166 protein-coding genes and 1 pseudogene are annotated in these 179,468 nt (G+C 71.1%); 80 read left to right on the forward strand and 87 right to left on the reverse strand.

Annotated features, from left to right (window positions below; translation table 11 throughout):
• The first annotated feature begins 201 nt into the window (after positions 1–201).
• A complete protein-coding gene (gene htpG / locus ACIG5F_RS21125; RefSeq protein ID WP_396519842.1) occupies positions 202–2,088 on the forward strand; it encodes a molecular chaperone HtpG in 1,887 nt (628 codons plus the stop codon).
• 134 nt (positions 2,089–2,222) lie between these two features.
• The gene (locus ACIG5F_RS21130; RefSeq protein WP_396519844.1) at positions 2,223–3,269 is read left to right on the forward strand and encodes an esterase/lipase family protein; all 1,047 of its coding nucleotides are present in this window, start codon (positions 2,223–2,225) and stop codon (positions 3,267–3,269) included.
• A gap of 66 nt (positions 3,270–3,335) precedes the next feature.
• Here the strand turns inward: ACIG5F_RS21130 and ACIG5F_RS21135 are convergent, their stop codons facing one another.
• The 5 genes from ACIG5F_RS21135 to ACIG5F_RS21155 all read right to left on the reverse strand — a co-directional run bounded on the left by ACIG5F_RS21135 (position 3,336) and on the right by ACIG5F_RS21155 (position 7,013).
• Positions 3,336–3,731, reverse strand: coding sequence for a hypothetical protein (locus tag ACIG5F_RS21135; protein ID WP_396519846.1), 396 nt, complete (start codon positions 3,729–3,731; stop codon positions 3,336–3,338).
• A gap of 374 nt (positions 3,732–4,105) precedes the next feature.
• Positions 4,106–4,822: an NAD-dependent epimerase/dehydratase family protein gene (locus tag ACIG5F_RS21140; RefSeq protein WP_396519848.1), complete on the reverse strand. Its 717-nt coding sequence runs from the start codon at positions 4,820–4,822 to the stop codon at positions 4,106–4,108.
• Positions 4,823–4,830: 8 nt separating this feature from the next.
• The gene (locus tag ACIG5F_RS21145; RefSeq protein ID WP_396519850.1) at positions 4,831–6,006 is read right to left on the reverse strand and encodes a cytochrome P450; all 1,176 of its coding nucleotides are present in this window, start codon (positions 6,004–6,006) and stop codon (positions 4,831–4,833) included.
• The gene (locus tag ACIG5F_RS21150) at positions 6,003–6,602 is read right to left on the reverse strand and encodes a TetR/AcrR family transcriptional regulator (protein WP_396519852.1); all 600 of its coding nucleotides are present in this window, start codon (positions 6,600–6,602) and stop codon (positions 6,003–6,005) included. Before ACIG5F_RS21150 ends, ACIG5F_RS21145 begins: the two co-directional genes overlap by 4 nt.
• Before the next feature lie 45 nt (positions 6,603–6,647).
• Positions 6,648–7,013, reverse strand: a complete 366-nt coding sequence (locus ACIG5F_RS21155) for a YdcF family protein (RefSeq protein ID WP_396519853.1) — start codon at positions 7,011–7,013, stop codon at positions 6,648–6,650.
• Positions 7,014–7,042: 29 nt separating this feature from the next.
• Between ACIG5F_RS21155 and ACIG5F_RS21160 the strand changes: the two genes are divergently transcribed.
• Positions 7,043–7,198 (forward strand): hypothetical protein, encoded by a 156-nt coding sequence (locus ACIG5F_RS21160; RefSeq protein ID WP_396519855.1) that lies wholly within the window; start codon positions 7,043–7,045, stop codon positions 7,196–7,198.
• 475 nt (positions 7,199–7,673) lie between these two features.
• Here ACIG5F_RS21160 and ACIG5F_RS21165 read toward each other — a convergent pair whose 3' ends face one another.
• The 5 genes from ACIG5F_RS21165 to ACIG5F_RS21185 form a co-directional block, all read right to left on the reverse strand.
• Positions 7,674–9,515, reverse strand: coding sequence for a cellulase family glycosylhydrolase (locus ACIG5F_RS21165; RefSeq protein ID WP_396519857.1), 1,842 nt, complete (start codon positions 9,513–9,515; stop codon positions 7,674–7,676).
• An 85-nt stretch (positions 9,516–9,600) separates the two neighbouring features.
• The gene (locus tag ACIG5F_RS21170) at positions 9,601–11,178 is read right to left on the reverse strand and encodes a dipeptide ABC transporter ATP-binding protein (RefSeq protein ID WP_396519859.1); all 1,578 of its coding nucleotides are present in this window, start codon (positions 11,176–11,178) and stop codon (positions 9,601–9,603) included.
• Positions 11,175–12,023, reverse strand: coding sequence for an ABC transporter permease (locus ACIG5F_RS21175; protein ID WP_396519861.1), 849 nt, complete (start codon positions 12,021–12,023; stop codon positions 11,175–11,177). The genes ACIG5F_RS21170 and ACIG5F_RS21175 overlap by 4 nt, the downstream gene beginning before the upstream one ends.
• The gene (locus tag ACIG5F_RS21180; RefSeq protein WP_396519863.1) at positions 12,020–12,979 is read right to left on the reverse strand and encodes an ABC transporter permease; all 960 of its coding nucleotides are present in this window, start codon (positions 12,977–12,979) and stop codon (positions 12,020–12,022) included. The genes ACIG5F_RS21175 and ACIG5F_RS21180 overlap by 4 nt, the downstream gene beginning before the upstream one ends.
• Positions 12,980–12,986: 7 nt before the next feature.
• The gene (locus ACIG5F_RS21185) at positions 12,987–14,720 is read right to left on the reverse strand and encodes an ABC transporter substrate-binding protein (RefSeq protein ID WP_396519865.1); all 1,734 of its coding nucleotides are present in this window, start codon (positions 14,718–14,720) and stop codon (positions 12,987–12,989) included.
• 133 nt (positions 14,721–14,853) lie between these two features.
• On the opposite strand from ACIG5F_RS21185, the gene ACIG5F_RS21190 reads away from it, so the two are divergent.
• From ACIG5F_RS21190 to ACIG5F_RS21200, 3 genes are read left to right on the forward strand one after another with little or no spacing between them, the layout of a single operon-like run.
• A complete protein-coding gene (locus ACIG5F_RS21190) occupies positions 14,854–15,990 on the forward strand; it encodes an ROK family protein (protein ID WP_396519866.1) in 1,137 nt (378 codons plus the stop codon).
• Positions 15,987–17,423, forward strand: coding sequence for a M81 family metallopeptidase (locus ACIG5F_RS21195; RefSeq protein ID WP_396519868.1), 1,437 nt, complete (start codon positions 15,987–15,989; stop codon positions 17,421–17,423). Before ACIG5F_RS21190 ends, ACIG5F_RS21195 begins: the two co-directional genes overlap by 4 nt.
• A 40-nt stretch (positions 17,424–17,463) precedes the next feature.
• On the forward strand, positions 17,464–18,246 hold the full coding sequence (locus ACIG5F_RS21200) for a DUF1684 domain-containing protein (protein ID WP_396519870.1): 783 nt from the start codon (positions 17,464–17,466) through the stop codon (positions 18,244–18,246).
• Here ACIG5F_RS21200 and ACIG5F_RS21205 read toward each other — a convergent pair.
• Positions 18,231–18,662 (reverse strand): cupin domain-containing protein, encoded by a 432-nt coding sequence (locus ACIG5F_RS21205; protein ID WP_396519872.1) that lies wholly within the window; start codon positions 18,660–18,662, stop codon positions 18,231–18,233. The genes ACIG5F_RS21200 and ACIG5F_RS21205 overlap by 16 nt on opposite strands.
• A 425-nt stretch (positions 18,663–19,087) precedes the next feature.
• Here ACIG5F_RS21205 and ACIG5F_RS21210 point away from each other — a divergent pair, with 425 nt between their 5' ends.
• Positions 19,088–20,542: an MFS transporter gene (locus ACIG5F_RS21210; RefSeq protein WP_396519874.1), complete on the forward strand. Its 1,455-nt coding sequence runs from the start codon at positions 19,088–19,090 to the stop codon at positions 20,540–20,542.
• 31 nt (positions 20,543–20,573) lie between these two features.
• Complete coding sequence (locus ACIG5F_RS21215; RefSeq protein WP_396519875.1) at positions 20,574–21,062, forward strand: MarR family winged helix-turn-helix transcriptional regulator; 489 nt, start codon at positions 20,574–20,576, stop codon at positions 21,060–21,062.
• A 21-nt stretch (positions 21,063–21,083) separates the two neighbouring features.
• On the opposite strand, the gene ACIG5F_RS21220 is transcribed toward ACIG5F_RS21215, so the two are convergent.
• Positions 21,084–21,770 carry a TetR/AcrR family transcriptional regulator gene (locus ACIG5F_RS21220; protein WP_396519877.1) on the reverse strand — a complete coding sequence of 229 codons (687 nt, stop codon included), beginning with the start codon at positions 21,768–21,770 and terminating at the stop codon, positions 21,084–21,086.
• Positions 21,771–21,853: 83 nt separating this feature from the next.
• On the opposite strand from ACIG5F_RS21220, the gene ACIG5F_RS21225 reads away from it, so the two are divergent.
• The 4 genes from ACIG5F_RS21225 (at position 21,854) to ACIG5F_RS21240 (ending at position 26,171) form a co-directional block, all read left to right on the forward strand.
• Positions 21,854–23,380: an MFS transporter gene (locus tag ACIG5F_RS21225; RefSeq protein WP_396519879.1), complete on the forward strand. Its 1,527-nt coding sequence runs from the start codon at positions 21,854–21,856 to the stop codon at positions 23,378–23,380.
• Between the two features lie 9 nt (positions 23,381–23,389).
• A complete protein-coding gene (locus tag ACIG5F_RS21230; RefSeq protein WP_396519881.1) occupies positions 23,390–24,256 on the forward strand; it encodes an AAA family ATPase in 867 nt (288 codons plus the stop codon).
• A complete protein-coding gene (locus ACIG5F_RS21235; protein WP_396519883.1) occupies positions 24,253–25,602 on the forward strand; it encodes a VWA domain-containing protein in 1,350 nt (449 codons plus the stop codon). Before ACIG5F_RS21230 ends, ACIG5F_RS21235 begins: the two co-directional genes overlap by 4 nt.
• A gap of 65 nt (positions 25,603–25,667) precedes the next feature.
• Positions 25,668–26,171, forward strand: a complete 504-nt coding sequence (locus ACIG5F_RS21240) for a hypothetical protein (RefSeq protein ID WP_396519885.1) — start codon at positions 25,668–25,670, stop codon at positions 26,169–26,171.
• Here the strand turns inward: ACIG5F_RS21240 and ACIG5F_RS21245 are convergent.
• A complete protein-coding gene (locus ACIG5F_RS21245; protein WP_396519887.1) occupies positions 26,168–27,166 on the reverse strand; it encodes a PHP domain-containing protein in 999 nt (332 codons plus the stop codon). The two genes, ACIG5F_RS21240 and ACIG5F_RS21245, sit on opposite strands and share 4 nt — an antisense overlap.
• Before the next feature lie 20 nt (positions 27,167–27,186).
• A complete protein-coding gene (locus ACIG5F_RS21250; protein ID WP_396519889.1) occupies positions 27,187–27,579 on the reverse strand; it encodes a PPOX class F420-dependent oxidoreductase in 393 nt (130 codons plus the stop codon).
• Between the two features lie 159 nt (positions 27,580–27,738).
• On the opposite strand from ACIG5F_RS21250, the gene ACIG5F_RS21255 reads away from it, so the two are divergent.
• Genes ACIG5F_RS21255 through ACIG5F_RS21265 form a run of 3 tightly spaced genes read left to right on the forward strand, consistent with a single transcriptional unit; the run spans position 27,739 to position 30,601 of the window.
• Positions 27,739–29,016, forward strand: coding sequence for an FAD-binding oxidoreductase (locus ACIG5F_RS21255; protein ID WP_396519891.1), 1,278 nt, complete (start codon positions 27,739–27,741; stop codon positions 29,014–29,016).
• Between the two features lie 44 nt (positions 29,017–29,060).
• A complete protein-coding gene (locus tag ACIG5F_RS21260) occupies positions 29,061–29,471 on the forward strand; it encodes an acyl-CoA thioesterase (RefSeq protein ID WP_396519893.1) in 411 nt (136 codons plus the stop codon).
• Positions 29,468–30,601 (forward strand): zinc-binding dehydrogenase, encoded by a 1,134-nt coding sequence (locus tag ACIG5F_RS21265; protein ID WP_396519895.1) that lies wholly within the window; start codon positions 29,468–29,470, stop codon positions 30,599–30,601. Before ACIG5F_RS21260 ends, ACIG5F_RS21265 begins: the two co-directional genes overlap by 4 nt.
• On the opposite strand, the gene ACIG5F_RS21270 is transcribed toward ACIG5F_RS21265, so the two are convergent.
• Positions 30,579–31,124, reverse strand: coding sequence for a TetR family transcriptional regulator (locus ACIG5F_RS21270; protein ID WP_396519897.1), 546 nt, complete (start codon positions 31,122–31,124; stop codon positions 30,579–30,581). The genes ACIG5F_RS21265 and ACIG5F_RS21270 overlap by 23 nt on opposite strands.
• A gap of 81 nt (positions 31,125–31,205) precedes the next feature.
• Between ACIG5F_RS21270 and ACIG5F_RS21275 the strand changes: the two genes are divergently transcribed.
• Complete coding sequence (locus ACIG5F_RS21275; RefSeq protein WP_396519899.1) at positions 31,206–32,423, forward strand: MFS transporter; 1,218 nt, start codon at positions 31,206–31,208, stop codon at positions 32,421–32,423.
• Here ACIG5F_RS21275 and ACIG5F_RS21280 read toward each other — a convergent pair.
• The 5 genes from ACIG5F_RS21280 to ACIG5F_RS21300 form a co-directional block, all read right to left on the reverse strand.
• Positions 32,359–32,745, reverse strand: coding sequence for an MmcQ/YjbR family DNA-binding protein (locus tag ACIG5F_RS21280; protein WP_396519901.1), 387 nt, complete (start codon positions 32,743–32,745; stop codon positions 32,359–32,361). The two genes, ACIG5F_RS21275 and ACIG5F_RS21280, sit on opposite strands and share 65 nt — an antisense overlap.
• Positions 32,746–32,755: 10 nt before the next feature.
• Positions 32,756–33,250 carry a GNAT family N-acetyltransferase gene (locus tag ACIG5F_RS21285; RefSeq protein ID WP_396519903.1) on the reverse strand — a complete coding sequence of 165 codons (495 nt, stop codon included), beginning with the start codon at positions 33,248–33,250 and terminating at the stop codon, positions 32,756–32,758.
• Between the two features lie 25 nt (positions 33,251–33,275).
• Complete coding sequence (locus ACIG5F_RS21290; RefSeq protein ID WP_396519905.1) at positions 33,276–33,974, reverse strand: type 1 glutamine amidotransferase domain-containing protein; 699 nt, start codon at positions 33,972–33,974, stop codon at positions 33,276–33,278.
• Between the two features lie 83 nt (positions 33,975–34,057).
• Positions 34,058–34,633 (reverse strand): TetR/AcrR family transcriptional regulator, encoded by a 576-nt coding sequence (locus ACIG5F_RS21295; RefSeq protein ID WP_396519906.1) that lies wholly within the window; start codon positions 34,631–34,633, stop codon positions 34,058–34,060.
• A gap of 93 nt (positions 34,634–34,726) precedes the next feature.
• The gene (locus ACIG5F_RS21300; protein WP_396519908.1) at positions 34,727–35,767 is read right to left on the reverse strand and encodes an NlpC/P60 family protein; all 1,041 of its coding nucleotides are present in this window, start codon (positions 35,765–35,767) and stop codon (positions 34,727–34,729) included.
• A 120-nt stretch (positions 35,768–35,887) separates the two neighbouring features.
• Between ACIG5F_RS21300 and ACIG5F_RS21305 the strand changes: the two genes are divergently transcribed.
• Together ACIG5F_RS21305 and ACIG5F_RS21310 are read left to right on the forward strand one after the other, a co-directional pair.
• On the forward strand, positions 35,888–36,655 hold the full coding sequence (locus ACIG5F_RS21305) for a hypothetical protein (RefSeq protein ID WP_396519910.1): 768 nt from the start codon (positions 35,888–35,890) through the stop codon (positions 36,653–36,655).
• A gap of 71 nt (positions 36,656–36,726) precedes the next feature.
• Entirely contained in the window at positions 36,727–39,879 is a 3,153-nt protein-coding gene (locus ACIG5F_RS21310) for a glucodextranase DOMON-like domain-containing protein (RefSeq protein WP_396519912.1), read from the forward strand.
• Between the two features lie 100 nt (positions 39,880–39,979).
• On the opposite strand, the gene ACIG5F_RS21315 is transcribed toward ACIG5F_RS21310, so the two are convergent.
• Positions 39,980–40,717: a PP2C family protein-serine/threonine phosphatase gene (locus tag ACIG5F_RS21315; protein WP_396519914.1), complete on the reverse strand. Its 738-nt coding sequence runs from the start codon at positions 40,715–40,717 to the stop codon at positions 39,980–39,982.
• A 205-nt stretch (positions 40,718–40,922) separates the two neighbouring features.
• Complete coding sequence (locus ACIG5F_RS21320; RefSeq protein ID WP_396519916.1) at positions 40,923–41,651, reverse strand: cobalt-precorrin-6A reductase; 729 nt, start codon at positions 41,649–41,651, stop codon at positions 40,923–40,925.
• Between the two features lie 22 nt (positions 41,652–41,673).
• On the opposite strand from ACIG5F_RS21320, the gene ACIG5F_RS21325 reads away from it, so the two are divergent.
• Complete coding sequence (locus tag ACIG5F_RS21325) at positions 41,674–42,450, forward strand: helical backbone metal receptor (RefSeq protein ID WP_396519918.1); 777 nt, start codon at positions 41,674–41,676, stop codon at positions 42,448–42,450.
• Between the two features lie 12 nt (positions 42,451–42,462).
• On the opposite strand, the gene ACIG5F_RS21330 is transcribed toward ACIG5F_RS21325, so the two are convergent.
• Entirely contained in the window at positions 42,463–43,071 is a 609-nt protein-coding gene (locus ACIG5F_RS21330) for a GNAT family N-acetyltransferase (protein WP_396519920.1), read from the reverse strand.
• Positions 43,072–43,126: 55 nt separating this feature from the next.
• Positions 43,127–44,218: a cobalt-precorrin-5B (C(1))-methyltransferase gene (locus ACIG5F_RS21335; RefSeq protein WP_396519922.1), complete on the reverse strand. Its 1,092-nt coding sequence runs from the start codon at positions 44,216–44,218 to the stop codon at positions 43,127–43,129.
• 103 nt (positions 44,219–44,321) lie between these two features.
• On the opposite strand from ACIG5F_RS21335, the gene ACIG5F_RS21340 reads away from it, so the two are divergent.
• A complete protein-coding gene (locus tag ACIG5F_RS21340) occupies positions 44,322–45,056 on the forward strand; it encodes a hypothetical protein (RefSeq protein WP_396519924.1) in 735 nt (244 codons plus the stop codon).
• Between the two features lie 223 nt (positions 45,057–45,279).
• On the opposite strand, the gene ACIG5F_RS21345 is transcribed toward ACIG5F_RS21340, so the two are convergent.
• From ACIG5F_RS21345 to ACIG5F_RS21360, 4 genes are all read right to left on the reverse strand, one after another.
• Entirely contained in the window at positions 45,280–46,308 is a 1,029-nt protein-coding gene (locus ACIG5F_RS21345; protein WP_396519926.1) for a zinc-dependent alcohol dehydrogenase family protein, read from the reverse strand.
• Between the two features lie 35 nt (positions 46,309–46,343).
• Complete coding sequence (locus ACIG5F_RS21350; RefSeq protein WP_396519927.1) at positions 46,344–47,108, reverse strand: glycoside hydrolase; 765 nt, start codon at positions 47,106–47,108, stop codon at positions 46,344–46,346.
• A gap of 78 nt (positions 47,109–47,186) precedes the next feature.
• The gene (locus ACIG5F_RS21355) at positions 47,187–49,250 is read right to left on the reverse strand and encodes a caspase family protein (RefSeq protein ID WP_396519929.1); all 2,064 of its coding nucleotides are present in this window, start codon (positions 49,248–49,250) and stop codon (positions 47,187–47,189) included.
• Between the two features lie 84 nt (positions 49,251–49,334).
• Entirely contained in the window at positions 49,335–50,429 is a 1,095-nt protein-coding gene (locus ACIG5F_RS21360; RefSeq protein WP_396519931.1) for a glycoside hydrolase family 88 protein, read from the reverse strand.
• A gap of 138 nt (positions 50,430–50,567) precedes the next feature.
• Between ACIG5F_RS21360 and ACIG5F_RS21365 the strand changes: the two genes are divergently transcribed.
• The 4 genes from ACIG5F_RS21365 to ACIG5F_RS21380 all read left to right on the forward strand — a co-directional run bounded on the left by ACIG5F_RS21365 (position 50,568) and on the right by ACIG5F_RS21380 (position 54,955).
• Positions 50,568–51,137 carry a (2Fe-2S)-binding protein gene (locus ACIG5F_RS21365; RefSeq protein ID WP_396519933.1) on the forward strand — a complete coding sequence of 190 codons (570 nt, stop codon included), beginning with the start codon at positions 50,568–50,570 and terminating at the stop codon, positions 51,135–51,137.
• Complete coding sequence (locus tag ACIG5F_RS21370) at positions 51,138–52,100, forward strand: FAD binding domain-containing protein (protein ID WP_396519935.1); 963 nt, start codon at positions 51,138–51,140, stop codon at positions 52,098–52,100.
• Between the two features lie 17 nt (positions 52,101–52,117).
• A complete protein-coding gene (locus ACIG5F_RS21375) occupies positions 52,118–54,253 on the forward strand; it encodes a xanthine dehydrogenase family protein molybdopterin-binding subunit (protein ID WP_396519937.1) in 2,136 nt (711 codons plus the stop codon).
• A 69-nt stretch (positions 54,254–54,322) separates the two neighbouring features.
• Positions 54,323–54,955: a nitroreductase family protein gene (locus tag ACIG5F_RS21380; protein ID WP_396520165.1), complete on the forward strand. Its 633-nt coding sequence runs from the start codon at positions 54,323–54,325 to the stop codon at positions 54,953–54,955.
• A gap of 28 nt (positions 54,956–54,983) precedes the next feature.
• On the opposite strand, the gene ACIG5F_RS21385 is transcribed toward ACIG5F_RS21380, so the two are convergent.
• Positions 54,984–56,273, reverse strand: coding sequence for an FAD-dependent oxidoreductase (locus tag ACIG5F_RS21385; RefSeq protein WP_396519939.1), 1,290 nt, complete (start codon positions 56,271–56,273; stop codon positions 54,984–54,986).
• 99 nt (positions 56,274–56,372) lie between these two features.
• Here ACIG5F_RS21385 and ACIG5F_RS21390 point away from each other — a divergent pair, with 99 nt between their 5' ends.
• Positions 56,373–56,843: a MarR family winged helix-turn-helix transcriptional regulator gene (locus ACIG5F_RS21390; protein WP_396519941.1), complete on the forward strand. Its 471-nt coding sequence runs from the start codon at positions 56,373–56,375 to the stop codon at positions 56,841–56,843.
• Position 56,844: 1 nt separating this feature from the next.
• Here the strand turns inward: ACIG5F_RS21390 and ACIG5F_RS21395 are convergent, their stop codons facing one another.
• The 6 genes from ACIG5F_RS21395 to ACIG5F_RS21420 all read right to left on the reverse strand — a co-directional run bounded on the left by ACIG5F_RS21395 (position 56,845) and on the right by ACIG5F_RS21420 (position 62,411).
• Positions 56,845–57,666 (reverse strand): PIG-L family deacetylase, encoded by an 822-nt coding sequence (locus ACIG5F_RS21395; RefSeq protein WP_396519943.1) that lies wholly within the window; start codon positions 57,664–57,666, stop codon positions 56,845–56,847.
• A gap of 12 nt (positions 57,667–57,678) precedes the next feature.
• Positions 57,679–58,149, reverse strand: coding sequence for a hypothetical protein (locus ACIG5F_RS21400; protein ID WP_396519945.1), 471 nt, complete (start codon positions 58,147–58,149; stop codon positions 57,679–57,681).
• Complete coding sequence (locus tag ACIG5F_RS21405) at positions 58,146–59,297, reverse strand: MAB_1171c family putative transporter (RefSeq protein ID WP_396519947.1); 1,152 nt, start codon at positions 59,295–59,297, stop codon at positions 58,146–58,148. Before ACIG5F_RS21405 ends, ACIG5F_RS21400 begins: the two co-directional genes overlap by 4 nt.
• Before the next feature lie 76 nt (positions 59,298–59,373).
• A complete protein-coding gene (locus ACIG5F_RS21410; RefSeq protein ID WP_396519949.1) occupies positions 59,374–59,889 on the reverse strand; it encodes a hypothetical protein in 516 nt (171 codons plus the stop codon).
• Between the two features lie 39 nt (positions 59,890–59,928).
• The gene (locus tag ACIG5F_RS21415) at positions 59,929–60,384 is read right to left on the reverse strand and encodes a helix-turn-helix domain-containing protein (RefSeq protein WP_396519951.1); all 456 of its coding nucleotides are present in this window, start codon (positions 60,382–60,384) and stop codon (positions 59,929–59,931) included.
• A 575-nt stretch (positions 60,385–60,959) separates the two neighbouring features.
• Positions 60,960–62,411: a flavin-containing monooxygenase gene (locus ACIG5F_RS21420; protein WP_396519953.1), complete on the reverse strand. Its 1,452-nt coding sequence runs from the start codon at positions 62,409–62,411 to the stop codon at positions 60,960–60,962.
• A 157-nt stretch (positions 62,412–62,568) separates the two neighbouring features.
• Between ACIG5F_RS21420 and ACIG5F_RS21425 the strand changes: the two genes are divergently transcribed.
• The 4 genes from ACIG5F_RS21425 to ACIG5F_RS21440 all read left to right on the forward strand — a co-directional run bounded on the left by ACIG5F_RS21425 (position 62,569) and on the right by ACIG5F_RS21440 (position 67,148).
• Positions 62,569–63,675 (forward strand): acyl-CoA dehydrogenase family protein, encoded by a 1,107-nt coding sequence (locus ACIG5F_RS21425; RefSeq protein ID WP_396519956.1) that lies wholly within the window; start codon positions 62,569–62,571, stop codon positions 63,673–63,675.
• Positions 63,672–64,637 (forward strand): LLM class F420-dependent oxidoreductase, encoded by a 966-nt coding sequence (locus ACIG5F_RS21430; RefSeq protein WP_396519958.1) that lies wholly within the window; start codon positions 63,672–63,674, stop codon positions 64,635–64,637. The genes ACIG5F_RS21425 and ACIG5F_RS21430 overlap by 4 nt, the downstream gene beginning before the upstream one ends.
• Positions 64,638–64,689: 52 nt before the next feature.
• A complete protein-coding gene (locus ACIG5F_RS21435) occupies positions 64,690–65,181 on the forward strand; it encodes a winged helix-turn-helix transcriptional regulator (protein WP_396519961.1) in 492 nt (163 codons plus the stop codon).
• 248 nt (positions 65,182–65,429) lie between these two features.
• Entirely contained in the window at positions 65,430–67,148 is a 1,719-nt protein-coding gene (locus ACIG5F_RS21440) for an MFS transporter (RefSeq protein ID WP_396519963.1), read from the forward strand.
• A gap of 312 nt (positions 67,149–67,460) precedes the next feature.
• Here the strand turns inward: ACIG5F_RS21440 and ACIG5F_RS21445 are convergent, their stop codons facing one another.
• The gene (locus ACIG5F_RS21445) at positions 67,461–68,216 is read right to left on the reverse strand and encodes a VOC family protein (RefSeq protein ID WP_396519965.1); all 756 of its coding nucleotides are present in this window, start codon (positions 68,214–68,216) and stop codon (positions 67,461–67,463) included.
• Positions 68,217–68,328: 112 nt separating this feature from the next.
• Between ACIG5F_RS21445 and ACIG5F_RS21450 the strand changes: the two genes are divergently transcribed.
• The gene (locus ACIG5F_RS21450; protein WP_396519967.1) at positions 68,329–69,189 is read left to right on the forward strand and encodes a 1-aminocyclopropane-1-carboxylate deaminase/D-cysteine desulfhydrase; all 861 of its coding nucleotides are present in this window, start codon (positions 68,329–68,331) and stop codon (positions 69,187–69,189) included.
• A 32-nt stretch (positions 69,190–69,221) separates the two neighbouring features.
• Positions 69,222–69,950 (forward strand): SAM-dependent methyltransferase, encoded by a 729-nt coding sequence (locus tag ACIG5F_RS21455; RefSeq protein ID WP_396519969.1) that lies wholly within the window; start codon positions 69,222–69,224, stop codon positions 69,948–69,950.
• 423 nt (positions 69,951–70,373) lie between these two features.
• Here the strand turns inward: ACIG5F_RS21455 and ACIG5F_RS21460 are convergent, their stop codons facing one another.
• On the reverse strand, positions 70,374–71,312 hold the full coding sequence (locus ACIG5F_RS21460; RefSeq protein ID WP_396519971.1) for a DNA polymerase domain-containing protein: 939 nt from the start codon (positions 71,310–71,312) through the stop codon (positions 70,374–70,376).
• Positions 71,313–71,395: 83 nt separating this feature from the next.
• Here ACIG5F_RS21460 and trpM point away from each other — a divergent pair, with 83 nt between their 5' ends.
• Genes trpM through trpA form a run of 3 tightly spaced genes read left to right on the forward strand, consistent with a single transcriptional unit; the run spans position 71,396 to position 73,548 of the window.
• On the forward strand, positions 71,396–71,530 hold the full coding sequence (trpM, locus tag ACIG5F_RS21465) for a tryptophan biosynthesis modulator TrpM (RefSeq protein ID WP_396519973.1): 135 nt from the start codon (positions 71,396–71,398) through the stop codon (positions 71,528–71,530).
• 45 nt (positions 71,531–71,575) lie between these two features.
• The gene (gene trpB / locus ACIG5F_RS21470; protein ID WP_396519975.1) at positions 71,576–72,769 is read left to right on the forward strand and encodes a tryptophan synthase subunit beta; all 1,194 of its coding nucleotides are present in this window, start codon (positions 71,576–71,578) and stop codon (positions 72,767–72,769) included.
• 2 nt (positions 72,770–72,771) lie between these two features.
• Positions 72,772–73,548 (forward strand): tryptophan synthase subunit alpha, encoded by a 777-nt coding sequence (gene trpA, locus ACIG5F_RS21475; RefSeq protein WP_396519977.1) that lies wholly within the window; start codon positions 72,772–72,774, stop codon positions 73,546–73,548.
• On the opposite strand, the gene ACIG5F_RS21480 is transcribed toward trpA, so the two are convergent.
• From ACIG5F_RS21480 to ACIG5F_RS21520, 9 genes are all read right to left on the reverse strand, one after another.
• The gene (locus ACIG5F_RS21480; RefSeq protein WP_396519979.1) at positions 73,531–74,103 is read right to left on the reverse strand and encodes a cupredoxin family copper-binding protein; all 573 of its coding nucleotides are present in this window, start codon (positions 74,101–74,103) and stop codon (positions 73,531–73,533) included. The two genes, trpA and ACIG5F_RS21480, sit on opposite strands and share 18 nt — an antisense overlap.
• Positions 74,100–74,483: a hypothetical protein gene (locus ACIG5F_RS21485; protein ID WP_396519981.1), complete on the reverse strand. Its 384-nt coding sequence runs from the start codon at positions 74,481–74,483 to the stop codon at positions 74,100–74,102. Before ACIG5F_RS21485 ends, ACIG5F_RS21480 begins: the two co-directional genes overlap by 4 nt.
• Before the next feature lie 81 nt (positions 74,484–74,564).
• Positions 74,565–75,479, reverse strand: a complete 915-nt coding sequence (locus ACIG5F_RS21490) for a plastocyanin/azurin family copper-binding protein (RefSeq protein WP_396519983.1) — start codon at positions 75,477–75,479, stop codon at positions 74,565–74,567.
• A gap of 26 nt (positions 75,480–75,505) precedes the next feature.
• Entirely contained in the window at positions 75,506–76,441 is a 936-nt protein-coding gene (locus ACIG5F_RS21495) for a CopD family protein (protein WP_396519985.1), read from the reverse strand.
• Positions 76,402–76,908, reverse strand: coding sequence for a hypothetical protein (locus ACIG5F_RS21500; RefSeq protein ID WP_396519986.1), 507 nt, complete (start codon positions 76,906–76,908; stop codon positions 76,402–76,404). Before ACIG5F_RS21500 ends, ACIG5F_RS21495 begins: the two co-directional genes overlap by 40 nt.
• A gap of 109 nt (positions 76,909–77,017) precedes the next feature.
• Positions 77,018–77,275 (reverse strand): PLDc N-terminal domain-containing protein, encoded by a 258-nt coding sequence (locus ACIG5F_RS21505; protein ID WP_396519988.1) that lies wholly within the window; start codon positions 77,273–77,275, stop codon positions 77,018–77,020.
• Between the two features lie 2 nt (positions 77,276–77,277).
• Positions 77,278–79,635 (reverse strand): glycoside hydrolase family 65 protein, encoded by a 2,358-nt coding sequence (locus tag ACIG5F_RS21510; protein WP_396519989.1) that lies wholly within the window; start codon positions 79,633–79,635, stop codon positions 77,278–77,280.
• Positions 79,632–80,327 (reverse strand): beta-phosphoglucomutase family hydrolase, encoded by a 696-nt coding sequence (locus tag ACIG5F_RS21515; protein WP_396519991.1) that lies wholly within the window; start codon positions 80,325–80,327, stop codon positions 79,632–79,634. Before ACIG5F_RS21515 ends, ACIG5F_RS21510 begins: the two co-directional genes overlap by 4 nt.
• Positions 80,328–80,331: 4 nt before the next feature.
• Entirely contained in the window at positions 80,332–80,595 is a 264-nt protein-coding gene (locus tag ACIG5F_RS21520) for a DUF3040 domain-containing protein (RefSeq protein ID WP_396519993.1), read from the reverse strand.
• A 144-nt stretch (positions 80,596–80,739) separates the two neighbouring features.
• Between ACIG5F_RS21520 and ACIG5F_RS21525 the strand changes: the two genes are divergently transcribed.
• Positions 80,740–81,306: an SRPBCC family protein gene (locus tag ACIG5F_RS21525; RefSeq protein WP_396519995.1), complete on the forward strand. Its 567-nt coding sequence runs from the start codon at positions 80,740–80,742 to the stop codon at positions 81,304–81,306.
• Positions 81,303–81,470 carry a hypothetical protein gene (locus ACIG5F_RS21530; protein ID WP_396519997.1) on the forward strand — a complete coding sequence of 56 codons (168 nt, stop codon included), beginning with the start codon at positions 81,303–81,305 and terminating at the stop codon, positions 81,468–81,470. Before ACIG5F_RS21525 ends, ACIG5F_RS21530 begins: the two co-directional genes overlap by 4 nt.
• 137 nt (positions 81,471–81,607) lie before the next feature.
• Here ACIG5F_RS21530 and ACIG5F_RS21535 read toward each other — a convergent pair whose 3' ends face one another.
• Entirely contained in the window at positions 81,608–82,816 is a 1,209-nt protein-coding gene (locus ACIG5F_RS21535; RefSeq protein ID WP_396519999.1) for a sensor histidine kinase, read from the reverse strand.
• Between the two features lie 57 nt (positions 82,817–82,873).
• Here ACIG5F_RS21535 and ACIG5F_RS21540 point away from each other — a divergent pair, with 57 nt between their 5' ends.
• Positions 82,874–83,902 carry an acyltransferase family protein gene (locus ACIG5F_RS21540; RefSeq protein ID WP_396520001.1) on the forward strand — a complete coding sequence of 343 codons (1,029 nt, stop codon included), beginning with the start codon at positions 82,874–82,876 and terminating at the stop codon, positions 83,900–83,902.
• On the opposite strand, the gene ACIG5F_RS21545 is transcribed toward ACIG5F_RS21540, so the two are convergent.
• The 3 genes from ACIG5F_RS21545 to ACIG5F_RS21555 all read right to left on the reverse strand — a co-directional run bounded on the left by ACIG5F_RS21545 (position 83,874) and on the right by ACIG5F_RS21555 (position 86,674).
• Positions 83,874–84,680 carry a helix-turn-helix domain-containing protein gene (locus tag ACIG5F_RS21545; protein WP_396520003.1) on the reverse strand — a complete coding sequence of 269 codons (807 nt, stop codon included), beginning with the start codon at positions 84,678–84,680 and terminating at the stop codon, positions 83,874–83,876. The two genes, ACIG5F_RS21540 and ACIG5F_RS21545, sit on opposite strands and share 29 nt — an antisense overlap.
• A gap of 20 nt (positions 84,681–84,700) precedes the next feature.
• Positions 84,701–85,837, reverse strand: a complete 1,137-nt coding sequence (locus tag ACIG5F_RS21550) for a hypothetical protein (RefSeq protein WP_396520005.1) — start codon at positions 85,835–85,837, stop codon at positions 84,701–84,703.
• A 78-nt stretch (positions 85,838–85,915) separates the two neighbouring features.
• Positions 85,916–86,674: an STAS domain-containing protein gene (locus ACIG5F_RS21555; protein ID WP_396520007.1), complete on the reverse strand. Its 759-nt coding sequence runs from the start codon at positions 86,672–86,674 to the stop codon at positions 85,916–85,918.
• A 121-nt stretch (positions 86,675–86,795) separates the two neighbouring features.
• On the opposite strand from ACIG5F_RS21555, the gene ACIG5F_RS21560 reads away from it, so the two are divergent.
• The 5 genes from ACIG5F_RS21560 to ACIG5F_RS21580 all read left to right on the forward strand — a co-directional run bounded on the left by ACIG5F_RS21560 (position 86,796) and on the right by ACIG5F_RS21580 (position 90,682).
• Positions 86,796–87,806, forward strand: a complete 1,011-nt coding sequence (locus ACIG5F_RS21560) for a glycosyltransferase (RefSeq protein WP_396520009.1) — start codon at positions 86,796–86,798, stop codon at positions 87,804–87,806.
• 68 nt (positions 87,807–87,874) lie between these two features.
• Positions 87,875–88,741, forward strand: coding sequence for an NAD(P)-dependent oxidoreductase (locus tag ACIG5F_RS21565; RefSeq protein WP_396520011.1), 867 nt, complete (start codon positions 87,875–87,877; stop codon positions 88,739–88,741).
• A complete protein-coding gene (locus ACIG5F_RS21570; RefSeq protein WP_396520013.1) occupies positions 88,738–89,241 on the forward strand; it encodes a DUF664 domain-containing protein in 504 nt (167 codons plus the stop codon). Before ACIG5F_RS21565 ends, ACIG5F_RS21570 begins: the two co-directional genes overlap by 4 nt.
• A gap of 84 nt (positions 89,242–89,325) precedes the next feature.
• On the forward strand, positions 89,326–89,865 hold the full coding sequence (locus tag ACIG5F_RS21575; RefSeq protein ID WP_396520015.1) for a dihydrofolate reductase family protein: 540 nt from the start codon (positions 89,326–89,328) through the stop codon (positions 89,863–89,865).
• 28 nt (positions 89,866–89,893) lie between these two features.
• Complete coding sequence (locus tag ACIG5F_RS21580) at positions 89,894–90,682, forward strand: DUF1206 domain-containing protein (protein ID WP_396520017.1); 789 nt, start codon at positions 89,894–89,896, stop codon at positions 90,680–90,682.
• A 3-nt stretch (positions 90,683–90,685) separates the two neighbouring features.
• Here ACIG5F_RS21580 and ACIG5F_RS21585 read toward each other — a convergent pair whose 3' ends face one another.
• On the reverse strand, positions 90,686–90,895 hold the full coding sequence (locus ACIG5F_RS21585; RefSeq protein WP_396520019.1) for a hypothetical protein: 210 nt from the start codon (positions 90,893–90,895) through the stop codon (positions 90,686–90,688).
• 652 nt (positions 90,896–91,547) lie between these two features.
• The gene (locus tag ACIG5F_RS21590) at positions 91,548–92,435 is read right to left on the reverse strand and encodes a Ku protein (RefSeq protein ID WP_396520167.1); all 888 of its coding nucleotides are present in this window, start codon (positions 92,433–92,435) and stop codon (positions 91,548–91,550) included.
• A gap of 116 nt (positions 92,436–92,551) precedes the next feature.
• On the opposite strand from ACIG5F_RS21590, the gene ACIG5F_RS21595 reads away from it, so the two are divergent.
• Positions 92,552–93,925, forward strand: coding sequence for an NADP-dependent succinic semialdehyde dehydrogenase (locus ACIG5F_RS21595; protein ID WP_396520021.1), 1,374 nt, complete (start codon positions 92,552–92,554; stop codon positions 93,923–93,925).
• Positions 93,926–93,991: 66 nt separating this feature from the next.
• Here the strand turns inward: ACIG5F_RS21595 and ACIG5F_RS21600 are convergent, their stop codons facing one another.
• Positions 93,992–95,932, reverse strand: coding sequence for a Bbp16 family capsid cement protein (locus tag ACIG5F_RS21600; protein WP_396520022.1), 1,941 nt, complete (start codon positions 95,930–95,932; stop codon positions 93,992–93,994).
• A 144-nt stretch (positions 95,933–96,076) separates the two neighbouring features.
• On the opposite strand from ACIG5F_RS21600, the gene ACIG5F_RS21605 reads away from it, so the two are divergent.
• Positions 96,077–96,475: an NUDIX domain-containing protein gene (locus tag ACIG5F_RS21605; protein ID WP_396520023.1), complete on the forward strand. Its 399-nt coding sequence runs from the start codon at positions 96,077–96,079 to the stop codon at positions 96,473–96,475.
• 52 nt (positions 96,476–96,527) lie between these two features.
• On the opposite strand, the gene ACIG5F_RS21610 is transcribed toward ACIG5F_RS21605, so the two are convergent.
• Positions 96,528–97,328 (reverse strand): family 1 encapsulin nanocompartment shell protein, encoded by an 801-nt coding sequence (locus ACIG5F_RS21610; protein WP_396520024.1) that lies wholly within the window; start codon positions 97,326–97,328, stop codon positions 96,528–96,530.
• Entirely contained in the window at positions 97,325–98,326 is a 1,002-nt protein-coding gene (locus ACIG5F_RS21615; protein WP_396520026.1) for a Dyp-type peroxidase, read from the reverse strand. The genes ACIG5F_RS21610 and ACIG5F_RS21615 overlap by 4 nt, the downstream gene beginning before the upstream one ends.
• Before the next feature lie 261 nt (positions 98,327–98,587).
• Between ACIG5F_RS21615 and ACIG5F_RS21620 the strand changes: the two genes are divergently transcribed.
• The gene (locus tag ACIG5F_RS21620) at positions 98,588–99,628 is read left to right on the forward strand and encodes a polyprenyl synthetase family protein (protein ID WP_396520028.1); all 1,041 of its coding nucleotides are present in this window, start codon (positions 98,588–98,590) and stop codon (positions 99,626–99,628) included.
• Positions 99,629–99,690: 62 nt separating this feature from the next.
• Here the strand turns inward: ACIG5F_RS21620 and ACIG5F_RS21625 are convergent, their stop codons facing one another.
• From ACIG5F_RS21625 to ACIG5F_RS21635, 3 genes are read right to left on the reverse strand one after another with little or no spacing between them, the layout of a single operon-like run.
• Positions 99,691–100,635, reverse strand: a complete 945-nt coding sequence (locus ACIG5F_RS21625) for a hypothetical protein (RefSeq protein ID WP_396520030.1) — start codon at positions 100,633–100,635, stop codon at positions 99,691–99,693.
• A complete protein-coding gene (locus tag ACIG5F_RS21630) occupies positions 100,632–101,864 on the reverse strand; it encodes an MFS transporter (protein WP_396520032.1) in 1,233 nt (410 codons plus the stop codon). The genes ACIG5F_RS21625 and ACIG5F_RS21630 overlap by 4 nt, the downstream gene beginning before the upstream one ends.
• An 8-nt stretch (positions 101,865–101,872) precedes the next feature.
• Positions 101,873–103,477: a discoidin domain-containing protein gene (locus ACIG5F_RS21635; RefSeq protein WP_396520034.1), complete on the reverse strand. Its 1,605-nt coding sequence runs from the start codon at positions 103,475–103,477 to the stop codon at positions 101,873–101,875.
• Between the two features lie 332 nt (positions 103,478–103,809).
• On the opposite strand from ACIG5F_RS21635, the gene ACIG5F_RS21640 reads away from it, so the two are divergent.
• A complete protein-coding gene (locus ACIG5F_RS21640; protein ID WP_396520036.1) occupies positions 103,810–107,214 on the forward strand; it encodes a glycoside hydrolase family 3 C-terminal domain-containing protein in 3,405 nt (1,134 codons plus the stop codon).
• Positions 107,215–107,251: 37 nt separating this feature from the next.
• Here the strand turns inward: ACIG5F_RS21640 and ACIG5F_RS21645 are convergent, their stop codons facing one another.
• A complete protein-coding gene (locus ACIG5F_RS21645) occupies positions 107,252–110,230 on the reverse strand; it encodes an ATP-binding protein (RefSeq protein ID WP_396520038.1) in 2,979 nt (992 codons plus the stop codon).
• Positions 110,231–110,305: 75 nt separating this feature from the next.
• On the opposite strand from ACIG5F_RS21645, the gene ACIG5F_RS21650 reads away from it, so the two are divergent.
• A complete protein-coding gene (locus ACIG5F_RS21650; protein ID WP_396520040.1) occupies positions 110,306–110,935 on the forward strand; it encodes a response regulator transcription factor in 630 nt (209 codons plus the stop codon).
• A 116-nt stretch (positions 110,936–111,051) separates the two neighbouring features.
• Positions 111,052–113,277, forward strand: coding sequence for an RCC1 domain-containing protein (locus ACIG5F_RS21655; protein WP_396520042.1), 2,226 nt, complete (start codon positions 111,052–111,054; stop codon positions 113,275–113,277).
• Positions 113,278–113,360: 83 nt separating this feature from the next.
• Here the strand turns inward: ACIG5F_RS21655 and ACIG5F_RS21660 are convergent, their stop codons facing one another.
• The 5 genes from ACIG5F_RS21660 to ACIG5F_RS21680 all read right to left on the reverse strand — a co-directional run bounded on the left by ACIG5F_RS21660 (position 113,361) and on the right by ACIG5F_RS21680 (position 119,442).
• Positions 113,361–115,370 carry a HelD family protein gene (locus ACIG5F_RS21660; protein WP_396520043.1) on the reverse strand — a complete coding sequence of 670 codons (2,010 nt, stop codon included), beginning with the start codon at positions 115,368–115,370 and terminating at the stop codon, positions 113,361–113,363.
• A 561-nt stretch (positions 115,371–115,931) separates the two neighbouring features.
• On the reverse strand, positions 115,932–116,450 hold the full coding sequence (locus ACIG5F_RS21665) for an RICIN domain-containing protein (RefSeq protein ID WP_396520045.1): 519 nt from the start codon (positions 116,448–116,450) through the stop codon (positions 115,932–115,934).
• 92 nt (positions 116,451–116,542) lie between these two features.
• Positions 116,543–117,322, reverse strand: a complete 780-nt coding sequence (locus tag ACIG5F_RS21670; RefSeq protein ID WP_396520047.1) for a class I SAM-dependent methyltransferase — start codon at positions 117,320–117,322, stop codon at positions 116,543–116,545.
• 31 nt (positions 117,323–117,353) lie between these two features.
• On the reverse strand, positions 117,354–118,769 hold the full coding sequence (locus ACIG5F_RS21675; RefSeq protein WP_396520049.1) for a serine hydrolase: 1,416 nt from the start codon (positions 118,767–118,769) through the stop codon (positions 117,354–117,356).
• Between the two features lie 100 nt (positions 118,770–118,869).
• Positions 118,870–119,442 (reverse strand): TetR family transcriptional regulator C-terminal domain-containing protein, encoded by a 573-nt coding sequence (locus tag ACIG5F_RS21680; protein ID WP_396520051.1) that lies wholly within the window; start codon positions 119,440–119,442, stop codon positions 118,870–118,872.
• Positions 119,443–119,451: 9 nt separating this feature from the next.
• Between ACIG5F_RS21680 and ACIG5F_RS21685 the strand changes: the two genes are divergently transcribed.
• The 4 genes from ACIG5F_RS21685 (at position 119,452) to ACIG5F_RS21700 (ending at position 122,902) form a co-directional block, all read left to right on the forward strand.
• The gene (locus ACIG5F_RS21685; protein WP_396520053.1) at positions 119,452–119,700 is read left to right on the forward strand and encodes a hypothetical protein; all 249 of its coding nucleotides are present in this window, start codon (positions 119,452–119,454) and stop codon (positions 119,698–119,700) included.
• Positions 119,690–120,595 carry an RNA polymerase sigma factor gene (locus tag ACIG5F_RS21690; RefSeq protein WP_396520055.1) on the forward strand — a complete coding sequence of 302 codons (906 nt, stop codon included), beginning with the start codon at positions 119,690–119,692 and terminating at the stop codon, positions 120,593–120,595. The genes ACIG5F_RS21685 and ACIG5F_RS21690 overlap by 11 nt, the downstream gene beginning before the upstream one ends.
• 54 nt (positions 120,596–120,649) lie before the next feature.
• On the forward strand, positions 120,650–121,450 hold the full coding sequence (locus tag ACIG5F_RS21695; protein ID WP_396520057.1) for an alpha/beta fold hydrolase: 801 nt from the start codon (positions 120,650–120,652) through the stop codon (positions 121,448–121,450).
• 72 nt (positions 121,451–121,522) lie between these two features.
• Positions 121,523–122,902 (forward strand): hypothetical protein, encoded by a 1,380-nt coding sequence (locus ACIG5F_RS21700; protein ID WP_396520059.1) that lies wholly within the window; start codon positions 121,523–121,525, stop codon positions 122,900–122,902.
• A gap of 7 nt (positions 122,903–122,909) precedes the next feature.
• On the opposite strand, the gene ligD is transcribed toward ACIG5F_RS21700, so the two are convergent.
• Genes ligD through ACIG5F_RS21715 form a run of 3 tightly spaced genes read right to left on the reverse strand, consistent with a single transcriptional unit; the run spans position 122,910 to position 126,567 of the window.
• Positions 122,910–123,890, reverse strand: a complete 981-nt coding sequence (gene ligD, locus ACIG5F_RS21705) for a non-homologous end-joining DNA ligase (RefSeq protein ID WP_396520060.1) — start codon at positions 123,888–123,890, stop codon at positions 122,910–122,912.
• Positions 123,887–124,954, reverse strand: a complete 1,068-nt coding sequence (locus tag ACIG5F_RS21710) for an ATP-dependent DNA ligase (RefSeq protein ID WP_396520062.1) — start codon at positions 124,952–124,954, stop codon at positions 123,887–123,889. The genes ligD and ACIG5F_RS21710 overlap by 4 nt, the downstream gene beginning before the upstream one ends.
• A gap of 50 nt (positions 124,955–125,004) precedes the next feature.
• Complete coding sequence (locus ACIG5F_RS21715; RefSeq protein ID WP_396520064.1) at positions 125,005–126,567, reverse strand: glycoside hydrolase family 28 protein; 1,563 nt, start codon at positions 126,565–126,567, stop codon at positions 125,005–125,007.
• 154 nt (positions 126,568–126,721) lie between these two features.
• On the opposite strand from ACIG5F_RS21715, the gene ACIG5F_RS21720 reads away from it, so the two are divergent.
• Complete coding sequence (locus tag ACIG5F_RS21720; protein ID WP_396520066.1) at positions 126,722–127,486, forward strand: polysaccharide lyase family 7 protein; 765 nt, start codon at positions 126,722–126,724, stop codon at positions 127,484–127,486.
• 78 nt (positions 127,487–127,564) lie between these two features.
• Here ACIG5F_RS21720 and ACIG5F_RS21725 read toward each other — a convergent pair whose 3' ends face one another.
• Complete coding sequence (locus ACIG5F_RS21725) at positions 127,565–128,830, reverse strand: M48 family metallopeptidase (protein WP_396520068.1); 1,266 nt, start codon at positions 128,828–128,830, stop codon at positions 127,565–127,567.
• Between the two features lie 272 nt (positions 128,831–129,102).
• On the opposite strand from ACIG5F_RS21725, the gene ACIG5F_RS21730 reads away from it, so the two are divergent.
• Positions 129,103–131,253, forward strand: a complete 2,151-nt coding sequence (locus ACIG5F_RS21730; protein WP_396520070.1) for an FUSC family protein — start codon at positions 129,103–129,105, stop codon at positions 131,251–131,253.
• On the opposite strand, the gene ACIG5F_RS21735 is transcribed toward ACIG5F_RS21730, so the two are convergent.
• The 3 genes from ACIG5F_RS21735 to ACIG5F_RS21745 form a co-directional block, all read right to left on the reverse strand.
• Positions 131,250–133,049: a transglycosylase domain-containing protein gene (locus ACIG5F_RS21735; protein ID WP_396520072.1), complete on the reverse strand. Its 1,800-nt coding sequence runs from the start codon at positions 133,047–133,049 to the stop codon at positions 131,250–131,252. The two genes, ACIG5F_RS21730 and ACIG5F_RS21735, sit on opposite strands and share 4 nt — an antisense overlap.
• A 241-nt stretch (positions 133,050–133,290) precedes the next feature.
• Positions 133,291–134,034, reverse strand: a complete 744-nt coding sequence (locus ACIG5F_RS21740) for a S1 family peptidase (protein WP_396520074.1) — start codon at positions 134,032–134,034, stop codon at positions 133,291–133,293.
• Between the two features lie 163 nt (positions 134,035–134,197).
• Entirely contained in the window at positions 134,198–134,653 is a 456-nt protein-coding gene (locus ACIG5F_RS21745; RefSeq protein ID WP_396520076.1) for an oxidoreductase, read from the reverse strand.
• 170 nt (positions 134,654–134,823) lie between these two features.
• On the opposite strand from ACIG5F_RS21745, the gene ACIG5F_RS21750 reads away from it, so the two are divergent.
• From ACIG5F_RS21750 to ACIG5F_RS21760, 3 genes and pseudogenes are all read left to right on the forward strand, one after another.
• Positions 134,824–135,444: a TetR/AcrR family transcriptional regulator gene (locus tag ACIG5F_RS21750; RefSeq protein ID WP_396520078.1), complete on the forward strand. Its 621-nt coding sequence runs from the start codon at positions 134,824–134,826 to the stop codon at positions 135,442–135,444.
• Positions 135,445–135,477: 33 nt separating this feature from the next.
• Positions 135,478–136,191: an acyl-ACP--UDP-N-acetylglucosamine O-acyltransferase gene (lpxA, locus tag ACIG5F_RS21755; protein ID WP_396520079.1), complete on the forward strand. Its 714-nt coding sequence runs from the start codon at positions 135,478–135,480 to the stop codon at positions 136,189–136,191.
• A gap of 108 nt (positions 136,192–136,299) precedes the next feature.
• Positions 136,300–136,377: pseudogene (locus tag ACIG5F_RS21760) on the forward strand (hypothetical protein); the annotation flags it as partial.
• Here the strand turns inward: ACIG5F_RS21760 and ACIG5F_RS21765 are convergent.
• The 3 genes from ACIG5F_RS21765 to ACIG5F_RS21775 all read right to left on the reverse strand — a co-directional run bounded on the left by ACIG5F_RS21765 (position 136,361) and on the right by ACIG5F_RS21775 (position 139,222).
• The gene (locus tag ACIG5F_RS21765; RefSeq protein WP_396520081.1) at positions 136,361–137,932 is read right to left on the reverse strand and encodes a flavin-containing monooxygenase; all 1,572 of its coding nucleotides are present in this window, start codon (positions 137,930–137,932) and stop codon (positions 136,361–136,363) included. The pseudogene ACIG5F_RS21760 and the gene ACIG5F_RS21765 overlap by 17 nt on opposite strands.
• A 2-nt stretch (positions 137,933–137,934) precedes the next feature.
• A complete protein-coding gene (locus tag ACIG5F_RS21770; protein WP_396520083.1) occupies positions 137,935–138,396 on the reverse strand; it encodes a cupin domain-containing protein in 462 nt (153 codons plus the stop codon).
• A gap of 70 nt (positions 138,397–138,466) precedes the next feature.
• Positions 138,467–139,222 (reverse strand): IclR family transcriptional regulator, encoded by a 756-nt coding sequence (locus ACIG5F_RS21775; protein WP_396520085.1) that lies wholly within the window; start codon positions 139,220–139,222, stop codon positions 138,467–138,469.
• Between the two features lie 178 nt (positions 139,223–139,400).
• On the opposite strand from ACIG5F_RS21775, the gene ACIG5F_RS21780 reads away from it, so the two are divergent.
• From ACIG5F_RS21780 to ACIG5F_RS21800, 5 genes are all read left to right on the forward strand, one after another.
• Positions 139,401–139,598, forward strand: a complete 198-nt coding sequence (locus tag ACIG5F_RS21780; protein WP_396520087.1) for an SDR family oxidoreductase — start codon at positions 139,401–139,403, stop codon at positions 139,596–139,598.
• A complete protein-coding gene (locus ACIG5F_RS21785) occupies positions 139,598–140,101 on the forward strand; it encodes a cupin domain-containing protein (protein ID WP_396520089.1) in 504 nt (167 codons plus the stop codon). The genes ACIG5F_RS21780 and ACIG5F_RS21785 overlap by 1 nt, the downstream gene beginning before the upstream one ends.
• Entirely contained in the window at positions 140,098–140,970 is an 873-nt protein-coding gene (locus ACIG5F_RS21790; protein WP_396520091.1) for an alpha/beta fold hydrolase, read from the forward strand. Before ACIG5F_RS21785 ends, ACIG5F_RS21790 begins: the two co-directional genes overlap by 4 nt.
• Positions 140,967–141,896: a 2,3-dihydroxyphenylpropionate 1,2-dioxygenase gene (locus ACIG5F_RS21795; RefSeq protein WP_396520093.1), complete on the forward strand. Its 930-nt coding sequence runs from the start codon at positions 140,967–140,969 to the stop codon at positions 141,894–141,896. The genes ACIG5F_RS21790 and ACIG5F_RS21795 overlap by 4 nt, the downstream gene beginning before the upstream one ends.
• 349 nt (positions 141,897–142,245) lie before the next feature.
• Positions 142,246–143,367 carry an MFS transporter gene (locus tag ACIG5F_RS21800; RefSeq protein ID WP_396520095.1) on the forward strand — a complete coding sequence of 374 codons (1,122 nt, stop codon included), beginning with the start codon at positions 142,246–142,248 and terminating at the stop codon, positions 143,365–143,367.
• Here the strand turns inward: ACIG5F_RS21800 and ACIG5F_RS21805 are convergent.
• A complete protein-coding gene (locus tag ACIG5F_RS21805; RefSeq protein WP_396520097.1) occupies positions 143,364–145,241 on the reverse strand; it encodes a Na+/H+ antiporter in 1,878 nt (625 codons plus the stop codon). The two genes, ACIG5F_RS21800 and ACIG5F_RS21805, sit on opposite strands and share 4 nt — an antisense overlap.
• A gap of 270 nt (positions 145,242–145,511) precedes the next feature.
• Between ACIG5F_RS21805 and ACIG5F_RS21810 the strand changes: the two genes are divergently transcribed.
• Positions 145,512–146,279 (forward strand): alpha/beta fold hydrolase, encoded by a 768-nt coding sequence (locus ACIG5F_RS21810; protein WP_396520099.1) that lies wholly within the window; start codon positions 145,512–145,514, stop codon positions 146,277–146,279.
• A gap of 38 nt (positions 146,280–146,317) precedes the next feature.
• Here the strand turns inward: ACIG5F_RS21810 and ACIG5F_RS21815 are convergent, their stop codons facing one another.
• Positions 146,318–146,776 carry a cupin domain-containing protein gene (locus ACIG5F_RS21815; protein WP_396520101.1) on the reverse strand — a complete coding sequence of 153 codons (459 nt, stop codon included), beginning with the start codon at positions 146,774–146,776 and terminating at the stop codon, positions 146,318–146,320.
• A gap of 85 nt (positions 146,777–146,861) precedes the next feature.
• Between ACIG5F_RS21815 and ACIG5F_RS21820 the strand changes: the two genes are divergently transcribed.
• Both ACIG5F_RS21820 and ACIG5F_RS21825 read left to right on the forward strand, forming a co-directional pair.
• Positions 146,862–147,458 (forward strand): TetR/AcrR family transcriptional regulator, encoded by a 597-nt coding sequence (locus ACIG5F_RS21820; protein ID WP_396520103.1) that lies wholly within the window; start codon positions 146,862–146,864, stop codon positions 147,456–147,458.
• Positions 147,459–147,745: 287 nt separating this feature from the next.
• Positions 147,746–149,299 (forward strand): GMC oxidoreductase, encoded by a 1,554-nt coding sequence (locus ACIG5F_RS21825; RefSeq protein ID WP_396520104.1) that lies wholly within the window; start codon positions 147,746–147,748, stop codon positions 149,297–149,299.
• A 20-nt stretch (positions 149,300–149,319) separates the two neighbouring features.
• Here the strand turns inward: ACIG5F_RS21825 and ACIG5F_RS21830 are convergent, their stop codons facing one another.
• The 4 genes from ACIG5F_RS21830 to ACIG5F_RS21845 all read right to left on the reverse strand — a co-directional run bounded on the left by ACIG5F_RS21830 (position 149,320) and on the right by ACIG5F_RS21845 (position 153,065).
• Positions 149,320–149,802 (reverse strand): carboxymuconolactone decarboxylase family protein, encoded by a 483-nt coding sequence (locus ACIG5F_RS21830; protein WP_396520106.1) that lies wholly within the window; start codon positions 149,800–149,802, stop codon positions 149,320–149,322.
• Positions 149,803–149,824: 22 nt separating this feature from the next.
• A complete protein-coding gene (locus ACIG5F_RS21835; protein ID WP_396520108.1) occupies positions 149,825–150,898 on the reverse strand; it encodes a dihydrodipicolinate reductase in 1,074 nt (357 codons plus the stop codon).
• A gap of 188 nt (positions 150,899–151,086) precedes the next feature.
• Positions 151,087–152,676: a cation acetate symporter gene (locus ACIG5F_RS21840; RefSeq protein WP_396520110.1), complete on the reverse strand. Its 1,590-nt coding sequence runs from the start codon at positions 152,674–152,676 to the stop codon at positions 151,087–151,089.
• Complete coding sequence (locus ACIG5F_RS21845; protein ID WP_396520112.1) at positions 152,673–153,065, reverse strand: DUF485 domain-containing protein; 393 nt, start codon at positions 153,063–153,065, stop codon at positions 152,673–152,675. Before ACIG5F_RS21845 ends, ACIG5F_RS21840 begins: the two co-directional genes overlap by 4 nt.
• A 312-nt stretch (positions 153,066–153,377) precedes the next feature.
• Here ACIG5F_RS21845 and ACIG5F_RS21850 point away from each other — a divergent pair, with 312 nt between their 5' ends.
• From ACIG5F_RS21850 to ACIG5F_RS21860, 3 genes are read left to right on the forward strand one after another with little or no spacing between them, the layout of a single operon-like run.
• On the forward strand, positions 153,378–156,296 hold the full coding sequence (locus tag ACIG5F_RS21850; RefSeq protein WP_396520114.1) for a nitrate- and nitrite sensing domain-containing protein: 2,919 nt from the start codon (positions 153,378–153,380) through the stop codon (positions 156,294–156,296).
• Positions 156,293–156,736 carry a roadblock/LC7 domain-containing protein gene (locus ACIG5F_RS21855; RefSeq protein ID WP_396520116.1) on the forward strand — a complete coding sequence of 148 codons (444 nt, stop codon included), beginning with the start codon at positions 156,293–156,295 and terminating at the stop codon, positions 156,734–156,736. Before ACIG5F_RS21850 ends, ACIG5F_RS21855 begins: the two co-directional genes overlap by 4 nt.
• A gap of 8 nt (positions 156,737–156,744) precedes the next feature.
• Positions 156,745–157,278 carry a DUF742 domain-containing protein gene (locus ACIG5F_RS21860; protein WP_396520118.1) on the forward strand — a complete coding sequence of 178 codons (534 nt, stop codon included), beginning with the start codon at positions 156,745–156,747 and terminating at the stop codon, positions 157,276–157,278.
• Here the strand turns inward: ACIG5F_RS21860 and ACIG5F_RS21865 are convergent.
• Entirely contained in the window at positions 157,256–157,984 is a 729-nt protein-coding gene (locus ACIG5F_RS21865) for a siderophore-interacting protein (protein WP_396520120.1), read from the reverse strand. The two genes, ACIG5F_RS21860 and ACIG5F_RS21865, sit on opposite strands and share 23 nt — an antisense overlap.
• Positions 157,985–158,055: 71 nt before the next feature.
• Between ACIG5F_RS21865 and ACIG5F_RS21870 the strand changes: the two genes are divergently transcribed.
• Both ACIG5F_RS21870 and ACIG5F_RS21875 read left to right on the forward strand, forming a co-directional pair.
• Complete coding sequence (locus ACIG5F_RS21870; protein WP_396520122.1) at positions 158,056–158,553, forward strand: phosphoribosyltransferase; 498 nt, start codon at positions 158,056–158,058, stop codon at positions 158,551–158,553.
• Between the two features lie 2 nt (positions 158,554–158,555).
• Complete coding sequence (locus ACIG5F_RS21875) at positions 158,556–159,071, forward strand: O-acetyl-ADP-ribose deacetylase (RefSeq protein ID WP_396520124.1); 516 nt, start codon at positions 158,556–158,558, stop codon at positions 159,069–159,071.
• Positions 159,072–159,271: 200 nt separating this feature from the next.
• Here ACIG5F_RS21875 and ACIG5F_RS21880 read toward each other — a convergent pair whose 3' ends face one another.
• Positions 159,272–160,852, reverse strand: a complete 1,581-nt coding sequence (locus ACIG5F_RS21880) for a helix-turn-helix domain-containing protein (RefSeq protein ID WP_396520126.1) — start codon at positions 160,850–160,852, stop codon at positions 159,272–159,274.
• Positions 160,853–160,945: 93 nt separating this feature from the next.
• Here ACIG5F_RS21880 and pruA point away from each other — a divergent pair, with 93 nt between their 5' ends.
• Positions 160,946–162,571, forward strand: coding sequence for an L-glutamate gamma-semialdehyde dehydrogenase (pruA, locus tag ACIG5F_RS21885; protein ID WP_396520128.1), 1,626 nt, complete (start codon positions 160,946–160,948; stop codon positions 162,569–162,571).
• An 88-nt stretch (positions 162,572–162,659) separates the two neighbouring features.
• Positions 162,660–163,589, forward strand: a complete 930-nt coding sequence (locus ACIG5F_RS21890; protein WP_396520130.1) for a proline dehydrogenase family protein — start codon at positions 162,660–162,662, stop codon at positions 163,587–163,589.
• Between the two features lie 150 nt (positions 163,590–163,739).
• Here the strand turns inward: ACIG5F_RS21890 and ACIG5F_RS21895 are convergent, their stop codons facing one another.
• Positions 163,740–164,558 carry a hypothetical protein gene (locus ACIG5F_RS21895; protein ID WP_396520132.1) on the reverse strand — a complete coding sequence of 273 codons (819 nt, stop codon included), beginning with the start codon at positions 164,556–164,558 and terminating at the stop codon, positions 163,740–163,742.
• A gap of 103 nt (positions 164,559–164,661) precedes the next feature.
• Entirely contained in the window at positions 164,662–165,114 is a 453-nt protein-coding gene (locus ACIG5F_RS21900; RefSeq protein WP_396520134.1) for an Lrp/AsnC family transcriptional regulator, read from the reverse strand.
• Positions 165,115–165,225: 111 nt separating this feature from the next.
• Here ACIG5F_RS21900 and ACIG5F_RS21905 point away from each other — a divergent pair, with 111 nt between their 5' ends.
• From ACIG5F_RS21905 to ACIG5F_RS21915, 3 genes are read left to right on the forward strand one after another with little or no spacing between them, the layout of a single operon-like run.
• Positions 165,226–166,038, forward strand: a complete 813-nt coding sequence (locus ACIG5F_RS21905) for a tryptophan 2,3-dioxygenase (protein ID WP_396520136.1) — start codon at positions 165,226–165,228, stop codon at positions 166,036–166,038.
• On the forward strand, positions 166,031–167,206 hold the full coding sequence (gene kynU, locus ACIG5F_RS21910) for a kynureninase (RefSeq protein WP_396520138.1): 1,176 nt from the start codon (positions 166,031–166,033) through the stop codon (positions 167,204–167,206). The genes ACIG5F_RS21905 and kynU overlap by 8 nt, the downstream gene beginning before the upstream one ends.
• Positions 167,203–167,874 carry an alpha/beta hydrolase family protein gene (locus ACIG5F_RS21915; RefSeq protein ID WP_396520140.1) on the forward strand — a complete coding sequence of 224 codons (672 nt, stop codon included), beginning with the start codon at positions 167,203–167,205 and terminating at the stop codon, positions 167,872–167,874. The genes kynU and ACIG5F_RS21915 overlap by 4 nt, the downstream gene beginning before the upstream one ends.
• Here ACIG5F_RS21915 and ACIG5F_RS21920 read toward each other — a convergent pair.
• Positions 167,862–168,728, reverse strand: coding sequence for a hypothetical protein (locus tag ACIG5F_RS21920; RefSeq protein ID WP_396520142.1), 867 nt, complete (start codon positions 168,726–168,728; stop codon positions 167,862–167,864). The genes ACIG5F_RS21915 and ACIG5F_RS21920 overlap by 13 nt on opposite strands.
• A 327-nt stretch (positions 168,729–169,055) precedes the next feature.
• On the opposite strand from ACIG5F_RS21920, the gene ACIG5F_RS21925 reads away from it, so the two are divergent.
• From ACIG5F_RS21925 to ACIG5F_RS21945, 5 genes are all read left to right on the forward strand, one after another.
• Positions 169,056–171,887 carry a BTAD domain-containing putative transcriptional regulator gene (locus ACIG5F_RS21925; RefSeq protein WP_396520144.1) on the forward strand — a complete coding sequence of 944 codons (2,832 nt, stop codon included), beginning with the start codon at positions 169,056–169,058 and terminating at the stop codon, positions 171,885–171,887.
• 340 nt (positions 171,888–172,227) lie between these two features.
• On the forward strand, positions 172,228–173,268 hold the full coding sequence (locus tag ACIG5F_RS21930; protein WP_396520146.1) for a UDP-glucuronic acid decarboxylase family protein: 1,041 nt from the start codon (positions 172,228–172,230) through the stop codon (positions 173,266–173,268).
• Complete coding sequence (locus ACIG5F_RS21935) at positions 173,265–175,088, forward strand: glycosyltransferase family 2 protein (protein ID WP_396520148.1); 1,824 nt, start codon at positions 173,265–173,267, stop codon at positions 175,086–175,088. The genes ACIG5F_RS21930 and ACIG5F_RS21935 overlap by 4 nt, the downstream gene beginning before the upstream one ends.
• Positions 175,089–175,116: 28 nt before the next feature.
• Complete coding sequence (gene galE, locus ACIG5F_RS21940) at positions 175,117–176,169, forward strand: UDP-glucose 4-epimerase GalE (protein ID WP_396520150.1); 1,053 nt, start codon at positions 175,117–175,119, stop codon at positions 176,167–176,169.
• 1 nt (position 176,170) lies between these two features.
• The gene (locus tag ACIG5F_RS21945; protein WP_396520152.1) at positions 176,171–177,496 is read left to right on the forward strand and encodes a UDP-glucose dehydrogenase family protein; all 1,326 of its coding nucleotides are present in this window, start codon (positions 176,171–176,173) and stop codon (positions 177,494–177,496) included.
• Between the two features lie 83 nt (positions 177,497–177,579).
• Here the strand turns inward: ACIG5F_RS21945 and ACIG5F_RS21950 are convergent, their stop codons facing one another.
• On the reverse strand, positions 177,580–178,788 hold the full coding sequence (locus tag ACIG5F_RS21950) for a right-handed parallel beta-helix repeat-containing protein (RefSeq protein WP_396520154.1): 1,209 nt from the start codon (positions 178,786–178,788) through the stop codon (positions 177,580–177,582).
• 113 nt (positions 178,789–178,901) lie between these two features.
• On the reverse strand, positions 178,902–179,468 hold a 567-nt coding region (locus ACIG5F_RS21955; RefSeq protein WP_396520156.1), incomplete at its 5' end, for a vitamin B12 dependent-methionine synthase activation domain-containing protein.

Consider the following 179,468-nt stretch of genomic DNA (forward strand, 5'->3'; position numbering starts at 1 on the left):
GCCCCCCCCCCCCCCCCCCCCCCCCCCCCCCCCCCCCCCCCCTCCCCGGGCCCCGGGGGGGGCCGGGGGGTTCCCCCCCCCCCGCTTTCAACAACCCCCCCCTCCCACACCTCTGGGCGGGGCGGGCCCGGTATTCTGCGTTGTTCGGTGGCCCGGTGCTCGACGCCGGGACGCCGGAGCTGAACTGCGAAAGGATTCCCGGTGACTACGCCAGTCGAGACGCTCGAGTTCCAGGCCGAGGCGCGCCAGCTGCTCCAGCTCATGGTGCACTCGATCTACTCGAACAAGGACACGTTCCTGCGCGAGCTGATCTCCAACGCCTCCGACGCGCTGGACAAGCTGCGCCTGGAGAGCTACCGCGACAAGGACCTCGCGGTGGACACCTCCGACCTGCACATCGAGCTGGAGACCGACCGTGTCGAGCGCACGCTCACGGTGCGGGACAACGGCATCGGCATGTCGCGGGACGAGGTGGTCGCGCTCATCGGCACCATCGCCAAGTCCGGCACGGCCGAGTTCCTGCGCAAGCTGAAGGAGTCCAAGGACTCCGCCGCCTCCCAGGACCTGATCGGCCAGTTCGGGGTGGGCTTCTACGCCAGCTTCATGGTCGCCGACCACGTCACGCTGCTGACCCGCAAGGCCGGCGAGGACACCGGCACCCGCTGGGAGTCGGCCGGCGAGGGCACGTACACCATCGAGACCGTCGAGGACGCCCCGCAGGGCACCTCGGTGATCCTCAAGCTCAAGCCCGAGGACACCGAGGACCACCTCTACGACTACACCGCCGAGTGGAAGCTGCGGGAGATCGTCACCCGCTACTCGGACTTCATCACCTGGCCGGTGCGGCTGGAGGTGGAGCGCAAGGTCGAGGACAAGACCACGCGCGAGTTCGAGACGATCAACTCGGGCAAGGCGCTGTGGGCCCGGTCCAAGGACGAGGTGCCGGCCGAGGAGTACACCGAGTTCTACAAGCACATCAGCCGGGACTGGAACGACCCGCTGGAGACGATCCACGTCAAGGCCGAGGGCACCTTCGAGTACCAGGCGCTGCTGTTCCTGCCGTCCAAGGCGCCGTACGACCTGTTCATGCGGGAGCGCAAGCGCGGCGTGCAGCTGTACGTCAAGCGGGTGTTCATCATGGACGACTGCGAGGCGCTCATGCCCGAGTACCTGCGCTTCGTCAAGGGGGTCGTGGACGCGCAGGACCTGTCGCTCAACGTGTCCCGCGAGATCCTCCAGCAGGACCGGCAGATCCAGCTGATGCGCCGCCGGCTGGTCAAGCGCGTGCTGTCCACCGTGAAGACCATGCAGGCCGACGCGCCCGAGAAGTACGCCACGTTCTGGAGCGAGTTCGGCCCCGCGGTCAAGGAGGGCCTGCTCTCCGACGCCGAGAACCGGGAGACCATTCTCGACATCTGCTCCTTCGCCTCCACCCACGACCCGGAGAAGCCGACCACGCTGGCCGACTACGTGGAGCGGCTGCCCGAGGGGCAGGAGCACATCTACTACATGACCGGCGTCTCCCGGTCCATCGTGGAGAGCTCCCCGCACCTGGAAGCCTTCCGCGCCAAGGGGCTCGAGGTGCTCATCCTCACCGACGGCATCGACGAGATGTGGGTTGACGCCGGCGAGGGCTACCGGGGCAAGACCTTCCAGTCCGTGGCCAAGGGCGAGGTCGACCTGGACGAGGAGAAGGACAAGGAGGAGAACGAGGAGTTCGCCCCGCTGCTGAGCTGGCTGTCCACCACCCTGGCCGACAGCGTCAAGCAGGTCCGCCTGTCCACCCGCCTCACCACCTCGCCCGCCTGCCTGGTCGGCGACTCCGGCGACCTCACGCCCACCCTGGAGAAGATGTACCGGGCCATGGGCCAGCCGGTGCCGGCGGTCAAGCGGGTGCTGGAGCTCAACCCCGACCACCCCCTGGTCACCGGCATGCGCACCGCGTTCGCCGACGGCGGGCACGAGACCGAGCTGGGGGAGACCGCCGAGCTGCTCTACGGCATGGCCCTGCTGGCCGAGGGCGGCGAACTGCCCGACCCGGCCAAGTTCACCAAGGTCCTCGCCGACCGCCTGGCCCGCTCCCTCTGACCGCCTGATGTGCTGCGGGGAAGGACGGCCGTAAGGCCTCCTTCCCCGCGCGAAGGCCGTACCGTGGGCGGCGGAGGTGACCGGGTATCGCCGACGACGAGCAGGCCGATGAGCTGACGTCCGCCGCGCGGCTGGTGTTCGACGCGGCCGGCGGCGTGGTCGGCGTGGTCGCCGGGACCCATCGGGCCATCGCCGGCGCGGGGCCGCTGTCCGGCTTCGTCTACGCCTGCGTCAACGCGGGCCTGACGATCGGCGGCGCGGTGGCGGATCTGGCGATCACCAGCACCGGCATCGGGCGGCACTACCGGCCGTTGCAGAGCACAGTCACGGGACGGCGTCTCGGCGCTGCCCTCAACGGGGCGGTCGGGGATCGGCTCACCGGTCGGTACGCCGCCTTGGCCACACCGATGCGCCTGCGCGACAACGGCGTCGACGTGCCGGTGGCCGCGCTGCGCGCACACCATCCCGATGCCTCGTCGCACGTGGTCGTGCTGGTCCACGGCCTGGTGGAGAACGAGGAGTGGTGGCAGGCGGGGGACGGGGTCGACTTCGGCCGCGGCCTGGCCGAGGACCTCGGCGTGAGCGTGCTGCGGGTGCGTTACAACAGCGGCCGCCGGGTCGCTGACAACGGTCGTGAGCTGGCGGTCCTGCTCGCCGACGTAGCCGACAACTGGCCGGTTCCGATCGAACGCCTCTCGCTAATCGGCCACTCGATGGGCGGTCTGGTCGCGCGCGCCGCGGTCCACCACGCGTCGGCTGACGGCCTGGCCTGGGCGGCTGTGCTCGGCGATGTCGTCTGTCTCGGCACCCCGCACCAGGGCTCCGACGTCGAACGCGCCGCCGAGGCGGTCGGCCGGGCGTTGGGCCTGTTCCGCGAGTCCGCCCCGTTGGCCACGCTGTTCACCCTCCGCAGCTCGGGCATCAAGGACCTGCGCCACGGTCACGCCTTCGAGCCGGCGCCCTCGGGGCGGCAGTTGTTCGTGGCCGCCACCCTCGCCGTCGATCCCGCCAGCTGGCCGGGCCGGCTGTTCGGCGACCTGCTCGTCCGACCGAACAGCGCCGCCGACCCGACCCAGCCCGCCGACCGCCGCACCCTCGGCGGCCTCAGCCATACCGCCCTGCTGCGCCATCCCCGCGTGTACGCCGAGATCCGCCGCTGGCTGTCCACCCCCTGGCAGTGATCAGACACGGGGAGTCCAAGGCAGCGGCCGGAGTTCCGCCACCGAGGACTCCCCGGTGAGATCGGCTCAGTACTGCCAGCAGTAGAACAACACGCTGTCGATGCCTTCGCACGCGTAGCCCGGGGCGGTGTGCACGTTGAAGCCGCGCGTGTCGTGGGACGGAATGGTGAACGACTCGGAGTACTCGTAGCCGTTCACCGTGAACCACAGCGTCTCGTACTCGGAGACGCTGTATCCGTTGTAGGCCGACAGGCCGAAGTTGCCCGTGGTGTAGTCGTACGCGAGGCATTCGGTCCAGCTGTGATAGACGCTGCAGTGCGTGGTGATCGCGTCGGCGGACGCCGGCGACGCCGCCAGGAGAACACCGGTGCCGGCCATGGCCGCGACGCACGCCGCGCTCGCGAGCCACCGCCGGCCGGTTCTCGGCTTTCTGTTTTCCGTGTCGGTGATGTTTTCATTCATGTGGGCACACCCGTTTCATCGCGCGCGGCCCTGTCGGGTCGCGCGGGCATGTGATTGCTCATGACAACGGCGAATTCGAGTTTGCTGTCACGCCTGTGTGACTCACGACCGGCGCGGACGCTGCGTCCCAGGCCGCCGCGCTGACCAGCGCCGATCCGCCGGTCAGGCCGCGCGCGTGTGCCGAGAGTCCGTCATGCCGGGTGGTGACCGAAAATGGTCGGACCGCCCCTCCCCGTGCGGTTTGGCATTGTCCGTTTCACGCGGAGCCTGCCGGGAAACAAGGTAACACCGGCTTGTCGGGGCGGCCGGCAACTTGTGTGTCGGACCACTCGAACGGAGCACTTTCGGCGTGCTCGTTTCGGGCGAATTCGGACCTATCCCAACAATTCCCGGGTGGCGGTCATGTCCAGCCGGCCGCCGACCTGGTCGCTGATGGCGTTGACCACGGCGAACCGCACCCCCCGGACCTCGATGGCGCGCACGATGATCCGGTACAGATCGGTCTCGGCCAGATGCAGGAAGTCGTTGTACGGCTGGGGATCCGGCTGCGTGCCCTCGGTGTGGAAGGCGCCGATGCGCAGGGCGATCACCGACAGGCCCCGCTGCTCGGCGTAGTAGCGGCCCAGGGCCTCGCCGAAGGCCTTGGTCACGCCGTAGAGGTTGCCCGGGTTGACGTGGTCGTCGGCGGAAATCTGTTTGCCGGCGGGATATCCGGACACGGCGTGCACGGAGGAGGCGAACACGACCCGCCGGCAGCCGGCCTCGGCCGCGGCGGCGAAGAGGTTCCGGGAGCCGATGATGTTGTTGGGCAGCAAGGAATCCCAGTCGGCATCGAGCCGGGGATCGGCCCCGAGGTGCACGACGGTGTCCACGTCCTCGCAGGCCCGGGCCAGGGCCTCGCCGTCGACCAGGTCCGCCGGCACGAAGTCGTCGGCCTCGACCGCCCGGGACGGCAGGTCGCTGGCCCGCAGCAGGTACCGGTCGGCGGCGTGCCGCAGGAAGCCCGACCCGATCCGCCCGGCGGCCCCGGTGACCAGCACCCGCCCCACGGCGGGGTCCCCGGGCAGCGGCGTGCTCAGCGTGAAGACCATGCGCCCTATTAAAGCCGCACCGGCAGTTCGCTCATGCCCCGCAGGATGACGTTGTCGTTGTACGTGGGCTCGCCGGCCGGCTCCAGCACGTCCAGCCGGGCCAGTGCCTGGAAGACGATCCGACCCTCCAGCCGGGCCAGCGGCGCGCCGAGGCAGAAGTGCGGGCCGTGCCCGAAGGCCAGGTGCCGCGACGGTTCGCGCCCGATGTCCAGGATTTCCGGGTCCTCGCACAGCTCGGGGTCCCGGTTGGCCGCGCCCAGCAGCAGCACGGCGTTGGTGCCGGCCGGCGCCTCGACCTCGCCGACCTTGGTGTCCTGCAAGGCGATCCGTGCGGTGAACTGCACCGGCGGGTCGTAGCGCAGGAACTCCTCGACGGCTCGTTCGGCCAGCTCGGGCTCGGCCCGCAGCCGGGCCAGCTGCGAGGAATTACGCAGCAGCGCCAGGGTTCCGTTGCCGATCAGGTTGACGGTGGTCTCGTGGCCGGCGATGAGCAGCAGGATGCAGGTGGTCAGCAGCTCCGACTCGGACAGCACGTCGCCGCCGTCGTGCACCTGCACCAGCCCGGACAGCAGGTCCTCGCCCGGGTTGTCCCGGCGCTTGTCGGCCAGCCGCAGCATGTACGCCCGGAACTCGGCGCGGGCCTGGAACTGCCGCTCCCGCACGCCTTCGGGAATGAGGAAGTCGGGGTCGAGGCCGCGGGCCATGGCGTGGGACCAGGTGACGATCAGGTCCCGGTCCTCGACCGGCACGTCGAACAGCTCGCTGATCACGGCGACCGGCAGCGGGCGGGCGATCGCGTCCATCAGGTTGACGGCGCCGCCGCCGCGCACGGCGTCGATCAGCTCGTCGGTGGTGCGCGTGATCATCGGCGTCAGCCGCTCGACCACCTTGCGGGTGAACGCCTTGGACACCAGGCCGCGCAGCCGGGTGTGGTCCGGCGGGTTCATGCCGAGGAAGCTGCGCTGCTCCGGGGGAGTGCTGTTGAGCTGGCCGGCCTGCTCCGCTTCGAGATGCCCGAACCGCACGTCCCGCAGCACGTCCGAGCAGTCCCGCTGCCGGGTCACCATCAGCGGCTGCCCGCCGCCGCCGGACAGCGGGGCGGTCTCCCGCCAGCGCCGATAGGTCGGGTACGGGTCCTGGCGCAGGACCGGGTCGAGCAGCGCGAGTAACGAGGGTTCGGTCATGTCCGCTCCTCATCGGCCTCGGCGCCGAGGAACAGCCACTGCAGCGCCTGCCCGAACAGCTCTTCCGGCACGCTGTCCGGGTCGATGCGGCGCTGCCGCACCAGGCCCTGGAACAGCGCCATGACGACGGTGGCCAGCTGGTCGGCCCGCTCGGCGTCGGGCACCTCCCGGCCGACCAGCTCGGTGAGCAGGTCCCGGGGCTCGCGCATCCGCTCGGCCAGGGTCTCCATCAGCGCCGGGTTGCGCACCGCGTACAGCCAGAACTCGGCCTGTAGCGGCGCGAAGTCGACGTCCTTGTCGGCGACCTCGATCAGCAGCCGGCTCATCGCCCGGTTGGCCTGCGCCGGCTCGGTGTCGGCCAGGATCTCGGCGGCCTGGGTGACCCGGTCGTTGGCCCGCTCCTTGAGCAGCTCGACGAACAGCTGCTCCTTGCCGCCGAAGTTGGAGTACACCGCGCCGATCGAGTAGCCGGCCGCCTCGGCGATCTCGTCCACCGACGCGCCGGCGAAGCCCTTCTGCGCGAACACCCGGGCCGCCGCGTCCAGCAGCAGCTCGCGGGTGCGGGCCTTGGCCTCGGCCCTGCTCAACCTAGCCACATAGCGGACGTTACTCGCATAGTGAACGTTACGTCAACGTTCGGGTCACGCGACAAGGCCGATCAGCCCGACCGCGCCGAACATCAGGCACAGCACGATGTTCTTCACCCGGTGCTCGACCAGGATGGCCACGAACTCGCGCAGGAAGGCGTTGGGCCAGAAGTAGCGGGCGGTCGGCGCGCCCAGCACCTGGCCGTTCACCTTGGCCCGCCGGGCGAACAGCGCCGCCCGCAGCACGTGGTAGTTGCTGGTGACGATGGCGCAGCGGTAGTCGGGCTTGCGCGCCAGCATGATCCGGCGGCTGAAGGTCAGGTTCTCCAGCGTGGTGGTGGACTTGTCCTCCAGCAGGATCGCGTCCGCCGGCACGCCGGAGTCGATCAGGTAGTCGGCCATCGCCCGCGCCTCCGACACCGGGCTCGTCCGGGCCCTGGCCGCCGGAGGTGATCATCATCGGCGCCTCGCCGCGCAGCCGCTCCCACACCTGCCGGCCGCGGTCCAGCCGGCTGCCCAGCAGCCGGGTCACCTTGCCGTCGATCAGCCCGGCCCCCAGCACCACCACGAAGTCCACCTCCCGGCGCTGCCGCATCCGGCCGTAGAACACCGAGTAGGCCAGGAAGCAGCAGAACACGAACGAGATGTAGAACAGGACGCCGCCGAGGCCGAGCATCGCCGAGAGCAGGATCCGGTCGCGGGTGCCCACGGCCGACAGCGCCAGCGCGAGGTAGCCGACGATCACCAGGCCGGCCAGCGTGGTCAGCACCGAGGACAGCTTCAGCCCCTCGCGCCGGATCATGGTGACACCGTTGACGAACAGGAACACGGTCAGCGCGACCATGGCCAGCGGCGCGGCCAGCACGATCAGGACCAACGGGATGGCGGCGGCCAGCGGGGCCTGCGAGCCGATCGCGCCCAGCGCGCCGAAGCCGAGGGAGAACACGGCCAGCACCAGGAACACGCCGTTGCGCAGGCGACGCCGGTCGATCAGCAGACTGATCAGGAACACCGCGGTCCAGCCGAGACCGAACACCAGCCACACCAACGCGTTCATGCCGCCAGAGCGTAGCGGACCGGTCACCGCACGCGAAGCGGAGAGACCTCCACCGAGCCGTCGTGCTGGCTGACCAGCACCTGGAACCGGCGGCCGTCCTCGTGCACCAGCACGTCGGCGAACACCAGCGGATCGTCCACAGTGGCCTCCCGCCGCACCCCGGCGGCCACCGCGAGCGCCTGGTACAGCCGGTAAGTGGCCTCGGGATTGACGTCGGCCCGCGTGGAGGCCATGTACTCCAACGGATACGTGCACAACACGGCCCAGCCCGCGCCGAACCGGTTGCGCAGCAGGGCGGGGCGTCCGTAGTCGTCGACGGCCAGCACCTCGGCGGTGGTCGGCGTGACCGGCAGGTACGCGCGGCCGTGCTCGTTGCCGCCGGCGTCGAACCGCAGCACCTGGTCGGCCCGCAGGTAGCCGAAGTCCTGCACGAACCGCAGCGACACGATGTCCTCGAGCACCGGCGCGACCAGCCCGTAGCGCAGTTCCGCGCGTACGCCGAAGAACTCGTTCAGGCCGGGGAACCACGGCCCGCGATTGCCGCCGTGCGTGCCCGAGCAGTACGACAGGTACACGGTCGCCCCGGCCCGGGCCAGTTCCCCCAGCCGCCGGAAGGTCGGGGCCATCAGCTGCCGGGTCGACGGCAGCAGGTACAGCCGCGCGTCGTCGGCCAGGCCGTCCTCCTCCCGGGTGAAACCCGGGGCCAGATCGGCTTCCCTGGCCGCGACATAGGCCTGCCGCAGCGACTGGAACACCAGCTGCCGGTCGTCCTCGACCACGGTCACCGGGTAGCCACGCTCCAAATAGGACGACACCACCAGCGCCACGTCGGTGTCGGCCCGGCTGATCCGGTCGAAGTCCAGTTCGGACAGTGTCCGGCCGAAACTCTCCAGCTCCCGCAACGCCGCCTTGGGCCGGCCGGCCGAGTCGGTCACGCCGAAGTGCATCTCGAACGGATGGTGCCGGTAGGGGTCCTGGTCGGCCAGGTCGTCGAAGTCGGTGTTGTTCCAGGCCAGCCAGCCGGTCGCGCCGGCCAGCAGCGTGGTGTGCAGGACCTGCCGGTAGTACGCGGCGACGTGCTCATCGCCGGCCCAGTCCCCGGACAGCCCGAACTCCTCCAGCACCACCGGTTTCCCGCCGACCGCGGCCAGCTCGCACAGGAACGCGGCGTTGAGGTTCTGCCGCACCGGGTCGTTGTCGGTGGGATAGACGTGCGGGCCGGTGAAGTCGGTGAACCGGGCCAGATCCCGCACCGAGAAGCCGTTGTCCCGCCCGGTCACCTCGATGCCCCAGGCCCCGTCGCCGATCGACACCGGCTGGGTCGCGCCGCCGGCCCGCACCGCGTGCACCATCAGCCGCGCCCACGCCGTCACGTGCTCGCGCGGCGCCGGCGGCTCGCCCCGCCAGCGGCCGTAGATGGGCATCTCGTTGCTGATCAGCCAGGCGGCGACGGCCGGATGGTCGTGGAACCGCCGGGTGATCCGCTCGATGAACCAGGCCTGCCGGCTGACCATCTCCACATCGGCGTACAGGTCGCGGCCGTGTCGCCAGGGCGGATCCCAGTTCTGCCCGGACATGTGGCCGACCAGGAAGGTCGGCACGGTGGACAGCCCGAGTTCCGTGTGGGCGTCGAGGAAATCGGCCATCCGGTCGACCAGGGTCTCGTCGATCCGGTCCGGTTCCGGGTGGAAGTCGGGCCAGTAGCAGAACGACCGGGTCACGGTGAGCCGGTGCCGGGCCAGCGTGGCCAGCTCCGCGCGCACCAGCGCCGGGTCGTAGCTCCGCCACATCAGCGGACCGCCGTTGCGTGACCAGAAGTTCACGCCGAGCCAGGTCGCGTCCAGGCGCGGGGACGGCCGCCTCACACCCGTGTCTCCCCTCTAGGCGCCCCCTGCTGCGAGCATGCCGGGCGGATCGCCGTGAGGTCAACGGGTAGCGGCAACAGTCGCGTCAGGCGCTAGTCAATCGACGGCGATCCCGCTGCGCCACCGGATCCGGAACCGGCGAGGCCAGCAACAGCGCCTGGGTATAGGGATGCGAAGGCGTGTGCAGCACGGTCGCGCACGGCCCCTGCTCGACCAGTTGGCCGGCCCGCAGCACCGCCACCCGTTCGCAGACCCGGTCCACCACCGCGAGATCGTGGCTGATGAACAGGCAGCCGAAGCCGAATTCCCGGTGCAGCCGGGCCAGCACGTCCAGCACCGCCGCCTGCACGGACACGTCCAACGCGCTGGTCGGCTCGTCGGCGATCAGCAGATCCGGGCCCAGCACCACGGCCCGGGCCAGGCTGACCCGCTGCCGCTGCCCGCCGGACAGCTCGTGGCCGCGCCGGTCGAGCAGGGACTGCGGCAGCTCGACCGCGTCCATCAGCTCCGACACCTTGCGCCGCCGCTCGGCCCGGCCGGCGCGGGTGTGGATCAGCAGCGGCTCGGCGATCGTCTGCTCCACGGTCATCGTCGGGTCCAGCGACGAGGCCGGATCCTGGAACACCGCGCCCAGCCGGCGACGAGCCCCGCGGTCCACCTTGCCGCCGAAAACTGTCATGGCGCCAGACTTCGGCGTCACCAGCCCGAGCGCGCACTGGGCCAGGGTGGTCTTGCCGGAACCGGATTCGCCGACCAGGCCGACGAATTCGCCCGGCCCGACATGCAGCGAGACGCCGTCCACGACAGTGCGGCCGTGGTAGGAGACAACGATGTCCTCCAGCTTGAGGATGGGTTGCTCGGCCTCGGGCTGCTCCTCGTGCGCGGTGTCGCCCAGCCTGGGCACGGCGGCGAGCAGTTGCCGGGTGTAGGCCGCCTGGGGGCTGGCGAACAGCGTCTCGGTGTCGGCCTCCTCGACGACCTTTCCGTTGCGCAGCACCAGGACCCGGTCGGCGATGTCGGCCACCACGCCCAGGTTGTGGGTGATCAGCAGCGTGCCGGCGCCCTCGGTGTCGCGAATATCCCGTAGCAGGTCCAGAATCTGCTGCTGCACGGTCACGTCCAGCGCGGTGGTCGGCTCGTCGGCCAGGATCAGCCCGGGGCCGGCCGCGATGGCGATGGCGATCAGCACCCGCTGCCGCAGGCCCCCGGACAGCTGGTGCGGGTACTGCCCGAGCCGGCTGTGCGCGTCCGGCACGCCGACCCGTTCCAGCAGCTGCACGCAGCGTTCGTAGTAGTGCTTGTGCCGGCGAGGCTTGGCATCGTGGTTGCGGATCGACTCGGCGACCTGGAAACCGATGGTGCGCACCGGGTTCAGCGCCGTCATCGGCTCCTGGAACACCATGCCCGCGCCCCGGCCCCGCAGCTGCCGCAGCTCCTCGGGGTTCGCGGCGAGAACGTCCTTGCCGGCCAACGTGATCGCGCCCTCGACCCGGGCCGAGCGGGGGAGCAGGCCGAGCGCGGCGAGAGCGACGGTGCTCTTGCCGGAGCCGGATTCACCGACCAGGGCGACGATCTCGCCCTTGGCCACCGACACCGACAGGCCGTCCACGGCGACGGCGGAGCCGTAGCTGACCCGAAGATCGGTGATCACAAGCTCGCTCATACCCGCCCCCTCGCCGCCAACGCGTCGCGCAGCCCGTCCCCGACGAAGTTGATCGCGCACACGACCAGCACGATCGCGATGCCGGGCGGCAGGATCAGCCACCACGCGCCGTCATAGGTGTACGTGATGCCCTTGCTGAGCATCGCGCCCCAGTCCGTGGCCGGCGGCGGCACGCCGAGCCCGAGAAAACTCACGTACGCCACCAGCAGGATCGCGTCGGCGATCTGGAAGGTGCCGGCCACCACCAGCGTGCCGACCGCGTTGGGCAGCAGGTGCCGGAACACCACCCGCCACCGGCCGGCGCCCATGACCGTGATCGCCCTGACGAAGTCCCGCTCCCGCAGGGTCGCCGCCTCGGCCCGCATCAGCCGCGCCGGCACCAGCCACGACACGCCGCCGATCACCAGCGCCAGCACCGGAATCGACGGCGTCACCAGCGTGGCCGCCACCAACAGCAGGAACAGCGCGGGAATGGCCACGCCGGTGTCGACGATCCGCATCAGCACCGCGTCCAGCCAGCCCCCGGCGTAGCCGGCCAGCGCGCCCCAGACCGCGCCGATGGCCGTGGCCAGCAGGCCGGCCAGCACGCCGATGGCCAGCGAGGTCCGGCCGGCCACCATGAGCCGGCCCAGCACGTCGTAGCCGAGTTCGTCGGTGCCGAGCGGATGTCCTTGCTGCCCAGGGGAGAGCCGGGACGCGTCCAGTGCGGTGTGCACCTGGTCGGTCGGGTACAGCAGCGGCCCGACCAGGCAGAAGGCCAGCACCAGCACCAGGATCACGGCGCCGGTGAGAGCCAATCCGTTACTGTGCAGTCTTGATCGGGCGGGCAGTGCGATCGTGGTCATGGCTTCGCTCCCGGCACCCTGACCCGCGGGTCGATCAGCAGTTGGACGACGTCGGCCAGCAGCGAGCCGAGCACGGTGGTCACCGCGATGACCAGCACCACGCCCAGCAGCACCGGGAAGTCGGCGTTGCGGGCCGAGTTCCAGAACAGCAGGCCGACGCCGGGATAGTTGAACATCGTCTCCACCACCAGCGAGCCGCTGAACACCACCGGCACCGAGTAGCCGATCATCGACACCACCGAGGTCAGCGAGTTCGGCCAGACGTGCCGCCACAGGATGGTGCGCTCCGGCGTGCCCTTGGCCCGGGCCGTGCGCACGTAGTCCTCGGCCAGGTTGTCCACTGTGGACGACCGCATGTACCGGCTGTAGGCCACCGCGGTGGCCCCGGCGCCGGCCAGCACCGGCAGCACCAGCGAGGCCGGCTGGGACAGCAGCGCCGCCACGGTGTCGCCCTGCGCCGCCTGCGCCGGGAAGATCGGCAGCACCTGGGCGAACACGATGATCAGCACCAGCGACAGGAAGAACACCGGTGTCGCGTACAGCACGAAGGCCAGCCCGGTGGTCACCACGTCGAAGGCCCGGCCGCGCCGGGTGGCCTGCCACACTCCCAGCGGCAGCGCCACGATGATGCCCAGCACGGTCGAAGTCGCGGTCAGCACCAGGGTTTTCGGCAGCCGCTCGGCCAGCAGCGTGCTGACGTCGGTGTTCTGTGTGTACGAGGCGCCGAGGTCGCCGTGCAGCAGCCGGAGCAGATAGTCCCAGTACTGCACGGGAATCGGCTGGTCGAAGCCCTGGGAGGCGTTGAACGCGTCGATCTGCGCCTGCGTCGCCTTCACGCCGAGCACGCCGCGGGCCGGGCCGCCCGGCAGCAGGTGCAGGATCACGAAGGTCACCACCGTCACCAGGAAGACGACGATCAGCGCCAACAGCAGGCGGCGGGCCAGGAATCGGGTCATCGTGGCCTCACTTCGTCCGGTACCAGCGCTGGATCTGCAGCCCGGCCATCGGATCCTGGGTCACGCCGCCGAGCGCGCTGTCGATGGCCGACACCTGGTAGGGCGGGTTCGGCATCCAGATCACCGGCAGCTGCTCGGCCAGCCGGGCGCTGTAGTCCACCATGGACTGCGACGAGGTGGACAGCGTGGCGGCGTTGATCAGGTCATCGGTCGGCTTGTCCTGGTAGTTGCCGAAGTTCACGCTGGCCCCGGAGGCGAACAGCTGCTCGCCGCTGGGATAGGCCGGGAAGTACCAGCTGCCCTGGGTGCCGAAGTAGGACAGCTGCCAGACACAGGCCGGGCTGCTCGGCTCGCAGGTGGTTCCGTTGGCCAGCACGGTGTTCAGCGGCTGGGCGTTGATCCTCATCTCGATGCCGACCTTGGACAGCTCGGACTTGAGCTCCTGCATGGTGCCGTCGGTCTCGTCCGACCCGGACTCGGTCAGCAGCGTCATCGACAGCCGGGTGCCCTTGACCACTCCTGCGCCGCAAGCGTTTTCGTCCTGGCACACCAGCACGCCGTCCGGGCCTGGCCGCCAGCCGTGGTCGGCCAGCAGCTTCTTCGACGCGTCGAGGTCGAACGGGTACGGGTTGGTCTTCTGGATGTCGGACAGGAAGGTCGGGTCGTTGTCCTGCGGCACCGGGCCGTAGCCGGGCGTGGCGGCGCCGCGCCAGATCACCTGCGAGATGGCCTTCTGGTCCACCGCGTGCTGGATCGCCTGGCGCAGGTAGAGCTGCTGGAAGGCCTTGCCCAGCGTGGGATTGTTGAAGTTGTACGGGATGTAGGTGATGGACCAGCCGTTCCACGGCTCGACCCGGTAGCCCAGCGACTCCAGTTTCGGCTTCTGGCCCAGGTTCGTGGTCGGCACGTAGCCGTAGTCGACGCCGCCGGCCAGCAGCACGTTGTACTCCGCGGCCGAACTCGTGAAGGTGAGGAACGTGACCTTGTCCAGGTGCGCGGCGTCCGGCCCGGTGTAGCGCGGGTTCTTGGCCAGGGTGATCTGGCTGCTGGAGAAGGACTCCAGGGCGAACGGGCCGTCCACGACCTTCCACAGTGGATTGGTGGGGTACGCCCCGAGCTGCTTGGACTGCGCCACCAGGTAGTCGAACGCCTTGCGGGGATCGGGATCCTTGGCCCAGGCGTGCTGCGGCAGCGGCGTGATCATGGCCAGCTGGTTGGCGGTGAACCAGCCCGGGTTGTAGGTCTTGTCCATCGTCAGCGTGAAGGTGTGGTCGTCGACGATGTGGAAGCCGGTGACATTGTCGGGCATCAGGCCCTTGGAGTAGGCGCCCCAGTCGTCCTTGGCCGCACGCACCATGTCCAGCCAGAACTGGACGTCCTTGGTGGTCATCGGCACGCCGTCGGACCAGGTCAGCGGTTTGAGCGTGATGGTGACCGACTTGCCGTCAGGCGCGTACACCGGCGGCTCGGCCGCGCTGGCCGGCTGGTCCATGCCGACCTCGCCGGAGGAGCCGTCATAGGCGTACAGCGGCACGAAAAGTGCCGACTGGATTACGCCGTTGTAACTGGCGGTGTACCCGGGAATGGCCAGCGGCAGGATCCAGTTCGGCGTGGCCGACGGCGGCAGCGCGAAGCTCACGGTGTTCGGGCCGCTGCCCCCGTGCCGGACCTGGCCCCCGGCGCAGGCCGTGAGCGCAAGACAGCACAGCACTGCGGCCAACCGGCCGAGCTTTGGTCGCATCCCGCCTCACTTCCAACAAATCTGTTGTAAGTCCACTTGCTGGGATTTTTCGGCTGACTATACTCACGTCGGCCATCAGGTGAACCGCCGGAGATCGAGGTTTCTCGACACTTGCGCCAGAAATGTGTCAACGATGCACGGGCTTGAGGCCAGCGCCGCCCGCGTGGTGGAGCTGGTCGCCGCCGGCCGCGCCGCCTCCCGCAACGAGCTGGCGGTCGGGCTCGGCCTGCCACCGTCCACAGTGAACCTTCGGGTGCAGGCCCTGCTGTCCGCCGGAGTTCTGGTGGAGCAAGGGGAAGGGCGTTCGCAGGGCGGCCGCCGGCCCCGGCTGCTGACCGTGAACCCGGACTTCGGGCACGTCTGGACCATCGACATCGGCTCCCGGCACGTGCGCCTCGGGCCGATGGACATGACCGGCTCGTTGATCAGCACCCACGAGCTGCCGATCAGCATCGACACCGATCCCGCTTTGCTGCTCGGTGAAATATCCGCCGCCGTGCACGAGCTGGCCTCGGCCGCGCCGCCGCCGGGCCGGTGGCTCGGGGTCGGCGTCGGGCTGCCCGGGCCGGTCGACGTGGTCGCCGGCACCGTGACCCTGCCGTCCCGAATGCCCGGCTGGCGCGGGTTTCCGGCCTACGAGACGCTGGCCGGCCTGTTCCCCGTGCCGGTGGTCATCGACAACGACGCCAATCTGATGGCGCTGGGCCAGGCCCGCCGGGGCGCGCCGGGTGAGACGCTGGTGGTGGTCAAGGCCGGCACCGGCATCGGCTCGGGGCTGGTGGTCGAGGGCCGCTTGCACCGTGGCCGCGACGGGGCCTCGGGCGATATCAGCCACGTGCGCATTCCGGCCGGCGGTGACCGGCCTTGCAGCTGTGGCAACCACGGCTGCCTGGAAACCGTGGCCAGCGGCGCGGCCCTGGTGGCGCAGCTGGGCGTGACCAGCACGGCCGATGTCTTGGCGGCCACCGAGGACGCGAACGCCACCGTGATCACCGCTGTGCGCCGGGCCGGCGGGCTGCTGGGGTCGGTGCTGGCCACGCTGGTCAACTTCGCCAATCCCGACGCCGTGTTGCTCGGCGGCGCTTTGGCCGGCTCTGAGGCCTTCGTCGCCGCCGCTCGCGGCGCTTTGTACGAGCGGTGCCTGCCGCTGGCCACCCGCCGGCTCCGGATCGACACCGTGCTCGGCGGGGCCGACGCGGGACTGCTGGGGGCCGGCTCGCTGGCCCTGGAATCCGTCCTGGACGAGGCAATCAGAGGGGAATCCCGTTGACGCGCATCGGAATCGCCGGCATCGCCATCGAGTCCAGCACCTTCTCGCCGCACCGGACCACTGTGGACGATTTCCGCATCACCCGCGGGGATTCGCTGCTGGCCCGCTATTCCTTTTTGGACATTCCCGACGTCGAATGGGTTCCCTTGCTGCACGCGGTGTCGCTGCCTGGCGGGGCCGTGACCGAGGAGACCTACGCCGCCCTCTCGGAGGAGATCTACGCGCGCCTGCGTTCGTGCGGCCCGCTGGACGGGCTGTTCTTCGACATCCACGGCGCGATGAGCGTGCTGGGGCGGGTCGACGTCGAGGCCGATCTGATCGAGGGCATCCGCGCGGTCATCGGCCCGGACGTTCTCGTGTCGTCCTCGATGGACCTGCACGGCAACGTCTCCCGCCGGCTGGCCCGCGCGCTGGACCTGATCACCTGCTACCGCAAGGCCCCGCACACCGACGCGTGGGACACCCGCGAGCGGGCCGTCCGCAACCTGGTGAAACGTTTGCGGCACGGGGGAAAGCCGTTGAAGGCGTGGGTGCAGGTGCCGGTGCTGCTGCCGGGGGAGAAGACCAGCACCCGCATCGAACCGGCCCGCAGCGTCTACGCCATGGTCGACGAAGTCGAGGCCCTGCCCGGGGTTCTCGACGCCGCGATCTGGGTCGGCTACGCCTGGGCCGACGAACCCCGTTGCCAGGCGGCGGTTGTCGTCACCGGCGACGACCTCGACGTGATCACCACCCAGGCCGCTCGCCTCGCTCAGGCCTACTGGGACGCCCGCAACGACTTCGCCTTCGTCGCCCCGACCGGAACCCTGCACGAGTGTGTGGCGCAAGCGATTGCGAGCCCGGCTCGGCCGTTTTTCCTCAGCGACTCCGGCGACAACCCGACCGCCGGCGGCGCGGGCGACACCTCGTGGAGCCTCGACCAACTGCTCCAGATGCCGGAAGTCCTGGAGCGCACCACGATCTACGCCCAGATCGTCGACCCCGCCGCCACCGCCGCGGCCGTGCGGGCCGGCGTGGGGCAGAAGGTGTCGGTGTCCGTCGGCGGGCACATCGACTCCGGGCCGTGCGGTCCGGTGTTGCTGGACGCCGTCGTCGAGGCCGTCGACGCCGAGGACCCGGTGGCCGGGACAGCGGTGGTGTTCGGCGTCCAAGGCCTGAAGGTGATCGTCACCGAGCGGCGCAAGCCGTACCACCTCGAATCCGACTTCCTGGCCCTCGGGCTGTCGCCGCGCGCCGCCGACCTGGTGATCGTGAAGATCGGCTACCTGGAGCCGGAGCTGTACGCGATGGCCGCCGACTGGCTGCTGGCCCTGACGCCCGGCGGCGTCGACCAGGACCTGCTGCGGCTCGGGCACCGCGGCATCGAGCGCCCGATGTTCCCTTTCGACCCGGACATGCCCGCCCCCGATCTCACCCCGGTGTCCACCTGGTGAGACCGGAAATGGCCGCGGCTCGTCCGGCGTTGAGGCAGGTATGACTTTCGCTGGCGAATGGCAGGCATGGCACACCGACCGTGAGCAGGCGCTGGCCGACCCGTACGGGTGGCTGGCGCTGGTCTCCCTGGACTGGCTGGAGGACAGCCCCCGCGACTATCCGGGGCTGCCCGGGCTGTGGTGGCAGGACTCCGAGGCCGCCTACTTCGACCCCAAGGGCGCCTCGGCGACCTACGAGGGCAAGCCGGTGACCGAGGTGCTCCGGCTGGAGCTGATCAACAGCGGGCCGGGCGTGCGGGTGGTCGCCGGCGACCTGGAGGTCGAGGTCGCCCGGCGGTCCGGATACCTCATCCGGGTGCACGACCCCAAGGCCCCGGTGCTTCGGGAGTTCCACGGCGTGCCGGCCTACGAGCCCGACGAGACGTTCGTGTTCGACGGCGTCTACGAGCCGTTCGACGAGCCCCGGCCGACCACCGTCGGCGCCGTCGTCGAGGGCCTCAGCCACGTCTACAACGCCCCCGGCGTCGTGAAGTTCCAGCGTGACGGCGTCGAGCACAGCCTCACCGTCTTCAACGGCAAGGGCAGCAACGCGCTGAGCATCCTGTTCACCGATGCCACCAGCGGCGTCACCACCTACGCCGCCAACCGGTCGCTCGCCGTGGACGCGCCGGCCGGGGGCGGGGCCGTGCGGCTCGACTTCAACCGGGCCCTCAACCTGCCGTGCGCCTTCACCGACTTCGCCACCTGCCCGCTGCCGCCGGCCGGCAACAACCTGGCCTTCGCCGTCGAGGCGGGGGAGAAGACCCCTTACGAGCGCTCCTGACCCTGGTCCGGCCAGAGGCTGGGCAGGTTGACCACGATGCCCTCCTGACTGCTGCGCGCGATGATCACCACCGCCGGCTCCTCGCCGGGGTTCTCCTCGCGGTGCGGCACGAAGGGCGGCACGAACACGTAGTCGCCCGGCCCCGTCTCCAGCCGGATCTCCTCGTCGCCGTCGGCGAAGACGAACACCGGGTGGCCCGACTTCACGTAGATGGCCGTCTCCGCCTCCCCGTGATGGTGGTCCCCGGAGTTCGTCGCCGGCGCGACGTGGGTCTCGCCCATCCACACCTTGCTCGAGCCCACCGTCTTGCCCGAGATCGCCTCCAGCCGCCTCATCCCGCTGGTCTGGCCGGTGTCGCCGCTCAGGCTCCCGCCCTTGATGTGCCGCAACGGCGCGTGCCAGTGATCGTCCGTCATGCCGCCAGTATCACGTTGCCCGCCACCTCCCCGCCGCGCAGCAGCCCGCCGCGTAACCGCCGCCCGCCCCGAACCACCTCGGCCACCGGATGGGCGGGGACCTCCTGCCGGAACCTCCCGCGGCCCGGTCCAGGCCGCGGCGGGAGGTCCAGGCCGCGGCGGGAGGTCCAGGTCTTGACGGTCCCTCCCCTCGCCGGCCTCGACCAGCACGTTGATCGAGCCGTAGCGGGGGACCGTCGCCGGATGAACGTGTCCACGTCCTGGTCGCGTACGTCGAGCCCCGCCACTCCCGATGCCGACCCAATATAGGTTGTGCGCAAGATGGTTTTGATTCAAGAACATCTTGACATGGACTCAATCTGGCGGCACATTCGCCTCAGCGGCGCACGGGTCGCGCCGCAGCACGCCGGACAGGGAAGGTCGCGATGACCGAAGCGGCTCCGAAGGTTGATGACGTCAACGGCAGCGGGCGCCGCCCACTGCCGGACTGGGTGACACTGCTGGCGCTGTGCCTGGGGCAGGGTATGGTCGTGCTCGACGTGTCGATCGTCAACGTCGCCCTGCCGGCTGTCCGGGACAGTCTGGGATTCAGCGCGACCGGCCTCCAGTGGGTGGTCACCGTCTATGCCGTGATCTACGCCGGGTTCCTGCTGCTGGGCGGTCGGGTGGCGGACCTGTTCGGGCGAAGGCGGGTGTTCCTGACCGGACTGGCGGTGTTCACCGCGGCCAGTGTGGTCGCCGGCGACGCACAGGACCCTGGCACGCTCATCGCCGCTCGCGCCGCGCAGGGCCTTGGCGGCGCGGTCCTGTCGCCGGCGACGCTGACCCTGCTGACCACGACCTTCTCCGAGGGGGCGCGCCGAGCCAAGGCGATGGCCGTTTGGAGTGCCGTGTCGGCTGGCGGCACCGCGGTCGGCTCGGTTCTCGGCGGCGTGCTCACCTCGCTGTTGGACTGGCGCTGGGTGTTCTTCGTCAACCTGCCAATCGGCGTGGCCGCGTTCGCGTTGGCGCTGCGGGCGATCGCCACGGGACAGCGCGACAACAAGCCCCAGCGGCTCGACATGACCGGCGCGGTGCTGGTGACGGTCGGCCTGCTTGCGGTGGTGTACGGGACGATCGCGAGCCAGCAGTACGGCTGGGGGTCGGCGAACACACTGGCGCCGCTGGTCGGCGGGGTGATCCTGTTGGTGTGGTTCGTGCTGCACGAGGCCAGGGTCGCCGCCCAGCCGCTGCTGGTGTTCCGGGTGCTGCGGCTGCCCTCGGTCGCCGGCGCGAACGTGGTGATGCTCTGGCTGTGCTGCGCGGTGATCGCGCACTTCTTCTTCCTGACGCTCTACATGCAGAACGTGCTCGGGTACACCGCGCTGGAGGCCGGCCTGGCCTTCCTGCCCGGCGCGATCGTGATGAGCGCGGCCGCCTACGCCGGCCCGCCGCTGGTGCGCCGCGCCGGCGCGAGGGCGCCGCTGGTCGCCGGGCCGTTGATCGCGGCGATCGGCTTGCTGTGGCTGGGTTTCCTTCCCGTCCAGGGCAGCTACGTGCGAGACCTGTTGGTGCCGATGGTGTTGGTGACGCTGGGCACCGGGCTGGCCATGACCGGCCTCGCCCTGTCGGCGACCTCGGGAGTGCCTCGCGAGGAGGCCGGCTTGGCGTCAGGACTGTTCAGCACGACGCGTCAGGTCGGTGGCGCGATCGGCTTGGCCGTGCTGGCCGTCGTCGCCGCGTGGACCACCGGCGGCGCGGGGCGGCCCGATCCCGGAGCCGAGGCGCTCACCGCCGGCTACGACGCCGCGTTCCTCGCCGGAGCGGTCTTCGCCTCGCTGGCTGTGGTGAGCGCGGTGGTGTTGGCCCGACTGACCGCGAAGGCAGTGGTTGAACACTAAGAAGATCTGGTGTCCGATGTACCATCGCGGCATGTCTGCTCCGAGCACCACGGCCTCGCCCTCCCGGCCGGTGCGGGACGATCTGCACTGGCTGGCCATGCGGCTGTTCCGTGGACTGGGCGCCATCGAGCTGGCGGCGCTGCGGCAGCACTCGCTCTCGTTGTCCGGCTACGACGTGCTGACCGAGATCAAGGACGAGCCGGCCCGCAGCCAGCTCATCCTGTGCCGCCAGCTCGGACTGGACAAGTCCAAGATGGTCAACATCCTCGACCAGCTCCAGGACAGCGGGTTCATCTCCCGGATCGCCGACCCGGACGACCGTCGGGCCCGGATCATCAAGATCACGCCAGCCGGTCGCCTGGTGCACCGCAAGGTGGCCGCGGAGCTGGCGGAGATCGAGGAAACGCTGCTGGCCGAGCTCGGGGCCAAGCGTGCGGGCGTGCTCCGCCAGGGACTGTCCGACCTGGTGAACGGCGCGCTGGAGCGGTTGCGCGAGGGCCAGCTGCAGCCCGACTGCTGAGCTCATCGTCGCGAGTCGTCGTCAGGGGATGTCGGGCCAGCGTTGGGCGGCGAGGACGGCCAGGTGGAGGGCGACGAGGGTGTCCTCCAGGTCGGGGAGCTCGGCGGCTCGGTTGTGGCGGACGCGGACGCTGACGAGCTCGGTGGTGGCGCCGGCGAGGGCGAGGTAGGCGTCGTACGGCACGGCGGGCCAGTCGGGGTGGCGGCTGAGGGCGTGGCGGTGCCAGCTGCGGTTGAGCTCGGCGAAGCGGTGCTGGGCGGCGTCCATCCGGTTCACGGCGCCGGATCCGGCCGCGGGCATGTCGACGTAGAACACGCGGGCGAAGGCGGGCTCGTCGGCCAGGAAGCGCAGGAACGCCCGGCAGGCGGCGCGGAGGATGTCGGCGGCGGAGGCGTCGGCCGGCTGGGAGCGGGTGGCGGCGAGGACGGCGTCCACCAGCAGGTTGCCGCCGTAGGCGGTGGCGGCGAGGAAGCAGTCCTCCTTGTCCCGGAAGTGGACGTAGAAGGCGGCTTTGGAGACCCGCGCCCCGCGCACGATGTCGGCGACGGTGATGGCGTGGTAGCCCTCGGCGGCCACCGCGGCGACGGTGGCGGTGAGCAGCCGCTGCCGCTGCGCCGCCCGCACCTCGTCGGCCGGCAGGCTGGAGCGTCCCCGAGGCAGACCTGGCGCGTCGTCGTGCCTTCTGGCCAGGGAGCCCTCTTGTCGCACCGTCCGGCACCCCCTAAAGTACCGCCGCGTACCTGTGACTTGTGGCACAGGCTATCGGACACCGTAGTCCGAAGGAGGCGTTCATGAGCGTCCTGTGGCAGCGCCGGTTGGACCACTATCCCGAGACCCGCCAACGCCTCTGGTACCTGGCGATCGTGGTCGTGGCGACCGTGGTGCTCTACTACGAGTTGTACGTGCCGGGGGCGGTCGCCACCGAGATCATCGCCGAGTACCACATGTCCTTCACCTACTACGTCTACATCTCCGTGGTGGGCAACGCGGTCGGCGCCTTCGCCTCGCTGCTGGCCGGCCTGGCCGACCGCTGGGGCCGGGCCAATCTGGTGGCCTACGGCCTAGGCGTGACCGGCCTGCTGACCCTGGTCGGCGTGCCCAATGCCCGCGACCAGCTCACCTTCGCCATCCTGTTCACGGTGATCAGCTTCGTCGAGGGCATCATCCTGGTGGCCACGCCGGCGCTGGTCCGGGACTTCTCGCCGCAGCTGGGCCGGGCCTCGGCGATGGGCTTCTGGACGCTGGGGCCGGTGGTCGGCAGCCTGGTGCTGTCCGAAGTCTCCAGCAACACCATCGAGTCGCTGCCCGACTGGCGCGCCCAGTTCGTCATCTGCGGCGTCGTCGGCCTGGTGGTCTTCGTGATCGCCCTGTTCGGCCTGCGGGAGCTCTCGCCCAACCTGCGCGACCAGCTCATGGTCAGCCTGCACGACCGGGCCCTGGTCGAGGCCCGGGCCGCCGGCATCGACGTGGACAAGGCGGTCGAGCGGCCGTGGCGGCAGATGATGCGGCTGCCGGTGATCGGCTCGGCCTTCGCCATCTCGGTGTTCCTGATCGTCTACTACACCGCGGTCGGCTTCTTCACCATCTACTTCACCACCATCTACGGCTTCAGCCTGGCCGACGCCAACGGCATCGGGAACTGGTTCTGGGGCGTGGACGCGCTCGGGCTGATCGTGGTCGGCCTTGTCTCCGACCGGCTGCGCGTGCGCAAGCCGTTCATGCTGGTCGGGGCGCTCGGCGCGATCGTCATGACGATCGTGTTCCTCAGCCGCGCCACCCAACCGCAGACCGACTACTACACCTTCGTCTGGATCATCAGCGCGCTGGCGCTGTTCATGGCCGTGGCCTACGCGCCGTGGATGGCCAGTTTCACCGAGACCGTCGAGCGCATCAACCCGGCCCTGACCGCCACCGGCCTGGCCGTGTGGGGCTGGATCGTGCGGGCCTGCGTGGCGTTGTCGGTGTTCGCCCTGCCGTTCGTGGTCACGTCCATGACGCCGCTCGTGCAGTACGGCGGCGAGGTCGCGACCATCGCCGCCAAGGCCCAGACCAACCCGTCGGCCCTGACCACGGAGGAGGCGGCCTTCCTCAAGGAGCACGGCGCCGAGGTGAAGGCGGCCGCCGAGCAGACGCCCGGGCAGTGGCAGAACTGGTGGTGGGTGTGCGTCGGCGGCGAGGCCGTGTTCCTGCCGCTGATCTTCGTGATGGTCGGCCGGTGGCGGCCCAGCCGGGCCCGGGCCGACCTCGCCGAGCACGACGCTCGTGTCGAACAGGAGCTGGAGCAGCTAAGTTCATCTAGCGGAGGGACTACTGCGTAAGGGGACAGGGTGACCGGGTTCTTCACGTCCGTCGACGAGGTGGCCGCGCGGCTGGCCGACGCCGGCTACCTCGCCTCGAACGCGGTCGCCACGACCGTGTTCCTGGCCGACCGGCTGGGCAAGCCGCTGCTGGTCGAGGGGCCGGCCGGCGTCGGCAAGACCGAGCTGGCCAAGGCCGTCGCCCAGGTCACCGGCTCGCGGCTGGTGCGGTTGCAGTGCTACGAGGGCGTCGACGAGTCGCGGGCGCTGTACGAGTGGAACCACGCCAAGCAGCTGCTGCGCATCACCGCCGGCCGCGACGAGACGTGGGACCAGACCCGCAACGACATCTTCAGCGAGGAGTTCCTGCTGCCGCGGCCGCTGCTCACCGCCATCCGCGGCGACGAGCCGACCGTGCTGCTGATCGACGAGACCGACAAGGCCGACGTCGAGGTGGAGGGACTGCTGCTGGAGGTGCTCGGCGACTTCCAGGTCACCGTGCCCGAGCTCGGCACCATCACCGCCACCCAGCGGCCGTTCGCCGTGCTCACCTCCAACGCCACCCGCGAGCTGTCCGAGGCCCTGCGGCGGCGCTGTCTGTTCCTGCACATCGACTTCCCCGACGAGGACCTGGAGAAGCGGATCGTGCTGGCCCGGGTGCCCGGCATCGACTCGGTGCTGGCGACCTCGATCGTGCGGGTCGTCAATGCCTTGCGGGCCATGGAACTGCGCAAGTCGCCGTCGGTGGCCGAGACCATCGACTGGGCCCGGACGCTGTTGGCGCTGGGCGCCGAGTCGCTGAACGAGGAGCTGGTGCGGGACAGCCTCGGCGTGATCCTCAAGCATCAGGAGGACATGGTGAAGGCCGGGCAGCGGCTGGAGCTGGACAAGCTGTGACCGTCTCGGATCGTCTCACCGAGTTCGTGCAGGCCTTGCGGGCCAAGGGAATCCAGGCCGGGCCGGGTGAGACCGTCGACGCCGCCGAGGCTTTGGCGGTGCTCGGCTTCGACGACCGCGAGCGCACCCGGGAGGGCCTGGCCGCCTGCCTGATCCGGCGCGACGGTCAGCGGGCCGTCTTCGACTCCACCTTCGACCTGTTTTTTCCTTTGGGCGTAGGGGTTCCCGAGCAAGCCCGGCACGAGCAGGTCACCCTCGACGAGCTCAACGACCGTCTCGTCGCCGCCCTCGCCTTCGACGACGAGGAGCAGCTGCTGCAACTGGCCGGGCTCGCCGTCGACGCGTTCGGGCAGTACGGGCAAGGGGGTTCCGGCACCGGCGGCTATTCCGCGCACCAGACCTTGGACCGGGTGCAGCCGCAGACCCTGCTCGTGCGGATCCTCGCCGCCATGCAGGCCCAGGCCGGGTTCACCGAGCGGCTCGACCGGGACGAGGTTCGCCGCCGTATCGAACGCTTCCGTGAGCTGGTGCGGGGCGAGGCCCTTCGCCGCGTCGCCGAGCTCCGGGGCCGGGAACGCCTTGCCCGCACGGCGGTTCCGCCCACGCCCGACCAGCTCGACTTCCTTCAGGCCGGCCGGGCCCAGGTCGCCGAGATGCGCCGCATGGTCCAGCCCCTGGCCCGCAAGCTCGCCACCCGCCTGGCCGCCCGCCGCCGACGCGCCGCTCGGGGCCAGATCGACCTTCGCCGCACCCTTCGCCGTTCCCTGTCCACCGGTGGCGTGCCCATGACGCCGGTGTTCCGGCGGCACCGTCCCGGGCGGCCCGAGATCGTGCTGCTGTGCGACATGTCCGGCTCCGTCGCGTCCTTCGCCAACTTCACCATGCTGTTGGTGCAGGCGCTGCGGGACCAGTTCTCCAAGGTCCGTGTGTTCGCCTTCGTCGACGGCATGGACGAGGTCACCCATCTCGTCACCAACGGCGTCGCCGACCCCGCCGCCCTCGGCGCTCGGATCCTCAGCGAGGCCTCCATCATCCGGTGGGACGGGCATTCCGACTACGGCCGCTCCATCGACGAGTTCGCCGACCGCTACGCCGACGCCATCGGCCCCAAGACCTCCGTGCTCATCCTCGGCGACGCCCGCAACAACAACGGCGATCCCCGCCTCGCCGTGCTCGCCCAGATCCTGCGCCCCGCCCGCCGGGCCTTCTGGCTCAACCCGGAACGCCGCGACCTGTGGAACACCGGCGACTCCGCCGCCCACGACTACGCCACCGTGATCGAGATGCACGAGTGCCGCAACGCCCGCCAGCTCGGCGCCCTGGTGTCTCGCCTCATCCCCGTCTGACCTGTTGCCGCCTCTGTCCGTTTCGGGTTAGAATTCCCTTTCGTTTCAACGATTTGGGGGGCGTCATGGGGCGAGGTCTGCTCATCACCGCGATTCTGGCCCTGGGACTCGGCTTCGTGTCCTCCGCGCCCGCCTCGGCCGGCACCCCGGAGATCTTCTCCCACTTCTACGACCCCGGCACCGAGATCGTCCCGTCGCCCATCACCTGCGACCCCGGCGGCTCGGCCATTCACGGCGAGGCCACCTTCGGCACCGAGGCCGGCGACGACTGGGTCGGCGTCACCACCTACGACTACTGCGTCTACCCCCAGGCCGAGGCCGGCTGGTTCTCCTTCACCGGCACCGAAACCCTCGCCGGCACGGTCCGCCAGTGCGGCCCCCGTCCCGGCACCATGACCTGGTCCCAGACCGGCACCTTCCACGCCGGCACCACCGACGGCGGCGGCAACTGGCGCGTCATCTCCGCCACCGACGGCCTCGGCCCCGCCCGCGGCGCCGGCACCTCCACCACCTTCGTCACCGACACCCTGGAGAACTACGGCTACTTCTCCGGCTGGTTCCACTGCTAGGCGCGGGTTTTCCACGCCAGTAGCTCGTCTGCCGACCACGTGTTGACGACCCGTTCCGCCGGCACGCCGCACTCCTCGGCACGGGCGCACCCCAACGGCTGCCAGGTGAGCTGACCGGGGGCGTGGGCGTCGGTGTCGATGGCGAACACGCATCCCAGGGAGACGGCGAGGCGCAGCAGGCGGCGGGGTGGGTCGAGCCGCTCGGGCCGGGAGTTGATCTCGACGGCGACGTTGTTCGCGCGGCAGGCGGCGAAGACGGCGGAGGCGTCGAATTCGGACTCGGGACGGCCGCGGCCGGTGACGAGGCGGCCGGTGCAGTGGCCGAGCACGGTGACCCGGGGATGGGCGACGGCGGCCAGCAGGCGAGGGGTCATCTCGGACGAGGGCATGCGGAGTTTGGAGTGGACGCTGGCGACGACGACGTCCAGGCGGTCCAAGAGCTCGGGGGACTGGTCGAGGGAGCCGTCGAGGTTGATGTCGACCTCGATGCCGGTGAGGATCCGGAACGGGGCCAGCTCGGCGTTGAGCGCCGCGACGAGGTCCAGCTGCTGATGCAGCCGAGCGGCGGACAGGCCGTTGGCGACGGTCAGGCGCGGCGAGTGGTCAGTGAGGGCGATCCAGTCGTGCCCGAGGTCCCGGGCGGCCCTGGCCATCACGTCGGGCGGGCTGCCGCCGTCGGACCAGTCGGAATGGGTGTGGCAGTCGCCGCGCAGCAGGGCCCGCAGCCCCGCGCCGCCGGAGAGGTCGGGCTGGTGGATCTTGTCGAGGTATTCGACGGGACGGTCCCGCAGGGCGTCCTCGATGACCGCGGCGGTGGACTTGCCGATGCCGGGCAGCTTGGTCAGGGTGCCCATCCGCACCATGTTCGCGAGTTTCTCCGCGGGCACGGCGGCGACGACCTCGGCGGCCTTGCGGAAGGCCCGCACCCGGTAGCCGGGCTCGCCGGCGCGCTCCAGCTCGAACGCGACCTGCTCCAGCGCCCGCACGGGATCCACGACGTCCTGCCTACCAGACCTCAGCCCATGCCGCTGACGTGCTCGGCCTCGATGGTGACGATGAGCCGCACCTGGTCCCGCCCGCCGTACCAGGCGTACGGGGCGCCGGTGTAGCGCTTGGCCAGCACGTCGATGTGCTCGGCGCCGCCGTCGGGGCTGATGTCGAGGACCCGACCGCGGATCCGGAAGTAGCGGGTCACCTGCTCGGGGTCGGCGACGTTGAGCGACACCCGCGGGTCCCGCCGCATGTTCCGGACCTTCCGGAAGCCCTCGACGGTGTTCACCAGCACGTGCTCGCCGTCGGTGTCCACCCAGGTCTGGGTCAGCTGCGGCGAGCCGTCCGGGTTGACGGTGGCCACGAAGCACGGGCTGGGCTTGCGCAGCAGGTCGAGCAGCGCCTCGGGAAGTGCCATGCGGGGGATCCTAACCACCGCGGGATGGTCAACTGGCCTGACATGGATCACGAGAAGCTGCTCGTCGAGACGGGGGAAGACCCGTACCTGCGGGTGTTCATCGAGGTGTGCCTGCGAAAGGACTTGGGTGTGTCGTTGCGCCGCAAGTAGCGTGGCCGGATGGACGACTTGGCTCGCGCGCTGGCCGGCCGGCTGTTGCGCCCGACGGACCCCGACTACGCGCGGGCCAAGCTCGCCTTCCTCACCCGGTACGACGATCGCCGCCCGGCGGCCGTCGCCCGGTGCGAATCCGTCGCCGATGTCCAGCGCTGCGTTGAATTCGCCGCCACACAAGGGATTCCGGTCGCCGCGCGCAGTGGCGGCCACAGCTACGCCGGCTATTCCACTCCGGACGACGGCCTGATCATCGACGTCTCGGGTGTCAACACCGTCGAGGTGCGCCCGGACGGCGCCGCAGTGGTCGGCGGCGGCGCGCAGCTGGCCGCCGTGTTCGACGCGGTCGGCCGCGCCGGTCGGATGATGTCGGCCGGCACCTGCCCGACGGTCGGCGTCGCGGGACTGACCCTCGGCGGCGGCATCGGGGCCCTGGGCCGCAAATGCGGCCTGGCCAGCGACCAACTCGTCGAGGCGACCATCGTCACCGCCGACGGCGTTGTCCGCACGGTTTCCGGCGACGACGAGCTGTTCTGGGCCCTGCGGGGCGGTGGCGGCGGCAACTTCGGTGTCGTCACCTCGCTCACGTTCCGCACGATCCCGGCCGAGCCGCTCACCGTGTGGTGGCTGGAGTACGCCACCGACGCCCAGCCGGCGATCCTCGACGGCTGGCAGGCCTGGCAGGCCGATGTGCCCGAGGAGATGTGGTCCCAGTGCCGCCTGGGGATGCCCGAGGGCATCGCCGAGGTCGGCGGCTGCCTCGTCGGCACGGACACGGGTCTCATCGACGACCTGGCCCGCCGCATCGGGGCCACCGTGCGGGCACGGGTCGAGCACGAGCTCGATTTCCTCGCCACCATGCGGTTGTTCGCCACCGGCAACGAGGAAAGAGCCGACTTCGCCTCGATTTCCCGCATGCTCACCGGCCCCATGGATCCCCAGGCGATGGCCGAGCTGGTCACCAGCGGCCCGCGGATGTGGTGCCTGGTCGACAGTTTCGGCGGCGCGATCGCCCGCGGCGAAGGCGCGTTCCCGCACCGGGACGCGATCGCCAGCATCCAGGTGACCAACCGGGCCGCCACCGTCGGCCAGGCCCGCCGGGAGCTCGCCCCGGTCCGCGACCGCCTCGGAGAGTGGTTCGGCGCCAACGGTTTCGTCAACTACATCGACCCCGACCTGCCGGACTGGCGCCCCGCCTACTACGGCGACAGCCTGCCCCGCCTCGAAGCCGTCGCCCGGACCTATGACCCCGAAAAGGTCTTCGCCTTCCCCCAAGGCCTCTAGGTCTCGCCCCGCGGCGCCGGGTCGCCATCCGGTTAGATGGGGGCATGACCGAGTACGGGTACTGGCAGGACGTGCCGACCAGGTGGAAGGACAACGACCACTACGGGCACGTGAACAACGCGGTGCACTACTCGGTGATGGACACCGTGATCAACACCTGGCTGATCGAGCGGGCCGGCCTCGACCTGGACGGCGACGGCCCGATCGGCCTGTGCGTGGAGTCGCACTGCGTGTACAAGGCCTCGGTCTCGTTCCCTGACGTCATCTCGGTCGGCCTGCGCGTGGCCCACCTGGGCACCAGCAGCGTCCGCTACGAGACCGGCCTGTTCCGCTCCGACCGCACCCTGGTCGCCGAGGGGACCTTCACGCACGTGTTCGTGGACCGGGAGACCCGCCGGCCGGTGCCCATCGCCGAGCCCATGCGGTCGGAGCTGGAGAAGCTGGTGAGCGCATGAAGGTGAACGCGGCGGTGCTGGTGGCCTCCGGGGTCGAGCGGCCGTACGCCGACTCGCGGCCGTTGCGGGTGACCGAGCTGGAGCTGGATCCGCCGGGCCGCGGGGAGATCCTGGTCCGGATCGGGGCGGCCGGGCTCTGCCACTCGGACCTGTCGGTGATCAACGGCTCCCGGCCGCGGCCGTTGCCGATGGTGCTGGGGCACGAGGCGGCGGGCGAGGTCGTCGAGGTCGGCCCGACAGATGACATCAGTGGGGCCGAGTTCGCGGTCGGCGACCACGTGGTGCTGGCGTTCGTGCCGGCCTGCGGCTCGTGCCGGATGTGCCTGGCCGGGCGGCCGGCGCTGTGTGAGCCGGGGGCGGTGGCCAACCGCGCCGGCACGCTGCTGTCGGGGGAGCGGCGCTGGCGCGGCGGGGAGCACCACCACCTGGGGGTGTCGGCGTTCGCCGAATACGCGGTCGTGTCCAGCAAGTCCGCGGTCCGGGTGGACCCGTCGCTGCCGCTGGAGCTGGCGGCGCTGTTCGGCTGCGCGGTGCTGACCGGCGCCGGCGCGGCGTTCCACAGCGCCGAGGTGAAGCCGGGGGAGACGGTCGCGGTGTTCGGCCTCGGCGGGGTCGGCCTGGCGGCGCTGCTGGCGGCCCGGGCGGCGGGCGCGAGCCAGATCGTGGCGGTCGACATCGTGCAAGGAAAACTGGACTTGGCTGCACGGTTGGGAGCAAGTCACGCCCTCGTAGGCGGCGAGGACGTCGTCGCGGCGGTCAAGGACCTCACGCACGGCGGCGCGGACAAGGTCATCGACACCACCGGCAGCGAGCACGTGCTGGCGCAGGCCTACCACGCGACCCGTGTCGGCGGCACGACCGTGACGGTCGGCCTGCCGCACCCGGACCGCCAGCTGGTGCTGCCGGCGCTGAGCCTGGTCGCCGAGGAGCGCACGCTGAAGGGCAGCTACCTGGGGTCGAGCGTGCCGCGCCGGGACATCCCGCGCTTCGTGCAGCTCTACCAGGCCGGCCTGCTGCCGGTGCCGGAGCTGGTGTCCGGCCGGCTGCGCCTGGACCAGGTCAACGAGGGCTTCGACCAGCTGGCCAGCGGCGAGGCCGTGCGCCAGGTCATCGTTGCGTCAACGTCCTGACCGCCGCCACCGTCGCCTCGATCAGCTGGTCCTGCGGGAAGTCCGCGCCGAGCACCATCCGGCGTAGCTGCGGCATGGCCCGACCCCAGTTGACCAGGCCCAACGTGAAGAAGTAGACCATCGCGGCGTCGGGCACCCGGCCGTCGATCGACGCGACCCGCTTCTGGTACTCGGTGGTGCGCGTCTGCTCGGCCGGCACCTCGCGGCCGCCCATCTCCAGCGCCTCCCACATCAGCAGGCGCAGCGCCTCGGGGTTGGCCGCGTGGTAGTCGAACAGCTTGCGGGCGTAGGCGGCCAGGTCGGGCTCGACCGGCACGGCGTCGGCGCAGCGGGACAGCATGCGCTCCAGCACGGCCGCGAACAGGGCCTTCTTGTCGCCGAAGTAGTCGTAGATGGCCCGCTTGTTGGCCTCGGCCGCCGCCGCGATCCGATCGACCCGGGCGCCGGCCACGCCGTGCTCGGCGAACTCCGTGGTCGCGGCGGCCAGGATCCGCTCCTTGGTCGCCTTCGAGTCGTAACCCACGTGTCCAGGGTAACGAACCAGTTTGTTCGAGCGGTGGCGTAGGCTAGGTTCGAACCAGTTAGTTCGTTCGGAAGGGGAGCCGTGCAGAACCGCTGGATGATCCCGCTGCTGGCGCTGGCCTGCGCGGTCTGCGTCGCCACCATCTACTTCCCGCAGGCCGTCACCGCGCTCATCGCCGCCGACCTGCGGGTCGCGCCCAGCTCCGCCGCCCTGGTCGCCACCGGCGCCCAGTTCGGCTACGCCGCCGGCATCTTCCTGCTGGTCCCGCTGGGAGACCGGCTGCGCCACCGGCCGCTGATCGTGGTGCTGATGGCCCTGACCGGAGCGTGCCTGCTGGCCGCCGCCTTCGCGCCCAACCTCACGGTGCTGATCATCGCCGGCACGCTGGTCGGGGTGTTCACGGTGGTGCCGCAGGTGATCATGCCCATGGTCGCCGGCCTGGTCCCCGAGAACCGCCGCGGCGCGGTCATGGGCACCATGCTCGGCGGCCTGCTGGCCGGCATCCTGCTGGCCCGGACCTTCGGCGGCACCTTGGGAGAGTGGCTCGGCTGGCGGGCCCCGTACATCGTCGCCGCCGTGCTGATCCTGGCGCTCGGCGCCGTGCTGGCCGTGACCGTCCCGCACACCGAGCCCCCGGTCCGGCACAACTACCCGGCCCTGCTGGCCCAGTCGGTGCGGATGTTCCGCGAGGAGCCCGAACTGCGCCGCTCCGGGCTCTACCAGGCCCTGACCTTCGGCGGCTTCAGCGCGGCCTGGACCTGCCTGGCCCTGCTGATCAGCAGCCCCCGCTACGGCCTCGGCGCGGAGACCGTCGGCCTGATCGGCCTGGCCGGCGCGGTCAGCGTCTTCGTCACGCCGGTCGCCGGCCGTCTGATCGACCGCAGGGGCTCGGACCCGGTCAGCCTGCTCTCGATCATCGGCGTGATCCTGGCCGCCGCCGTGCTGGCCTTCGGCGTCCTGGGCGGGATCGCCGGGCTGGTGCTGCTCATCGCCGGCCTCGTGGTGCTCGACGTCGCCGTGCAGTCCGGCCAGGTGGCCAACCAGTCGCGGATCTTCGCGCTACGGCCCGAGGCCCGCAGCCGGCTCAACACCGCGTACATGACGTGCACCTTCGTCGGCGGCACCCTCGGCTCGTGGCTGGGCGTGCAGGCCTACGACCTGTTCGGCTGGCCCGCGGTCGCCACGTTTGTCGCCTTCGTTGCACTGGTGGCACTAATCCGGCACTTCGCACACCTCAGCGGCCGTCGAGGAACGCCTGCGCCAGCTTCCGAGGAGCCTTCAGCAGCCACGCTTCGGTGATCACCTCGGTCAGCTCCGGCAGCCCGATCCGGTCCAGGCGCACCAGCACCGCCGGATAGCCGTCGAAGTGCGGGATGGTGAAGAAGACCGCCGGGTCGTCGGCGACCAGGGCCTGCTTGACGCCCTCGTCGGCGACCCGGGCGCCCAGCACCGGGCCCTCCTGGGCCGCCAGGCCCAGCGCCGCCAGGTCCGACTTGCGCAGCGGCCGGTCCCAGACGAAGCCCTTGCCCTTCACATGCCACTGCGGCGTGCCCCAGGACAGCTTCTCGCCCGTCTCCGGCAACGCCAGCGCGATCCGGCGCACGTCCTCCCATGTGGCCATGGCGGCCAGACTAGCGGTAGCGCTCGTACAGACTCGTCGGCCAGCGGGCCTCTTCCGGGTCGCTGACGTGCAGGAATCCGGCCTTCTCGTAGTACCGGCGCAGCCCCGGGTTGTCCCTGGAGGTCGCCAGCCGCACGTACCGCCAGCCCTTGGCGAACGCCGCCGCCTGCACCCAGTCCAGGATCCGGTAGCCCAGCCGCCGGCCGGCCGCCGCCCGCGTCACCGCTAATCGGGAGATGTAGTACGCCGGCACCGCGTTCTCGCCCCACAGCTCCGGGTCGCTGTCGGTGACCACCACCGTCGCCACCGCCGGGTCGCCGACCAGCAGCGCCTGGCCCCGGGTGATCTGCTCGGCCACCGACTCCGCCGGGAAGCGCTCCGGCCACTGCTCGATGCCCCGCTCCCGCAGCCACGCCGCCGCGTCGGCCAGCACGTCGAGCACGAGGTCCTCGTCCCCGGGCTCCGCCGTGCGGATCGGGGCGTCGTTGAACAGCAGGATCGCCACGTGTCGAGGCTACTGGGCGACCGCCTCACCCCAGGGCCGCGACCACCTGTCGGGCCAGTTTCTCGGAGGACTGCGGGTTCTGGCCGGTGTGCAGGCCGCGGTCGACGACGGTGAAGGGCCGCAGCGGCAGCAGCGCCTTGCTGTAGTCCACGCCGACCTCCTTCAGCCGGTCCTCCAGCAACCAGGGAGCCTTCTTCGCGAACCGGTTGAGCAGTTCCTCCCGGTTGGACAGCCCGGTCATCTTGTAGCCGGCGAACGGAGAGGAGCCGTCGGGCGCGGTCGCGGCCAGGATGGCCGCCGGCGCGTGGCAGAGCAGGGCGAGCGGCCGGCCGGAGGCGAGCCGCTCGGACAGCAGCTTGCCGGAGATCCGGTCCTGGGCGAGGTCCTCCATGGGGCCGTGACCGCCGGGGTAGAACACCAGGTCGAAGGCGTCGAAGTCGGCGTGGTGCAGGTCGGCCGGCGTGGCCAGCGACGGGGTGAGCTCGTCGAGCCTGGCCTTGATCCGGCGGGTCTTGGTCGGAAAGCCGCCGGAGATGCCGAGGCTGAGCTGATCCACAGTCGGCGCCTGCCCGCCGGGTGTGGCCACCGTGATGTCCCAGCCGGCCTCGGCGAACACGTCGTGGGGGACGACGAACTCCTCGGCCCAGAAGCCGGTGGGGTGTTTCGTGCCGTCGGTGAGAGTCCAGTGGTCGGCGGCGGACAGGACCATCAGGACGGAGGTCATGGCGGAGTTCCCTTCGGGCGGCCCCGTATGTTTACGGCGCTTACATCCAGCCTAGCCGGGGATGTGAGCACCGTCAACATTGGTTACCGGCCGGCCGAGAAGATCGCCGCGTATGCGGCCCGCACGCGCGCGGCGACCTCGGCCGGGCTGTTGGCGCTGAGCTTGCCGTCCAGGTGCAGGAAGGCCAGGCCATGGGCGACGGCCCAGCCGGCGTCGGCCAGCGCGGCGGTGTCGTCGCCGGGAAAGACGGCGGCCATGGCCTGGGCGAGCAGCTCGCGCAGGTCGTCGGCGGCCCGCACCCGCTGGTCGTCGGAGTCGTCGCACTCGTTGCCGAACATGAGCCGGAACAACGCGGGCCGCCGCAGGGCGAAATCGACGTACACGACGCCCAGCTCGGCGAGCTCGGCGGCCGAGGAGGGCAGCGCGCCTCGGACGGTCAGGTCCGTCCGCAGATCGCGGAAACCCTCGGTGGCGAGGGCGGACTCCAGGGCGTCGCGGTCCTCGAAGTGCCGATACGGCGCGGTGGGGGAGACCCCTGAGCGGCGCGCGAGGGCCCGCAGCGAGAACGGCTCACCCTGTTCGAGCATCTCCATCGCGGCGGTCAGCAGCGCCGCCCGCAGGTCGCCGTGGTGATAGCTGTCCTTCGCCGAAGCCGGCACGGCCCTCCCGCCCTCGTGTGAGCGCCGTAAACATACGACAACGGCCGGTGCGCGCGCCGCGCGGTACGCGCACACCGGCCGGGCTCGGGGGGATCAGCCGACGATGCGCCGGGACGTGTAGTAGTCGCTGCCGCCGCCGCTGATCGGCACCACCTTGACGACCTGGCCCACGTCGGGGGCGTGCACGATGTTGCCGTTGCCGATGTACATGGCCACGTGGTGCACGTTGCCGGCGGTGCCGAAGAACAGCAGGTCGCCGGGGATGAGGTCGGCCTTGGCCACGGTGCGGCCGACCAGCACCTGCTCGGTGGTGACGCGGGGCAGGCTCACCCCGGCCTGCCGGTACGCGTACTGCACCAGCGAGGAGCAGTCCAGGCCCTGGCCCGGGGTGTTGCCGCCGTAGACGTAGGGCGTGCCGACCTGGCCGAGGGCGGCCTTCACGGCGACGCCGGCCGCGCCGGCCGGCACGTTGCTGGTGTCGAACGGCAGGCCCTTGTCCGACTTGAGCTGGGACTTCTGGGTCCCGGTCAGCTTGTCGTACGCCGCCTGCGCGGCCGCCTGGGCCTGCACCGCGGCGGTCTTCTGCGCCTGTAAGCCGTCGGCGACCTGCTTGGCCTGCGCCGCCGCGTCGGTGGCCTTCTGCTGGGCCTGCTGCGCCTGCTTGCTGGCGGCGTTGGCCTTGTCCAGCGCTCGGGTCAGCCCGTCCATGGCGTCGCCGTTGAACTTGCTGACCTCCTGGAGCAGCCAGGCGCGGTCCAGGAAGTCGCTCGGCGACTGCCCGGTCAGCAGCGCCGACATGCTGCTCAGGTCCGCCCCCTCGGTGGTGGCCGAGACCCAGCGGTCCACGTCCCCGCGGTACCGGCCCTCCTCGTCCTGCGCCTGCTTGACCGCCTGCTGGTCGGTGGCCAGATCGGCCGCGGCCTTCTGGGCGTCGGCCTGCCGTGCCTGGTAGGTCAGCTGGGCCGCGTTGTACTGCTCGCCCAGCGACTCCTGCTTCTGGCTGGCGTCGTGCAGCTGCGCCAGCGCGTCGGCGGCGGTCGTCGGCGGGTCTGCCAGCGCCGAGGCCGGAGTGAGGCTGACGACCGCCAACGTCACGCCGAGCGCGCCGAGCACGTGCTTGTAGGGGTTCTTCACTGGCCGGTGTCTCCTTAGCAGGGGCGTCAGGAGTCGATACGCGGCGACCCCGCCGGCGGTTCAGATCTCGATTCGGCCGGCGAAGGCAACCCCGGGCCCTGATCGGACACCTTCTTGAGTATGAGGCTGGGGAGTCGTGGGGCGCTGCCGCTGTGGATGGCGGTCGTGGCGGCGCTGGTCTGCGTGTTCGTGTTGATCCGAGGACTGATCGGGGACGTGGCGACCGCGGCCCAGCAGGCCGCGCCGCAGGCGACGCTGGGCATCGAGGTGTACGACCGGGTCGCCGGCACGGCGTTGCTCACCTCGGGCCAGGATCGGCCGTTCCCGGCGGAGTCCGTGGTGAAGCTGCTGATCGCGGTGGACGCCCTGAGCCATCGCCGGACCACGGCGGCCAAGGTCACGGAGATGCTGGCCCGCAGCGACGACGCCGTGGCCAACACGCTGTGGTCGGCCGGCGGCGGCCCGAAGATCGTGACCAGCCTGGCCGCGCAGCTCCAGCTGCGGCACACCAGTCCGCCGCAGGATCCCGGCCGCTGGGGCGACACCACGACCACCGCCGACGACGTGGTGCGGATCTACCAGTACCTCGAGTCCAGCGGCCAGCAGACGATCATCAAGGCGCTCTACCACGCGCCGGCCACCGCGGCCGACGGCTTCGACCAGTCCTTCGGCATCCCCTCGGCCGGCGCGGCCGAATGGTGGGTGAAGCAGGGCTGGGGCTGCTGCCGTCCTGATCGAGTTCTGCACACCACGGGACTCGTCGGCAGCGGCCAACGATATGTGGTAGTCGTCCTCAGCAGCGCCCCGAGCAGCGGAAACCCGGCCGACGCGACGGCCGCCATCACCGCAGCGACCCGGGCCCTCGCTCCTCTTCTCAAGGCACGATAACTTCAGTGCCAATTGAAGCGTGACCCTCGCTAAGGTCGGTTCGATGTCCGACTCGAAGGCGAGGACTAGACATGCTGCGAGTGCTGACGCCGGTGATCCTGGCGTCCCTGCTGGCAACCTCACTGGTTCCGGCGGCCAACGCCGATCCGGCCCCGCCGGGCGCGCCGGGGGCGACGGCGTATTTCGACCTGGCCCGCAAGGACTGCCTGGGCACGGCCCGCACCACGAAGTCGAAGGTCTGGTACACGGTCGCCAACGGCGTGCTCTCCGACGTCTATGAGCCGACGATCGACAACACCGACGTCGGCACCCTCCAGTACATCGTGACCGACGGCCGCACGTTCACCGATCTCCAGACCCGGGACACCACCTACACCGTCCGCGCGGACGACACCGGCATGGTCTGCACCGTCACGTCGACCAGCGCCAAGCACCGATATCGGCTGACCACCACCTACATCACCGATCCCGCCCGCGATTCGGTGGTCATGCACACCAGCGTGGACGGCCCGCCCGACCTGCGCGTGTACGCCCGCCTGGACGGGCACGTGAACGGCAACAGCGGGGACAACGCCGCGGTGGTCGACGGCGTGCCGGTGCTGTCCGACACCGACACGGTCAGCCAGGCCGTCAACCGTGACTACGCCGTGCCCACCTTCATGGCGCTCGTCGGCACATCGGCGAAATCCTCGACCGTCGGCTACGCCGGCACCGCGAGCGACGGCCTGACCCAGCTCGACGCCACCCACGGCATCACCCGCTACACCTCCGCGCCCAACGGCCACGTGACCGCCACCGAGGACGTGACCGCCCGGGACTTCACGCTCGCGCTGGGCTTCGGCCGCGACCAGAACCAGGCCGTCGCCACCGCGCGCAGCTCCGCCCGCGCCTCGTTCGGGCGGCTGCGCGACGACTACACCGAAGGCTGGCGGGACTACGACCACAGCCTCGTGCGCGGCACCCTCCCGCTCGACGCGAACGTGCTGAAAGCCAGCGAGGACAAGACCTTCCCCGGCGCGGTCGTCGCCTCCCTGGCCAGCCCGTGGGGCCAGGCGGTCAAAGCCGACAAGCCCGCCTACTTCGGCTCCTACCGCGAGGTGTTCGCCCGCGACGCCTACGAGGCGTTCACCGGTTTCCTGGCCGCCGGCGACAAGTCCACCGCCCGGGCCATCGCCACCTTCCTGCTGACCAAGCAGCAGCTGCCCACCGGCGAACTGCCCCGCAACTCGCTGGTCAACGGCAAGGTCGCGCCCGACACCGGCGGGGACCAGCTCGACGAGACCGCGTACCCGATCCTGATGGCCCAGCTGACCGGGCTGGCCGACAGTTCCCTTTGGACCCAACACATCAAGCCGGCGGCCGACTACCTGCTCGCGCACGGCCCGTCGTTCGGCGTCGAACGGTGGGAGGAGCAGTCCGGCTACTCGCCGTCCACCATCGCCGCCGAGATCGCCGGCCTGGTCGCCGCCGGGGCCATCGCCGACCAGCGCGGCGACCACGCCGACGCCGCGATCTACCGCGCCGCCGCCGACGACTTCCAGCGCAACGTGAAGTCCTGGACCGTCACCACCACCGGGCCCTACGGGCCCTCGTACTTCGTGCGGCTGACCAAGAACGGCGACCCGAACTCGGCCGTCAGCTACAACCTCGGCAACGGCGGCCCGACCGCCGACCAGCGGGCCGTGGTCGACGGCGGCTTCCAGGAACTGGTCCGGCTGGGCGAGCTTTCCCCGCAGGACAAGGACTTCGTCGCCTCGCTGGCCGTGCTGGACAAGCAGATCGCCGTGCGGACCGCCACCGGCGTCGGCTACTACCGTTACGGCACAACGGCTTCGGCTGGCAGCGCCGACGGCTACGGCGACTGCTACCAGCCCAGCCAGAGCACCTGCACCGGCCAGGGGCAGCCGTGGCCGACCACCGACACCGGCACCGGGCACCTGTGGCCCGTGCTGTCCGGCGAACGCGCCGAGTCGGCCCTCACCCTGGGCGACAGCAGGGCCGCGAAGTCGTTGCTGGACAGCATGTTCGGCTCGGCCTCCGGCGTCGGGCTGGTGCCCGAGCAGGCCTGGGAGAGCCCGGACCTGCCGGCCTCCCCGTACGGCACGGACCCGACCACCGCGTCCATCGGCTTCGCCAACGGCCACGCCGCCGGCTCGGCCTCGCCGCTGACCTGGGCCCAGGCCCAGCGCCTCCGGCTGGCCGCCGACCTGCGGGCCGGCCACGTGCTCGACCGGCCGTCGGTCACCACCGACCGCTACGTTTCCCAGGCCGCGCCCGGCAAACTTGACGTGACGGTCGCCGCCACGGCCAGCGGCGGCACCGCGTCGGTCACCGGCAAGACCCTGCCGGGCGCGTCGGTCAGCGTCCAGGCGCTGGCCACCGACACCGCCGGCAAGGCCGGCACCGTCAGCACCACCGCCGTTCCCGACGGGGCCTACGCCGTCACCGTGCCGGTCGGCTTCGGCTCCAACTCCATCACCGTCGGGGTTTCCGCCGCCGGCAACCGGACCGGCTACGCCCACACCACCGTCACCGGCGATCTCGTCGGCGGCACCAGCGTGCTGGACGCCACCGACCCGGCCGGCGACGACAACGGCCCCGGCACCTACCAGTACCCGACCGCCGCCGACTTCGCGCCCGGCTCCTTCGACCTGACCCGGTTCCAGGTCGTCACCCTCGACGACACCGTCTATCTCCGCACCACCCTGCGCAACCTCGTGCCGACCTTCGGCAGCACCATGGGCGCGCAACTGCTCGACATCTACGTCGGCGCCCCGGGGCAGCCGACCTCGACCGCCGCGCCGTTCCCATCCCGCAACTACCAGGTTTCCCCGTGGTCGCAACGGATCGAGCTCCAGGGCTTCGCCGCGCCGTCCTGGCTCGACGCCGCCGGCCACCAGGTCGGCACGCCCAGCGCCGCCGTGGCCTCGGCCGACACCAAGACCATCACCGTGGCCTTACCCAAGGCGGCGTTCGGCACCCCGGGCCCCGGCTGGACGTTCTCCGTGGTGCTGACCGGGCAGGACGGCTTCAACGCCGACCAGGCCCGTTCCTTCGCCGCCACGCCCCAGGGCTACCAGTTCGGCGTCTGCGCGCCGGGCGGCACGGATCCCATCTGCGTCATCGATCCGGCGACGGCGCCCAAGGCGGTCGACACCGTGCCTGCCTCCCAGCTCGACCCGACCAAGGGCCAGGTTCTGGTGGGTGCGGTGACCGTCCAGTAAGCGCCTTCAGGGAGATGTGCTTGCCGGGTCAGGGATCCCGGCCCGGCAAGCACAGCAATCCCCAGCGGCACAACGACTTCGAAAGGGAGGTGGGAATCGGCTACTGGTGCACCAGCGGCGCGGCGCCCTGCCGGGGGACCGGCGGCGGCTCCCGGCGAGCCGCGGACCAGTCGATCACCACGGCGCTGGCGTTGTCCCGGCCGCCCAGCGCGGTGGCCGCGTCGATGAGGGCCTGCGCCGGCCGGGCGGCGGTGGTGAGCTCCCGGTGCATGGCGATGGCCGGCACCACCTTGTGCACGCCGTCGGTGGCCAGCAGCAGCCCGGAACCGTTGGTGCGGACCTGGGTCCAGCCGATCTGGTCGGTGGAGGTGGTGCGCACGGTGTTGGTGACGATGTGCTCCATGCGCGGCGTCGTGGGCCGCAGCTGCGACCGCAGGTACGCGGCGACGGTCTGGTCCGAGGTCAGCTGGTGCAGCGTCTGGTCGTCCCACAGGTAGGCGCGGCAGTCGCCGACCCAGGCGATGCGGTAGCCGCTGCTGACCCGGTCGGTGAACGGCATGGCCACGACCAGCACGCAGTCGTGCTCGTCGAACAGCAGGGCCTGCTGGGCGGCGAGCATCGCCTGGATGGCGCCCTGCTCGACGGGCGTGGCGACGGCGGCGGCGACGGCCTTGCGCGCGGCCTCGGCCGAGCGGGACGTGTCGCCGATGCCGTCGGCGACCGCGAACACCAGCTTGCCGGTCGCCGGATCGCGCCGGGTGGCCACGGCGTCGGCATTGACCGCGCGCAGGTTGCGCTCGCTGGCGGTGTCCCAGCGGATGTCGAGATCGTGCTGCACGGCGATCTCCTCCCCGAACTCGGCGGCAAGGAGGCACCCCACCGCACACGACCAGGTTCGCGGACTCGCCTGTGAGGACGCTGAGACGGTCGTAGTCAGTTGCTGAGGGAATTCGGAGTCGCCCTGCTTACTGCGTTCGCCGCGCGAGCCCGAAGCGTAGGGCATGAGTAGCCGCCGCGCCGACTGTTTCCACCGTCGCGTGCCCCTAGATCACCCAGTTGGCGGCTTGATCCACTGTGGACACCACGGTAACCGCTGGTGGCGGGGGTCGGCGCACCACGATCACCGGCACGCCGAGCCGGCGCGCCGCGACCAGTTTCGCGTCGTCGCCGCCGCTGTCCTTGGTCACCAGCACGTCGATGGCGTGCTCCCGGAGCAACCTCAGCTCCGCCTCGACGCTGAAGGGTCCCCGACCGAGGACTGCCCTGACCGGCACGGTTGGTTGCTCGATCGACCGGGCCAGCAGCCACACCCCGTCGAGCTGCGCGAACGGCTCCAGCTCCTGCCGGCCGACCGTGATCAACGCCCTCGTGCCCACCGACGGCACCATCGCCGCCGCCTCGGCCACCGAGTCCACCCACCGCCAGTCGTCGCCCTCGACCTCCCGCCACCCCGGCCGCCGCAACACCAGCAACCGCAGCCCCAGCCTCTCGGTCGCCGCGACCGCCGACTCCGTGATCCTGGCCGCGAACGGATGCGTGGCATCCACCACCGCGTCCACGCCCTCGGCCCGCAACCACTCGGCCAGCCCCTCCACCCCGTCGAAGCCCCCGATCCGGACCTCGCCCGGCGGGTGGTGAGGGCTGCTCACCCGCCCCGCCAGCGACGTCACCACGCGCAACCCCGGCCGCCCCGCCAGCACCTCAGCCAACCGCCGCGCCTCGCCCGTGCCCCCCAGCACCAGCACCGTCCTGACCAGCCCCGACCTGCCCACCGCCGCACGATAGCCTGGCCCGATGGCTCGCACGGAACGCGATGATCTCGGCCGGGAGGTGACGCTGCCGGACGAGGTGCGCCGCGTCGTGTCGCTGGTGCCTTCGCTCACCGAGGCCATTGCCGCCACCGATCGGGAACTGCTCGTCGCCGCCACCGACTGGTGCACCCATCCCGCCGACCTCGACGTGGAACGCGTGCGGGGCACCAAGAACCCCGACACCCGCCGCATCGCCGGCCTGCGGCCCGACCTCGTTGTCGTCAACAAGGAGGAGAACCGCGAGCTGGACGTCCGCCGCCTCACTCAGGCCGGCGTGCCCGTCTGGGTGACCGTCATCGAGGACGTCGACACGGCCCTGACCTCCCTGGACCGCCTGATCACCGTCGCGCTCCGCCGCCCGATTCCCCCGTGGCTGACCGAGGCCCACCGCCAACTCGATGGTTCTTCCCCCGCGCCGGAGGCATCTGCCCTGGTCTGCATCTGGCGGGACCCCTGGATGGTCGTCGGCAGCCGCACCTTCACCACCGACCTGCTCGCCCGCGTCGGCGTGGCCAACGTGTACGCCGACCATGCCGACCGGTACCCCAAGCAGGACCTCGACCAGCTGCTGGCCGCCGGCGCCGATTTGATCGTGCTGCCGGACGAGCCCTACGTCTTCACCCCGGATGACGGCCCCGAGTGCTTTCCGGCCAAGCAGGTCCGCCTGGTCAGCGGCCGCGTGCTCACCTGGTACGGACCGTCCCTGGCCACGGCTGTCCCCGTCCTCCGTGACCAGTTGGGCCTCCCGCCGGCGACCTGACGGCCGAGCCGGTCAGGCAGTCTCTTCCAACGTCTCCTGCGAGGCCGCCTCGGGGTTGCCGCGGTGCTCGGCCCATTCCGGCGCGAGGATGGACATGACGTGGGCGTCGAAGCGCTCGCCCTCCCAGAGCAGGGCGTCGCGGAGCACGCCCTCGTGGCGGAAGCCGACCTTCTCGTACACGCGCCGGGCGCGGGGATTGAAGGCGTAGACCTCGAGGCTGATCCGGTGCAGCCCGACGCGTTCGAAGGCATAGCGCAGCACGAGGCGGGTGGCCTCGGTGCCGAAGCCGCGGTCCTGCCCCTGCGCCCCCAGCGCGATGCGGAACGAGCAGGAGTTGTTGTTGGGGTCCAGCTCGTTGAGCACGACCTCGCCCACGTAGCGGCCGGTGGCACGGTCGACCACGGCCAGGTCGAGGCGGTCGTGGTGCTCGGCGCGGCTGCCGTACCACTCGCGCATCGGCTCCAGGTCGTCCGGCGACAGGGTGCCGTGCGACCCGGTCAGCCGCAGCACGTCCCCATCGGCGACCAGCACCTCCAGCATGTCGGCCGCGTCGTCGGCGATGACCGGGCGCAGCACCACGGATTCGCCGGACAGCACGGGTTTCTCACGAAAATCAGGCATGGGACGGATCATGCCAGCTCTCCGCCGACCGGTCAGCGGGCCCCGGACCACGACCTCAGGACGGGCCCTGGCTGCGGCCGACGATCGTGCCGGCGCGGTCGATGACGACGATGTCGACGGCGATGTCCGCGCCGCGGAGGATGTCGTCGGCGGTGGCTCGGCAGCGGTCGGCGATGAGGTCGGCCAGGGGGAGGCCGTCCTGTTGGCACAGCTGGAGAGCGCCGAGGGCGGTGTTGGCGGTGCGAACGGCCTCGACGAGCTCGGGGGAGCCGCCGGCGGCGGCGGCGAGGTCGGCCAGCAGGGCGTGGTTGACCTGGGAGCGGCCGGAGTGCAGGTCGAGGTGCCCGTCGGCGAACTTGGCGAGCTTGCCGATGCCGCCGGCGATGGTGAGGCGGGGCACGGGGTGGCGGCGCAGGTGCTTGAGCATGGCGCCGACGAAGTCGCCCATGTCGAGCAGGGCGTCCTCGGGCAGCGCGTACATCTCGGTGACGACCCGTTCGGAGGTGCTGCCGGTGCAGCCGGCGACGTGCCGGCGCCCGGCGGCGCGGGCGACGTCGATGCCGCGCCGGATGCTGTCGATCCACGCCGAGCAGGAGTACGGCACGACAACGCCGGTGGTGCCGAGGATGGACAGCCCGCCGAGGATGCCCAGCCGCGGGTTCCAGGTGTGCCGGGCGATCTCCTCGCCGTTGTCGACGGAGATCTCCACCTCCACGTCGCCGGCGTCGCCGTGGGCGGCGGCGACCTCGGCGACCACGCCCCGCATCAGTTGGCGTGGCACGGGATTGATGGCCGGTTCGCCCACGGCCAGCGGCAGCCCGGGCTTGGTGACGGTGCCGACGCCGGGCCCGGCCCGGAACACCACGCCGGAGCCGGCCGCGCCGGGCCGCACGGTGGCGCGGATCAGGGCCCCGTGGGTGACGTCGGGGTCGTCGCCGGCGTCCTTGACGATGCCGGCGGTGGCCCAGCCGTCGCCGAGGGACTCCACCGCGAGGGCGAACGCCGGCCGCTGGCCCTTGGGCAGGGTGATCTCCACCGGATCGGGGAACGAGCCGGTGAGCAGCGCCGTGAAGGCGGCCTTGGTGGCGGCCGTCGCGCACGCGCCGGTTGTCCATCCCCGGCGCAGCCCGGTCGCGTCCCTGCTCACGGGCACCAGCATCGCATCGGCCAGCTTCCCCCGAACGGGCGGCCAAGTCGCGCCCCACGACGCGGCGATGTCCGGCAAGATCGCATCGAGGTGAGGAGGAGCCGTGGGTGAAAGCGATCCGGGCCGGGCGATCGAGCAGTTGCAGGCGCAGATCGGTGAGCTCAGGGAACAGCTCGCGGCCATGGTCAAGCGGGGCGGCCGGGCCCGGCCGGGGCTGGACGAGGTGACCGAGGACCTGGCCGACGCGGTCAAGACGCTGGCCCAGGCCCATGAGGCCGAGCGCCGGCAGCTCACCCTGGAGCAGGCCAACGCGCTGCGCAAGCGGGTCGGCGAGGTGAAGACCCAGCTGTCCAAGTCGCAGAGCCGGCGGTTCGGCGGCACCGGCTTCATCAACATGACGCCCACTCAGGTGAAGCCCAAATGGGCGAGCGTGGAGGCGGCCCAGCGCTCGGTCGAGGCCGACGTGCAGAAGCTGGAGGCGGTCAGCCTCGGCGGCGGGCCCGACAAGGACCAGATCACCGCGGCCCGGGCCCGGATCAGCGTGGTGGCCAAGCAGCGCCTCAACGAGGCCATGGCCGCCGGCGACGCCCTGCCGGTGTGGCTGGCCAGCGCCGTCGGCTCCGTGCCCAAGCCCAACCCCGAGCCCTGGATCAAGGCCGCCCACAACGTGCTGGTCTACCGCCTGGAGCACGGCGTCAGCGACCCGATCCTGGCCCTGGGCGCCAAGCCCGGCGGCGACGACGCCTACGCCGCCCGCCAGGCCGGGGAATGGAAGAAGATCGCCGAGGAGCTCAACAAGCTGCACGCCCTCGGCGGCGCCAGCGAATACAAGCTCTGACCGCCCCGCTCACGCCAGGACGCCCCGACACCGCCGCTGGCCACAGTTGAACGGCCCCTTCCCTGCCGTCTCTCTCTCCCCCCCGGCGAAGGGACCTTTCCTCACGTTGAACGTCAGGAAGGGCCCCTTCATGACGTCGAGTGTTGTGAAGGGGTCCTTCCTGACGTTGGGCGAGAGGATCGGTCCCTTGATCTTGGGGGGATGGGCCGGGGGATCGGCCGGGTCAGGGCTCGATCATGGTCATGCCGGCGGCGGTGGAGTGCTCCAGCTCGGCGAGGGCGGTGGCGGCTTCGGCCAGGCCGATGGTGCGGGCGACCAGCAGGTCCGGGCGCAGGGCGCCGGAGGCGACGAGGTCGAGCATGGGGCCGTAGGCGTGGGCGGCCATGCCGTGGCTGCCGAGGAGTTCCAGCTCCCAGCCGATGACGCGGTCCATGGGCAGCGGGGTGGGGCCGCCGGGCAGCAGGCCGACCTGGACGTGCCGGCCGCGACGGCGCAGGGAGAGGACCGAGTTGGCGGCGGTGGCGGGGTGGCCGAGGGCGTCCAGGGACAGGTGGGCGCCGCCGCCGGTGGCGTCGACGATGCGGGAGACGACGTCTGGAACCGCTTCCAGACAGCGGGTGGCGCCGAACTGCTTGGCCAGGTCGAGGGCCCGGGGGTTGACGTCGACGGCGACGACCTGGGCCCCGCAGGCGGCGGCGATCATGACGGCGGACAGGCCGACGCCGCCGCAGCCGTGCACGGCGACCCACTCGCCGGCGCGCACCCGGCCTTGCGCCACAACGGATCGGAACGCGGTGGCGAAGCGGCAGCCCAGCGCGGCGGCGGTGGCGTAGGTCATCTCCGACGGCAGCGCGACCAGATTGACGTCGGCGTTGTCGAGGGCGACGTACTCGGCGAACGACCCCCAGTGGGTGAAGCCGGGCTGGGTCTGCCGCGAGCAGACCTGCTGGTCCCCGGCCGCACACGAGGCGCACCGCCCGCAGGCGCTGATGAACGGCACGGTGACGCGGTCGCCGACGCGCCAGCGGGTGACGTCGGCGCCGACCGCGTGCACCTCCCCGGCCAGCTCGTGCCCCGGAACATGGGGCAGTTCGGTGATGTCGGAGTCGTGCCCCTGCCAGCCGTGCCAGTCGCTGCGGCACAACCCGGTGGCCCGGACCCGGACCACCACCCCGCCCCGCTTGGGCAGTGGATCGGGCACGTCCCGGACCTCGGGCCGGCCACCGAACGACTCGTACACGACAGCTCGCATCCGGTCACCGTAACTTCAGCGGCCGAAGTCCGGCCCTACCGGGATCGCGCGCTGAACGAGAAGCCGGTGGTGGCCAGACCCTGGCCGCCCTTCCAGATCTCGAAGCCGGCCTCGGCGTCGAGCAGGTAGTGGTTGGCGTTGGTGGTGCCGCGTGCCACCGAGTCGTTGATCAGGGCGAGCACATTGAGATTGGTGACCGAGGTCGAGCCGCCCCGCAGCACGTAGGAGACGATGTTCCACGAGGTCTGCCGGCCGGTCCACACGTCCCAGTTGAGGCCGGCGATGCTCAGCGTGGCGACCTTGGAGCCGAACGGGGAGACGCCGCCCCGGCTGTTGAGCCAGATCATGATCTCGCTGCCGTTGGGCTGCCCGCCGGTGGTGGGCGCCGAGTTGGTCCACAGGTCGTAGGCCACGTCGTAGGCGCCGGTCGCGGGCTGAACCGTGCTCCACGAGGACGTGGCGCCGGCCAGCTTGCTGACCTGGATCGGAAGTCCGCTGCCGGCGGTGCACGCGCCCCAGTGGCAGCCCTTGTAGATGGACGGATACGTGGCGGGCGCGCCGCCGGAGAGGGTGAAGTTGGCGGTGCTCACCGACCACGCGGTGCCGCTGGTGTAGGTGATGCACTGGAGGGCGGTGGAGTTCCACTCGTTGGCCTGGATGGTGTATTCGCCGCCGGCCGCGCTGATCGTGCCCTGGGTCGCGCAGGTGGTGGTGGCGGCGTGGGCGGTCGCCGTGGGCAGCAGCACGGAGGCCGCGACCAGGGCGGCCACCGCGAGGCTTCGCAGGCGTGCTCCGGACATGAGGGTGCCTTTCGCAGGGGACGAGGGTGGCGGCCCGGGGACTCTGGAAGCGCTTCCAGAGTCTGACCGTAACCTGCGTCACACCTGCCTGTAAACCCTCGCGATGGTGGAGCCGGCCAGCGCGGCGGTGACCACGGCGTGCAGCAGCGCGAACCACGGGGCGATGCCGTGGGCGCCCCACACCGAGTCGCCGACGTAGGTGAAGTGGGTGCCGAGCAGCAGCGACCCGAGCATGAAGAACACCTCGGGCCCGGCATAGGCGACCACCGCGGCGGTCACGAACAGCCGCTGCGGCGCGGTCAACGTCCGCGTCAGCACGGCCAGCACGCACAGCCCGGCCCACGGCACGACCGCGACCAGGCCGGCGACCAGCCCGATCCAGCCGCCGATGGTGAACGTGCCCGTGACGTCGCCGTCGTCGTACGGCACGGCCGCGACCAGCAGGATCAGCTCGGCTACGGTCGCGCCGATCGTCACCCAGGCCAGCGGCCGCTGCGTCGGCGGCACCAGCGTCAGCCGGCGCGGCACCTGCTCGAACGGCCACAGCCGAATCCCCAGCACCACCAGCAGCGCCACGGCCAGCGCCAGCCCGAGCCAGGCCAGCAGGGTGCCGTCGGTGTGCACGTTGGTCAGCCCGACGGCCAGCGCGAACACCGCGTTGGCGAACACCAGGGCGTGCCCGACGACCTGGCGAGGGCCGTCGCGGTCCAGCAACCGGATGCCGACGAACAGCGGCACGAACCGCAGCGCGTCGTACACGACGCCGAGCAGCGTCGAAGCGCCGAGGAACTCGCCGCCGGTGAGCAGCTCGATCACCAGCTGCGCCACGGCGATGCCGGCCAGCACCCGCCAGTCCCGGAACCACGCCAGGTCCGGCACCGGAATCGACGCCCGCGCCCACAACCGACCGGCCGGCCGACACACCACCGGCACCACCACCGGCCCGAGTCGCGTGGTCACGGTGAACTCCCCACGCAGCTCGCCGTAGCCCTCGGGGTAGGCCGCCGGATCGGCCCGCACCAGCACTGCCGCGCCCTCGCGTGACACCCGCAGCCACTGGGTTTCGGTGGTCACGTGGAAGATCCGCGCCAGCGGCGCACCGGACAGCGCCACCAGCTGCTCGGTCTGCTCGCCGAGCTCGACAACCGACGGCGAGGCCCGCAGTTGCGCCACCGCCAGCGCCTCCACCGCGGCCGTCCGCACCTTCTCGCTGTCGTCGCTGGTCAAGGGCCGCAACACCGCCAGCGCCCCGGCCGCCGCCGACACGTCATCGCCGACCAGCAGCGCCCGCAGTTCGCCGACCGCCCCCAGCCTGGTCGAGGCGTTGAGATCCTTCGCCCGCGCGGCAAGGGATTCGGTCACGTCGACCGGCAAGATCCGGCGGGCCATCGGCGTGTGCGCGACCAGCAGCGACGCCCCGTGCCCACCGCCGGACAGGTGCGGCGTCTGGTGCGCGGTCGCGGCCACAACCCTTGCGTAGACGTACTTGTAGAGCTCGTCGAGGTCGACCGAGCCGTCGCCGTTGAGGTCGGCGTCGCCCGTGCGCAGGCCCTGCACCACGGCCCCGGTGAACACCGACGGCCGCAACCGGCCCGATTCGGCCAGCTCCTCGCCCTCGAAGGCGTATTCGGTGGCGCTGGACGCCGTGATCACGACCCGGCTGCGCCCCGGCCGCAACGGAAACGACTGCTCCACGTCGACCTCGTCCACCGCGCGGGACACGGTGCCCTTGGCGAACGCCCCGCCGAAGCAGCAGTCCAGCAGCAGCGCCACATGCGCGGCCCGGCACTCCGCCAGCTCGTCGTTCACGAAGCGAGCGGCCACGGCCGTCGCCGACAGGCGGTTGGGCACGGTGTCGGCGCCGGCCAGGAACAGCTCGCCGGCGGCGTTCTTCAGCCCGTGGCACGAGAAGTGCAGCAACAGCACGTCGTCCCGGCCGGCCCCGGCCAGGAAGTCGGCGACCCGGCGCTGGATCTGGTGCGACGGCAGGTCCCGGGCCACCTGCACGTCGAACCCGCCGAGCTCCGGATCGGCCAGCACGGCCCGCAGCGCGTCGGCGTCGTGCCCGGGGGCGGCCAGCCGGCGCAGGCCGGGGTGCTCGTAGCCGCCGGTGGCCACGATCAGTGCCCGGCGCGTGCCCATCAGCCGAGCGTGCCCGGCGGGAGAACCCCGCCGGGCACGGAGGAAACGGCGAACGCGGTCATACCGCGCAGACTAGCGCCAAGATCAGCAGCCAGGAGTCAGCTTCGCCACCTGCTGTCCGGCCATCAGATAGGCCCCTACGCCGTAGGCCGCGGTGTCGGTGGCCTCGACCGGCTGCGCGTCGCGCGGGCCGGTGGCGTCGCCCTGCACGTAGCCGAACAGGCCGCTGGGCTGCAATGCCTTGGTGGTCAGGGCGTTCCACGCCTTGGTCACGGTCGGCGTGAACTTCTTGGCGTCCAGGATGCCGTTGTTGACGCCCCAGCCCATGGCGTAGGCGAAGAACGCGGTGCCGCTGCTCTCCGGGCCCGGGTGGTCGAAGGGGTTGACCAGATCGGCGTTCCAGAAGCCGTCGTGTCGCTGGACCAGCCGAAGGGTGGTGGCCATCTTCTGGAACACCCGCACGTACTCCGGACGGTTGGGGTCGTCCTTGGGCAGCCACTGCAACACGGTGGCCAGCGCGGCCATGGCCTCGCCGTTGCCGCGCGACCAGAACTCCAGCGAGCCGACCTTGCTCGCGTCGTGGTACCAGAGGCCGGTCAGCTCGTTGAACAGCCCGAAGCCGCCGGCCCGCTTCTCGGTGTAGTGGAACAGCCGCTGCGCGGCCTGGATGTCCTCGGGCTTGTTGTCCAGCACGCCCAGCCGCACGAACTGCGGCCACGCCTGGTTGAGCGCGTCGACCGTGTTCCAGTACCTGGTGTTGCCCTGCTGGACGCTGGCCACCTCGTCGGCGACCCGCTGCCGCAGCGCGGCCAGGATCGGCGGGTCGGGGTGGAAGTAGGTGTAGAGGTCGAAGTAGGCCTCCCCGGCGGCCTCGTTCGCCGGGTTGAACTCGTTGGCCGGGTCGGTGTCCAGCTGGTAGTTCAGGGCCTGGGCCCACGGCAGGGTCTTGTGGTTGGACTGGCCGCTGGTCAGCACCATGGCCAGGTTCCCGACGTGGAAGACGGCGTTCTTCCAGCTGGCCGAGGCCAGGTCGGTGCCGTTGGCCAGCCAGTAGCCGGCGGCGGTGTACATCGGCGCGACGACCGGACAGGTCGCGGGCACGGTGTCGGCGGCGGCGGAGCCGGCCAGCACGGTCGTGCTCAAGGTCAGACTGGCGACCAACGTCGCAGCGACCCTCATGTCGTCCTCCTCGATCACGGGGACGCGGCGGTGCAGTCATCTCACTACGCACGTCGGTGACTGTCAATCGCGCGTGCTGCTAGCCTCACCGACAGTGACGTCGACTCCGCCGCGTCGACCACCTTCCTGGGAGGTCGCATGGCTGGAAGTGTGTCCCGGCGCGGATTTCTGGGCGGCGCGGCGGCCGCGTCGGTGGCCGGCACGGTGGCGCTGGCCCCCGGTCGGGCCTGGGCCGAGGGGGTGACTCCGGGCCGGATCCGGTTGAGTGTCAACGGCAAGGCGTACGAGATCGACGCCGATCCGACGGTCACGCTGCTGGACGCGTTGCGTGAGCGCATCGGCCTGACCGGCACCAAGAAGGGCTGCGACCGCGGTCAGTGCGGGGCCTGCACGGTCCATGTGGACGGCCGGCGGGTGGTGTCGTGCCTGACGCTGGCGATCGCCTGTGCGGGCAAGCAGATCACCACGATCGAGGGCATCGCCGACGGCGCGACGTTGCATCCCGTGCAACAGGCCTTCGTGGACTGTGACGGATTCCAGTGCGGTTTCTGCACGTCCGGACAGATCATGTCGGCCGTCGAGGTGGTCGCGGACGACACGGTCGGCACTGACGAGGACATCAGGGAGGCCATGTCCGGCAACATCTGCCGGTGCGGGGCCTACTCCAACATCGTGGACGCCATCAAGCAGTGCCGGGGTGAGCACTAGATGAAGACCTACGACTTCGCCGCGGCCACCAGCCTGCGGCAAGCGCTTTCCGTCGGCGGCGACGGCGTCTCCTACCTGGCCGGCGGCACCACGCTGGTCGACCTGATGAAGCTGGAGGTGATGACGCCGGCCCACGTCGTCGACATCAACTCCCTGCCGCTGCGCGGGATCCGGCGCACGCCGGCGGGCCTGCGGATCGGCGCGCTGGAGCGGATGGCCGACGTCGCCGTGCACCACGAGGTGGCCTCGCGCTGGTCCATGGTGGCCACCGCGCTGCGGCTGAGTGCTTCGCCGCAGTTGCGCAACATGGCCAGCATCGGCGGCAACCTGTTGCAGCGCACCCGGTGCGACTACTTCCGCGACACGTCGATGCCGTGCAACAAGCGTAAACCGGGCAGCGGCTGTCCGGCGGTCAACGGGGACAACCGGACGCACGCCATCCTCGGCACGAGCTCGTCCTGCGTGGCCACCCACCCCAGCGACCTGGCGGTGGCGCTGACGGCGCTGGACGCCTTGATCCGGTTGCGGGACCGGCACGGCGAGCGGGTCGTGCGGCTCGCCGACTTCTACCGGCTGCCCGGGGACACGCCGTCGGTGGAGAACCAGTTGCGGCCGGGCGAGCTGATCACCGAGGTGATCGTGCCGGCCTGCGACTGGCCGCAGACCTACGTCAAGGTCCGGGACCGGACGTCCTACGAGTTCGCGCTGGCCTCGGCCGCGGTGGCGGTGGACGTGCACCGGGGAGTGGTGCGGGACGCGCGGATCGCCGTCGGCGGCGTGGGCACCCGGCCGTGGCGGCTGGAGGCGGTGGAGAAGGCCCTGCGGGGCCGGCCGGCGACCGAGGACAGCTACCTGGAGGCGGCGAAGTTGGCGGTGGTGGGGGCAAAGCCATTGTCTGACAACGGGTTCAAGGTGTCACTGGTGCAACGCACCATCGCGCGGGCGCTGGCGGGTGCGCGATGACCGTCTCACTCTCGCGTGTGGAGTCTCATCTCAAGGTCACCGGCGGCGCGGTGTACGCGGCCGACAACACCGCCACCGCCTATGGATACCTGCTGACCAGCACCATCGCGCTCGGCGTCGTGACCACAATGGACACTGCCGCCGCGCTGGCCGCGCCGGGTGTGCTCGCGGTGTACACGCCGTTCAATCCGCTGAAGCTCTTCGGCTACGGCGACGGCTCCACCGACGAGACCGCGCCGGTGTTGCAGGACAACAACGTTCGCTACCACGGCCAGGTGATCGGCATGACCGTCGCCGACACCTTCGAGCACGCCCGCGACGCCGCTTCGCTGGTCTCGCCGGTGTATTCGGCCCAGCCGGCCACCGTGGACTTCGCCGCCGGCGTCGCGACCGCGACCCCGCTGGGCGCGCCGGTCGACGTCCTGGCGCCGGGCGTGACGTCCATCGACGCCGCGATCGCGGCCAGCGATGTGACCGTGAGCGCGGTCTACACGACGCCGCACCAGCACCACAATCCGATGGAACCGCACGCGGCCGTCGCGGTGTGGACCGACGACCGGCTCACCCTGTACACGGCCACCCAGGGCGTGATGAACGTGCTCAGCCATGTGGCGCGGGCGCTCGGGATCGACCAGTCCAAAGTGCACGTCGTGAATCCCTATGTGGGCGGCGCTTTCGGCGGCAAGATCGGCAACTGGGCCCATGTCCCGCTGGCCGCCGCGGCCGCGCGGGCGCTGGGCCGGCCGGTCAAGGTGGCGCTGACCCGCGAGCAGACGTTCGCCGTGTCGGGGCATAGGCCGCCTTCGCACCAGACCGTCACGCTGGGCGCGGCCCACGACGGCACGCTGGTGGCGGTCAAGCACGACGGCATCTCCGGCAAGTCCCAGTCCGGGCCGTCCTCCGAGAACCTGGCCAACCACTCGCTGACCGCCTACGCCTCACAGAACCTGCACGTGTCAAGGGCGATCGTGCCGCTGGACGTGTCGGCCATGACGCCGATGCGCGCGCCGGGGGAGTCGCACGGGGCGTTCGCGCTGGAGAGCGCCATGGACGAGCTGGCGTTCAAGCTCGGCATGGATCCGTTGGCGCTGCGGCAGAAGAACTACGCGACCAAGGTGCCCAGCAACGGCTATCCCTGGTCCAGCAAGCATCTTGACGAGTGCTATGAGGTGGGCGCAAACGCTTTCGGCTGGGACAAGCGCAATCCGGTGCCGGGCTCGGTCCGTGACGGCGACTGGCTCGTCGGCCTGGGCCTGGCCACCGCCACCTACCCGGCGTCCCGGTCGAAGTCGACGATGAAGGTCCGGTTGCAGGCCGACGGCGCCGCCGTCATCTCCGGCACCGGCGCCGACCTCGGCACCGGCCAGTTCACCGTGTTCGCCATCCTCGGCGCGCAGGCCCTGGGCATCCCCGTCGCCTCGATCGTCCCCGAGCTGGGCGATTCCTCGCTGCCGCCGGCAACTCCGGCCGGCGGCTCCCTGTCCACCGCCAGCAACGGCCCCGCCGTGCTGGCCGCCGCCGACGCCGCGAAGGCGGCCTTGCTCGCGCAAGCCACGGAGAATCCGCAGTCGCCCTTCTACGGCAAGACGCCGGTGTACGACGCCGGCAAGGTCAGCGCCGACGGCGTCTCGATGACGTTCGGCAGCCTGCTGACCACTATGGACAGTCCGGCCGTCGAGGGCGCCGCCACGCTGCCCAGCGGCGCCACCAAGGGCTACGGCTACCTGTCCTTCGGGGCCCACTTCTGCGAGGTCCGGGTCAACCGCTGGACCGGGGAGCCCCGGGTTTCCCGCTGGCTGACCGTGGTCGACGGCGGGACCATCGTCAACGAGAAGACCGCCCGCAGCCAGATCCTCGGCGCGGTGGTGATGGGCATCGGCGACGCGCTGCTGGAGGAGAGCCGGGTCGAGCCCGGCACCGGGCGTTACGCCGGGGCCAACATGGCCGCCTACCTGGTGCCGGTCAACGCCGACATTCCGCCCGTCGACGTGCGGTTCCTCGACCATCCCGACACCGTCTTCAGCCCGCTCGGGGCCCGTGGCATCGGCGAGCTCGGCATCGTCGGCGTGGCCGGGGCGATCGCCAACGCCGTGCACAACGCCACCGGCAAACGCGTGCGCGACCTGCCCATCACCCTCGACAAGCTGCTGTGAAGGCGGCCTTCAGATCACGTGAAGCAGCAGTGCCTGGACGCCGCTGGTAGTCATGGGGACATGAGCGAAATGTCGGCGGAGACCGTCCTCACCACGACCAGGGCCGTGCGCAAGCGGCTGGACCTGTCCCGGCCCGTGGACCTGGCCGTGGTGAAGGAATGCCTCACCATCGCGCTACAGGCCCCCAGCGGCTCCAACCGCCAGGAATGGCAGTGGGTCGTCGTCACCGACGCCGAGCAGCGCGCCGCCATCGGCGACGTCTACCGGCGGGCCTGCAACGCCTACCTGGAGTCCGAACGCGCCGCCGGCAAGCTCTTCGCCGACGACCCCGAGCGCTCGGCCGTGCAGCAGCGCGTGCACTCCTCCGTGGCCGCCCTGGCCGACACCATGGGGCAGGTTCCCGTGTTGCTGATCCCGTGCATCCAGACCGGCGCCGACCTCCCCGAGGGCAACCAGGCCGGCGTGTGGGCCTCCCTGCTGCCCGCCGCCTGGAGCTTCATGCTCGCCGCCCGCACCCGCGGCCTCGGCACCGCGTGGACCACCCTGCACCTGGCCTACGAGTCCGAGGTCGCCGACATCCTGGGCCTGCCCGCCGGCGTGCACCAGGCCGCCCTGATCCCCACCGCCTACTACACCGGCGCCGACTTCAAGCCGGCCCCGCGCCAGCCTCTGGACGAGGTCCTGCACGTCGACCGCTGGTGACCCCGTCCGGTCAAAGCCCTTCCCTCGTTCACAGCGTCTCCGAGGCGGCCTCGAGGACCTCGTCGGTGCCGCGGTAGGCGTACAGGCCGTCGAGGAACTTCTTGCGCAGCGCGGGAACCTTGCTGGTGACGCTGAAGAACGACCGCGCCGCGAACAGGGTCAGCCGGCCGGTCACCGGCTTGTAGAGCGGGTCCTTGCCGCTGGTTCCGTTGTTGTCCAACGACTCGGCGACCCGGGCGGCGCCGTACGGCAGCATCTCGGCCTCGTAGTCGCCGATGGCCTTGAGCAGCGGCTTCTCGCCACGGGCGGCGGCGGCCAGCTGGTGGCGGAGCAGGGCGGCGTCGCGCAGCGCGGTGTTCGCGCCCACGCCCTGGCCGGGCGTCATGGTGTGGATGGCGTCGCCGAGCAGGGTGATGGCGGTGGTCGGCCACGGGTCGACCGGGGTGGACGTGGCGATGCGCAGCGCGAACGCGGCGTCCGGATCGGACAGTTCGATCAGCTTGCGCAGCTTGGGATGCCAGTTGGCGGTGGCCCGCAGCGCGGTGTCGATCAGCTCGGCGCCGCGCTGCTTGTCCGTGCCTGCCGGGAAATGCTCGTGCGAGCTCCAGACGGACAGGTTGATGAAGTCGCGGGCGTTGTACGCGTCGGAGCGGAACTCCATCACGTGCAGCATGCCGATCATGCCCTTGGTGCCGAAGATCAGCGACAGGCCGTTGCGGACGTGGTCGTCGAGCAGGGCCCGGGTCTGCGCGGTGAGGGCGGTCTTGGTGGCGATCGCGGTCACGCCGGTGTCGGCGATCTCGGCGTGCGGCAGGAACTGGCGGCGCACCGCCGAGCGGGTGCCGTCCGCGGCGACCAGCACGTCGCCGGTGGCCGAGGTGCCGTCGGCGAAGAAGGCGGTGACGGTGCCGTCGGGGTTCTGCTCGTAGCGGGTGAAGACCTTGCCGAACTGAACGACGTCGTCCATGTCGGTGAACAGCACCTGGCGCAGGGTCGAGCGGGACACCGAGCGCTCGCTGTCCACGTCGTCGGTGTCGTTGCGCATCTCGAAGCTGGCGGTGGTGTGCAGGCGCTGGGTCAGGATGTTGAAGTGCCGCGGCGTCCGGGCGCAGGTGGCGACGAAGGTCTCGAACAGCTCCGGCGGCAGGCACTCCTTGAGCGCACGGTTGCCGGTGGGGTCGATGCCGACCCGGTAGCCGTAGAGGCCGTCGCTGCGGGAGCCGTAGCGCTCGTACACCGCGACCGAGACCCCGGACCGCTTGAGGCCGTGGGCCAGGGCCATGCCGCCGGTGCCGCCGCCGATGATCATCACATGCATGTGGACCACTTCTCTTGACTGCCATGTATCTTGGTTATCGAGATACTTAGCATGCATGCGAGATGGCTTGATTGTCAAGCGAGTGGGTAGGGTGATCACATGTCGGATCCGGTGCTCGCCGAGTTGGGCCAGGCCACGCAGGACTATCAGGCCGCGGTCGAGGACTACGACCGCGAGACGGCGCGGCTGCTCGGCGTCAACGGCACCGACCAGCGGTGCCTGGAACTGCTGCTCGGCTCGGGCGAGCTCACCCCGCGCGAGCTCGCCGAGCGGCTCAACCTGACCACCGGGAGCGTCACGGTGATGCTCGACCGGCTGGAGAGACTGGCCCTGCTGGCCCGCGCGCCGCACCCCTCGGACCGGCGGAAGGTGACCGTGCGCATCACCGAGGACGGCGCGCGGCGCTGCCTGGATCTGCGCATGCCGCTGATCGAGGAGGGTGGCCGCGAGGTGGCCGCGAAGTACGATGCCGCGCAGCTGGCGCTGGTGATCGACTTCCTGCGCACCGTCACCGACATCCAGCGGCGGCACGTGGACCGGCTACGCGACCAGCCCTCCCCGGGGCGGTGATTCAGCGCAGCCCGGCGAACAGGTCGTCCTCGGGGATGGGCGCGCCGGTGGTGTCGTGGGCGCGGATGTAGGTCTCCGTGGTGAAGACCCGCGCGTAGACCTCGGCCGGCAGCTTGCTGGTCATCGCGCTGGCCAGCTGGCTGACGTGGGAGTGCAACGCGAGCCGCTTCTGCTCGACGAACTCGCTGACGTCGACGGTTGTCGTGGTGCGCGCGTCGATGTCGGCCCAGCGCTGCAACGTCTCCTGGCCGAACGGGGGCCTGGGCATGCCGAGCTGCGCGAGTTCGTCGAAGATGCGGTTCCACTGCGCGGCGCCGTTGGCCTTGTAGTACAGCTTCGCCGGAATCCCGGTGGACTCGGTGGCCATCGTCGCGATGCGCGCCGCGTGCACGTGATCCGGGTGCTGGTAAGGACTTTCCGGGTCGTAGGTGACGACCACCTGCGGCCGGTAGCGCTCGATGAGGGCGGCCACCCGCGCGGCGGCCGTCTCGGCCGGCACGTTGCAGAACACGTCAGGGCGGTGCTTGTCCTCCCAGTTCACCATGCCCGAATCGTGGTAGCCGAGCAGTTCGAGGTCGGTGACCTCCAGGTGCTTGACGGCGTTGCGGAGCTCGCCGATCCGCGTCGCGGCGACCTCCTGCGGATCATGGCCCTCGGCGCCCGGCTTCGCGCCGTTCAACGCGTCGCCCAGCTCGCCGTTCGTGCAGGTCACGACGACGGTGCGGACTCCTTCCCGCGCGTAGCGGGCCAGGATGCCGCCGGTGCTGGTCGACTCGTCGTCCGGATGGGCGTGCACCGCCACCAGCGTGAGGTCGTACGACACGGGAACTCCCTGCTAGACGAGACGGAAGACGGCCACCTGGTCGAGGTGGTCGCGGATCTCCTCGGCCGGGGCGTCCTTGGGGAAGGGCCACATGTTGGGCCCGCCGGCGCCGCGCAGACGAACGACGTTGCCCAGATAGGTGTGCAGCGCGGTGACGGCCTCGTCGCCGTCGACCTGAGTGGCGGTGTAGTCGGCCGGGTCGTCGCCCTCGACGGTGCAGCGGCCGGCGGCGGCCAGGTTGGCGGCCCAGTCGCGGCTCCGGCTCGGCGAACACAGGTAGCGCCGGTCGCCGAGCTTCGTGATGGCGATGGGCACCGGCCGGGGTTCGCCGCTGACGCGGCCGGGGATGGTGACGACCCGCAGCACGTGGCTGCCGTCGACGTACGGCTGCGGGTCCATCTCCCGGAATCGGGCGACCATCCCGGCGTTCACCTCGCGCTGGCTCTTGTCCTCGGTCGAAGCCGTCGGTCGAGGTCGCGTCACTGGGAAGCCCCTTCTGTGCTGAGTTGGTCTGGTCCGAGTTTGCCAACCGCGGTCGACAGCGCCACCAGCTGGCGGACGTCGTCGTTGAGGTCCTCGGTCTCCGGCCGGGCCACGGCCAGCGCCGAGGTGCCGACCGGCCGCCCCGCCGCGTGCGCGTCCAGGGCCAGCTGAAGCTGGGCGGCCAGGACGCTCGGGGCGGCGAGATCGAGGGTGGGATCGGCCTCCCGCGACTGCGCCAGATACGGGCTGATGCGCACCAGGCCGTCCCGGCACTCGATCACGCGGCGGTAGTAGCGGCCGTGCACCGCGCGGGGATCGACGAGATCCCAGCGGCGGCGCGGAATCCGTTCGAGGGCGTATTCGGGATAGGCCAGGTGCAGCTTGGTCCACAATGGACCGAGGCGGTGGTAGTCGGCCATGTGCCGCAGCCACAGGCGGGCGGCGACCAGTCGCGTCGCGGTTCCCGGATAGCAGACGCCGACGAGGAAGATGATGATTCCCACCGCGACCATCAGCACCAGCACCAAGGAGAGCGGCGCCGGGGCCTTGCCGCCGGCCCAGTTGAGCACGGTGGTCACCGCGCGGCCCGCGCTGCCCGCCGCGGTCAGGCCGAGGCCGACCGCCATCACGATCAGCCCGTGCCGCAACCGGGTGTGCGCGATCCGGGCGTAGCGCACCGCCCACCGGGACGAGACGGCCAGCGCGTACACCAGATACAGCCCGGCCAGCAGGAAGAACCCCGCGCTCCAGCTGTCCCGCGGGTTGCCCATCCCGAACCCGTCGCCGTTCACGTTCGGGATGACCACCAGCAGCGTCATCGCGACCAGAACCGCCGCCAGGGCAACGCCTTCCCGCCTGATCCGCCGCGTCCCGCCGGTCGCCGCCGACAACAGGAAGAAGCACATCAGGCTGTAGCAGCCCCCGGTCGTGAACAGATTCTCCACCAGCACCAGATAGCCGGGCGGCAGCGAACGGCTCATCAGCGCCACCACGGGCTGCGAACCCAGCACGAACTCCATCACGAAGCACGCGACGGTCGCGACCACCGCCCGCAGCGGCAGATCCCGCGGATGGCCGATCAGCTGATAGACGTTCCACAGCAAGGCGAACGTGATGATCGCCGCGCCGACCCAGACCAAAACAGTCACAGTCCCACCTCGCTGGCGCTCGGCGAGTCTGCGACCAAAAGCGCCGCTGCGCTGAATGGTGCCCTCGCAAGCTCGGTCACAGCCACCCCTGTCGGTCGCCCAGCGCGTGCCGCATGTGCCGGTCGGCGCCGGTCCGCGAGCTGGGCGGCACGCTGTAGTTGATCACCGCGGCCCACTCCAGGATGATCGAGGCGACCAGTTCGGCCTCGCGCTCGTGGGTGTCGTCGTAGGAGGTCCGGCGCAGCGCCCGGCGCACCGCCTCCGGCGAGAGGTCCGGGTAGAGGTCCCGCAGCAGGTCGTCGTCCTGCTCGTCACTGGCGTGATCGGCCAGCATGTGCCCGAGCTCGTGCAGGATGATGTGGTCCTGGTGGCTCTTGGTGGTCTCGCTCTGGTACAGGATGTAGTCCACCGTGTTGGTGGCGATCCACACGCCGAACGGCCCGGGCACGGGAATGGGATGGGCCAGCAGGCGAATCTCCCGGCCGCGCTCCGCGCCGAACTGCCGGCACAGCTCGGCCACGTCCAGCGGCGGGCGGACATCCAGCTGCCGCAACAGTTTCCGGCAACGACGGCGTAGATCGTGCTTGCGCATCAACACTCCCGCGCGACAGGGGGCAACGGCGGGCGCACGTCAGCCCTCCGTGCGTTTCTGCTCGGCCTGCTGCTCGCGCCACACCACGTCGAGCAGGTTCTCCACCAGTTGGCGGCGGTCCGGGGTGAGCTCGCCGGCCCGCATCGCGATCGCCCGTCCCCTGCTGGCGTCGGCCAGCTCGGTCAGCCGCCGCTGCTCGGCCCGCAACGCCGCCAGCTGCTGGTTGACGCGGTCGGCCACCTCGTTGTCGAAGAAGTAGGCCGGCGGCACACCGAAGAAGTCGGCAAGGGCCTGGAGGTGCTTGAACGTCGGGTTGTCCCGTTTTCCCTTGCGGAGCTGCCAGATGTAGCTCTGGGAGATGACGACCCCTCGCGAGGAGATGGTGGCCGCGACCTCCTCGTAGCTGAACTCCTGGCCGGTGCGCCTGCGCACCGTGTCGAACAGGTGGTCCAGCTTGTCGGCCAGGCTCTGCGGCTGCTTGCCCCGCGTGGTCATGACGGCCTCCCACATCGCCCATCCGGCGCGCACCGGATGTGGCCCACGAGCCGCGCGGTGTCACGCCGGCACCGTGATCGAGCCCCCATGGGGTCGACGGTAACAGTCCGTGTCACGGCGGATCAACTCATGCGAAGGACGCGGACGGTCGGGATCTACGGCTGGGTCCATGCCACTCGGCGGCCGATCCGGACCTGGGCGAGGCCGGGAAATCCGCCTGGTCACGGGATTCGGCCAGCTCACCCGCTGTCGGTCCGCCGCGCTCCATAGGCTGAGAAAAATGGCAGACCGAGGCTTGAGCTTCGCTTCCGTCTATGCCATAGTCGCGCCATGACCGGTTTCGCCCGGTCAGTCGGAAACCGGTCGGCGAGTTCGCGGATCGACCTGGGGGAATGGTGCGGCAGCCGTCTGGGGGGATGGGCTTGTCACGGCAGATCTTTCGATGTGGTCATCCGCGTGGGCGCCGGTCCGTCCGGTGACCGGGCGGCCCCGGCTGGCCGCCGCCACGAGTCGCGGAGTCGGATTCCCGAGGTTAGAGGGGTGCCTCGGGCATCCGGCTCCGCGGCGCGGCCGGGTCAGGCCCGGCCGAAGCGCATGGCGCGGTCGGCCACCGGGGTCAGGCTCAGGTCGAGGTAGTCGAGGATGTAGTTCTGCCGGGTCCGCCACGGGCGGCGGGATCCCTGTTTGGGCAACACGTTCTCGGCCCGCTTGATGTAGCCGGAGGTCAGGTCCAGGATCGGCCGGCCGCCGCCGGCGTCGCCGGCGGTCAGGGTCGGCGTGCAGACGGTGTAGCGGCCGCGGTCCATGTGGTTGAGCAGCCGGCAGACGTAGCGGGAGGTCAGGTCGGCGCGCAACGTCCAGGAGTTGTTGGTGTAGCCGATACACCAGGCCAGATTGGGCACGCCGCCGAACATCATTCCCTTGTAGACGGTGGCATCGCCCGGCTCGATCCGGCGGCCGTCCACGGTGATCGCCAGCCCACCCATGGCCACCATCTTCAGGCCGGTGGCGGTGACGATGATGTCGGCCGGCAGCTCGCGGCCGGACCGCAGGCGCAGGCCGTCCGGGGTGAAAGTGTCGATGTGGTCGGTGACGATGCTGGCCTGCTTGTGCCGCAACGCCTTGAACAGGTCGCCGTCCGGCACCAGGCACAGCCGCTGGTCCCAGACGTTGTAGCTGGGCGCGAAATGCGGGTCGACCGGCACGGCGTCGCCCAGCGCGGTTGCGGCCGCCTCGCGCAGCTTTGTGGCCGCCCGCTTGGGGAAACGGCGCACCAGTTGGTAGAAGTACGCGCCCAGCACCACGTTCTTGGCCCGGGCGACGCGGTGGGCCAGGTGCTCGGGCAGCACCTCGCGGATCTTGTTGGCCAGCTCGTCCCGCTCCGGCCGGGCCACCAGGTAGCTGGGCGAGCGCTGCACCATGGTGACGTGCGCGGCCTTGTCGGTCATCGCCGGCACCAGCGTCACGGCGGTCGCGCCGCTGCCGATCACGACCACGTTCTTGCCGGTGTAGTCCAGGTCCTGCGGCCAGAACTGGGGGTGCACGACCGTGCCGCGGAAGCTGTCCTGGCCCGGGAACTCGACGACGTGCCCCCGGTCGTAGCTGTAGTAGCCGCTGCACAGATAAAGGAAGTTGCAGGTGAGGGTGACGGGCTGGCCGTCGTGCACGGCCGTCACGATCCAGCGAGCGTCCTTTGTGGACCATGAGGCGGCGGTGACCTTGTGCCCGAACCGGATCTTCCGGTCGATGCCGTTGACCGCCGCGGTGTCGCGCACGTACCGCAGGATCGACGGGCCGTCGGCGATGGCCTGCGGGTTGGGCCAGGGCCGAAAGGGGTAGCCGAGGGTGAACATGTCCGAATCGGAGCGAATGCCCGGATAGCGGAACAGGTCCCAGGTGCCGCCGATCGTGTCGCGCGCCTCGAGGATCGTGTACGTCCGGCGCGGCGCCCGGGTGTGCAGCCGATAGGCCGCGTTCACCCCGGACAGGCCGGCGCCGACGATCAGGACGTCGACATGTGCGGTCATCGGCCACTCCCTCGCCCGCCGTGGTCTCCCGTCACGCACGGTACCGCCATTTCGCCGGCCGGCGCGGGCCGCTGTTCGGGGGCGTCCGCCGGTTGACACGACCGGCCGGCGGTAAGAATATTGAACCGGTAAGGGAACTGAACCGCCGGGAGGGCGCATGCTGTCGACTGCCCGGAAGGTCGCCGCCCTCGCGCGGGACCTGGCCGAGGAGACCGAGCGCGGCCGGCAGCTGGCCCCCGCCCTCGTCGCCGAGCTGCGGGCCCGGAACCTGCTGCGCATCGGGCTGACCGCCGACCTCGGCGGGGCCGAGCCGACCGCCCACGAGATCCTGAAGACGGCCGAGACCATCGCCGAGGGCGACGCGTCGGCCGGCTGGTGCGTGTCCATCGCCGCCACCAGCAGCCTGCTCGGCGCGTACCTGCCGGCCGAGGGCGGGCGCGAGGTGTTCGGCGACCCCGGCTCGGTGGCCGCCGGCGTGTGGGCGCCGCGGGCCAAGGGCGAGACGGTCGCCGGCGGCGTGCGGGTCAGCGGCCGGTGGTCGTTCTGCAGCGGCGTCCGGCACTCCGACTGGATCTTCCTTGGCTTCCTCCAGGACGGTCGTGTGCGCACCGCCGCGTTCCCCGTGTCCGAGCTGGACGTCCTCGACACGTGGAAGACGTCCGGGCTGCGCGGCACCGGCAGCACCGACTGCGTCGCCCACGACGTCTTCGTGCCCGATCGCCGCGTGTTCTCCGTTGTCGACGGGCCGCCGGCCGGATCCCGCACGCTGCAACGGTTCCCGCTGTTCGGCTTCTTCGCCGCCTCCATCGCCGCCGCCGCGCTCGGCAACGCCCGCGGCGCGATGACCGAGTTCGTCGAGCTGGCCACCGTGCGCAAGCCGTCCGGCTCCAGCCGCAGCACCGCCGAACGGGCCGCCACCCAGAGCGCCTTCGCCGCCGCCGAGGCGTCGCTGCGTGCCGCGCGAGGCCTTTACTACCAGGCCATCGACGACGCCTGGGCCGCCGCCGAGTCCGATGAGCCCGTCTCCGTCGAGCTGCGAACGTCGCTGCGGCTGGCCTGCACGCATGCCGTGCGCACCGCCGCCGAGGTCGTCGGTGTGGTCTACGACCTGGGCGGCGGCTCCGCGATCTACGAGGATTCCCCTTTGCAGCGCCGTTTCCGGGACGCGCACACCGCCACCGCGCACTTCCAGGTCAACCCGGCCACGTTCGAGCTGACCGGCCGGCTGCTGCTCGGCCAGCCGACCGAGACGACCCAGCTGTGAGCGAGATCGGCGTCGTCGCGCCGTACTGGCTGGACCGGCCGGACACCGAGGTCGTCGGCATCGCGCTCGAGGCCGAGCGGAACGGCTTCGGCAGCATGTGGCTGGGCGAGATGGCCACCTACGACGCCTTTTCCCTTGCCACCGCGGTGGGTCTGCGCACCGAGCGCATCGGCCTTCGCATCGGTCCGCTGCCGATCTCCGTTCGCACGCCCGTGTCCGTCGCCCTCGGCGTCTCCTCCGTTGTCGACCTGTCGCGGCCCGTCGCCGGCATCGGGCTCGGCGGCTCCAGTCCGTTCATCGTCAGCGGCTGGCACGACCGCCCGTGGCGGCACGCCGCCGGCCGCATGCGCGAGGCCGTCGGCGTCCTTCGGTCCATTCTGGACGGTGGACGCGCCGACTTCGCCGGGGAACACATCCGCAGCAAGGGATTCCGCCTCCGTCGGCCCCTGTCCGGTCTGCCCATCACCGTCGCCGCCTTCGGTCCGGCCATGACCCGCGTCGCCGCCGAGGTGGCCGACGAGGTCGTGCTCAACCTCGTGTCACCCGAGCACGTCGCCTCCGTTCGCCGCACCGTGGACGCCCATGCCGCCGCCGTCGGCCGCACCCCGCCCCGACTCGCCGTCTGGATTCCCGTGGTCCTGGACCCCGGTCCCGCCACCCTGCGCCAGGCCGCCGCCCAGACCGCCGTGTACCTCAGTCCGCCCGGCTACGGCGAGATGTTCAGCGCGCTGGGCTACTCTTCCCTCGTGGAGCGTGCCCGGGCCGGCGAGCCCCGCAAGACCCTCGCCGACGCCATCCCCGCTTCCCTCATCGCCGCCGTCGGAGCCGTCGGATCCCGGGCGGACGTCCTGTCCCGCATCGCCGAGTTCCATGCCGCCGGCGCCGACCATGTCGGCATCGTCCCGCCCACCGCCGAAGACCCCTGCGGTGGGCGGCTGCTGGCCGAACTGGGCCGCCGATGACCGCCGCCGGGGGACTGCCGCCCGCGCGCCCGCTGTCGTCGAGGGGGCGCCGATGACCGCCGAGCAGGAGTTCCGGCACCGGTTCACCGCCGAGTCCGTCGGCCGGGCCCTCGAACTCGTCGGCGAGCGCTGGACCCTGCTCATCCTGCGCGAGGCGTTCTTCGGCGTGCGGCGGTACGGGCAGCTCGCCCGCAACCTCGGCATCCCCCGGCCGACCCTGTCCACCCGGCTCAAGCGGCTCGTCGAGGCCGGGCTGCTGGAGAAGGTCGCCTACGAGCCGGACAAGCACGAGTACCGCCTCACCGACGCCGGCAAGGGCCTGTTCCCGGCCGTCGTCGCCCTGATGAACTGGGGCGACACCTACCTGCCCGGCCCCGACGGCCCGCCCATCGTGCTGCGCCACCACGACTGCGGCCACCACGCCGACCCGTTCCTGGCCTGCCGCCACTGCGGCGGCGAGATCACCACCACCGCCGTCACCCCCGAACCCGGCCCCGGCTACCGCACCCCCGCCGCCCCTCACCCCGGACCACCCCGCACGTAGCCCCCTCCGAACGTCACATGCGCGTCGTACTTGCCTCCCCACGCCACATGCGGTCCGCATGTGCCACACGTGGACCACATTCGACCTCCGGCGCCACGTGCGGGCGGCGGTGGGGTGGGGCTCACCCGGTCGGGTGGTGGGGTGGGGAGGGGTGGCGGTCGAGCGGGGAGCGAGGCCCGGGATGCGTCCGCAAAGGGGTGGCGACCAAGTAGGTTGGTGGGCCCGACCGCAGGCGAAATGAGCCGACCTTGGCCGCACCGAGCAGCCCTCCGCCGGACAGCACCCCGCCGGACAACACTCCATCGGGTAGCACCCTGCCTGGCAGCACCCTGCCTGACAGCTCTCCGACGAGCAGCACCCCGTCTGGCAGTGCCACGCCATCGGGCAGCACGGGGTCCGCCTGGGCGCCGTTGGCCGCCCGGGCGTTCCGAGCGCTGTGGCTGGCGCAGTTCGCGTCGAACCTGGGCACATGGGTGCAGTCGGTGGGCGCGCAGTGGCTGCTGCTGGACCACGGCCCGACGGTGGTGGCGCTGGTGCAGACGGCGGGCACGCTGCCGGTGTTCCTGTTCGCGCTGCCGGCGGGGGTGCTGGCGGACCTGGCGGACCGCAAGCGGCTGCTGGTGTGGGCGCAGCTGGGTATGACGGTGGTGGCGGCGCTGCTGGCGGTGGCGACGTTCACCGGTGGTATGACGCCGGGCCTGCTGCTGACGTTGACGTTCCTGTTGGGCTGCGGCAGTGCGTTGGTGGGCCCGGCCTGGCAGGCGATCCAGCCGGAGCTGGTGCCCCGCGAGCAGCTGAAGCAGGCGTCGGCGCTCGGCGCGGTGAACATGAACATCGCCCGCGCGGTCGGCCCGGCGCTGGGCGGCCTGTTGGTGTCGCTGGCCGGCGTGGGCTGGACGTTCGCGTTGAACGCGGCGTCGTTCGTGGTGATCCTGGTGGCGTTGCAGCTGTGGCGGCGGCCGCCGCAGGCTCGCCCGAACGAGACGGAGCGCGAGCACGCGGTGGCGGCGGTGCGGGCGGGTGTCCGCTACCTGCGGCACGCCCCGGGCATTCGGCGGATTCTGTTTCGCTCCATGCTGTTCGTGCCGGCGGCGTCGGCGTTGTGGGCGCTGTTGCCGACGATCTCGGCCCAGGTCCTGCACCTCGACTCCAGCGGCTACGGCCTGATGCTGGGCGCCCTCGGCATCGGCGCGGTGGCCGGCGCGCTGGGACTGCCGGCGGCGGCGCAACGGGTCAGCGGCACGGCGATGCTGATGATCTCCGGTGCGGTGTTCGCCGCGGTCACGGCGGTGCTGCCGCTGTGCCCGAACGGCCTGGTCGCGGCGTTCCCGCTGGTGCTGGCGGGGGCGGCGTGGATCGGCGTGCTGTCGACGTTGAACGCGGCGATGCAGCTGACCCTGGCCGGCTGGGTCCGTGCCCGCGGCCTGGCCTTCTACCTGGTGGTGTTCATGGGCGGCCAGGCCTTCGGCGCGGCGATCTGGGGTGTGGTCGCCGGCTACGCGGGCCTGACGATCACCATGTTCGTGGCGGCCGGACTCCTGGTGCTCGGCGCGATGACCGGCTGGTGGTGGCCGCTCTACGACGGCGGCAACCTGGACCGGTCGGTGGCCAGCGGCTGGGCCGACCCGTCGCTGGTTTTAGAACTCCGGCCGACCGACGGGCCGGTGCTGGTGCAGATCGAGTACCGGGTGCCCGACGACAGGGTGGACGACTTCACGCAGGCGATGACCGTGGTGGAGCGCTCCCGCCGGCGCACCGGCGCGACCAGCTGGGGCCTGCACCGGGACATCGCCGACCCGGAGCTGTTCCTGGAGACCTTCCAGGTGCCGTCCTGGTCGGAGCACCTGGCCCAGCACCACTCCCGCTACACGGGTGCCGACCACGACGTGCTGGATCGGGCCCGGCGGCTGGCCGAGGGCGAGCCGACCGTGCGGCACGCGCTGGCCGCGCCGTCCCCGCCGGGCTAAGCGAAAGGTGTAGTCCCGGGCCCACCACGGTCCGATGCCCGCGCACAAGCTCCGCCCCCAGCGTCGAAACGGTCCGACGCTAGGAGGATTCCCTAGCTACTGCTGGGCTTCCTGGCCGGCGCGTTCCTCGGCGGCCGGCAGGGCCGCCTGCGCGCGCACCGTGGCCGGTTGCTTCGCGACGTCACGCTTATTGAGTTGGGATTGGCGCTGGTGGCCTTCCTCCTCTCCTTGCTGACCGCCGCGACCAGTCCGATCAGGACGGTCACGGCGGTCAGCGCCGTGCGTGCCGGGGTGACGCCCCCTGACACACCCTCACATCTTGATCACCTGGAAGGACGCGCCGTGCGGGTCGGTGAGCACCGCGTACCGGCCCTGCGGGATGTCCGTGGCCGGCGTGATGACCGAGCCGCCCAGCTCCACGCACCGGGCCACGGTGGCGTCGGTGTCCGCCACGGCGAAGCAGACCGCCCAGAAGGGCGGCATCTCGGGCGGAAGGTGGTGCCCCTCCATCGGCATCATGCCGGCGATGCGGTCGTTGCCCAGCAGCCACACCGTGTACGTGACATCCTCGAACGGGCTGTCCTCGTCACCCCAGCCGAACACGGCCCCGTAGAAGGACTTCGCGCCGGCCGTGTCGCGGGTCAGCAGCTCGTTCCAGCACAGCGCGCCCGGCGTGTTGAACACCTCGCCGCCCGGCATGGTTCCCGGCTGCCACACCGAGAAGGCCGCGCCGCCCGGGTCCATGAACACCGCCATGCGGCCGTTCTCGCCGACGTCGCCCGGGGCCATCAACACCTTGCCGCCGTTGGCCTCGACCTTGGCCGCCGTCTCGTCCGCGCTCTCGGTGATGACGTACGTGGTCCACGCGGTCGGCTGGTCCGGGCTGAACAGCGGGCCCGCGCCGGCGACCGCCTTGCCGTCCAGGTTGAAGATCGTGTAACCGCCGAACTCCTCGCCGCCGGTGTGCGCGGTCCAGCCGAACAGTCCCGTGTAGAAGGCTCTGGTCGCGTCCAGGTCGGGCGATCCCAGGTCGATCCAGCCGGGCACGCCCGGCGCGGCAGCGGACATGGTGGTGCTCCTCGTGTTCGATGGGACGGGTTCGTCCCGACATGAGGGCATCGTCGCAGCGGGGTCTGACATTTCGCCTGTCGGCGACCCGAACGGGCCGTAGAGTCGACGGGTGCAGGCCGTGACCTCCCCGCTGACCGAGTTGCGCGACGACCGGCTGCGCGCTCGGGACGTTCGCCTCTACCTCAAGCGGGACGACCTCATCAGCCCCGAGATCCCCGGCAACAAGTGGCGCAAGCTCAAGTACAACCTCATCGCCGCGCGTGAACGGGGACACGACACGCTGCTCACGTTCGGCGGCGCGTACTCCAACCACATCCGGGCCACCGCCGCGGCCGGCGCGCGATTCGGGTTCGACACCGTCGGCGTCATTCGCGGCGAGGAGCACCTGCCGCTCAACGATTCGCTGTCCCAGGCCGTTTCCCACGGCATGCGACTGGCCTATATGGACCGTGCCACCTATCGCCGCAAGGCCGAGGCCGATGTGCTCGACACGCTAGCCGCCGAGTTCGGCGACTTCTACCTGCTGCCCGAGGGCGGCACGAACACGTTGGCATTACGCGGTTGCATGGAGCTGCCGGCCGAGATCGCCCCCGATTTCGACGTGCTGTGCTGCGCCTGCGGCACCGGCGGCACCCTGGCCGGCCTCGCCGCCGGCCTGCGGTCCGGCCAGCGTGCGCTCGGCTTCTCGGCATTGAAGGGCGGCGAATTCCTGGCCAGCGACGTCCGGCGGTTGCAGGTCGAGGCGTTCGGCGCGGCGACCGGCAACTGGTCCATCGCCTTCGACTCCCATTTCGGCGGCTACGCGAAACGCACCCCCGAGCTGGACGCGTTCGTCGCCGATTTCCGTGCACGACACGACGTCACGCTGGATTGGGTGTATGTGGCGAAGATGCTGCACGGTGTGTTCAGCCGGGTCCACGCCGGTGAATTCCCCGCCGGCACCGCCATCGTCGCCGTCGTGACCGGCTGAAATCCGATTGCGCCCGTCTGGACCCTGATGGGGTGACGTTGCCTCCATTGCACGAGGACCTGGTCTTCCACGGCCCGATGTCCTCCTACCGCGCCGACCTGCTCGTCCGCTCCCTGGCCCCGCTCGACGGCGCGCACGTCGTCGACCTCGGGTGCGGCTGGGCCGAGCTGCTGCTGCGCACCGTCGCCGCCGGCGCTACCGGCCATGGCATCGACCTGGACGCCGATGCCATCGCCCACGGCCGGAAACTGGCCTCCGAGCGGGGGCTCTCCGACCGCGTGACCCTGGAGGCCGGCGACGCCAGCACGTGGTCCGGCTCCGCCGATGTGCTGATCGTCAACGGCTCCACCGGGCTCTGGGGCGGCGATCCCGTGACCCACACCGTCAACGCCCTCGAAGCCGGCCGCCGCTTCCTCCGCCCCGGTGGCCGGCTCCTGCTCGGCGAAGGCTTCTGGGAACGCGAGCCCACCCCCGAGCAGCTGGCCGCCATGCCCGTGCCGCGCGAGCAGTACGGCACCGTCGCCGACCTCGTCGACCTCGCCATGGCCCACGGCTACCGCCTGCTGTGGCTCTCCCAGGCCAACCAGGACGAGTGGGACGAGTTCGAGTCCGGCCACGCCATCGCCCGCGAACGCCGGCTGCTCACCCACCCGTCGGACGACGAGGTCCGGGCCCGCGCCGACCGGCAGCGCGAATGGCGCCTCAAGGGCTGGCGGGGCGTGCTGGGCATGGTCTACCTGACCCTGGTCGTGCCGTCCTGAGCAGCCCCCGAATCAACGCTACTCGGCGAACCTGGCAGTCGGGCCGTGGCGACGGGACGGCTGCTTCCGCCGGTGCGGGCATGGTGTGGACGGGTGATTGAGCAGCCCCCGAATCAAGCCTACGTGTCGAACCTGGCAGGCCGGCTCTGGCGAGAGGACGGCCGATTCGGCAAGGGCGGGTGTGGTTCGAGGCCTGGCTGAGCAGCCCCCAAATCAAGCCTAGTCGGCGAACCTGGGAGCCGGGCTATGGCGAGAGGACCGGTCATTTTCGCAAGTGTGGGCGTGGTTGGGAGGGGTAGCTGAGCAGCCCCCGAATCAAGCCTAGTGGGCGACGCTGGCAGGAGCGGTTGACCAGCGTGAACGGTCATTGCCAGGTTGATCTGGTTGGCTGGATTTGGGAGCTGCGTTTTCAGGGGGGCGGGATCAGGTGCGGCGGGCGCGGGCGCGGCGTTTGCCTTCGTGCATGGCTTGGACGCGGGCGACGGGGATGGTGTGGCCCTCGGCGACGAGGTCGGCGGGGAGGGGGTGGGGCGGGGGCATGGCGGAGGCCCAGGGGTCGGAGGAGCCGAGGAGGCCGGGGGCGGTGCGGATGGTGAAGTCGGAGGGGGAGACCTGGTCGAGGGACTCCCAGGAGAGGGGGAAGGAGACGGGAACGCCAGGTCGCAGGCGGGGGCTGTAGGCGGCGGCGACGGTGGCGCCGCCGGCGCGGGTGGAGTCGAGGAAGACCTTGCCGTGGCGGTCTTCGACGATGAAGGCGGTGGTGGCCAGCGCGGGGTCGAGGCGTTCGGCGCGGGCGGCGATGGCGCGGGTGGCGGCGGCGACGTCCTCGACGCCGGAGGCGGGGTCGACGGGGACGAAGATGTGCACGCCCTTGGAGCCGCTGGTCTTCACGGCGCCGGTGAGCCCGCAGACGGCGAGGGCCTGGCGGATGAGGTGCGCGGCCTGGACGACGAGGCCGAAGGAGTCGCCGGCGGGAGGGTCGAGGTCGAGGACCATGTGGGTGGGGTGGGCCCACTGGTCCAGCTGGAACAGCGTGGGGTGGTACTCGACGGCCCGCTGGTTGGCGAACCAGAGCAGGGTCCGGCGGTCGTTGCAGAGGGCGTAAGAGATCTCACGCTTGGAGGCCTCGGCCCAGATCGGCTGCCGCCGCACCCACTCGGGCGTGTACTTCGGCAGGTTCTTCTGCATGAACGACGGCTGGTCGCGCAGCGCCCGGATCACTGACAGCGGCCGGTCGGCCAGCACGGGCACCAGGCGCGTGTGCACGGCGTCGAGGTAGTCGACCAGGTCGCCCTTGGTGGCGTCGGCCCCGTCGAACAGCGGTTGGTCGAGATTGGTCAGCGCGACACCGTCCCGTTCCATGGCACCACCATCCCCGGGTGCGCGCGCCCCGGCAACCCGTGACCGGTTGTGTCGGCGACGGTCGCGGTACTAGTCTCCGGCTCATGACGAACGACGCGCGCTTCGGCGGGGCCCCGCGGGGCTCGCGCTCGCCCGCGCGTCGGATCAAGGGCCGCCGGGTGCGGTACCACATCGGCTGCGAGCCGGGCCAGGTCCGCGGGATGCGATGGCACGGCTGAGTTCACTCAGCCCACCTTTCGTTTTCCCGTAAGGACAACTCCACCATGTTCTTCCATCCCGCCGTCGGCGACGGGACGGGCGTGTTCGGCCGCTTCGGCGGCCAGTACGTGCCCGAGGCCCTGGTCGCCGCCATCGACGAGCTCGCCGCCGCCTACGACAAGGCCCGCACCGACGAGGACTTCGCCGCGGACCTGGACAGCCTGCTGGCCGACTACGCCGGCCGGCCGACGCCGCTGACCGAGGTCCCGCGCTTCGCCGAGGCCGTGGGCGCACGGGTCTTCCTCAAGCGCGAGGACCTCAACCACACCGGCTCGCACAAGCTGAACAACGCGCTCGGGCAGGCGTTGTTGGCTCAGCGCATGGGAAAGCCGCGGATCATCGCGGAGACCGGGGCCGGCCAGCACGGCGTGGCCACCGCGACCGCGTGCGCCCTGCTCGGCATCGACTGCACCGTCTACATGGGAACGTTCGACACCGAACGACAGGCGTTGAACGTGGCCCGCATGCGCATGCTCGGGGCTGAGGTCGTGGCCGTGCCGACCGGCGCGGGCACCCTCAAGGACGCCACCAACGAGGCGTTCCGCGACTGGGTGGCCAATGTGGACAGCACGCACTACCTGTTCGGCACGGCCGCCGGGCCGCACCCGTTCCCGACGATTGTCCGCGACCTGCAACGGGTTGTCGGCGTCGAGGCGCGGGAGCAGATCCTGCGCCGCACCGGCCGGCTGCCCGACGCCGTGCTGGCCTGCGTCGGCGGCGGCTCCAACGCCATCGGCGCCTTCCACCCGTTCCTGGACGATCCGACGCGGTTGATCGGCTGTGAGGCCGGCGGCGACGGTGTCGCGACCGGTCGTCACGCCGCCGCCCTCGCCGGCGGCCGGGTCGGCGTGCTGCACGGCTCCCGCTCGTACTTCCTCCAGGACGCCGACGGCCAGACCGCCGAAACCCATTCGATCTCCGCCGGACTCGACTATCCCGGCGTCGGCCCTGAGCACTCGCATCTGCGGGACAGCGGCCGCGCCGAGTACGTGCCGGTCACCGATGCCGAGGCCATGGACGCCATGCGGCTGTTGGCCCGCACCGAAGGCATCATCCCGGCGATCGAGTCCAGCCATGCCCTGGCCGGCGCCATCAAGCTGGGCGCCGAGTTGGGAGAAGTGGTGCTGATCAACCTGTCCGGCCGCGGGGACAAGGACATGGACACGGCGGCGAGCTACTTCGAGCTGGTGGGGGAGTGACCATGTTCTCTCGTGACGAGAAGGCCCTGGTCGGCTATCTGACCGCCGGCTGTCCGACCATCGACGACAGTGTGCGGGCGTTGGTCGCGATGGCGGAAAGTGGTTGCGACGCCTTGGAGATCGGGCTGCCCTACACCGATCCGGTGATGGACGGGCCGGCCATCCAGGCGGCCAGCACGGCGGCGCTGCGCAACGGCACGCGGACCGAGGACGTGCTGCGCGTCGTCGAGCGGGTGGCGAGCCGGACCGGGGTGCCGGTGCTGGTGATGACGTACTGGAATCCCGTTGAGCAGCACGGGATCGAGCGGTTCGCGGACCGGCTCCGGGACGCGGGCGGGGCCGGGTGTGTGCTGCCGGACCTGCCGGTGCAGCACTCCGAGCCGTGGCGGCAGGTGGCGGCGGAGCGGGGCCTCGACAGTGTGTTCATCGCCGCCCCGAGTTCGACCGACCGGCGAGTGGCCGAGATCGCCGAGGCCAGCACCGGATTCGTGTATGCGGCCTCCACCCTGGGGGTGACCGGAATGCGGTCGGGCGTGGGCGGATCCGAGCTGGTGGCGAGGATCCGCGCGGTGACCGAGCTGCCGGTGCTGGTGGGCCTGGGCGTCTCGAACGGCGCGCAGGCGGCCGAGGTGGCCGGCTTCGCCGACGGGGTGATCGTGGGGTCGGCCATCGTGCGACGGATGCTCGACGCGCCGGACGCCGCGACCGGCATCGAAGGGGTGCGGGAGTTGTGTCGGGAGCTCGCCGACGGGACGCATCGGCTACTCAGCCGGGCGTGACGCGATCAGCAGCAGGCACAGCGTCGCCACCGCCGCCACGAGTCCGGCGACCAGCAGCATCGGGTCCAGTGTGGACTGTTCGACCGGGGCCATGGCCTGCATTGCCGGAGGGGCCTCGGAAGTAGTGGTCGGCGGCGCGACCGTCGTGGTTGGACGGGCGACCTCGACGGGCGCGCCGCCGGTGGCCGGCCGCCGGGCCACGGTGGTGGTGCGCATGGTCATCGCGGTGGTCGTCGGGGCGGCCAGGACGGTGATCTGCGCCTTCATGTCCGGGTGGATGGAGCAGATGTAGGCGTAGACGCCGGCTTGGGTGAAGGTGTAGGTCCATGACTGCCCGGTGGACAGCGTCGGCGAGCGCAGGGCGACCGGGCCGCCGGTGGTGGTGACGTCGTGCGGGGCCTGATCCTGGTTGGTCCAGGTGATGGCGTCGCCGACGTGCACCGTCAGCGACGCCGGTGCGAAGGCGTACTGCGCCATGGTGACGGCCTGCGTCGCGGCGAAGGCCGGGGCGGGAATGAGCAGCAGCAACAACAAGACCGCCAGGATTCGCTTCATCGGAGGAACTCCATCGCGGCTTCGATCCGAAGTGGACGGTGGCCGGTGGCCGCCGCGACGCCGGAGGCGGCGAAGACCAGGCTGGTGTCGTCGATGTGCACGACGCGAGCGGTGAGGCGCAGACCGTGCCGGCGACCGCGCAGATCGAGCCGGCCGGTGATCAGCAGCTGCCGGCGGCGCTGGGCGAACACGGTCGCGGTGATCAGGCCGGGCAGGGTCAGCGTGGCCCCGTCGTCGATGGTCAGGGAGCCGCCGTCGGTGGGGATTCGCCGGTGCAGGAAGGGAAAAGGGGTTCGTTCGAGAACGCAGCCGGCCAGGGAGTAGGCGCCGGGCGGGGGCAGGGGCAAGACCGCGGCGGGCAGGACGGCGGTGTCAGACATGGGCGGGGTCCTTCGAGAGGGGCCGGGTGACAGGCCCGCAGCGGGCGGCGTTGGCCGCTGCGGGCCGAGAGGTGCGCCAGGTCAGCAGGTCAGCTGGTTGAAGACCGGTTCGAGCATGTTCTCCACCAGCACGGTGTGGGTCTTGACGTACTGGTTGACGTCGAGGATGTCGGCGACCTGCTGGCCGAGGGACTCGTCGAGGTGGGCGGCCTTGAGGTGGGCCAGGAAGGGCGCGAGCACGTCCTTGACCGCCTGGTCGGCGTCACCGTTGAGAATGGGGGTGAGCATGTTCTCGATCAGCACGGTGTGGGTCTTGATGTACTGGTCGAGGTTGAGGATGTCGGTGACCTGCTGGCCGAGGGACTCCTCCAGGTGGGCGGCCTTGAGGTGGGCGATGAAGGGCGCCAACGCCTCCTTGACGGCGCAGCCGCTGCCCGGGGTGGAGGTGGGCATGGTCATGGTGGGCGATGTGGTGGTGGGCGGGGGAGCGGTGGTGGTGCTGGTGGGCGGCGGGGGAGTGGCGCCCTGCACGGTGACGGTGGCCTTCATGTCGGGATGCACGGCGCAGTAGTACGAGTAGGTGCCGGCCTGGGTGAAGGTGTAGCTGAACGTCTGACCCTGTTGCAGGGTCGGCGAGGCGAACTTCACGGGCCCGCTGGTGACGGTGACGGTGTGGGGAGCGGTGTCCTCGTTGGTCCAGGTCACGGTGTCGCCGGGCGAGACGGTGATGCTGGCGGGGGTGAAGGCGTAGTTCTTGATGTCCACGGCGATGGCGGCGGACTCGGCGGCCGGCGAGTACTGGGCGACGGCGGCCTTCTGGGCGTCCACCACGGACGCGGGCAGGGTGGCGGTCTGGGCGACGGTCTCGGGGCTGGTGGTGCGCTGGTCGTCGGCGCGTAGCGAGGTGAGCGCGAAGACGGAGCCGGCGACGGCCAGCAGGGCGAGCGCGGGCAGCAGCAGGCCGCGCCGGCGCGCGGGCAGGGGTGGTTGGTCCACTTCGGATTTCCTTTCCCAGAAGGACGTCAGCGACCGGGGCTGGCCGTGACGAGAACGCTCGCGGCGACGAGCACGAACACCACGAGCACGGTCTCCGCGGTGACGGAGTAGATGAACGGCCGGACGGTGCGCACGTCGCCGCGCAGCACGACGGCGAAGTCCAGCCGCCGGCCCACCCAGGCCTTGCTGGCCTGGGCGGCGGCCAGCACGAGGGCGAGCACGCCGACCTTGACCAGCAGGATCCGGCCGTAGTCGGTGCCCAGCAGGGCATCCACCGAGCCGAGCGAGTGCCAGGCCAGCACCACGCCGGCGGCCACGACCGCGGCCACGCTGACCATGGCCAGCCGCGAGTAGCGCGGGATCACCCGGGCCAGCTCGTCCGGCCGCCGCCGCGGCAGCACGCCGAACAGCAGCACCACGAGGCCGCCGATCCACAGCGCCATGCCGAGCAGGTGCACGAGATCGGCCAGTTCCACCAGCACGGCGCCGGCGTCGGAGGTGTGCCCGGTCAGGCCGACCGCCCGCAGCAGGCCGAGCCCGACAGCCAGCGCGCCGATCCGCCACGCCGTCGATCGGGCGGCGTTCTCCTTACGCTGCAACAGATCGGCCAGCACGACGCCGCCGAGCAGCCACAGCAGCGCGATGGACAGCCACACCCGGCCGAAGTCGGTGGCCAGCACGGTCGCCACCAGCGGCCACCCGATCGGACCGCCGCCGGCCCACACGCCCTCCAGCACGACGGTCGCGATCGCGCCGGCCACACCGAGCAGCCATCCGGTGGTGATCACCCGCCGGGCGGCCCGCACCCCGCCGCCGGCCGGCCACAACAGGGCGACAAAACCGCTGCCGCCGAGGAAAAGGGCGATGCCGAGATAGTCGACGAGCCTGGCCAGCACGTACCAGGACCGTGCCGCGTCGACGCTCACCGCGTCGTGGTGGTCGTGGTGGTGACGGTCGGGCACGAGCCCAGCAGCGTGTCCACCAGCGGCGGCAGGCCGACGCCGGACACCACCGGACCGAGCAGCGGAAGTCCTTGCACGCCGGTGATGAGCGGGTTGATCACCTGGGGGACCAGGCCGGGCGTGCACGTCGGTCCGGTGGTGCTCGTGGTGGTGGCGCCGGGAGTCGTGGTCGTGGTGGGCGTCGCCGTCACCGTCACGACCGGGGTCGGAGCGGTCGTTGTTGTTGCCACGGAAGGGTTGTCGGCCGGAGCCGGGTAGTCGGCGGGCTGATACCCGCCACCGCCGCCGGCCTGGTCGCCGCCGCCGGCCGCGGTGGCCGGCGGCGGGGCGGCGCCGGTCGGGGCCGGCGCCGCCGCCACGCCGGTGGTGGTGTGGTGCAGGCCGAGGCCGGAGGCGAAGCCCAGGACCACGACCACCGAGCCGACCAGGCTCGCCGCCACCACATGCTCGCGCCGTAAGGAGATCATGTGACTGCTCCCCGCTGCCGCCCGGCGGACGGAGCGGACTGCTCCGTTCGCTCGCCGTTGTGCGCGTCACAGTGGAGCAGGGACGGCATGACAGGTAGTGACCAGCCAGTCACCGGTCGGTAAAGCCGACCTCACCGCCGGGAAGATCGGGTTGTGCGGTGCGCCGACGGCCCCAGCCGAAGTAGGCCATGGGGCCGAAGAAGTTGACGCCGATCGCCAGCGCCCACGCCCACTTGGGGCCCCGGACCCTGGCCGCCGGGCGGATCGCGAGATCCAGCCAGGCGGCCAGGGCCAGCACGATCTGGACGAACCCGATGGCGACGATCTGCCGCCGCCGGTGCGGGCTCAGCTCGTTCCAGCGGGCCATGGTCAGTCCTCGTCCGACGACGGCGGCTGGTCGCGGCGGCGCGGGGCCCGGCCGGGCGGTTGCACGCTGGGCCGGACGCGGGGCGCGGGCGGAATGGGCAGCTCCTGCGGTGCACCCAGGCGCACCGTCCGTCCATGGTGGACGATCGTCAGCTCGTCGGGGCCGGCCACCTCGTACCGGGCCGAGCCGGGCGTGATGGTCACCCGCAGCCGCGATTCCCGTTGCCGCACGGTGAAACGCAGCCGGGACAGGCCCGGCGGCAGCCGTGGCGCGAAGGACAGGTCGCCGCCGTCCTGGCGCAGGCCGCCCAGGCCCATCACCAACGCGACCCACGCCCCGGCCAGGGACGCGATGTGCAGGCCGTCGGCGGTGTTGTGCTCCAGGTCGGCGATGTCCATCAGGGCGGCCTCGGCCAGGTAGTCGTGGGCCAGCTGCAACTGGCCGACCTCGGCGGCCACCACGGCCTGCACGCACGCCGACAGGGAGGAGTCCCGGACGGTGATGCGCTCGTAGTAGTCGAAGTCGCGCGCCTTCTGCTCGGGCGTGAACTCCTCCGGGCACTGCATGATCGCCAGCACCAGGTCGGCCTGCTTGACCACCTGCTTGCGGTAGATGTCGAAGTACGGGTGGTGCAGCAGCAGCGGATAGGTCGAGTGCTCGAAGTCCCACACCTGGTGCCGGGTGAAGCCGTCGGACTGCGGGTGCACGCCCAGCGCCGAGTCGTACGGGATCATCACCGCCTTCGCGGCGTCGTGCCAGGCTGCGGCCTCCTCCTCGTCGACGCCGAGTTCGCGGGCCCGGTCCGGGAACCGGTGCACGTACTCGTAGGCGGCGAGCAGGTTCCGCTTGGCCATCAGGTTGGTATAGACGTTGTTGTCGGCGATCGCGCTGTACTCGTCGGGCCCGGTCACGCCGTCGACGCAGAACCGGCCCTCGCTGTTGTGGTGCCCCAGCGACCGCCACAGCCGCGCGGTCTGCACCAGCAGCTCGATGCCGGCGGTGGCGGCGAAGTCCTCGTCCCCGGTCGCGCTCACGTACCGGGTGACGGCGGCGGCGATGGCCGCGTTGAGGTGGAACGCGGCGGTGCCGGCCGGCCAGTAGCCGGAGCACTCCGCGCCGGTGATGGTCCGCCACGGGAACGCCGAGCCCTCGAAACCCAGCTGCTGGGCCCGTTCCTGGGCCAGCGGCAGCGTGTCCTGCCGCCACCGCAACGCATGCGCGACCGATTCCGGGTACGTGTAGGTGAGCACCGGCAGCACCAGCATCTCGGTGTCCCAGAAGGCGTGCCCGTCGTAGCCGGGCCCGGTCAGGCCCTTGGCCGCGATGGCCCGCCGCTCGCCCCGGGCCCCGGCCTGCAACACGTGGAACAGGGCGAACCGGACCGCCTGCTGCACCTCGGCGTCGCCGTCCAGCTCCACGTCGGCGTCCCGCCAGAAGGCGTCCAGGAACTCCTTCTGCTCGGCCACCAGGCCGTCCCAGCCGGTCTGCTTGGCCGCCGACAGCGCGGCCTCCACCTGGTCCCGCAGCGCCGGCACGGACCGGGTGCTGGACCAGCCGTAGGCGACGTACTTGGCGAAGCCGAGCTTCTGGCCCGGGGCCAGCAGCGTGCCGACGGTGAACCGGCCCAGGTCCGGCTCGACCTCGGTCAGGCAGGGCGGGGCGTCGTCGCCGAACATGATGTGGTCCATCGCCGCCGCCACGCCCAAGCCGCTGTGCTCGACCCGGTGCACCAGCACCGCCTTGGAGTCGCCGGCCGCATGCATGACGGCGTTCATCGGCCGCTCCAGCACGGCCGAGGCCCGCGGGTCGTCGTCCTTGGGCGCTGGCATCTCCTCGTTGGCGATCAGCTCCGACTGGATCACCACCCGCACCGGCTGGCCGACCGCCTCCACCTCGTAGCCGATGGCGGCCACGGCCCGCTGGGTGAACGAGACGAGGCGGGTGGAGCGGACCTTCACCGCCTTGCCGGCCGGGGACACCCAGTGCAGCTCGCGGGTCAGCAGGCCGGTGCGGAAGTCCAGCGTGCGCTCGTGGCTGACCAGGGTGCCGTAGCGGACGTCCAGCGGCTCGTCGTCGACCAGCAGCCGAATGGCCTTGCCGTTGGTCACGTTGATGACGGTCTGACTGGATTCCGGATTGCCGTAGCCGCGTTCGGCGTAGGGCAGCGGCCGGACCTCGTGCACGCCGTTGAGGTAGCTGCCAGGAAGCGAGTGCGGCTCGCCTTCGTCGAGATTGCCGCGCCAGCCGATGTGGCCGTTGGACAGCGCGAACAGGGACTCGCTCTGCGCCAGCAGATCCAGGTTCAGCGTGCACTCACGCAGCCGCCAGGGCTCGACCAGGAAGTCGGGATTCGGGATCACAGCAGGTCCGCCAGATCCTTGACGACGATGTCGGCCCCGTGCTCGCGCAGCGCGTCGGCCTGGCCGACCCGGTCCACGCCGACCACGAAGCCGAAGTTGCCGGCGCGGCCGGCTTCCACGCCGGCCAGGGCGTCCTCGAACACCACGGCCTGCGAAGGCTCCACACCCAGTTCCTTGGCCGCGGCCAGGAACGTGTCCGGCGCGGGCTTGCCCTTGAGCCGCCGCACGGCGGCCACGATGCCGTCCACCTGGGCCTGGAAGTAGCCGTCCAGGCCCGAGGCGGCCAACACCTCGCTCGTGTTGGCGCTGGAGGACACGACCGCGCGGGGGATGCCGGCGGCGATGGCCGCGTCGAGGTAGCGCACGGTGCCCTGGTAGGCCTCGACGCCGTCCTTGTGGATCAGCTCCTGCACGAGGTCGTTCTTGTGGTCGCCGATGCGGCGGACCAGGTCCTCGTCGTACTCGATGCCCCGGGCGGCCAGGAAGGAGCGCACGCCGTCGGCCCGGGGCTTGCCGTCCACGTACTCGTCGTAGTCCACGACCGGGTCGAACGGCTCGTAGGGATCGCCCCGTGAGGCCAGGAACTCGTCGAAGGCCTGCTGCCACGCCTTCGCGTGCACCACCGCTGTCTTGGTCAACACGCCGTCCATGTCGAACAACAGAGCCCTGGTGGACTCCGGGACACCGAGCATGGGGTCACTCCCGTCGGCTACGCCTGTGGTACCGGTACAGCAGCCCGGTGCACGCCGCGGCCATCACGAACCCCCAGATGGCCAGCGTGCCGCTCGCGCAGACACAGCCCAGCACGAACAGGGCGAGGCCGAGAATACCCGTGGACAGCACGAGCCACCGGTGTCGAGCCACCCAGCCCTGGGCCAGTTTCTGTGCTAACAGGGGATCGTCTCTGGTCAGCCGCTGCTCGATCTGCTCCAGCGCACGGCGTTCGTCGTTGCTCAGCATCGACCGCTCCACTCCAACCCGCCGGTCCGGGCCGCCCGGACCACCCTGTCGGGGATACCGCGTTCCCGACCGGGGGAAACGCCCGACGGTTGAGCGTCGGCGACCCGTGGTACCCCGACTGTACGACGAGAGGAGCTCGCAGCGATGACCAGCATCGAGCGCACCATCGACGTCCAGGTGCCGGTGCGCACGGCGTACAACCAGTGGACCCAGTTCGAGTCGTTCCCGTTCTTCATGGAGGGCGTGGACCGCGTCATCCAGCTCGACGACCGGACCACCCACTGGGAGACCACCGTCGCCGGCGCGCACCGCGAGTTCGACGCCGAGATCACCGAGCAGCACCCGGACGAGCGGGTCGCCTGGCACACCATCGACGGCCCGTCGCACGGCGGCGTGGTCACCTTCCACCGGCTCGACGAGCACTCCACCCGGGTCAGCCTCCAGATGGAGTTCGAGCCCGAGGGCCTGGCCGAGGCGGCCGGCGCGGCGCTGGGCATCGTCGGCGGCCGGGTCAGCGGCGACCTGCGGCGGTTCAAGGACTACATCGAGGAGCAGGGCCACGAGACCGGCGCCTGGCGGGGCAACATCGACGCGCCCCCGCAGACGCCGATGCCGCACCCGCCGCCGCCGGAGCACGACCCGGCCGTCGACGACGCGCAGCCGTTCTATCCCGCCCTGCCCGGCCCCGTGACGCCCTGGATGCGGCCGTGACGATCCCGCAGCCCATGGACCCCGAGCCCCAGCCGGACGAGAACCGACCCATCGGCGACCCCCGGCCGGGGCACGGTTCAGGCCCCGTCGCCCCCGACGACCCCGACGCCCCGGAGGAACTGGAGGACCCCGTCCCCCTCGACGACCCGGACGACTACCCCTGATTCCTACCGCCGACTGACGCCATGGCGCCTTGATCTTGGTGGGGACGCTTGGAAGGGGGCTTTCCTTCACTCGGAGTGAAGGAAAGCCCCCTTCCAAGCGCGAGAGGGGGTGTGAGAGGGGTGCGCGAGAGGGGGTGTTAGGTGGGGAGGGTGAGGCGGATTTGGGTGGGGCCGCCGGCGGGGCTGGTGATCTCCAGGCGGCCGTCGAACACGGCCAGCCGGCGGCGCAGCCCGGCCAGCCCGCCGCCGGCGGATTCGGCGGCCCCGCCCCGGCCGTCGTCGGCCACGTCGACCACCATCCGGCCGTCCTGCCGCGAGAGGGAGATCCGCACCCGTGAGGCGTGGGCGTGCTTGGCGGCGTTGGTCATGAGCTCGGCGACCCCGAAGTAGAGGGCGGCCTCGATCGGGGGATCCAGCCGCGGCTGGAGATCGGTCGACACGGTGGCGTCGAGCGGGCTGTCCAGGGCCAGCGCCCGCAGGGCGTCGACGAGGCCGCGTTCGTTGAGCACGGGCGGGCTGATCCCCCGCACCAGGTCACGGAGTTCGGTCAGTGACGCGGCGGCGCCGGCCCTGGCCTCCCGCACCAGCTCGACCGCCTGCACGGGATTGGTCTGCATCAGCTTCTCGGCGGTGGCCAGGGCCATGCCCAGCGCCACCAGCCGGGCCTGGGCCCCGTCGTGCAGGTCCCGCTCGATCCGCCGGATCTCCGAGGCCTGGTTGACGGTGAGATCGGCACGCTGGGCCGTCAGCTCGTCGACCCGGTCGGCGAGGGTGGGCCTGGGGGCGGAGCGCAGGAACCGGACGGCCAGCGGCACGGCGAGCCGCCACATGTACGGGGAACTGCCGACCGTGACGATCACCCCCAACACCGGGTTGACCAGGAACGCCAGCGCGACGCCGCCCAGCGGCACGGCGGTGATCAGCCCGACCGTGAACGGCGCGATGGCCAGGAATCGCACGTCACGCCAGCCGGCGGGATCGTTGAACCGCTTGCGCCACCACAACTCCCGCCGGGCGTCCCGCTCGGTTTTCGAGTACGAGTAGCCGTTCCACCAGTAGCCGGTGGCCAGTTGCGTCACGGCGCCGAGCGCCCGGTAGCCCTCGGGCAGCTCGGCCCCCGTCCAGTCGCCGATCAGCTGCCGGACCGTGCGGCCGACCGGGCGGGCCAGCAGGAACGCGCCGATGACCGCCCACACGAACAGCGCCGTCCACGACCACGGGCTGCCGCCGATCCAGAGCCACAGCCCGACCGATCCGCCCCAGAGCACCGGCACGACCATGCTCAGCCCGCACAGGACGCACGCCCGCACGAACCCGACGCCGGCGGACACCACCCACTTCCCCATGGCGTTCACTCTGCATCACCCGATCGGTCCGCGACGGCCGATCGCTAGTGTGCCCCGGTGAACAGCCACCGGGGCAATGCCTTCGACCTGCTGCGCCTGGGCGCGGCCCTGCTGGTGGTGGTCGGCCACTCCTGGGTCCTGACCGGCCACGAGGATCCGCTGACGTTCCTGTCCGGCACCAACGCCGGCGACCTCGGCGTCGGGGTGTTCTTCCTGCTCAGCGGCTATCTGGTGTCGTCGAGCTGGCTGAGCGACCCGTCGCTGAAGCGGTTCGCCGCGCGGCGGGCGCTGCGCATCTACCCGGCGTACGCGCTGGTGGTGCTGGTGCTGACGTTCCTGTTGGGGCCGCTGGTGACGACGTTGCCGGTGGGGGAGTACCTGCTCAGCGGCGGCGCCTGGCGCTTCCTGCTCGGCAATCTGTCGATCTTCCACGTCCAGTTCGACCTGCCCGGGGTGTTCGCCGGCAACCCGTATCCGGTCGCGGTCGACGGCTCGCTGTGGACGATCCGGGTCGAGGTGCTCTGTTACGTCGGCGTCGCGGCGCTGGGCCTGCTGGGCTTCCTGCGCTGCCGCTGGATCCTGGCCACGGTCGCGGCCGCGCTGATGCTGGTGGCCGCGGGTGTCGAGGTGTCCGGCTATCACGGCGTGCTGCTGCCGGGGCTGCTCGACTACCAGGCGGCGGTGCCGATCGCGTTCTTCGGCGTGGGCATGGCGTACCGGGAGTTCGTCGGCGCCCAGCCGCCGCCCTGGTGGACGCTGCCGGTGACGGCCCTGGTCTGGGCGGCGCTGTGGGTCACGCCGGCGGCCCCGGTCGGGGCGATTCTGTTCATCGCCGCGCTCACGTACACGATCGCCTTCCGCGCCCCGGCGGCGATTCAGCGCCCGACCGGCGGCTACGACCTGTCGTACGGCACGTATCTGCTGGCGTTCCCCGTGCAGCAGCTGCTGTCCGGGCTGCCGTCCGCGGCGAATGCGGCCCTGACGGCGGTGATCGTGCTGGCGCTGGCCGCTGTGAGCTGGCGGTTCGTGGAGCGGCCGGCCCTGCGGCACAAGCCGGCTAGGCCTGTGCCGGCAACGACTGGGTGAGCCTGGCCAGCGCCTCGGCGCTGGGTGAGCCGGCCTCGGCGTGGAACACCACCAGGGTCAGCGCGGTGCCGCCGATCGGCAGCTTCTCGCTGTGCAGCTCCAACGGGCCGGCGACCGGGTGCGCGAACCGGATCGTGTGGCCGGCGCGGGACTTGACGTCGTGCCGGGCCCACAGCTGCCGGAACCGCTCGCTGCGCTCTGACAGGCAGGCCACCAGTTCCACCAGGTCCGGGTGGTCCAGATCGGCCCCGAACTCGCCCCGGAGGATGGCCACGCCCTCGGCCACGGTGTCGTCCCAGTCCGGCCGCAGCTCCCGCTCGACCGGGTCCAGGAAAACGCTCCGCAGCAGGTTCACGCCGACCGTGTAGGCCGGAGACAGCACGGCGACGGCCCGGTTGGCGGCGACCACGGTGGTCAGCCGGTCGACCACGTAGGCCGGGGTCGCCGGCCAGCTGTCGACCAGCTGGAGGATGCTCGCCGGCACCTGCTCGGTCCGTCTCGGGGCCACCGGCCGGGCCAGTTCGTGCAGGTAGGCGGTGGCCTCGGCGTCCAGCCGCAGCACCGTGGCCAGTGCGTCCAGGACCTGCCCGGACGGGCGCTGGTCGCGGCCCTGCTCCAGCCGCATGTAGTAGTCGCTGCTGATGCCGGCCAGCAGGGCCAGCTCCTCCCGGCGCAGCCCCTGCACCCGCCGCCGGCCGCCGCCCGCGGGCAGGCCGACGTCGGCCGGGCGGATCTGCTCCCGCCGGGCTCGCAGGTAGTCGCCGAGACGGTTGGGCACGGTCACGACTATACGAAGCCTCAGAAACCGGCGTCGCGATAGGCGCTGAAGTCCAGCGGCGGGGCCACGTCGACCTGGTCGCACTGCGGGGCGTTGGCCCGGGTCTTGGGCCACTGGGTCAGGTAGAGGATGCGGCGGCCGCTGTCCTTGCTGCCCCGGGCGAAGCCGCCGGCGGCGGCCGGGTCGTTGTAGTACGACTCGCCGATGATCACCGGCTGGGCGCCGTAGCCCTGCCGGCGCAGCTGCTGGTCGTCGCCGACGAACTGGTTGTACTCGTCGCCGTAGATGTGGATGTCGAACACCGGCGGCGGATTGTCGCCGTAGACCTTGGCGACGTTGGGGATCTGGCCGGGATCGTTGCTGTTGACCGAGAATCCCACGGTGTCGTCGCGGCCGTACTTGGCGGTGTAGGCCTGCCACAGCTGCTGGTCGTAGCGCACCACCAGGCTCTGGCCGGTGGACGGGGTCAGCTCGTTGCCCAGGTCGATACGGTACGGCAGGTTGGCCGCCGTCACGACGTCGTGCACTTTCTGCACGAGTTGCCAGTTCTCCTCGTACAGGCTCTGCTGCCAGCTGCGCCACCCGCTGGGGCTGTTGGCGAAGATGGGGTTGAAGGCCACCGTCACCTCGGCGAAGCCGGCCGCCTTCACCGCTTTGAGCAGGCCGCCGAGGTTGGTCAGGTCGGACTCGGACAGCGTGCCGCCGGTGGAGTCCATCACCGCGCCGGAGGGGGCCGCGCCGTGGGCGTGGAACACGCCGATGGTCAGCCGGTCCTGGCCGGCCGACCGCATCCGGCCCAGCTGGTAGGAGATCAGGTCCGGCGCCTTGGAGAAGCCGCTGATGACGTTGTACGGCTCGCGATAGCAGCCGTTGAGGTAGTAGAAGTCGTAGTTGGAGCCGCCGGCGACCGGGGCCGGCGGGCCGGGACTCACCGTGGGCGACGGGGTTGCGGTCGGCTCGGGCGCGGGGCCCGGGGAGGCCGTCGTCGGCGGCGCGGGGTCGGTCGGCGCCGGGGCGGTGGTGGCGGTCGTGGTGGGGTCCGCCGGCAGCGGCGCGGCGACACTGGGCGGGACCTGGTCGGCGCCGGCCCGGACGACTGGGACCGCCACCGTCACCACCAGCAGCGTGGCCAGGGACAGGATGCGGCCGATTCGCATGGGCGACCTCCTCCGCGGGGATCACCAGCGTCGCACCACCGTCCGAATTGGACCGGGGAGCGCCGGTCCATTCCACCCTTACGGGTGATTGTCGACGCAAGCAGTGGTGGCCAGCATCGCCCAGACCACCTTGCCGCCGCTCCAGGTCGGCGCATAACCCCAGGCCCGGGCGATGGCGTCCACCATGAACACGCCGCGGCCGCCGGTAGGCGCCGTCCCGACGGTGAGGTGCCGCGGCCGCCCGGGATCGTCGTCACGGACGGCGATGGTGAGTACTCCGCGGCGCAGCTCCAGGCGTAGTTGCGCGCGAGAACGCCCGTGCAGCACGGCGTTCTCCACCAGTTCGGAGGCGATGATGCACGCGTCATCGGCCGAATCGCCCACGCCCCAGTCGATGCACGTGTCGGTGACGAAGTGGCGGGCCAGCGCGGCGCTGCCGGCGTCGTCGGGCAGATCCACCGAGGCGTGTTGACGTGGCGGCAACACCCCCAGCGATCGCACGGCCTCGGCCACCGAAGCGAAGGTCGGCACCACGCGGTCCAAAGCGGTGCGGCGCAACAGTTCCCGTATCGCGGTGTCGGAGACCGCCAGCACCACCAGCACTCCTGGCCACTCGGCCGCGCGGCGGGCCAGCGCGCCGAACACCCCCAGGGCGAGCGGCGAGGCCACCGTGGTCCGATCCAATTCGACCACCACTCCCGAGGGCTCGTCGGCCAGGCACTTCATCACGGCGGACCGCAGCCGGGCGACCGTGCGCAGCCCGATTTCACCGGTGAGGCCGACGATGGCGGCACGTTCGCGGCGCGCCACGTCGACCGTGAGTTTCGGGCTAGTCATGATTGTTCCCTGTCGCCTCCCTGCTTTTCCGGCGGGAGACTACCCCGGCCGAACCCGTTCACACCCGTCCCGAAAGGACGAGTCAGGTTTTGGGCGGGACCGTAACGGAAAGCCTGGTCAGGTGAGAGTGGCTATGGTCGGCCAGCCGTCACCGCCGCTCGCCGCGTTGACGGGTGCACTGGCCGCATTGGGGCATGAGGTCGTCGTGCACGGTCACGACGAGGTCGACGCCGACCTCGTCGACCGGCTCCGGGAGGCCTGGCGGGATGACCCGCCCGAAGTCGTGCACGCGCACTCGTGGCTGTCGGGCATGGCGACGGCGCTGGCTGTCGGCGAGCAGCCGATCGCCACGGTGCTGTCCGTGCCGACGACCGCGAACGTCGATCCCGATGTGCAGCGGCTGGAACGGCTGGTGTGGCGGCGGATCGACCGGGTGCTGGCGGCCAGCGGCGGCCAGGTCCGGCGGATCACCGCGCTGGGGGTGCCGCGCAGCCAGATCACCGTCGTGCCGCATGGCGTGGACCACCAGCTGTTCACGCCGGAGGGCCCTCGCGCGAGCAAAGGGGCCCGGTATCGGCTGCTGGGCGTCGGCGATCTTGTCACGCACCACCGGTTCGACCTGCCGATCAGCGTGCTGGCCGCGCTCGGGGACACCGAGCTCGTCATCGCCGGCGGGCCCGTCGACGACAATCCCGAGGCCGACCGGCTGATCCGCTGCGCCCGCCACTACGGCGTGGCCGATCGGCTGCACCTGCTCGGGCCGGTCGACGACATGCCGGCCCTGTACCGCTCCGCCGACATCGTCGTGTGCACGCCGGCCCGCAGCACCTTCGGCACCGTCGCGCTGGAGGCCATGGCCTGCGGCGTGCCGGTGGTCGCCGCCGCGGTCGGCGGGCTGTCCGACACCGTCGTCAGCGAGGTGACCGGGCTGCTCGTGCCGCCGCTGCGGCCGGCCGAGCTGGCCCGTGCGGTTCGTCACCTGTTGGCCGATTCCGCACTGCGTGAGGCTTTCGGCGCGGCAGGGCGGGATCGGGCCTGTGCCCGGTATTCCTGGGAACGGGTGGCCGCCGACACCTGCCGGGCCTACGCTCGCGCCGCGTACGGCGCCGCCCCGGCCCTGCAACGGTCTTGAGTGATCTTGCCGGTGACGCTGACGCTGCGGTAGAGCTGTACCGCTCACCTGGAGAAGGAGTCGTGGTCGTGACGAAGGCAGTGACCCTGCTCGGCACCGGGCTGATGGGGGCCGGCATGGCCCGCAGCCTGCTGCGGGCCGGCTTGGCCGTGACGGTGTGGAACCGCAGCGCGGACAAGGCCCGGCCGCTGGCCGACGACGGCGCGACCGTCGCCGCCGATCCGGTGGCCGCCGTGGCCGGCGCCGACGTCGTCGTGACGATGCTGTTCGACGCCGAATCGGTCGAGGCGGTGATGTCCGAGGCGATCGGATCCCTCAAGCCCGGGGCGGTGTGGGTGCAGTGCGCCACCGTCGGCCTTGACGGCGTGGAAGCGCTTGCCTCGTTGGCGGCCAAGCACAATGTGCCGTTCGTGGACGCGCCCGTGCTCGGCACCCGGCAGCCGGCCGAGGAGGGCAAGCTGATCGTGCTCGTCGGCGGGGACCCGGCGCTGCGGCCGGCCATCGACCCCGTCCTCGACGCCATCGGCGCCCGCACGCTGTGGGTGGGGCCGCGCATCGGCGACGGGCACCGGCTCAAGCTGGCCGCCAACTCGTGGGTGCTGTCGCTGACCGCCGGCACCGCGCAGGCCCTGGCCCTGACCCGCAACCAGGGGCTCGATCCGCAGCTGTTCCTCGACCTGATCTCCGGCGGCGGGCTGGACAACCCGTACGCGCAGCTCAAGGGCCGGGCCATGATCGCCGGCGAGTTCCCGGCCTCGTTCAGCCTCGACGGCGCGGTCAAGGACGCCGGGCTCATCGCCGCTGCCCTGCGCGCCGCCGGCGCCGACGACCGGCTCATGACCGCCCTGCGCCAGCAGTACGGCGCCGCCGCCGAGGCCGGGCACGGCTCCAGCGACATGGCCGCCGTCTACACGGCTCATGGGGAGGCGCAGTGAACGTCGCCGAGCTGCTCACCGACGGCTTCGGCCGGGTGCACGGCGTCGTGCACGAGACCATCGACGGCCTCACCGTCGAACAGCTGGCCTGGCGGGCCGCCCCCGAGGCCAACTCCATCGGCTGGCTCGTCTGGCACCTCACCCGCGTGCAGGACGACCACGTGTCCGAGGTCGCCGGCGTCCCCCAGACGTGGACCGAGGACGGCTGGGCCGGCCGCTTCGCCCTGCCCTTCAGCGACGACGCCATCGGCTACGGCCAGAACTCCGACGAGGTCGCCCAGGTCCGCCCCGACGGCGACCTGCTCGCCGGCTACTTCGACGCCGTCTACGCCCGCACCATCGCCTACCTCGCCACCCTCACCGACCCCGACCTGGACCGCGTCGTCGACCGCCGCTGGGATCCGCCGGTCACGCTGGGCGTCCGCCTGGTCAGCGTCCTCGACGACGACATCCAGCACGCCGGCCAGGCCGCCTTCGTCCGAGGCATCCTGCCGGGGTGACCGGGGTCACATCCTTGGTGTGTCGATCGGCCCGCGGGCCGATCGACACGTAGGCAGGGACAGGCCGAACGAGGAGGAACCGAGATGGCCCGCAGGATCGTGGCGACCGAGTACGTCAGCCTGGACGGCTTCATGGACGAGCCGGGCCACTGGTCTATGCCGTACTTCTCGGACGAGGCCGGGGCGTTCAAGTGGCGGGAGCTCCAGGAGTCGGAGGCGATGCTGCTGGGCCGGCGCACGTACGAGGGCTTCGCCGCGGCGTGGCCGACCATGACCGACACCGGCGAGTTCGGCGAGCGCATGAACTCCATGCCCAAGCACGTGCTGTCGCGGACCCTGACCTCGCTGACCTGGAACGCCGCGCTGGTCGACGGCGTGGACGGCATCCGCAAGCTGGTCGACGGCGAGGGTGGCGATCTGTTGCTGGCCGGCAGCGGCGAGGTGTTCAACCTGCTGGCTCAGCACGACCTGATCGACGAGTACCGGTTCATGCTCTTCCCCGTCATCCTCGGCGACGGGCAGCTCCCGCTGTTCCGCTCCGTGCCGCGGCGGCCGCTCAAGCTCGTCGACACCCTCATGCTGCCCGAAGGTGTTGTCGTGCACAGCTATCAGCGCGCCGAATAAGCCGACGCCGCCGCGGGAATCCCGGGGCATGACCAGAGCGGCGGCGGAAGCCGAGACGAGCCGGCCGGTGCAGATCATCGGCCGGCTCGGCATGAGTGGGTACGGAGTGGTGCACCTGATGGTCGCCTGGCTCGCGGCGCAGGCCGCGTTCGGCGGCGGGGGAGAGGCCGACCAGAAGGGCGCGGTGTCCGCCATCGCGGCGCAGCCGTTCGGGGCCGTGCTGCTGTGGATCCTGGCCGTGCTGCTGGCCGGGTTCGGCGTGTGGCAACTGCTGGCCGCCTTCGTCGGCTACCGCTGGATGTCGGACGAGAAGCAGCGGTTACGCCGCCGCCTCGGCGTGGCCGGCCGCGGCGTCGTGGTGCTGGGGCTCGCGGCGTACGCCATCGGGCTCGTGGTCGGCGGCGGCGGCAGCTCCGGTGACCAGCAGGAGCAGGACGCCACCGCAACCCTGCTCGGGCTGCCGGCCGGGCCGGCCCTGGTGCTCGCCGTGGCCGCCGTCATCCTCGTCGCCGCCGGCGTCCTGGCCTATCGCGGGGTATCCCGGAAGTTCCTGGAGGACCTCGTGTCGGCCGGCCCCGTCGTCCAGTTCCTCGGCGTCGTCGGCTACGTCGCCAAAGGCGTCGCCTACGGCGTGATCGGCGTGCTCACCGCCATCGCCGCCGTCACCGCCGACCCGCAGCGCACCGGCGGGCTCGACACCGCACTGCACACCCTCGCCGGCCAGCCCTTCGGCGTCGTGCTGCTCACCGCCGTCGCCGCCGGCTTCGCCGCCTTCGGCCTCTACTGCTTCGGCGACGCCCGCTACCGCCGGATGTGACCCCTAGGCCACGTTGTCGTGCACGACCTGCTCGTCCAGCACCGACACGCAGTCGCAGCCGCCGTCCACCGCGCTGCAGTCCACGATCGCCAGATGGCGGACCTCGTCCAGGTCCTCGCACATCGGCTCGGTGCACTCGGTGAACTCGGTGGTGTGCACGATCAGCGTGCCGTGGCAGTGGTCCAGACCCCGAGTGCAGTTGCCGCACTCCATCGTTACATCCTCCGTGCGATTGACTCCCGGTGACTCTTGCTACCACCGCGAGGCCGGAGAGTCTCGCACAACCGCCCGGCGTGTCGCGCCAGGGGGAGGCCGGCGGGCGTCGGACGGCTGGGTGTATGGAGGCCGGCCGAAGTGAGCAGCCCCCGAATCAATCCAACCAGCCGAACCTGGCAGCGCCAGGCTGTGCGGCCGGTGGACGCTGGTCGGTTGGGCCATTGGTGATCCCGGCCGTATCGGCATGCCCGGCCCCCGGCCCCCGGCCCCCGGCCGAGCTCGCCCGGGACTGCGCTCTCCCAGGACCGAGCCCGCCCGGGGCTGCGCTTGCCGGGGGCTGCCCTCGCCCGCGACGGAGCCCGCCCGCGACGGAGCCCGCCCGGGACCGAGCCCGCGCAGGACTGCACTCGGCCGGGCTGCGCTCGCCCGGGCTGCGCTCGCCCGGGGATTGCGCTCGCCCGGGACTGCCAGGTTCGCGGACTAGCCTCGATTCGGGGGCAGCTCAGCGCCGATGATCTTCCTCGGCCCGCTCGGCCCGCTCGGCCCGCTCGGCCCGCTCGGCCCGCCTCGACATGCTCGACCTGCTCGACCTGCTTGGCCTGCCTCGACCTGCTCGATCCGCTCGATCCGTTCGACCCGCTCGGCGCGGTCAGGCGCTGCGGGGTGAGCGGCGCTTCGCGGGTGCCTTCTTCTCCGCCGGCTTCTTCTCCTCCGCGGCCGCCGGCTTGCGGGTGCTTCTGGCCTTGGGGGCGGCGGTCTTGGGCTTGCCGGCCGCCTTGACGCTGGCCTGGAGGGCGCTGATCAGGTCCACGACCTCGGCGGTGGGCTCGGCGCCGGGCGGGGTGGCGACCTCGTCGCCCTCGATCTTGGCGTCGATCAGGTTCTCCAGGGCCTGGCGGTAGCTGTCCTGGTAGCGGTCGGGCTCGAACACCGGCTCGGACAGGGAGTCGATGAGCTGGCCGGCCATGGTGAGCTCCTGCTCCCGCACCTGGGGCGCATCCTGTTGCAGGAAGGCGAAGTCCGGGGTGCGGACCTCGTCCGGCCACAGCATGGTGGACATGGTGAGCACGTCCGCGTGCACCCGCAGCACCGCCAGCACCTCCCGTTGCCGCAGCGCCACCTTGGCGATGGCCACGTGCCCGGACTTGTGCAGGGCGTCGCGGAGCAGCACGTAGGGCTTGACGGCGGACTTCTGCGGCTCCAGGTAGTAGGCCTTGTCGAAGAGGAGGGGGTCGATCGCGGCCAGCGGCACGAATTCGAGCACGTCGATGGTCTTCTGGGTGGGCAGCGGCAGGCTGGACAGCTCGGCGTCGGTGAGCACCACCATGCGCCCGTCGTCGAGCTCGTAGCCCTTGGCGATCTCGGCGTAGGGCACCTCGGCGTCCTCGACCGAGCAGAAGCGCTTGTACTGGATGCGGCCGCCGTCGCTCTCGTGCACCTGCCGCAGCGTGACCCCCTTGTTCTCGGTCGCCGCGTACAGGTTGATCGGGATGGCGACCAGCCCGAAGGCCACCGTGCCCTTCCACATCGCCCGCATGGCGCTCACCCCTTCCGGCCCCTGACCAGGGCCGACGATCTGTTCCATGGTGAGCGAGATCGCCGGGATGCGCCAGGTGTGGCGTTTGACGGCCGGCCGCCCGGGCATCCGCAGGCATGGCCATCGCTACGGTGAACCCCACGACGGGACAGACGCAACGCTCCTTCGAGCCGCACACCGACGCCGAGGTCGAGCGCCGGATCGCGAACGCCCGTGCGGGCTTCGCGGAGCTCGCCGGGACGACGTTCCCCCAGCGGGCCGCCTGGCTGTGGGCCGCCGCCGATGTGCTGGACGCCGAGGCCGCCGACATCGCCCGCACCATGACCACGGAGATGGGCAAGACCCTGGCCGCGGCCAAGGCCGAGGCGGCCAAGTGCGCCGCCGCGATGCGCTTCTACGCCGAGCACGCCGAGGAGTTCCTCCAGGACGTGCCGGCCGACGCCGAGGCCATGGGGGCCACCGACGCGTACGTCAGGTACCAGCCGCTGGGCGTCGTGCTGGCCGTGATGCCGTGGAACTTCCCGCTGTGGCAGGTTGTGCGGTTCGCCGCCCCGGCGCTGATGGCCGGCAACGTCGGCCTGCTCAAGCACGCCTCCAACGTCCCGCAGACGGCGCTCTACCTGGGGGATCTGTTCGCCCGCGCCGGCTTCCCCGCCGGCGCTTTCCAGACCCTGCTGGTGGGCTCCGACCGGGTGGCCCGGATCGTCGCCGACGACCGTGTGCAGGCCGCCACCCTCACCGGCAGCGAGGCCGCCGGCCGTTCCCTGGCCGCCGAGGCCGGCCGCCAGCTCAAGAAGGTCGTCCTGGAGCTGGGCGGCTCCGATCCGTTCATCGTGATGCCCAGCGCCGACCTGGCCCGCGCCGCCGAGGTCGCCGCCACCGCCCGCTGCCAGAACAACGGCCAGAGCTGCATCGCCGCCAAGCGCTTCATCGTGCACACCGAGGTCTTCGACGAGTTCGCCGACCATTTCGTGAAGGCCATGTCCCAGCTCACCGTCGGCGATCCGCTGCGCGATTCCACCGACGTCGGCCCTCTCGCCACCGAGCAGGGCCGTCAGGACGTGGTCGCTCTGGTCGACGACGCCGTCGCCCAGGGCGCCCATCTCCTGACCGGCGGCCACGCCCCCGACCGCCCCGGCTGGTGGTATCCGCCCACCGTGATCACCGGCGTCACCGACGCCATGCGCCTCTTCCACGAGGAGGTCTTCGGCCCGGTGGCCGCCCTGTACCGAGTGGACAGTGCCGACGACGCCGTCACCTTGGCCAACGCCACCAGCTTCGGCCTGGGCGCCAGCGCCTGGACCTCCGAGCCCGCCGAACGCGAGCGTCTGGTCCGCGACCTCGACGCCGGCATGGTCTTCGTCAACGGCATGGTCGCCTCCCACCCCCATCTTCCCTTCGGCGGCGTCAAGAACTCCGGCCACGGCCGCGAGCTCTCCGCCGTAGGCATCAAGGAGTTCTGCAACGCCAAGTCCGTCTGGCTCGCCTAGCGAAACCCCGGCCTGCCGTCCACCAGCCCCACCGACAACGGCTGGTGGACGGCTGACCGCGGACTTCTAGGCGTACACCTGGAACTCCGACACCTGCCCCGCCGGCCACCCCGTGTTCGCGGTGAACGTCAACCGCAGATACCGCCGACTTCCCGCCGGCACCGGAATGGTCACGGTGTTGCCCGTGGCCGGATCGAACCGATAACCGGCGGAACCGACCACAGTGGAGAACGTGCTCCCGTCGACCGATCCGGACACGTTCAAGGTCTGCGTGCGAGCACCCCAAGCGGTCAGCGGCGGCAAGGTGAGCACGATCCGGCTCACCGGGGTCGAGGCGCCGAGGTCGACCTGGAGCCACTGGGGGAAGGCGTTGTTGGCGCTCTCCCAGTACGTGCCGCTGTTGCCGTCGACGGCGTTGCCGGAGCCGTAGGACTGGGTGTGGCTGGATTCCGCAGTGGCACGCCCCAACGCCAGGTTGGTGTTCCCGCCGGCGTCGGTGGTGACGGAGGCGGCGGTCGACGCCGGGGAGGTGTTGCCGGCGGCGTCCTGAGCGGTGACGGTGAAGCTGTAGGTGGTGGACGGTGTGAGACCGTTGGCAGTGAACGAAGTCCCGGCCGAAGTCCCCACCTGGCTCCCGTTGGCGAACACCCGATAGCCGGTGACGCCGACGTTGTCGGTGGCGGCGGTCCAGGCCAGGCTGACGGAAGTGGCGGTGTGGGCGGTGGCGTGGAGTCCGCTGGGGACGGACGGCGCCTGGGTGTCGCCGCCGCCGACCACCGGCGGGGTCGGACGTGTTGCCGTCAAAGCGATCTGGCCCTTGAGCATGCGGCCGCCGTCGGCGGTCAGGCGCAGGTAGTAGTCCGACGAGCACGGCGTGCCGTCCTCGTCCAGCGCGAGCATGCCGGAGTTGGCGGGCGTCGTCGCCGAGGACTCCGCGGACTTGGCGATGTGGTTGCCCTCGGTGAACTCGTCGAACATGGAGATGTAGATGCCTTGTGCCCCAACGCGAACCATGTTGTAGAACTGCCGCCACATGAAGTCGCCGTGGGCCCGTTGCCGGCCGGAGACGTCGCCGGGCAGCACGCAGGGCTGGTAGTCGATGCCGTTGGCGTTGCAGTCGGCCTGGTCGCCGACGTTGATGGTGGTGTAGATGTTGTCGGACTCGGCGGCGGTGCCGATGGCGCCGACCATCCACGGGGAGATCATGTTGAAGGCGTGGTAGGTGTCGATGAAGCCGGTGCGGGTGCCGGCCCCGCCGACGCGCCATTCCCTGGGCACGCCGCCCATGACGTAGCAGCCCTGGCCCTTGAACCAGTTGATCACGTCGAGGCAGGTGCCGGCGTCCCAGGGGTGGTTGCCGTCGCTGAAGCCGAAGCCCCAGATGCCGACCACCGGCTTGCCGTTCTGGCGCGCGTACATCGGCGAGGCGGTGTAGGCCGACATCTTGCTGGTCCAGTCGGCTTTCATCTCCGACTGCATGGACGTCCAGCCGGTGGCGTCGTACATGATGTAGAACTTCACGCCGTGGGCCTCGGCCGAGGTGCGGACCTTGGCGGTGACGGCGTCGCGGGTCGGGCCCTCGCTGCCGTTGGGGTTGAAGCGTTGCAGGGCCGCCGTGTCGCAGCCGTGCTGGCTCATCCACAGGAAATGGGTGTCCACGGTCTGCGAGTCGTATTCGGAGAACAGGGTGGCCGGCTGGCCGTTGCCGAGGTTCGGGTAGGCCGTCGGGTAGCCTTTGGTGAACTCGCGCATGTCCGGCCAGGCCTTGATGTTGTTGTTGTTCGTGGTCGACGGCGGCTGGCTGGCGTCCTGGCTCCAGTGCCACCAGGTGTTGATCGGGGCGCCGTCGCCGATGCAGGCGTACCAGCCCTGGTAGCCGACGGTGATCTTGCCGACGACGTCGCCGACCGGGCTGGCGGCACTGGCCTGGCTGGTGCTGATGGGCAGGGCGGCCAGTGCGGTGACCGCGGCGGTGGAGCCTAGGAACGTCCGGCGGGAGATGGTCACGGGTGGTCCTCTCGTCCGTCATTGCACGAGATGGGCAGGGACCTCGAACTGTAGGCAGGACGACAGGCGAGAGCAATATCTCCATAGGAATACGCAAGCTTGCAACGATCAAGCGAAACTTCGGCACCAGGTAGCCTGCCGGCTGTGATCAGGACCGTGGCGCTGGTGCATGTCCGCGACGAGCGGGTGCTGCTGGTCCGCTCCCACGGCCGCAAGGCCTTCTACCTGCCCGGCGGCAAGTACGAGCCGGGGGAGACGGACCTGGCCGCGCTGACCCGCGAGGTGGCCGAGGAGATCGGCTGCGCCCTGCGGCCGGACACCGTGCGCCGGCACGGCGTCTTCGAGGGCGACGCGCACGACCAGCCGCCCGGGGCCCAGGTGCGGATCACCTGCTACCGGGGCGAGTTCGACGGCGAGCCGGCGGCCTGCTCGGAGATCGAGGAGTGCGGCTACTTCACCTACGCCGAGTACACGGCGATGCCCGAGACGGCCCCGGTCGTCCACGCCATCGTGGACGACCTGCACCGCACCGGCCGCCTCTGAGCGCCCCTCCACCGCCAGGCGCTGGGCGCAGTGAAAGGGTCGTTCCTGGCGTTTAGACCGTCAGAGCGATCCCGGCCTCGCCGGTGTGCACCTGGAACGTCAGCGACTCCTGGAAGTACAGCTCGATGGTGGAGGCGTCGTGCGAGGAGTACCCGATGGACAGGTCCTGCCCGAGGTGCAGCTCGTAGTCGCCGCCCCGCACGGACAGCAGGAACGCGCCGTCGATGGCCGGGGCCCAGATGATGTCGCCGCCGTGGATCACCCGCGACAGGTGCTCCCGGATCGGGTAGCCGTGGTCGGTGGTCTCCTCGACGGCGGTGTAGGCGTCGGCCGACAGCAGCAGGCTGTACGGCCCGTCGACGCCGGCCAGCCGCAGCGCGCTCAACGCCTGCGCGACGACGTTGGGGTACTCGCGGACGTCGGCCGGCAGGGTCAGCGCCTCGTTGGTGGTGGCGGCCCGGACACCGGCGATGCCCGCCCCGGACAGGCCCTCGAAGATGGCCCGGTCCTCGACGAAGGCGATCCGCTTGGCCGCCTCCTTCACCGGATCCCAGTCGGCGTCCTTGGCCCCGCGCTCGACGTCGTCCACGGCGGCCCGGCTGACCGTGAACGGCACCCGGATCTCCACGATGGGCTGCACCTCGCGCCGCCGCAGCCGCACGCCCTCGGCCGCCGGCGCCAGCTCGCTCAGGTGCCCGGTGCCGACGGCGGACAGGGTTTCGCCGGCCGGCCCGGTCAGGTCGACGACGCGGCGGCCGGCGACGTGCCGGGTGAACGTGCGGCGCGCCTCGGCCTCGATGTCGGCCCAGGCCGACTCGGAGACGGGCGCGAGCTCCCGGTGCAGGTTGTTCACGGTGTTCCCTTCAGGCTGCCGACGCGGAGCGAGACGACGACTGGTTCGGCCGGGGCGACTTCCTCGGCCACCGGCGGGTCCTCGAGGAAATCGGCCGTGGGCACGAAGAACAGGCTGCCGGTGACCGCGGTGGAGAAGTCCAGCACGCGGTCGGTGTTGCCCTCGGGCCGGCCGATGAACATGTTGCGCAGCATCAGCTCGATGACGCCGGGATCGGCGGCGTAGCCGATGAAGTAGGTGCCGTACTCGGCGCTGCCGACCCGCCCGAACGGCATGTTGTCGCGCAGGATCTGGAGTTCCTCGCCGCTGGAGTCGGTGACGGTGTTCAGCGCGACGTGGGAGTCGGCCGGTTTCACGTCGTCGGCCAGCTCCAGGTCGGTCAGCTTGGTGCGGCCGATCACCCGCTCCTGCTCCTCGGTGGACAGTCCGTTCCAGGAGGTCATGTCGTGCAGGTATTTCTGCACGATCACGTAGCTCCCGCCGGCGAAGTCCGGGTCCTCGTCACTGATCGTCACCGCCGCGGCGGCCGCGGGACCGGTGGGGTTCTCGGTGCCGTCGACGAAGCCGAGCAGGTCGCGGCGGTCCCAGTACTTGAAGCCGTGCACCTCGTCGACCACGGTGATCGCCCCGGCGAGCCGGGTGGTCAGGTGCTCGGCCAGCTCGAAGCACAGGTCCATGCGCATGGCCCGGAGGTGGAACAGCAGGTCGCCGGGCGTGGACGGCGCGGTGTGCCGGTCGCCGGCGAGCTCGACGAACGGGTGCAGGCCGGCGGGGCGGCCGATGCCGGGGTAGAGCCGGTCCCACGCGTCCGAGCCGATGCCGACCACGCAGGTCAGGCCGCCGTCGGCGATCCGGAATCCCACCGACCGGGTGAGGCCGGCGATGTCGGAGAGCAGGTCGCGGACCGCCTCCTCGCCGCCGTCGGCGACCGTGGCCACCAGGAAGATGGCCGCCTCGGTCAGCGGGGTCAGCACCGCCTGCGGCTGCGCACTCGCCATGCCGGCGATCTTAAGCACACCCCCGCACCCCGGCGAGTCGCGCTCTCCCCCAGACCGAACGCAGGTCTCAGGCGTGTGCGCGAAGACTACGTTCGGTGTGCGGCTGGGCGCGGCTCGCGGGAACTATGCGTTTGCCCAGTCTGGATGGCGTATGCGGGGTCGGGGGTGGGCCAGCATGGGGCACGCACGAGCACTGGGGTGGCTTGAGCAGGTCAGGACGCGATGCCGGTGCGACCAGTCCCGCACGTCGTGGAGGCAAGGGTGAACCAGGTCAGCACGCTCGACCGTTTCCGCACCGACCTCGACCGCGTCCGCCGCCGGGCCGACCGGCAGCTGGCCGAGCTGTTCGATCGGGCCATCGCCGAGGAGACGGGCCCCGGCCGGCACGGCCTGGCCGAGTTGCGGGGCATGGCGCTGTCCGGGGGCAAACGCATCCGGCCGGCCTTCGTGCACTGGGCCTTCGTGGCCGGCGGGGGAGATCCCGAGGACAACCGGGCCATCGACGCCGGCTCGGTGCTGGAGCTGCTCCACACCTTCGCCCTGGTGCACGACGACGTGATGGACGAGTCCCCGACCCGCCGCGGCCTGCCGACGCTGCAAGTGACCTTCGCCGAGCGGCACCGGGCGCTTGGCCTGCGCGGCTGCCCCGACCGCTACGGCGAGAACATGGCGATCCTGTTGGGGGACTTCGCCTTTCTGCTGTGCACGGAGCTGGCCACCACGCTGCCCAGGCCGGCGCTGCGCACCTTCTACCGGTCGGCCACGCGGTTGATGCACGGCCAGTACCTGGACCTGGAGACGACCGCCACCGGCGAGTTCGACAGCGAGACCGCGGCCCGCACCGCGCGGCTGAAGACCGGCAGCTACACCGTGGAGGGCCCGCTGCTGATCGGCGCGGCGCTGGCCCCGCACGGCCGGGAGATCCAGGCGGCGCTGGAGGTGTACGGCCGGGCCGTGGGCCAGGTTTTCCAGCTGCGCGACGACCTGCTGGACGTGTTCGGCGAGGAAGCCGAGACCGGGAAACCGGTCGGCGGCGACATCGTGCACCACAAGGCGACGCGGCTGCTGGACATCGCCCGCTCCCGCGCGACCGGCCGGGACCGCGCACTGCTGGCCCAGCCGGTGGATCTGGCTGCGATGCGGTCGCTGCTGATCCGCACCGGGGCCGTGGACGAGCTGGAGTGCGCCATCGATTCCCTGGTGTCCCAGGCGGTCGAGGCCCTGTACGAGGCCCCGATGGTCTCCGCCGGCCGGGAATCGCTGATCGACGCCGCCCATTTCGCGGCCCGCCGTAGGGCTTGAGTCCTCGACTGGCGCGCCGATGCCGGTGGCCCTCGGTTGGCGGACCGAGGACCACCGGTATCTCACCCCGTCACGGCGGGCGAGGACGCGTCCTCGGCCAGCCGTCGGGGCGTTCCGGAGCCGTCGGCCGGGACCGCCCACACCGCGTTGTCCAGTCCATAGAGGACGCTGTGGTCGTCCGACCAGAGGGCTTGGTCGTCGACGCTTCGGGTCTCGGCCAGCTCGGTCTCGCGCAGCGTGGCCAGGTCGAGGACCGACAGCCGCCACACGCCGTTGCCGATCTTCTTCTTGAACGCCACCCGGGTGCCGTCCGGGGACAGCGACGGGCATTCGACGTTCTCCCGCAACGCTTTCCCGCTGTAGTGGGAGTAGTCGCCCTCGATCAGGTACGTCTGGCCGCCGCTGCCGAGGGTGACGTAGAAGCGGTTGCCGTCGGGGGCGAAGGTGAGCCCCCAGTAGTTGACGTCCGAGGCGGTGTACCGGCTGCCGTCGACGGACACGGCCAGTTCCTCGACGGTCTTGACCAGGGCGCCGGTCGTCACCTCGTAGATCCCGGCCCTCGTGGAGAAACCCGTTGCCGCATAGGAGTCTCCGGTGACGAACAGCGTCCAGTAGACGAGTTTGCCGTCGGGGGAGACCCGGGCCCGGCTGGGCGTGCCGGGCAGGGTCTCGGTGTGGCGGACGTTGAGGTGGTCGTCGAGGACGATCACGTCGGTCAGCACCGGGAGCGTGCCCGGACGAACGGCCAGGCACAGCGCGGTCCGCGCCGCCACCGCGAACCGATCGCACTTCAGGCCGCTGACCCGAGGTTTCGCCCCGGGATCGGCCAACGGGACGGCGGCGATGCGGCCGGTGGACACGTTGCGGTACAACAGTTGTCCCGGGTCCAGGGTGAGCTGGGCGGCCGGTAGCGCGGCGGCGGTGTCGGGCCGGGCGCTGATCGTGTACGTGACGGCCGCGGCGATCAGGAGCACGGTGCCGGCGACGGCCAGGATGATTTTCTTCACGGGCGCACCGGCCTCACAACCGCGGCGGCGAGGGCGACCGCGGCCAGGCAGCCCGCGGCGACCAACACCGCGGGCTTCAGGTCCCAGAGCGTCCACGCCAGTCCGAAAAGGACAGAGGAGAGCATGCGAGCCACGGCCTGTCCAGTTTGGACCACAGCCAGGCCGGTAGCCCGCAGGCCGCGTGGCACCAACGGCCCGGCGGCAGCCATGAGCACGCCGTCGGTAGCCGCGTAGAAGACCCCGTGCAGGCCAAGGGCAAGCACCGCAAGCCAAAAACCGGCCTGAGGCCCGCACAACAGCACCAGCGCCGCGCACAGGGCGGCGTGGCCGCCGAGGAACACCGGCCACCGGCCGATCCGGTCGGCCAGCCGGCCGAGCGGCACGGCCAGCAGCAGGTAGATCCCGGCGGTTCCGAGTGGCAGCAGAGGAAAATACGTCGCCGCCACATCCCACTGGCGTTGCAGGACAAGGTAGACGAACGAGTCGCCGACCGTCACCAGACCCAGCAGCGCTGCCCATAGCGTGATCCGCCGGAAGTCTTTGGCCCGTAACAGGTCGGCCGCCGCCCGCAGCGACACCGCCGCCCGGTCCACCGCGCCCGGACGGTCGCGGACGAACAACGCCAGCAGCAGCACCGCGATCGCCGCGACGCAGAAGCTGGTGAAGAACACCGAGCGGTAGTCGCCGAAACTCAGCGCCAGCACGGCCATCGCGACCAGCGGCCCGAGGAACGCGCCGACGGTGTCCAGGGCCCGGTGCACCCCGAACGACCGCCCGAGCGTCCCCGGCTCGCTGCTCAGCGAGATCAGCGCATCCCTTGGCGCGGTGCGGATTCCCTTGCCGGTGCGGTCGGCGGCCAGCACGACGCCGATCGCCGCCACCGACGATCCGGCGGCGATCAACCCCAGTTTGCACACCGCGGACAAGCCGTACCCGAATCCGGCGACCGCCTTGAGCCGATGCCACCGGTCGGCCAGATGCCCGCCGAGCACCCGCACGACCGCGGTCGCGCCGGCGTAGAGCCCGTCCAGCAAACCGAACTGCAACGGGTTCAAACCCAGGCCCAGCACCAGGTAGAGCGGAAGCACGGCGGTGACCATCTCCGACGACACGTCGGTGACCAGGCTGACCAGGCCGAGCGCCACCACGTTGGCGGCCACCCGGCGCAGCGCCGGCTTCCCGTCCGTGCCGGCCGCCAGGTCCGAGGCACGGCTTGTCGCGATGTACATGCCGGCTCCTAGTGGCAGGTGTAGGTCGGGCTGCTGTCCAGCGTCTTGCCGTCCACGCCGATCAGCTGCGTCTGGAACGTGGAGTCCGTCAGCGACAGCTTCAGCACGCCGTAGGTCTTCAGCAGCTTGGCGGTGGTGGCGTGCTTGGCGCTGAGCGGGTAGAGGTCGGCGCCGCCGGAGCCGCCGACGATCTCGACCGGGCCGTTCTTGTCGGACTTGCCGCTGGCGTTCTGCGGGATGAACCGCTCGTAGTCGTGGTCATGGCCGTTGAGCACCAGGTCGACCTTGTTGTCCACCAACGTGTTCCACAGGTCGATGCTGTCCTTGTTGTCGCCGTGGTCGCCGGAGCTCCACCGCGGGTGGTGGTAGTACGCGGCCACGCAACCCTTGGTGTTCTTGGCCAGATCCTGCTTCAACCACGCGGTCTGGTCGCCGCCGCCGGCCCCCGGCGCGAGGTCGTGCGTCATGTACTCGGTGGAGTCCAGGGCGATGAAGTGCCAGTTGCCCATGTCCCAGCTGTAGTAGCGCTGGCCGTCCGGCTTGGCCGCGGACCCGAAGTACGTGTCGTAGCCGTGGTATTTCGGGCTGTCGTAGGTGTCGTGGTTGCCGGGCACGGGCCGGGTGATGCCCTTGAACCTGCCCCAGGTCTTGTCGTAGTAGTTCTTGTAGTCCGACAGGTGGGCGTCGTCGTACTGGTTGTCGCCCATGGTGATCACCGCCGACGGCTTCATCTGGTCGACCAGCTTGGCCGTCTTGACGTGCGCGCAGTTGGAGTCGCTGGCCGTGCACTGCTCGGCGATGTCCCCGGCCGCCGCGAGCACGAAAGCCCCGCTGCCGCCGGTCTTGGTCTGCACGGTGATCGGCGCGCTGACCGGTGACACGTTGCCGGCGGTGTCCCGCGATCGCACGCTGTACGTGTACGAGGTGTTGGCCGCAAGGGCGATGTCGGAGTAGGTCGGTTCCTCGGTGCTGGCCACGACTTTCCCGTCGCGCAGGATGTCGTAGCCGGCGACGGCGACGTTGTCGGTGGCGGCCTGCCAGGACAGGGCGACGCTGGTGGCGCTGGTCTCGCCGGCGACCAGCCCGGTCGGCGTGCTGGGGGCCTGGGTGTCGCCGGCGGAGTCGGCCACCCCGAAGACCTGCATCTCGTAGAAGGAGTAGCCGTAGCTGGTGGCCCGGCTCAGGCCGACGAAGCGCACGTACCGGCCGTGGCCGGACAGGCCGGTGAGGTCGTCGGCCCTCCCGTCGCCACTGTCGACGGCGGTGACAGTGGTGAAGTTCGTGCCGTCGTCGGACATCTCGATGCGGTACTGCTTGGCGTAGGCGGCCTCCCAGGTGATCACGACGCGGTGCACGGTGGCGGCCTGGCCGAGATCGACGCGCAGCCACTGCGGGTCGGCGCCCTCGACGCTGGCCCAGCGGGTGCCGGTGGTGTTGCCGTCGACGGCCTTGGAACCGGCGTACGAGGAACTCTCCACTGTCGAGGTGGCGACCGGTTTTCCTTGGGAGAGCAGCACATCGGCCGACGGGCTGGCGGCGGCCGCGACGATGGTGGCGGGTAAGAGCAGCACCGCGGCGAGGACGGGTAACGGGCGTAGGCGGGTGGACGGCACGTCGCGCTCCTTCAGGGGCCATGGCGGGGGCGGGCGGCGGACGACGCAGATGAACTTCGGGTAAACAGTTAAGAAACTTTCCTAACTGGCAACAGACTTTAGGAGGTGTCACCGAAGTCTGACAAGAGTGACCAGGGCCTTGGATCGGTCAAGACGGGCAATCACGCCAACGGCGACTGTGAACGCCGATGCGCCGAACAGGGTACGTCAACGTCCCTCCGGGAACGGTTCCGCGACCGGTTCCGGACAAGTCGAGCCCGCCGTCTTGTCATGGGCCTGACCACGTCGTACGAACGACTGTGTTGACTGGTCGCGGCAGGCAAGGGGGCCTCATGCGGAAACTCCGAAGAGTCTTAGCCGTCAGCACGGCGCTCGTTCTGGGCACGGCCATCCCGGGTGCGGCCGCCGCCGCGCCGGACAGCGGCCCGAACCCGGCATGCCCCTGGGTGGGCTCGCGAGCGCCGATTGACGTCAAGGTGTCGCAGGTGCTCGGGCAGATGACCCTCGACGAGAAGATCACCATGGTGCACGGGGCGGCCGGATCCGCCTACGTCGGCTACGTTCCCGGCGACGCCCGGCTGTGCATCCCGGCGCTGAAGATGCAGGACGGGCCGGTTGGCGTCCGCATGCCGGACACCACCCAGCTGCCGGCGGCCAGCGACCTCGCGGCCACCTTCGACTCCTCGCTGGCCCACGAGTACGGCAAGGTCATCGGGGCCGAGGACAAGGCCAAGGGCGTCGACGTCGACCTGGGGCCGACCGTGAACATCGTCCGGGACCCGCGCTGGGGCCGGGCCTTCGAGAGCTACAGCGAGGATCCGTACCTCACCGGCCAGATCGGCGCCGCCGACATCGAGGGCGTGCAGTCCCAGGGGGTGATGGCGCAGGTCAAGCACTACGCCGTCTACAACCAGGAGACCAACCGCAACACCGTGGCCGACAACGCGGTCATCGACGACCGGACCGTGCACGAGATCTACACCGCCGCCTTCGGGTCGATCATCGAGCAGGCCAGGCCGTCCTCGGCGATGTGCTCCTACTCGCTGATCAACGGCGTTTTCGCCTGTGAGAACACGTATCTCAACAACATCCTGAAGAACCAGTTCGGCCTGGACGGCTTCATCACCTCCGACTGGGGCGGCACCCACAGCACCGTCGCCTCGGCCAACGCCGGCATGGACATGGAGATGCCCGACGACACCTACTTCGGCGCGGCGCTGAAGACCGCCGTGCAGAACGGAAAGGTGCCGCAGTCCCGGGTCGACGACATGGTCGCCCGCATCATGCGCGAGGAGTTCCGGTTCGGGCTGTTCGACCACCCGTCGCCGGACACCCCGGGCGCGATCGCCTCGACACCGGCCAACGTGGCCACCGCCCGCAAGATCGCCGAGGACGGCGCGGTGCTGCTGAAGAACCAGGACAACCTGCTTCCGTTGGACGCCAAGAAGACCCGCTCGATCGCGGTCATCGGCGACGGGGCCGGCGAGCACGCGGTCACCGGTGGCGGCGGCAGCGCGGCGGTCGCCGGCAGCGGCACGGTCACACCGTTCGACGGCATCAAGGCTCGCGCCGGCGCGAGCGTCGATGTCCAGTACGCGCAAGGCAATCTCAGCCCCAACGGCCAGCTGCCGACCATCGACGCCGCCGACTTCGGCGGCGGGTTGACCGGGGAGTACTTCAACAACACGACCCTGACCGGCCCGCCGGTCGCCACCCGGACCGACCCGACGGTGTCGTTCAACTGGAACGGGAAGTCGCCGGCGCCCGGACTGTCCACAACGAACTATTCGGTGCGCTGGACCGGCACGCTCACGCCGCCGACCACCGGCGCCTACACCTTCGGCTTGTCCAGCGACGACGGCAGCCGGCTGTTCGTCAACGGCCAGCAGGTCATCGACAACTGGCGGGACCAGGCCAGCAACACCGAGACCACAACGCTCGACCTGACCGCCGGCACGCCCGTGCAGATCGAGGTCGACTACTACCAGGCCGGCGGCGACGCGACGGTGAACCTCGGCTGGGGCGTGCCGAACCAGGACCTCCAGGGCCAGGCCGTCGCGCTGGCGGCCAAGTCGGACGTGGCTGTGGTGTACGCCAACGACTACGAGGCCGAGGGCAGCGACCTGGCCACCATCGACCTGCCCGGCACCCAGAACCAGCTCATCGCCGCCGTGGCCGCGGTCAACCCCGACACGGTGGTCGTGCTCAACACCGGCTCCGCGGTCGCGATGCCGTGGCTGGACAAGGTGAAGGGCGTGTTCGAGGCCTGGTATCCGGGCCAGGAGTCGGGCAACGCCATCGCCCGCCTGCTCTACGGCGACGTGAACCCCTCGGGCAAGCTGCCCGTCACCTTCCCGACCTCGCTGGACCAGGTTCCGGCCTCGACCGCCGCGCAGTGGCCCGGCGTGAACGGGCAGGTGCGGTACTCCGAGGGTCTCGACGTCGGCTATCGCTGGTACGACGCGAAGAACCTAACGCCGGTCTACCCGTTCGGCTACGGCCTGTCCTACACCACGTTCCGGTTCTCGCGTCTCCAGGTGGACGGGAACACCCTGCGGGAGAACGGCAAGATCCGGGTCAGCGCCGACGTCACCAACACCGGCAGCCGGGCCGGGGCCGAGGTGGCGCAGCTGTACCTGGGCGACCCGCCCTCGACCGGCGAGCCGGCCCGCCAGCTCAAGGGCTTCCAGAAGGTGGATCTCCAGCCGCACCAGACCAAGCGGGTCACCTTCGACATCACCGCCCAGGACGCCTCGTACTGGAGCTCCGACGCCCAGGCGTGGACGCTCGGCGCCGGCCAGTACACCGTCCACATCGGAGACTCGTCGCGCAACCTGCCGCTGTCCGGCGGCTTCCGGGTCGACCGCACCACCGGCCCGCGCTACACCAAGGTCACCGCGCCGACTTCCGCGCTCGGCGGCACGACCCTGTCGGTGACCACGTCGTTCACCAACGGGGCCACCGAGGACGTCCGGGACGCCGTCACCTCGCTGACCGTGCCGGCCGGCTGGACGGCCACCGCCGAGTCGCCGTCCCGGTTCCGGGTCGTTCACTCCGGACAGTCGGTGACCACGACCTGGTCCGTCACCGTGCCGACCGGGGCCACCGCCGGCGCGGCGACCCTGAAGGGCGGCACCCGATACCAGGGCTCCGGCCGCACTTCGCCAGGCGACGGCATCGCGACAGTGCAGGTGGCGTACCAGAATCTGGCCGCCGCCTACACCGATGTCGGCGTCAGCGACGATGCCAACCCGGCCGTCGGCAACCTCGACGGCTCCGGCTACAGCTACTCGGCCCAGGCCCTGGCGGCCGTCGGCGTCACCCCCGGCGCCACCGTCGGCGGCTTCACCTGGCCGAATGTGCCTGTGGGGCAACCGAACAGCATCACGACTGCCGGGCAGTTGGTCCAGCTCTCCGGCGCCGGCGGCACGCTGTCGTTCCTCGGCACCGGAACCAACGGCACACAGTCCGGAACCGTGACGGTCACCTACGCTGACGGCACCACATCGACCGGGACCATCACTCTCGCCGACTGGTACAGCAACGCCGCCGTGCCCGGCTGCACGCTGGTCGTGACCTCACCGCACTGGAACCGGCCGGCCGGCAGCACATTGCCGGCCGATCACCCGGTCAGCCTCTACGCCGCGTCGATTCCCCTGACGGCCGGCAAACAGGTGGTCTCGGTGAGCCTGCCCAGCAACGCCCGTCTGCACGTGTTCGCCGCGCAGATCGGCTGACGCCAGGCACGCCGGACCGCTGTCCACCCCCAACAGGTCAGCGGTCCGGCGTGTAGACGCACTGGTAGCCGGTGGAAATCGTGCTGTCCAGCACGGCTGCCACCGCCGGGTCGGCCGCGCGGATCAGGTCGACCGCGCGCTTGATGGCCTTGCGCACCGAGGTTCGGGCGCGCTCGGCCGGGCCGGCGAAGGCGCGGCCGCGGCCGCCCAACCCGGTGGTGGCGTCCAGTTCGGCGGCCAGGGCGTCCAGCTCCCGCCGCAGCTCCTCGGCCCGCTCGGGCGAGGAGTCGGGAATCAGGTGGGCGATCTCGCGGGCCCGGGCGGTGTAGGCCTCCCGGGCCTGATCGTCCAGAATGGACTGTTCCGACACGGCCTCGGCCCCGCCGTGGGCCAGCGCCGCCGCCGGGATCGGCACGTCCGGATTGGCCAGCAGCTGGGCCAGATGCCGCATCCCGATCAGGTCCTCGACCAGCACCTCGCGCCCGAGATAGCCGACCAGCCAACGGTTGTCATGCCGCCGCGCCGTCACGTGCCGGGAGACCCGGCCGGCCGCCCAGACCTCGGCCCGCTTGCCCATGCCCAGGGCCGTCGCCTCGCTCACCGCCTCGTCCAGCAGCGCCCCGGCCGCCCGGTGATCGCCGCGCCGGCGTAACACCGTGGCCAGATCGGCCTTGCTGCACGCGGTCATCGGCCGGTTGCCCAGCCGCAGGTTGGCCGTCACGGCCCGCCGCAGGTGCGCCTCGGCCCGGTCCAGGTCGCCGAACGTGGCGGCGGCCAGGCCCAGACCCCGTTCCGTGGAGCCGAAACACACCACCGCCAGCGACGGCATCGTCGGCAGCTCGGCGAACGGCAGCAACAGGCCGTAGGCCTGGCGGGCCACGGCCGCGTCGCCGAGCGAGGCCGCCGCCTCCACGATCGCCAGCATCCCGGACAGCCAGGTGCTCGACTGCGGCAGCGCGTCCAGGCCGCCGGCGGTCAGCCGGCCCAGCGCCGACCGCGCCTGGTCGTGCCGGCCGGCGTCCGCGGCGAGATGGGCGACCGTGGCCTGGAAGGTGAACTCGCCCTCGGTCAGGGTCGGCGAGTTGGCGATTTCCACGGCCAGATCGAGCAGTTCGCCGGCGCGGCCCTGCAACCAGCGGATCGCCAGCAGCTGCCCGCCGTAGTAGGCGGTCGCGTCCGCGTCGCCGACCTCGTCGCCCAACGCCAGGCACTCGGTCGCCCGCTGCTCGGCCTCGTCCAGCCGACCGGCCCGGATCGCCAGCATCACGTCCAGCGCCGCGACGATGAACCGCACGCTGTGGCTCTCCATCATGTCGGCCCGGGTCCGCAGCTCGGCCAGCGACCGGTGGGCCCGCGGGTCGCCGAGGTGGAACAGGTCCACGGTCTGCCAGCACAGTCCTTGCAGGGCAAGGATGTCGACGCCGGCCGCGGCGGCCACCGAGATCAGCTCCCTGGCCAGCGCCAGCCGCTCCCGCACGTGCTCGGGCGTCAGCAAGGCGTGATGGCACAGCGACAGCGCCTCGGCCAGCGCGGCGTCGTCGTCGAGCAGCCGGATCTCGTCAACGACCTTGATCACGTCGGCCACCGGGCCGCCGGTGTAGACCAGCTCCGCCGCCAGCCGCAGCTCCAGCCGGCACCGCAGCGTCACCTCGTGCTCCGGCAGCCAGGCCAGCGCCTTCCGTTGCGCCCCCAGCATCCGGTGCCGATCCAGCTGGTCACGGCGCTCGTTGAGCCAGATGCCGCCCAGCCCCAGCGCCGCCCGCGCGTACAGCAGGGGATCCCCGGCGACCTGCGCGGCGTCGGCCGCCCGGTCGTACAGCACCCGCGCCTCGGCCAACCGGCCCGAGGCCAGCACCGCGTCCGACCACTCCAGCAACAGCTCGGCCGACGGCTCGCCGAAGCCGACGGCCTGCGACAACAAGGCCGCCGCCTCCTCGTACGAGAAGCGGCGCACCATCTTCGCCGCCGCCGACCGGCACACCTCGATCGCCCGCCGGGCATCCTCCGGCGACCGCGACGCGGCGTTTACGGCGTGATGGGCCTTGCGGGCGCTGGGCCCGACGATGTCCACCGCGCGGGCGTGGGCGTCGAGCAGCTCGGCCGCGCTGAGGCGGGCCAGCGCCGCCCGTCGTACGAGATCATGGCTGTACGCGAACGATTCCGTGCCGCTGGTGGTCACCAGCCCCGCCTGCACCGCGCAGTCGACCGTGTCGATGACCTGCGCTGCCGGCATGTCGAGCAGCGCCGCCGCCTCGGCCGAGGAGACCGAGTCCCCGAGCGTCGCGGCAATGGCCAGCAGGCGCGCGGTCTCCGGGGCGATCCGGGCGAACGACTGGTCGATCGCCTCCCGCAGCCCGCCGGCGAAGTCGGCCGCGCCCAGGGCCACCAGCCGGCGCAGGAACAGCGGACTGCCGTCGGTCAGCCGGTGGATGGTGTCGGTCAGCGGCGCCTCCAGCCGCTCGATCCCGTTGCTGACAAGGTAGTCCCTGGTCTCGGCCGGATCGAACGGCCGCAGCGTGATCTCGTCGCTGGCCTCCGGCAGCGGGGACGGGGCCCGCTGCGTGACCAGCAGCGCCAGCGGCAGCCGGGCCTTGGCGATGAACCGGGTCAGCAGCAGCGCGCCCGGATCGGCCGCGTGCAGATCGTCGATCACCAGCAGCGTCGGCGTGTCCGCCACCGCGAGGGCCAGCCGGTCGCTGACCGCCTGGAACCGCGAGAACCGGGCCGGGTGAACGGTTTCCGCCTCGCTGCTGAGCAGCTGCGCGGTCTCCGGGCCGCACAGCTCGGCCAGCATCGGCTGCCACGGCCACAGCGCCGGCGCGCCGCCGTCCGACCAGCAGCGGCCCCACAGCACCCGCAGCCCGGCCGCCCGCGCCCGCTCCGACGCCTCCTCGCACAGCCGGGTCTTGCCCACCCCGGCCGGGCCGGTCACCGTCACCAGCCGCCCCCGCGCGGCGCTGCGCCACGCGTACTCCAAACGGCGCAACTCCGGTGCCCTGCCGACAAAACGGTCCACGCGTATAGATGAGACCACGGGCAACGCCGGGATACGTGACGCCTCGCGGCACACGCCGTGTCACGCCTTCCGGATATGACAAGAATCTTGCTGGCCGACAGTCAGCCGGTGGTCGTCGACATGCTCTGCCGGCAGGTCGCCAGCACCCCCGATCTCGACGTCGTCGCCATCGCCGGCACCCGGGCCGAACTGCTCGACCGCCTCGGATCGGCCCGGGCCGACGTCGTCGTGCTCGGCATCGGCCTCGACCTCGTGGCGGGCATCGCCGCCAACGCCGCCGTGCTGGTGCTCGGCGGCTCCTCCCGGGAAGCCGACATCGTGGTGGCCATGGCCGCCGGCGCCGCCGGCTACGTGCCGCGCCAGGCCCGGCCGGACGAGGTGCTGACCGCCATCCGGGTCGTCGCCCGCGGCGAGCTCTACGCCCCGGCCGACATCGCCGCCCTCGTCCGCGGCCGCCGCCGGGGCGACCGGGTCGACTCGTTCTTCCCCCAGTTGACGCCGCGTGAGCAAGACGTGCTGGAACTGCTGGTGCGCAACGCCGGCAACGCCGCCATCGCGCGACACCTCGGCATCACGGTCAAGACCGTCCGCAACCACGTCTCCAACATCCTGGTCAAGCTGCCGGCCCGCAGCCGCACCGAGGCCGCCTGGCTGGCCGGCGAGCGGCTGCGCGCCCGCCCGCCGGCCGCCATGACCAACCGCTGACCACGAATCCCCAGGTGGAGCCCCAGGGAAATACCTGACCGGACTTGACGTGCGAAAACTGTCAGGGTCCTCAGGTACGGTTTGGGCGTTTCGTACTCGTGCTCCAAGGGGGGACAGTGACTGTGTTTCGCACGCTCGCGGTCGCCGGCGTCACCGCCGCGACGGCCGCGACGCTGCTGCCCGGGATCGCGGCGGCGGCCACGCCGCCGCCGGCGCCGACCGGCGCGACCTTCGTGCCGGTGGCGCCCAAGCGGGTGCTCGACACCCGTGAGGGCAACGGCCCGGTCGGCCCGGAGAAGTTCGTCACGCTCGACTTCAAGCAGCTGGTGCCGGCCAACGCCTCGGCGGTGGTGTTCAACCTGACCGGCACCAACCCGACCGAGGCCACCTCGGTTCGGGCCACGCCCACGCTCGCGGGCGACTCCAGCGGCTCCTCCAACCTGAACCTGGCGCCGGGGGAGACGCGCGCCAACCTGGTGACGGTCACGCTCGGCCAGGGCGCGCCCTGGCAGGGCGAGGTGGAGCTGGTCAACCACGCCGGCAACGTCGACCTGATCGCCGACCTCGCCGGCTACTACGTCAACGACACCTCGGGCGCGCGGTTCACCGCCGGCACGCCGCAGCGGGTGCTGGACACCCGGTTGCAGGGCGGCCCGGTCGGCGCGAACGGGACGGTCACCGTCGACCTGTCGTCGGTGGTGCCGAGCACCACCACGGCGGTCGTGTTCAACCTGACCGGCACCGACACCACCGGCTCCACCGTGGTCACCGCCTGGCCGCACGGCACCAAGCAGCCGACCGCGTCCAACCTCAACCTGGAGCCCGGCGACACCCGGCCCAACCTGGTCACCGTGGCCGTCGGCCCGGACCGCAAGGTGGACCTGAACAACCACGTCGGCTCGGTCAACCTGATCGTCGACCTGGCCGGCTACTACGCCACCGACCGGGGCGACCCGTTCTTCACCGTGTCCCCGGTGCGGACCATGGACACCCGCGCCAGCACGTCGTTCGGGCCCGGCGAGTCCCGCGCGCTCAACCTGTCGCCGTGGCTGCCGGCCTCGGCCAACACCGTGGTCTACAACCTGACCGCCACCAACCCGACGGCGGCCACCTTCGTCACCGGCTACCCGGCCGGCACCACCGTGCCGAACACGTCCAACCTGAACCTGGTGGCCGGGCAGACCGCGCCCAACCTGGCGATCACCCCGCTCGGCGTCGGCGGCCAGCTGGCGCTGCGCAACAACGCCGGCCGGGTCGACCTGATCACCGACATCGCCGGCTACTTCGGCAGCGCGCCCGGCCCGTGCGACAACTCGCCGTGCTGGTACGGCTGGGGCGGCAACGACTACGGGCAGCTCGGCGACGGCACCACCGTCACCTACAGCTCCCGCGCCGTCGGCCAGGTCGCCGGCCTCGCCTCGGTGAAGCAGGTCGCCGGCGGCATGGACGCCGGATACGCGCTGCGCGCCGACGGCACCGTGTGGATGACCGGCCGCAGCGGCGAGACCAACCAGCACAGCCCGCAGCCGACCCAGGTCCGCGGCCTCAACGGCGTCAGCTCCATCGCCGCCGGCTGGCGCGAGGGCTTCGCCGTGAAGTCCGACGGCACGGTCTGGACCTGGACCGGACCGCAGGACGCGCACCAGGTCGGTGGCCTGTCGAACATCACGCAGCTGGCCAGCGGCGCCCGCACGCACTACGCGCTGCGCAACGACGGCACCGTGTGGGCGTGGGGCGACGGCACCAACGGCGCCCTGGGCGTCTCGGTGGCGTCGGCGCCGAACCCGATCCAGGTGCCGGTGCCGGGCCGGATCACCGCCATCACCGGCTCCAGCCAGTCCGGCTACGCGCTGCGCGAGGACGGCACCGTGTGGGCGTGGGGCTCCAACTGGGACGGCGAGCTCGGCGTCGGCTCCACCGAGCACGTCGTCGTGCAGCCGACCCAGGTCAGCGGCCTCACCTCGGTGACCAGGATCGCCGCCGCCCGGGCCGACGCCGCGTACGCGATCAAGTCCGACGGCACCCTGTGGTCCTGGGGCAGCGTGTTCCTGGGCGGCCGCGAGTTCACCAGCGGCGGTCCGTACGAGCAGCGGACGCCGGCCCAGGTGCCCGGCCTGAGCAACGTCACCGACGTGGCCGACGGCGGCTGGCAGTACGGCCTGGCCCTGACCGGCGACGGCACGGTCTGGATCTGGGGCTCCACCACCGGCGCCGGCCACGTGGTCGCGCCCGGCATGTCGCTCCGGTACACGCCGACCAAGGTGCCCGGCCTGGACGGCGTCCGCGTCAGCCGCGTGATCGGCGCCGGCAACCACGCCTACCTCCTAGCCACCCCCTCATAACCCCCCCTTAAGGCTTGGAAGGGGGCTTTCCTCCACTCCGAGTGGAGGAAAGCCCCCTTCCAAGCGCTGAATGTGCGGGAAACCTACATTCGGTGTGTCTGTGAGCGGGACTCGCCGGGGTTCAGCTGGGGTGGGAGGGGGTGGGTGTGGAGGACGGTGAGGCGGGAGATGGCGCGGGTCAGGGCGATGTAGAGCAGGCGCAGGCCGGTGGGGCCGGCGGCGGCGATCTCGGCCGGCTCCAGCACGACGACGTGGTCGAACTCGAGGCCCTTGGCCAGGCTCACCGGCACCAGCGAGAGCTTGTGGTCGGCGCCGTCCTCGTGCGGCAGGCCGGTTTCGATGCCGGCCTTGGCCAAATGCTTGCGCACAGGGGTGAAGCGGGCGTCGTCGAGCACGATGCCGACGCTGTCGGGCTGACTTGAGGCGGCGCGCAGCACATCCGCCAGTTCCGTCAGCACGTCGTCGCATTCGACCGTCACCAGCGCGCCGGGCACGTGCCGGCCGGAGACGGTCGGCGGCAGGTCGTCGGCGATGTGCGGCAGCAGGGCGTTGGCCACGGCGATGATCTCCCGCGGCACCCGGAAGCTGGTGGTCAGGCGGACCAGGTCGGTCGACGCCCCGAGGTGTGCGGCCACCGCCTCCCAGCTGCCGGCCGCCCACGGCGTGGTGCGCTGGGCCATGTCGCCCAGCAGGGTCGCCGAGCCGGCGCAGCGGCGCATGATCGACCGCAGCTGGATCGGCGACAGGTCCTGGGCCTCGTCGATCACCACGTGGCCGTAGCGGTCGGGCGGGGTCATCAGGCCGGCGATCTCGTCGATCAGGAACCGGTCGGCCGGCGACCACCGGGCCCGGCCTGGGGAGGCCGGCGTGGTCGGCCAGTGCAGAAGTGACTGTTCCTCGGGAGTCAGCACGCCGTCGGCGGCCCGCTTGAGGGCGTCGGCGTCGGTCAGCAGCGTGAACAGCACCTGGACCGGCGTGACCGTCGGCCACACCGCGTTCACCATGTCCCGCAACGACTTCGCCCGGCTCAGCCGCCGAGCCTCGCCGTCGGTGATGGCGTGGCCGCGCTCCTCCAGGTTGCGCCGCACGTAGCCGACGGCCCGCTCGGTCAGGTGCTCGCGGGCCCTGGTCAGCGGCACCTGCCGGGCCACCAGGTCCTCGCACAGCTCGGCCACCACGTACGGCGGAATTCGCACGTACGGGCTGCTTTCGCGGACCAGCACGTCCTCGGTCGGCAGCGACAGCCCGCCCCACACCGCCCGGCGCAGCACCTCGGCCAGCCGTGCGTCGCCCTTCAACGCCGCCACTTCCGGCTCGTCCACGCCGGGTTTCCTGCCGTCCGCGACGAGGCCGTCCACGGAGCTGTGCACCACCTGGCTCTCGCCGAGGGTCGGCAGCACGCGGGAGATGTAGCGGACGAAGGTGTCGTTCGGGCCGACCACCAGCACGCCCTCGCGGCGCAGGCGGCTGTGCTCGTACAGCAGGTAGGCGGCCCGGTGCAGGCCCACCGCCGTCTTTCCGGTGCCCGGGCCGCCCTGCACGATCAGCGTGCTGGCCAGCTCGGTGCGGACGATCTCGTCCTGGTCGGGTTGAATGGTGGCCACGATGTCGCGCATCGGGCCGTAGTGGCTGCGCTCGATCTCCGCGATCACCAGCCGGCTCAGGCCGGTGTCCGCGGTCTGTTCGGTCAGCGGCTCGTCGTCGAAGCTGGTCAGGGTGACGCCGTCGAAGCCGAAGCGCCGTCGCAGCGTCACCTCCATCCGGTTGGACGGGCTGGCCCGGTAGAACCGTGAGGCCATGTCGGTGCGCCAGTCGATCACCACCGGCTCGTCCCGCTCGTCGCTGACGTAGCGGCGGCCGATGTAGCACGGCTTCGGCTCCGGGCCGTCGATCCGCCCGAAGAACAGCGGCGACTCGTTGGCGTCGCGCAGCTGGTCCGCCCGCCATTCCAGCCACTCCACCATCAACTCGTCGCCGGCCCGCTTCCGCGCCCGCTCCGCCAGTTCCCGCAGCTGTTCCCGGCTCTGCCTCAGGCAGACATGGGCGTGGTCGAGATAGTCCCGTTCGGACAGCAGCTCCCGCTCGGCGCTCACAGCTTCCCCCTCGTCCGAATTAGCGGCCGGCGAGAGTACTCGCGCGATCGGACGAGGCCAAGCGAATTTGGCCGGGCGAATTGAGCAGCCCCCGAATCAATCCAACCAGTCGAAGCTGGCAGTCGCGGATTTCCCAGGCCTGGCCCGGGTTTCCCGACACTGCCAGGTTCGCCGGCTACGCTTGATTCGGGGGCTGCTTTGTTCGGGTCGAGTCCAGGGTTGAGGGCGTCGGCTGCTCGGTTCGGTTCGGGCCCGCGCTGAGGGCTTCAAGCACTCTATTCGGGTCGCGTCCGCGCTGAGGGCTTCAAGCACTCTGTTCGGGTCGCGTCCGCGTTGAGGGCTTCGGGTGCTCTGCTCGGGTCGGGCCCGTGTCGAGGGCGTCAGCTGCTCGGTTCTGGTCGGGCCCGGGTTGAGCGTCAGGCACTCAGCTCGGGTCGAGTCCCGCGTTGAGGGCGTTGGCTCTCAGCTCGGGTCGAGCCCGCGTTCAGGGCGTCAGCCACTCAGCTCGGGCCGAGCCCGCGTTCAGGGCGTCAGCCGCTCAGCTCGGGCCGAGGGTCGTGGTCAGGGCGTCAGCCAGGTTTCGGTCGCGGACGGGGTGCCGTTGTCCGGGCCCATCACGGCGCGGCCGCGGTTCTGGGTGTCGGCGCTGTCCAGGTAGCGGCCGTCCTGGGGAGACCAGAACGCGGTGTAGCCGGCCTGCCCGGTGCGGACCTGGAACTGCTGCTCGGTGAGGTTGAGGTAGCACGGCTGGGTCCACGTCTCCCAGCCCCGGATCGGGTCGGCGGGCGCCATGCTCACGCAGTACGGCCCGTCGGAGGTGGTTCCGTTGGTGGCGATGTGGTACAGGCCGCCGCCGATGGGCAGCAGGGTCCACTGCTGTAACACGGTCGTCCGGTCGCAGGGCTTCATGAGCACGGTGGTGACCGCTCCGGCGTCGTTGACCGCGAGGCACTGCAACGTCTGGTAGTTCATGATCGGCCGTCCGGTCAGCGCCGGCGCCGCGGTGGCCGACCCGGCGAAGCCGAGGCAGGACAGCGCCACGGCCGCGGCGGCTCCCCAGAAACGCTTGCCGACAAGCATAAACACCCCTTCGAGTAGATCCCCCGGTGAACCTGCCGGACCGCGGGCACGCGGCCGCGGCAGGGCATGGCGGGGAGTCTCACGGGAGATCGTCACCGAGACGTCACGGGCTGCCCGATCGGGCCGCTCGCGGTGGCGGTGGCGAGAACCCGGCGGGTCAGGTCGAACGTGGGCAGCACCCGAAGCCCCTCCTCGCGCAAGGACCGCAGGGTGGGATCCGAGCCCGGGTCGAGGGCGGAGGCCTCCTCCCACATGGAGCGCTCGGCGGCCCGCCACTGCGGCCGTTCCCGAACCACGACCTCGGCGAAGCCGGCGGCGGTGAGGCCGGCCGAGGTGTCCACGGCCCGGATCCGAGCCGGGACACGCTCGTCGCCGTGATCGACGGCTTCCCACGTCGTCAACGCGATGCGCCCGCCCGGCCGGAGCACCCGGTGCATCTCGGCGAACGAGTCGGCGGTGGCCTTGAACTGGATGGCGTCGACGCAGACAAGCGCGTCGACCGAGCCGGCCGGCAAGGTGGTGGCGGCAAGGTCGCCGAGACGGAATTCGGCGTCCACCGAGGCGAACCGCGAGGCCAGCGCCCGGGCCTGGTCGATCGCCGAGGACGCGAAGTCGACGCCGATCAACCGGGCCCCGGTGCGCGAGGCGATCTCCAGACCGTAGCCGCCGCGCCCGCACGCCAGGTCCAGCAGCAGACCACCGGGTTCGAGCCGCAGGGCCTCGACGACCTCGGCGATGCCGTCCCAGGTGAGCAGGCTGGTCGACAGCAGGCGCGGCGGCAGCCCGAGATGCCGCTGGTGGATGTCGTCGCCGGCGCTGCTGGCGCGCATGGTCGAGTACCACTCGTCGAACTCCGCCGCCAACGAATCCACCGCAGTCCCCCCGATCCGACCGGAGTCGGCGTCAGCGCTGTAGGCCGGTCACGATCTGGTCGATCGCCTTGCCCAGCTGACCGTACTTCTGCGTGTACGGCACCGGGTAGACGCCCGGCGGGTCGGCGGGGCGGTTGACGTCGACGTAGTCGGTGCCCAGGTTGCAGAACACCACGACGATGTAGTTGCGCTTGTCCTTGCCCGGCAACGAATGCACGATGGCGGCGTCGCTGCCGGTGGTGTCGACCCAGCCGGTCTTGTGGCTCATGGCGACCTCGGCGGTCGCGTTGCACGGCCGCACGTCCTGGCCGTAGTACAGCCCGTCCACGGTCATGGTGCCGTCAACGGGGTTGATCCACCGTTGCGGCGTCACCTGCGGGATGCCCGGCGCGGGATAGGCCCGGCCGCACCAGTTGGTGGTGGACAGCATCTCGTTGTGCCCCTGGTCGCCCAGGGTCGTGAAGAACAGCTGCCGGGACGAGGCGCTGAGCACGTCCCGCGTGACGCGCGAGCCGTCGGCGTTGGTCCACAGCGTGCCGGGGCCGCCGTTGACGATCAGCAGCAGCTTGGCGGTGTCGATCGAGCTCATGTTGGAGCCGATCCAGTGCGAGCCGGTGCTCGGGTCGGTGCCGGTGATCATCAGCGTCGGCATGCCGAGCTGGGTGAAGGTGGCGTTCAGGGTGTCGACGTAGCTCTTGTCGTGCAGCAGCTTGATCAGGGCGCATGTCGACTCGTTCTTCGACACGGTGATCATCTCGTCGAAGTACTGCCTGATCGGCTTGCTGGTGGCGCCGCCGCAGGTCGAGGTGACCGTGCCCGGCCGGTAGTCGTACGTGGCGTCCACGTCGACGATTCCCTGGTCGGCCATCCGCATGACGCCGAAGCCGACCATCAGCTTGAGCACCGACGCCGGGTAGGGCGAGCTGAAGTCCAGGGCGGCGTTCTCCCGCCCGGGCAGCACGTCACGGGTGCCCTGACCGCCGTTCTGGTCCCACTCGTCGTCGTCCCACCAGCGGTAGCGGATCTGGTCGGTGCCCAGCCGCCGCTGGTCGACCGGCACCACGACGCCGTGCGGGTACTGGGGGCTGAGCAGCACGTCGGCCATCGAGGTCGGCCGGCCGGCGTCGTCCAGCTCGATCACCGCGGCGTCCATGTTGGGCGTCTGGTGCAGCGGCGCCGGCGTCATCGGCCCGAGCACGTGCGGCGTCTTCGGCATGTCGGTCGGGTCGTACTTCTCCACCGCCGGCCGGTGCATGGATTTGCCCTGCACGGGCGGGGTCAGGTCGATCACGTCCTTGAAGTTCTGGGCGTCCACCGCCTGCCGCAGCGCGTCGGCCAGGTAGTGGCTGCCGCCGGCGGGCGCGGCCTGGGCGGCGACGCCGCCGACCAACACCGCGCTCGCCGCCAGGGCGGCGGCGGCCGCGAGTCGTCCTCGGAACAGGGTCACGTCGTTCTCCCCACGGGTTGGTGCGAACCCGGTCTTTCTAGCCCAACCACGTTGTTCGTGGTCGGCGGGAGGGGCTGGACAACGCGATGGTGAACAAACCTCAGCGCAACAGGCGCCCGAACACCGCGGTGAAGAAGTCCTTGACCGGCTCGTCGTTCTTGAGCGCCTTGGCCCGCAGCAGCGCGCCCTCCCAGGCGTCGAGCACGAACCGGCCGAGCAGGTCCGGATCCGCGTCGGCGGTCAGCTCGCCGGCCTCCCTGGCCGCGCGCAGGGTCGCGCCGATGCCCTCGGCCCAGCCGGTCAGGCTGGCCCGCACCTGGGCCCGCATCGGCTCGCTGTGGTCGGCCAGCTCCTCGGCCATGTTGCCGATCATGCAGCCGCGGGCGTGGCCGTGGCCGGCGAACACCTCGGCCATGATCTGGAACTGGGCCCGCAGCTTCTCCAGCGGCGTCAGCTTCGGGTCGGTGACGCTGTGCCACTCGGCCTCGGCGGTGTACTTGGCGACGACCTCGACCGCCAGGTCCTCCTTGCTCTTGAAGTGGTTGTAGAACGAGCCCTTGGGCACGCCCGCGGCCCGCGTGATGGTGTCCACCGAGCAGGCGGCGTAGCCGGTGCGGTGGAACTCGCCGAGCGCGGTCTCGACGATGACGTCCCGTACGCTGTGACGTGGCATGGTATCAATATGACTAGTCGTCTTACGACTGTCAAACCGACCGTGAGCTGGCGGCCGCCGGCGGCGACGGGCCTGGCCTGGCTGGACTGCCACCACATGGGCAGCGCAACCGGGCCGCGCGACCGGTTCCTGGCCGCCGGGGTGGCGCCGGAGGGCGGTTCGCGGTTCGGTGAGCCCGGTGGCTTCGTGCGGTTGGACTTCGGCACCAGCACCGAGGTGGTGGAGCTGGCGGTGGACAGGATGGCGAGTGCTCTCTGACGTGGAACTGGTCCGGGCGGCGCGCGGCGGCGACGTCGGCGCCCTCGGGCTGCTGCTGACCCGGCACGAGGCCGGCATGCGGGCGGTCGCGCTCAGCCTGGTCGGCTTCGGGCCGGACGCCGAGGACGCCGTGCAGGACGCCTCGCTGGCCGCCCTGCGGCGCATCGGCGACCTGCGGGATCCCGAGGCGGTCGGGCCGTGGCTGCGGATGATCGTCCGCAACGCGTGCCGGCAGCGGCTGCGCTCGGCTCACGGCGTGGTGCCGGTGGCCGAGCCGGCCACGCCGCCCGACCTGCTGTCCCCGGACCGGGTGCTCGACTCGCACGCCTCCCGGGACTGGATCTGGCACTCCATCGACGAGTTGTCGCCGACACTGCGTCAGACGGTGCTGCTGCGCTACTTCACCGACATCAACTCCTACGAGCAGATCGCCGAGGTGCTGGAGGTGCCGGTCGGCACCGTGCGCAGCCGCCTCAACCAGGCCCGCGGCAAGCTGGCCGAGGCGCTGCGGGCCACCGCCGACCAGGCTCACGCCGACGCCGGCGCGGTCAACACCGCCGCCGCCCGCGAGGCCGTCGAGACGCTGGCCGTGGCCGAACGCGGCGGCTTCCCGGCCCTGGTCGCCGACCGCTGGCTGCCCGAGGCCGAGTTCGTCGCCGGCAACGGCGTGATCCGCGGCGGCCGCGAGCTGGCCGTCTACGGCATGGACAGCGATCTGACCGCCGGCGTGCGGCAGCGCCTGGTGCAGGCCGTGGCCGGTCGGGACGTGACGATCTGGACCATGGACCTGGTCAATCCGCCGGACAATCCCGAGCACTGCCCGCCCGGCGTGGTGTGGGTGATGACCCGCCGGCGGGGCCGGGTGGCCAAGGTCCGTCTGTTCCACCCCCTGTGACCACGGTCACTTCGACCGGATCGAACTTTCGCCGCCGGCCGGCATCTTGCCGGCATGAACACTCAGACCGTCGAGCTGGACGGCGTCCAGCAGCGCTATCACGTCGCCGGCAACGGCCCGATCTGCGTCGCCCATCCGGGCGGCCCCGGCATCGGCTGGGAGTACCTGCGGATGCGGCCGCTGGAGCAGCACCTGACCATGGTGTACGTCGAGCCGATCGGCACCGGCGACTCGGGTCGCCTGGCCGACGACGCCGCCTACACCCTGGACAACTACGTGCGCTACCTGCACGCCGTCATCGACGACCTGGGTCCCGGCCCCGTCGCCCTGCTCGGGCACTCCCACGGCGGCTTCGTCGCCCAGAAGTACGCCTTGGCCCATCCCGTCGACGCGCTTGTCCTGTACGACACCTCGCCGCTGACCGGGGCCGAGTTCTTCGGCGACGCCGTGGCCAACATCCAGCACGCCGGGGCGGAGATCCTGGCCGCTTTCACCTCGCAGCACCCCACCATGTCCGACGACGAGCTCACGGGCGTGCTGCGCGCCATCATGCCCGCCTACTTCGCCGACTGGCGGGTGGAGTTCGAGCAGTTCCGGTCCTCCACCCGCATCTGGAGCGCTCCTTCTCGGGGTCAGGACGTCCCGTTCGACGTGCGCGGCGAGCTGTCCCGGGTCACCGAGCCGGCGCTGATCGTGGTGGGGGAGCAGGACTTCATCTGCGGGCCCAAGTGGGCTCGGGAGCTGCACCAGGCGCTGCCGGCCTCGCGGCTGCGGGTGATCGAGAACTGCGGCCACCTGGCCCATGTGGAACGGCCCGAGGTGTTCTACCCGGAGGTGCTGAAGTTCCTGTCGTGAGGCCTGCTCGGGGGCTCGCCTGTTCGGGCGGGCCCCTGGCCGCCGGGCGTGGTCACGCCCGAGGATGGGCCGGTGATCCGCCTCAGCGCATACCTGACCGCTCTGACCGCGGCCGCCACGCTCGTCGCCGGCCCCCAGGCGAGCCCGGCTTTCGTGGACTCGGTGTTCCTGGCCACGCACAACAGCTACTCCGGCAATGTCGACGGGGCCAAGAACTCCATCCCGTACCAGCTCGACCACGGCGTCCGCTTCGTCGAGCTCGACGTCCACGACAACGACTACGCGGCCAACCACGACTACTCCGTCGGCCACAGCGGCCCCGGCGATCTCGTCGACCATGCCGGCAATCCCGCGTCGAACCTGCTGCACGACTGGCTGGCCATGATCGCCACCTGGTCCGCCGCGCATCCCGGCCACGCCCCCTTGGTCGTCATGCTCGACCTCAAGGACGACCTCACCGACAACCCCGACTTCGCCACCGGCAACCTGAGCGCCCTGAACCAGGAGCTCCAGTCCGCCTTCGGTTCGAGCCTGCTGCACCCCGCCGACTACGTCGGGTCCCCGTCGGTCGACTCCCTCCGCGGCCGGGTCCTGCCCTTGCTGTCCGGCGACGCCGGCACCCGCACCGAGTACAAGCGCGACACCGGCTACCACCCCGCCGTCGCCGTCAACGCCCATGGCCAGATCGTCGAAGTCCACGACAACGGCTCCGGCTCCCTCTGGTACTGGACCGGCGTCCTGGCCGCCGACGGCAGCGTGACGTGGCTTCGCCACGGCAAGTTCGACTCCGGCGTCACGCCAGCGGTGGCCCTCAACGACTCCGGCCAGCTGGTCGAGGTGCACGATTCCGGCCTGGGAGCCCTCTGGTACCACGTCGGCCAGCTCGGCTCCGACGGCGAGATCACCTGGCAGGCCAGCCACAAGTACGACTCCGGCGTCACGCCCACGGTGGCCTTCACCGGCCCCGGCGCCCTGGTGGAGATCCACAGGAGCCAGTCGAACAGCCAGAACTGGACCTGGTCCGGCGTGTTGTCCGGCACCACCGTCTCGTGGTCCGCCAACGCCAGGACCAGCAGCCCGTTGCCGGACAAGGCCTCCGCCGGCCACTCCGTCTCCGTCTACACCGCCGCCGACGGCCCCACCGAGGCCCAAACCCTGCGCTACACCACTTCCGCCGTCACCGGCGGCCGCATCCGCTACCAGCAGACCGCCTTCGACGAGTTCCAGTCCGGCGACAGCGCCCAACTCCAGCAAGGGGCCCTGTTCTACGCCGCCCCCGCCACCAATTCCTCGTTCGTCATCTCGTCGCGCCAGTCCGGCCATGTGGTCCGCGGCTGGGACTTCGACTCCGCCTCCCTGGCCACCACCCCGCTGGCCAACTACCCGGCCTCCAACACCCCATGGGCCGCTTGGTACCAGTCCATGGTCGCCGCCGCCGGCGCGGTGCAGTGACTGCCCGCTACTCCCGCCGAGCCCGGCTGGGCGCGACCCGAGGAGGCTCGTTCGGCATCTTCGGATACACCGGCGGCCAAGGCGCATCCATCAGTCCCGCGGCCATGTCCCGCGCCGACCGCTCCAGCAACGGCGCCAAGGACTGCGGCGCCGCGTTCATCCCGGCCCAGGCGTCCCCGTGTTCCTCCACAAAGGACGGAACGGTCTCGACAGTCAGCGAATCGGGCTCCACCGAGGAAACCTGCTCCCACGAAATGGGAGTCGACACCTGACCGCCGACCCGGGGCCGCGCGCACCAGGCCCCGAAAACGGTCTTGTGCGGGGCGTTCTGGTTGAAGTCGACGAAGACTCGGCTACCGCGTTCCTCCTTCCACCACTGGGCGGTGATCAGAGCGGGGTGGCGGCGCTCCAACTCCCGGGCCAGAGCCACCGCACCGGCCCGGACCTGATACCCGTCCCACCGCTGCTCAAGCCGCACGTAGATGTGCAGTCCCCGGGACCCGGTGGTCTTCACGTACGCCGAGATCCCGCACTCGGCCAGGAAATCCCGCACCAGGAACGCCGCCTCCTGGATCTGCGGGAACCCGACGCCGGGCGAGGGGTCCAGGTCGATCCGCAACTCATCGGTCACGTCGGGGTTCGCGGCGTGGATGGGCCACACGTGAAACCCCAGGCACCCCATGTTCACGGCCCACAGCACATGCGCGAGATCGGCGGCGACCAAGGCGTCGCTGGTGGTGCCGTTGGGCGTGGAGACGACGGTCGTCTGCAACCACGAAGGCGCGGACTTCGGAACCCGCTTCTGGAAGAAGGACTTCCCGCCGGCCCCCTCGGGATAGCGCTCCATCAGCAACGGCCGCCCGCGCACCGTGGCCAGGAAGGGCTCGGCGACGGCCTGGTAGTAGCGGACCAGGTCCAGCTTGGTGGCCCCGATCTTGCTGAAGAACACCTTCTCCGGATGGGTGATCTCCACGCCCTCGACGATCATGCCCCGAACAGCGCCTTCAACTCGGCCGGGGCGATCTGGTCCAGTTGCGAGTACGTGCAGGAGGAAGGTTCCCGGTCCGGACGGAAGCGGACCAGCCGCCCGCCGTGCCGCAGCCGCCCGGCCATGACGTGCTCGTACCGCACCTCGGCCACCAGTTCGGGCCGCAGGGGTTCCCAGCTGAGGTCCTTGCCGGCGCTCCACCGGCTCTGCCCGCCGGGCATCCGGCCGCCGGCCTCGGTCTGGGCCTGCGCCCACTGCCGCCACGGATGCGTCTGCAGGGCGTTCGAGCGCAGCGGCGCCAGCTCGTCGACGAGTTCCTTGCGCCGCGCGGCGGTCATGCTGCTGGCGACGCCGACGTGATGCAGGGTGCCGTTGTCGTCGTACAGACCGAGCAGCAGGGACCCGACGCCGTTGCCGTCCTTGTGCCAGCGGAAGCCGGCCACCACACAGTCGGCCGTCCGCTCGTGCTTGACCTTCCACATCACCCGCTTGTCCTGCTCGTAGGGCAGGTCGCCGGGCTTGGCCATGACGCCGTCGAAACCGGCCCCCTCGAACCGGGTGAACCAGTCGGCGGCCACGGCCGGATCCCGGGTCAGGGGAGTGATGTGGATACGGGCCAGGTCGCCGCCGATGACGGTCTCCAGCAGCTCACGCCGACGGGTGAACGGCTCGTCCATCAGGCTGTCGTCCCCCAGCGCCAGCAGGTCGAAGGCGACGAAGCTGGCGGGAGTCTCGACGGCCAGCTTCCGCACCCGGGAAGCGGCCGGGTGCAGGCGGTTCTGGAGCGTGTCGAAGTCCAGCCCGTCGCCGGTGACGACGACGATCTCGCCGTCCACCACACACCGCGGCGGCAGGACTTCGAGCAGCAGGTCGACGAGTTCGGGGAAGTAGCGGGTCAGCGGCCGGTCGTTGCGGGAGCCCAGCTCGACCTCGTCCCCGTCGCGGAAGACGATGCAGCGGAAGCCGTCCCACTTGGGCTCGTACAGCAGCCCCTCGGCCGTCGGCACCTCGTGCACGGCCTTGGCGAGCATCGGCCGCACCGGTGGCATCACTGGAAGGTCCACGACCGGTCACGATAGGCCGTGACCGGTCGTTTCGCCTGGTATAACGCCGATCAGAGCTCTGTGTGACCGGTCTGGTCCACCTGCGTGTCGGCCACCGGCCGGCTGGTGGTCACCCGGAAGTCGGACACGTCGTCGAGCACGAAGGTCGGCGCGTCGGCCGCCTTGTCGGCCTTCACGTGGTGGAAGTCGGCGTCGACCACGTCCCGCAGCGCGAACGCGGGCCGGGTGTCCGGCTGCTCGTAGCGGACCTCGACGTTGTCCAGGGTGACGCCCTCGACATGCCGGATGAACAAGCCGTAGGCCGGCAGCGTGCCGAACATGGTCGGCTCCGGGTAGGCGTTCTCCGCCTCGGGCGGGTTCTCGGGCACGCCGCCGCGCGACAGCTCGCCGACCATGTGGTGCCGCACGTTGCTGATCCGCACGTCCTCGACGCGGTGGCCGGGGATGCCGGCGATCGCCGAGGGGTAGCGGGGATCGCAGTTGTGGGCGATGAGGTTGGCGATGCTGACCCGGCGCAGGGTGCCGACCGGCACGCCGGCCGGGCCGCGCATGCGTGCGCCGAGGCGGAAGAAGATCGGCATCTGCACGTCGCGCATGGTGATGTTGCTGACCGTGATGTCCTCCAGCGCGCCGCCGTCCACGGTCTCGAACGCCAGCCCCCGGCAGTGCTCGAACACGACGTTGGAGATGGCGATGTTCTTGAAGCCGCCGTTGGACTCGGTGCCGCACTTGATCCGGCCGGTGCGGCCGAACGCCGCCGTCTTGTACGTGCCGTTGACCAGCGTGCCCAGGTCGTAGCCGCTGACGAAGCAGTTGTCGATGGTGACGTTCTCGGTGTCGCGGGCGTAGCCCAGCGCGTACGAGGCCTTCAGCACGATGGCGTCGTCGTTGGGGGAGTTGACGGTGGTGTTGGAGATCCGCACGTTCTTGCAGCAGTCGATGTCGATGCCGTCGCGGTTGGTGTCCATCACGACGTTGTCGATGCGGAAGTTGTCCACGCCGGTGGGCAGGATGCAGAAGTGCCCACCGTTGACCATGGTGACGTCCCTGATCACCACGTCGCGGCACAGCTTCAGGGCGATGGCCTTGTTGCCCTGCAACGGCTGCGACTCGGCGCTGCCCCCGCTGACCAGTCCCTTGCCGTCGATCGTGCCGGGCCCGCCGATGGTCACGTTGACCAGGTTTTCGCCCCAGATCAGGCTGTTGTGCCAGTGGCTGTGCCCGAAGTCCTGGTAGTTGTTGCCGGCCCCGGGCTGCTCGGCCGGGTCGTAGCCCTTGCCGTTCGCGGGCGCGGCGGCCAGCAGGGTGGCGTTGTGCCCCAGGTAGAGGGCGACGTTGCTCTTGAGGTGCACGGAATAGCTGGCGTAGGCGCCGGCCGGGAAGAACACCGTGCCGCCGCGTTTGGCCGCGGCGTCGATGGCGCGGTTGATCGCCGCGGTGTCGATCGTGACGCCGTCGCCGCGAGCCCCGAACTCCGTGACATCGAACAGTTCTCCCGCCGGTGAAGCCGGAGCGGCCGGCTCGGCGGCAGCGGCGCCGGCCAGCGGCACGGCCAGTGCGGCCGCGCCGGCGGCCCCCAGAGTGACGATGCGACGACGACTCACCCGGTCCATGGGTCGGAGGCTACAAACGTTTACATCCTGTTTCAATAGGCCGTTCGCGACGGCGGGTCCCGGATCGGTCGCTCGTCGTCTGAACCGGTTGACGTCCTGGCCGCGTCCCCTCCCCTGTAGACACGAAAGGGCGGTTCACATGCATAAACGGCGGGTGGTTATCGGGGTCGCGGCGGTGGCGGCCGTGCTCGGCGCCGGGGTCTGGGGCGTCGCCACGGCGCAGGGCCCGGCCAACGCGGCGACCTCGGTGTCGCTGTCCGGCTTTCGGCTGACGCTGCCGGTCGACTCCGCCGGCAAGCAGAGCGGCGCGTCCACGACCGTCAGCCCGGCCAAGGTCACCGCGCCGTGGCTGACCCGCGAGGCCGACGGCAGCCTGACCTTTTTCGCGCCGACCAAGGGCGCGCACACGCCGAACTCGCCGCATCCGCGCACGGAACTGGTCAGCGACAACGACTTCAACGCCGGTTCGGGCACGCACACGCTGACCGCCACCATGGTGATGAAGCAGCTGCCCAGCGCGCAGGACATCATCATCGGCCAGATCCACGGCGGCGGCCCGATCTCCTCGGTGCCGCTGCTGATGCTGCACTACCGGCACACCTCGGCCGACGCCGCCAACTCGGGCCGCGTCACGCTGACCGTGCGCAAGAACCCGACCGTGCCCGGCAGCGACCTGTCGACGGTGCTGACCAACGTGCCGATGAACGCGGCCTTCTCGTACACGATCACCGAGAACGCCACCGGCTTCACCGTGACCGCCACGTCGAACGGGAAGACCGGCAAGCAGACGGTGCCGCTGAACTCCTCGTTCAAGGGCAAGGACGTCCGCTTCCAGGTCGGCGACTACCAGCAGACGCCGGCCAACGACTCGCCCACCGACGGCGGCCGGCTGACGATCAAGGCGCTGACCCAGAGCTGACGCGCGCGGATGGGGGATGGCCGGGCCGGTTCGGCCGACGCCCGCGTGGCGTCGATCAGGATCGGCCCGGCGTCCCGGTCAGGCCTGGACGATGTCGCGGCCGACCCGGGTGTAGCGCTTGGCCAGTTCGGCGTCGACACGAGCGGAGTCGGCGGCGTCGAGCTCGATGCCGGCGGGCGTGGCCGGCCAGGACTCGACGATGCGGGCGCGGTACCCGGCCGGCGGGTGGGACTCGGCCAGGTTGGCGTCGGAGCGGATGGTCCGCTGGCGCAGCACGGGTATCCGGTCGGCGAGGTCGGCCCGCACGCGCGCGGCGGCCGACTGCCACGCGGTGACGCCGGCGAGGCCGCCGCGGTGGGCCCGCGCGTTCAGCTCGGTGGTGCGGATGGCGAGTTCGAGCGAGGATCCGATGACGAGGTCGTCGAGGAGTCGGACGGTGGCCTCGGTGCCGGCGACGCGGGCGGCGGCGGCGTCCGCGGCGTACTCGGCCCGCTGGTGCTCGCGCATTCCCACCCACAGCAACACCATCTGGCCGGCCGCGGCGGTCCGGCTGGCCAGCCAGAACAACGGCCACACGATGAGCTGGGCCAGCCGCTCGCCCGGGCGGCGCATGCGCAGGCCCTCCGGGGCGAGGACGGCGGCGACCTGGCCGAGCGTGCGGAACGCCTGCTGGGTCAGCAATGCGTGCGTCGGATCGCCGTTGACGAAGTGGCCGAGCTCGTGGCCGAGCAGCGCGATCCGCTGCTGCGGGCCGAGCACTCCCCACAGCGGCAGGCCGAGCCGCAGCACGGTGCGGCGGCGCAGGCCGTAGGTTCCGGCCGAGGCGTTGAAGTCCCCGTTGACGACGATGATCGACGGCGCCGGCGCGCCGATCGCCGCGGCGACCCGCTCGACCAAGGCGAACAGGGCCGGCGCCTCCTCGCGGGACACCGCGTCGTACGTGTCGGTGAAGCGGTGCAGCCGAGGCCGCAGCAACGCGGCCAGCGCCAGCAGCACCAGCCCGAGCAGGAGCGTCGCGAAGTTCGGGAAGTTGAAGCTGATCAGCCAGATGCCGCCGACCGCGAGGCCGACAGTGACGGCGAACAGCAGCGCCGAGGCGGTCAGCAGCACGACCCGGGCCGTCGACCAGCCGCGCGAGCGCGGGACATCGCCGGCCAGCGCCCCGAACATCTCACGGTTGAGCCGGAACGCGGTGCGGTGGTTCCAGCGGGCCAGCAGACCCGTCCGCTCGGCGTCGTAGGCGTCCAGATTCCAGTCGCATCCGGCGCACCAGACGATCGTGGACTGCTCGCTGACCAGGGGGCCGGCGCACTGCGGGCACTCGGCGGGGGCTTCGACGGACACGACGAGCGATGATGGCCGCCGGGCCGCCGCCGAGGACGCGAAACCGCGGCGTTGTTGCCAGGATGAGACCCGCGATCACCACGCCACCGGCAGCGTGTGCACGCCGTAGACCCGGGGGGTGCGGAACCGGACATCGGACGCGGAACCGGCGAGGCACGCGCAGGACCAGGGCGCGTCCCGCCCTGACCGCCGCCGCTCACGGGCGCGGACCCGGACGGCCTGTCGGCCGGCGAGCCGTTCCGCAGGGACTGAACCGCAAATATGCTCGCCCGATGACCAGCGTGCAGCGGCTGTGGTCCACTCCGGCCGCGTTGCGAGCAGTGCGGGCGACCCTGGTGGTGCCGGGGCTGTTCGCGTTCAGCTACGCGGTGCTCGGTGACCTCCAGGTGGCGACGTTCGCGGCGTTCGGCGGGTTCGCCACGCTGGTGCTGGCCTCGTTCGGCGGCCGGGCCCGGGACAAGGTCGTCGCCCACCTGGGCCTGGCGGTGGCCGGCAGCGTGCTGCTGGTGATCGGCACGGCGGTGAACACCTCGGTGGTGCTGGCGACGCTGGTGACGCTGCCGGTGGTGTTCGTGGTGCTGTTCGCCGGCGTCGGCGGCCCGAACGCGGCGTCGGGCACCACCGCCGCGCTGCTGGCGTACGTGCTGCCGGCGGCCTCCCCGGGCACCATGGCCATGGTCCCGGAGCGGCTGGCCGGCTGGTGGCTGGCGTCGGTGGTGGGCACGATCGCCGTGCTCGTGCTGTCGCCGAAGCCGCCAGGCGCCGAGTTGCGGCGGGCCGTGTCGAAGAGCGCCCGCGCGCTGGCGGACCTGCTGGCGGCGGCGTTGCAGGGCGACCGTGACCCCAAATACCGCCAGTACGCCTTGGACTGCAAGCACAACCTGCTCACCACGTTCACGGCGACGCCATACCGGCCGACCGGGCTCGCCGCGGCGGACCAGGCGCTGGACAGCCTCGTGGGCCTGCTGGAGTGGTGCACGTCGGTGATCTGCGACAGCCTGCACGAGTACGAGGACCTCACGCACATCGACGAGGTCGAGCGTCGCCTGCTGACCGACACGGCGACCGTGCTGCGGGACGTCGCGGCGGTGTTGGAGGGGGAGCCGACCAAGCCGGAGCTGGACTGCCTGGAGCGCAGCCTCGCCGACAGCGTGGAGCACCTGCGGCAGCTGCGCAGCGACAGCGCGGACTTCGGGGCGGCGGTGCACCTGTCGTTCCACGCGCGCACAGCAGCCGTCGCCGCGCACACGGCGCTGGCCGACGCCCTCATCGCCGCGCACAAGGCGGACCCGACCATCGTCTCCAACGGCCGTAGACGGTGGTACGGCACGGATCCCACCGTCAGCGAGAGCCGCCTGGCCGGCCTGACGACCGTGGCCAACGCGGTGTCACGGCACGCCAGCCTGCGCTCCGTGTGGTTCCTCAACAGCGCACGGGGAGCCATCGCGCTGGCAGTCGCGGTGGCGGTGGCCGACCTGACCGGCGTGGAGCACGGCTTCTGGGTCGTGCTCGGCACGCTGTCAGTGCTGCGCACCAACGCCGCGTCGACCGGATCTACGGCCCTGCGCGCCCTGATCGGCACCGTGGTCGGCTTTGTCATCGGCGCGGCGCTGCTGCTGGCCATCGGCTCCAGCACCGCCGCGCTGTGGACGGCGCTGCCGCTGGCGGTGCTGGTCGCCGCGTACGCGCCGGGCGTGCTGCCGTTCGAGGCCGGGCAGGCGGCGTTCACAGTGGTCGTGTCGGTGCTGTTCAACCTGCTGGTGCCGGCCGGCTGGCAGATCGGCGTCGTGCGCATCGAGGACGTGGCGATCGGCTGCGCGGTGAGCTTCCTGGTCGGCGTGCTGTTCTGGCCGCGCGGCGCCGGGTCGCTGGTCGCTGACGACCTCGCCGACGCCTTCCGCACCGGCGGCCGCTACCTGTCCGACTCCGCGCACTGGGCGCTGGGCCTGCGGGCCGACGCGCCGGTCGCCTCCCCGGCCATCGCCGCCGGCATCCGCCTGGACGAGGCGCTGCGGGGCTTCCTGGCCGAGCAGGGGACCAAGCGGGTGCCCAAGGAGTACCTGTGGCGGCTGGTCGCCGGGGCGCTGCGGGCCCGCCTCACCGCGCACTCCCTGGCCGGACTCCCCACCGCCCCGGGCGATCCCGACCCGCTGCGTCTGCTGCTCGGCGACCACGCCGGCCAGCTCGCGGCGTGGTTCGACCACCTGGCCTCGCGCCTGGACCGCACCGACCACGGCGACGTGCCGATGCTGGCCCCGCCGCAACTGCGGGACCCGGTGCTGCCCAACGGAACCGCGGTGCCGGACCTGCCGACGGCGCTGTGGGTGGGCGAGCACCTGCGGCACGTGACACCACGGTTGATGGAGCTGGTGGAGCCGGCCGGGGCGGTGGCCGCGCAGCGACACCGCCCCTGGTGGCGCTAGAACTGGGTGGCCGGCTTGCCCTGGAGGTAGGCGTTCATGTACTGCTGCCAGATGCTCGTCGGCACGTCCACGCCCTCCTTCATCGGGGCGAGGTCCTTGCGGTGGCCGACCCAGACCGCGGTGACGACCTGCGGCGTGTAGCCGACGGTCCAGGCGTCGGAGTTGTCGGCGGTGTCGAGGAACGCGGTCGAGCCGGCCTTGGCCGCGACCGGGCGGCCGCCGTCCAGCCCGGGGCCGGTCAGCATGGACTGGGTGACCATCTTGGCCTGGGCTGTCTCGAACACCTGGGTGGGCGCCAGGTGCGCGTTGGCCTTGGCGTCGTAGAGCGAGACGCCGGTGGAGGCCACGACGGCGTTGATGAAGTGCGCCGGCGTGTACTTGCCGTTGGCCGCGAGCGTGGCGTACGCCTGCGCCATGTCGCGGGGGCGCACCGGGTAGGAGCCCATGGCGATGCTGTCGGTGGTCTGGTCCTTGTCGCTGGAGCGCAGCGCCGGCCCGGTCTTGCCGCCGATGGTCTGGGTCTGGGCCACGCCGGCCTCGAAGGCCGTGGTGGCCACCTTCGCCGGGCCGATGTCGTCGGTCAACTTGTAGAAGACGGTGTTGGTGTTGTTGTGCATGGCGTCGCCGAGGGCGCACTGCGGGCCGCAGTCGGCGCCGCTGAAGTTCTTCACCGACACCCCGCCGATGGTCAGCGGGCTGGTGCCGTCGTACTGCGAGGCCAGCGTGATCTGGGGGCTGGTCCGGAGGGCGGCCATCAGCACCAGCGGCTGGAAGGTGGGTCCCGGCTGGGCGGCGTTGTCGGCCGTGTCCACGCCCTGGGCCGGGTTGTCGCCGCCGAACCACGAGACGATCGCCCCGGTGCTCGGGTTGATCGACACCAGCGCGTCGCCGACGTCCGGGTCGGCCGAGCGCAGCGACTGGGCCGCGCTCTCGGCCATGGTCTGGGCCTTGGGGTCGATGGTGGTGTGCACCTGCGCCCCGGCGTGCCGCAGCACGTCCTCGTCCAGCCCGGCCATCTGCTTGGCCTCGGCCAGCACCTGCTGCACGATGAACGACCGCGCCGGCGGCAGCGAGCCGGTGACCGGCATGATCGGCTTGGGCGGCACGGTGTAGCGGGCCCGCTCGTCCTGGCCCAGCCAGCCGTTGGCCACCATGCGGTCCAGCACGTGCGTCCACTGCTGCTTGGTCCAGGTCTCGTCCTCGTCCTTGGCCGGCTGGTCGATGCAGCCGGCCAGGAACGCCGCCTCGGACGCGTCCAGCTCGCCGACGTTCTTGCCGAAGTACGCCTGCGCCGCGGCCTGGATGCCGTACGCGCCGCGGCCCAGGTAGACCAGGTTCAGGTAGCCGGCCAGGATGTCGTCCTTGGACTGCTGACGGCCCAGCTTGGCCGCCCGCACCAGCTGCACCCACTGGTCGGGCAGCGACTGCGCGTCCGCGCCGGTGGCCAGCCGCACGAACTGGGTGGTGATGCCGCCCAGGCCGATGTTGGTCTCGAACGTCTCGTCCTCGGCCGCCTCGACCGCCTTCTGCACGACCCGCGGCACCTGGCTGATCTGCACCACGGTGCGGTTGCCGCCGCCGGTCGGGCCGATGGTCGTCATCACCGAGCCGTCCGAGTAGTACAGCGTCACCGTCTGCTGCTGGTCGGCGACCAACTTCGGATCGGGCGTGGCGACCACGCCGTAGGTGATGCCGAACGCGATGAGCGGAACCCCGATGACCACGGCCGCCACCACGTACCCGAACCGGCGCACGCGCCGCCAGTTGATGTCGGGATGCGTGGCTTCCTCGTTCACGTTCGGACTACCCCCTCGCGCTCGGAGCGTCATGTCTATCAGTTGGGGGTAAGGACTCCGTCAGGCGGTGGCAGGGAGATCGGGCGCGCGGGGATCCCCGTATGCGGGACGACCTGCGCCGATGCCGGCCCGAGCCCCGGGGGGAGCGCGATGACCTGCGCGAACGCGCCAGTAACGTCATGAAGGGCCCCTTCCTCACGGTGAACGCGAGGAAGGGGCCCTTCATGACGGAAAAGCGGAGCTAGCCGGCGGCGACCGTCGACTTGACCCAGGAGGAGATGGACGACGAGCTGGCGTCGCCGTAGATGGACTTGGTCTTGCCGCAGGTGTCGGCGCCGGGGCCGTCCGCGCCGCGGCTGTCGGTGCCGACCAGCTGGCCGTTGACCACGGCGGGGCCGCCGGAGTCGCCGTAGCAGTCACTGCCGGACACGGTGGTGGCGAAGCACAGTTCCACGCTGCCGACGATGCCGCCGCAGTTGCTGTCGGCCGAGACGGTGGTGGACAGCTGGCGCAGCGTCGAGCTCATGTCGCCGCAGCCGCGGGTCGGGCAGGTCTGGCCGAAGCCGTACAGGGTGACCTTGGCGCCGACCGCCGGCGAGGTGCTGGCGATCTGGATCGGCGTCTGGCTGACCGGGGCGGTCAGCTTGTAGAGCGAGAAGTCGTAGCCCCCGCCGTTGTACTTGGGGTTGGGGACCCACTTCGAGACCTTGGCCAGCGTCCCGCCGCTGTTGAGGCTCTTCGAGCCGATGCGGATCTGGGTGGCGCCTTCGCAGTGGCCGGCGGTGAGGACCCACTGGCTGGCCACGAGTTCGCCGCTACACCACATGCCGGAGCTGTCGCCGACGGCGGCGGCCCAGGACGGGGCGGTGGTGACGGTGGAGCCGCCGACGATGTTCGGCGTGCTGGCGGCTTGGGCCGGCACGGCGGCGAAGCCGAGCAGCGCCAACGCCATGGCGGCGACGGCAGAGAGCCTGCTGATCTTCAAGGGGCACGCCTCCAGGGACCGGTGGCGCCGGGCTGGAGTGTCAGGGTTCCCGTGCGCCACAAGCGGATGGTGCGCCCAACGTAGGATGCCTCGGCTCTTCCCGGGCAGAGCCGAAAGTCGGGTAATTCGGACGAACTCGGTTACCGGATGGCGGCGACCGCCGTCAACCCGCCGAACGTCCGTCCCAGGACCAGCGGGGCATGGCCGCCCCGGCCGGCACCACGCTGTCCTTCGGCGCGTACACCAGCACATCGGCCACGGCCCACTCCATGTAGGCCCGCATCGCCGCCCGGAACTCCGGGTCCGCCGGCAGCTTGGCGTCGTCCATGGCGGCGACGAAGCACGCGACGAACCGGCGGCCGAGGTCGTCCATGTCGCCGTTGTGGGCGTGCATCAGCAGCACCCCGGAATGGCCGTCGGCGATCGCCGAGTACCCGGCCGGGCCGCCGAGCACCTCCGCCCAGTAGGCGGCCAGTCGCTCCACGTGTCGCGGATGCTGGTCCGGGTGGGAGAAGGGATGGTTGAGCTCGGGGTCGGCCAGGCAGCGCCGGTGGTGCGCGGCGGCCAGCGCCAGAATGGCCGGCTCGCCGCCGGCGAACTCGTACAGGCTCGTGCGCATTCCCTCAGCGTGGCACAGCCGCTAGAGTCCTGAGTCCCGAATGGACGACGTCGTCCGCGCCGGCCGGCCCGGGTGTATCGGTACACCGGGTCACTTTCGACGAATTCGACCCACGACGAGGGCTGCGCGTGTGGTTGCATCTGTTCCTCACCACCGAAAGGGATCGCGGGATGCCCATCCAGCAGCGGCGTGCGGTGCTCTCCCCGACCGAGGCGGAGATCATGCGCCGCGGCCTGGACGCGTTCGCCGAGCTGGGTTACGAGGCGACTTCGGTGCGGGAGCTGGGCAATCGCCTCGGCGTCAGCCACAATTTCGTCAACGACCGCTACGGCTCCAAGGGCGCGTTCTGGCACGCCGTGGTCGACTTCGCGCTGGCCGACGCCCGCCGGCAGCTGGATCCCGTGCTGACCAAGCACTTCGAGGATCCGGCCGAACGGCTGGCCTGCATCGTGCGGCGCTTCTACCAGATCGCCGTGCGCAGTCCCCAGCTGTCGTGGCTGATGGCGTATGAAGGGACACGGGATTCGGCCCGACTGGACTATCTGCACCAACGGTTTCTCACCCCGGTGCTCCTGTTGTGCGAACCGTCGATAGCGCAACTGGTGGCGGCCGACCGGATGCGGCCGGTGCCGCTGTTCCAGTTGTACGCCCTGGTCACCGGGCCGATCTCGACCCTGACCCAGGGGCCGCTGGCGCGGCGGTTCGGTGAGCTGCCGGTGAGCGAGCGGGAACTCACCGCGACCGCGGATTCGTTGGCCACAATGGTGATGGCGGGTCTGCTGCGCGAGTGATCGTGGGATGATGGCCCCGTTGGGGGTGGGGTCTTGGTTCAGGTTCATCCGTCGGCGGTCGTCTCGCCCGAGGCCGAACTGGCCGACGATGTGGTCATCGGTCCTTACGCCGTGGTGCACGGCTGTGTGCGGCTGGCTGCGGGTGTGCGGGTGGACTCGCATGCCGTGCTGGGCGGGGATCCGCAGGACCTGACCTTCGGCGGCGGGCCAACCGGCGTGGAGATCGGGGCGGACACGGTGATCCGCGAGGCGGCCATCGTGCACCGGTCGACCAGCGGCGTGCCGACCAGGATCGGCGCCGGCTGCCTGATCATGGGGCAGGTGCACGTGGCGCACGACTGCCAGATCGGCGACGGCGTGATCGTGTCGCAGGCCGTCGGCCTGGCCGGGCACGTGGTGATCGACGACGGGGCGGTGATCGGCGGCATGTGCGGGGTGCACCAGCACGTGCGGATCGGCCGGCAGGCCGTGGTCGGCGCGATGTCCAAGGTGACGCGGGACGTGCTGCCGTTCTGCGGTGTTGACGGCAATCCGGCCACCCACCGGGCGCTGAACGTGGTGGGGCTGCGGCGATCCGGCATGCCGCCGGCCGAGTACCACGAGTTACGGCGGGTCTTCGACCTGTTACGCGACGGGCACGACCTGGACTCGTGGACCAACGGCCCGGTGGCGCAGCTGGTCGAGTTCCTGGCCGGGCCGTCCCGCCGCGGCATCAGCCCGTTCCGGCACGGGCGGGAGGTCGTCTGATGCCGTGGACGTTGGGGGAGTTGGCGTCCGTTCTCGACGCCGTCGAGGTGTCGTGCCCGGACTTTGTTGGAGCGGCCGGCGCCGGCCGATTCCGAGGACCCGGCCGGATTGGCCTTCTGTTCGAATAATCGATATTTGAAACAGGCTTTGTCGCACGGCGTCGGCGCGCTCATTCTGCCGCCCGGATCGGCCGCCGACCGTCCCTATCTGCGGTGTGCCGATCCGCGTCTGGCGTTCGCCCGACTGGGCGGTCATACCGACGCGGTGCGGTCGGCGGCGCTGCTGTCGGCTTCGTGCCGTTGACCAGCCGGGCCAGCACCTTCGGCGTCACCTCCGCGTAGGCCGCGGGATCGACCGGGTTCAGCCAGTGCGACGCCCGCGTCAGTGCCGAGATGTTGGCGTCCAGGTCGCCCAGCACCTCGTCCACGTTGTGCATCGAGAACGGGATGATCTTGGCGCCCCGGCAGTGGTGGGTGTCGGTGGCGACGTCCATGAACGCCAGCTGATCCCGGATCGCCTGGCGCATCTGGGAATCCGACGGCAGGTCGACCGCGCCGGCCAGGTCGGCGGCGATCCACACGGCGGCCATCTCGGCGTTGAGCGGGCTGAAGAACGACGAGTTGTAGCCGTTGAAGTACAGGCCCGGCGCCGAGACCGGCCGGATCTGCCGGTACAGCATGAAGTTGCCGCGCTCGTCCAGCAGCTCCCGCTGCACGCTCTCGGGCAGGAACGGCACGCCCTGGCGGAAACCGGTGGCACAGACCACGAGATCGGCCGGCAGCACCGTGCCGTCGCTCAGCTCGGCCCGCGGCGACTTTCCGCCGAGCAGCCGGGTGATGGTCGTGTCCCGGCGCACGGTGATCGAGCCGTCGGCCACGCCCTCGAAGAATCCCTCGGTGGCCAGGCCGATCGCGCCCTTGACGATGTCCTCCATACGCCCGGGCGGCACCAGCCCCAGCCCGGCCAACCCGAACTGCCGCACCGACACCGAGCCGACCGAGTTGAGCATCCGCCGCCGCAGGCCGTTGCCGGGGCCGTGCAGGAAACGCTCCACTCCGCGCGGCCGCAGATACCGGAACAGGGCCTCGCCCATCCTGGTCAGCAGCAACATCTTGAAGTTCACCCTGCCGGCGATCAGCCGCGGCACCTTCCACAGCATCTGCCGGGCGATCACGTCGGTGCTGGCCGCGACCTCGCCGATCGCGACGGTCACGTCGCAGGCCGACTTGCCGTAGCCCACGACCAGCACGTGCTTGCCCCGCGCGTCCTCGATGTCGTGGAACTCCGTGCCGGCACAGAGCTTTCCGCCGGCCTCGGTGAACTCGGCCAGCCCCGGATAGTCGGGCACGGCCGGCTCGCAGAACACGCCGTTGGCCACCACGACCCGGTCGAACAGCTCGCCGTCGACCAGCCAGCGGCCGGCCGCCGGCTCCGCGGCCACCACCTCGGTGTCCAATCGGAACAGTCCGTCGACGCCGAATCTCTCGGCGTAGGCGGCGAAGTAGCGCTGCACCTGCTCGCCGTCCGGCCACTGCGGATAGTCGGCCGGCATGGGGAAGTCCGACAGCGAGTACTGTGCCTTCGGGCTCTGGGTGGTGACGCCCGGGTAGCGGCGGCTGCGGCTCCACACCCCGCCCAGGTCCGGCGCCTTGTCGTAGCCCACGACCTCGTGTCCGGCCTGCGTCAGCACCTTGGCGGTGGCCAGCCCGGCGACGCCGGCCCCGATGACCGCGACACGCATGGTCAGCCCGCCTCGGGCAGCTGGAGCACGATGCCGAAGTCGGCCATGACGCCCTTGAGCACGGCGATGTCCTTCGGTCCCGGCGGCAGGTCGGCCAGCGCCTGGTAGTAGTCCTCCAGCCCGGCCGGCGAGACCACGGAGACCACCCGCGCCTCGGCCCTGGCCGAGTTGCGGAACGTGTGCACCACATCGCGCGGCAGGAACAGGTAGTCGCCCGGCTCCAGCACGAAGTCCTGGCCGCCGAGCATCACGTCCAGCCGGCCGGCCAGGCAGACGAACGACTCGTCCTCGCGGGTGTGCAGGTGCGGCGGCGGGCCGCTGGTCTCGCCGGGGACCGCGTACTCGAACAGGGAGTACGCGCCCCGGGTGGAGTCGCCATTGGTCTTCATCGTGATGCCGAGGCCGATGGCCGGGATCTGCCGTCCCTGCCGGTTCGTGAGCATGTAGCCGCCGCCGAGAGACACCGCCGCCTCCTTCTGTGTGGGATCCTCAGCCTGGCTTCGGGGACGGGCCCGGCACAATCACGGGTCCCGCTCAGTGGGACTTGGCGTACGCCCGGGAGGCCGCCGCGGCGGCCAGCCGGACCGCCGGCCCGATCCGGTCGGCCCGCACCAGCTTGCTCGGGCCGGTCACCGACATCGCCGCCACCACCTCGCCGAGCGGCCCGAACACCGGCGCGGCCACGCAGCTCACGCCGATCACGCCCTCCTCGCGGTCGACCGCCCAGCCCTGGTCCGGCACCGCCGTCAGCTCCCGCATCACCGCCACCGGGTTGGTCAGCGTGCGCGGCGTGCGGGCCGGCAGGCCGGCGGCCAGCACCTTCTGCACGACCGCGGGGTCGGAGTAGGCCAGGATGGCCCGGCCCAGCCCCGAGCAGTAGGCCGGCACCGCCCCGCCGACCTGCTCCAGCATCGGCATCGGCCGGTGCCCGGTGATCTTCTCCACCACCAGGATCTGGGTCCCGTCCAGCACTCCGAGCTGCACGGTGGTGCGGGTGGCGTGGTGCAGGTCCTGGAGGAACGGCAGCACCGACTCGCGCAGCTCGTGCCGGATCGGGGCCAGGCTGGAGATCTCGAACAGCCGGTTGCCCACCCGGTAGCGGTCGCGGGGCTTGTCCAGCCAGCCGAGCCGGATCATCTTGTCGGCGGTCCGGTGCACGGTCGAGCGCGGCAGCCCGGACCGCTCGACCAGGCCGGCCAGCGTCAGCTCGCGGTGCCCGGCGTCGAACGCGCCCAGGATCGCCGCGGCGCGGTCGAGGCCGCCCATGCCATCCCGCTCAGCGGGACTCATCGTTGTCCTGCCCGGTTCATGACGGCCAGGCTAGCGCCGACCGCACCGACCGGGGGAGGCCGACATCAGCACACGAACCGCACTGGTCGGTGGCGGGGCCACCGGCATCGGCCACGCCACCGCCGCCCACCTGCTGCGCCAGGGCCACGGCGTCGTCCTGACCGGTCGGCGGACCTCGGTGCTGGCCGCGCGGGCGGCGGCCAGCGGGTCGACGCTGGCCGAGGTGGCCGCCCGCGACGCCATGAGCGTGCCGGCCTGGCGGCCGGCGACCGCCGACGAGATCGGGGCCACGGTGGCGTTCCTGGCTTCTCGGGCGGCGAGTTACGTGAACGGGACCGTGCTCACGGTCGACGGCGGCAGGACGGAGACGATCTGATGGCCCAGTCCGGACCGGACTTCAGCATGGCCGAGTTCCTCGGCGCGATCAGCGACAGCGTGCGGCCCAGCCCGGCGCGGCCGGTCGTCGTGCGGGCCGCCGAGCTGGAACGGCTGCCGGCCGACCAGGTGCACAACCCGACCACGCTGTCCATCGCCGGCCGGCTGCCGACCGTGTCGTTCGAGATCTTCCGGCAGACCATTCCGCCCGGCCTGAGCTCGGACATGCAGCGCCACCACCACGAGACCGTGCACTACGTGATCTCCGGGACCGGGCACAGCGAGGTCGAGGACGAGACCGAGTCCTGGGCGACCGGTGACTTCGTCTACACGCCGCCGTGGACCTGGCACCGCCACTACAACGACTCGGCCGAGCAGCCGGTCGAGTTCCTGACCATCGAGAACTCCCGGCTGCTCGGCCTGCTCGGCGTCGGCCGGCGGCAGAGCGCCGGGCTGGCCACCATGGCCGAGGCACGGGCCGAGTACGGGGAGGAGAAGCCGTGAAAGCGTTGCCGGAGCATATCTCCATCTGGGATGAACTGTCCGATGTGGACCACGAATTGCGGCACGTGGACGTGCGGGGCGTGCGCACCCGGGTGCTGCGCGCCGGCGCCGGGCCGGATCTGGTGCTGCTGCACGGAACCGGCGGCCACCTGGAGGCGTACGCGCGGGACATCGCCGGCCTGGCCGAGCATTTCCGCGTCACCGCGTACGACATGGTCGGCCACGGCTGGTCCGATCTGCCCGACCGCCACTACACGATCGACGTGCTGTCCGAGCACCTGCTGGACCTGCTCGACGCCCTGGGCATCGAATCCGCCCACCTGTCCGGGGAATCCCTCGGCGGCTGGGTCGCCGCGTGGACCGCCGCGCACGCCCCGGGGCGGGTCGACCGGCTGGTGCTCAACACTCCCGGCAACATCGCCAACAAGCCCGAGGTCATGGCCCGGCTGCGGGACAGCACCATGGCCGCGGTCGCCGACCCGTCCGACGCGACCGTGCGGCCCCGGGTGGAGTTCCTGTTCCACCACAAGGAGATGGTCACCGACGAGCTCGTGCTGCTGCGCCGCAAGGTCTATGGCCGGGACGGCTTCACCCGGGCCATCGCCAACACCCTGGTGTTGCAGGATCCGGTGGTGCGCGCCGACTTCGCGTGGGAACCGGCCTGGGTAGGCAAGATCACGGCGCCCACCCTGCTGCTGTGGACCGACCACGACCCCACCGGCGGTCTCGACGAGGCCGCGCTGCTGCTGGAATGGCTGCCCGACGCCCGCCTGCACGTGATCAACGACGCCGGCCACTGGCCGCAGTGGGAGAAGGTCTCTGAGTATCTGGCCGTGCACAACGACTTTCTGTTGGGGGACAGCGCATGAGCGAACTCGTCGGCTTGGTCGCGCTGTCCCACTCCCCGTTCGCAACCCTCATGCCACCGTCCGATGTGGACGCTCCCGGCGGCGCCTTCCTCGCCGCCGCCGAACGGGTCCGCCGCGCCGTCGCCGCCCTCCGCCCCGACGCCGTCGTGGTGATCGGGCCGGACCACTTCCACGCCAACTTCTACGACGCCATGCCGCCTTTCGTGCTGGGTGTGGAGGAGGCCGTCGGCTTCGGCGACTTCGCCAGCCGCGAGGGTCCCCTGCCGGTCGCCGGCGAGCTCGCGTGGTCGGTCCGCGACGGCCTCGCCGCCGCTGGCTTCGACCTCTCGCTCTCGTACTCGCTGACCGTGGACCACGGCGTTGTGCAGAGCTACGACATGGTCGTCGGCGACGTGCCCATGGTGCCCCTTGTCGTGAACACCGCCGCCCCTCCGCTGCCCAGCATGCCCCGCTGCCTTGAGCTCGGCCGGGCCCTCGGCCGCGTCCTCCGCGCCGCCCCTTTCCCCGGCCGTGTCCTGATCGTCGCCAGCGGCGGCCTCTCGCATTGGCTGCCCCCCAACGACCCTCGCGACCCCGCGGTCGTGGGCGAGCGCCGGGCCTCGATGATCCACGGCCGCAAGAACGCCCGCGCCTTCGCGGCCGCCCGTGAGCCCGGCGTGCGGGCCATGGCCGGCGACCCCAACGCCCCCGTCAACTCCGACTGGGACCGCTGGTTCCTCAAGCAGCTCACTGCCGGCGACCTCGCCCCCATCGCCGCCCTCGGCGACATCGGCCTCGAGTCCCAGGCCGGCAGCGGCGGCCACGAGATCCGCACCTGGCTCATCGGCGCCGCCGCCCTCGCCCGCCCCCTGGTCTGGACCGACTACGAGGCCGTGCCCGAGTGGATCACCGGCATGGGCCTGGGCGCCACCTTCCCGGTCGACTAGCCGATCCGGAGAAGCCTGTTCGACGGGGTGCGGTGGTGTGGCCCGCATGGCGCAGCTGCCATATCCGTGGACATGCTGGTGCTGGGGTCGCTAGGGTGGCGCGGCTGCGGAATGCGGTCCGCCGGGGAAAAGAGGAGCGATGATGTTCGTGACGATGACTGGAGCTTCCGTTCGCCCCCTGGTGACCGCGGGTTTGTGACCCTGCGCGGGTAGCAGCGCACATCCCGGTCCCGCCGGGGCGAGGTGACAGGTGTTGCCGGCCCCAGGCGCCGCTTGGCGTCTCCGTTCGCCTTCCGGGAGTTCTGCGTTGTCCACACGTCAATTCGTAGTGCCTCGCAATGTTCGGTTGTTGAGTTGGTTCAACTTCTGCGGTGATTTCCGCATGTACGGGCCGATCATGGTCATCTACTTCGCCCAGGTGGCGGGGTCGTATGCCGCCGCGGCCAGTGTGTTGGCGGTGAAGATGCTGGCCTCGGCGGCGTTCGAGGTGCCAACGGGGGTGCTGTCCGACCGGCTCGGGCGGCGAGGGACGATGATCGCCGGCGCGGTGGCCATGGTGGCCGCCCACGTCGGGTACGCCAGCGCGCCGGGGTACGGCGTGCTGCTGGCAGCGGTTGTGCTGGAGGGATTGGCGACCGCGTTGTGGAGCGGCAACAACGAATCCCTGCTCTACGACACGTTGCTCGAAATCGGTCGGGAGGGGGAGTTCGCCCGGCACTCGGGCCGGGTGAACTCGATGTTCCAGATCGCGCTGGCCGTGGCGGCAGCGATCGGCGGCGTGGTGGCGGGCGCGTGGTCGCTGCGTGCCGTCGTGGTGTTGTCGGTGGTGCCGCAGGTGTTGTGCCTGCTGGTCGCGTTGGGGATCCGGGAGCCACGGGTGCACCGGCCGCTGGAGACGAATGTGTTGGGGCACCTGGGATCGGCCCTGCGTGGCATCCGCGGCAATCCGGTGCTACAGCGGATGACGCTGGTGTCGGCGCTCCGGTACAGCAGCGAAAGCGCGGCCCAGTTGTCGCCGGTGTTCGTGGCCGGTCTGTGGCCACTGTGGACACTCGGCCTGTGGCGCACCTTCGGCCATGGGGTGGCCTTCGCCGGCTTCCGGGCCAGTGGCTGGGTGATCGGGAAGCTGGGTGCGGCCCGAACGCTGCTGTTCGGTGAGCTGTTCGACGCCGTGGCGAACACGGTGGCGCTGGTCAAGCCGACGGTGGTTTCGCCCGTGCTGCTGGGATCGCCAGCCTACGGCATCTCGACGATCGCCCAGCAGACGTTGCTACAGCGTGAATTCACCGACCGGGAACGGGCGACGATGGGGTCGCTCGCGTCACTGCTGGGCAGCGTGCTCTACGCGCTCGTCGCCCTGGGGGCCGGCCTGGTGGCCGACCGGTGGGGCATCGTCGCGGCGTTGCTCGGCATCCAGGCAGTGGTGCTGATCGCCCTTCCGCTGGCCTGGTGGGTGAACAGGAGGGCCTAGCCGAGTTTCTTGTCCACGAAGCACCAGCGCCAGCTCTCGCCCGGCTCGTAGCTGCGCATCACCGGGTGCCGGGTGTCGCGGAAGTGCTTGTCGGCGTGCTTGCCCACCGAGGAATCGCAGCACGCCACGTTGCCGCACTTCAGGCACTTCCGCAGGTGCACCCAGGTGATGCCCTCCTCGACGCAGGCGGCGCAGCTGTCCGCGCTGCTGGCCGGGACGTCCCGCCACTCGTGGGCCAGGTGCTTGCACGCCTCGGCCAGCGAGGCCGGGGCGCGCAGCTCCCGGCCCTCCTGGGGCGGCTCCTCCTCGTCACGGTCCAACATGGACTCTTCGATGTCGAGCCGCTCCAGGACCCGCCGCAACACCACGTCATCGGCGGTGCCCTTGTCCCGTGCCCGCAAACAGTGCTCACGCTCGACCGTCAGCAGTTGCAGGCGCAGCCGGCGGTAGGCGTCGCTCGGCGTCTCGTTGAGCGCGCTCTGCCGGCCCAACTGCTCCCAGGCCGCGTCGGTGCGGCCCCGGAGACGGTCCCGCAGGCCCTGCACCACCTCCGGCGGGTCCTCCGGCGTGGTGATCTCGTCCAGCTTGACCAGCGCGGCCCGGACCATGTCGTGCAGCAAAGCCGCTTCCTGCAAGGCATCCTGGGCCGGGTCGGGGCCGGGCAGGCCCATCCGCCGCACCAGCAGCGGCAGCGTCGTGCCCTGCACCAGCAGTGTGCCCGCCACCACCACGAAGGCCGCCAGCACCAGCACCACCCGCTGCGGCGTGTCGGGCGACAGCACGAACGCCGCCGCCAGTGTCACCACCCCGCGCATGCCGGCCCAGCCGATCACCACGGAATACCGCCACGGCCACGCCTTCTTGCGTTTCATGCCCAGCATCGCGGTGAGCCGCTTCTCGGCGGCCACACCGACCAGCCACAGCATCCGGGTCGCGATCGTCGCCGCCAGCACCGCCGCGCAGATCCACGTCAGCGTCAGCACCGACAGGCCGCTGTGCGCCACCTCGGTGAGGATGTGCCGCAGTTGCAGGCCGATCAGCAGAAAGACGATGTTCTCCAGCAGGTACGACACCGTCTGCCAGTTGTGCCGGCTGGCCGTGCGGGCCGCCCCCGACAGCACCCGCGGCGACCGGTGGCCCAGCATCAGGCCGGCCACCACCACCGCCAGCACGCCCGAGCCGTAGATCCTCTCGCCCAGCAGGTAGGCCACGAACGGCACCGCGAACGACAGCGCCGTGTCGGCCACCGGCTCCGTCAGCTTCATGCGCACCAGCGAGGCCACGAAGCCCACCACCAGGCCCGCCACCACGCCGCCCACCGCCGCCCACACGAAGTCCAGGCCCACCTGCCACAACGAGATCGAGCCCGCGATCGCCGCGATCGCCGTGCGCAGGGCCACCAGCGCCGCCGCGTCGTTGAACAGGCTCTCGCCCTCCAGCAGCCGCACCATCTTGCGGGGCATCGCCACCCGGCGGGCCACCGCCGTCGCCGCCACCGCGTCCGGCGGGGCCACGATCGCCCCCAGCGCGAAGCCCGCCGCCAGCGGCAGGCCCGGGATCACCAGCCACGCCACCACGCCCACGCCCGCCGTCGTGAACAGGACCAGGCCCACCGACAGCACCGCGATCGGCCCGCGCAGCCGGTTGAAGTCCACCAGCGAGGTCTGGATCGCCGTCGAATAGAGCAGCGGTGGCAGCAGCCCGACCAGCACCACCTCCGGATCCAGCTGGTACTCCGGCACCCCCGGCACGAACGACACCGCGACGCCCACCACGATCAGGCACAGCGGCGCCGACCAGTCCAGCCGCCGGGCCACCGCCGTGACCGCCAGCACCGCCACCACCAGGGCCACAATCTCCGCCGCGATCTCCACGCCGCAAATCATCACTCGAACGATCCACCCATCACCACCCGAGCCCCCCTCCCCGCCCCCCACCCGCCGCCCCTTGACGCTTGGAAGGGGGCTTTCCTCCACTCCGAGTGGAGGAAAGCCCCCTTCCAAGCGTCCCCACCACGATCGGGGGACCGATCCGTCCAGCGCCAGTATTGGCCTTCCTGGCATCGTCGTTTGTGAGAGTGGACTTGCATGAAGCGGGCGGCGATCCTAGAGTCGTGAGAGTTGACTCTTACGAAGGGGCGGGCGATGGTGGTCGATCTCGGGAACGGGCTGACGGTGGATGTGGACGTGCGGGGAGGGGCGGGGGAGACGGCGCTGGTGCTGCACGGTGGCGCGGGGCCGAGGTCGGTGGCGGGGCTGGCGGGGCTGCTGCCGGGGGATCGGACGGTGCTGACACCGACGCACCCGGGGTTCGACGCACGGCCGAGGCCGCAGTGGTGCGACAGCGTGGCCGACCTGGCGGTGGCCTACCTGGACCTGCTTGGACGCCTGGACGCGGAGCGGGTGCTGGTGGTGGGCAGCTCGATCGGCGGCTGGATCGCGGCGGAGATGGCGACCCGGGACAGCTGGGGGCGGATCGGCGGGGTGGTGCTGCTGAACGCGGTCGGGATCGACCCTGCGGTCGGGAAGCTGACCGACACCAGGGGATTGCCGCCGCAGCGGCTGGGGGAGCTGGCGTTCGTGAACCCGGCGCTGCGGCTGGATCCGTCGACGCTGACGGAGGAGCAGCGGGCGATGGCGGCGGCCAACCAGGAGGCGCTGGCGGTGTACGCGGGGGAGCCGTTCATGTACGACCCGAAGCTGCGGCGACGGCTGCGCGGGGCGAAGGCGCCGGCGCTGGTGGTGTGGGGCGAGCAGGACGGCATCGCGACCGTCGACTATGGACGGTCGTTCGCGGAGAGCTTTGCCAGGGGCCGGTTCGTGCCGGCGCCGGGGGCGGGGCACTTCCCGCACATCGAGGCGGCGGAGCTGACGGCGGCGGCGATCGAGGACTTCGTGAAGCAGGAGTTCTGACGGCGGCGGGCCCCGGGAAAGGGGCCCGCCGCGGTGGCTCAGGCGAAGTCGGTGGCGGGCGTGGTGGCGTAGCGGCTCATGACCTCGACGGTGGCGGCGGGCGTCAGGGCGCCGTCGGCGGCGACCACTGCGCGCAGGTCCCGGAAGTACTGCACGTACAGGTCGGGCGTGAAGGTGTTGAGCATGACGGCCGGCTCGTCGCCGGGATTGGCGAACGTGTGCGGCACACCCGGCGGCACCATGACCAGGGTGCCCTTGGGGGCCACGTGGTCCTGGTCGCCGACGGTGAACCGCACGGTGCCGGACACCACGTAGAAGCCCTCGTCGTGCTGGGCGTGCCGGTGCTGCGGCGGCCCGGCGCTGCGCGGGGCCAGGGTGATCTCGCCGATGCCCAGCCGGTGCTGGGTGACGCTGCCGTCCTCCATGATCCGCATCCGGGCCGGGCCGAGTTCGATGATCTCGCCGCCGTCCGGGCCGGTGATCGCGACGTCGGGCACTGGAGCCTCCTTCGTGAGAATTGACTCTCATGAACCTAGCATTGTGATGCAAGTGCTCTCTCACGAATCGGGTAGCATGGACGGCATGGCGCAGACCACCTCGGGCCGGGTGAACCAGAAGCTCCGCACCCGCACAGCGATCGTGCGGGCGGCGGCCGAGCTCAGCCGCAGTGGCCGCGAGGTGACGATGCCCGAGGTGGCCAAGGCGGCCCTGGTGTCGGAAGCCACCGCCTACCGCTACTTCCCGGACCTGGCCTCGCTGCTGCGGGAGGCCATCGCCGGTCAGATACCCAGCCCGCAAGAGGCGCTGGCCCCGGTCGCCGACTCCGACGACCCGATCGTGCGCATCGCCGCCGCCACCGAGTTCCTGCTGCGGCACGTGCTGGCCCGCCAGGGTGTGGTGCGGGCGATGATCGCCGCCACCGTCGTCCGCCCCGAGCAGGCCGACGCCCGGCCGGGCATGCGCTTCGGCCTCATCGACTACGCCCTCGCGCCGCTGGCCGGCACGCTCGGCGGCCGCGACCCGCAGGCGTTGGCCCAGCTCAAGAACGGCCTGGCCGTGGTGGTCAGCGCCGAGGCGCTGTTCTCGCTGACCGACCTGCACGGCATGGCGCCCGAGGCGGCCATCGCCAGTCTGGTCCAGACCGCCACCACGCTGACCCGGGCCGCGATCCAGGCGTAGCAGCCGTCACGTCGAGCGCCCCTCGGATACGAGGGGCGTTTTTCGTGATCGACAAAGGCGTTGTCGGTGAAGGACAACGGCGACGGTCCATTCAGGACGGACGGCGGCGCGGCGTCGAACCCGAGCCAAGTTACTCGCCGGTACGTAGTGACTGATCGGCCGTTTGTACGTATAACTTGTTCTAATCCCTCAACGGTGAGGAAGATCACATGAGCGAAAAACCATTAGAGACTAACGCTTCTGGTCGACTCTCCCGCCGCGCGTTCATCGCTGGAACAGGTTCTATCTTGGGGGCGGTCGCCCTCGGTGGTAGGGCGATCGCCGCGCCGGCCGCGTCCGGGCCGATCCAGAGCGGCGCGCACGTGCCCGTGCTGATCATCGGGACCGGGTACGGCGGTTCGGTCGCGGCGCTGCGGCTGGCCCAGGCCGGCGTCAGCGTGCAGATGGTCGAGATGGGCATGGCCTGGGACACGCCCGGGTCCGACGGCAAGATCTTCGCCAACACCACCAACCCCGACGGCCGCTCGTACTGGTTGCGCACCAAGACGAAACAGCCGCTGAGCAACTTCCTCGGCTTCCCCATCGACCGGGACATCCCGCGCTACACCGGGATCCTGGACGCCGAGGAGTTCGCCGGCATCATCGTCTACCAGGGCCGGGGCGTCGGCGGCGGGTCACTGGTCAACGGCGGCATGGCGGTCACGCCCAAGCGGGAGAACTTCGGCGCCATCCTGCCCTCGGTCAACGCCGACGAGATGTACGGCACCTACTACCCGCGGGCTAACACCGAACTGGGCGTGGGCCTGATCGACCCGGCCTGGTTCGACACCGTGGACTGCTACCAGTACGCGCGGGTCGGCCGCAAACAGGCGCAGCGATCGGGTTTCCCGTTCGTCTTCGTGCCCGACGTGTACGACTGGGACTACATGAAACAGGAGGCCGCGGGCGCCGTGCCGAAGTCGGCGGTGGCCGGGGAGATCCTGTACGGCAACAACTACGGCAAGAAGTCCCTGCAGAAGACCTACATTCCCAAGCTGATGGCCACCGGCCGGGTCACCATCTCCCCCCTGCACAAGGTGACCTCGGTCAGCCCGGCCGCCGGCGGCGGCTACACCGTGCTGATCGACCAGCTCACCACCACCGGCGACGTCACCGCCACCAAGACCGTCACCGCGGACAAGGTGTTCTTCGCCGCCGGCAGCGTCGGCACCAGCAAGCTGCTGACCATGCTCAAGGCCACCGGCAAGCTGCCCAACCTGAGCCCGGAGATCGGCAAGGGCTGGGGCGACAACGGAAACGTCATGGTCGGCCGGGCCAACTGGCTGTGGGACCCGACCGGCTCGGTGCAGGCCTCCATTCCCTGCGGCGGCATCGACAACTGGGCCGCCGGCGGCGCGTTCGCCGAGGTGGCCCCGCTGCCGACCGGCATCGAGACCTACGCCTCGTTCTACCTGTCCATCACCAAGAACCCCAACCGCGCGGAGTTCTCCTGGAACGCCGCCGCCAACAAGGTCGACCTGAGCTGGCAGACGGTGTGGAAGCAGCCGTCCATCGACATGGCCAAGACCATCTTCGACAAGATCAACGCCAAGGAGGCGACGATCTACCGCTCGGATCTGTTCGGTGTCAACAAGATCTGGGGCGACCACCTCACCTACCACCCGCTGGGCGGCGCGGTGCTCAACCGGGCCACCGACAACTACGGGCGCCTCAACGGATATCAGGGCCTGTACGCCATCGACGGCTCGCTGATTCCCGGCAACACCAGCGTGAATCCCTTCGTCACCATCACCGCCCTGGCCGAGCGCAACATCGAGAAGATCATCGCCACCGACCTGTGACGGCGGCTGCCGGGGCCGCGTCAGTGCCCCGGCAGCACACACACCGCGTCGATGCCCAGCACGTGGTTGAGCCGCCCGAACGCCAGCCAGGAGCCGATGCTCATGCTCAGCTCCACGATCTCCCGCTGGCTGTAGTGCTCGGACATCCGCGCCCAGAAGTCCTCGTCGAGATTGTGGTGGTCCAGCGCGTACCGCTCGGCGTACTCGGCGGCCAGCCGGGTGCGCTCGTCGAACGCCTCGGTGGTGCGCCACTGCGTCACCGCCTCCGCGAAGCCCTCCTCGACCTTCACGCCGTCCCGGTCGGTCCGCCAGTCCAGGCAGAACAGGCACCCGTTGATCTGGGCGATCCGCAGCCGCGCGGCCTCGAACTCCCGCAGCCCCAACGTGGTGTGCTGGTACACCGACAGCGAGAAGTTGGCGGCCGCGACGCCGATGCCGGGCACCATCTCGCCCCACACGTAGCCGATCGCGTCCTTGCCCGCCGGAATGTCGATGTGCACCATCGCGATCGTCCTTTCCGGACAGTCAGGGGCGGTTGAGCTTGCCGATCGCCGGCCGCAGCGGGACGTCCAGCGCGTCGTACAGGCCGGGCTCGGCCGCGGCCAGCCAGTCGATGGCGTTGACCAGCCGGCCCACCGCGGTGGCGTTGCCGCCGGCCGAGCGGTTCTCGCTCTCGTCGGTCGCCTCCACGGTGACCTCGATGCGCGGGCGGCCCTCGATGATCACGCGGTGCGCGCCGTCGCCGCTGGGCGGCAGCGGCCAGTCCGGGGCGGCCGACGGGTGGATGCGGGTCACGTGCTCGATGACGATGCGGGCCGCGCCGTCGACGATGCCCTGCACCTCGAACCGGACCGCGCCCTGCGTGCCGGCCTCGAACTCGCCCATGGTCCGGGTGGTCACCGTGGTCTCCAGCGGGCGGCGTTGCACCGTCTCGCGGATCTCGTCCAGCTCGACGCCCAGCTCCCGGGCCATCAGCCGGATCTGGCCGCCCCATACCATCGTCGGCACCGTCGGGTAGAGCATCGGCGGCTGGTAGTCCATGGGCTGGCCCATGCCGACCAGGTAGCGGACCGAGTCGGGCTGCTCATAGGTGGAGTAGTCGAAGATCTCCTGGCAGCGGATCACGTCGATGGTGCTGGCCAGTCCGCTGATCAGCAGCGGCAGCACGTCGTTGCCCCAGCCCGGGTCCACCCCGGACACGAACAGCGACCCGCCGCCGGCCTTGATCGCCGCCAGCACCGGGTCGCGCAGCTCGGCCGGCGCGTTGCGGTGGTCGTAGAGCGGGTACAGCGAGGGCGTCACGACCACGGCCCCGGACTCCACCGCCCGGACCAGATCCGCGAGCGCCTCCATCGGCCGGGTGTCGCCGCTGCCCGCGTACACCACCGCCCGCGGCCCCGCCGCCAGCACCGCCTCGACGTCGTCGGTCGCCGCCACGCCCAACTCGACGTCCAGCCCGGCCAGCGCGCCCGCGTCCCGGCCCACCTTGGCCGGATCGTGCACGAGCACCGCCGTGAGCTTCAGCGCCGGGTGGGCCTCCACGGCCCGGATGGCCGCGCGACCGACGTTGCCTGTGCCCCAGACAACCGTGGCAATCATGGGGAGAAACCTAGCAAACGCTTGGTTGTGTCACGAGGGCCGAACGAGTGAGGGCGCGGCGCACCGACCGGCCGCGCACGTGAGTGGCTCATTTCGCCAAACAACCCCCACCTGAGTGGCTCAGGTGGGGGTAGAGGCGAAGTGAGCCACTCACGTGGGGGCGAGGGGAGAGGAGGTGGAAGCGGCGGTCAGGTCCTGGCGCCGATGCCGGTGAGGGCCCGGACCTCCATCTCGGCCTGCTTGGCCGGGTCGACGCCCTTGCGGCCGCCGAGGAACGTGCCGACGATGCCGCACAGGAACGAGAAGGGGATGGAGACGATCCCGGGATTGCTCAGCGGGAACCAGTGGAAGTCCACGTGCGGGATGAGCGAGGTGGGCGCGCCGGACATCACCGGGGAGAACACGATCAGCACCAGGCAGGAGCCCAGGCCGCCGTAGATGCTGAACAGGGTGCCGGTGGTGTTGAAGCGCTTCCAGAACAGCGCGAACAGAATGGTGGACAGGTTGGCCGATGCGGCCAGGGCCAGCGCCAGCGCGACCAGGAAGGCGACGTTCTGGCCGTTGGCGGCGATGCCGCCGATGATGGCCAGCGCGCCGACGGCGACGGCGGTCTGGCGGGCCACCCGCACCTCACGCCGGGGATCAGCCTTGCCGTGCTTGATGATGTTGGCGTACACGTCGTGCGCGAACGAGGCCGACGCGGCCAGGGTGAGGCCGGCGACCACGGCGAGAATGGTGGCGAAGGCGACCGCGGACACGATGCCCAGCAGCACCGCCCCGCCCACCCGGAAGGCCAGCAGCGGCGCGGCCGAGTTCTCGCCGCCGGGGGCGTGCAGGATGTTCTGCGAGCCGACCAGCGCGCCCGAGCCGAAGCCGACGACCAGCGTGCACAGGTAGAACACGACCATCGTCCAGATCGCCCACACCACCGAGCGGCGGGCCTGCTTGGCGTCGGGCACCGTGTAGAAGCGCATCAGCACGTGCGGCAGGCTGCAGATGCCCAGCACCAGGGCCAGCGCCAGGGACACGAAGTCCAGCTCGTTGCGGCCGTACTGCGCGCCCGGGCCGAGGATCGCGCTGCCCAGCGGGTTGTTCTGGGTGGCCCGGTCCAGGATCGAGGAGAAGTCGAAGCCGAACTTGCCCAGCATGAACACGCTGATCAGGGTCACGCACAGCAGCAGGAGCACGGCCTTGATGATCTGCACCCATGTGGTGCCCTTCATGCCGCCGACCAGCACGTAGAAGATCATGATGGCGCCGACGACCACGATCACCAGCGACTGCCCGGCCCGGTCGGTGACGTTGAGCAGCAGGGCCACCAGGCCGCCGGCGCCGGCCATCTGGGCCAGCATGTAGAAGAACGAGATGACCAGCGTGGAGATGGCGGCCGCGGCGCGCACCGGGCGCTGGCGCATCCGGTACGCCACCACGTCGCCCATGGTGAACCGGCCGGTGTTGCGCAGCATCTCGCCGATCAGCAGCAGCCCGATCAGCCAGGCCACCACCCAGCCCACCGAGTACAGGAAGCCGTCGTAGCCGTGCACGGCGATGCCGCCGGCGATGCCCAGGAACGAGGCGGCCGACAGGAAGTCGCCGGACAGCGCGATCCCGTTCTGCGCGCCGGTGAAGGCGCCGCCGGCCGCGTAGTAGTCCGACGTGGTCTTGTTGCCGCTGCTGACCCGGTAGACGATGTAGAGCGTCGCCGCCGCGAACAGCACGAACACGCTCAGGTTGATCAGCGGGTTGCCGGTCGCGGTCCCGTCGGCCAGGATCCTCACTTGGTCTCCAGTCCGGCGTGCGTGCGGATCAGGGCCACCTGCGGGTCGATGCGCCTGCGGGCGAACCTGTTGTACGCCAACGTGATCAGCACCGTGGACACGAACTGGCCCAGCCCGAGCAGCAGGCCGACGTTGACCAGCCCGAACACCTGCTGGGCCATGAACGCGTGGGCATACGCCGACAGCAGCACATAGGTGAGGTACCAGACCAGGAACAGCGCGGTCATCGGGAAGATGAACCGCCGCAGCCGCCGCCGCAGCTCGGTGAACTCCGGCGAGTCCTGGATGGCCTCGAAGTCCGGACGTCCCGGGGCGGCCGGCCGGCCGCCGAACACCGACTGGTCCGACTCGACCGCCGCGTGCCGACCCGTCGTCGACGCTGTGGCCACCTGTCCTCCAGGGACACGTTGAACAAAAGTGGGCCAACTCTAACGGGGGCGTGACCGGAGTCAACCGCACGCCCGGCCCGACCATGGCCGGACCCTGGGGCGCGGGTGACCGGACCGATCCCGGGGACGGTCGCGCCCGAGGCGACGTGTCGGCCTTGACAGCGGAATTCGGCCTGGAGTACACCCCCCGCAGCGGCCGAACGCCCGTAACACGTTTCCCGTCTCGGCAGACAACCGAACACAGGGGAAGACCGATGTTGCCAGTGCGATACTTGGCGGCGCTTCGCACCAGCACCCCAGGAAGGACGCATCGTGGTTCAGCCCAGCCCGGGTCCGTGGTGGCACACGGTCGCCCGGTGGCGCAACTGGCCGGTGCTGGTCAAGCTGGCCGCGGTGCTCGTGGTGCCGGTCGTCGTGGCGGTCACCCTCGGCTTTCTCCAGGTGCGCAGCGAGATCGGCCAGGCCGACTCGTACCTCACCATCCAGCGCATCATCGCGCTGCGTGACTCCCTGACCCCGCTGACCACGCAGCTGCAGCGCGAGCGCACGCTGGCCGCGCTGGTGCCGGCCCAGGGCAACGCCGCGTTCCACGCGCAGGCCAAGGCGGTCGACACGGCCGCGTCCAAGGTCGCCGACGCCGCGCACCGCACGCCCGGCCTGTCCGCCGCCTCCTCGGCGTGGTTCAACGACCTCCAGCTCAACCTCGGCCAGCTGCCGTCCATCCGCCGCCCGGTCGAGCAGACCGTCGACGCCGACACCGACGCCGTGTCGGCGTACACGCAGGTCATCGAGACCGCGCTGAACTTCGACCAGGCCCTGGTGGTGCAGCTGGGCGACCCGTCGCTGTCCAGCCCGGCGACCGCGCTGCTGGACCTGGAGAACGCCCAGGAGCAGATCCGGCTGGAGCAGGCGGTGGTGCTGGTCGGCATCACCCGCGGCCACCTGATCGACGCCGAGGCCAAGATGCTGGCCGCCTCCGAGACCCGCTACGACGACGCGGTGGCCAACTTCCAGGCGGTGGCGTCGCCCGAGTGGCAGCAGGCGTTCCAGCAGACGGTGGCCGGCGTCGACGTGGGCACCCGGCGGCAGCTGCTCGACTTCGCCGCCACCCAGCCGGTCGGCCAGGCCGCCCCGGTCCAGGGCGCGGTCAAGAAGACCACCGGCGTGCACAACGCCCCGGCGGCCGGCGGGCTGACCATCCCGCAGGACGAGTGGAACCGCACCTCGGACGCGACCGTGGCGCTGGTCAGCAAGGTCTCCACCGGCCTGGCCGGGCAGATCCGCGACACCGCGTCGGCGCTGCAGGAGGACAGCAGCGACCGGGCCGGCCTCGAGTCCGTGGTGCTGGTCGTGACCGTGTTGCTGGCCGGCGGCATCGGCCTGGTCGTCGGCCGCTACCTGCTGGGCTCGCTCGGCGTGCTGCGCCGCACCGCCCTCGACGTCGCCGCCCGCCGGCTGCCCGAGGCGGTGGCCAAGATCCGCGAGGGTCGCGGCGAGGAGGTCCGGATCGACCCGGTGCCGGTGTACACCACCGAGGAGTTCGGGCAGGTGGCCCGGGCCTTCGACGAGGTGCACGGCCAGGCCGTCAAGTCCGCGGCCGAGCAGGCCAGCCTGCGCAGCAACCTGGGCAACATCTTCGTCAACCTGTCCCGGCGCAGCCAGGGCCTGGTGGAGCGGCAGCTGCGTCTGATGGAGCAGCTGGAGCGGCACGAGGAGAACCCCGAGCAGCTGGCCAACCTGTTCAAGCTGGACCACCTCGCGACCCGCATGCGGCGCAACAACGAGAACCTGATGGTGCTGTCCGGCCTGGACCTGTCCCGCCGGTTCACCAAGCCGCTGCCGCTGGGCGACGTGCTGCGGGCCGCCGTCTCCGAGATCGAGCACTACCAGCGGGCCGTGGTCCGCTCCGCCCCGACCGCCACCGTCGTCGGCTACGCGGCCGGCGACCTCGTGCGTCTGATCGCCGAGCTGCTGGACAACGCCACCGCGTTCTCCCGGCCGGACACCCAGGTCACCGTGGACAGCCACCGCGACACCAACGGCGACATCGTCATCCAGGTCGTCGACCAGGGCATCGGCATGGGCGACACGGAACTGGGCGAGGCCAACAACCGCGTCTCGGCCGGCGCCGCGGTCGAGGTGCCGGTGTCCCGCCAGATGGGTCTGTTCGTGGTCGGCCGGCTGGCCAGCCGGCACTCCTTCCGGGTCCGCTTCGAGCAGGGCCGCGGCGGCGAGGGCCTGACCGCCGTGGTCACCGTGCCGGCCGAGCTGGTGGTGCGGGGCAGCGGCGACCGGGAGCGGCCGCTGAGCGCGCCCGGCGGCGCCCTGAACGGCATGCCGCCTGCTCCGCGGCTGGGGCCGGACGACACCACCCGCATCGAGCGCATCGACGAGGTGGTCTGGCCGACCGACAGCGTCGAGGACGAGCCGTGGGACCCGCCGGAGCGCAACACGCCGGTGGTGCCGGACGCGCCGCCGCCCAACGTCGTCAAGGCCATCGACCCGTCGCCGACGCCGCTGCCGACCCGCCGGGTGCCGCGCAAGCCCGTCGAGCCGCCCCCGGCCGGTCCCGCCGTCGCCGGCCCGCCCGTGCCCCCGCGGTCGGGTCCTTCAGGTCCCTCTGGCCCCAAGCCGCCTCCGGGGCCGACCTCGCCGCCCGAGGTCCTGTCGACCGGCGGCATGGAGCTGCCCCGGCGAGCGTTCACCCCGCCGCCCACGGTCCAGCCGGCCGCCGCCGACGGGGCCACGGGCTGGTTCGCCGCGAACACGCCCAGCGACCAACCGAGCCCGCCGCCCCGTCAGGACCAGGAATCCGTCCTACGAGCGGAGGTCTCGCTCGAGCCGACCAGCTACGCTTGGTTCGAGCACATGGCCGAGGGACCGGCGAACGGGTCCTCCGATCAGGTGAACCCATCGGGCGTCACCGCGCCCGAACCGGCCCCGCCGGCGACGCCGGAGCCGGTCTGGCCGGCCGAGCAGCCGGCGGCGCAACCCCCGCCGCAGCCTCGGCCCCAGGGCGTCCAGAACGGTCCTGGCCTGCCGAAACGTGTGCCGAAAGCCGGGCTGTTCCCGGCCACCGGCGCCCCGGCGGCCGGCCCCGCGGCGGGCGCCGCCCACCGCGATCCGAACCGGACACGCGGCTTCCTGGCCAGTTACCAGTCTGGTATCCGTCAGGACCACACTGGTGCAGCAGCGTCGAGTGAGAACGAACGGGGGCAGGAGAGCCCATGACCGCACCCCAGTCGCGGCAGGTGAACCAGTTCGGGTGGTTGGTGAACAACTTCGCCGAGCATGTGCCGGGTGTCGCGCACGCGGTCGTCGTGTCCGTGGACGGTGTGTTGCTCACATCCTCCGCGCGGCTGCCCGCTGAGCGGGCCGAGCAGGTCGCGGCCATCGCGGCCGGCGCGGTCAGCCTCACGCAGGGCGCCTCCCGCTGTTTCGACGGCGGCCCGGTGCGCCGGACCGTGGTGGAGATGCAGGGCGGCATCATGCTGCTGATGACGATCATGGACGGCTCGTGCCTCGCGGTGCTGGCCGCCCCCAACTGCGACGTCGGCCAGGTGGCCTACGAGATGACCGTCCTGGTCGACCAGGTCGGTCCGCTGCTCACGCCGGAGCTGCGCAGCGAGCTCAGGGTCGCCAAGCAGGCCATGGACAGCCAGCCCGTCTGAGGGTGGAGATGAACACCGAGGACTGGGGCGAAGACCCCGCGGAGAGCACGTTCGCGGACGTGCTCAACGGCTTCACGCTCAACGGCGGCGGCGGTCGGGACCGACGCCGCCGCAAGGAGCCCGACGGCCGGCACGCCGAGCCGGACCAGCCGGTGCAGCGGCCGCCGGCCGACCAGCCGCCGGCCGCCGAGCAGGACGAGTCGTCGGCCGCGATCGTGCGCGCCTACGCGTGGACCGGCGGGCGGACCCGGTCCGAGGTGCCGTTGCAGATCGAGACCCTGGTCTCGACCAGCGAGCTGGGCAGCACCACGACCGAGCCGTTGCAGGCCGAGTACCGGGCCATCGCCGAGCTGTGCGCGCAGACCCGGTCGGTGGCCGAGATCGCCGCGCTGCTGTCGATCCCGCTCGGCGTGTCCAAGGTGCTGGTGGGCGACATGGCCGGCCTCGGGCTGGTTTTTGTGCACGCCGCCGACGCGGCCGGCGACGGCGTGCCCAACCTCGGTCTGATGGAGCGGGTGCTCAGCGGGCTGCGGCGGCTGTAGCGCGCTTCTCGGCCTGGAACGCGTCCTCGTGCAGGCCGCGCCGCCAGTAGCCGGAGATCGACAGCTGCTCGCGGTCGAGGCCGCGGTCGCCGGTCAGGTGGCCGCGCAGCTCCTTGACCAGGCCCATCTCGCCGTGCACGAAGGCGTGCACGCGGCCGGTCGGGAAGCTCAGGCCGCGCACGGTCTCCACGACGTCGGCCGGGTCGACCCAGCGGACCTCGTGGGCCAGCGCCTGCGGCTCGGCGCTGCCGACCACCGCGACCACGTTGGCCGTGGGGGACAACGAGTCGATGGCCGCGCCGATCGCCGGCAGCGCGCTCTCGTCGCCGATCAGCAGGTGCCAGTCCGCCGTCGGGTCCGGGGCGTAGGCCCCGCCCGGGCCGAGGAAGTACAGCTCGTCGCCCGGCTTGGCGTTGGCCGCCCAGGGTCCGGCCAGGCCGCTGTCGCCGTGGTGCACGAAGTCGATCGTCAGCTCGTCGCGCTCGGCGTCGTGTGCTCGGATCGTGTAGGTGCGACGGGGTGGCAGCTGGTCGCGGGGGAGGTCGTCGAGGTTGTCCGGGAAGCCGTCCTCGCCGGGGAACAGCAGCTTGACGTAGCGGTCGGTGAAGCCGTTGTCGACGGTCAGGCCGTCGCCGCCGAAGGTCACCCGGACCATGTGCGGCGTGATCCGCTCGCTGCGGCGGACCTGGATGCGGGTCGCTCTCATCGGCCCAGCTTAGCCTAACCTTATATGTAGTTGTAAAGCTATAACTGTCTCCGGTCGTTAGGCTACCCGCCATGAACGACCAGCGTGAGGTGCTGACCTGGGAGCTGTTCGGCTCCGCCAGCCGCGAGCTCGCCCAGACCGTCGCCGACGACGGCTTCGAGCCCGACCTGCTGCTGTCCATCGCCCGCGGCGGCCTGTTCGTCGCCGGCGCCCTGGGCTACGCGCTGGACGTCAAGAACCTGCACGTCATGAACGTCGAGTTCTACACCGGCGTCGACCAGCGCCTCGACCTGCCCGTCATGCTCCCGCCCGTGCCCAACGCCGTCGACCTGCACGGCGCCAAGGTCCTCGTCTGCGACGACGTCGCCGACACCGGGGCAACGCTGAAACTCGTCCGCGACTTCTGCGCCGACAAGGTCGCCGACGTCCGCTGCGCCGTCGTCTACGAGAAGCCCCACTCCACCGTCAAGTGCGAGTACGTCTGGCGCCACACCGACCGCTGGATCAACTTCCCCTGGTCCACCCTGCCCCCGGTCGTCGAACGCCGCGGCCAGGTCCTGGACGCCTGACCATGCCCATCGAGATCGTCGAAGGGGACATCACCGCCCAGCAGGTGGACGTGATCGTCAACGCCGCCAACACCTCCCTGCTCGGCGGCGGCGGTGTCGACGGCGCCATCCACCGCCGCGGCGGGCCCGAGATCCTCGCCGAGTGCCGCAAGCTCCGCGCCGGCCACTACGGCCGTGGGCTCAAGGTCGGCCAGGCCGTCGCCACCACCGCCGGCCGCCTGCCGGCCCGCTGGGTCGTGCACACCGTCGGTCCCGTGTGGTCCGACACCGAGGACCGCTCGGCGTTGTTGGCCGACTGCCACCGCAACTCCCTCCGCGTGGCCTCCTCACTCGGTGCCGCCACCGTCGCCTTCCCCGCCATCTCCACCGGCATCTACCGCTGGCCCCTCGAATCGGCGGCCGAGATCGCTCTGTCGACGGTCGCCGAGGAACTGGCGCTGGACACGTCGGTGCGGACGGTGCGCTTCGTCCTGTTCGGACGCGCCGCCTACGACATCTTCCACTCCCACCTACCCTGACACCCCCCTTTTCTGCCACATGCGCTTCCCATTTGGCGTCACATGCCACATGGGAAGCGCATGTGGCGCACCCCCGGCTTTGATGCCACATGCGCTTCCCATGTGGGTTCAGATGCCACATGGGAAGCGCATGTGGTGAAAGGGGAGTGGTTGGCGGGGTGATGGGCGTTTGTGGAGCGGGACGCCGTCGCGGCGCGGTGTCACTTCGTGAGGCGGAGTTGGAGTTGGGCGACGAGGCGTTGGTCGGGGTCGTCGAGGTCGAGGCCGCTGAGTTCGCAGGCGCGGCGGACGCGGTAGCGGAGGGTGTTGGGGTGGACGTGCAGGCCGGCGGCGGCGGAGCGGACGTCGCCGAAGGCGTCGAGGTAGGCCAGCAGGGAGCGGCCGATGTCGGTGCCGGCCAGGGGATCGAGGCGGGGATCGCGGATGCGGGGGTTGTCGGAGAGCAGGGTGAGGGTCTCGCTGAGCAGGACCTGGGTCCGCACGTCGGCGAGGGCGGCGACGGTGACCTCGGGGCGGGCGGCGATGGCGTCGAGGACGCGGTCGGCCTCCTGCCGCGACACGGGCACGTCGGCGAGGCCGGCGACGACGGAGCCGATGCCGGCCTGGACGGTGAGCCCGAGGTGCCGGCTGGTGGCGGAGACGGCGTCCCGGGTCATGGCGGTGACGGCGCCGGCGTCGGAAACCTCGGGCAGCAGCACGTAGACCCGGCCGCCGATGGGGGTGACGAGCGCGGACCGGCGGTACGAGGCGGCGTGCACGGAGATGATGCTGATCATGTCGGCCCGGTGCAGCTCGACCTCGGATCGGGTGCGATCGGTGCTGCGCAACAGGAAGGCCACGACGGCGGCGGGTTTCCGCGGGTCGGCGCCGATCTGGCCGGCGACGGACACGCCGGTGATGCGGCCGTCGAGCACTCCGGTGAGCAGGTTCTCCCGCAACCGAAGCCCGGCGCTGGCGGTGTTGCGGTGCTGCACGAGGTGCAGGGCGGTGATCCGGGCGGCCCCGAGCAGCGCCCGGTCGGCGTGCTCGGCCAGGGGATGGCTGCCCTCCTGCACCCACACGGTGCCCAGCGGCTGCGACCCGGCGTGGATGCCGACGGCGATCCGGCGCTTGATGCCCAGCTCGGGCCGGGCGTCGATGTGCACGACGTCCTCGCCGGAGCGTAGCCGCTGGTAGACGCCCCATTCCCGGAGCATCTTGAGGTACGGCTCCGGCCCCTGCCGGCCGAGGATGGACAGCCGGCGCAGCTCATCGACCTCGTCGGAGGACCGCGAGTAGGCCAGCACACGGTTGGCGGTGTCCTCGATGCTGACGCTGCCACCGGTCAGCGCGGCGATGGTCTGGGCCAACGAGAACAGGTCGCCGAGCACCTCGCCGGCGTCGGCGTCGGCCGTGCCGCGGGCGGTGCTGACCACGTTGCGTGCCAACGACTCCAGCTGTTCCCAGCGCACTTCGGAGCGCACGTCGAGCAGGGCCACACCGGCGTCGGCGGCGGCTTGGCGCAGCGGCTCGGCGTCCTTGACGGCGACGGCGGTCGCCCCGCGCTTGCCGGCGGCCCGCACGTGCGCGGCGGCGGACTTGCCGCGGGCCCCGATCACCAGCACCAGGTCGCCGGGGCGGGAGTCGGGGGCGTCGTCCGGGTCGAGGATCACCACGTCCCGCACCTCGGCGTCCAGGCCGTCGGGCGCGGTCAGCACCTCGACGAACGGCTCGCCGAGGGCGAGCAGCAGCTGCTGGATGCTCGACCGGCTGATGGCCCACTCCCTTGTACGTTCGGACAACCCGATGTCGCCAAGCTTAGCCGTTCGAACAACACGCCGCCGGGCGAGGCTGCATAGCCTTTGGCCATCGACGACGTCGCCGAAGGAGTGCCAGTGGATGCCGTGACGCAGGTCCCGACCCCCGTGAACGAGCCGGTGCTGCAGTACGCGCCGGGCAGCCCGGAGCGGGCCGAGCTGTCGGCGAAGCTGGTCGAGCTGGCCAAGGAGCAGATCGAGCTGCCGCTGACCATCGGCGGCGAGCAGCGCATGGGCGGCGGCGAGCGGGTCGACGTCGTGCAGCCGCACAACCACCGCGCCGTGCTGGGCACCTTCGCCGCCGCCACCCAGGCCGACACCCGCGACGCGATCGCCGCCGCCAAGGCCGCCGCCCCGGCGTGGCAGGCCATGCCGTTCGACGAGCGGGCCGCGATCCTGCTGCGCGCCGCCGACCTGCTGTCCGGCCCGTGGCGCGCCACCCTCAACGCCGCCACCATGCTCGGCCAGTCCAAGACCGCCATTCAGGCCGAGATCGACGCGGCCTGCGAGCTGGCCGACTTCTGGCGCTACAACGTGGCCTTCGCCCGCGAGTTGCAGGCCAAGCAGCCGGAGAGCTCGAAGGGCGTCTGGAACCGCACCGACCACCGGCCGCTCGAGGGCTTCGTCTACGCGATCACGCCGTTCAACTTCACCGCCATCGCCGCCAATCTGCCGACCGCCCCGGCGCTGCTGGGCAACGTGGTGCTGTGGAAGCCGTCGCCGACGCAGACGTTCGCCGCGCACCTGACCATGCGGCTGCTGGAGCAGGCCGGCATGCCGGCGGGCGTGATCAACCTGCTGACCAGTGACGGGCTGGCCGTCTCCGAGGTCGCGCTGGCCGACCCGGACCTGGCCGGCATCCACTTCACCGGCTCCACCAGGACCTTCCAGCACCTGTGGTCGGCGGTCGGCGCGAACATCGCCAACTACCGCAGCTACCCGCGGCTGGTCGGCGAGACCGGCGGCAAGGACTTCGTGCTGGCGCACCCCTCGGCCAACGTGGACGTGCTGCGCACCGCGCTGGTCCGCGGCGCCTTCGAGTACCAGGGCCAGAAGTGCTCGGCCGCCTCGCGGGCCTACATCCCGCGGTCGGTGTGGGCCAAGCTGCGGGACGGCCTGGTCGCCGAGACCGAGGCGCTGACCATGGGCGACGTCACCGACCTGAGCAACTTCATGGGCGCGGTGATCGACCGACGCTCGTACGACAAGCTGGCCGGCGTGCTGGACCGGGCCCGGACCGACAGCAAGCTGGAGGTCATCGCCGGCGGCGCCGCCGACGACTCCGACGGCTACTTCGTGCGGCCGACCGTGGTCGTGGGCGAGGACCCCTCGCACGACGTGTTCACCACCGAGTACTTCGGCCCGGTGCTGGCCGTGCATGTGTACGAGGACAACGACTTCGACTCGGTCCTGTCCACTGTGGACTCGGCGTCCCCGTACGCCCTGACCGGCTCGATCATCGCCGACGACCGGGCCGCCGTGGTCAAGGCCTCGCAGGCGCTGCGCTTCACCGCCGGCAACTTCTACGTCAACGACAAGCCCACCGGCGCGGTCGTCGGCCAGCAGCCCTTCGGCGGCGGCCGGGCGTCGGGCACCAATGACAAGGCCGGCTCCGTGCACAACCTGCTGCGCTGGGTCAGCCCCCGGTCGATCAAGGAGACCTTCGTCGCCCCGACCACCGTCCGTCACCCCCACCAGGGGTGATTTCGCCACATGTGGCGCACATTCGACGCACAACGTCACATGTGCGCCACATGTGACACAAACTCGATCGCAGAGAGTGAGGGAAACCATGCTGCGCGCCGCTTTGCTGGCCGCCGCCCGCTCGCCGCTGGCCCGCCAGGCCGTCGAGCGCACTCCACTGGCCAAGCCGGTGGTGCGCAGGTTCGTGGCCGGGTCCTCGCTGGGTGAGGCCGTGGACGTGACCGCGTCGCTGATCGGCGACGGCCGCAAGGTCACGCTCGACCACCTCGGCGAGGACACCACGGACGCGGTTCAGGCCGCCGCCACGGTGCACGCCTACGAGCGGCTGCTGGCCGAGCTGGGCAACACCGGGCTGTCGACCGGGGCCGAGGTCTCGGTGAAGCTGTCGGCCGTCGGCCAGTCGCTGCCCAAGGACGGCGAGAAGATCGCCCTGGACAACGCCCGGCTGATCTGCGAGGCCGCCGCCGCCGTCGGCACCACGGTCACCCTGGACATGGAGGACCACACCACCACGGACTCCACCCTGGGCATCCTCGGCGACCTCCGCGTCGACTTCCCGTCCACCGGCGCGGTGCTCCAGGCCTACCTGCGGCGCACCGAGCAGGACTGCCGCGACCTGTCCGGCGTCGGCTCCCGCGTGCGGCTGTGCAAGGGGGCCTACAAGGAGCCGGAATCCGTTGCCTACCAGGACAAGTCCGAGGTGGACCGCTCGTACGTGCGCTGCCTGCGGATCCTGATGGCCGGCCAGGGCTACCCCATGGTCGCCTCGCACGACCCGCGCCTGGTGGCCATCGCCGCCGACCTCGCCGACGCCACTGGCCGCACCCCCGACACCTACGAGCACCAGATGCTCTACGGCGTCCGCCCCGACGCGCAGCGCCAGATCGCCGCCGCCGGCAAGACGCTGCGCGTCTACGTGCCCTACGGCGACCAGTGGTACGGCTACTTCATGCGCCGCCTGGCCGAGCGCCCCGCCAACGTCGCCTTCTTCCTCCGCTCGCTGGCCACCCGCGGCTGACCCCCACCCCCCATTTTCGCCACATGCGCTTCCCATGTGGGTTCAGACGCCATATAGGAAGCGCATGTGGCGTTCAAGCCGGGGGATGCCACATGCGCTTCCTATATGGGTTCTGGTGCCAAGTGGGAAGCGCATGTGGCGGAAAAGGGGTTAGATGGCGCCGACGATCTGGATGACGGTCTGGGCGTAGCCGATGTAGGTCTTGACCTCGTTCAGCAGACCGACGAGGTCCCAGCTGGCGTTGGAGCTCCAGCCCCAGCCGTAGCCGTGCTGCATCATGTTGTTCCACGCGTTCTTGATGGCCGGGTTGTTGCCCGACTGGTTGAAGTCGTAGTCCCGGCTGCCCGGCTCGAACGTGCCGGCCACGTGGCCCTTGTCGCTGAACACAAACGCGGTGCCGGCGCCGGTCGGGTCGCTGATCGCCATCACGATGCCGACGTTGTACGACGTCGCGCCGGACACGTGGAAGTGCCCGGAGAAGTTGTACGAGCCGTCCGGGTAGACGGTCAGGTTGGCCCAGCCGCCGACGGGCACGCCGCCGCCGAAGACGATGGTGGCGGGAATGACGATGTGGGCGCTGAGCAGCCGGCCGGCGGCGGCGGCGTTGTCGGCGCGGGCGTCGTCACGGCGCTGCGGCACCACACACACGTGGTCGTTGGCGACGGCCTCGCGCCACACGTAGCCCTGCACGCAGGTGTCGGGCCCGTAGGGACCGGTGGGGTTGACCCGGGACGCCGCCTGGGCGTTGTCGTCCTGGGTCTGGGCGCGCCGGTCGGAGGTGACGCACACGTGGTCGTTGGCCTTGGCCTCGCGCCAGACGTAGCCGAGGATGCAGGTGTCCGGCCCGTACACCGGCTGCGCGGCCGGCGAGGCGGTGTGCGCCGGAGCGGCGACGGCGACGCCCCCGCCGATCAGGCCGAGCAGGCTCAGCACGGTGGCGGCGGCGACCGCGATCAGTCGTCGAGACATGGTTCCCCTCAGATGTGATTGGTCATCCTTGCGGAACGGAAGTGAAGTGGCCGAGCGTCACCGACCAGTCACGAATTCGAGGGCGCCGCACCTTCGGGCAGCCTCAGCCGAGCGCCGCTCGGGTGACCGGCCGGGGCGGGGCCGGCCAGGAAAGGATCATGGCGCTGGAGGTCTCGCCGTAGCCCCACAGGCGTTCCAGCACGGCGGTCAGCTGCTGCACGTCCCGGGCGGCGATGTGCACGATGGAGCAGACGTCGCCGGTGAGCCGGACGATGGACAGGATCTCGGCGAAGTCGGCGACCCGCTCGGGTCGCAGGGTGATGCAGCGCGGCCCGTAGCAACGCATGGACACCAGGGCTTGCACGCCGAGCCCGACGGCGGAGACGTCCACGGTGGCGCGGTAGCCGGTGATCACGCCGGCCTCCTCCAGCCGCCGCACCCGCTGGGCGACGGTGGGCGCGGAGACGCCGAGGCGGCGGGCGAGCTCGTTGAACGAGGTCCGGGCGTCGGCCTGGAGCTCGGTCAGCAGTCCCCAGTCGAGGTTGTCCAGCTCCATCTCACGAGTGTAAGCCGCAACCGCTCCCGTCTTTACGACCGGAAGCGAACAGGCGGCCGCGACCACGCGGCGGCCATTCCCCGTGTCACTCGATCGAGCGACGATGGCGGGGTGAAAACCGAGCCGAAGCTGGAGTTCGCGGAGGCGAGCCCGTACGACCGGTACGTGCACGCCTCGGTGCTGACGTCCCTGCAACAGCCCTGGTCCGACGACCCGGCCGAGATGGCGTTCCTGATCACCACCCAGGTGATGGAACTGTGGTTCACACTGCTCGTGCACGAATGGCGCACCGCCCGCGACGCGCTGCGCCAGGACCGCCTCGGCGACGCGCTGGCGGCGCTGCGCCGCAGCCAGCCGCAACTCAAGGCGCTCAACGCCTCCTGGCAGCCGATCGCCTCGCTGACCCCGGGCCAGTTCAACTCCTACCGCTCGGCGCTGGGCGAGGGCTCGGGCTTCCAGTCGGCGATGTTCCGGCAGCTGGAGTTCGTGCTGGGGGACAAGAGCGCAAGCCTGCTCCAGCCGCACAAAGCCGTGCCGCAGGTGCACGCCGAGTTGGCGAAGGCGCTGCACGAGCCCAGCCTGTACGACGAGGTGCTGCGCTACCTGCACCGCCGCGGCTTCGACATCCCGGCCGAGGTGCTCGATCGCGACGTCTCCCAGCGCTACCAGGAGAATTCGGGCGTGGAGGCGGTGTGGACGCGGATCTACCAAGATCCACGGCATGATGACCTGGTGACCCTGGGAGAAGCACTGACCGACGTCGCCGAGCTGGTCGGCCGCTGGCGCACCGACCACCTGCTGGCCACCCGCCGCGCCATGGGGGCCAAGCCGGGCACCGGCGGCTCGGCCGGTGTGGCCTGGCTGGAGAAGCGGGCCAACAAGGTCGTGTTCCCCGAGCTGTGGACGGCCCGCAGCCATGTCTGAGCTGAGCAGCCGCGCCGAGAAGGCCGACGCCTACGACCCCCTGGCCGCCAAGCGGGACCTGTTCGACCTGGACGACGGCGTGATCTACCTGGACGGCAACTCGCTGGGCGCGCTGCCCCGGCACGTGCCGGCCCGGGTCGCCGACGTGCTGAACCGGCAGTGGGGCCGGCAGCGCATCCGGGGCTGGACCGAGGAGGGCTGGTGGGACGCCCCGCAGCGGATCGGCGACCGGATCGCCCCGCTGATCGGCGCGGCCCCGGGCCATGTGGTGGTCGGCGACTCGACCAGCGTCAACGTCTTCCGGGCGGTGATCTCGGCGCTGCGCATGACCCCGGGCCGCAACGAGATCCTGGTCGACGCCACGACCTTCCCGACCGACGGCTACGTCGCCGCGTCGGCGGCCCGGCTGGCCGGGGCCACGATCCGCCCGGTTGAGCCGAAAAACGTGCCGAACGAGCTAGACGGCGACACCGCGGTGGTGCTGCTCAACCACGTGGACTACCGTACGGGCCGCCTGCACGACATGGGCGCCCTGACCGCCGCCGCGCACGCCGCCGGGGCCCGCGTGGTCTGGGATCTGTCGCACAGCGCCGGGGCGCTGCCCGTCGACATCACCGGCCACGAGGTGGATTTCGCGGTCGGCTGCACGTACAAGTACCTCAACGGCGGGCCCGGCGCCCCGGCGTTCTTCGCGGTGCGGCCGGATCTGCTGCCGGGGCTGGACCAGCCGCTGGGCGGTTGGTGCTCGCACCGCGACCCGTTCGCCATGGAGCCGGATTACGTTGCCGCGGAAGGGATCGCCAAGGCCCGCGCCGGCACGCCGGAGATCGTCTCGCTGCTGACCCTGGACGCGAGCCTGGACGTCTGGGACGACGTGGACCTGTGGCTGCTGCGGGCCAAGAGCCTGGCGCTGACCGAGTTCTTCGTCGACTGCGTGGCCGAGCTGGCCCCGGCGGCCAAGAGCGTCACGCCGACCGGCGAGGACCGGGGCAGCCAGGTCTCACTGTCCTGTGTGGACGCCGAGCGGGTGATGACCGAGCTGATCGCCAGGGGAGTGGTGGGCGACCACCGCCCGCCGGACCTGCTGCGGTTCGGCTTCACGCCGCTGTACACGCGGTTCGCGGACGCCTTGCGGGCGGCGGAAATCCTCGGTGAGATCCTGGCATGAGGACTGCGGTCTACGGCGAGCATGCCGACAATCTCGTCGACGTCTGGGACACCGACTCCGACACCGTGGCGGTGCTGGTGCACGGCGGCTACTGGCGCGTGCGCTACGACCGTTCGTACCTGGCGCCGTTCGCCGAATACCTGCTGGCCCAAGGGCTTTCGGTGGCGTCGGTGGAGTACCGGCGGATCGGCAACGGCGGCGAGTGGCCGGTGCTGCACGAGGACGTGAACGCCGGCGTGGACAAGGTCGTGGAACTGTTCCCCGGCAAGCGAATCGTGCTCGTCGGCCACTCGGCCGGCGGGCACCTCGCGCTGCTCGCGGCCGACCGGCCGGGCGTGGCCAAGGTGGTGGCGTGCGGCGGCCTGTGCGACCTGGCCCGGGCCCACGAGCTGGGGCTGAGCGCCAACGCCGTGACGGAACTGCTGGGCGGCGACCTCGGTCGGCTGGCGGAGGCGGATCCGATGAACCGCGTGCCGCCGCCCGTGCCCGTGACCCTGCTCCACGGCGATGACGACACCCACGTCCCGCTGGAGCTTTCCCGGCGCTACGCCGACAAGAGCGGCGCCGAGTTGGTGGTGCTGCCCGGGATCGGCCACTTCGAGCCGGTCGAACCCGGGGCAGCGGCCACGGTGCGAGCGATTCGATCCGAACAGGGTCAGCGGCGGTAGGTGTACACGGTGATGTCGGTGTTGCACGGGCTCGGCGGCAGCACCTCGACCCGCAGCTCACCGGTCGCGGTGTCGTAGTCGACGCCCTCGGCGGTGTACGCGCCGACGCAGGCGCTGGCCAGCGGCAGCTGCCCGAGCGAGGTGACGTGCGCCTTGACGTCCTGGCCGCGCAGCGGCCGCTGGAGGTCGATCTGGAGCAGCGGCTTGCTGGTCGGGTAGAGGTCGTTGTTGGAGTCGTCGGACGCGCAGATCAGCCGGGTCGAGGTCACGAAGTCGCAGCCCTGGAGGTTGCGGACCGGCTTGTCCAGCAGCACCTTCGCGGCCAGCGGGAGGGCGCCGCCGCCGGCCGGCAGCGACGTGTTCAGTATCGGCGCCGGGAACACCAGCAGCCGGTCGACCTGGGCCAGCTCGCTGGACACCAGCCACTGCCCGTCCGGGGTGACGGCGGTGTAGGCGTTGGCGTTGGGCACGACCTCGTCGGGGCCGAGGGCGTGGGTGTACTCGTACTGCTGCCCGGTCGGCGTGGTCACCAGCATCATCTTCTGCGTGATGGTGGCGGTGGTCTGCTGGTAGGGGTCGAAGACGTAGCCGCGCAGCGAGTCGGGGTCGCCGATGTGGCCCCACCCCTCGGCCTTCAGGGTGGCCGGGATGGTGTTGCCGGCGGTGTAGTAGACCTTCACGGGCTGGCCGGGGAGTCGGACCGTGGCCACCCCCTCGCCGCCGACGGCCGCGCTGACGGTGGTCTTGTCCACCACGTGCCAGGAGTCGTGGTGGGCGTCGTTGGCCAGTGCCGCGGGCGCGGCGAGCGCGGTCAGCAGGGCCGCGGACAACACGGCCGTCACGCCACGGATCATCGAGCTGCCTCCTTGAAGCCGATTTCGACCTGGAAAAGCTAGAAGGCGGTCGTGACCGCGTCAATGACGCGTTTTCGCTGTTCACGTCGGTGAACGAAACGGGACCCGCTTCTTGGCTCATGATGACGTCAGCGCCAACTGAAGTTCGTGTACGTGAAATGCGAAGCGCGAAATGGAGCAGTGAATTCCGGCGGATGAACGACGGGTGGCCGCCGACTGACCGTGACCCGGCGGTCACGCCACGGGGCCGATGAACGCCGTTCACTCACCCGTTCGGGTATAGCGTTGAGGCCACCTGGTACCGCTCTCACGCACGGAGTCCTGGCGTTGACGATCATCGAGGAGACGGCCCACCTCCGCATCGGCCTGCTCGGACCGGTCCGCGCCTGGCGGGGCGGGGCCGAGGTGCCGGTGGGCCCGCCGCGGCAGCAGGCGCTGCTGGCGGTGCTGGCCACCAACGCCAACCAGGTGATCTCCCGGGCCGAGCTGATCGACGCCATCTGGGGCGCCGAGCCGCCGGCCAGCGCCGTCGGCAGTGTGCACACCTACGTCGCCGGCCTGCGCCGAGCCCTGGAGCCGGCCCGCAAGAGCTTCCAGGTGCTGGTCAGCGCCGGCTCCGGCTACAGCCTGCGGCTGGCCCCCGACGACATCGACGCCGAGCGCTTCGCCCGCCTCCGCCAGGCCGCCCGCGCGCTGCTGGCCGACGGCGACGCCGAGGCCGCCCTGGCCGAGCTGGACCGGGCCCTGGCCCTGTGGTCGGGCACCCCGCTGGGCAGCATCGGCGGCCCGTTCGCCGACGTCGAGCGGCACCGGCTGGCCGAGCTGCGGCTGGACGTCATCGAGGAGCGCGCCGGCCTGCTGCTGGCGCTGCGCCGGCCGGCCGAGGTGGTCAGCGAGCTCAAGGCCGTGCTGGCCGACCACCCGCTGCGCGAGTCGACCCGGGCGCAGCTGATCCGGGCGTTGCACCGGCAGGGCCGCACCGGCGAGGCCAAGGCGGTCTACCAGGCCGGCGCCCGCCTGCTCGACGACCGGCTGGGCGTGCAGCCGGGGCCGGCCCTGCGGTCGGTGTACGAGAGCCTGCTCACCGCCGCCGAGCCGGCCGAGGACTCGCTGCTGCCGCGGGTCGTGCCCTCGCAGCTGCCGCACGACACCCGCCGGTTCACCGGCCGTGGCGAGGAGCTGCGGCGGCTGGACGCCCTGCTGCCGGTGGCCGGGGCCGTCACCACCGGCGGCACCGTGGTCATCACGACCATCGAGGGCACCGCCGGAATTGGAAAGACCTCGCTGGCCGTGCACTGGTCGCATCTGGTCCGGGACCTTTTCCCGGATGGCCAGATCTATTTGAACCTGCGCGGATTCGACGTCGCCGACAAACCCGTGCAGCCGCACGACGCCCTTTTCACGCTGCTGTCGGCCTTTCGGGTGCCGGCCGAGAAGATTCCGCGGACCACCGCCGAGCGCAGCGTGCTGCTGCGCAGCGTGGTCGCCGGCCGGCGGATGCTGATGGTGCTGGACAACGCCGTGTCCACCGACCAGGTCACCCCGCTGCTGCCGGCCAACCAGAGCTGCGTGGTGCTGGTGACCAGCCGCAACCGGCTGGACGGCCTGGTCGCCACCGGCGACGGCCGGCAGCTCACCCTGGGCCTGTTCGACGAGGTCGACTCGGCGGCGCTGCTGGCCAGCTACCTCAGCCCGGAGCGGGTCGACGAGGAGCGCGAGGCGTTTGACCAGCTGCTGGCCCTGTGCGCGGGCCTGCCGCTGGCGTTGAGCATCGTCGGCGCGCGGGCCTGGTGCAGCCCCAACCTGCCGCTGGCCCAGTTCGTCGACGAGCTGACCGACGCCCACTCCCGGCTGGACGCCCTGGACACCGGCGACGACGCCGCCTCCAGCGTGCGGGCGGTGTTCTCGTGGTCCTATGCCGCGCTCAGCCCCGAGGCCAAGAGCATGTTCCGGCGGCTGGGCCTGCACTCCGGGCCCGACGTCAGCCGGCACGCCGCCGGCGCCCTGGCCGACGTCACCGAGGACGAGGCCCGCCAACAGCTCGACGAGCTGGTCCGGGCCCACCTGCTGGAGCTGCGCGGCGACGGCCGCTACCAGTTCCACGACCTGCTGCGGGTGTACGCGGTGGAGCGGGCCGAGAGCGACGAGACCGCCGCCGAGCGGGACGCCACCGCCCGGCGGTCCGTGCGCTGGTACCTGCACGCCGCCAACGAGGCTGACCGGCGGATGCTGTCGTTCAAGCCGGTGCACTCCATCATCGACCCGCCCGCGCACTGGACCTTTCACGAGCAGGACGACCCCGAGCAGGCCAAGGCCTGGTTCGGGGCCGAGGAGACCAACCTCGTCGAGGCCGTGCGGCGGGCCGTCGAACTCGAGGAGCACTCGGTCGCCTGGATGCTGCCGCAGACCCTGTCCAGCTACTGGTACGTGCACAACAAGCGCTGGGAGCTGTGGAGCGAGATGCTCCAGATCTCCCTGCGCCACGCCGTTCTCGACGGCGACTTCGGCGGGCAGGCCTCCGCGCACTCCGTGCTCGGCATCATCGCCAACGACCTGCGCCGCTACGACGAGGCCGTCGACCACTACCAGCAGGCCATCGCGCTGTTCCCGCGGATCGGGGAGAAGTGGCTGGAGGGCATCACCTACAACGCCCTCGGCCACACCTACGTCAGCATGGGCCGGCTGCCCGAGGCCATGGCCGCGCTGCGCTCCGCGGCCGAGGCGTACGAGGCGATCGGCAACACGTGGGGCCGGGCCTGGGCCTTGCAGGGCACCGCGTCGGCCTACAACGCCATGGGCGACCACGAGAAGGCGCTTGAATACGGCCGAAAGACCCTCGATGCCTGGCACGACGTCGACTACAAGCACGGCATCGGCTCCGGCCTCAACCTGATGGGCGAGATCCACCTGGCCGCCGGCAACTACGACGAGGCCGTCGACTTCTACGACCAGGCCGTGCAGGCCCGACAGTCCATCAACGACCGTTTCGGCCTGGCCAACGCCTTGCAGGGCAAGGCGTTGGCCGCGCAGCGGGCCGGTGACGTGGAGGCCGCCCGCGAGTCCTACCGGCTGGCCCTGCCCATTCTCACCGCGCTCGAGTCCCAGGATCTGGCCGTGGTCGAGCAGCAACTGGCCCAACTGGACGCCGACCAGCCGTAGCAACGCGATCCACCCCCACCGGCGCCGCGCCCCGGCGCCGGTGTCCGCGCGCGTCCGTGATTGACACTTGACAGTGCCCTCGGCGAATTCACGCGCTATCTCCAGGGAATTCCCAGGTTCAGGTCATTCGTACTCAACAGTTACGGAATACGTGTGCTCTGACCTGGGAGAAACGGTTTTCTCAGCGTTGTGGTTCAGATCACAATTCCGGTCGCCCGGCTGTTCGCTACGATTCAGACGAACGGCCTGGTTTGCGGATTCCCTGATCCGCGCGGGCCTGTTATTCGACTCCACTGTCGTGGTCTCCACATTTTCCTCCCCACCCCTGCTCGGAGGTGCTGTGAAGCGCGTCGTTGTCACGGGAGGGGCCGGATTTCTCGGCTCCCATTTATGTGACGCCCTCATCCAACGCGGTGACGCCGTGGTGTGCGCCGACGACCTGTCGACCGGCCGCCTGGACAACATCGACCACCTGCTCGACCTGCCGGCCTTCACCTTCGCGCACATGGATGTCAGCGAGGGGCTGGAGGTGTCCGGGCCGGTCGACGTGGTGGCCCACCTGGCCAGCCCGGCCTCGCCGCCGGACTACCACCGCAGTCCACTGGGGACACTCGCGGTCGGCAGCCGCGGCACCGAGCACGCCCTGCGGCTGGCCGCCCGCGAGCAGGCCCGCTTCCTGCTCGCCTCCACCAGCGAGGTCTACGGCGACCCGGCCGTGCACCCTCAGCGCGAGGACTACTGGGGCAACGTGAACCCGATCGGCCCGCGCAGTGTCTACGACGAGGCCAAGCGGTTCGCCGAGGCGCTGACCATGGCTTACCGGCGGTCGGTGGGCGTGGACACCGGCGTGGTGCGCATCTTCAACACCTACGGCCCGCGCATGCGGCCGCACGACGGGCGCGTGGTGACCAGCTTCATCACCCAGGCGCTCAACGGCGATCCGCTCACGATCTACGGCGACGGCAGCCAGACCCGCAGCTTCTGCTACGTCGACGACCTGGTCCGCGGCCTGGTGGCGATGATCGACTCCGACGAGCCGGGGCCGGTCAACCTGGGCAATCCCCACGAGCGCACGGTGTCCGAGCTGGCGGCGGCGGTGGTCGCGCTGACCGGGTCGTCCTCGCCGGTCGAGCACCACCCGCTGCCGGTCGACGACCCCACCCGTCGCCGGCCGGACATCGGCAAGGCCCGGGCCGTGCTCGGCTGGCAGCCGCGCGTCGACACCGAGGAGGGCCTGCGCCGGACCGTCGACTGGTTCCGGACCCGCATGGACGAGGTCGCGGCGGCCGCGCCCATGGTGGCCGGCGAGCAGGTCGGCGGCGCGGGCGTGCCCGCCGCGAGTCCGGTTGCCGCCGGGCCGGTGGCGGTCGGCCGGTCGTGAGCACCCAGAGCCTGGAAGAGGCCCCGCTGTCGGCCATCCGCGAGCTCTCCGGCGGGAACGTGGTGGACATCCGGGCCAGCGGCCCGACGCTGGCCCGCGCCGAGGGCAGCCGGCGGCGACTGGACCGGCAGGCCCTCGTGCCGCTGGTCGGCCGCCGGGACCGGGTGCTGATCGCCGTGCTGAGCGCCGCGTGGCTGGCCTGCCTGGTGTGGTTCTGGACCTGGTGGCTGCGCCCCGAGCACGTGGTGACCTGGCCCGGCCTGGTGATCAACAGCGTGCTGCTGCTCTACCTGTCCTACCAGCCGGTCTACTTCGTGATCGCGGTCAACCGGCTGCGGGGCGTCGACGTCGACGCGACCGTGCCGCTGCTGCGGGTGGCCTTCGTGGTCACGCGGGCGCCGTCGGAACCGTGGACCGTGGCGCGCCGGACCCTGACCGCCATGCTGGCGCAGGACTTCCCACACGACTACGACGTGTGGCTGTGCGATGAGCAGCCCACCGAGGAGATCACCGAGTGGTGCGAGCGGCACGGCGTGCAGATCTCCACCCGCTTCGGCGTCGCCGCCTACCACCGCACGCAGTGGCCGCGCCGGACCCGGTGCAAGGAAGGCAATCTCGCCTACTTCTACGACCGGATCGGATACGACCACTACGACGTGGTGGCCCAGCTGGACTGCGACCACGTGCCCGCCGCCACCTACCTGGCCGAGATGGTGCGGCCGTTCGCCGACCCGGCCGTCGGATACACGGCGGCGCCCAGCGTCTGCGACTCGAACGCCGGCCGGTCCTGGGCGGCGCGCGGCCGGCTGTACTGCGAGGCGACCTTCCACGGACCGTTCCAGCTGGGGCACAACGCCGGGCTGGCGCCGATCTGCATCGGCTCGCACTACGCCGTGCGCACCCGGGCGATCAGGGACGTCGGCGGCATCGGACCGGAGCTGGCCGAGGACTTCTCCACCAGCTTCCTGCTCAACGCCGGCGGCTGGCAGGGCGTGTTCGCCATCCGCGCCGAGGCCCACGGCGACGGGCCGCCGACCTTCGCCGCCATGCTCGTCCAGGAGTTCCAGTGGTCCCGCAGCCTGACGACGCTGCTGTACGGGCTGGTGCCGCGCAACGTCGGCCGGGTGCCGTGGTGGCTGCGCGTCCGCTTCCTCTACGTGCTGCTCTACTACACCCTGCTCGCCACCACCATCGTCGCCGGGCTCGCGCTCGCCCCGATCGCCGCGATCACCGGGATGCCCTGGGTCAATGTGGACTACGTCAGCTTCCTGGCCCACTGGTGGTCGCTGTCGGCCTGCCTGCTGCTGCTGATCGCGGTGCTGCGCCGCCGCGGCCTGCTGCGGCCGACCCGGCCGCCGATCCTGAGCTGGGAGAACTGGCTCTACTGCCTGACCCGGTGGCCGTACATCGCGTGGGGCGTCGTTTCCGCCGTCCTGCAACGCCTTCGTCCACAGCAGATCACCTTCAAGGTCACGCCCAAGGGCGAGGGCGGCCTGGAACCGTTGGCCACCAGGCTGATCCTGCCCTACCTCACGGTCAGCACGGTGATGGCCGCCGCCGCCGTCACCGGCGAGCTGACCACCAGCGCGGTCGGCTACGTCTTCCTGTGCACGCTCGCCGCGATCACCTACGCCGTCGTGACGTTCGCGGTGTGCCTGCTGCACGCGAACGAGGCGGCCCGGACGGCCGGGGTCGGCCGGCGGCAGGCCGTCGGCGCCACGGTCCGCGCACCGCTGCTGCTGGCGTGCTGCGCGCTGCCGCTGGTTGGCGTGGCCGTCGTCGAGTTTCCCGCGTACCTGAGCCAAGTCCTCGGCTGGTGACAGCGATTCCGGAAGGCGGTCCCACCCCATGACGATGACCGTGCTGGTCACCGGCGGCGCCGGCTTCATCGGCAGCCACACCTGCGTCGAACTGCTCGCGTCCGGCTGCGACGTGGTGGTCGTCGACGACTACTCCAACAGCTCGCCCGCCGCGCTCGACCAGGTGCGCGCCCTGGCCGGTCGTCCGCTCACCGTGTACCGGGCCGACCTGCGTGACCGGGTCGCGCTGGACGCGGTGTTCGCGGCGCACCCGATCGACGCGGTGATCCACTTCGCCGCGAAGAAGGCGGTCGGCGAGTCGATGGACATCCCCCTCGACTACTTCGACATCAACATCGGCGGCACCACGAGCCTGCTGCGCGCGATGTGGGCGCACGGCGTGCACCGGCTCGTGTTCTCCTCGTCCTGCTCGATCTACGGCGCCTCGGCCAAGACGCCGCTGGACGAGGACGAGCCGGCCGCGCCCACCAACCCGTACGCGCTGTCCAAGTGGACCTGCGAGCAGCTGCTGGCCCAGGCCTGCCAGCGGTATCCCGAGCTCGCCGTCATCGCGCTGCGCTACTTCAACCCGGTCGGCGCCCACCCCAGCGGCCTGATCGGCGAGGACCCGCTCGGCCGGCCCAACAACGTCATGCCCTACCTGATGCAGGTGGCCGTCGGGCGGCTGGAGCGGCTGCCCGTGTTCGGCGACGACTACCCCACCCCCGACGGCACCGCCATCCGCGACTACATCCACGTGTGCGACCTGGCCGAGGGGCACCGGCTCGCGCTGGAACACCTCGGCGACGCCACCGGCCTGCGGGTGTTCAACCTGGGCACCGGGGTCGGCGTCTCCGTGCTCCAGCTGGTCGAGGCGTTCGGCCAGGCCTGCGGGCGGCCGATCCCGTTCCAGATCATGCCCCGCCGGCCGGGCGACGTGGCCCGCCTGATCGCCGACGCCGGCCGGGTCGAACGGGCCTGGGGCTGGCGCACCACCCGCGGCCTGGCCGACATGTGCCGGGACGCCTGGCAGTTCCAGAAGCTCAACCCCGACGGCTACCGCGGGACCACCGCCCCCGTCCTGTCCACTTCGGAGACGTGACATGCGGATCACTGTGATAGGCACGGGCTATCTCGGCGCCGTGCACGCCGCCTGCATGGCCGACATCGGCCACGAGGTGCTCGGCGTCGACGTCGACGTGGCCAAGATCGAGGCCCTCGCCGCCGGCCGCCCGCCGTTCTACGAGCCGGGCCTGTCCGACGTGCTCGGCCGCACCGTCGGCTCGGGCGCGCTGCGCTTCACCACCTCGCTGGCCGAGGCCGCGGAGTTCGGCGACGTCCACTTCGTCTGCGTCGGCACACCCCAGCTGCCCGGCTCGCACGCCGCCGACATGACCTACGTCAACGCCGCCGTCGACGGGCTCGGCCGGCACCTGACCCGGCCGACCCTGGTGGTCGGCAAGTCCACCGTCCCGGTGGGCACCGCGGCGGCGCTGGCCGCCCGGCTGGCCGACATCGCCCCCGTCGGGGCCGACGCCGAGGTGGCGTGGAACCCCGAGTTCCTGCGGGAGGGCTTCGCGGTGCAGGACACCCTGCGCCCGGACCGGCTGGTGGTCGGGGTGCGGTCGTCCGAGGCCGACGCCCTGCTGCGGGCGGTGTACGAGCCGATGCTGGCCGTCGGCACCCCGTACATCTGCACCGACCTGGCCACCGCCGAGCTGGTCAAGGTCTCGGCCAACGCGTTCCTGGCCACGAAGATCTCCTTCATCAACGCCATCGCCGACGTGTGCGACGCCGCCGGCGGCGACGTCGTCACGCTGGCCGACGCCATCGGCCACGACGAGCGGATCGGCCGCCGGTTCCTGGCCGCCGGCCTCGGCTTCGGCGGCGGCTGCCTGCCCAAGGACATCCGCGCGTTCATGGCCAGGGCCAAGGAACTGGGGGTGTCGGACGCCCTCGGCTTCCTGGCCGAGGTCGACGAGATCAACATGCGCCGCCGCCGCCGCGTCGTCGAACTGGCCCGCGAGCTGGTCGGCGGCTCCCTGCTCGGCCAGAACGTGGCCGTGCTGGGCGCGGCGTTCAAACCCGACAGCGACGACGTCCGCGACTCGCCCGCGCTCAACGTGGCCGCCGCCATCCAGCTCCAGGGGGCCAACGTGCGGGTGCACGACCCCGAGGCCATCGACAACGCCCGCGCCGTGTTCCCCAGCCTGGACTACACCCGGGAAGTGGCCAAGGCGTGCGAACGCGCCGACGTGGTCCTGCACCTGACCGAGTGGCAGGAGTACCGCGACCTCGACCCGGACACCCTGGCCCAGGTCGTCAGCCACCCCCGCATGCTGGACGGCCGCAACGCGCTGCCGGTGGACCGCTGGCGCGCGGCGAACTGGACCGTCCGCGGCCTGGGCCGGGGCCGAGCCCTGGTCTGACCCAGGCGGCTGGGCGGTCCGGCGTCTCGTCGCACTCGTCGAGGTCGGGGGACTCGGGGCGACCCGGGTCCCCCGACCCGTGCTCAGCGGCCGGCGTTCGGGGGCTGGATGTCGTTGTCGTTGGCGGCGGCGGCCGGATCGACGGTGATCGGCGCGCCCGGCCCGGTGACCGTGTTGTCGTGGACCCGGGCGCCGGAGACGTGGCCGGCGACGGTGATGCCGCCGTACCAGCCCGGCCGGCGCGGGGAGTTCTCGCTGGTGTTGTCCTGAACGGTGTTGCCGGTGTTGGCGGTGCCGGCCCGGGTGGCGTACAGCAGGAATCCGGCGCCGTCGTTGTCGTAGGCGCGATTGTGCCGCAGAACCGAGTCCGACACGTTCTGGTCGAGGTCGAACCCGTCGCCGTCGACGGTTCCGCCGGTGCGGTTGTCGTGGGCGACGCTGTTCTCGATGACGATTCCGGTCGAATCGTAGGCCCAGATCCCGGCCGGACCTTCGGGGGCCGAACACAGCCAACCGTTGTCGTGAGCGGTCGACTTTTCGATATGGCCACCGCGAACACTGCCGAGCATGATTCCGTTGCCGGTGTTGCGGGTCTTGTTGGTCTCGTCGCCGGAATTGTTGTACGCCTCGACCGAGCTGATGCTGACGTTCTCGTTGGCGTAGGACGGGGTGCTCATGCTGAACGCCGGCCCGTAGATGGACAGGCCCGCCTCCACGTTGTCGTGCACGGCCGAATCGGTGACGACGACGTCGCGGAATCCCGCCGTCGCCCCGCCGACCTCGACGCCGTTCTTGAACCCGCTCACGTCCACCCGGCTGATCCGCACCCCGTCGAGCGGCCCCTGACCTGCGGTGTCGTGGTAGAAGGAGATGCCGCCGGCCGTGCGCCGGGCCGCCGGCCCACCGGTGACGACGAGGTCGTGGATGTCCAGGCCGGCCGTGTTGTGCGCGTAGATCCCCCAGTCTCGCGCGCTGGACACAATCGCCCGGCCATCGCCGTAGGAACCGATGTTGACCGGTGACGCGGCGTTTCCAGCGTCTTTTCCGTCCAACAGCAGTGGGCCCTCGAATCTGGCCCCGCCCCTGAGCAGGACGGTGTCGCCGGGGTTCAGCAACGCCTCGTTCACGCGGTTCAGCGTCCGCCAGGCCGATTCCGTCGACAGGCCGCTGGAATCATCCGATCCGGCCGGGTCGACGTAATAGGTCCGACCGGCCGAGGTCGCGCACGACGGGGTGGAAAACAGTCCGAGGCCGACGACCAGCGCGACGGCGGCGGACCTGCGGTTCGCCATTGGTCAATGGTAACCCGGTGGCCCGGTTCGCTCACCTGAAAGATCGCCCCGAACTTCGGGGCGATCCGCCGGAACCTCCATTCGGTCTGTCTGTGAGCGCGACTCGCGAGGGTTCAGGAGGGGTCGTAGGCGAGGTTGGGGCGGAGCCAGCGCTCGACGACGGACAGGGGCAGGCCGCGGCGGGTGGCGTAGTCCTCGATCTGGTCGCGGCCGAGGCGGCCGACCGTGAAGTACTTCGACTCCGGGTGGGCGAAGATGAGGCCGCTGACGCTGGCGGCGGGGGTCATGGCGTAGGACTCGGTCAGGGCCATGCCGAAGGACTCGGCGTCGAGCATCTGGAACAGGTCGGCCTTCTCGCTGTGGTCGGGGCTGGCCGGGTAGCCCAGGGCCGGCCGGATGCCGCGGAAGCGCTCGGCGTGCAGGTCGGCCAGCTCGGGCTGGGCGTCGGGCTCGAACCACTCGCGCCGGGCCTGGAGGTGGATGTGCTCGGCGAACGCCTCGGCCAAGCGGTCGGCCAGCGCCTTGACCATGATCGCCCGGTAGTCGTCGCCCGCGGCCTCGTATGTGGCCGCCAGGTCCTCGGCCCCGAGGATGGTCACGGCGAAGCCGCCGAGGTGGTCGCCGGCCGGCGCGATGTAGTCGGCCAGGCACCGGTTGGGCCGGCCGTCGGGCTTCTCGGT

Source organism: Kutzneria sp. NPDC052558 (assembly GCF_044547355.1).
In the GTDB taxonomy this organism is placed as follows: domain Bacteria; phylum Actinomycetota; class Actinomycetes; order Mycobacteriales; family Pseudonocardiaceae; genus Kutzneria.

What these genes read in the sequence shown, in the direction of transcription:
- ACIG5F_RS21135 (WP_396519846.1), bottom strand. Translation starts at nt 3,731, where the DNA reads ATGAATGAAAACATCACCGACACGGAAAACAGAAAGCCGAGAACCGGC.
- ACIG5F_RS21140 (WP_396519848.1), bottom strand. Translation starts at nt 4,822, where the DNA reads ATGGTCTTCACGCTGAGCACGCCGCTGCCCGGGGACCCCGCCGTGGGG.
- ACIG5F_RS21145 (WP_396519850.1), bottom strand. Translation starts at nt 6,006, where the DNA reads ATGACCGAACCCTCGTTACTCGCGCTGCTCGACCCGGTCCTGCGCCAG.
- ACIG5F_RS21170 (WP_396519859.1), bottom strand. Translation starts at nt 11,178, where the DNA reads ATGAGCGAGCTTGTGATCACCGATCTTCGGGTCAGCTACGGCTCCGCC.
- ACIG5F_RS21175 (WP_396519861.1), bottom strand. Translation starts at nt 12,023, where the DNA reads ATGACCACGATCGCACTGCCCGCCCGATCAAGACTGCACAGTAACGGA.
- ACIG5F_RS21180 (WP_396519863.1), bottom strand. Translation starts at nt 12,979, where the DNA reads ATGACCCGATTCCTGGCCCGCCGCCTGCTGTTGGCGCTGATCGTCGTC.
- ACIG5F_RS21185 (WP_396519865.1), bottom strand. Translation starts at nt 14,720, where the DNA reads ATGCGACCAAAGCTCGGCCGGTTGGCCGCAGTGCTGTGCTGTCTTGCG.
- ACIG5F_RS21190 (WP_396519866.1), top strand. Translation starts at nt 14,854, where the DNA reads ATGCACGGGCTTGAGGCCAGCGCCGCCCGCGTGGTGGAGCTGGTCGCC.
- ACIG5F_RS21200 (WP_396519870.1), top strand. Translation starts at nt 17,464, where the DNA reads ATGACTTTCGCTGGCGAATGGCAGGCATGGCACACCGACCGTGAGCAG.
- ACIG5F_RS21205 (WP_396519872.1), bottom strand. Translation starts at nt 18,662, where the DNA reads ATGACGGACGATCACTGGCACGCGCCGTTGCGGCACATCAAGGGCGGG.
- ACIG5F_RS21210 (WP_396519874.1), top strand. Translation starts at nt 19,088, where the DNA reads ATGACCGAAGCGGCTCCGAAGGTTGATGACGTCAACGGCAGCGGGCGC.
- ACIG5F_RS21215 (WP_396519875.1), top strand. Translation starts at nt 20,574, where the DNA reads ATGTCTGCTCCGAGCACCACGGCCTCGCCCTCCCGGCCGGTGCGGGAC.
- ACIG5F_RS21225 (WP_396519879.1), top strand. Translation starts at nt 21,854, where the DNA reads ATGAGCGTCCTGTGGCAGCGCCGGTTGGACCACTATCCCGAGACCCGC.
- ACIG5F_RS21240 (WP_396519885.1), top strand. Translation starts at nt 25,668, where the DNA reads ATGGGGCGAGGTCTGCTCATCACCGCGATTCTGGCCCTGGGACTCGGC.
- ACIG5F_RS21250 (WP_396519889.1), bottom strand. Translation starts at nt 27,579, where the DNA reads ATGGCACTTCCCGAGGCGCTGCTCGACCTGCTGCGCAAGCCCAGCCCG.
- ACIG5F_RS21255 (WP_396519891.1), top strand. Translation starts at nt 27,739, where the DNA reads ATGGACGACTTGGCTCGCGCGCTGGCCGGCCGGCTGTTGCGCCCGACG.
- ACIG5F_RS21260 (WP_396519893.1), top strand. Translation starts at nt 29,061, where the DNA reads ATGACCGAGTACGGGTACTGGCAGGACGTGCCGACCAGGTGGAAGGAC.
- ACIG5F_RS21265 (WP_396519895.1), top strand. Translation starts at nt 29,468, where the DNA reads ATGAAGGTGAACGCGGCGGTGCTGGTGGCCTCCGGGGTCGAGCGGCCG.
- ACIG5F_RS21280 (WP_396519901.1), bottom strand. Translation starts at nt 32,745, where the DNA reads ATGGCCACATGGGAGGACGTGCGCCGGATCGCGCTGGCGTTGCCGGAG.
- ACIG5F_RS21290 (WP_396519905.1), bottom strand. Translation starts at nt 33,974, where the DNA reads ATGACCTCCGTCCTGATGGTCCTGTCCGCCGCCGACCACTGGACTCTC.
- ACIG5F_RS21305 (WP_396519910.1), top strand. Translation starts at nt 35,888, where the DNA reads ATGAGGCTGGGGAGTCGTGGGGCGCTGCCGCTGTGGATGGCGGTCGTG.
- ACIG5F_RS21310 (WP_396519912.1), top strand. Translation starts at nt 36,727, where the DNA reads ATGCTGCGAGTGCTGACGCCGGTGATCCTGGCGTCCCTGCTGGCAACC.
- ACIG5F_RS21325 (WP_396519918.1), top strand. Translation starts at nt 41,674, where the DNA reads ATGGCTCGCACGGAACGCGATGATCTCGGCCGGGAGGTGACGCTGCCG.
- ACIG5F_RS21330 (WP_396519920.1), bottom strand. Translation starts at nt 43,071, where the DNA reads ATGCCTGATTTTCGTGAGAAACCCGTGCTGTCCGGCGAATCCGTGGTG.
- ACIG5F_RS21345 (WP_396519926.1), bottom strand. Translation starts at nt 46,308, where the DNA reads ATGCGAGCTGTCGTGTACGAGTCGTTCGGTGGCCGGCCCGAGGTCCGG.
- ACIG5F_RS21350 (WP_396519927.1), bottom strand. Translation starts at nt 47,108, where the DNA reads ATGTCCGGAGCACGCCTGCGAAGCCTCGCGGTGGCCGCCCTGGTCGCG.
- ACIG5F_RS21355 (WP_396519929.1), bottom strand. Translation starts at nt 49,250, where the DNA reads ATGGGCACGCGCCGGGCACTGATCGTGGCCACCGGCGGCTACGAGCAC.
- ACIG5F_RS21360 (WP_396519931.1), bottom strand. Translation starts at nt 50,429, where the DNA reads ATGAGGGTCGCTGCGACGTTGGTCGCCAGTCTGACCTTGAGCACGACC.
- ACIG5F_RS21365 (WP_396519933.1), top strand. Translation starts at nt 50,568, where the DNA reads ATGGCTGGAAGTGTGTCCCGGCGCGGATTTCTGGGCGGCGCGGCGGCC.
- ACIG5F_RS21370 (WP_396519935.1), top strand. Translation starts at nt 51,138, where the DNA reads ATGAAGACCTACGACTTCGCCGCGGCCACCAGCCTGCGGCAAGCGCTT.
- ACIG5F_RS21380 (WP_396520165.1), top strand. Translation starts at nt 54,323, where the DNA reads ATGTCGGCGGAGACCGTCCTCACCACGACCAGGGCCGTGCGCAAGCGG.
- ACIG5F_RS21385 (WP_396519939.1), bottom strand. Translation starts at nt 56,273, where the DNA reads ATGCATGTGATGATCATCGGCGGCGGCACCGGCGGCATGGCCCTGGCC.
- ACIG5F_RS21390 (WP_396519941.1), top strand. Translation starts at nt 56,373, where the DNA reads ATGTCGGATCCGGTGCTCGCCGAGTTGGGCCAGGCCACGCAGGACTAT.
- ACIG5F_RS21410 (WP_396519949.1), bottom strand. Translation starts at nt 59,889, where the DNA reads ATGCGCAAGCACGATCTACGCCGTCGTTGCCGGAAACTGTTGCGGCAG.
- ACIG5F_RS21415 (WP_396519951.1), bottom strand. Translation starts at nt 60,384, where the DNA reads ATGACCACGCGGGGCAAGCAGCCGCAGAGCCTGGCCGACAAGCTGGAC.
- ACIG5F_RS21420 (WP_396519953.1), bottom strand. Translation starts at nt 62,411, where the DNA reads ATGACCGCACATGTCGACGTCCTGATCGTCGGCGCCGGCCTGTCCGGG.
- ACIG5F_RS21425 (WP_396519956.1), top strand. Translation starts at nt 62,569, where the DNA reads ATGCTGTCGACTGCCCGGAAGGTCGCCGCCCTCGCGCGGGACCTGGCC.
- ACIG5F_RS21435 (WP_396519961.1), top strand. Translation starts at nt 64,690, where the DNA reads ATGACCGCCGAGCAGGAGTTCCGGCACCGGTTCACCGCCGAGTCCGTC.
- ACIG5F_RS21445 (WP_396519965.1), bottom strand. Translation starts at nt 68,216, where the DNA reads ATGTCCGCTGCCGCGCCGGGCGTGCCCGGCTGGATCGACCTGGGATCG.
- ACIG5F_RS21460 (WP_396519971.1), bottom strand. Translation starts at nt 71,312, where the DNA reads ATGGAACGGGACGGTGTCGCGCTGACCAATCTCGACCAACCGCTGTTC.
- trpM (WP_396519973.1), top strand. Translation starts at nt 71,396, where the DNA reads ATGACGAACGACGCGCGCTTCGGCGGGGCCCCGCGGGGCTCGCGCTCG.
- trpB (WP_396519975.1), top strand. Translation starts at nt 71,576, where the DNA reads ATGTTCTTCCATCCCGCCGTCGGCGACGGGACGGGCGTGTTCGGCCGC.
- trpA (WP_396519977.1), top strand. Translation starts at nt 72,772, where the DNA reads ATGTTCTCTCGTGACGAGAAGGCCCTGGTCGGCTATCTGACCGCCGGC.
- ACIG5F_RS21480 (WP_396519979.1), bottom strand. Translation starts at nt 74,103, where the DNA reads ATGAAGCGAATCCTGGCGGTCTTGTTGTTGCTGCTGCTCATTCCCGCC.
- ACIG5F_RS21485 (WP_396519981.1), bottom strand. Translation starts at nt 74,483, where the DNA reads ATGTCTGACACCGCCGTCCTGCCCGCCGCGGTCTTGCCCCTGCCCCCG.
- ACIG5F_RS21500 (WP_396519986.1), bottom strand. Translation starts at nt 76,908, where the DNA reads ATGATCTCCTTACGGCGCGAGCATGTGGTGGCGGCGAGCCTGGTCGGC.
- ACIG5F_RS21505 (WP_396519988.1), bottom strand. Translation starts at nt 77,275, where the DNA reads ATGGCCCGCTGGAACGAGCTGAGCCCGCACCGGCGGCGGCAGATCGTC.
- ACIG5F_RS21515 (WP_396519991.1), bottom strand. Translation starts at nt 80,327, where the DNA reads ATGCTCGGTGTCCCGGAGTCCACCAGGGCTCTGTTGTTCGACATGGAC.
- ACIG5F_RS21520 (WP_396519993.1), bottom strand. Translation starts at nt 80,595, where the DNA reads ATGCTGAGCAACGACGAACGCCGTGCGCTGGAGCAGATCGAGCAGCGG.
- ACIG5F_RS21525 (WP_396519995.1), top strand. Translation starts at nt 80,740, where the DNA reads ATGACCAGCATCGAGCGCACCATCGACGTCCAGGTGCCGGTGCGCACG.
- ACIG5F_RS21535 (WP_396519999.1), bottom strand. Translation starts at nt 82,816, where the DNA reads ATGGGGAAGTGGGTGGTGTCCGCCGGCGTCGGGTTCGTGCGGGCGTGC.
- ACIG5F_RS21550 (WP_396520005.1), bottom strand. Translation starts at nt 85,837, where the DNA reads ATGCGAATCGGCCGCATCCTGTCCCTGGCCACGCTGCTGGTGGTGACG.
- ACIG5F_RS21555 (WP_396520007.1), bottom strand. Translation starts at nt 86,674, where the DNA reads ATGACTAGCCCGAAACTCACGGTCGACGTGGCGCGCCGCGAACGTGCC.
- ACIG5F_RS21575 (WP_396520015.1), top strand. Translation starts at nt 89,326, where the DNA reads ATGGCCCGCAGGATCGTGGCGACCGAGTACGTCAGCCTGGACGGCTTC.
- ACIG5F_RS21580 (WP_396520017.1), top strand. Translation starts at nt 89,894, where the DNA reads ATGACCAGAGCGGCGGCGGAAGCCGAGACGAGCCGGCCGGTGCAGATC.
- ACIG5F_RS21585 (WP_396520019.1), bottom strand. Translation starts at nt 90,895, where the DNA reads ATGGAGTGCGGCAACTGCACTCGGGGTCTGGACCACTGCCACGGCACG.
- ACIG5F_RS21590 (WP_396520167.1), bottom strand. Translation starts at nt 92,435, where the DNA reads ATGCGGGCGATGTGGAAGGGCACGGTGGCCTTCGGGCTGGTCGCCATC.
- ACIG5F_RS21595 (WP_396520021.1), top strand. Translation starts at nt 92,552, where the DNA reads ATGGCCATCGCTACGGTGAACCCCACGACGGGACAGACGCAACGCTCC.
- ACIG5F_RS21615 (WP_396520026.1), bottom strand. Translation starts at nt 98,326, where the DNA reads ATGGCGAGTGCGCAGCCGCAGGCGGTGCTGACCCCGCTGACCGAGGCG.
- ACIG5F_RS21630 (WP_396520032.1), bottom strand. Translation starts at nt 101,864, where the DNA reads ATGTACATCGCGACAAGCCGTGCCTCGGACCTGGCGGCCGGCACGGAC.
- ACIG5F_RS21640 (WP_396520036.1), top strand. Translation starts at nt 103,810, where the DNA reads ATGCGGAAACTCCGAAGAGTCTTAGCCGTCAGCACGGCGCTCGTTCTG.
- ACIG5F_RS21650 (WP_396520040.1), top strand. Translation starts at nt 110,306, where the DNA reads ATGACAAGAATCTTGCTGGCCGACAGTCAGCCGGTGGTCGTCGACATG.
- ACIG5F_RS21665 (WP_396520045.1), bottom strand. Translation starts at nt 116,450, where the DNA reads ATGCTTGTCGGCAAGCGTTTCTGGGGAGCCGCCGCGGCCGTGGCGCTG.
- ACIG5F_RS21680 (WP_396520051.1), bottom strand. Translation starts at nt 119,442, where the DNA reads ATGCCACGTCACAGCGTACGGGACGTCATCGTCGAGACCGCGCTCGGC.
- ACIG5F_RS21685 (WP_396520053.1), top strand. Translation starts at nt 119,452, where the DNA reads ATGACTAGTCGTCTTACGACTGTCAAACCGACCGTGAGCTGGCGGCCG.
- ACIG5F_RS21695 (WP_396520057.1), top strand. Translation starts at nt 120,650, where the DNA reads ATGAACACTCAGACCGTCGAGCTGGACGGCGTCCAGCAGCGCTATCAC.
- ligD (WP_396520060.1), bottom strand. Translation starts at nt 123,890, where the DNA reads ATGATCGTCGAGGGCGTGGAGATCACCCATCCGGAGAAGGTGTTCTTC.
- ACIG5F_RS21715 (WP_396520064.1), bottom strand. Translation starts at nt 126,567, where the DNA reads ATGGACCGGGTGAGTCGTCGTCGCATCGTCACTCTGGGGGCCGCCGGC.
- ACIG5F_RS21730 (WP_396520070.1), top strand. Translation starts at nt 129,103, where the DNA reads ATGACCAGCGTGCAGCGGCTGTGGTCCACTCCGGCCGCGTTGCGAGCA.
- ACIG5F_RS21745 (WP_396520076.1), bottom strand. Translation starts at nt 134,653, where the DNA reads ATGCGCACGAGCCTGTACGAGTTCGCCGGCGGCGAGCCGGCCATTCTG.
- ACIG5F_RS21750 (WP_396520078.1), top strand. Translation starts at nt 134,824, where the DNA reads ATGCCCATCCAGCAGCGGCGTGCGGTGCTCTCCCCGACCGAGGCGGAG.
- ACIG5F_RS21765 (WP_396520081.1), bottom strand. Translation starts at nt 137,932, where the DNA reads ATGCGTGTCGCGGTCATCGGGGCCGGCGTCGCCGGGCTGGCCACCGCC.
- ACIG5F_RS21775 (WP_396520085.1), bottom strand. Translation starts at nt 139,222, where the DNA reads ATGAGTCCCGCTGAGCGGGATGGCATGGGCGGCCTCGACCGCGCCGCG.
- ACIG5F_RS21785 (WP_396520089.1), top strand. Translation starts at nt 139,598, where the DNA reads ATGGCCCAGTCCGGACCGGACTTCAGCATGGCCGAGTTCCTCGGCGCG.
- ACIG5F_RS21795 (WP_396520093.1), top strand. Translation starts at nt 140,967, where the DNA reads ATGAGCGAACTCGTCGGCTTGGTCGCGCTGTCCCACTCCCCGTTCGCA.
- ACIG5F_RS21810 (WP_396520099.1), top strand. Translation starts at nt 145,512, where the DNA reads ATGGTGGTCGATCTCGGGAACGGGCTGACGGTGGATGTGGACGTGCGG.
- ACIG5F_RS21820 (WP_396520103.1), top strand. Translation starts at nt 146,862, where the DNA reads ATGGCGCAGACCACCTCGGGCCGGGTGAACCAGAAGCTCCGCACCCGC.
- ACIG5F_RS21830 (WP_396520106.1), bottom strand. Translation starts at nt 149,802, where the DNA reads ATGGTGCACATCGACATTCCGGCGGGCAAGGACGCGATCGGCTACGTG.
- ACIG5F_RS21835 (WP_396520108.1), bottom strand. Translation starts at nt 150,898, where the DNA reads ATGATTGCCACGGTTGTCTGGGGCACAGGCAACGTCGGTCGCGCGGCC.
- ACIG5F_RS21855 (WP_396520116.1), top strand. Translation starts at nt 156,293, where the DNA reads ATGACCGCACCCCAGTCGCGGCAGGTGAACCAGTTCGGGTGGTTGGTG.
- ACIG5F_RS21860 (WP_396520118.1), top strand. Translation starts at nt 156,745, where the DNA reads ATGAACACCGAGGACTGGGGCGAAGACCCCGCGGAGAGCACGTTCGCG.
- ACIG5F_RS21865 (WP_396520120.1), bottom strand. Translation starts at nt 157,984, where the DNA reads ATGAGAGCGACCCGCATCCAGGTCCGCCGCAGCGAGCGGATCACGCCG.
- ACIG5F_RS21870 (WP_396520122.1), top strand. Translation starts at nt 158,056, where the DNA reads ATGAACGACCAGCGTGAGGTGCTGACCTGGGAGCTGTTCGGCTCCGCC.
- ACIG5F_RS21875 (WP_396520124.1), top strand. Translation starts at nt 158,556, where the DNA reads ATGCCCATCGAGATCGTCGAAGGGGACATCACCGCCCAGCAGGTGGAC.
- ACIG5F_RS21890 (WP_396520130.1), top strand. Translation starts at nt 162,660, where the DNA reads ATGCTGCGCGCCGCTTTGCTGGCCGCCGCCCGCTCGCCGCTGGCCCGC.
- ACIG5F_RS21895 (WP_396520132.1), bottom strand. Translation starts at nt 164,558, where the DNA reads ATGTCTCGACGACTGATCGCGGTCGCCGCCGCCACCGTGCTGAGCCTG.
- ACIG5F_RS21900 (WP_396520134.1), bottom strand. Translation starts at nt 165,114, where the DNA reads ATGGAGCTGGACAACCTCGACTGGGGACTGCTGACCGAGCTCCAGGCC.
- kynU (WP_396520138.1), top strand. Translation starts at nt 166,031, where the DNA reads ATGTCTGAGCTGAGCAGCCGCGCCGAGAAGGCCGACGCCTACGACCCC.
- ACIG5F_RS21915 (WP_396520140.1), top strand. Translation starts at nt 167,203, where the DNA reads ATGAGGACTGCGGTCTACGGCGAGCATGCCGACAATCTCGTCGACGTC.
- ACIG5F_RS21920 (WP_396520142.1), bottom strand. Translation starts at nt 168,728, where the DNA reads ATGATCCGTGGCGTGACGGCCGTGTTGTCCGCGGCCCTGCTGACCGCG.
- galE (WP_396520150.1), top strand. Translation starts at nt 175,117, where the DNA reads ATGACGATGACCGTGCTGGTCACCGGCGGCGCCGGCTTCATCGGCAGC.
- ACIG5F_RS21945 (WP_396520152.1), top strand. Translation starts at nt 176,171, where the DNA reads ATGCGGATCACTGTGATAGGCACGGGCTATCTCGGCGCCGTGCACGCC.
- ACIG5F_RS21950 (WP_396520154.1), bottom strand. Translation starts at nt 178,788, where the DNA reads ATGGCGAACCGCAGGTCCGCCGCCGTCGCGCTGGTCGTCGGCCTCGGA.